Annotated in this window: 205 protein-coding genes, 1 tRNA gene and 24 pseudogenes; 136 read left to right on the top strand and 94 right to left on the bottom strand. The window is 62.9% G+C overall.

Annotated features, from left to right (window positions below):
* Positions 1-656 precede the first annotated feature (656 nt).
* Entirely contained in the window at positions 657-1,496 is an 840-nt protein-coding gene (locus AB4Y34_RS01535; protein ID WP_368715026.1) for an alpha/beta hydrolase, read from the top strand.
* A gap of 489 nt (positions 1,497-1,985) precedes the next feature.
* Here the strand turns inward: AB4Y34_RS01535 and AB4Y34_RS01540 are convergent, their stop codons facing one another.
* The gene (locus AB4Y34_RS01540; RefSeq protein WP_176379551.1) at positions 1,986-2,591 is read right to left on the bottom strand and encodes a TetR/AcrR family transcriptional regulator; all 606 of its coding nucleotides are present in this window, start codon (positions 2,589-2,591) and stop codon (positions 1,986-1,988) included.
* 130 nt (positions 2,592-2,721) lie between these two features.
* On the opposite strand from AB4Y34_RS01540, the gene AB4Y34_RS01545 reads away from it, so the two are divergent.
* The 6 genes and pseudogenes from AB4Y34_RS01545 to AB4Y34_RS01570 all read left to right on the top strand — a co-directional run bounded on the left by AB4Y34_RS01545 (position 2,722) and on the right by AB4Y34_RS01570 (position 6,608).
* Positions 2,722-3,645 carry an NAD-dependent epimerase/dehydratase family protein gene (locus AB4Y34_RS01545; RefSeq protein ID WP_368715027.1) on the top strand — a complete coding sequence of 308 codons (924 nt, stop codon included), beginning with the start codon at positions 2,722-2,724 and terminating at the stop codon, positions 3,643-3,645.
* Positions 3,646-3,647: 2 nt separating this feature from the next.
* Positions 3,648-3,992 carry a DoxX family protein gene (locus tag AB4Y34_RS01550; RefSeq protein ID WP_176379553.1) on the top strand — a complete coding sequence of 115 codons (345 nt, stop codon included), beginning with the start codon at positions 3,648-3,650 and terminating at the stop codon, positions 3,990-3,992.
* Positions 3,993-4,372: 380 nt separating this feature from the next.
* Positions 4,373-4,663, top strand: a complete 291-nt coding sequence (locus AB4Y34_RS01555) for an alkaline phosphatase family protein (protein ID WP_368367210.1) — start codon at positions 4,373-4,375, stop codon at positions 4,661-4,663.
* 12 nt (positions 4,664-4,675) lie between these two features.
* Complete coding sequence (locus AB4Y34_RS01560; protein ID WP_176379554.1) at positions 4,676-4,951, top strand: hypothetical protein; 276 nt, start codon at positions 4,676-4,678, stop codon at positions 4,949-4,951.
* A gap of 148 nt (positions 4,952-5,099) precedes the next feature.
* Entirely contained in the window at positions 5,100-5,579 is a 480-nt protein-coding gene (locus AB4Y34_RS01565; protein ID WP_368367216.1) for an alkaline phosphatase family protein, read from the top strand.
* Positions 5,560-6,608: pseudogene (locus AB4Y34_RS01570) on the top strand (transposase). Before AB4Y34_RS01565 ends, AB4Y34_RS01570 begins: the two are co-directional and overlap by 20 nt.
* A 686-nt stretch (positions 6,609-7,294) precedes the next feature.
* Here the strand turns inward: AB4Y34_RS01570 and AB4Y34_RS01575 are convergent.
* Positions 7,295-8,485, bottom strand: coding sequence for a sigma-70 family RNA polymerase sigma factor (locus AB4Y34_RS01575; RefSeq protein WP_368715028.1), 1,191 nt, complete (start codon positions 8,483-8,485; stop codon positions 7,295-7,297).
* A 263-nt stretch (positions 8,486-8,748) separates the two neighbouring features.
* Positions 8,749-8,883: pseudogene (locus AB4Y34_RS01580) on the bottom strand (helix-turn-helix domain-containing protein); the annotation flags it as partial.
* A gap of 3 nt (positions 8,884-8,886) precedes the next feature.
* Here AB4Y34_RS01580 and AB4Y34_RS01585 point away from each other — a divergent pair.
* Positions 8,887-9,285 (top strand): annotated as a pseudogene (locus AB4Y34_RS01585) (sigma-70 family RNA polymerase sigma factor); the annotation flags it as partial.
* 156 nt (positions 9,286-9,441) lie between these two features.
* Here the strand turns inward: AB4Y34_RS01585 and AB4Y34_RS01590 are convergent.
* On the bottom strand, positions 9,442-10,824 hold the full coding sequence (locus tag AB4Y34_RS01590) for a hypothetical protein (RefSeq protein ID WP_368715029.1): 1,383 nt from the start codon (positions 10,822-10,824) through the stop codon (positions 9,442-9,444).
* Between the two features lie 366 nt (positions 10,825-11,190).
* On the opposite strand from AB4Y34_RS01590, the gene phaP reads away from it, so the two are divergent.
* Together phaP and AB4Y34_RS01600 are read left to right on the top strand one after the other, a co-directional pair.
* Positions 11,191-11,703, top strand: a complete 513-nt coding sequence (gene phaP, locus AB4Y34_RS01595) for a TIGR01841 family phasin (RefSeq protein ID WP_368715030.1) — start codon at positions 11,191-11,193, stop codon at positions 11,701-11,703.
* A 55-nt stretch (positions 11,704-11,758) separates the two neighbouring features.
* On the top strand, positions 11,759-12,061 hold the full coding sequence (locus AB4Y34_RS01600) for a hypothetical protein (RefSeq protein ID WP_368715031.1): 303 nt from the start codon (positions 11,759-11,761) through the stop codon (positions 12,059-12,061).
* Positions 12,062-12,314: 253 nt separating this feature from the next.
* On the opposite strand, the gene AB4Y34_RS01605 is transcribed toward AB4Y34_RS01600, so the two are convergent.
* Entirely contained in the window at positions 12,315-13,451 is a 1,137-nt protein-coding gene (locus tag AB4Y34_RS01605) for a diguanylate cyclase (RefSeq protein WP_368715032.1), read from the bottom strand.
* A gap of 698 nt (positions 13,452-14,149) precedes the next feature.
* On the opposite strand from AB4Y34_RS01605, the gene AB4Y34_RS01610 reads away from it, so the two are divergent.
* Positions 14,150-14,623: a DUF6130 family protein gene (locus AB4Y34_RS01610; RefSeq protein WP_368715033.1), complete on the top strand. Its 474-nt coding sequence runs from the start codon at positions 14,150-14,152 to the stop codon at positions 14,621-14,623.
* 350 nt (positions 14,624-14,973) lie between these two features.
* Here AB4Y34_RS01610 and AB4Y34_RS01615 read toward each other — a convergent pair whose 3' ends face one another.
* Both AB4Y34_RS01615 and AB4Y34_RS01620 read right to left on the bottom strand, forming a co-directional pair.
* Positions 14,974-16,326, bottom strand: a complete 1,353-nt coding sequence (locus AB4Y34_RS01615; protein ID WP_368715034.1) for an alpha/beta fold hydrolase — start codon at positions 16,324-16,326, stop codon at positions 14,974-14,976.
* Between the two features lie 272 nt (positions 16,327-16,598).
* Positions 16,599-17,633 (bottom strand): GlxA family transcriptional regulator, encoded by a 1,035-nt coding sequence (locus AB4Y34_RS01620; RefSeq protein WP_368715035.1) that lies wholly within the window; start codon positions 17,631-17,633, stop codon positions 16,599-16,601.
* Positions 17,634-17,739: 106 nt separating this feature from the next.
* Here AB4Y34_RS01620 and AB4Y34_RS01625 point away from each other — a divergent pair, with 106 nt between their 5' ends.
* The 4 genes from AB4Y34_RS01625 (at position 17,740) to AB4Y34_RS01640 (ending at position 20,354) form a co-directional block, all read left to right on the top strand.
* Entirely contained in the window at positions 17,740-18,294 is a 555-nt protein-coding gene (locus AB4Y34_RS01625) for a Tautomerase enzyme (RefSeq protein WP_368715036.1), read from the top strand.
* Positions 18,295-18,429: 135 nt separating this feature from the next.
* Positions 18,430-18,768, top strand: a complete 339-nt coding sequence (locus AB4Y34_RS01630) for a hypothetical protein (protein WP_368715037.1) — start codon at positions 18,430-18,432, stop codon at positions 18,766-18,768.
* A gap of 157 nt (positions 18,769-18,925) precedes the next feature.
* On the top strand, positions 18,926-19,264 hold the full coding sequence (locus AB4Y34_RS01635; protein WP_176386092.1) for a muconolactone Delta-isomerase family protein: 339 nt from the start codon (positions 18,926-18,928) through the stop codon (positions 19,262-19,264).
* 115 nt (positions 19,265-19,379) lie between these two features.
* Entirely contained in the window at positions 19,380-20,354 is a 975-nt protein-coding gene (locus tag AB4Y34_RS01640; protein ID WP_368715038.1) for an alpha/beta fold hydrolase, read from the top strand.
* Positions 20,355-20,766: 412 nt separating this feature from the next.
* Here the strand turns inward: AB4Y34_RS01640 and AB4Y34_RS01645 are convergent, their stop codons facing one another.
* The 8 genes from AB4Y34_RS01645 to AB4Y34_RS01680 form a co-directional block, all read right to left on the bottom strand.
* Positions 20,767-21,678, bottom strand: a complete 912-nt coding sequence (locus tag AB4Y34_RS01645; protein WP_368715039.1) for a LysR family transcriptional regulator — start codon at positions 21,676-21,678, stop codon at positions 20,767-20,769.
* A gap of 60 nt (positions 21,679-21,738) precedes the next feature.
* Positions 21,739-22,527 (bottom strand): enoyl-CoA hydratase/isomerase family protein, encoded by a 789-nt coding sequence (locus tag AB4Y34_RS01650; protein WP_368715040.1) that lies wholly within the window; start codon positions 22,525-22,527, stop codon positions 21,739-21,741.
* Positions 22,528-22,556: 29 nt separating this feature from the next.
* Positions 22,557-23,498 (bottom strand): alpha/beta hydrolase, encoded by a 942-nt coding sequence (locus tag AB4Y34_RS01655; RefSeq protein ID WP_368715169.1) that lies wholly within the window; start codon positions 23,496-23,498, stop codon positions 22,557-22,559.
* Positions 23,485-24,666 (bottom strand): alpha/beta fold hydrolase, encoded by a 1,182-nt coding sequence (locus tag AB4Y34_RS01660; RefSeq protein WP_368715041.1) that lies wholly within the window; start codon positions 24,664-24,666, stop codon positions 23,485-23,487. The genes AB4Y34_RS01655 and AB4Y34_RS01660 overlap by 14 nt, the downstream gene beginning before the upstream one ends.
* Positions 24,667-24,699: 33 nt before the next feature.
* Positions 24,700-25,410 (bottom strand): flavin reductase family protein, encoded by a 711-nt coding sequence (locus AB4Y34_RS01665; protein ID WP_176385513.1) that lies wholly within the window; start codon positions 25,408-25,410, stop codon positions 24,700-24,702.
* A gap of 35 nt (positions 25,411-25,445) precedes the next feature.
* Positions 25,446-25,898, bottom strand: coding sequence for a MaoC family dehydratase (locus AB4Y34_RS01670; RefSeq protein ID WP_176123973.1), 453 nt, complete (start codon positions 25,896-25,898; stop codon positions 25,446-25,448).
* 240 nt (positions 25,899-26,138) lie between these two features.
* The gene (locus AB4Y34_RS01675) at positions 26,139-27,182 is read right to left on the bottom strand and encodes an alpha/beta fold hydrolase (protein WP_368715042.1); all 1,044 of its coding nucleotides are present in this window, start codon (positions 27,180-27,182) and stop codon (positions 26,139-26,141) included.
* A 40-nt stretch (positions 27,183-27,222) separates the two neighbouring features.
* A complete protein-coding gene (locus AB4Y34_RS01680; protein ID WP_368715043.1) occupies positions 27,223-28,506 on the bottom strand; it encodes an epoxide hydrolase family protein in 1,284 nt (427 codons plus the stop codon).
* Between the two features lie 208 nt (positions 28,507-28,714).
* Here AB4Y34_RS01680 and AB4Y34_RS01685 point away from each other — a divergent pair, with 208 nt between their 5' ends.
* Complete coding sequence (locus AB4Y34_RS01685; RefSeq protein WP_176385507.1) at positions 28,715-29,662, top strand: GlxA family transcriptional regulator; 948 nt, start codon at positions 28,715-28,717, stop codon at positions 29,660-29,662.
* A 29-nt stretch (positions 29,663-29,691) separates the two neighbouring features.
* Here the strand turns inward: AB4Y34_RS01685 and AB4Y34_RS01690 are convergent, their stop codons facing one another.
* Positions 29,692-31,020: a PLP-dependent aminotransferase family protein gene (locus AB4Y34_RS01690; RefSeq protein ID WP_368715044.1), complete on the bottom strand. Its 1,329-nt coding sequence runs from the start codon at positions 31,018-31,020 to the stop codon at positions 29,692-29,694.
* A gap of 82 nt (positions 31,021-31,102) precedes the next feature.
* Here AB4Y34_RS01690 and AB4Y34_RS01695 point away from each other — a divergent pair, with 82 nt between their 5' ends.
* The gene (locus AB4Y34_RS01695) at positions 31,103-31,783 is read left to right on the top strand and encodes a DJ-1/PfpI family protein (RefSeq protein WP_368715045.1); all 681 of its coding nucleotides are present in this window, start codon (positions 31,103-31,105) and stop codon (positions 31,781-31,783) included.
* Here AB4Y34_RS01695 and AB4Y34_RS01700 read toward each other — a convergent pair.
* Positions 31,731-32,414 (bottom strand): annotated as a pseudogene (locus AB4Y34_RS01700) (MFS transporter); the annotation flags it as partial. The gene AB4Y34_RS01695 and the pseudogene AB4Y34_RS01700 overlap by 53 nt on opposite strands.
* Positions 32,415-32,665: 251 nt before the next feature.
* Between AB4Y34_RS01700 and AB4Y34_RS01705 the strand changes: the two are divergent.
* The 15 genes from AB4Y34_RS01705 to AB4Y34_RS01775 all read left to right on the top strand — a co-directional run bounded on the left by AB4Y34_RS01705 (position 32,666) and on the right by AB4Y34_RS01775 (position 50,260).
* Positions 32,666-33,577 (top strand): LysR family transcriptional regulator, encoded by a 912-nt coding sequence (locus tag AB4Y34_RS01705; RefSeq protein ID WP_368715046.1) that lies wholly within the window; start codon positions 32,666-32,668, stop codon positions 33,575-33,577.
* Between the two features lie 114 nt (positions 33,578-33,691).
* Positions 33,692-35,809, top strand: a complete 2,118-nt coding sequence (locus AB4Y34_RS01710) for a 3-hydroxyacyl-CoA dehydrogenase NAD-binding domain-containing protein (protein WP_368715047.1) — start codon at positions 33,692-33,694, stop codon at positions 35,807-35,809.
* A gap of 45 nt (positions 35,810-35,854) precedes the next feature.
* Positions 35,855-37,036, top strand: coding sequence for an acetyl-CoA C-acyltransferase (locus tag AB4Y34_RS01715; RefSeq protein WP_368715048.1), 1,182 nt, complete (start codon positions 35,855-35,857; stop codon positions 37,034-37,036).
* Between the two features lie 13 nt (positions 37,037-37,049).
* Complete coding sequence (locus AB4Y34_RS01720; protein ID WP_176385495.1) at positions 37,050-38,255, top strand: acyl-CoA dehydrogenase family protein; 1,206 nt, start codon at positions 37,050-37,052, stop codon at positions 38,253-38,255.
* A gap of 11 nt (positions 38,256-38,266) precedes the next feature.
* On the top strand, positions 38,267-39,397 hold the full coding sequence (locus tag AB4Y34_RS01725; RefSeq protein WP_368715049.1) for an acyl-CoA dehydrogenase family protein: 1,131 nt from the start codon (positions 38,267-38,269) through the stop codon (positions 39,395-39,397).
* A gap of 4 nt (positions 39,398-39,401) precedes the next feature.
* Complete coding sequence (locus tag AB4Y34_RS01730; RefSeq protein WP_368715050.1) at positions 39,402-40,214, top strand: oxepin-CoA hydrolase, alternative type; 813 nt, start codon at positions 39,402-39,404, stop codon at positions 40,212-40,214.
* A 34-nt stretch (positions 40,215-40,248) separates the two neighbouring features.
* Positions 40,249-41,460 carry a CaiB/BaiF CoA transferase family protein gene (locus AB4Y34_RS01735; protein ID WP_368715051.1) on the top strand — a complete coding sequence of 404 codons (1,212 nt, stop codon included), beginning with the start codon at positions 40,249-40,251 and terminating at the stop codon, positions 41,458-41,460.
* Positions 41,457-42,443, top strand: coding sequence for an NAD(P)H-dependent flavin oxidoreductase (locus AB4Y34_RS01740; protein WP_368715052.1), 987 nt, complete (start codon positions 41,457-41,459; stop codon positions 42,441-42,443). Before AB4Y34_RS01735 ends, AB4Y34_RS01740 begins: the two co-directional genes overlap by 4 nt.
* 19 nt (positions 42,444-42,462) lie before the next feature.
* A complete protein-coding gene (locus AB4Y34_RS01745) occupies positions 42,463-43,212 on the top strand; it encodes an electron transfer flavoprotein subunit beta/FixA family protein (RefSeq protein ID WP_368715053.1) in 750 nt (249 codons plus the stop codon).
* A gap of 15 nt (positions 43,213-43,227) precedes the next feature.
* Positions 43,228-44,202 (top strand): electron transfer flavoprotein subunit alpha/FixB family protein, encoded by a 975-nt coding sequence (locus tag AB4Y34_RS01750; protein ID WP_368715054.1) that lies wholly within the window; start codon positions 43,228-43,230, stop codon positions 44,200-44,202.
* 49 nt (positions 44,203-44,251) lie between these two features.
* On the top strand, positions 44,252-44,569 hold the full coding sequence (locus tag AB4Y34_RS01755) for a DUF485 domain-containing protein (RefSeq protein WP_368715055.1): 318 nt from the start codon (positions 44,252-44,254) through the stop codon (positions 44,567-44,569).
* Between the two features lie 3 nt (positions 44,570-44,572).
* Positions 44,573-46,258 carry a cation acetate symporter gene (locus AB4Y34_RS01760; protein ID WP_368715056.1) on the top strand — a complete coding sequence of 562 codons (1,686 nt, stop codon included), beginning with the start codon at positions 44,573-44,575 and terminating at the stop codon, positions 46,256-46,258.
* Positions 46,259-46,407: 149 nt separating this feature from the next.
* On the top strand, positions 46,408-47,592 hold the full coding sequence (locus AB4Y34_RS01765; protein WP_368715057.1) for an acetyl-CoA C-acyltransferase: 1,185 nt from the start codon (positions 46,408-46,410) through the stop codon (positions 47,590-47,592).
* Between the two features lie 471 nt (positions 47,593-48,063).
* A complete protein-coding gene (locus AB4Y34_RS01770) occupies positions 48,064-48,330 on the top strand; it encodes a hypothetical protein (RefSeq protein WP_368590130.1) in 267 nt (88 codons plus the stop codon).
* A 337-nt stretch (positions 48,331-48,667) separates the two neighbouring features.
* Positions 48,668-50,260, top strand: coding sequence for an MDR family MFS transporter (locus tag AB4Y34_RS01775; RefSeq protein WP_368715058.1), 1,593 nt, complete (start codon positions 48,668-48,670; stop codon positions 50,258-50,260).
* Positions 50,261-50,585: 325 nt separating this feature from the next.
* Here the strand turns inward: AB4Y34_RS01775 and AB4Y34_RS01780 are convergent, their stop codons facing one another.
* The 5 genes from AB4Y34_RS01780 to AB4Y34_RS01800 all read right to left on the bottom strand — a co-directional run bounded on the left by AB4Y34_RS01780 (position 50,586) and on the right by AB4Y34_RS01800 (position 55,564).
* Positions 50,586-51,299 carry a TetR/AcrR family transcriptional regulator gene (locus AB4Y34_RS01780; RefSeq protein WP_176106244.1) on the bottom strand — a complete coding sequence of 238 codons (714 nt, stop codon included), beginning with the start codon at positions 51,297-51,299 and terminating at the stop codon, positions 50,586-50,588.
* A 248-nt stretch (positions 51,300-51,547) separates the two neighbouring features.
* Positions 51,548-52,912, bottom strand: a complete 1,365-nt coding sequence (locus AB4Y34_RS01785; protein WP_368715059.1) for an MFS transporter — start codon at positions 52,910-52,912, stop codon at positions 51,548-51,550.
* A 54-nt stretch (positions 52,913-52,966) separates the two neighbouring features.
* The gene (locus AB4Y34_RS01790) at positions 52,967-54,253 is read right to left on the bottom strand and encodes a CaiB/BaiF CoA transferase family protein (RefSeq protein ID WP_368715060.1); all 1,287 of its coding nucleotides are present in this window, start codon (positions 54,251-54,253) and stop codon (positions 52,967-52,969) included.
* Between the two features lies 1 nt (position 54,254).
* A complete protein-coding gene (locus AB4Y34_RS01795) occupies positions 54,255-55,073 on the bottom strand; it encodes an enoyl-CoA hydratase/isomerase family protein (protein WP_368715061.1) in 819 nt (272 codons plus the stop codon).
* 194 nt (positions 55,074-55,267) lie between these two features.
* Positions 55,268-55,564 (bottom strand): DUF1330 domain-containing protein, encoded by a 297-nt coding sequence (locus AB4Y34_RS01800; RefSeq protein ID WP_176384209.1) that lies wholly within the window; start codon positions 55,562-55,564, stop codon positions 55,268-55,270.
* Positions 55,565-55,721: 157 nt separating this feature from the next.
* Here AB4Y34_RS01800 and AB4Y34_RS01805 point away from each other — a divergent pair, with 157 nt between their 5' ends.
* The 5 genes from AB4Y34_RS01805 (at position 55,722) to AB4Y34_RS01825 (ending at position 60,156) form a co-directional block, all read left to right on the top strand.
* Positions 55,722-57,128: an NAD-dependent succinate-semialdehyde dehydrogenase gene (locus AB4Y34_RS01805; RefSeq protein WP_368715062.1), complete on the top strand. Its 1,407-nt coding sequence runs from the start codon at positions 55,722-55,724 to the stop codon at positions 57,126-57,128.
* A 45-nt stretch (positions 57,129-57,173) separates the two neighbouring features.
* Positions 57,174-58,058 (top strand): 3-keto-5-aminohexanoate cleavage protein, encoded by an 885-nt coding sequence (locus AB4Y34_RS01810; RefSeq protein ID WP_368715063.1) that lies wholly within the window; start codon positions 57,174-57,176, stop codon positions 58,056-58,058.
* A gap of 177 nt (positions 58,059-58,235) precedes the next feature.
* A complete protein-coding gene (locus tag AB4Y34_RS01815) occupies positions 58,236-58,667 on the top strand; it encodes a tautomerase family protein (RefSeq protein WP_176110404.1) in 432 nt (143 codons plus the stop codon).
* Between the two features lie 374 nt (positions 58,668-59,041).
* Positions 59,042-59,872, top strand: coding sequence for a zinc-dependent alcohol dehydrogenase family protein (locus AB4Y34_RS01820; protein ID WP_368715064.1), 831 nt, complete (start codon positions 59,042-59,044; stop codon positions 59,870-59,872).
* The gene (locus AB4Y34_RS01825; RefSeq protein ID WP_368715065.1) at positions 59,842-60,156 is read left to right on the top strand and encodes a S41 family peptidase; all 315 of its coding nucleotides are present in this window, start codon (positions 59,842-59,844) and stop codon (positions 60,154-60,156) included. The genes AB4Y34_RS01820 and AB4Y34_RS01825 overlap by 31 nt, the downstream gene beginning before the upstream one ends.
* Positions 60,157-60,162: 6 nt before the next feature.
* Here AB4Y34_RS01825 and AB4Y34_RS01830 read toward each other — a convergent pair whose 3' ends face one another.
* Positions 60,163-60,318 (bottom strand): hypothetical protein, encoded by a 156-nt coding sequence (locus AB4Y34_RS01830; protein WP_368715066.1) that lies wholly within the window; start codon positions 60,316-60,318, stop codon positions 60,163-60,165.
* Between the two features lie 191 nt (positions 60,319-60,509).
* Positions 60,510-61,418: pseudogene (locus AB4Y34_RS01835) on the bottom strand (sodium:solute symporter); the annotation flags it as partial.
* Between the two features lie 733 nt (positions 61,419-62,151).
* Between AB4Y34_RS01835 and AB4Y34_RS01840 the strand changes: the two are divergent.
* The 5 genes from AB4Y34_RS01840 (at position 62,152) to AB4Y34_RS01860 (ending at position 66,994) form a co-directional block, all read left to right on the top strand.
* Positions 62,152-63,162: a sulfate ABC transporter substrate-binding protein gene (locus AB4Y34_RS01840; protein WP_176384222.1), complete on the top strand. Its 1,011-nt coding sequence runs from the start codon at positions 62,152-62,154 to the stop codon at positions 63,160-63,162.
* 107 nt (positions 63,163-63,269) lie between these two features.
* The gene (cysT, locus tag AB4Y34_RS01845) at positions 63,270-64,160 is read left to right on the top strand and encodes a sulfate ABC transporter permease subunit CysT (protein ID WP_176384199.1); all 891 of its coding nucleotides are present in this window, start codon (positions 63,270-63,272) and stop codon (positions 64,158-64,160) included.
* On the top strand, positions 64,157-65,122 hold the full coding sequence (gene cysW / locus AB4Y34_RS01850; protein ID WP_255209026.1) for a sulfate ABC transporter permease subunit CysW: 966 nt from the start codon (positions 64,157-64,159) through the stop codon (positions 65,120-65,122). The genes cysT and cysW overlap by 4 nt, the downstream gene beginning before the upstream one ends.
* Positions 65,123-65,136: 14 nt before the next feature.
* Complete coding sequence (locus AB4Y34_RS01855; RefSeq protein WP_368715067.1) at positions 65,137-66,213, top strand: sulfate/molybdate ABC transporter ATP-binding protein; 1,077 nt, start codon at positions 65,137-65,139, stop codon at positions 66,211-66,213.
* 139 nt (positions 66,214-66,352) lie between these two features.
* Positions 66,353-66,994 (top strand): HD domain-containing protein, encoded by a 642-nt coding sequence (locus AB4Y34_RS01860; protein ID WP_176384194.1) that lies wholly within the window; start codon positions 66,353-66,355, stop codon positions 66,992-66,994.
* 540 nt (positions 66,995-67,534) lie between these two features.
* Here AB4Y34_RS01860 and AB4Y34_RS01865 read toward each other — a convergent pair.
* Positions 67,535-68,368 (bottom strand): annotated as a pseudogene (locus AB4Y34_RS01865) (MBL fold metallo-hydrolase); the annotation flags it as partial.
* A gap of 320 nt (positions 68,369-68,688) precedes the next feature.
* On the opposite strand from AB4Y34_RS01865, the pseudogene AB4Y34_RS01870 reads away from it, so the two are divergent.
* The 8 genes and pseudogenes from AB4Y34_RS01870 to AB4Y34_RS01905 all read left to right on the top strand — a co-directional run.
* A pseudogene (locus tag AB4Y34_RS01870) lies at positions 68,689-68,942 on the top strand (integrase core domain-containing protein); the annotation flags it as partial.
* 191 nt (positions 68,943-69,133) lie between these two features.
* Positions 69,134-69,493, top strand: coding sequence for a hypothetical protein (locus AB4Y34_RS01875; protein ID WP_368715068.1), 360 nt, complete (start codon positions 69,134-69,136; stop codon positions 69,491-69,493).
* A gap of 87 nt (positions 69,494-69,580) precedes the next feature.
* Positions 69,581-70,889, top strand: a pseudogene (locus tag AB4Y34_RS01880) (MFS transporter).
* 139 nt (positions 70,890-71,028) lie between these two features.
* Positions 71,029-71,931, top strand: coding sequence for a LysR family transcriptional regulator (locus AB4Y34_RS01885; protein WP_176384192.1), 903 nt, complete (start codon positions 71,029-71,031; stop codon positions 71,929-71,931).
* 225 nt (positions 71,932-72,156) lie between these two features.
* On the top strand, positions 72,157-73,365 hold the full coding sequence (locus AB4Y34_RS01890) for a CaiB/BaiF CoA-transferase family protein (RefSeq protein ID WP_176384191.1): 1,209 nt from the start codon (positions 72,157-72,159) through the stop codon (positions 73,363-73,365).
* A complete protein-coding gene (locus AB4Y34_RS01895; protein ID WP_368715069.1) occupies positions 73,362-74,138 on the top strand; it encodes an enoyl-CoA hydratase in 777 nt (258 codons plus the stop codon). The genes AB4Y34_RS01890 and AB4Y34_RS01895 overlap by 4 nt, the downstream gene beginning before the upstream one ends.
* A 69-nt stretch (positions 74,139-74,207) precedes the next feature.
* The gene (locus AB4Y34_RS01900; protein WP_176384189.1) at positions 74,208-75,515 is read left to right on the top strand and encodes an MFS transporter; all 1,308 of its coding nucleotides are present in this window, start codon (positions 74,208-74,210) and stop codon (positions 75,513-75,515) included.
* 119 nt (positions 75,516-75,634) lie between these two features.
* Positions 75,635-76,601 (top strand): annotated as a pseudogene (locus AB4Y34_RS01905) (2Fe-2S iron-sulfur cluster-binding protein).
* A 15-nt stretch (positions 76,602-76,616) separates the two neighbouring features.
* Here AB4Y34_RS01905 and AB4Y34_RS01910 read toward each other — a convergent pair.
* A pseudogene (locus tag AB4Y34_RS01910) lies at positions 76,617-77,372 on the bottom strand (LysR substrate-binding domain-containing protein); the annotation flags it as partial.
* A 107-nt stretch (positions 77,373-77,479) separates the two neighbouring features.
* Here AB4Y34_RS01910 and AB4Y34_RS01915 point away from each other — a divergent pair.
* Positions 77,480-77,965: pseudogene (locus AB4Y34_RS01915) on the top strand (STAS domain-containing protein); the annotation flags it as partial.
* Positions 77,966-77,984: 19 nt separating this feature from the next.
* Here the strand turns inward: AB4Y34_RS01915 and AB4Y34_RS01920 are convergent.
* Positions 77,985-79,304, bottom strand: a complete 1,320-nt coding sequence (locus AB4Y34_RS01920) for a sorbosone dehydrogenase family protein (RefSeq protein ID WP_368715070.1) — start codon at positions 79,302-79,304, stop codon at positions 77,985-77,987.
* The gene (locus AB4Y34_RS01925; RefSeq protein WP_368715071.1) at positions 79,297-79,758 is read right to left on the bottom strand and encodes a DUF2231 domain-containing protein; all 462 of its coding nucleotides are present in this window, start codon (positions 79,756-79,758) and stop codon (positions 79,297-79,299) included. The genes AB4Y34_RS01920 and AB4Y34_RS01925 overlap by 8 nt, the downstream gene beginning before the upstream one ends.
* A 477-nt stretch (positions 79,759-80,235) precedes the next feature.
* Here AB4Y34_RS01925 and AB4Y34_RS01930 point away from each other — a divergent pair, with 477 nt between their 5' ends.
* Positions 80,236-82,116 (top strand): thiamine pyrophosphate-binding protein, encoded by a 1,881-nt coding sequence (locus AB4Y34_RS01930; RefSeq protein WP_368715072.1) that lies wholly within the window; start codon positions 80,236-80,238, stop codon positions 82,114-82,116.
* A gap of 732 nt (positions 82,117-82,848) precedes the next feature.
* Here AB4Y34_RS01930 and AB4Y34_RS01935 read toward each other — a convergent pair.
* The 8 genes and pseudogenes from AB4Y34_RS01935 to AB4Y34_RS01970 all read right to left on the bottom strand — a co-directional run bounded on the left by AB4Y34_RS01935 (position 82,849) and on the right by AB4Y34_RS01970 (position 89,951).
* Positions 82,849-83,118 carry a DUF1488 family protein gene (locus AB4Y34_RS01935; protein ID WP_176384182.1) on the bottom strand — a complete coding sequence of 90 codons (270 nt, stop codon included), beginning with the start codon at positions 83,116-83,118 and terminating at the stop codon, positions 82,849-82,851.
* Between the two features lie 241 nt (positions 83,119-83,359).
* Positions 83,360-83,595 (bottom strand): annotated as a pseudogene (locus tag AB4Y34_RS01940) (integrase); the annotation flags it as partial.
* A gap of 63 nt (positions 83,596-83,658) precedes the next feature.
* On the bottom strand, positions 83,659-84,786 hold the full coding sequence (locus AB4Y34_RS01945) for an aldo/keto reductase (protein ID WP_368715073.1): 1,128 nt from the start codon (positions 84,784-84,786) through the stop codon (positions 83,659-83,661).
* 12 nt (positions 84,787-84,798) lie between these two features.
* Positions 84,799-85,509 carry a nickel pincer cofactor biosynthesis protein LarB gene (gene larB, locus AB4Y34_RS01950; RefSeq protein ID WP_176384178.1) on the bottom strand — a complete coding sequence of 237 codons (711 nt, stop codon included), beginning with the start codon at positions 85,507-85,509 and terminating at the stop codon, positions 84,799-84,801.
* Positions 85,506-86,321: a hypothetical protein gene (locus tag AB4Y34_RS01955; protein ID WP_368715074.1), complete on the bottom strand. Its 816-nt coding sequence runs from the start codon at positions 86,319-86,321 to the stop codon at positions 85,506-85,508. Before AB4Y34_RS01955 ends, larB begins: the two co-directional genes overlap by 4 nt.
* Entirely contained in the window at positions 86,318-87,577 is a 1,260-nt protein-coding gene (locus tag AB4Y34_RS01960) for a LarC family nickel insertion protein (protein WP_368715075.1), read from the bottom strand. Before AB4Y34_RS01960 ends, AB4Y34_RS01955 begins: the two co-directional genes overlap by 4 nt.
* 236 nt (positions 87,578-87,813) lie before the next feature.
* A pseudogene (locus tag AB4Y34_RS01965) lies at positions 87,814-87,993 on the bottom strand (sorbosone dehydrogenase family protein); the annotation flags it as partial.
* 362 nt (positions 87,994-88,355) lie between these two features.
* Positions 88,356-89,951: a neprosin family prolyl endopeptidase gene (locus tag AB4Y34_RS01970; RefSeq protein ID WP_368715076.1), complete on the bottom strand. Its 1,596-nt coding sequence runs from the start codon at positions 89,949-89,951 to the stop codon at positions 88,356-88,358.
* 568 nt (positions 89,952-90,519) lie between these two features.
* Between AB4Y34_RS01970 and AB4Y34_RS01975 the strand changes: the two genes are divergently transcribed.
* The 3 genes from AB4Y34_RS01975 to AB4Y34_RS01985 are packed head-to-tail and all read left to right on the top strand — an operon-like array spanning position 90,520 to position 94,118.
* The gene (locus AB4Y34_RS01975) at positions 90,520-91,494 is read left to right on the top strand and encodes a MurR/RpiR family transcriptional regulator (RefSeq protein WP_368715077.1); all 975 of its coding nucleotides are present in this window, start codon (positions 90,520-90,522) and stop codon (positions 91,492-91,494) included.
* 57 nt (positions 91,495-91,551) lie between these two features.
* Positions 91,552-93,120: a peptide MFS transporter gene (locus AB4Y34_RS01980; RefSeq protein WP_368715078.1), complete on the top strand. Its 1,569-nt coding sequence runs from the start codon at positions 91,552-91,554 to the stop codon at positions 93,118-93,120.
* A gap of 23 nt (positions 93,121-93,143) precedes the next feature.
* Positions 93,144-94,118 carry an isoaspartyl peptidase/L-asparaginase family protein gene (locus AB4Y34_RS01985; protein ID WP_368715170.1) on the top strand — a complete coding sequence of 325 codons (975 nt, stop codon included), beginning with the start codon at positions 93,144-93,146 and terminating at the stop codon, positions 94,116-94,118.
* 221 nt (positions 94,119-94,339) lie between these two features.
* Here the strand turns inward: AB4Y34_RS01985 and AB4Y34_RS01990 are convergent, their stop codons facing one another.
* Positions 94,340-94,726: an NAD(+) diphosphatase gene (locus tag AB4Y34_RS01990; protein ID WP_368715079.1), complete on the bottom strand. Its 387-nt coding sequence runs from the start codon at positions 94,724-94,726 to the stop codon at positions 94,340-94,342.
* 3 nt (positions 94,727-94,729) lie between these two features.
* Positions 94,730-95,419: an NUDIX-like domain-containing protein gene (locus tag AB4Y34_RS01995; protein WP_368715080.1), complete on the bottom strand. Its 690-nt coding sequence runs from the start codon at positions 95,417-95,419 to the stop codon at positions 94,730-94,732.
* Between the two features lie 67 nt (positions 95,420-95,486).
* On the opposite strand from AB4Y34_RS01995, the pseudogene AB4Y34_RS02000 reads away from it, so the two are divergent.
* Positions 95,487-95,741, top strand: a pseudogene (locus AB4Y34_RS02000) (LysR substrate-binding domain-containing protein); the annotation flags it as partial.
* Positions 95,742-96,015: 274 nt separating this feature from the next.
* On the opposite strand, the gene AB4Y34_RS02005 reads toward AB4Y34_RS02000, so the two are convergent.
* Entirely contained in the window at positions 96,016-96,414 is a 399-nt protein-coding gene (locus tag AB4Y34_RS02005) for a hypothetical protein (RefSeq protein ID WP_368715177.1), read from the bottom strand.
* Between AB4Y34_RS02005 and araH the strand changes: the two are divergent.
* Together araH and AB4Y34_RS02015 are read left to right on the top strand one after the other, a co-directional pair.
* Positions 96,361-96,475: pseudogene (araH, locus tag AB4Y34_RS02010) on the top strand (L-arabinose ABC transporter permease AraH); the annotation flags it as partial. The gene AB4Y34_RS02005 and the pseudogene araH overlap by 54 nt on opposite strands.
* A gap of 18 nt (positions 96,476-96,493) precedes the next feature.
* On the top strand, positions 96,494-97,288 hold the full coding sequence (locus tag AB4Y34_RS02015) for an SDR family NAD(P)-dependent oxidoreductase (RefSeq protein WP_176384221.1): 795 nt from the start codon (positions 96,494-96,496) through the stop codon (positions 97,286-97,288).
* A gap of 690 nt (positions 97,289-97,978) precedes the next feature.
* Here the strand turns inward: AB4Y34_RS02015 and AB4Y34_RS02020 are convergent.
* The gene (locus AB4Y34_RS02020; protein ID WP_368715081.1) at positions 97,979-99,640 is read right to left on the bottom strand and encodes an NRAMP family divalent metal transporter; all 1,662 of its coding nucleotides are present in this window, start codon (positions 99,638-99,640) and stop codon (positions 97,979-97,981) included.
* An 86-nt stretch (positions 99,641-99,726) separates the two neighbouring features.
* Complete coding sequence (locus AB4Y34_RS02025; protein ID WP_176384159.1) at positions 99,727-99,876, bottom strand: hypothetical protein; 150 nt, start codon at positions 99,874-99,876, stop codon at positions 99,727-99,729.
* 1,496 nt (positions 99,877-101,372) lie between these two features.
* Between AB4Y34_RS02025 and AB4Y34_RS02030 the strand changes: the two genes are divergently transcribed.
* The 6 genes and pseudogenes from AB4Y34_RS02030 (at position 101,373) to AB4Y34_RS02055 (ending at position 106,620) form a co-directional block, all read left to right on the top strand.
* Positions 101,373-102,806, top strand: a complete 1,434-nt coding sequence (locus tag AB4Y34_RS02030) for a carbohydrate porin (RefSeq protein WP_368715171.1) — start codon at positions 101,373-101,375, stop codon at positions 102,804-102,806.
* Between the two features lie 205 nt (positions 102,807-103,011).
* A pseudogene (locus AB4Y34_RS02035) lies at positions 103,012-103,269 on the top strand (MgtC/SapB family protein); the annotation flags it as partial.
* An 81-nt stretch (positions 103,270-103,350) separates the two neighbouring features.
* Positions 103,351-103,479, top strand: a complete 129-nt coding sequence (locus AB4Y34_RS02040) for a hypothetical protein (protein ID WP_255209029.1) — start codon at positions 103,351-103,353, stop codon at positions 103,477-103,479.
* A 621-nt stretch (positions 103,480-104,100) separates the two neighbouring features.
* Positions 104,101-104,241, top strand: a complete 141-nt coding sequence (locus tag AB4Y34_RS02045) for a hypothetical protein (RefSeq protein WP_176384156.1) — start codon at positions 104,101-104,103, stop codon at positions 104,239-104,241.
* A 122-nt stretch (positions 104,242-104,363) separates the two neighbouring features.
* Positions 104,364-106,040 carry an Nramp family divalent metal transporter gene (locus tag AB4Y34_RS02050; protein WP_368715172.1) on the top strand — a complete coding sequence of 559 codons (1,677 nt, stop codon included), beginning with the start codon at positions 104,364-104,366 and terminating at the stop codon, positions 106,038-106,040.
* Between the two features lie 364 nt (positions 106,041-106,404).
* Positions 106,405-106,620: a hypothetical protein gene (locus AB4Y34_RS02055; protein WP_368715082.1), complete on the top strand. Its 216-nt coding sequence runs from the start codon at positions 106,405-106,407 to the stop codon at positions 106,618-106,620.
* Positions 106,621-107,108: 488 nt separating this feature from the next.
* On the opposite strand, the gene AB4Y34_RS02060 is transcribed toward AB4Y34_RS02055, so the two are convergent.
* The 4 genes from AB4Y34_RS02060 to AB4Y34_RS02075 form a co-directional block, all read right to left on the bottom strand.
* Positions 107,109-107,405, bottom strand: coding sequence for a copper chaperone PCu(A)C (locus AB4Y34_RS02060; protein ID WP_368715083.1), 297 nt, complete (start codon positions 107,403-107,405; stop codon positions 107,109-107,111).
* Positions 107,406-107,953: 548 nt separating this feature from the next.
* The gene (locus tag AB4Y34_RS02065) at positions 107,954-108,643 is read right to left on the bottom strand and encodes a response regulator transcription factor (protein ID WP_368715084.1); all 690 of its coding nucleotides are present in this window, start codon (positions 108,641-108,643) and stop codon (positions 107,954-107,956) included.
* A gap of 715 nt (positions 108,644-109,358) precedes the next feature.
* Positions 109,359-109,793 carry a PaaI family thioesterase gene (locus AB4Y34_RS02070; protein WP_368715085.1) on the bottom strand — a complete coding sequence of 145 codons (435 nt, stop codon included), beginning with the start codon at positions 109,791-109,793 and terminating at the stop codon, positions 109,359-109,361.
* 104 nt (positions 109,794-109,897) lie between these two features.
* Positions 109,898-110,245 carry a cupin domain-containing protein gene (locus AB4Y34_RS02075; RefSeq protein WP_368715086.1) on the bottom strand — a complete coding sequence of 116 codons (348 nt, stop codon included), beginning with the start codon at positions 110,243-110,245 and terminating at the stop codon, positions 109,898-109,900.
* Between the two features lie 378 nt (positions 110,246-110,623).
* On the opposite strand from AB4Y34_RS02075, the pseudogene AB4Y34_RS02080 reads away from it, so the two are divergent.
* Positions 110,624-110,716, top strand: a pseudogene (locus AB4Y34_RS02080) (IS200/IS605 family transposase); the annotation flags it as partial.
* Positions 110,717-110,808: 92 nt separating this feature from the next.
* Here AB4Y34_RS02080 and AB4Y34_RS02085 read toward each other — a convergent pair.
* Positions 110,809-111,041, bottom strand: a pseudogene (locus AB4Y34_RS02085) (transposase); the annotation flags it as partial.
* A gap of 484 nt (positions 111,042-111,525) precedes the next feature.
* On the opposite strand from AB4Y34_RS02085, the gene AB4Y34_RS02090 reads away from it, so the two are divergent.
* The 8 genes from AB4Y34_RS02090 (at position 111,526) to AB4Y34_RS02125 (ending at position 117,589) form a co-directional block, all read left to right on the top strand.
* Positions 111,526-112,179: a hydrolase gene (locus AB4Y34_RS02090; protein WP_368596309.1), complete on the top strand. Its 654-nt coding sequence runs from the start codon at positions 111,526-111,528 to the stop codon at positions 112,177-112,179.
* Positions 112,180-112,260: 81 nt separating this feature from the next.
* A complete protein-coding gene (locus tag AB4Y34_RS02095; RefSeq protein WP_368715087.1) occupies positions 112,261-112,551 on the top strand; it encodes a DUF1427 family protein in 291 nt (96 codons plus the stop codon).
* Entirely contained in the window at positions 112,548-114,440 is a 1,893-nt protein-coding gene (locus tag AB4Y34_RS02100) for an amidohydrolase (RefSeq protein ID WP_368715088.1), read from the top strand. The genes AB4Y34_RS02095 and AB4Y34_RS02100 overlap by 4 nt, the downstream gene beginning before the upstream one ends.
* Before the next feature lies 1 nt (position 114,441).
* The gene (locus AB4Y34_RS02105; RefSeq protein WP_368715089.1) at positions 114,442-114,891 is read left to right on the top strand and encodes a DoxX family protein; all 450 of its coding nucleotides are present in this window, start codon (positions 114,442-114,444) and stop codon (positions 114,889-114,891) included.
* 23 nt (positions 114,892-114,914) lie between these two features.
* Positions 114,915-115,832, top strand: a complete 918-nt coding sequence (locus AB4Y34_RS02110) for a glyoxalase (protein WP_368715090.1) — start codon at positions 114,915-114,917, stop codon at positions 115,830-115,832.
* Between the two features lie 104 nt (positions 115,833-115,936).
* Positions 115,937-116,701 carry a YoaK family protein gene (locus AB4Y34_RS02115; protein WP_368715091.1) on the top strand — a complete coding sequence of 255 codons (765 nt, stop codon included), beginning with the start codon at positions 115,937-115,939 and terminating at the stop codon, positions 116,699-116,701.
* A 24-nt stretch (positions 116,702-116,725) separates the two neighbouring features.
* Positions 116,726-117,175, top strand: a complete 450-nt coding sequence (locus AB4Y34_RS02120; protein ID WP_368715173.1) for a hypothetical protein — start codon at positions 116,726-116,728, stop codon at positions 117,173-117,175.
* An 18-nt stretch (positions 117,176-117,193) separates the two neighbouring features.
* Positions 117,194-117,589, top strand: a complete 396-nt coding sequence (locus tag AB4Y34_RS02125) for a TolC family protein (protein ID WP_368715092.1) — start codon at positions 117,194-117,196, stop codon at positions 117,587-117,589.
* Here the strand turns inward: AB4Y34_RS02125 and AB4Y34_RS02130 are convergent.
* Positions 117,586-118,917 carry a PLP-dependent aminotransferase family protein gene (locus tag AB4Y34_RS02130; protein WP_176384141.1) on the bottom strand — a complete coding sequence of 444 codons (1,332 nt, stop codon included), beginning with the start codon at positions 118,915-118,917 and terminating at the stop codon, positions 117,586-117,588. The genes AB4Y34_RS02125 and AB4Y34_RS02130 overlap by 4 nt on opposite strands.
* 86 nt (positions 118,918-119,003) lie before the next feature.
* On the opposite strand from AB4Y34_RS02130, the gene AB4Y34_RS02135 reads away from it, so the two are divergent.
* The 5 genes and pseudogenes from AB4Y34_RS02135 to AB4Y34_RS02155 form a co-directional block, all read left to right on the top strand.
* Positions 119,004-119,600 carry a DJ-1/PfpI family protein gene (locus AB4Y34_RS02135; protein ID WP_368715093.1) on the top strand — a complete coding sequence of 199 codons (597 nt, stop codon included), beginning with the start codon at positions 119,004-119,006 and terminating at the stop codon, positions 119,598-119,600.
* Positions 119,601-119,659: 59 nt separating this feature from the next.
* Positions 119,660-120,244: a hypothetical protein gene (locus tag AB4Y34_RS02140; RefSeq protein ID WP_368715094.1), complete on the top strand. Its 585-nt coding sequence runs from the start codon at positions 119,660-119,662 to the stop codon at positions 120,242-120,244.
* Positions 120,245-120,464: 220 nt separating this feature from the next.
* The gene (locus AB4Y34_RS02145) at positions 120,465-121,283 is read left to right on the top strand and encodes an enoyl-CoA hydratase/isomerase family protein (protein ID WP_368715095.1); all 819 of its coding nucleotides are present in this window, start codon (positions 120,465-120,467) and stop codon (positions 121,281-121,283) included.
* 17 nt (positions 121,284-121,300) lie between these two features.
* Positions 121,301-122,194, top strand: coding sequence for an alpha/beta hydrolase (locus AB4Y34_RS02150; protein WP_368715096.1), 894 nt, complete (start codon positions 121,301-121,303; stop codon positions 122,192-122,194).
* Between the two features lie 60 nt (positions 122,195-122,254).
* Positions 122,255-122,683, top strand: a pseudogene (locus AB4Y34_RS02155) (DDE-type integrase/transposase/recombinase); the annotation flags it as partial.
* A 112-nt stretch (positions 122,684-122,795) separates the two neighbouring features.
* Here AB4Y34_RS02155 and AB4Y34_RS02160 read toward each other — a convergent pair.
* From AB4Y34_RS02160 to AB4Y34_RS02180, 5 genes and pseudogenes are all read right to left on the bottom strand, one after another.
* Positions 122,796-122,933 (bottom strand): annotated as a pseudogene (locus AB4Y34_RS02160) (LysR family transcriptional regulator); the annotation flags it as partial.
* Between the two features lie 178 nt (positions 122,934-123,111).
* Entirely contained in the window at positions 123,112-123,513 is a 402-nt protein-coding gene (locus AB4Y34_RS02165; RefSeq protein WP_176384128.1) for a tautomerase family protein, read from the bottom strand.
* Between the two features lie 166 nt (positions 123,514-123,679).
* Entirely contained in the window at positions 123,680-124,732 is a 1,053-nt protein-coding gene (locus tag AB4Y34_RS02170) for an alpha/beta fold hydrolase (protein ID WP_368715097.1), read from the bottom strand.
* Between the two features lie 274 nt (positions 124,733-125,006).
* On the bottom strand, positions 125,007-125,477 hold the full coding sequence (locus AB4Y34_RS02175) for a response regulator (protein ID WP_368715098.1): 471 nt from the start codon (positions 125,475-125,477) through the stop codon (positions 125,007-125,009).
* Entirely contained in the window at positions 125,474-127,567 is a 2,094-nt protein-coding gene (locus tag AB4Y34_RS02180; RefSeq protein ID WP_368715099.1) for an ATP-binding protein, read from the bottom strand. The genes AB4Y34_RS02175 and AB4Y34_RS02180 overlap by 4 nt, the downstream gene beginning before the upstream one ends.
* 695 nt (positions 127,568-128,262) lie before the next feature.
* Here AB4Y34_RS02180 and prpB point away from each other — a divergent pair.
* From prpB to AB4Y34_RS02195, 3 genes and pseudogenes are all read left to right on the top strand, one after another.
* Positions 128,263-128,518: pseudogene (prpB, locus tag AB4Y34_RS02185) on the top strand (methylisocitrate lyase); the annotation flags it as partial.
* Positions 128,519-128,897: 379 nt separating this feature from the next.
* A complete protein-coding gene (locus AB4Y34_RS02190; RefSeq protein WP_176384117.1) occupies positions 128,898-129,347 on the top strand; it encodes a PaaI family thioesterase in 450 nt (149 codons plus the stop codon).
* 431 nt (positions 129,348-129,778) lie between these two features.
* Positions 129,779-130,369 (top strand): annotated as a pseudogene (locus tag AB4Y34_RS02195) (acetyl-CoA C-acyltransferase); the annotation flags it as partial.
* A gap of 268 nt (positions 130,370-130,637) precedes the next feature.
* Here the strand turns inward: AB4Y34_RS02195 and AB4Y34_RS02200 are convergent.
* Positions 130,638-130,799 (bottom strand): hypothetical protein, encoded by a 162-nt coding sequence (locus AB4Y34_RS02200; RefSeq protein WP_176381786.1) that lies wholly within the window; start codon positions 130,797-130,799, stop codon positions 130,638-130,640.
* A 280-nt stretch (positions 130,800-131,079) separates the two neighbouring features.
* Here AB4Y34_RS02200 and AB4Y34_RS02205 point away from each other — a divergent pair, with 280 nt between their 5' ends.
* On the top strand, positions 131,080-131,334 hold the full coding sequence (locus AB4Y34_RS02205) for a zinc-binding dehydrogenase (protein ID WP_368715100.1): 255 nt from the start codon (positions 131,080-131,082) through the stop codon (positions 131,332-131,334).
* 1,088 nt (positions 131,335-132,422) lie between these two features.
* On the opposite strand, the pseudogene AB4Y34_RS02210 reads toward AB4Y34_RS02205, so the two are convergent.
* The 7 genes and pseudogenes from AB4Y34_RS02210 to AB4Y34_RS02240 all read right to left on the bottom strand — a co-directional run.
* Positions 132,423-132,563 (bottom strand): annotated as a pseudogene (locus tag AB4Y34_RS02210) (SET domain-containing protein-lysine N-methyltransferase); the annotation flags it as partial.
* Entirely contained in the window at positions 132,515-132,766 is a 252-nt protein-coding gene (locus AB4Y34_RS02215; protein ID WP_176381782.1) for an Arm DNA-binding domain-containing protein, read from the bottom strand. The pseudogene AB4Y34_RS02210 and the gene AB4Y34_RS02215, both read right to left, overlap by 49 nt.
* A gap of 51 nt (positions 132,767-132,817) precedes the next feature.
* Positions 132,818-133,810, bottom strand: coding sequence for a fatty acid desaturase (locus tag AB4Y34_RS02220; RefSeq protein WP_368715101.1), 993 nt, complete (start codon positions 133,808-133,810; stop codon positions 132,818-132,820).
* A gap of 159 nt (positions 133,811-133,969) precedes the next feature.
* Complete coding sequence (locus AB4Y34_RS02225; RefSeq protein ID WP_368715102.1) at positions 133,970-134,758, bottom strand: CDP-diacylglycerol diphosphatase; 789 nt, start codon at positions 134,756-134,758, stop codon at positions 133,970-133,972.
* Positions 134,759-134,860: 102 nt separating this feature from the next.
* Entirely contained in the window at positions 134,861-136,315 is a 1,455-nt protein-coding gene (iaaH, locus tag AB4Y34_RS02230; protein ID WP_368715103.1) for an indoleacetamide hydrolase, read from the bottom strand.
* A gap of 191 nt (positions 136,316-136,506) precedes the next feature.
* Positions 136,507-136,722, bottom strand: coding sequence for a transcriptional regulator (locus tag AB4Y34_RS02235; protein ID WP_176106231.1), 216 nt, complete (start codon positions 136,720-136,722; stop codon positions 136,507-136,509).
* A gap of 324 nt (positions 136,723-137,046) precedes the next feature.
* Complete coding sequence (locus AB4Y34_RS02240) at positions 137,047-137,751, bottom strand: NADPH-dependent FMN reductase (protein ID WP_368715104.1); 705 nt, start codon at positions 137,749-137,751, stop codon at positions 137,047-137,049.
* 497 nt (positions 137,752-138,248) lie between these two features.
* Between AB4Y34_RS02240 and AB4Y34_RS02245 the strand changes: the two genes are divergently transcribed.
* Both AB4Y34_RS02245 and AB4Y34_RS02250 read left to right on the top strand, forming a co-directional pair.
* Positions 138,249-138,962: a J domain-containing protein gene (locus AB4Y34_RS02245; RefSeq protein ID WP_368715105.1), complete on the top strand. Its 714-nt coding sequence runs from the start codon at positions 138,249-138,251 to the stop codon at positions 138,960-138,962.
* A 363-nt stretch (positions 138,963-139,325) separates the two neighbouring features.
* Positions 139,326-139,964: an arsenate reductase ArsC gene (locus AB4Y34_RS02250; RefSeq protein ID WP_368715106.1), complete on the top strand. Its 639-nt coding sequence runs from the start codon at positions 139,326-139,328 to the stop codon at positions 139,962-139,964.
* On the opposite strand, the gene AB4Y34_RS02255 is transcribed toward AB4Y34_RS02250, so the two are convergent.
* A complete protein-coding gene (locus AB4Y34_RS02255; protein ID WP_176381767.1) occupies positions 139,961-140,299 on the bottom strand; it encodes an H-NS family nucleoid-associated regulatory protein in 339 nt (112 codons plus the stop codon). The two genes, AB4Y34_RS02250 and AB4Y34_RS02255, sit on opposite strands and share 4 nt — an antisense overlap.
* Positions 140,300-141,087: 788 nt before the next feature.
* On the opposite strand from AB4Y34_RS02255, the gene AB4Y34_RS02260 reads away from it, so the two are divergent.
* On the top strand, positions 141,088-141,396 hold the full coding sequence (locus tag AB4Y34_RS02260) for a hypothetical protein (protein WP_368715107.1): 309 nt from the start codon (positions 141,088-141,090) through the stop codon (positions 141,394-141,396).
* Between the two features lie 129 nt (positions 141,397-141,525).
* Here AB4Y34_RS02260 and AB4Y34_RS02265 read toward each other — a convergent pair whose 3' ends face one another.
* On the bottom strand, positions 141,526-141,804 hold the full coding sequence (locus AB4Y34_RS02265) for a hypothetical protein (RefSeq protein WP_176381765.1): 279 nt from the start codon (positions 141,802-141,804) through the stop codon (positions 141,526-141,528).
* Positions 141,805-142,582: 778 nt separating this feature from the next.
* On the opposite strand from AB4Y34_RS02265, the gene AB4Y34_RS02270 reads away from it, so the two are divergent.
* The 5 genes from AB4Y34_RS02270 to AB4Y34_RS02290 all read left to right on the top strand — a co-directional run bounded on the left by AB4Y34_RS02270 (position 142,583) and on the right by AB4Y34_RS02290 (position 146,589).
* Positions 142,583-143,197, top strand: coding sequence for a copper-binding protein (locus tag AB4Y34_RS02270; RefSeq protein ID WP_368715108.1), 615 nt, complete (start codon positions 142,583-142,585; stop codon positions 143,195-143,197).
* A gap of 146 nt (positions 143,198-143,343) precedes the next feature.
* The gene (locus AB4Y34_RS02275) at positions 143,344-143,577 is read left to right on the top strand and encodes a hypothetical protein (protein ID WP_176123932.1); all 234 of its coding nucleotides are present in this window, start codon (positions 143,344-143,346) and stop codon (positions 143,575-143,577) included.
* Between the two features lie 162 nt (positions 143,578-143,739).
* A complete protein-coding gene (locus tag AB4Y34_RS02280) occupies positions 143,740-144,492 on the top strand; it encodes an SDR family NAD(P)-dependent oxidoreductase (RefSeq protein WP_176381761.1) in 753 nt (250 codons plus the stop codon).
* A 78-nt stretch (positions 144,493-144,570) separates the two neighbouring features.
* Positions 144,571-145,749 (top strand): L-rhamnonate dehydratase, encoded by a 1,179-nt coding sequence (rhmD, locus tag AB4Y34_RS02285; protein ID WP_368715109.1) that lies wholly within the window; start codon positions 144,571-144,573, stop codon positions 145,747-145,749.
* A 57-nt stretch (positions 145,750-145,806) separates the two neighbouring features.
* Entirely contained in the window at positions 145,807-146,589 is a 783-nt protein-coding gene (locus AB4Y34_RS02290; protein WP_368715110.1) for an SDR family NAD(P)-dependent oxidoreductase, read from the top strand.
* 19 nt (positions 146,590-146,608) lie between these two features.
* On the opposite strand, the gene AB4Y34_RS02295 is transcribed toward AB4Y34_RS02290, so the two are convergent.
* Positions 146,609-147,604: a LysR family transcriptional regulator gene (locus AB4Y34_RS02295; protein ID WP_368715111.1), complete on the bottom strand. Its 996-nt coding sequence runs from the start codon at positions 147,602-147,604 to the stop codon at positions 146,609-146,611.
* A 121-nt stretch (positions 147,605-147,725) separates the two neighbouring features.
* On the opposite strand from AB4Y34_RS02295, the pseudogene rhaM reads away from it, so the two are divergent.
* From rhaM to rhaS, 6 genes and pseudogenes are all read left to right on the top strand, one after another.
* Positions 147,726-148,042 (top strand): annotated as a pseudogene (rhaM, locus tag AB4Y34_RS02300) (L-rhamnose mutarotase).
* An 8-nt stretch (positions 148,043-148,050) separates the two neighbouring features.
* Positions 148,051-148,944, top strand: coding sequence for an amidohydrolase (locus tag AB4Y34_RS02305; RefSeq protein ID WP_368715112.1), 894 nt, complete (start codon positions 148,051-148,053; stop codon positions 148,942-148,944).
* A 48-nt stretch (positions 148,945-148,992) separates the two neighbouring features.
* Complete coding sequence (locus AB4Y34_RS02310) at positions 148,993-150,522, top strand: sugar ABC transporter ATP-binding protein (protein WP_176381749.1); 1,530 nt, start codon at positions 148,993-148,995, stop codon at positions 150,520-150,522.
* Entirely contained in the window at positions 150,519-151,574 is a 1,056-nt protein-coding gene (locus AB4Y34_RS02315) for an ABC transporter permease (protein ID WP_176381746.1), read from the top strand. Before AB4Y34_RS02310 ends, AB4Y34_RS02315 begins: the two co-directional genes overlap by 4 nt.
* Positions 151,567-152,592, top strand: coding sequence for an ABC transporter permease (locus AB4Y34_RS02320; protein ID WP_368715113.1), 1,026 nt, complete (start codon positions 151,567-151,569; stop codon positions 152,590-152,592). Before AB4Y34_RS02315 ends, AB4Y34_RS02320 begins: the two co-directional genes overlap by 8 nt.
* Positions 152,593-152,671: 79 nt before the next feature.
* A complete protein-coding gene (rhaS, locus tag AB4Y34_RS02325; protein WP_176123923.1) occupies positions 152,672-153,682 on the top strand; it encodes a rhamnose ABC transporter substrate-binding protein in 1,011 nt (336 codons plus the stop codon).
* Positions 153,683-153,770: 88 nt separating this feature from the next.
* Here the strand turns inward: rhaS and AB4Y34_RS02330 are convergent, their stop codons facing one another.
* The 3 genes from AB4Y34_RS02330 to AB4Y34_RS02340 form a co-directional block, all read right to left on the bottom strand.
* On the bottom strand, positions 153,771-154,922 hold the full coding sequence (locus AB4Y34_RS02330) for a CmpA/NrtA family ABC transporter substrate-binding protein (protein ID WP_368715114.1): 1,152 nt from the start codon (positions 154,920-154,922) through the stop codon (positions 153,771-153,773).
* A gap of 7 nt (positions 154,923-154,929) precedes the next feature.
* A complete protein-coding gene (locus tag AB4Y34_RS02335; protein WP_176106212.1) occupies positions 154,930-155,505 on the bottom strand; it encodes an ANTAR domain-containing response regulator in 576 nt (191 codons plus the stop codon).
* Between the two features lie 301 nt (positions 155,506-155,806).
* Positions 155,807-157,051 carry a cyanate transporter gene (locus AB4Y34_RS02340; protein WP_368715115.1) on the bottom strand — a complete coding sequence of 415 codons (1,245 nt, stop codon included), beginning with the start codon at positions 157,049-157,051 and terminating at the stop codon, positions 155,807-155,809.
* Positions 157,052-157,255: 204 nt separating this feature from the next.
* Here AB4Y34_RS02340 and AB4Y34_RS02345 point away from each other — a divergent pair, with 204 nt between their 5' ends.
* Positions 157,256-158,008, top strand: a complete 753-nt coding sequence (locus tag AB4Y34_RS02345) for a GntR family transcriptional regulator (RefSeq protein WP_368715116.1) — start codon at positions 157,256-157,258, stop codon at positions 158,006-158,008.
* A 210-nt stretch (positions 158,009-158,218) separates the two neighbouring features.
* Here the strand turns inward: AB4Y34_RS02345 and infA are convergent, their stop codons facing one another.
* From infA to AB4Y34_RS02360, 3 genes are all read right to left on the bottom strand, one after another.
* Positions 158,219-158,497 carry a translation initiation factor IF-1 gene (gene infA / locus AB4Y34_RS02350; protein ID WP_008924062.1) on the bottom strand — a complete coding sequence of 93 codons (279 nt, stop codon included), beginning with the start codon at positions 158,495-158,497 and terminating at the stop codon, positions 158,219-158,221.
* A gap of 135 nt (positions 158,498-158,632) precedes the next feature.
* Positions 158,633-158,914 (bottom strand): hypothetical protein, encoded by a 282-nt coding sequence (locus AB4Y34_RS02355; protein ID WP_368715117.1) that lies wholly within the window; start codon positions 158,912-158,914, stop codon positions 158,633-158,635.
* 503 nt (positions 158,915-159,417) lie between these two features.
* The gene (locus AB4Y34_RS02360) at positions 159,418-159,636 is read right to left on the bottom strand and encodes a hypothetical protein (protein WP_176106207.1); all 219 of its coding nucleotides are present in this window, start codon (positions 159,634-159,636) and stop codon (positions 159,418-159,420) included.
* A 237-nt stretch (positions 159,637-159,873) separates the two neighbouring features.
* Between AB4Y34_RS02360 and AB4Y34_RS02365 the strand changes: the two genes are divergently transcribed.
* Genes AB4Y34_RS02365 through AB4Y34_RS02375 form a run of 3 tightly spaced genes read left to right on the top strand, consistent with a single transcriptional unit; the run spans position 159,874 to position 161,035 of the window.
* Positions 159,874-160,518, top strand: a complete 645-nt coding sequence (locus tag AB4Y34_RS02365; RefSeq protein WP_026228479.1) for a transcriptional regulator — start codon at positions 159,874-159,876, stop codon at positions 160,516-160,518.
* Between the two features lie 58 nt (positions 160,519-160,576).
* Positions 160,577-160,819: a DUF1653 domain-containing protein gene (locus AB4Y34_RS02370; RefSeq protein WP_176381731.1), complete on the top strand. Its 243-nt coding sequence runs from the start codon at positions 160,577-160,579 to the stop codon at positions 160,817-160,819.
* Positions 160,820-160,840: 21 nt separating this feature from the next.
* A complete protein-coding gene (locus AB4Y34_RS02375) occupies positions 160,841-161,035 on the top strand; it encodes a YqaE/Pmp3 family membrane protein (protein WP_368715118.1) in 195 nt (64 codons plus the stop codon).
* Positions 161,036-161,095: 60 nt separating this feature from the next.
* Here the strand turns inward: AB4Y34_RS02375 and AB4Y34_RS02380 are convergent, their stop codons facing one another.
* Positions 161,096-161,404 carry a 2Fe-2S iron-sulfur cluster-binding protein gene (locus tag AB4Y34_RS02380; protein WP_176106205.1) on the bottom strand — a complete coding sequence of 103 codons (309 nt, stop codon included), beginning with the start codon at positions 161,402-161,404 and terminating at the stop codon, positions 161,096-161,098.
* 305 nt (positions 161,405-161,709) lie between these two features.
* Here AB4Y34_RS02380 and AB4Y34_RS02385 point away from each other — a divergent pair, with 305 nt between their 5' ends.
* Entirely contained in the window at positions 161,710-162,000 is a 291-nt protein-coding gene (locus tag AB4Y34_RS02385) for a DUF1488 domain-containing protein (protein ID WP_013092011.1), read from the top strand.
* A 25-nt stretch (positions 162,001-162,025) separates the two neighbouring features.
* Here AB4Y34_RS02385 and AB4Y34_RS02390 read toward each other — a convergent pair whose 3' ends face one another.
* From AB4Y34_RS02390 to AB4Y34_RS02420, 7 genes are all read right to left on the bottom strand, one after another.
* Positions 162,026-162,559, bottom strand: coding sequence for a cytochrome b (locus tag AB4Y34_RS02390; protein WP_176381727.1), 534 nt, complete (start codon positions 162,557-162,559; stop codon positions 162,026-162,028).
* A gap of 123 nt (positions 162,560-162,682) precedes the next feature.
* Entirely contained in the window at positions 162,683-163,984 is a 1,302-nt protein-coding gene (locus tag AB4Y34_RS02395; RefSeq protein WP_176106203.1) for an NCS2 family permease, read from the bottom strand.
* 161 nt (positions 163,985-164,145) lie between these two features.
* Positions 164,146-164,640, bottom strand: a complete 495-nt coding sequence (locus tag AB4Y34_RS02400) for a YaiI/YqxD family protein (protein ID WP_176106202.1) — start codon at positions 164,638-164,640, stop codon at positions 164,146-164,148.
* A 139-nt stretch (positions 164,641-164,779) separates the two neighbouring features.
* Positions 164,780-165,046, bottom strand: a complete 267-nt coding sequence (locus AB4Y34_RS02405; RefSeq protein WP_176106201.1) for a DUF4148 domain-containing protein — start codon at positions 165,044-165,046, stop codon at positions 164,780-164,782.
* Between the two features lie 226 nt (positions 165,047-165,272).
* The gene (locus tag AB4Y34_RS02410) at positions 165,273-166,043 is read right to left on the bottom strand and encodes a slipin family protein (protein WP_176123913.1); all 771 of its coding nucleotides are present in this window, start codon (positions 166,041-166,043) and stop codon (positions 165,273-165,275) included.
* On the bottom strand, positions 166,040-167,710 hold the full coding sequence (locus AB4Y34_RS02415) for a nodulation protein NfeD (RefSeq protein WP_368715119.1): 1,671 nt from the start codon (positions 167,708-167,710) through the stop codon (positions 166,040-166,042). The genes AB4Y34_RS02410 and AB4Y34_RS02415 overlap by 4 nt, the downstream gene beginning before the upstream one ends.
* Positions 167,711-167,794: 84 nt before the next feature.
* Positions 167,795-168,841 (bottom strand): AraC family transcriptional regulator ligand-binding domain-containing protein, encoded by a 1,047-nt coding sequence (locus AB4Y34_RS02420; RefSeq protein ID WP_368715120.1) that lies wholly within the window; start codon positions 168,839-168,841, stop codon positions 167,795-167,797.
* Positions 168,842-169,062: 221 nt separating this feature from the next.
* Between AB4Y34_RS02420 and AB4Y34_RS02425 the strand changes: the two genes are divergently transcribed.
* The 9 genes from AB4Y34_RS02425 to AB4Y34_RS02465 all read left to right on the top strand — a co-directional run bounded on the left by AB4Y34_RS02425 (position 169,063) and on the right by AB4Y34_RS02465 (position 179,321).
* On the top strand, positions 169,063-170,196 hold the full coding sequence (locus AB4Y34_RS02425; RefSeq protein WP_368715174.1) for an acyl-CoA dehydrogenase family protein: 1,134 nt from the start codon (positions 169,063-169,065) through the stop codon (positions 170,194-170,196).
* Positions 170,197-170,308: 112 nt separating this feature from the next.
* Positions 170,309-172,000, top strand: coding sequence for an AMP-binding protein (locus AB4Y34_RS02430; protein ID WP_368715121.1), 1,692 nt, complete (start codon positions 170,309-170,311; stop codon positions 171,998-172,000).
* Positions 172,001-172,150: 150 nt separating this feature from the next.
* Positions 172,151-173,692 carry a CoA-acylating methylmalonate-semialdehyde dehydrogenase gene (locus AB4Y34_RS02435; protein ID WP_176381717.1) on the top strand — a complete coding sequence of 514 codons (1,542 nt, stop codon included), beginning with the start codon at positions 172,151-172,153 and terminating at the stop codon, positions 173,690-173,692.
* 40 nt (positions 173,693-173,732) lie between these two features.
* Positions 173,733-174,650, top strand: a complete 918-nt coding sequence (gene mmsB / locus AB4Y34_RS02440; protein WP_368715122.1) for a 3-hydroxyisobutyrate dehydrogenase — start codon at positions 173,733-173,735, stop codon at positions 174,648-174,650.
* Positions 174,647-175,447, top strand: coding sequence for an enoyl-CoA hydratase (locus tag AB4Y34_RS02445; protein ID WP_368715123.1), 801 nt, complete (start codon positions 174,647-174,649; stop codon positions 175,445-175,447). The genes mmsB and AB4Y34_RS02445 overlap by 4 nt, the downstream gene beginning before the upstream one ends.
* On the top strand, positions 175,444-176,616 hold the full coding sequence (locus tag AB4Y34_RS02450) for an enoyl-CoA hydratase/isomerase family protein (RefSeq protein WP_368715124.1): 1,173 nt from the start codon (positions 175,444-175,446) through the stop codon (positions 176,614-176,616). Before AB4Y34_RS02445 ends, AB4Y34_RS02450 begins: the two co-directional genes overlap by 4 nt.
* Positions 176,617-177,028: 412 nt before the next feature.
* Positions 177,029-177,607, top strand: a complete 579-nt coding sequence (locus AB4Y34_RS02455) for a hypothetical protein (protein WP_368715125.1) — start codon at positions 177,029-177,031, stop codon at positions 177,605-177,607.
* Between the two features lie 178 nt (positions 177,608-177,785).
* Entirely contained in the window at positions 177,786-177,968 is a 183-nt protein-coding gene (locus AB4Y34_RS02460) for a CsbD family protein (protein WP_176106191.1), read from the top strand.
* 258 nt (positions 177,969-178,226) lie between these two features.
* The gene (locus AB4Y34_RS02465; RefSeq protein ID WP_368715126.1) at positions 178,227-179,321 is read left to right on the top strand and encodes an AI-2E family transporter; all 1,095 of its coding nucleotides are present in this window, start codon (positions 178,227-178,229) and stop codon (positions 179,319-179,321) included.
* A gap of 17 nt (positions 179,322-179,338) precedes the next feature.
* Here AB4Y34_RS02465 and AB4Y34_RS02470 read toward each other — a convergent pair whose 3' ends face one another.
* From AB4Y34_RS02470 to AB4Y34_RS02480, 3 genes are all read right to left on the bottom strand, one after another.
* Entirely contained in the window at positions 179,339-180,625 is a 1,287-nt protein-coding gene (locus AB4Y34_RS02470; protein ID WP_368715127.1) for an MFS transporter, read from the bottom strand.
* 66 nt (positions 180,626-180,691) lie between these two features.
* On the bottom strand, positions 180,692-181,528 hold the full coding sequence (locus AB4Y34_RS02475) for a siderophore-interacting protein (RefSeq protein WP_368715128.1): 837 nt from the start codon (positions 181,526-181,528) through the stop codon (positions 180,692-180,694).
* A 64-nt stretch (positions 181,529-181,592) separates the two neighbouring features.
* Positions 181,593-182,426 (bottom strand): PadR family transcriptional regulator, encoded by an 834-nt coding sequence (locus AB4Y34_RS02480; RefSeq protein ID WP_368715129.1) that lies wholly within the window; start codon positions 182,424-182,426, stop codon positions 181,593-181,595.
* 272 nt (positions 182,427-182,698) lie between these two features.
* On the opposite strand from AB4Y34_RS02480, the gene AB4Y34_RS02485 reads away from it, so the two are divergent.
* From AB4Y34_RS02485 to AB4Y34_RS02500, 4 genes are all read left to right on the top strand, one after another.
* Positions 182,699-183,640, top strand: coding sequence for a DUF5996 family protein (locus AB4Y34_RS02485; protein WP_368715130.1), 942 nt, complete (start codon positions 182,699-182,701; stop codon positions 183,638-183,640).
* A gap of 73 nt (positions 183,641-183,713) precedes the next feature.
* Positions 183,714-183,791, top strand: a tRNA-Gln gene (locus AB4Y34_RS02490).
* 491 nt (positions 183,792-184,282) lie between these two features.
* Entirely contained in the window at positions 184,283-185,152 is an 870-nt protein-coding gene (locus tag AB4Y34_RS02495) for an NmrA family NAD(P)-binding protein (RefSeq protein WP_368715131.1), read from the top strand.
* Between the two features lie 122 nt (positions 185,153-185,274).
* Positions 185,275-186,063: an AraC family transcriptional regulator gene (locus tag AB4Y34_RS02500; RefSeq protein ID WP_176381573.1), complete on the top strand. Its 789-nt coding sequence runs from the start codon at positions 185,275-185,277 to the stop codon at positions 186,061-186,063.
* Between the two features lie 65 nt (positions 186,064-186,128).
* On the opposite strand, the gene AB4Y34_RS02505 is transcribed toward AB4Y34_RS02500, so the two are convergent.
* Positions 186,129-187,730 (bottom strand): DHA2 family efflux MFS transporter permease subunit, encoded by a 1,602-nt coding sequence (locus AB4Y34_RS02505; protein WP_368715132.1) that lies wholly within the window; start codon positions 187,728-187,730, stop codon positions 186,129-186,131.
* Positions 187,731-187,956: 226 nt separating this feature from the next.
* On the opposite strand from AB4Y34_RS02505, the gene AB4Y34_RS02510 reads away from it, so the two are divergent.
* Both AB4Y34_RS02510 and AB4Y34_RS02515 read left to right on the top strand, forming a co-directional pair.
* Complete coding sequence (locus AB4Y34_RS02510; RefSeq protein WP_368715133.1) at positions 187,957-188,631, top strand: alpha/beta hydrolase; 675 nt, start codon at positions 187,957-187,959, stop codon at positions 188,629-188,631.
* A 188-nt stretch (positions 188,632-188,819) separates the two neighbouring features.
* Positions 188,820-189,872 carry a rod shape-determining protein gene (locus AB4Y34_RS02515; protein WP_368715134.1) on the top strand — a complete coding sequence of 351 codons (1,053 nt, stop codon included), beginning with the start codon at positions 188,820-188,822 and terminating at the stop codon, positions 189,870-189,872.
* A gap of 84 nt (positions 189,873-189,956) precedes the next feature.
* Here the strand turns inward: AB4Y34_RS02515 and AB4Y34_RS02520 are convergent, their stop codons facing one another.
* From AB4Y34_RS02520 to AB4Y34_RS02535, 4 genes are all read right to left on the bottom strand, one after another.
* Positions 189,957-190,250, bottom strand: a complete 294-nt coding sequence (locus AB4Y34_RS02520) for a contact-dependent growth inhibition system immunity protein (protein ID WP_368715135.1) — start codon at positions 190,248-190,250, stop codon at positions 189,957-189,959.
* A gap of 121 nt (positions 190,251-190,371) precedes the next feature.
* Positions 190,372-190,773: a hypothetical protein gene (locus AB4Y34_RS02525; RefSeq protein ID WP_368367298.1), complete on the bottom strand. Its 402-nt coding sequence runs from the start codon at positions 190,771-190,773 to the stop codon at positions 190,372-190,374.
* 310 nt (positions 190,774-191,083) lie between these two features.
* The gene (locus AB4Y34_RS02530; RefSeq protein WP_368715136.1) at positions 191,084-191,617 is read right to left on the bottom strand and encodes a hypothetical protein; all 534 of its coding nucleotides are present in this window, start codon (positions 191,615-191,617) and stop codon (positions 191,084-191,086) included.
* A gap of 39 nt (positions 191,618-191,656) precedes the next feature.
* Positions 191,657-192,079, bottom strand: a complete 423-nt coding sequence (locus AB4Y34_RS02535; RefSeq protein ID WP_368715137.1) for a hypothetical protein — start codon at positions 192,077-192,079, stop codon at positions 191,657-191,659.
* A gap of 208 nt (positions 192,080-192,287) precedes the next feature.
* On the opposite strand from AB4Y34_RS02535, the gene AB4Y34_RS02540 reads away from it, so the two are divergent.
* From AB4Y34_RS02540 to AB4Y34_RS02550, 3 genes are all read left to right on the top strand, one after another.
* Positions 192,288-193,121, top strand: a complete 834-nt coding sequence (locus AB4Y34_RS02540; protein ID WP_368715138.1) for an RNase A-like domain-containing protein — start codon at positions 192,288-192,290, stop codon at positions 193,119-193,121.
* Between the two features lie 7 nt (positions 193,122-193,128).
* Positions 193,129-193,425, top strand: a complete 297-nt coding sequence (locus tag AB4Y34_RS02545; RefSeq protein WP_176383128.1) for a contact-dependent growth inhibition system immunity protein — start codon at positions 193,129-193,131, stop codon at positions 193,423-193,425.
* A gap of 363 nt (positions 193,426-193,788) precedes the next feature.
* Positions 193,789-194,577: an alpha/beta fold hydrolase gene (locus tag AB4Y34_RS02550; RefSeq protein ID WP_368715139.1), complete on the top strand. Its 789-nt coding sequence runs from the start codon at positions 193,789-193,791 to the stop codon at positions 194,575-194,577.
* Between the two features lie 66 nt (positions 194,578-194,643).
* Here AB4Y34_RS02550 and AB4Y34_RS02555 read toward each other — a convergent pair whose 3' ends face one another.
* A complete protein-coding gene (locus tag AB4Y34_RS02555; protein ID WP_176106175.1) occupies positions 194,644-195,045 on the bottom strand; it encodes a hypothetical protein in 402 nt (133 codons plus the stop codon).
* A 385-nt stretch (positions 195,046-195,430) separates the two neighbouring features.
* Between AB4Y34_RS02555 and gltA the strand changes: the two genes are divergently transcribed.
* The 4 genes from gltA (at position 195,431) to AB4Y34_RS02575 (ending at position 200,593) form a co-directional block, all read left to right on the top strand.
* On the top strand, positions 195,431-196,729 hold the full coding sequence (gene gltA, locus AB4Y34_RS02560; RefSeq protein WP_368715140.1) for a citrate synthase: 1,299 nt from the start codon (positions 195,431-195,433) through the stop codon (positions 196,727-196,729).
* Positions 196,730-197,008: 279 nt separating this feature from the next.
* On the top strand, positions 197,009-199,291 hold the full coding sequence (locus AB4Y34_RS02565; RefSeq protein WP_176383122.1) for an amylo-alpha-1,6-glucosidase: 2,283 nt from the start codon (positions 197,009-197,011) through the stop codon (positions 199,289-199,291).
* Positions 199,288-199,914, top strand: a complete 627-nt coding sequence (locus AB4Y34_RS02570) for a DUF429 domain-containing protein (RefSeq protein ID WP_368715141.1) — start codon at positions 199,288-199,290, stop codon at positions 199,912-199,914. Before AB4Y34_RS02565 ends, AB4Y34_RS02570 begins: the two co-directional genes overlap by 4 nt.
* 22 nt (positions 199,915-199,936) lie before the next feature.
* Complete coding sequence (locus tag AB4Y34_RS02575) at positions 199,937-200,593, top strand: hypothetical protein (protein WP_368715142.1); 657 nt, start codon at positions 199,937-199,939, stop codon at positions 200,591-200,593.
* Positions 200,594-200,598: 5 nt separating this feature from the next.
* On the opposite strand, the gene lhpH is transcribed toward AB4Y34_RS02575, so the two are convergent.
* Both lhpH and AB4Y34_RS02585 read right to left on the bottom strand, forming a co-directional pair.
* On the bottom strand, positions 200,599-201,606 hold the full coding sequence (gene lhpH, locus AB4Y34_RS02580; protein ID WP_368715143.1) for a trans-3-hydroxy-L-proline dehydratase: 1,008 nt from the start codon (positions 201,604-201,606) through the stop codon (positions 200,599-200,601).
* Positions 201,607-201,634: 28 nt separating this feature from the next.
* On the bottom strand, positions 201,635-202,735 hold the full coding sequence (locus AB4Y34_RS02585; protein ID WP_368715144.1) for a branched-chain amino acid ABC transporter substrate-binding protein: 1,101 nt from the start codon (positions 202,733-202,735) through the stop codon (positions 201,635-201,637).
* A gap of 208 nt (positions 202,736-202,943) precedes the next feature.
* Here AB4Y34_RS02585 and AB4Y34_RS02590 point away from each other — a divergent pair, with 208 nt between their 5' ends.
* From AB4Y34_RS02590 to AB4Y34_RS02605, 4 genes are all read left to right on the top strand, one after another.
* Positions 202,944-203,666 carry a haloacid dehalogenase type II gene (locus AB4Y34_RS02590; protein WP_368715145.1) on the top strand — a complete coding sequence of 241 codons (723 nt, stop codon included), beginning with the start codon at positions 202,944-202,946 and terminating at the stop codon, positions 203,664-203,666.
* Between the two features lie 223 nt (positions 203,667-203,889).
* Positions 203,890-204,744: a MurR/RpiR family transcriptional regulator gene (locus AB4Y34_RS02595; RefSeq protein ID WP_368715175.1), complete on the top strand. Its 855-nt coding sequence runs from the start codon at positions 203,890-203,892 to the stop codon at positions 204,742-204,744.
* A gap of 312 nt (positions 204,745-205,056) precedes the next feature.
* Positions 205,057-206,385 (top strand): aspartate aminotransferase family protein, encoded by a 1,329-nt coding sequence (locus AB4Y34_RS02600; protein ID WP_368715146.1) that lies wholly within the window; start codon positions 205,057-205,059, stop codon positions 206,383-206,385.
* Positions 206,386-206,420: 35 nt separating this feature from the next.
* The gene (locus AB4Y34_RS02605) at positions 206,421-206,975 is read left to right on the top strand and encodes a carboxymuconolactone decarboxylase family protein (RefSeq protein WP_368715176.1); all 555 of its coding nucleotides are present in this window, start codon (positions 206,421-206,423) and stop codon (positions 206,973-206,975) included.
* Positions 206,976-207,133: 158 nt separating this feature from the next.
* On the opposite strand, the gene AB4Y34_RS02610 is transcribed toward AB4Y34_RS02605, so the two are convergent.
* Positions 207,134-207,442 carry a DUF4148 domain-containing protein gene (locus AB4Y34_RS02610; protein ID WP_368715147.1) on the bottom strand — a complete coding sequence of 103 codons (309 nt, stop codon included), beginning with the start codon at positions 207,440-207,442 and terminating at the stop codon, positions 207,134-207,136.
* A gap of 319 nt (positions 207,443-207,761) precedes the next feature.
* Between AB4Y34_RS02610 and AB4Y34_RS02615 the strand changes: the two genes are divergently transcribed.
* The 4 genes from AB4Y34_RS02615 (at position 207,762) to AB4Y34_RS02630 (ending at position 211,371) form a co-directional block, all read left to right on the top strand.
* Positions 207,762-208,187, top strand: coding sequence for an OsmC family protein (locus AB4Y34_RS02615; protein ID WP_176106089.1), 426 nt, complete (start codon positions 207,762-207,764; stop codon positions 208,185-208,187).
* Between the two features lie 192 nt (positions 208,188-208,379).
* Positions 208,380-209,009: a TetR/AcrR family transcriptional regulator gene (locus AB4Y34_RS02620; protein ID WP_368715148.1), complete on the top strand. Its 630-nt coding sequence runs from the start codon at positions 208,380-208,382 to the stop codon at positions 209,007-209,009.
* Between the two features lie 55 nt (positions 209,010-209,064).
* Positions 209,065-210,618 (top strand): MFS transporter, encoded by a 1,554-nt coding sequence (locus tag AB4Y34_RS02625; protein WP_368715149.1) that lies wholly within the window; start codon positions 209,065-209,067, stop codon positions 210,616-210,618.
* A gap of 483 nt (positions 210,619-211,101) precedes the next feature.
* Complete coding sequence (locus AB4Y34_RS02630) at positions 211,102-211,371, top strand: YodC family protein (protein ID WP_176383106.1); 270 nt, start codon at positions 211,102-211,104, stop codon at positions 211,369-211,371.
* Between the two features lie 78 nt (positions 211,372-211,449).
* Here AB4Y34_RS02630 and AB4Y34_RS02635 read toward each other — a convergent pair whose 3' ends face one another.
* Positions 211,450-211,761, bottom strand: a complete 312-nt coding sequence (locus AB4Y34_RS02635) for a superinfection immunity protein (protein WP_176383104.1) — start codon at positions 211,759-211,761, stop codon at positions 211,450-211,452.
* Between the two features lie 168 nt (positions 211,762-211,929).
* Between AB4Y34_RS02635 and AB4Y34_RS02640 the strand changes: the two genes are divergently transcribed.
* Positions 211,930-213,387 carry a M20 family metallopeptidase gene (locus AB4Y34_RS02640; protein WP_176110387.1) on the top strand — a complete coding sequence of 486 codons (1,458 nt, stop codon included), beginning with the start codon at positions 211,930-211,932 and terminating at the stop codon, positions 213,385-213,387.
* Positions 213,388-213,477: 90 nt separating this feature from the next.
* A complete protein-coding gene (locus AB4Y34_RS02645) occupies positions 213,478-214,581 on the top strand; it encodes a malate/lactate/ureidoglycolate dehydrogenase (protein WP_176383102.1) in 1,104 nt (367 codons plus the stop codon).
* Positions 214,582-214,599: 18 nt separating this feature from the next.
* On the opposite strand, the gene pdeR is transcribed toward AB4Y34_RS02645, so the two are convergent.
* Together pdeR and AB4Y34_RS02655 are read right to left on the bottom strand one after the other, a co-directional pair.
* Positions 214,600-216,603: a cyclic di-GMP phosphodiesterase gene (gene pdeR, locus AB4Y34_RS02650; protein WP_368715150.1), complete on the bottom strand. Its 2,004-nt coding sequence runs from the start codon at positions 216,601-216,603 to the stop codon at positions 214,600-214,602.
* Positions 216,604-216,808: 205 nt separating this feature from the next.
* Positions 216,809-221,350, bottom strand: coding sequence for a DEAD/DEAH box helicase (locus AB4Y34_RS02655; protein ID WP_368715151.1), 4,542 nt, complete (start codon positions 221,348-221,350; stop codon positions 216,809-216,811).
* A gap of 272 nt (positions 221,351-221,622) precedes the next feature.
* Here AB4Y34_RS02655 and AB4Y34_RS02660 point away from each other — a divergent pair, with 272 nt between their 5' ends.
* From AB4Y34_RS02660 to AB4Y34_RS02670, 3 genes are all read left to right on the top strand, one after another.
* On the top strand, positions 221,623-222,678 hold the full coding sequence (locus tag AB4Y34_RS02660) for an aldo/keto reductase (protein WP_368715152.1): 1,056 nt from the start codon (positions 221,623-221,625) through the stop codon (positions 222,676-222,678).
* A gap of 154 nt (positions 222,679-222,832) precedes the next feature.
* On the top strand, positions 222,833-223,879 hold the full coding sequence (locus AB4Y34_RS02665; RefSeq protein ID WP_368715153.1) for a YncE family protein: 1,047 nt from the start codon (positions 222,833-222,835) through the stop codon (positions 223,877-223,879).
* 20 nt (positions 223,880-223,899) lie between these two features.
* A complete protein-coding gene (locus AB4Y34_RS02670) occupies positions 223,900-224,904 on the top strand; it encodes a sterol desaturase family protein (RefSeq protein WP_368715154.1) in 1,005 nt (334 codons plus the stop codon).
* 75 nt (positions 224,905-224,979) lie between these two features.
* Here AB4Y34_RS02670 and AB4Y34_RS02675 read toward each other — a convergent pair whose 3' ends face one another.
* On the bottom strand, positions 224,980-226,317 hold the full coding sequence (locus AB4Y34_RS02675) for an AAA-associated domain-containing protein (protein ID WP_368590009.1): 1,338 nt from the start codon (positions 226,315-226,317) through the stop codon (positions 224,980-224,982).
* 10 nt (positions 226,318-226,327) lie between these two features.
* On the bottom strand, positions 226,328-227,426 hold a 1,099-nt coding region (locus AB4Y34_RS02680; RefSeq protein WP_368715155.1), incomplete at its 5' end, for an ABC transporter permease subunit.

A 227,426-nucleotide genomic window follows, 5' to 3' on the forward strand; every position in this document is an offset into this window, starting at 1 on the left:
CGTCGGCACGCGCGGCTATCGGCCCACCGTCCTTCTGGCCCGCCGATAGTGGCCTGGAAGATGGCGGGGCTCGGCCCGTGAAAAAACCTACCTACCACCGAACGCAAGCGCAAAAAGGCTGCGGCAGTGGCACGACGGCGCAAGCAGAGCAAGCGGTCGTTGCCGCCAAAAAAGCGGTATTGCCCGGAATTTTCCGGGCAGCCATGCTAAGGCGCCGGGCATCCCGCTAACCTCCGTATGGGGCTTCCTTCTGAACCTGGCCGATTGGCCGGTTGGGTTCGCATACCGGCCACGCGATTTTCTGCGATCGATAGATCCCAATGAACGCAGTTCCGGTAAGGGCTACGAGTGACTGGATCACGCGGCGACTGACAGGTCTGTGTCGACATTATCCAATCGCCTTCGGGCGCAGGTCGGGCGAGAAACGGTCATTGGACGTCAGGCCTCAAACCCTCGACAATCCTTGGTCAGGAAGCTTCAATAGTGCGTCATCACTGCTGTTTTATTGAGATTGGCGCGACTCGGAAGAGGTTAAAGTAAGGGGCGGCGAGCCGTCCTGCACTTGTCTGATGCGCACTACCGCGCGTTGACAAATGCCGCCGAACAGATTGCAGAAGTCTGCTGCAGGACAAATCGACCCAACAACAAACCAGCCCATGCAAACTAAGCATAAAATCGAGTGCGGCATTCTCACCAATGTGCGAAGAATAGGGACTTGCTTTTCGCTCGCAGCTGCTCTGGCATTATTCACCCAAACTGGCCATGCTGGGGAGTTGATCTCGGTGCCAACTCGGGGCGACGTAACGCAAAGTGTTTATGTGGATGCTTCGTCGGCAACAGTACCGTGGGTGGTTGTGCTGTTTGCTGGCGATGACGGTGACGTGGCCCTCTCCGACTCCGGGCCGACAAAGAAACGTGGAAATTTTCTCGTCAGGACCGCGCCGTATTGGCTTAGTCATGGCTACGCTACGGCAATTTTCGACGCGCCATCAGATTATGCGGACGGCATGGACGATAACTTTCGGCTAAGTGAAGACGCCCACAAGGACGTTGCGGCGGTAATCGCGGAATTGCATCGGCGCTACCCGAAGGCGAAGGTTGCGCTAATCGGAACGAGCCGCGGAACCATCACCGTTGGCAACGCCCTACGGCGAAATCCCCGCCTTGCAGATGCCTTTGTGCTGACGTCTCCGGCTACGGTCGCGGTCCGAGGAAAACCGGGTCTCTCAGGCATCCATTGGACAGCGAGTTCGGCTCGGGTGTTGGTAGTGTCAAACGAACACGATGTCTGCGTCGCGTCACCATTCTGGGCCGCCAAGAGTCTGGCCACAGACAACGGTTTTGATTTCATCGCCGAATCGAGCACCCAAGGCGGTGGAGATAAGCATGCTGAATGCGGGGGGCAAGCACCCCATGGTTTTCTAGGTGTCGAGTCGACAGCCCTTGACGCGATTAACGATTGGCTAGTTAGAGCATCTGTTGCGGCCGCTAACTGAAATTTGGAGGCCGGTGTTCGTCGCTCGCTGGCGATCACACTTCGGTGGAAGCGAGGAATGGGGTTGAGAGGTCCTTGACACCGGTCGACGCTAACGGCCATGAGCCGCCGGTCGAGGCGTCTATCCAATTTGCATGGCCGAGGTCTCGTCAGCCCCCGCCCAGTGGCCGGTTTCCGGCGAGCAAATTGACAGTGGTAGTGCCTCAAGGCGTCCACTTTCAGCCGCTGATCTTCGCACTCGGACAGACGCTCGAATGTCGCTGCTACCTCAGGCGACGGTCATTTGTTGCGTTAGCCTACGTCGCTTCTGATGGTCTTCGAACAAGCGTTTCTCTCGCCGCGCGACACGATCTTGAAATTTGTTCTCAGCGTTAAAGGATGGAGACGACAATCGGTGCGCGAGTACGTTCGGAAACGCGTGTCTTGCTTCCCGCGCTTTATGCCGTTGCGTTCTGCATGCCGAGGCTCGACCTCTTATGCGGCGCGCTCCTTAGCGAAGTGCAACTGTCACCGCCTCGTCAATCTGCAGCGCAAAGCGGGCTTCAACATCGGGCACGGTGTAGCCAATTGACAGTTCCAGATACGCGTCGCCTAGCACCAGCTGAACGAATGTCGCAGCCCGCAATGCAGCAGTCGATTCGTCAAACTGCTTTCGCAGAATTTTTGCGGCGAAGGCACGCACGACCTTTGCCCCATTTTCGTAAAACACCTGGCCGAGTTCCGGAAGACGCTCGGCCTCAGCAACGATGGCCCGGTAAAGCCGCAGATAGTCCGGCGTGATCAGGATTTGTGCCAACATCCATCCCAACTCCCGCAACTCGACTTCGGGTGCGCCATCGGATTGGTCGTTCTGAGCGCTGGCAAGAACTCCGCCCACCTGAGTGCACATCGAACTCACCAGACCAACGAAGAGCGCCTCCTTCGACTTGAAGTGGCGGTAGACCGTCTGTTTGCCGACCCCAGCGGCCGCCGCGACATCGTCCATCGTTGCCAGGCCGAAACCCTGGCTTAAAAAAACGGTTTTCGCGCCGTCGAGGATGGCAGTCCGCTTGCGGCGTTGCAGCGGGCTCAGGCCAGGAAAAGAGGAAGCGTTCATACGAAATAAATACCAGATCGCCGAGCAGTTGACAAGACTGGTCAGTCTCGTTTAACTTTAACGAAACGAGACTGAGTGGTCTCGTTTTGATGCTATTCAACTTCCTAGGCAATCGTTGGGGGAAAACACTTTGAAACTGTTCATTACGGGTGGCACGGGCTACATCGGGCAAGCGATCGCGCGCAGGGCAATCAGCCGCGGCCATCAGGTGACGGCGCTGGTGCGCCAGGACAGGTCGGCGGCAGCCAGCGCGCTGGCACGTCTCGGCGTGAAACTGCATTCCGGCGACCTGCGTGAGCCACAGTCTTTCGCTGTGGTTGCCAGTGCAGCTGACGGCGTGGTGCACGCCGCGTCGACCAACGATGCGTCCGCCGCTGCTGCTGATAAGGCCGCAGTTGTAGCGATGCTTTCGCATTTGCGTCCGGGCGCGGCGTTTGTCTATACGTCGGGCACCTGGGTCTACGGCAATACGGCGGGAGAGTCCGCGACTGAAGCATCAGCGCTGAACCCGACACCACTCGTCGCCTGGCGGCCCGCAGTGGAGCAACATGTGCGGGCGCTAGCAGCGAGCCATTCGATTGCCGCGGTGATTCTCCGGCCGGCGATGGTGCACGGCTACGGTGGCGGCATCTTCGGCATGCTTGCCGGGATGGTCGGTCAGACTGGCAGTGTGAGGGTCATCGGCGATGGTGGCAATCACTGGCCGGCCGTTCACGTCGATGATCTCGCCACAGCTTATCTGTGCGCGGTGGAGCAGGCGGCAACCGGAGACAGCCGAGTCACGGGACAGATCTTCAACGTGGTCGCGGAAGAGGCCGTTGCCATTGCTGAAATGGGTGAAGCGATTCGGGCCTCGGTCGGTGCCGATCGCGTCGAACTCTGGCCGCTCGACGATGCTCGCAAATCGCTTGCATCGTTCGCTGACGCACTGGCGCTCGACCAGACAGTTAGCGGCCAGCTGGCCCGGCGAGTTCTTGCGTGGGAACCCCATGGGCCCGGCCTGATTGCGGACCTCTCTGCACAAAACCACTTTCAGCAAACTCACGGAGCATGACGATGGCGTGGAACAGTGCGTCTCTCGAATCAACCCTCGCGATGATCGTCGCGGTTCTGTTCGCGATTGCTGGCGTGGTCAATCTCGCAAGACCCGACGCGGTGAAGCGCGACTTCGCGCGCTGGGGCTATCCGGCATGGTTTCAGTTGCTGTGTGGCGCGCTCGAAATGCTCAGTGCGGCACTTCTTCTTGGACAACAAACCAGAATCTTTGGCCTAACGTTGGCCGGTGCGATCGTGATCGGCGCGCTCTTCACGTTGGTGCGAAATCGGGAGCCATTGCGACATCTCGCGCCGGCGCTGGTCTTTTCGACTCTGATTGGGGTCACCTTGGCTGCCCGCGGTTGACGTCTCCTCACCGTCAGGCGAGCTAGCCTGGGACGCTAGCAGGCCGCTCGGGCAATCCGTGTTGCACTTAACTTGGAATACGCACACGGATGGCCCGTCTCCCTCGCACGTACCTGAATCCCAATGGCGGGTCAACGTTAAGACGTCGCCGCTCATGCGCCGTGCAGGTCAACGGCCGAATTGGGTCTCGCTTATGGCCTCCGCCATGCGGCTCAGGGTCGATGTCGCTCGTTGCGTGCTATTGAGGGATTTTTCTACTGCCGCAGTTCCCCAATGCTACCCCTGTTGACCCACAAAGATCCGTACATCAGCTTGGCACGCCGCCTCGCCGCTGTCAGACGCATGTCAGTGAGCATTCGCCATATCCCTCGCGCGATGCTATGTGGGACGCTGAGGAATGCTTACGTATTTCCCTCGCGGTTGTCGCGGGCGCAACTGCGCTGGCATTCTCCAGCTGGCCAGCGAGCGTGACCGCTGCGGGCGACGATGACGGGGGCGAAACGCAAACGCCAATCAAGCATGTCATTGTGATAGTCGGCGAAAATCGAACTTTCGACCACGTTTTCGGCACGTACCAGCCGGCGCACGGTCAGTCGGTGTGGAACCTGCTTTCGCAAGGGATCGTCAATGCAGATGGCTCACCGGGACCTAACTTCAAGAAAGCGCAATAGTGCGAGGCGGAGTTGATCGGACCGGCAAGGTTTTCGCTGGCGCCGTCGGACAAGACGCCGTACGGGACGCTACCCGCTCCGAACACCGGCGGATCGCCTACCGCTGCCAGCGACGCAAGCCCGCCACCATTCGCCAGTCAGGATGCGGCTGTTCGGGTCGAGGGCGACGCGCTCGAGCCAGCCGATATCGATCAACTGTTGAGCGGCGCATCTGGGCTACCGAAAGATGTAAAGGACTCGCGCGTGGCGAACTACAACGCGTTGCTCAACGGCCCGTTTCTGCTGTAACCGCCGCTTTACGACGCATATATGGGTGGCCCCGTGCATCGCTTCAATCAGGCGTGGCAGCAGTCGGACTGCGATGTCGCGCATGCGAGCCGGGAAAATCCGAGCGGCTGTCTGGGTAATCTTTTCGCGTGGGTCGAAACCACCATTGGTGCTGGTAGCAACGGCAAGCCACAACCCACGCCGGTTCAACGACCAGACGACCGGTGAAGGTTCCAATGCGCTCGGGTTTTACAACGTGAACAACGGAGACATGCCGTACTTCACACAGTTGGCGCGACAGTACTCGATGAGCGACAACTACCATCAACCGGTGATGGGCGGTACAGGCGCGAACAGCATCATGATTGGCGCCGCCGATGCGTATTTCTACACGGACGGTAACGGCCACGTTGCCACGCCGCCATCGGATCAGATTGAAAATCCGAACCCTGTGTCTGGCACCAACAACTGGTACACGCAGGACGGGTATTCAGGTGGCAGTTACAGCGACTGTTCGGATCCGAGCCAGCCCGGCGTCGGTCCTATCCGTCGTTACCTGAAGTCACTCTCCTATCGCCCGAAGCCGAACTGTGCGCCAAAGCACTACTACCTGCTCAACAACTATAACCCTGGCTCGTCCCGTGCTTGAGGTCGCGGACATATTCCGCGCCCGCGGGCCAGCATGGCGAAACACGATACGGCTGAGCCCGGGGCAACTGAAGGTCATGTCGGCCATCGAACGGTGCCGCACGGCGGCACTGGGCGGACATGTGCTGCGCTGTTCAGGCTGCGCAAGGACAGAGGTGTCCTTCGATTCGTGCCGGGACCGGCATTGCCCGAAGTGCCAGGCCAGCGCCGCACACCGCTGGCTGGAGGCACGCCAGGCCGATCTGCTACCCATCGAATACTTCCACGTCGTCTTCACGCCTCCCGCACCCGTCAGTGCGATCGCCTGGTATATCAAACGGATCATCTACGGCCTGCTGCTCGACATCGCCGCCGACACGCTGCGCACGATCGCCGCCGATCCCAGACACCTCGGCGCCCAGATCGTGGCCACGCTCGTCCTGCACACCTGGGGCTCAGCTTCCTCGACGCGCTCGAAGTAGCCCACCGGCATGGCCAATTGCAGTTCTTCGGCGAGTACACCGGGCTCGCGGACTCAGCCACCTTTGCCCGGTGGCATGCACCGCTACACACCTGCGAATGGGTGGTCTACGCCAAGCGCCCGTTCGCCGGACCAAAGGCCGTGCTCGAGTACCTCTCACGCTACACGCACCGCGTCGCCATCTCCAACCAGCGTCTCATTTCCTTCGATGAACGCGGCGTGACGTTCCGCAGGAAGGACTACCGTGCCAAGGGGCGTACCCGCTACAAGGCGATGACTCTTGAAGCTGGCGAATTCATGCGCCGCTTCCTGCTCCATGTCCTGCCCGGCGGCTTCCATCGTATCCGTCACTATGGATTGCTTGCCAACTCGGTGCGTCGAGCCAATCTGGCAAAGGTGCGCGAACTGCTGCATGTTGCACCCACGCTCAGCCCGTCACCAGACGACGCTCTCATTGAACGCCGGCCCACCTTTATCTGCCACCACTGCGGCGCGCCAATGATCGTCATCGACATCCTCGCGCGCAGCGCCCCGATCCGGGCACCACCGATGCGACGGGGGCAGACATGAGCGCCGCGGTTCCTCGATCTGCATGTCGAACGTCGGCTTCGCGTCAATGCGGCCCACGAGCGGACGCTCGCGCATAGCACTTCGCGACCTGCCTCGCGTGCCCGCGTCATCATCGCGATCGCACCTCAGCACCGCTTCGTCATCGCGTCAGTGCCCGTCCTGCATCCCGCCTGAACGCGCCGGATCCGGCACCGCTGAGCATCCTGGCCCATCAATCGCCATAGCCGCGAAGCTCCGATCGAATCGGCGCGCTCCGCGGTTTCCTCCATCGAGGCTTATTCGACGCCTGCCAACCCGCGCAGAGGCGTCATCACATCCCTGTGGGCGATGGCAGGCATCGAATAACCCTTAACGACTGTACGCATTCCCAGAAGCCGACCGAAAGCGGCCTTTGACGATTTCAACGGCCGCTCCCGGGACTTTCGTCGAACCGGTGCTCTCGTTACTGGCCACTCGCCAGCACGTTCGGATGGACGCTCAAAGGTCCGCTTTACTTTGCGGATTCAACCGGTCGACGCAACACAATCGAAGTTGCGTAAGCAGCGGGAGTGTTGCAGATGAAGTACAGACCCCGGACCTCTTGAAGAAAGAATGTATCTTAGCGGGATCTCCTGCTCAGAATGCGGCACTCACCGGACAGTCGTACCTATCGCAACAGTGTTAGCGCCGCCGCCTCGCCTTGCCGATCACAGTCGCTGCACCGTGAGACTTTCCATCACGTAAGGCGCGAACCGGAAGTCGCGGATCGCGATGATACGGTCGTCGTCGGTCCAATTCAGCAGGATGACATATGCCACGCCCGCGTCGGCCACTACCGGATCGGTAGCCAGCAGCACCGGGCGATGCTCGGCCCAGCCCAATGACAGCGAACAGCCGGTCGACTCCGCATACCGCGTGAAGTAGACCGAGACGTCTTTGCGGCCCGCCAGACGCGCTCGACTCACGAGGTCGAGACGGACTTCTTCGGCGAGCAGATCGCGTAACGCGTCGAAGTCGCGAGCGTTGAAACGCTCGGCGTAAGCGCGCAGCCGCTCGAGGTCGGCTTCGGCGAGGCGCGGTAGCGCGGCGTCGGATACGCCGACCAGTTCCCTGAGCCGACCGCGCCCCCGGTGCAGCGCGGCCTTGACTGATGGAACGCTGACACTCAGGATCGCTGCCGTTTCCGTCAGCGAATAGCCAAGTACATCCGCAAGCACCACGCAAGAGCGCTGAACGACGGACAGATGCAGAAACATCGCGAGACTCGCGGTCGCCGCCACTCTCGCATCGGCCTGGGCGCCGTGGTCCGTCAGATTCGCCAGCGCCTCGTCGGACTCCTGGTGGCCTTGTCGCTTGCGGCGGCGCAGTGCATCCAGCGCCGCGTGATGAGCAATGGCCAGCAACCAGCTTTCCGGGTGCAAAATCTCGCCGGCTGCCGAACAGGCCGCGACCGCATTGGACAGCGTCTCCTGAACGACGTCTTCTCCATCGAAAGCCGAGCCCATCATGCGCGTGCAATACCGATGCAGACGCGGGCGCATCGCCGCCATCAGTTGAGTGAGTTCATTCGCATCCAAAGCCGAATCCTCCGGTTGATCCTGCACCCCGATATCGAATAGACGTTCCCGCTCACCCAAAGGATGCGGTCCAGAAATATTTTTTTCGCGCGCATCCTTTAGCTTTTCGCCGTCGTCTTTACGGTTATCGGACCACACCGGCGCCGATAACCGTGAAAGGAAGAAATCATGCAACGACTGACACTGGTGCGCTACACCATCAAACCCGAACAAACCGCGGAAAACGAAGCGCTGTCGCGGGCTGTGTTCGATAGCCTCCGGAATGCGGCGCCCGAACACACCGCCTATGCGCTGTTCAGAAACGGCCGTGAATTCATTCACCTCTTCGTGAATCTCGCCGCTGACGATTCGGCAGCCGTCACCGAGCTTCCTGCCTTCAAGGCATACCAGAAAGGTCTCACGGAACGCCTGGAAGCGCCCGTCGAAGTCTTGCGATTGGGCGTCGACTTACTGGACTCGTACGGTTTGCCAGACGATTCGGCGGCACGTTGAATCGGAGGATGCGCTTCGGATATTGCGGCGCTGGTCAACATCATTGGCGCCGCCGACGTACACCAGGCCCGAGGCGTCGCAACGGGATGGTTTGCCCGATAGCCTGGAGATCCGCTATTTCGCCGGATTTCCCTGCTGATGGTTGACGGTGCCCGTCCAAGCCTGCTGGCCACCGAACGGATCGAGTCCCCGGCTACCAGTGAGCGTGAAATCTCCTCGCGCTCGGCCCCGCGTTGGCGCAGCGCATGGAACTGCCGGAAGAGAAGATTCGCGGCATGTTGAAGGTCGCGAGGCAACCCGTATCGCTCGAGACGCCAGTGGGTGAGGATGCCGACGCGACACTTGGCGATATGATCGAAGATCCGATGGCGGCATCGCCCGCAGATGCTGCCGTGCAGGCGAACCTGCGCGTCGCAATCGATGAGGCGCTCGATGCATTGTCGCCGCGTGAAGCGAAGGTGTTGCGGATGCGTTTCGGGATCGATACATCGACTGACTATACGCTCGAGGAACTGGGCAAACAGTTCGACCTGACGCGCGAACGCATCCCGCAGATCGAAAGCAAGGCAATACGAAAACTGATGCACCCGAGTCGTGCCGCCAGGCTTCGGCCATTTCTCGACCAATAACGCGCCGACCCACGCATAAGCGGGTTGCACTGTTTCAGGGACGGCAGGCGCTCCCGATCGTCGAGCGCATAGGCCGTTGTGGAGCGCACCGGGCCCGGACGGCTCAATGCGCTTCACGCCTCATCGGACAGCGGATCGTCGTACGCTACCGCCGACTCACAGCAGGATTGCCTGCTGCAGAAGTTCCAGAGCCTTCAATTCGTCCAATCGGCCCGTGCGTGCCTTACCTGCCAGCGTCTTGATCAACGCTTCCGCGATTGGCGCGATACCGGCAAGGTTGTCCAGGCTGGTGACGGAAGTGGGGAGCGACATGGGGTTTTGCTGCGGGATTGCAGCGGCTGGAAGCAATTCAGCGGTGGGCGGTGTGACCGCCGGCAGCTTGCCATCACTGGCTTCAGAGGAGCGACCGGCGGCCTCGGCGGAGGCACCGCCTATGTGATCTTGCTGGCTGACGACGATTGCCTCTGCCGCTTCTCCGACATCCGCTGAAGCAGGCGAGGCGCTTTCTGGCTCAACCGGGACGCCCGTCCGCGCGCGCCGCGTGTGCACGTTCGAATTTACGGGTCTTCCTGACGGATCGTCGTTCGCGGTTGCCGCAATCGGTTCGTGTTGATCCGCGGACGCACGTCCGCGCGAAGCAGGAGTGAGCAGCCGTGACACCGACTCGGGAATCTCCGCTTCCGAGCGCGGCGAGTCCAACCAGCCAGTCGGCAAACCAAGTCGCTCCGTGAAACGGTTCGCCTCGACATCGTCCATGCGCTTCTTGCCATATAGCCGATGTGCCATGTTTGACTTGGTCATGGATAGGACCACACCAAGTCGTGCTTTGGATCCGTTGCGACCCGTAAGGACGTGGAGGTTCTGCCGTCGAATGTTTTCGACCGTAGCGCTGTCGTCTAACGCCAGCGGCTGCTGCCGGGTCGCTTCAGAAGAGGCCCTGGACTTCGAAGATGAAGCTTTTCCTGGTGCATGGGCGCCAGTCGTTCTGGCCATCTGGCTTCGACTCTTTTTGACGGTCACCGGCGACCCGCCCGTTGCTTTCTTTGGCATTTCCGTTTCCTCGGACAGGTTATCTTCCAGCGTGGGTTGTTGGCCGCCGTTCGGGGCGGAAGCCGGTACGGGCGTTTCAGACTCAACCTCGGGCTCGTCGTCTGATTTGACAAAGTCGAGCGGTGACTTCAGACGGGCGATGGTTTCGGGCGCGAGCGCAGGATGGGGCTGGTCAAAGAAACCGTGCGGAAGCCCAAGCGTGGTTTCCATATGAAAAGCGGTCTCGGGCGTGAATCTTTCGCCCTTCATCAGTTCGGCCACTCGCGTCATGTTCGAGTCGAGTCCGAGCGCGATATTCTCTGCGCCCACGGCATCGACGAAAAACTGAAATGATCGTGTTTTGAAAATCGACGCAGTCTGAGTGGAGTCTCGAGGCGGTGCCTTCACGTACGATTGTCCCTGCCTGTTGGGCGGTGACTTTTTCACGTGACGAGGTTGGCGCTGGCCGCTGTCCCGAGGTCCCGCATGTCGTCCGCGGGGTTGACTCATAAAATAGGGCTCCGTGCGATCAATGTGATGTTCTGGCTCGTGAATTATAGACGAGGGTAAATTTCGAACATCCGATGCGTTAGCCTGTACATCTAGCGAGAAATACCCCCACGCGGCGCACGAATGATGAAGAGCCCGAATCTATCATTGGCCGCGGCTTGTCATGCGACGCCGATATTGTGTTCGCGGATGTGACTGATGCCGGCTACCCCTCGTTTCTGCTCGACGCACGCCAGCGCATTTTCGTGCGAAACAGCTCGAGCACCGGTCGGCGGGAACGGTCTTTGCGGCGGGCTAGGCTGCATCATTTTCGCGCCGGTCCTTTGCGACCGGTACCTGCAGATCGTCCCAATCGAGGAGACAGTTATGGCGAGCGAAACGCTTCTGGTACTTCCGGGTAATGGAGGCGAGACCGAACGGGCTGCGGTGGGCAGTGCCGAGGGTCGCGCGGCAGTTAATCTTTTTGTCGATGTGGCGGAAAGGTTGTTCGAACTGAACCGCACGGCAGTAAAGACTTCAATTGACGAACAATTTGCGGTCACATCGAAGGCGCTTGAAGAAAGATCGCCGCTGGGCGCGTGGCGGCTGCAGGCGAGCTATGTCCTTGCCGGGTCGGCGAAAGCGGCTGCCTACTGGCGCCATGCGAGCGAAATCCTGCTGGACTCGTTTGCGGATGTCGTGAATGACACCGAGCAACGCGTGAACCGGGGCTTCCTCGTGATGACAGGTGTGCTCGAAGACACGACCGTCGGGTTCGGGTCCTCGATTCTCATGGGAGACCAGGGGCCCGCGACGCACAGCATGCAGGAAACGGCGCAGATTATCTCGCAACCCGAGGACGAAACTCCTGCGCGGCGGCGCGGTAGGGCAGATGGATAGGGCGCGTCAAAGTAGTGCGGGCCCGACGCGGAGCAGTACGCGCGGCCACCCTCGCTTGGCCGGGGAAGTCGGATCAGACGAAAGAGCGGCGCGGGCGCGCGCCGCGGCCGGCGTGCGCGAATCATTTGTGCCTTTACGTGTGCATCGGTACGTCGCGTCGAGAGCCGAACGCATCGGCCGCTCTAATGGAAACCTGGACGATGAACCTGAAACCTGTCGAGCAGAAACCATCGTGATCAGCGGTGCGACTGCCTTCAACACCGCGAATAAGTCCTTTAGCCCCGCCGACAAGAAGCGCCAGACCAATCGCCAGTTGGAGGGTAATGGTCGCAAGATTGGTTGGCAGGCCCGTTCATGAAAGGGACATGGCAACCAGCGCCTCCGTTCGATGCCTTCCCTGGAGCGGTTGTTCCGATGCACGACAAGTCACCACCATTTAGATGACGTAGACGCCAACCAGTGCGAGGCTAAACAACGCCCGGACGTACCAAATTGCTCACCGGCAGATACACTTTCCAGTGGGATTCAGGTTGACGGAGACCCGCGTTAGCTTCACCGAACTCATATTCTTGGACCGTCATCGGCCCTTGGGAATTGCCCGAAGCGGTCGCTCAGCATAGCGGCTGAATGTCGGTTGCGTCGGCAAACTCTGTCTGCCCCTTACCCCGCGTTTTCGCCCGGTACATTGCGCTATCCGCGGCACGCATCAATGTTTGGGCGTCGAGAGAACTGCCTCCGGTGCCTTCCGTCAGCAGCATGCACACTCCAATGCTGGCCGAAACGGCAGTCGGATGTCCGCCAGCGGTTCGCACGTTGCTTAGGATGACGTGAATACTATCGGCAATTCTGAGCGCGCCTTCCTGGTCGTATACGCGGTGTGCAAGGACTACGAATTCATCTCCGCCCAATCGTGCGAGCGTGTCACCGCGGCGCATCCGGCTTACCAGGGCCATGGCAAAACTCCGCAGCAATTCGTCACCTACCGCATGTCCGTGTGCGTCGTTCACTTCTTTGAAACCGTCCAGGTCTATCAGGAACAAGGCAGTCTGACCGACTTCGGTACCGCGACCGGTCAGCGTTCGCCCAATCACCTGCTCAAGTCGGAGGCGATTGCTTAGCCCCGTCAGGGGGTCAGTCGCAGCCCGCTTTTCGAGTCGATACACCAGCACCGCCAGGTAGAGGGATATTGCTGCAACGCTAAACGTCAAACCCAGTCCGGCCTCGATGTTTGTTCGCCACCACGGTTGCCAATACATCAGGCTTACGAATCCAGCGAGCGCCACCGCACATGACAGCGCCAGCATTCGTCGGCCGTAACGGCAGCCGGCACCCACCAGTAACCAAAAAACCACCCAGAGCAGCGGAAGCGCGGCCCTGCCGCCAATTGCCAGAGCTGTCGTCACCGTTGCCTGGTCGACAACCGTGGTGAGAGTTAATCTGAGGTGTGAGCGCGCTGGTCCGACCTTCGTGGCGACGTACGTCACGATACCGAACGCGACGTAAATCGCGACCGTCACCATCGTTGAGTAGGCGACTGTCGAATGACAAATCAAGGTGAAAGCCAAGTACGCGAGCAGAACCACAGTTCCAAAAATCATGCGCAATATCGCTTGTTCCTTCTCGGGGTTCTTCGGAAACACACCCAACATCGCTTGCTCGCCCCAAGAATGAAGATCCGCCTCGGCCATGCCAACCACCCCGCTAGAGTCCAATAACTGCCGTCTCGGCAAAACTTCGTATTTGTTCACTTGGGGTCTCCACGACTGAGACCCGCCGTTGGACTCTATCTTAAGATAATTTATGCAATCGCCGTGAATGTTCTACATACGAAATATTTGTGGCCGTAGGAGTGTGCTGACAAGAAAAGATGTACGCCCGCGTCGCTGCTGCAGGACAACATCCCAAAGACCGCTTCCGTCCGGAAAGCTGCCGGACAGCCTACGCTTTCGACTCGGCCAAAGCGGTCGTTGGTCCCTCAAAGTATCAGCGGCCGGTATGGGGTCCTCAGCTGACGACGGTATCGGCCGGTCCGGGCGAGCGGCAGCTTCAGTTGACGTCGAGCGGCTGTGCACGACCTCTGGGCCGCCGTTAGAGTGACCCTCTCGGAAGGGACCGTTGTCAGAGGCTCAACCGACGTTCGCTCATGGTCTTTTCGCTGACCGGCAACCGGGCGTCACGTTGAGCCCCGACTGATTCTCAGCGCGGGCGTCCGTTCCGCACCGCATCCTTTTTGTATCCCACCGTATCTACTCCGATCACAGATACGCCCGCTTACACACAGCCGACTTTCTGACATCAGCGGGATACGCTCATCCGCTCAAATACGCCATCGCTGTCCCAGAGCTTCGGAAGTCACATCTGTCCAACTGCCATGACACAGCCCAGCGATTCCAAGCTAAGTTATTCGAACTTTCTCTACTTGGGGGATCCACTAGTGAGAACGCAAATGAACATGCTGATCAAAACGCTTGCCGCAGTTACGGCTGGTGCCGTGCTCGCAACGAACGCCTTCGCCCAGAGCACCGGGGAGGTCGGGATCGCTTCACCGTACGTCGCCATCAAAAACGAGCCCCAGCCCAAACTGATCGTGGATCCTACGCCGCTTCCGGCAGGGCTGGCCCACGGGATCGTCTGGATCCAATATCGGGTGGAGAACGTGCATATCGTTCCGGTCTTCGGGGCAGCCGCGCTTAACGTGTCTCCACGAATCGGGCATCTGCACGTACACATCGACGATTTACCTTGGGGTTGGGTAGAAGCGAATGATGTCAATACAATCAGCGTCGCGGGTCTGCCACCCGGCCAACACAAGATGCTCGTGGAGTTGGTCGACGCTCAACACCACGTATTCGCTGATTGTACGGAGTGCCGGCAGACGGTGACGTTCACGGTCCCCGAGGGCACGCCTCATTCGCACTGAAGGGCTGTCAAGACCCTCTTCGCTGGTTCCTCGCGAATGACGTCCAACGCATCGTGAATTATGAGCGTTCTACCCGATGACTGAGTGTTCTTCTTTGACATGGGACGGCCGGTCACAAGGCAGAGCGCGCGCCCGAATGTCGAACCGTCAACGTATGCGTGCGGCCGTTTGTGGCCGCTTTGCACTCGCTGGACCATGACGCTGTCCAGCGGCCATCCGCGCGAATGTTTCGCGCAATCAGGAACACATCGCCGCCGCGCGAGCTGATCTGGCCGAGATTGATCACTGCTGCGTTCGATCTGCCCGGCAGCGTGAGCGCTCCGACACTTGCGTGCCGGAGCGCTTCGCATTTACGCGCGCAAGGGCCTTAACCCCGTGCGCACTTCGTTCGCGAAAATCATCGGTTCTTCCCACGCCGCAAAATGCCCACCCGTTTCGGGCTTGTTGAAGTAAATCAGGTTGTGATATGCCTTTTCGGTCCAACTCTTCGGCGCCTGGTAGTTCTCTCCCGGAAACGCGCTCACAGCGGCGGGCACATTGACGTCTGCCGCGAGGAAGAAGTTCGCGTGCGATTCCCAATAGAAGCGAGCCGCCGAAACCCCCGTATTGGTGAGCCAATAGAGTGTGATGTCGTCGAGCACATCGTCACGGGTTAGCGCGCCTGCGGAATGACCGTTGACGGGATGACCGAGCACGGCAGCGCTCAACGCCGCAGCGGGCTGGCCGTAACCATCGCCATGATCGAGCAGCCACGATGCCAGCGCGACCGGCGAGTCGGCGAGTCCGTACAGCGTCTGTGGGCGTGTGCCCATTTCGAATGCGTAGCCGCGCTTCTTCTTGAAGTTGGCGCTCAACTGTTCATACGCGTGCTGCTCCTCGTCCGATAAGCCGGCAGGCATCGCGTCGCCCGCGGCCAGCGACTTCAGAACCTCTGCGGGAACGGAAGCAGGGAAGTTCACGTGAATCCCCATCAGTTCGGGCGGCGCCTGTTTAGCCATGATGTTGGTCACGATGCCGCCGAGATCGCCGCCCTGCGATGCAAAACGCTGATATCCGAGCCGCTTCATCAACGTGACCCACGCGCGGGCGGTGCGCTCCGGACCCCAGCCCGTTGTGGTTGGTCTCGCTGAAAAACCATAACCGGGCAATGATGGAATCACGAGATGAAAGGCGTCCGAAGCCGGCGCGCCATACGCAGTCGGATTGACGAGCGGATCGATGATCTTGAACTGTTCGATCACCGAGCCGGGCCAGCCGTGCGTCACGATCAATGGCATCGCGTTGTCGTGCTTCGATCGCACATGGATGAAATGGATATCGAGTCCATCGATCTCGGTGACAAACTGCGGATACGAATTCAGCCGCGCCTCGCATTTGCGCCAGTCATAGCCGGTCGCCCAGTATTGCGCGAGCCCCTGAATGGTGGCGAGCTGAATACCCTGCGATTCGTCGGACACCGTCTCGCGATCCGGCCAGCGCGTGGCCGTGATGCGACGCCGCATGTCGACGAGCTGCGAGTCGGGAACATGAACGTGGAGCGGACGAATTGCGGACCTGTCGCCGTTCGCGGGTTCCACGATTTTGCCGACTTCCGGGTTCGTATCTGCGAATGCGAGGCGGCTCAGCGAGCCTGCGGCGAGCGCCGCGGCGGCCACACCGACGAAGTGTCGACGCGATGCGGATTGTGGGGTGTCTTTTGACATGGAATCGATCTCCTGCCTTGATCAGTGTGTTACGAGTGAAGTCTGCGACGTACAGCTTCACGAAGTCATACGTGCCCGTGGGTTTGCGTCCCGGCGCCCGGTTCGCGATCGCGTATTTGACCGGATGAACGTATCCCGTTTGTGTCCCGGGAGCTGGATGTGTGTAAGCGCGCGTATCCAGTCTGTTTGCAGATACTCTCGGGTACAAAACGGAGATGGGGGGCGAGAGAGGGAAGGGAGTGACCACTGGGATGGCGTAACGTCGTGACGTCTCAGTCGCTTTTGCTGTCCGGCTCGGCTTCGATGTTCTTCACGCCACGCGAAGACCTCATTCGATATTCACTCGGGGACAATCCAGTCTTGCGCTTGAACAATTGTCGAAATGTGCTGATATCGCCATAACCGACACGTTGGCTTACGGCCTCGAGTCCAATTGGGCGCGTTTCCAGCAGGCGTTTCGCGACCTCGATGCGCAGGTTTTGCAAATACGTCAACGGTGCCAGCCCGACGGCTTCCTTGAAACGGCGATTGAGCGTGCGTTCGCTGACAGCAAGCGATGCCGCCAGATCGCTCAACCGGAATCCCTGCTGCAGTGTAGCCTCCATCTGCTGCTGGGCGCGCGCGACGAGCGTGTCGGTATGCCCATGTTCGTCGAGAAGCGTTGCGAAGGAAGCCTGCGACGTCCGGTTCGTGTCGATCAACAGCGCCTTCGCGGTCATCGTAGCGAGTTCTTCGCCGGCGAATGTTTCGACGAGCCGCACCGCGAGATTCAGATACGAGGTCACGGAGCCTCCCGAGATGATGCCGTCTTGCGCGATCAGCAGTTCGTTTGCGCGAACTTCGACGCGCGGATAGCGGCGCGCAAAGTCCGACGCTCTCGCCCAGTGCGTCGTTGCGGCGCGGCCATCCAGCAGGCCGGCCTCGGCGAGCAGGTAATTCGCCGTGCAATAAGCCGCCAGGACAGCGCCTGCCTTGCGTTGGCGCCGCAGCGCGGAAGACAGTTCGTTCAACTGCTCGCGGCGCCCGATGAACTCGTCGATGTTCGAGAAAAACGGTGCCGTCAGCAAGACCGCGTCCGCCCGTTTGCGCGGGTCGATCTTTCCGTCGACGTGAATGGTCTGACCCGACGCAGACCTGACGGGATGACCGTCGAGCGATTCCACGCGCCATACGAACATGGGCGCGGATGTCATGCCCGCTGCAGTCCTGCGCGCATGGAACTGATTAGCGGCGCTGAAGACGTCAACAGGCCCCGCGACGCCGGACGCGAGGATGCCGTCATAGACCCAGATGCGGACGATAGCCATACGCGTGTCTGAAATTCCTCGAATAATGGCGATACTGCCACTTTTGGGCGAACCGGTAAACTCCGATCATGGCCACATCCCATGAACTGAACGCAGGAGCAGCACCATGCCAATGATCGATGCACTGTGGCCCGAGGACGCCTTGACGCCCGAGGCCGAAGCGCGCCTCGTCAGGGAACTGACCGACATTCTCATCAGGGCCGAGGGGTACGATCCCGCCAGTCAGATCGCACAGCGTGTCACTGTATTCCATCTTCATCGGCCTGCTGCGATCTACGTCGGCGGTGAACGCACGAACACGATCCGCTACCGGATCATCCCGTCCGTACCCGAGGGGCAATACACCGACGAATCGCGTCGCTGGCTCGTCAGACAGGTCACGGAAGCGGTGGCGCGCGCGGAGAACAGGCCGTTCGATGACGTCGCGCCGCGCGTCTGGGTCTTCCCAACCGAGATACCCGATGGCGCCTGGGGCACGCGCGGCGCGATCTGGATGCTGCCCGATATTCATGCGCTGCTGGCGGGCGAGTCGGAGCGCGACGCAGGCGTTGCCCGGCTTGCGCGACGCCGGCTCGAAAAAGCGCACATCACGCTCGAAGCAGCGCTCGATGCCACGAGCGCAGGCGTCGCGAGCAAATCATCCCTGGAGCGCCCAGCATGAAATTCAACGATACAGCCCCCGTAATGGCACCCGCAGGCGGTCCGCCGCTCTGGCTGACGAATCTCGCTGGAAACGCGACGCTCGAGGCCTCCGTGCTGAAGCGTCCAGTCGAAGGGACGAGCCGATATTCTCTCCGTGATCAAACACGCGGTCTCGCTCTATGAATTTCAACACCACAGCTATAAGGGCGCGATTGGCGATGGCTTGTATATGGAGTCCTATCGCTCGCAGATCCAGGGCATGCCGATCGAGACGGTGGTCGTCGCGCACATGAACGAGCACGGCGAGACGGAGTCCGTGGTCATTAGTCATCGCCCGCTCAATGCGGTGCTGCTGTTTTCGAAACTGATGTGGGAGCGGGTCGATGAGCGCTTCCGGGATCGCTATCTGAGCGGACCTGAAGCAGCGGCACTCAATACGGTATCGGGCCCGGCCTCACGCGAGGACGGTTGCACCGGAGCGACTTCTCGATGACAGATGCTCCTGATGGCGTACGCGAACGCTATCGCACGACCGGTGTGATCGAACGGCTGAAACCGCACTCACCGACGGTGTTCGAGGCCGTGCGATGAAACGGCTTCTTCTTAACTTGACGACAGCCACTGTGCTGATCGCTTCCGCTGGAGTTTCCATGGCCCACACCACTCCGATGCCAGCCACGCCGACCACGAAGATATTGGCGATTGGTACTTTTCCGCCGGGCACGGACATGCAGCTTGTCCAAGACATTCTTCCGTCCGAAGCTCGCGAGACGGCGCAACTCTACCTCGAGGGCAAGATTGATCAGTGGTATTCACTGCAAGACCGGGCTGGGGTGGCGTTCATTTTGAACGTTACCGACGTGAGTCAAGCACATGAAATGCTCGAGGCACTTCCATTGGGGAAAGCGCATTTGATGACATTCTCGATGCTCCCAATGGGTCCACTGAAGCCGTTGGGCAAGCTTTTGAATCCGCCTTCGCCCCAGTAGTAAGCGCTGGAGCGTACCGGGCTGCTGCGCCGCCGCTTTGGGGCGCCCCAAGGAATTCCGAAGCAACGAAGCGCATTCAGCTGACGCAATTTCGCACTAAACGAGAGTGACGATCATGTTCAAACTAGTAACGAAGGCGACGGTCTTCCCCATAGTAGCTGTGGGCGTTTCCGCATGCCAGATAGTGCCGGCATCATCCTCGTCGGCGCCGAAAGTTGAAGTCGGCGAGTTGCAGGTCGATCCTGACATCAAGCTGCGTCATATGATCTATCGGCCCGCGCAATCCAGGGGTACGGTACTGTTCCTGCACGGTTTCCCGGAGACGATGTATGCGTGGAAGCCGATCGCCGAATCCCTGTCGAGCGACTACGAGGTGCATGCTTTTGACTGGCCTGGCTACGGGCAGTCTTCGCGTCCAGCCGCTGATCGCTTCGGGTACGCGCCGAAGGATTATGCGCGTGTGCTGGCTGACTATATCCGCACGTCCGGCATCGACAGTTCGAAGCTCGTGATTTATGCGACCGATATCGGGGCCCTGCCTGCGCTGCTGGCGGCATTGGAGCAACCGGATATCGCAAGGGAGATCATCGTTGGCGACTTTGCCCCGTTCAACCGCCCACAGTACATGTACGAAAGCCTGCAGGGCTTGAAGTCAAAGCCTTCGTCCGACGTCGTGCGGGCTGCGATGAACAGGAACCGTGACGAAATCCTGGCAAACACGTTCTTCCGCGGCTTGTCGGAGGGGGAGCGCTACCCGTTGTCCCAGGAGTTCAGGGACGATATGGCGAAAGGGTGGGGCGGTGATGTCACTTCGGCAGATGCCTTTTTTCATTACTACTCTCACTTCACCCGCGACCAGGACTACTTCGAAGCCAATATGGCAACCCTGAAGATCCCCGTGAAGGTGGTGTGGGGTGAGCAGGATATCTATATCAGGAAGGAAATGGGCGTTGAGTACGCGAATCGTAACGGCGTGAAGCTTTCGATTCTCCCTAAACTCGGCCATTTTCCGCATCTGCAAGCGCCTGAACAGACGGTGAACGAAGTTCGGGCTGCGTTCAGCGCGGGCGGCAATCCTGTCAGTGACTAGCGCGAATGCGCGGGTGATGCACACGCGGTTTCTGACACCGCGATGGCCTCGTTTGCCGTGCTTTCGGTCGCGGAATCCGAAAAGATGATCCAGACCGCGTTCCGCGAAGTGTCCGACATGCCCGCTGACGTCCGGGCTTTTTCACGCTCGATCGGAAAGCGCGCTGCCCGCGCTTGAGCCTCTTCATAGACAACGAAAGATTGAAGCCACCGAAAGCGGCATATGCCAGGCCTTGAATCCCTCAGCGAAGGCATGGACGAGCGCATTGCGCGCGCAGTGGATGAGCCTGACACCGGGTTTGTTGCTGCTAGAAACGGCTTGCGCTTTGGCCCTGCGTTGGCGTGATCACCACGCCCGAGCGAGCGTGAAGGGTGAAGCCTCGCCGATTTCGCGCCCGCGCATCCCTGTCACCTCACCGACGGCGCAAATGTTCGTCCCGTTCGAATAGTTCCACGAGCCAGTCGATGAAGACGCGCACTTTCGCGCTCAGATAACGGTTGGGTGCGTAGATCACATGCACGGGGATAATTGGTTGCCGCCAATCCACGAGGAGCGGCATGAGTCTGCCTGCGACGATCGCGTCGCGCACCGAGTAGGTCGGCGCCTGGATGACGCCGAGACTGGCGAGCCCAGCCGCGAGATAGGCATTCGTATCGTTGACGACGAGCCGATGACTCAAGTCGAGTCCCTCTTTCCGGTCGTCATACAAAAATGGGAACGACGGCGGGTAGCCTGCGCTGGACGGAATCATGCCGATCGTCGGCAGATTGCGTAACTCGTCCGGTGATGTCGGAGCGCCGCGCGCGTCGAGCAGCGCGGGCGTCGCGCATGTAGTGAAACCGAAACTGCCGATCTGCCGGGCGACCATGGACTGCTCGTCGACCGTGCCGGCGCGGATCGCACAGTCGAAGCCTTCGGCGATCAGATCGGCGCGTTCATTGCCCACTTCGAGTTCGATTCCGATCTCGGGATAGGTGCGGTAAAAGTCGTCGAGAGCGGGGATCACCACGAGCGCGCCGATTGCAGTCGCAGCCTCGACACGCAGTCGGCCCGACGGTTTCATCCGCGCATGCGTGGTCGACGATTCGATATCCGCGAGTTCCGCAAGCAGGCGCACGACGCGCTCGTAGTAGATCGCGCCTTCCGGGGTGACCGTGACCGAGCGCGTCGTCCGGTGCAGCAGACGGACCTTCAGTTCTTCTTCCAGCTTCTGGATGAGCCGCGTCAGCGACGCATTCGGCATGTCGAGTGTTTCCGCTGCCTTCGTGAACGTGCCGGCTTCCACCACACGGACGAAGGCGTTCATCGCTGCGATGCGGTCCATGATCGGCGTCTCCGTTATATGGGGAAGACGCCATTAGACCGCAAATCGCGTGCCCCGCTGCTATTGACCGGTGAAGTCCATGACCGGCCTCGGACGTCCGGCCTTCAGCGCCTCGACGGCGGAACGGATGCCGCGCTGTGCGTCGTCGGATTCGAACAAGGGCATCGCGATGTCGAACATCGCTTCGTCAGCGGCCGCGACGCCGCCCACCGCCCACGCGCGCAGCAGCGCCTTGTGCGCGGCATAGGCGCGCGTGGGGCCGTGTGCGAGCTTGCGCGCGAAATCGGCTGCAGCCTTCAGCAGATTGGCGTCGGCAACGACGCGATTGACGATGCCAAAGCGTTCCATCGTCGCGGCCGGGACTTTCTCCGATGTCAGCGCCCACTCGGATGCACGCGATCGCCCCGCGCGCTCCGCGACCCGATAGATGCCGCCGAGCACGGTGACGATGCCGAGCGTCTGTTCGGGATGGCCGAACGTCGCGGATTCGGCCGCGAGGATCACGTCCGCGCGCAGCGCGAGTTCGAAGCCGCCGCCGAAGCACAGTCCTTGCACAGCGGCGACGACCGGCACCGGAAGACGCTCGAAGCGGTTAAACACGGACATGTAGTGGTCGAAGCGCGCACGCAGCTCGCGCGCGTTCGCATCGGGCCACGTCATGATGTCGCCGCCGAACGAGAAGTTTTCGCCTTCGCTGCGCACGAGCAGAGCGCGCGCGTCGCTGCGCTCGATCGTGGTGACTGCTGCGGCCAGCTCGTCGATCATCTGGTCGTCGATGCGATTTTGAGGAGGGCGATCGATTACGATTGTCGCGAGGCCTTCGTCGAAATTGACAGTCAGGTGAGCCATGGAGAGATCCTTTGTCGTGAGGATGGACGTTAGGCGAGGTGTTGTTTGAACCACTCGACAGCGGCTTCGCTGGAAAGGCGGAACTGCGACAGATACGGGTCGAAGTGTCCTCCTTCGATCGTCACGAGCCGCTTGGGCTGCAGCGCGCGTTCGTAGGCTGCGAGTTCGAGGTCGGTCAACGTGATCGCGTCGCGCGTCGCGACCACCATCAACAGCGGGGTTGGCGAAACGCGCGCGATCCATTGGCCCGGCTCGTACATTCGTGCGGCACGCGTCGAGCGAGCCGTGACGTTGTTTTCCCAGGCACCATCCGGCAGCGGCTGCAAATAGAATTCGAGCGCGTCTTTCGCTCGATACGACGCGGCAACCGCGGGATCGCTACTGACGACCGCCTGACGCCGCGGCGGCTCGCCGCGCAGTTGCGCGCGATCGTCATCGGCAAACGCTTCTTCGAGGGCAGCGACATTCTCCGGCGCAATGCGGCGCAGCCCCTGTTCGTAGCCGCTGATCGTCGGTACTTGCGCGACGACGCAGCGCAGGCGACGCTCGGTCGCGCCGAGCAAGATCGCGTGACCGCCCGCGTAGCTCGTGCCCCACAGGCCGATCCGCTTCGGATCGACGACGTCAAGAGTTTCGAGGAAGCTGATCGCGCGCCGCCAGTCCGCGATCTGACGCCACGGATCGATGTCGTGACGGGGCGTGCCTTCGCTCGCGCCGAAGCCGCGATGATCGTGCAGCAGCACGACGAAACCGGCTTCCGCGAAAGCGCGCGCGAACGGTTCGAGTCCGTGTTCCTTCACACCCGCGTAGCCATGGGCCATCGTGATCGCGGGGCGGCGTCCACCGCCGGCGGGAACGAACAGCCAGCCGCGCAGCTTGACGCCGCCGTCCACTTCGAATTCAACGTCGGTACGTTTCACCATTTCAATCTCCAGTGAATGTGACTCAGCGCGCGGATTACGCGCTGCGATAAAAGAGGCTCCCGTCGACCACGCCTTGCAAACGATGGCCGAGTTCGGCCGAGAATCTGAGCGCACCGCCGAGCGGACGATGATGGATCGCCACGTGCACGATCTTGCCTTGCGGATTCTTCGTCAGGACGGTAATGCCGCGCATCTGTTCGCCGCCGAAGGCCTGCACTTCCCATTCGAGGTAATCGCGCAGCCCGCTGTGCGCCTCGTGCGTGAACAAGAGCGACTCATAGATCCGGCTCGCGGTGGTCATGACGGTCTTGACCTGATCGATGCCGACGGCTGGCTTCGCGAGTACGCTCGCTTCGAGCATCACATCGGGCGAAAACGTGTCGGCGAACGCATCGGCGGATTTCTGCCCGAACGCGCGGGTCCATCCTTGCGGTGACACCGGCACGTCCGGAGCGTTCAGCACAGCGACGTTGCGCTCGATGTTCGCGAGAAAAGATCCGACGGCATGCGCGATCGCGGCGGGTTGCTCGACGTGCGGCCAGTGGCCGGCGCGCGCGATCGATGCGACGTGCGGGGCCCTGAATCGTGGCGTTACGCCGACCGAGATCAATTCGGCCGTGGCGAAGGTGTCTCCATCGCCACGAATGATCAGCACCGGGCCAAGGTATCGCGAAGGGTTCGCACCCATGGGATGGCCCTCGTTCCAGAGGTCGGCGAAAGTGCCTGCTGCGTTTGCATCGACACGGTCGCCCAGTTGCCCAAGCCGCTCGAGTTGAGCGTCGTCCAGATTCACCGACACGTGGCGACGTAACTCGCGTTGCGCCGCCGGATCGCCGCCAAGCGCATGAAACCCGCGCATCGCTTCGGCCGCCAGACGGGTGCCGCGCAACGGCACCGGCGTCAGAAGCACGAGGCCTCGTACCTGCTCGTTTAGCCGTACCGCGGCGAGCTCGGCGATCTGCGCTCCCATGCTATGACCGATCAGCACCACCGGCCGCGACAGCGCGCGGATCTGCGTCGTGATGTCCGCGGCGAAACGATCGAGACTGTATGGGCCGGGGTCGGCGGCGCGCGCCCCCATTCCCGGCAAATCGACGCACAGTGCGCCGGATGCGCGCTCGCCGAGATGCCGCGCGAGGTCGTCCCAGACTGCGGCGCCGTCGAGGAATCCGTGGATAAACACGAGCAAGGGCCGGCTCGGATGAGTGGGATTCATGGATGTTCCCTGTCAGGCTGGTGGAATTGAAAATCAGCGTGTCGCGCCGGATGCGGACCAGTTCGCCGCGTCGATCGGCGAGTAACCGTCCGCGAAGTCATCGAGCCGGCCGATGCGGCGGTCCTGGAGCCGCGCGAGCACCTGCGGGTCGAGCGGCGTCGTGAACGCGCTTTGCACGACCGTGTATTCGGCGGCAAGGCGACCGACGGCTTGCAGTGCGGCGGTGTCGATGCGGCCGCGATCGAGGTAAAGGTCGTCGCGGATCTGAAAGCGCAGCACTTCGCCGAACACAACGTGGTCGTGCTGGTCGCCGATCGGGATGATCCGATCGACTTTGCATTCGAGCGCGATGGGCGCGGCCTTCACGCGCGGCGGCCGGACCATCAGCGATGCCGCCTTTTCCAGGCCAACTGCTTCGAACTCGTCGACGTCGGACGGGAATTCGAAAGCGCTGCGGTGCATCGCATCCGCGAGTTCGAGATTGACGATGTTGACGACGAACTCGCCAGTGTCGCGAATGTTGACGAATGTGTCCTTCAGCGTGATGCCGTCCGAGCGCGGTTGCATCGAGATCGAGATCATCGGCGGCTTGCGGCCGACCGCGGTGAAGAACGATATTGGCGCGAGGTTCGCGACGCCGTCTTTCGAAAGCGTGCTGACCCACGCAATGGCGCGCGGCAGAATCGAGCCGATCAACAGCTTGTAGTTCGCGGCGGCGTCCTGGGTGGAGGGATCGACGATCATGATGGAGGTCCTTGCGAAGTGACGGGCAATCGGCGTTACGCAGGCCGGCGTGCGACGATCAGTTTTGCGGTCATGTCCTGCACGATCTGGCCGTGCTGATTGATCGTTTTCGATCGCAGCGCGACGGTTCCGCGATCGGTGCGTGAGCGCGAAGGGATCAGTTCCACCACTTCGCTTTCCACGTGCAGGATGTCGCCGGGGCGCGTCGGCGTCTTCCATTCGACTTCGCAGCCGGCTCCGAGTACGCCGTTGATCAGCTTCGGGCCCTCGCTGACGAGCAGACGCATCGTGATCGCCGCGGTATGCCAGCCACTCGCTGCGAGGCCGCCGAACATGGTGCCGCGGGCGGCTTCCTCGTCGAGATGGAATGGCTGCGGATCGAACTCCGCGGCGAACCGCTTGATAGCGGCCGCGCTGACTTCGTACGTGCCGGTGATGGAGGTGTCGCCGACCTTGAGGTCGTCGAAATAAAGCGCCTGCCGATTCATGAGCGTCTCCTCTTGAGCCAGGGATGCGGGAGACCGGCTGGTAGCGTTGGTATCCCGTGTGTCGTGCAGCTACTGTAGGGAAGGGCTCGGCGAGGAGTAAGAGGGTGCCGCTGAATGGATTATTTCAGGCGGATCAATAATCGAACGTGTTGCGGGCGGCCCGGGTGGCCGCGAGGTTAGCCGCTCGAGTGCATGTTCGCGCGCCGCATACCGAGGTGCGCGAACATGCACGTTTCGAAGCTAGTAGCGAGCCACTTCGACTATCGCGTCCGCAAACGCCTGCGGTGCCTCCTGGGGCAAGTTGTGACCAATGCCGCCCCCGATAGTACGTTGCGCGTATCTGCCGACGAATTTCCCCGCATACGACGCGGGCTCCGGATGAGGGGCGCCGTTCGCATCGCCTTCCAGCGCGATCGTCGGCACGCTAATGACAGGTGCCGCTGCGAGGCGCTTCTCCAGCGCGTCGTATTGAGGCTCGCCACTCGACAAACCCAAACGCCAACGGTAATTGTCGATCACGACAGCAACATGGTCCGGATTCTCGAACGCGGCCGCCGAGCGCGCGAACGTCGCATCGTCGAAGGACCATTTCGGCGACGCGAGTTGCCAGATCAGCTTCGCAAAGTCATTGCGGTTCGCTTCATAGCCCTGCCTGCCGCGCTCGGTGGCGAAATAGAACTGATACCACCACGAAAGCTCCGCCTTCGGCGGCAATGGCTTGCTCCCGACCCTCTGGCTGCCGATCAGATACCCGCTCACCGACACCAACGCCTGGCACCGTTGCGGCCACAGTGCGGCGACGATATTTGCCGTGCGCGCTCCCCAGTCGAAACCCCCGAGAATCGCTCGCCGGATCTTTAGCGCATCCATCAGCGCGATGACGTCGACGGCGAGTACCGATTGCTGACCATTGCGAATCGTCGCGGGTGAAAGAAAGCGCGTCGTGCCGTAACCGCGCAAATGTGGAACGATCACCCGATAGCCCGCCGATGCGATGCGCAGCGAAGTGTCGGCAAAGCTGTGGATGTCGTATGGCCAGCCATGAAGCAGGATCACCACGGGACCATCGGCGGGTCCCACTTCGGCGTAGCCAATGTTCAGCACGCCGGCGTCGATCTGCTTGATCGTCGCGAACGATGTGGGTCGCGGCGCACCGCTACTGTTTTTATCTCCTGCAAGCGACGGGGCATTTGCCCAGCCGTTCAATCCGAGGTTGAGCGCGCCGACGCCGATGGCGGCGCTCCCGAGAAGGCGTCGACGACGCCTGTTGATTTCATCCGACATCACGAAGCTCCTTCGAACGTTACGCGGTGCGACGCAGCGATCAGCGCAGCGACCTGAAGGCAGCGCGAATTTCTTCGGAGAAAAGTTGCGGCTGTTCCCATGCCGCGAAGTGGCCGCCCTTGTTCACTTCGTTGAAGTAGATGAGGTTGTGATAGCTGCGCTCGGTCCAGCTGCGGGGCGCCTGATAAATCTCGCCGGGAAACACGGTCACGGCGGCTGGGATCGAGATGTTCACACTATTGAAGTTGTTCGCGTTGTTGGTCCAGTAAAGCTGCGCCGCCGACGTGGAGGTATTGGTCAGCCAGTACAGCGTGATGTCGTCGAGCATCTCGTCTTTGCTCAACGACCGTTCCGGATCGCCGCCGCTGTAAGTCCAGTCCGCGAATTTGTCGTACATCCATGCGGCCTGTCCGACCGGGGAGTCCGCGAGCGCATAGCCGATCGTCTGTGGACGTGTGACCATCATCGCCGCATAGCCGCCGCCGCGCGTGTACAGATTGTTCAGCGACTGATAGGCGGCTTTCTCCTTGTCCGACAGTCCACGCGGCGGCGGATCGCCTGCCTTCAGCCGCTTTGCGATCTCGGGCGGCACGGTCGCCGGCATGTTGACGTGAATGCCGAGCAGGCCCGGCGGCTGTTGCGCGGCCATCTTGTCGGCGATCACCGAGCCCCAGTCGCCGCCCTGTGCGACGTAGTGCTGATAGCCGAGGCGCCGCATCAGTTCTTCCCATGCTCGCGCGATGTGATCTGGCGTCCAGTCCGCCGTCGACGGCTTACCCGAAAATCCGTATCCGGGCATCGATGGCAGAACCAGATCGAACGAATCTTCCGCACGTCCTCCGTACGCTACCGGGTCAGTCAACGGTCCGATCACCTTCAGCTCCTCGAACACGGAGCCGGGCCAGCCATGCGTCATGATCAGCGGTAACGCACCGGGATTTTTCGAGCGCACCCAGATGAAGTGAATATCGACGCCATCGATCGTCGTGACGTACTGCGGCAGCGCGTTCAGCTTCGCTTCGGCGTTGCGCCAGTCGTAATCGGTGCCCCAATACTGCACGAGCGCCTGCAGCTTCGCGAGCTGCGCGCCCTGCGACCGGTCCGTCACCGTCTCCGGTTGCGGCCAGCGTGTCTGCGCGATGCGTTTCTTCAGGTCGGCTAGTTGCGCGTCGGAAAAGTGCGCGGTGAACGGGCGGATGGCCGTGTCGTCCGCCGACGCAGCGGACGTCGCGGGCGCCTGCGCCGCAAGCGCGGTCGCGGACGTGTTGTCAATGGCGGCCGCCGCGATCAGCGCGGTGACAAGAAGGGATTTAAGGCCTTTCATGAGGAGTTCTCCTGACCTGCGATAGGGAAACGGTGACTAGAATGGGAACTGAAAGAGTCGGTCGACCGCTGGTGCGAAAGGATCGTTGAGTACCGCTTATTTGCGTTCAATCAAATCCGTGCATCCATAGCGCATTTATATGAGCGGCCGCCGATATCGCAAAGGACGTAGAAACTACGGTTTCAGGACACCATTCGAAGGAACCGCCGTGCCGTCAGTCGCGTTCGTTGTGTTCGATGGGTTTCACGCCATGTCGCTCGCCGCGCAGCCGGTGTTTTCGTTTGCCAATCAGAAATTCGGTGAATCGTTCTACGAAATCGTCACGCTGTCGGAACGTGGCGAGCCAGTCAGACCGATCGGTGGCCCCACGGTGATGACCGAACCCTTCGGAGAGCGGGCGTTCGACACGGTCCTGTTCACGGGCGGCGATCCCGGCGCGGCGCGGCCGTCCCCGGGGCTGCTCGCCTATGCGCGCCACAGCGCGCTGACGGCCCGGCGGGTCGCCGCGATTTGCACGGGTGCCTTCGTGCTGGCGGAAGCGGGTCTGCTCGACGGCAAGCGCGCCACCACGCACTGGGTCTATGCGTCCGCGCTGCGCACGCGTTTTCCGCGCATTCGCGTGGAGGAAGACCGGATTTTCGCGGTCGACGGTTCGGTCTGGACGTCGGCGGGCATGACAGCGGGGATCGATCTCGGGCTGGCGTTAGTTGAGGCCGACCTGGGCGTGGACGTTGCGAGATCGGTCGCGCAAACGCTCGTCGTCTCTCATCGGCGCGCCGGTGGTCAGTCCCAGCATTCAGCGTTGCTGGAGCTTGATGCGAAGTCCGACCGCATTCAGTCCGCGCTGACCTACGCGCGGAAGAATCTCGCGCAACCGCTGCTGGTGGAGCAACTGGCTGAAGTGGCGCGTCTCAGCCCGCGTCAGTTCAGCCGCGCGTTCCGGGCGGAGACGGGGCAATCGCCCGCCAAGGCCGTGGAGAGACTGCGTCTCGAAGCGGCGCGCCTCATGCTGGAACGAAGCCGCCATACGGTCGAACAGATCGCGCAACAGACGGGATTCGCCGACCCGCGCCGCATGCGCGATGCGTTCACTCGGGCGTTCGGCCAACCGCCACAGGCGATACGTCGCAACGCGCGCTCGGCCGCGCTAGGGTGAGGCGCACGGCGTCGCACCGTCTACGATCATTAGGTCTGGTCGGCAATGACGCGCGCCACCGTCCGCAGCGATTGCTCGAGTGTCGTTAGGCCGACCGAGCCGAGCGCGAGCCGGATCGCGTGCGGCACATGCGCCGACGCGGCGAACGGGTGCGCTGTCGAAACGGCAATCTTCTCGCGCCTCAAAGCCATCGCGATTGCGTCCGCGCGCACTTCCTGAGCAAGCGGGAGCCACAGAAAGTACGAGACCGGATGGCCGATCCGTTTCACCCCGGCTAGCAAACGCGCCGCGATCGCCTGGCGCATCGCGGCGTCGCGGCGTTTGTCGGCCGCGAGCATGTCGACCGTGCCGTCTTCGATCCAGCCGCATGCGATGGCGGTCAGGGTCGCCGGCGTGTTCCACGTGGTTGCCCGGATGGTTCGTTCGAGCTTCGGAATCGAGCTTGCCGGCGCATGCATGAAGCCGACGCGAAGCCCGGTCGCGACGCTCTTGGAAAGGCTGGAGACGTAGACGGTCAACTCCGGCGCGAGCGATGCCAGCGGCGGTGGCGCGTTTTCTACGAGGAATGCGTACGCGGCATCCTCGATGACCAGCAGTCCATGCCGCCGCGCAATTGCGACCAGTTCACGACGGCGCGTCGCGCTCATCACCCAGCCGAGCGGGTTGTGCAGCGTCGGCATCGTGTAGACGGCCCGTACCCGCCGCCGCTTGCAAAGTGCCGCCAAGGCATCGAGGTCCGGACCGTTTCCCGCGGCCGGGATCGCGACGAGCTCCAGCCGGTTGATCTCGGCGGCAAGCTTGAATCCCGGGTAGGTCAGCGCGTCCACGGCCACCACGTCGCCGGGTTCGAGCAACGCCAACGCGGTCGTCGACAGTCCGTGCTGCGCACCACTCACGAGCAGGACGGTATCGGGCGTCGCGCTCAGGCCCGCCTTGGCCAGATGACGCGCGACGCTCGCGCGTTCGTGCTCGCGGCCGCCGTGGGGCTGGTAGCGCAGCAGCGCCGCCAGATTGCCGGCGCCCGCAAGCTCGCGCAGCGCCGCCCTGAACGAAGCTACCTGATCGGCACTCGACGGGTAGTTGAAGCTCAGATCGACCGTGTCGGCGTCCCACGCGTGCAAGTCGATACCTTCGCCACGCGGCAGTGGCTCTTTCACGAACGTACCGCGCCGCGTTTCGCCGCTCACGAGGCCCATCGACTGAAGCTCGGCGTAGACGCGCGTGGCCGTCACCAGCGCGAGGCCTTCGCGCGCAGCGAGTTCGCGGTGCGTCGGCAGTCGCGTTCCGGGCGGCAAACGGCCCGCGCGGATATCGGCCGCGAAACGATCGACGCGATGTTTGTAGCGCAGCTCGGGCATGGCAATGTATCCATGACAATAATTTGATTGTATTGATACCCGGTCCTACGATGGAAGTACACCCCTACTCAGCGAGCAAGCCATGCATATCGCCATCCTGACCTTCGACGGCTTCAACGAACTCGACTCGCTGATTGCGCTGAATATTCTGAACCGGGTCAAAGCGCCCGGCTGGCGTGTCTCGATAGCGAGCCCCACATCGCATGTGCGATCGATGAACGGTGTCGTTCTTCAGGCGCAGGCGTCGCTGGAAGAGGCCAAAGACGCACAGGCGGTGCTGGTGGGCAGCGGCGTCCGAACGCGCGACGTGGTGGCGGATGCGGCGCTGATGTCACGGCTCGAGTTGGACCCGGGACGCCAACTGTTGGGCGCGCAATGCTCTGGCACGCTGATACTCGCGAAGCTCGGGCTGCTCGACGGCGTTCCGGCATGCACGGACTCGACCACGAAACCGTGGGTCGAGGAGGCCGGTGTCGCGGTGCTCGATCGTCCGTTCGTGGCGAACCGGAACGTCGCCACCGCGGGAGGATGCCTGTCGTCGCAATATCTCGCGGCATGGCTGATCGCGCGCCTCGTGAGCGTCGAGGCTGCTCGCAATGCGATTCAATATGTCGCGCCCGTGGGTGAGAAGGACGTCTACGTCGAGCGCGCGATGACGAACATCGCGCCTTTTCTGAAAATCGGCGTCGTCAGCGCTTTCATGCCGAGATTGGATTCGCGTCGGGCTGGCTTGCCTGGTCGGCGCCATACACGATCGCCGTGACCGCCGGACCGCTGAGCATGGGGCCGATCGTATCGAACGGACGGCGTTCGGTGCCGCGCAGGTTCGGCACCCACTTCAGCACGGCGGCGAGCGCAGCGATGCAAACGGGGAGGTTGAGCGGAAAGATCCAGCGCCAGGACGCATATGTCGTAACGAGTCCACCCAATGGAGGGCCGACCAAAGGCGCAACGACGCCCGGCCACGTGATCATGTTGATGGCTCGCATCAGTCGCGGCTTGTCGGTCAAGCGTACGACGACGAGGCGTCCGACCGGCACCATCAGCGCGCCTCCGATACCCTGCAACACCCGGGCGGCGGTGAACTCGAACGCGTTCTGCGCGATGGCGCACAACAACGACGCGACGGTGAATGTCACGATGGCCGAAAAATGAACCGTTCGAGATCCAAAGCGATCGGCGACCCAGCCGCTCGCCGGAATGAAGACTGCGAGCGCGATCATATAGGCGCTCATACCGAGACTGATCGCACTGAGATTCGCGCCGAACGAGTGCGCCATCTGCGGCAGCGCGGTCGCGATGACCGTGGCGTCGAGATACTCGATGAAGAAGGTCGCGGCCACGACATAAGCCAGCGGCCAGACCGAACTGAAGGGTGATGACGAATTTTCCATGGCAATACGGCCGGGTGTGATGATTGGCTATAGTAGGAAGCCGCTTCCAAAATGCCGATTGCGATTTTCTGAATCCGACGTTTATCTTTTGGCTACGGCGAACGTCAACCTGGTGAATGCCGTCGTATCCGGCAACGCCGGACGCGCGATCTGCTCGATGAAGCCAAGTTGACCGATCGCTAGCGCACAGGCGCCGCGTTGCATGATGAATCGATTCCCGCATCAAAACACAACCCACGGGCTCACGCACCATGGACCTGAACCTCATCGGCCTGTTCGTCGAGATCGTCGAATCTCGCAGTTTGAGCGGCGCCGCGCGCAAGCTCGGCATGACGCGCGCGAACATCAGCCAGCGGCTCAAGCTGCTGGAACGCGAAACGGGCGCGCAATTGCTGCGCCGCTCGACGCGCAGCTTCGAGCTCACGCAAGCCGGGCACATGCTGTACGACAGCGGCAAGCGCATGCTGGAAGACCTGCATGCGGCGCGCGCGTCGATCGACAGCCTCGGTCAAACCTTGAGCGGCCGTGTGCGCATCAGCGTGCCGACGGGCTTTGGCCGTATGTTCATCGGCTCGAAGCTGCTGGAGTTTGCGCGCGCGCACGAGAGCATCAAACTCGATGTCACGTTCAACAATCGTGTCGAAGACCTGATTGCAGCTGAAGTCGATGTCGCGTTGAGAATCACGCGCACGCCACCGCTCGATTGCGTGGCGCGCAATATCTGTCCGATCGACTGGCATCTTTACGCGTCGGCGGAGTACATGCAGGCGCATGGTCCGATCGAGTCTCCCGCTGATCTTCAACGGCAGACGTTCGTCGCGTCGCCGCATCCGGACAGGCGCGTGACGATGACGCTTACGCACCGGCATAACGAAGCCGATTGGCACGACATCACGATCCAGCCCGCGCTGCAATCATCGGACTATCCGTTTCTCACCGAAGCGGTGGCGCAAGGCCTTGGTGTCGGGCTGCTGCCGGCGTACATCGAGTTCGCGCCCGCGAGCAGCGGCCTCCTGCGCATCCTGCCGCAATACCGCGTCGCGGGGCCGCAAAACACGCTCTATATCGTGACGCTGCCCAATCGCTATCCGTCGGCGGCAACACAGGCGCTGATCGACTATCTGCGCGCTGAAGTCGTGGCGCTCGCGAAAGCCTGGGATTGAAGCGGGCGCGCTGCGTCAAGTTTCAGTTAACAGTTCGTCAATTGCCAGTTGGATTGTCAATGCGGTAGCTGCCTTCCACAATCGCCCTACACCCATGACATGGAGACAAGGGCGATGCCAGAAGCTTCTACGGCTGCCGTAAGGCATGAACTGCGCGACGGCATTCTCGTCGTCAGCGTCGACAATCCGCCGGTCAACGCTCTCGGCGCGAAGGTGCGGTCCGAACTGCGCACCGCCATTGAAGCCGCGCAACACAATCCCGATGTCAAAGCCATTCTGTTGATCGGCGCCGGCCGCAACTTCATCGGCGGCGCGGATATTCGCGAGTTCGGCAATCCGCCCGTGCCGCCGTCGCTCCCGGAAGTGTGCAACCGGATCGAAGCCAGCGCGAAGCTCGTCGTTGCCGCGATTCACGGTGCGGCGCTCGGCGGCGGACTGGAAGTCGCGCTGGCGGCGCATTATCGGATCGCCTTGTCCGACGCGAAGCTCGGCTTGCCTGAAGTAACGCTAGGCCTGTTGCCGGGCGCGGGAGGCACGCAACGCATGCCGCGTCTGCTCGGCGCCAAGGCCGCGCTCGAACTGATGTTGAGCGGCCGTCACGTCGGCGCGAATGAAGCGCACGCGCTCGGCCTGATCGATCGTGTCGGCGCGAGCGCTGACGTGTTGGCCGAAGGCCTCGCGTATGCGCGTTCATTGCTGACGGCACGTGCCCCGGTGCGTCGCACCTGCGATGCACGAGGACTCGCGGATCGAGCGGCGAGCCGCGCGGCGATCGAAGCCGCACGCGTTGAAGTGTCGCAGCGGTCGCGGCAACTTTTCTCCCCACTGAAGATCGTCGATGCAGTGCAAGCCGCGCTCGAAATGTCCTTCGACGATGGCCTGCGCCACGAACGTCAACTGTTTCTGCAATGTCTCGACAGTCCGCAGCGCGCGGGCCTGGTTCATGCGTTCTTCGCTGAGCGTGCCGCACAGAAGGCGCCGGAATCGCGCAAGGCGAAGCCGCGCGCGATTGCAAGCGTCGGTGTGATCGGGGGCGGCACGATGGGCGCGGGTATCGCGGTGTCGCTGCTCGATGCGGGACTGTCCGTGACGATGATCGAACGCGACGATGCATCGCTCGCACGCGGCTGCGCGCACGTCGACACGGTGTACGACGCGCTGATCGCCAAAGGCCGCATGACACCGCAAGCCAAAGCGGCGCTTCTCGCGCGCTTCGATGGCAGCACTTCCTATGATGCCCTTGGCGCCGTCGATCTCGTCATCGAAGCGGTCTTCGAAGACATGGCCGTGAAAGAGGCCGTGTTCTCCGAACTCGATCGCGTATGCAAGCCGGGCGCGGTGCTCGCGAGCAACACGTCGTATCTCGACATCGACGCGATCGCCGCGAGTATCTCGCGCCCCGCCGATGTGATCGGCCTTCACTTCTTCTCTCCGGCGAACCTGATGAAGTTGCTGGAAGTCGTGGTGCCCGCGCAGGTCAGCGCCGATGTGGTCGCCACGGCGTTCGATCTCGCGAAGAAGCTGCGCAAGGTGCCGGTGCGCGCAGGCGTATGCGATGGCTTCATCGGCAATCGCGTGCTGGCGATCTATCGCGCGGCCGCGGACCACATGATGGAAGACGGCGCGTCGCCGTATCAGATCGACCGCGCGGTGCGCGAATTCGGTTTTCCGATGGGACCGTTCCAGGTGTCGGACCTCGCGGGAGGCGACATCGGCTGGGCCACGCGCAAGCGCCGCGCCGCCACGCGCGATCCGAAGCTGCGCTACGTGCAGATCGCCGATCGTATCTGCGAGCGCGGCTGGTTCGGGCAGAAAACCGGCCGCGGCTATTACCTGTATGCCGATGGCGCGCGCACCGGCCAACCCGATCCCGACGTCGAAGCGATCATCGACGCCGAGCGCGAGCGCGCCAACATCACGCCGCGCACCTTCACCGATGACGAAATCATGCGTCGCTACATGGCGGCGATGATCAACGAAGGCGCGAACGTCGTGCATGAAGGCATCGCGTTGCGGCCGCTCGACGTGGACGTCACGTTTCTTCACGGCTACGGCTTTCCGCGTCATCGCGGCGGGCCGATGAAATATGCCGATAGCGTCGGCCTCGCCAATGTGCTTGCCGATATCCGCGAGTTCGCGAAAGAAGATCCGGTCTTCTGGCAGCCGTCGCCGCTCATCGTCGAGCTGGTCGAACGCGGCGCGACGCTCGCGAGCCTCAATCAATCCGCTTGAACCTCGCTTGAACCAAGCTTGAACCCGACATACAGGAGGTAGACCATGCGCGAAGCTGTGATCGTTTCCACTGCTCGCACGCCGCTCACCAAGGCACATCGCGGCGAATTCAACATCACGCCCGGTCCGACGCTCGCGTCGGTCGCGGTGCGCGCCGCGGTCGACCGTTCGGGCGTCGATCCGCAGATCATCGAAGACGCGATTCTCGGCTGCGGTTACCCCGAAGGCACGACCGGCCGCAACGTGGCGCGCCAGAGCGTGATTCGCGCGGGGTTGCCGCTGTCGATCGCAGGCACGACCGTCAACCGCTTCTGCGCGTCCGGCCTGCAGGCGATTGCAATGGCGGCGGGGCGCATCGTCGTCGATGGCGCGCCCGCGATGATTGCCGGCGGCGTCGAAAGCATTTCCAACATCCAGACGCGTGAAGACGGCGTGAGCGGGCTCGATCCCTGGATCGTCGAGCACAAGCCGTCTCTCTACATGGCGATGATCGATACCGCCGACATCGTCGCGCGGCGCTACGGCATCAGCCGCGACGCGCAGGACCGGTTCTCGGTCGAAAGCCAGCGTCGCACAGCGGAAGCGCAACAGGCCGGCCGCTATGCCGACGAAATCATTCCCGTCACGACGACGATGTCCGTCACCGACAAGGAAACGCGCGCCGTCAGCTACCGCGAAGTGACGGTGTCCGCCGACAACTGCAATCGCCCCGGCACGACCTACGAAGCGCTCGCGAAGCTCGCGCCCGTCAAGGGTCCGGACCAGTTCATCACGGCGGGTAACGCATCGCAGAACGCCGATGGCGCGTCCGCCTGCGTGCTGATGGAAGCGAAGGCTGCCGAGCGCGCGAACCTGGCACCGCTCGGTGCGTTTCGCGGTCTTGCGCTCGCGGGCTGCGAGCCGGATGAAATGGGTATCGGGCCGGTGCTCGCGGTGCCGAAGCTGCTCGCGCGTCATGGCCTCACGGTCGACGACATCGGTCTGTGGGAGCTGAACGAAGCATTCGCGTCGCAGGCGGTGTACTGCCAGAAGCGGCTCGAGATTCCCTCTGAACGTCTGAACGTGAACGGCGGCGCGATATCGATCGGCCATCCGTTCGGGATGACGGGCTCGCGTCTCGTCGGGCACGTCCTCATCGAGGGACGGCGGCGCGGCGTGAAGTACGCCGTCGTCACGATGTGCATGGCCGGGGGCATGGGCGCCGCCGGGCTCTTCGAAATCTATTGAGAGTAGCGCAGTCATGGATCTGAATTTCACACCCGAAGAAGAGGCATTTCGCGCGAGCGTCGTGCGCTTTCTCGACGAGAAGCTGCCCGCGCGGCTGTCCACCAAGGTTCGCAACGGTCTGCGCCTCACGCGCCGCGACATGGCTGAATGGCACGCGATCCTGAACGCTCAGGGCTGGCTGGCGAATCATTGGCCGAAGGAATACGGCGGCCCAGGCTGGAACACCGCGCAGAAGTTCATCTTCGAAAACGAATGCGCGCTCGCCGGCGCGCCGCGCATCGTGCCGTTCGGCGTGAACATGCTCGGGCCGGTGCTGATCAAATACGGCAGCGAGGCGCAGAAGCGCTACTGGCTGCCGCGCATTCTCGATGGCTCCGACTGGTGGTGCCAGGGTTATTCCGAGCCGGGCTCGGGTTCCGATCTCGCCTCGGTGAAGACGACGGCCGTGCGAGGCTTCGATGCTGAGGGCGCGCATTACATCGTCAATGGCCAGAAGACATGGACCACGCTCGGGCAGCACGCGAACATGATCTTCTGCCTCGTGCGCACCGCCACCGACGTGCGCAAGCAGGAAGGCATCAGCTTTCTGCTCGTCGATATGAACGCGCCGGGCGTCGAAGTGCGGCCCATCATTACGCTCGACGGCGAACATGAAATCAACGAAGTGTTCTTCACCGACGTACGTGTGCCGGTCGCCAATCTCGTCGGTGAGGAAAACAAGGGCTGGACCTACGCGAAGTATCTGCTGACCTACGAGCGCACCAACATCGCGGGGCTGGGATTTTCGATGGCTGCGCTAGCGCGCCTGCGCCACGTCGCGGCGAAGCTCACGAAAAACGGCCGCCCGCTCGCTGACGATCCGCTGTTCGCTGCGCGCATCGCGCGTGTCGAGATCGATCTGGACAACATGAAGACGACCAATCTGCGCGTGATCGCCGCGGTCGCGGGCGGCGGCGTGCCGGGCGCGGAAAGCTCGATGCTCAAGATTCGCGGCACCGAAATCCGGCAGGAGATTTCCTCGCTGATGCGCCGCGCGGTGGGCCCGTACGCGCAGCCGTTCATCGATGCGCTCGTCGACGGCTACGGCGAATCGCACGTCGGCCCGGAAGAAGCCGCGAGCGCCGCGACGCAGTACTTCAACAACCGCAAGCTGTCGATCTTCGGCGGCTCCAATGAAATCCAGAAGAACATCATCTCGAAGATGATCCTCGGACTGTGAGGCGAGAAGCGATGAATTTCCAGCACACCGAAGACCGCCGCATGCTGGCGGATACGCTAAACCGCTTCGTCGCCGAACGGTACGGTTTCGCGACGCGCGACACGCTCGCGCGCAGCGACACCGGTTTCAGCCTCGAAATGTGGCAACGCTTCGCCGAATTAGGCATCGTCGGCGCGCTATTCAATGAAGCCGATGGAGGTTTCGGCGGCGAAGGCTTCGATATCGCCGTGGTGTTCGAGAGCCTTGGGCGCGGTCTCGTCGTCGAACCTTTTCTCGGGGCGCTCGTGGTCGGACATGCGCTTGTGCAAGCCGGCAATAGTGCGCAGAAGGCGCTGGTCGCGAGCCTGGTCGAAGGAAGTGCAGTTGCGGCGCTCGCGCATGACGAACCGGCATCCCATTACGAGTTGGCGAATGTGACGACGCGCGCCGTGCGCAGCTCGAACGGCTGGGTGCTCACAGGTGCGAAGGCAGTCGTGCAGCACGGCGAGCACGCCGACTTCTTCCTCGTCTCGGCGCGCACGAGCGGCGCGTCCGACGCAGAAGCCGGCATTTCTCTTTTTCTTATCGAACGTGACACGGCGGGCGTCGAGTTGCGCGGCTATCCGAAGATCGACGGCGGACGCGCCGCTGAACTGCGCCTGAAAGAAGTCTGCATTTCAGATCACGCGTTGCTCGGCGAACCCGACGCGGGCTTCGCGACGCTCGAACGCGCCACCGGCGCGGGGGTGCTCGCGTTGTGCGCGGAAGCGCTCGGCGCGATGGATGTCGCGAAGGAGCACACGCTCGAATATTTGCGCACGCGCAAGCAGTTCGGCGTTGCGATTGGCAGCTTTCAGGCGCTGCAGCATCGCATGGCCGACATGCTGCTGGAAATCGAGCAGGCGCGCTCGGCGGTCATCAACGCGGCCGCCGCGTTCGGCACGCAACGTCTCGAGCGCGAGCGCGCACTGTCGGCAGCGAAACACACGATCGGGCGCATCGGCGCACGCGTGGCCGAAGAGTGCATCCAGATGCATGGCGGGATCGGCATGACATGGGAATTGCCGCTCGCGCACTACGCCAAGCGTCTCGTGATGATCGACCATCAGTTCGGTGACGAAGATCACCATCTCGAACGCTATATCGCCTTGAACAGGAGCTGACTTCATGAACGAATCGATTCTTTCGCGTCGCGAAGGCGCGGTGCTGGTGCTGTCGCTGAACAACCCGGCCGCGCGCAATGCGCTGACGACGGAAATGTACGAGGGGCTGCCGGTGGCGCTCGAACAGGCGCAGCGTGACGCCGATATCGGCGCGATCGTGCTGACCGGCGTCGGTAGTGCCTTCTGCGCAGGGGGCGATCTGAACCGGCTTGCGCAACGTCGTGCGATGACGCCGTCCGACAGGCGCGCGGGCATCGAAGTGCTGCACCACATGATTCGCGCGATCCGCGATTGCAGCAAGCCGGTGATCGCGGCGGTGGAGGGCGCGGCGGCGGGCGCGGGCCTGTCGATCGCGCTCGCGTGCGACCTGCTGGTCGCCGCACGCGATGCGTCGTTCTCGGTGGCGTACGTGAAAGTGGGCCTTTCGCCCGATGCGGGAGCGACCGCGTTTCTGTCCGGCTGCGTGTCGCGTCAGCTATTGACGGAACTGTGCCTGACCGGAAAGCCCGTCAGCGGCGAACGCATGCATTCGCTCGGGGTCACGAATCGGCTTACCGAAAAGCAGGGCGCGCTCGCGGAGGCGATCGCTCTCGCGCAGACGCTCGCGGCCGGTCCCGAACGGGCGAGCGCGCGAATCAAGAGCCTGTGCCGTCACGCTGGCGAGAACACGCTCGACGCGCAACTCGATCTTGAAGCGCAATACATGACCGAATCGCTCGGTGACGATGAATCAGCGGAAGGCATCGCCGCGTTCTTCGGCAAGCGTCCCGCGGACTATGTCGGGTTGCGTCTCGGTACGGCCGTACAGTCGAAATAGACGCAAAGACATCACTCTTCATAGCGGATATTCCATGCCAAACCAGATTTCATCACTGCCGCTCGCCGGCGTCCGAGTTCTCGATTTGTCCCGCGTGCTCGCGGGGCCGTGGTGCGCGATGGTGCTCGGCGATCTCGGCGCCGAAGTCATCAAGGTCGAGCATCCATTGCGAGGCGACGACACGCGCGACTGGGGCATGCGCGTCGGCACGACCGAGACGACCTATTTCAACAGCGTCAACCGCAACAAGCGCTCTGTGTGTCTCGATCTGCAAAGCGCCGAAGGGCAGCGCATCGCACGCGAGCTCGCGCAGCAATGCGACGTCGTGATCCAGAACTTCAAGTACGGCGGCGCGGAGAAGCTCGGTCTGGGCTACGCGCAGCTCGCGGAAGGCCGCGACGATCTCATCTATTGCTCGATCTCCGGCTATGACCGCCAGGGCCCCGAGGCGGCGCGCCCCGGATACGACATCGTGGTGCAGGGCGAGGCGGGCCTGATGGCGATGAACGGCAACGCCGATCAGCCGCCGCTGAAGTTCGGCGTCGCCGCCGTCGATCTGTTCACCGGCATGTACTCGGCGCAGGCGGTGCTCGCCGCGCTCTTCGAGCGCCAGCGGACCGGAAACGGACGCCACATCGAGATGGCGCTGTTCGATTGCGGTCTGATGATCACGTCGTACTGCGGCCTGGATTCGCTGATGCTCAAGGACGATCCGCCGCGCTACGGCAACGCGCATCCGTCGATCGTGCCGTATGGCGTGTTCGATGCCGCCGACGGTCCGCTCGTCATCGCGGTCGGCAACAACCGGCAGTACGAGCGTTTCTGCCGCGAAGTGATCGGACGTCCCGATCTGATCGATGACGAGCGCTATCGCACGAACATCATGCGCGCGGTGAATCGCAAGACGCTGGTGCCCGAACTCACGCGCGCCATCGGCGTGCACAGGCGCGAGGTGCTGCTCGAGCGTCTCGCGGGAGCGGGCATTCCGTGCGGCGAGGTGCTCGGCCTTCACGAAGCGCTCACGTCGAAACGCGCGGCGGACGCGGGGCTCGTGACGGCGTGCCCGCATCCGGAGGCCGGCAGCACGCATGTGCTCGCGCCGCCTTATCGCTTCGACGGTGCGCGGCTGCCCGTGCGACACGGGCCGCCGCAACTCGGCGAGGCTACGCACGACGTTTTGCAATCGCTGCTCGGTTTGTCCGCCGGGCAGATCTCGCAACTGAAAGCCGAGGAGGTCACCTCATGAGTCAGCCCGCTTTTTCCAACGCCGTTACCGAATTGTTCGGCACACGCTTGCCGATCATCGCCGGTGGCCTGATGTGGCTCGCGGACGCGGACTATGTCGCCGCCGCAGCGCGTGCCGGCATCATCGGCTTCATCACGGCGGCGAGTTTTCCGGAGCCGCAAGCGTTGCGCTCGGAAATCAGGCGCTGCCGCGAGTTGTGCGAGGGCGGGCCGTTCGGCGTCAACGTGTCGATGCTGCCAAAGCTCGTTCCCGGCGAGAAGACGCGCGAAGTGTTCGAGTTGATCGTCGATGAAGGCGTGAAGTTCGTTGAAACCTCGGGGCGCAATCCCGAAGAATTCCTGCCGCTGCTGAAGGACGCTGGCGTAAAGGTGCTGCACAAGGTTCCGTCGGTACGTTTCGCGGTCAAGGCGGCTTCGGTCGGTGTCGATGCGGTCGCGATCGTCGGCGCCGAGTGTGGCGGGCATCCGGGGCTCGACATGGTCGGATCGTTCGTCAATGCGGCATGGGCCGAGAGTCACCTGGAGATTCCCTATCTGATCGGCGGCGGCATCGGGCGCGGCTCGCAGCTTGCCGCCGCGCTCGCGATGGGCGCTTCCGGCGTGGTCGTCGGCACGCGTTTCGTCGTGGCCGAGGAGATCTGGGCACACGACGACTACAAGCGGCGCCTCGTCGAAGCGGGGCCGACCGACACCGACCTGTGCATGACATCCATGCGCAACACTGTACGCACGCTGCGCAACGAGACCACGGCTGCCGTCAAGGAAATCGAGGCGCGCAACGCGAACGTGACCATTCAGGACCTCATGCCAATGGTGTCGGGCAAGATCGGTCGCGATGCTTACGTCACCGGTGACTGGAAAAAGGGGCTGCTGTCCGCGGGACAGTCGCTAGCGTTCGTCGATCGCATCGAACCGCTTGCCGAGATCGTGCAGCGTTTCGAGCGTGACATGCGGCAGGCGATGGGGCGTGTGGCGCTCAGCTGAACAATGCAAGGAGTGTGGAGTGAAGATACTTGTGCCGGTAAAAAGAGTCATCGACTTCAACGTGAAGGTCCGGGCGAAGTCGGACAACACGGGCGTCGATACCGCGAACGTGAAGATGTCGATGAACCCCTTCGATGAGATCGCCGTTGAAGAGGCGGTGCGATTGAAGGAAGCGGGTGTGGCGACCGAAGTCATCGCTTTGTCGTGCGGCCCAACGCAGTGCCAGGAGACGTTGCGCACGGCGCTAGCCATGGGCGCGGATCGAGCGGTGCTGGTGGAGACACCGGACGAACTGCAACCTCTGGCGGTGGCCAAACTTCTCAAGGCGATCGTGGACCAGGAGAAGCCCGGGCTCGTCATTCTCGGCAAGCAGGCCATCGACGATGACGCCAATCAAACAGGCCAGATGCTTGCTGCACTGGCAGGTCTGCCGCAGGCGACGTTCGCGTCGAAAGTCGTGATAGCCGACGGCAAGGCGACAGTCTCGCGTGAAGTCGACGGCGGTGCCGAGACGCTTGCGTTGCAACTGCCTGCAGTGATCACGACCGATCTGCGTCTGAACGAGCCGCGCTACGTGTCGCTGCCCAACATCATGAAGGCGAAGAAGAAGCCGCTCGCCACGCTGACGCCGTCCGAGCTGGGTGTCGACGTCGCGCCACGTCTGAAGACCTTGAAAGTCTCCGAGCCGCCGAAGCGCTCAGCCGGTATCACGGTGCCGGACGTGAAGACGCTGGTCGGCAAGCTCAGAAGCGAAGCCAAAGTACTGTAAAGGGAGACGCGAAAAATGACGATTCTGGTGATTGCAGAGCACGACGCCCCGAAGGAAGCCCCCTTGGGGGGCAACGCGTCGCTCAAGTCAGCCACGCTGAACACGGTTGCCGCTGCCACGAAGATCGGCGGCGACATCCATGTTCTGGTCGCGGGTTCGCACGTGCAGGGCGCGGCGGACGCAGCGGCGAAGATCGCGGGCGTGTCGAAGGTATTGGTGGCAGATGCGCCTCAGCTCGCCGATGGCCTCGCGGAAAACGTCGAAGCAACGGTGCTGAGGCTTGTGCAAGATGCGGCGAAGCACTACACGCACATACTCGCGCCGGCCACTGCCTACGGCAAGAATGTCGCGCCGCGTATCGCCGCGAGGCTCGACGTCGCACAGATCAGCGATATCACCGCCGTCGCCAGCGCCGATACGTTCGAGCGCCCGATCTACGCGGGCAACGCCATCGCGACGGTTCAATCTCAAGATCCGATCAAGGTCATCACTGTGCGCGCGACGGGCTTCGACGCAGTGGCAGCCGAGGGCGGTAGCGCAACGGTCGAGAAGATCGAAGCAGCAGCCGATGCAGGCATCTCGCAGTTCGTGAGCCGCGAAGTGACGAAGCTCGATCGTCCGGAGCTGACGAGCGCGAACATCATCGTGTCGGGCGGCCGGGGGCTCGGCAACGGCGAGAACTACACGCGGACGCTCGAGCCGCTCGCCGACAAGCTCGGCGCGGCGCTGGGCGCATCGCGCGCGGCCGTCGATGCGGGTTACGTGCCGAACGACTTTCAGGTTGGGCAGACGGGCAAGATCGTCGCGCCGCAACTGTATGTCGCGGTCGGCATTTCTGGCGCGATCCAGCACCTGGCGGGCATGAAGGACTCGAAAGTCATCGTCGCGATCAACAAGGACCCGGAGGCGCCGATCTTCAGCGTCGCCGATTACGGCCTCGTCGGCGATCTGTTCGCAGTCGTTCCGGAGTTGACGAAAGAGCTGGGCTGAGCAGCCAACGTCAAACGACGTCATTCAAAGACATGAAGGAGACAATCCCATGCAGCAAGTTCACATCGATCGAACGACGGCGAACCCCGCGTATCGTCGGCTCGTCGCGCAGCGGCGGCGCTTCAGCTTCACGCTGACGGCGTTGATGATCGTCACGTACTACGGCTTCATCCTGTTCGTCGCGCTCGCGCCCCATCTGCTCGCGCGTCCGCTCTATGCGGGCGCCACGACGAGCGTTGGGATCGTCGCGGGCGTCGGCATCATCGTGATTGCGGTCGCGATGACCGGCTGCTACGTGCTGCGCGCAAACCGCAGGTTCGATCCTTCCATGAACGCGCTGCTCGCCGACTTCCGGCAAGGAGACTGAGCGATGAAAACCGTTCGCGTCATCCTAGCCGGGAGCCTTGCATCGCTGTCCGCGCTCGCTCGCGCGTCTTCCATCGAAGTTTCGGCGCGGGACCATGTCGACCTGAACCCCGTCGCGATCGCCACCTTTCTGCTGTTCGTGCTCGTCACGCTCGGCATCACGCGCTGGGCAGCGCGCAGAACGCGCACCACGAAGGACTTCTATAGCGCTGGCGGCGGCCTCAGCGGCTTCCAGAACGGACTTGCGATTGCGGGCGACTACATGTCCGCGGCCTCGTTCCTCGGTCTCTCCGGCATGGTCTTCATGTTCGGCTTCGACGGCCTGATCTATTCGATTGGCTTTCTCGTCGGCTGGCCATTCGTGATGTTCCTGCTCGCCGAGCCCTTGCGAAACCTCGGTAAGTTCACGTTCGTCGACGTGGTCGCCTATCGTTTCGAGCAAGCGCCGATTCGTCTGCTGACCGCCAGCACGTCGCTCGTCGTCGTGATCTTCTATCTCGTCGTGCAGATGGTCGGCGCGGGAAAGCTCATCCAGTTGCTGTTCGGCTTGCCGTACTGGATGGCCGAAGTGATCGTCGGCGCGCTGATGGTCATCTACGTGTTCTTCGGCGGCATGACGGCGACGACGTGGGTGCAGATCATCAAGGCCGTACTGCTGTTGTGCGGCGCGACGTTCATGGCCATCACCGCGCTCGCGCAATTCGGCTTCAGTCCCGATCAGATGTTCCGGCGCGCCGTCGACGTTCATCCCGCGGCGCTCAGCATCATGGCGCCCGGCAAACTGCTCAAGGACCCGTTCAATGCGCTTTCCCTCGGCATCGCGCTGATGTTCGGCACCGCCGGTTTCCCGCATATCCTGATGCGCTTCTTCACCGTTCCGGACGCGAAAGAGGCGCGCAAGTCCGTATTCGTCGCGACCGGGTTCATCGGGTACTTCTATCTGCTGACATTCGTGATCGGCTTCTCGGCGATTGCCTTGCTCGCCCAACATCCGGAGTTCTTCAAGACCGCTGTCGATGGCCATTTCGATCTCACGCGCGATCTGCTCGGCGGCTCGAACATGGTCGCGGTGAATCTGGCCCGTGCATTGGGCGGCAATCTGTTCTACGGCTTCATTGCCGCCGTGACGTTCGCGACGATTCTCGCGGTCGTCGCCGGGCTCACGCTTTCAGGTGCGACTACGGTTTCGCACGATCTCTACGCGTGCTGGCTCGCGCGCGGCAACGGCGATGAAGCGCGCGAAATGCGCATATCCCGAGCAGCGACGTTGATGCTGAGCGTCGTCGCGATCTTCTTCGGCATTCTCTTCGAGCATGTGAACGTAGCGTTTCTCGTCGGCCTGGTTGCGGCGGTCGCGGCCAGCGCGAATTTTCCGATGCTGGTCTCGTCGATTTTCTGGCGCGGCATGACGACTCGCGGCGCTGTCGTGGGGGGCGGCCTCGGACTTGTGTCGGCGGTATTGCTGACGCTGTTCTCCAGGTCGGTATGGGTCGACGTGCTGCATCAGGCGCATGCGCTCGTATCGCTCGACAACCCTGCGTTGATTTCGGTGCCGCTGGCGTTCGCGGGCATCTGGACCTTCTCGATGCTGGATCGCGGCGTCGGCGCCCAGCGGGAGCGCGAAGCCTTTGCCACGCAGGAGTTTTATGGCCAAACGGGTCTCTTACCCATCAAGCCGGTCGATCATTGACCGCGAATCGGTGCTCGTGAATCGACAGAACACGACGACGTTCTCATCGGCGGCGGAGCCGGCGGCCTCGCCCCGAAATGCAACCACAGGCACTCCACTTGCCTCCGAAGGAGGCATGCCCGTGCAGCACTTCATTCAAAGGAATTGCGATGAATACCCGCGAAGTTGTCATTGCCCACGCCGTTCGTACACCGATTGGCGCATTCGGCGGATCGTTGAAGGACGTCCCCGCGACCGCGCTCGGCGCGCTGGCCGTGAGGGAAACGTTGCGGCGCGCCGCGCTCGATCCGAAAGCGCTGTCATCCGTCGTGATGGGCAATGTCGTCCAGGCCGGCAACAGGATGAATCCGGCGCGGCAGGCCGCCATCGGCGGGGGCGTGCCCGTATCGGTGCCGGCGCTTACCGTCAACCGCGTCTGCGGCTCGGGCGCGCAGGCGATCGTCTCGGCGGCTCAGGAAATCGCGCTTGGCTACGGTGACGTGGCGGTCGCAGGCGGCATGGAAAGCATGGAGCGCGCGCCCTATCTACTGGACACCGCCCGGTGGGGTACTCGCATGGGTAATGCTCAGGTGCACGACAGCATGCTGCGCGACGGTCTCGTGGATGCGTTCTCGGGTGAGCACTCGGGCTGGCACACGGAAGATCTCGTGACGAAGACCGACCTGACGCGGCGCGCCCAGGATGAGTGGGCGGCGCGTTCACAGCAGCGTTTCGCGGCTGCTCAGGAACGCGGCGCATTCGATGCCGAACTCGTCGTCGTGGAAATAGAAGGGCGCAAGGGCAGCGTTCAGTTCACGCGCGACGAGCAGCCGCGTCCGGAGACGACCGTGGAAACGCTGGCGAAGCTGCGTCCCGCGTTCCGTCCCGACGGCACGATTACCGCGGGCAATGCTCCCGGCCTGAACAGCGGTGCGGCGGCGATGCTCGTGGCCGAGCGTGGTTATGCCGACGTGACGGGCATCGAAGCGAGTGCGCGTCTCGCCGCTTTTGGTATTGCCGCAGTCGAGCCCGGTCTGTTCGGCCTCGGTCCCGTGCCGGCGGTGCATATCGCATTGGAACGAGCGGGCTGGAAGCTCAGCGACGTCGAACGCGTCGAGATCAACGAGGCATTCGCTGCTGTGCCGCTCGCGGTTGCCAAGCAGCTTGGACTCCCGCAGGACATCGTCAATGTCGAAGGCGGCGCGATTGCGCACGGTCATCCGATCGGCGCAACCGGCGCGGTGCTGACCACGCGCCTCGTCCATTCGATGCGCCGCGATGGCTTGAAGCGCGGCATCGTCACGCTGTGCATCGGTGGCGGTCAGGGTATCGCGCTCGCGCTGGAGATGCTGTAACTGCGGGCTGAGGTTGCGCGGAAGCGGCGAGTCAAATATCTCGTGCGACACGGGCAATCCACGTTGCCGCTACGCGCGCCTGAGCAATCCGGCGATCTGCTGGGGCGACCACGACGGTTGCAGGTTGTCTGCCGCGATGCGTGCCAACATCCGGTGTTCGACCTGCTACAGACTTTGAAGCCACGAACCGCTTCGGTCCCGGGAAATAGGCGTCGGAGTCGCCGTCGGCTGCGAGCCGGGGTCGCAATCATTCGACGGTTAGGCCGGCCTACCGCGTCGGGGACGAGCGCGTGCCGTGCTTCGAAATCTCCATGCACGACTTCGGATCGAAACCTCCAAAAACGCGCGTGCCATGCTCGACCAGGCCGGCACGCGCACGCACTAGCGCATTGATGTCCGCCGAGTACCTGGCCATGAAGGCTGGCGTGGGACAATCGGCGTCGTCTACCACTCGTCTGGAGAGCGAACGCCATGGATTCGTCATACATTAATCTGACAGCCCCCGTCGTCGCCAGCCAGTCAACACTGTGGTTCTCTGCATACGGCTTCGGCTGGGGATACCGCGCCTTCGAACTCAGGCCAGAGGTTGTTTGCGAATACCTCGGAGCGGCTGACGACAGCCAGAAGCAGTTGCTGCTCGCGTTTCAGTTGGCAAGGCCAAGGCTTGCGGGAGTGGCGGAACGCAAAATGCCTCCATCTAACGGAGAGCGTACCGAGATTACTGGCCAGGATCTTTGAAGTGCGCCGCAGCAGTGCACATATCCGGCGGGTTGGTCTAAGCGACGGCCGTTCGCCCTTTTAGCTGACCGGACACACAGAAGTCGCATGCGCTCACGTCAACGCCGTTGACCGACGCCGTCGCGAGGGCGCTCCGATCGCGCACCCCCCAGCCTTGCGATTCGCTTGAGCGCATGCAGGCCTCTGACGAACACTCGCGATTCAGCCGTCACGTTCGCGTTTGTGGCGTACCATCAACTGCAGAACGCATGAAGGTTGCACGCGCGGGGCCGACCGGTTCGACGAAACCGGGCGGCGCGCGGCAGATCTGCCGCTTCTCAGCGGCGAGGAGCGCTTCATGGCCACTGGCATCGAACTTCACGATCAACGACGGCAACTGCTGCCATTTCGCCAGTCGATATTGGCGATGCTCGGAGTCGCGTCGGTTTCGATGCTGATCGCGCTCGACCAGACCATCGTTGGCACCGCGATGCCGCGCATCGTCGCCGAGCTCAAGGGTTTCGAACTCTATGCGTGGGTCGCGACGGCCTACATGCTTACGTCGGTCATCACAATTCCGATCTTCGGGCGCCTGGGCGATCTGTTCGGTCGCAAGCCCTTCATGCTGTCTGCCATCCTTGTCTTCACCGTCGCATCGGTGCTCTGCGGGATCGCGACCAACATGCTGTTTCTCGTGCTCGCCCGCGGTCTTCAGGGCATCGGTGGCGGCATCATGTTGGGGACGGTGTTCGCGACCGTCGCCGACCTGTTCCCCGATCCGAGGCTGCGCCTGCGTTGGCTGGTGTTCGTGACCTCGGCGTTTGGCCTTGCGAACATGGTCGGGCCAATGCTCGGGGGCATGCTGACCCAGCACGGAAGCTGGCGGCTCGTGTTTTTCGTCAACGTACCGGTCGGTGTGGTAGCGCTCTTCCTGGTGCGTGCTTTCCTTCCGCACTTGCGCCATGTCCGCGACGGTGCGCGGCTGCGCCTCAACTGGCTCGGCGCATTCGTCGTCGCCGTGACGTTCGGCGCGCTGCAACTGGCGATCGAGCTCGTGCCGAGGCAAGGATGGACTGCGTCTACGATCATACTGGCCGTGATCGTGCTGGCTTGTTCGCTGACGCTTTTTTTCTGGGAAAAGCGCATGGGCTATCCGATCATCCCCGTGGACATGCTGCTCGACCGCAAGCTCGGTGCGCTTTTTGCAATGTCAATGCTCGGCGGGTTCGCGCTGTTCTCTCTCGTTTTCTACGTGCCGCTGCTATTTCAGGGCGGCTATGCGATGTCTCCGCGTGCCTCGGGCATGCTGATCACTCCGCTCCTGCTCGGCACGACGGTCGGCAGCTTCATCAATAACCGCGTGGTCACGCGCATCCGGCGCGCCAACGCGATCCTCTACGTCGGCTTCGCGTTGTCCGCTTTTGCGAGCCTCGCGGTGGTCGTGCTGCGAGGCCACGAGCCGTACCTCGTGTGGATGGCGTGCATGGGCGCGAGCGGCCTGGGGTTGGGCCTCGTGGGCACGAGCCTCACGGTCTGCTCGCAGCAGATCGTCTCGCGAGACCATCTCGGCGCCGCCACGGCATTGCTGCAGTCGCTACGCACATTCGGCGGCATGCTTGGCACGGTGATGACAGGCGCGCTGCTTGGGCACCTTTATACGATGGGCGTGAATCGCTCGCTGGATTCGTACCAGGCGGCGCAGTGGTTCAAGTCGTTTGCAAGTCCCGAACTGCTCGTGGACCGCGCCGAGCAGGCCGCGCTGATCAATCGCCTCGTTAGCGCCGGCCATGCGGGCGATGCGATGATGAACTCGGCGCGCAGCGCGCTCGTGGATTCGATCCACACTGGCCTCATCGTGGCCGCTGTGGCTGCGATGGTCGGCCTGTGTCTCGCGTGGTTCGTGCCGCCGGTGCGGGTCGGCTATCTCGAGGCGCAGCCACAAAATGGATGACGATGGATTACCGTGGTGTCGGCTGCTACCTGCGAGGTCGTACGATGGTTAGCGACATTCCGCGGTGGCTCGGGCGCACTCGTCGGTGCCGGAACAGGCGGGCTTACTTCGGCGCTCGCGTCGTGGCTGACCCAACGCACACAGGTTGGCGCGGAGTGGCGCGTGCATGAGCGCGCTCGGCTGCAGGACCTCTACAAGGATTTTATCGAAGAAGCGACGAAGTGCTATGTCGACGCCCTGCGACACGACGACCCGGACCTCTCAGGGCTCGGCAACCACCAGAACAGTATTCTGCGGCGGCGCTCGCATTTGACAGCGACGACGGCTACGCTTTGGCGCGCTTGCGCGCTGTGCGGGTCACGACGGGCTTCTCGGAGAGCATGCACTGCTGAATCACGCGCTGGAGATGATCCGGGCCGGCCGTGATCGCGCTTAGCAACGTCATCAAGACGAAATCGATCAACTTAGGTATTGCGACCTTGGTGTCCGCCCTCGGTGCGCGGTTCGCCAGGATCAGCGTGGCGAGACCATGTTCCATGCTCCACGCGGCATGAGTCACTAGCTTTAGATCGGCATGGGCCCAGCCGCTCTCGATAGCTAGTGCTTCAATCGTCTCGGAAAACAACCCAAAAGACCTGTTACTTTCCTCGGTGAGTTCTGGATACGCCTGATGCGCCACGATGCGAGGTCCGATCATCAGACCGAACAGTCCATTGTGGCGCTGCGCGAACTCAACATACACCCGCATCATCCGGTACGCTTTGGCAAGTGCGGTGTCGTCGCTGTCACGGATCGCAACGCGCAACGCAGCGAGGTCGCGATATCCACTCGCCGCGATCGTGGCCAGAAGTTCGTCGATACCGGCAAAATGTCGCGAGGGCGCGGCTTCTGATACGCCCACCATTCGCGCGAGGTAACGAAGACTCAGATCTTGTGCAGACACATCCTTGAGCGCGTTGCGCCCCGCTTCGATGAGCGCATTGCGCAGATTGCCATGGTGGTAATCCGCGTTCTTTGTGATAGATGACTTAGGACTCACGTGGCCTTCGTTGGTGGAGCAAAACAAGGAATCGATTATAAATTCTGCGCAAAGAGGCAAGCAATATCCGGGTGGGGCGCTAGACAGGCGAGCATCACTACGCGCATTCTGGCGGCTTGCTGGCGTGGCTGGATGTCAGGCTACACTGCATGCCCATCTGCTCCAGGCAGACAGCGCCGAAGGCCGCCTTTTAGCGCGCAACGCGCGCTTGCCATGACTACCCGGCGCGCCCCGTCGGCGTCGACTGTTCAAGTTGAGCATCGAACCGCTACGTCGTCAACGGGCGATCGGCTCCTGATAATGTGTTGCACGCCAAAAAGAAGAACCGCTACGCCGATTGCCTGAACACACGCAATCATTATGAACCCGCTCGCGTAAGTTCCAGTCGCGTCGCGGACATATCCGATAAGAAAGGGTGTAACGAAGCCTGCGACGTTGGCGACGGAACTGATCAATGGCACGCCGACCACTAACGACTTACCGCTGAGGAGGCCGACAGTCATTTGCCAGAAGAGCGTTATACCCGCTCCCGTTCCCGCGAAGCCCAGAGCAAGGAGAAAAAACGTCGCGATGGGGCTGCTGTGCCATACGAAGACGAGCGCCGAAAGGCTCACCGCAGTAAAAAACGACGCCAGCGCACAGAAGAGCCGCCGACGCTGCGCACTGCCCCCGATGCTACAGATAAGCACATTGCCCAATGCCCCTAAAATGCAGGCACCCGCGACTGCACGGCCGATCTCTTTGTATCCGCCGAATCCCGCCTCGCGAAGTATCGTCGGGGAGTAGAAAAACAGTGCGGCCGTCGCGGCGAGGAGGGAGAAGTAGGCCGCGCTCAGGATCCAGACGGCGGGGTTGAGGAAAAGAGGCCGGTCCTCGTCGTGCGCATCGTTCATCGTTTCGGCGCTATTTCGGAGATTGTCCTCGACGAGCGTACGCTGGCGCGCCGAAAGCCACTTGGCGCCGCGAGGCAGATCCGGAAGTATCAGGAACGCAGCGCACGCCAACACGACCGTAGGGATGGCCTGAGCGAAGAACATCCATCGCCAGCCTTGAAAGCCGGCAAGTCCGTTCATGTGCTCGAGCACGAAGCCCCCCGTCAGGCCGATCGTGACCGTCGAGAAGAGCGATCCTGAATGGAAGATGCTGAAGTTGCGCGTGCGCCTTTCTCCTGGGAACCACGCATTGAAGTACAACACGACACCCGGATAGAATCCCGCCTCGAACACACCGAGCAGGAACCGTAATGCGTAGAACGTCGGCGCGTTATTGACGAACGTCATCGCGACACTGGTCAGTCCCCACGCGCCGGCGATACCAGCGAGCACGGCGCGCGCGCCGAACTTCTTTTGCAGCATCGTGGTAGGGACGCCGAACAGCACGTAGCCGACGAAGAAGAGGCCGGCGCCCAGTCCATACACTGTCTCGCTGAATCGCAGATCCACGACCATTTGCAGCTTCGCGAAAGCAACGTTCGAGCGGCCGACCCACGCGAGCATCCATAAGCCAAAGAGTATCGGCAGGATCCTCCACTGCGCCGAAGCGTAGGCTTTCCGAAGGAGGGCGTTGTCATCCGACGATGACGCTTCTACGCAGGCTTGTTTCACCACTTCCATCCAGTCCTCCGACGTGATGTGTTGATACCGGGAATACGAGGCGTACCTCGGCGATCAAAGATCGTCCGCCACTTTCTGCAATTCGCGCGCTTGCGAAACAACGGGAGCGCCGATCTTCTTCGTTGATGGCGGCGGCCCACCGACCAGAATGCCGCTATCGATTGCATTGCGGATTTCGGCATCCGCGAGGCCCGCTTCGCGGAAAACCTGCTCGTTGTGCTCGCCGCGAAATGCGGGCGCGCTGCGCATTCCAAGCTCGTCATCTGAAAAGTGCCATGGATAGCCGTGTATGAGATATGAGCCGCCGCGGCGATCCGAAATCTCGTGCACCGCACCCCATTGCTTGGCCCAATCGGTCTCGGCCAACTCCTTCAGCGTACGAATCTGGCCGATCGCGATCTTGGCCTCGTCGAGTTGCGCATCGAGCGTCTTGAGATCGCGGAATGACCGCATCCAGGTCTGGATCACTGCGTGCAGTGCCTTGTAGTTCCGCAGGCGGTGCTCAGCAGTGCAGAAACGCGGATCGTGCGCCAGGTCCATACGACGCATCGCCTTCAGGTAATTCGGAAACGTGTGGCTGCCGACGATGCTTTGCGCCGCCACAAACTCTTCGCCACCCGGGCCGACGAAATGAGGGCCGTCGGCGGCACCGAGGATGCCCGGCTCGGCGCCCGTATCGACACCCGCGAGATCGAGGTGAGCACGCTCGTTGATCGACAGCATCACGGCCGCCATTGCGACGTCGATGTACTGGCCGCGCCCGGTGACTTCTCGCTTGCGCACTGCCGCGAGCACGGCGATGGTCGCTTGCAGGCCCGCATAGACGTCCGCGTGCGACAGGGGATCGGTCCATTTACGGCCGTCGCCGGCGTTATCGAAATGTCGCAGTGTGTTGTGCGTGAATCCCGTTTCGGCTTGCACGGTCGGCGCATAGGCCATGCGCGACGCCCATGGACCGTGTTGGCCGTAGCCCGTGATCGAAACGTAGACCAGCTTGGGATTGCGCTGCGCGAGTGTCGCGTAGTCGAGTCCGAAACCCTTGAGCGTGCCAGCCCGAAAATTCTCGACGATGATGTCGGCGTCGTCACACAGGCGTAGCACGAAATCACGTGCGCCCGGTGCGTTCAGATCGATGCTGATGTTGCGTTTGCCGCTATTTTGCTGAGCGTAGTAGCCGGACATGCCGTCGCGATTCGGAAACGCGGCGCGCGACACGTCGGGTCGCGGTGGCTCGATCTTGATCACATCGGCACCAAGATCGGCTAGCGTCCGCGCGCACAGCGGGCCGGCCAGCACGCGGGAAAAATCGACGACCTTGAGTCCTTCGAGCGGTCCGGTCATGTCAATTCCCTTCGAAGATGGCGGTGCCAGGGCCAGTCTGATCGAAGGCCGCCAGTCCGCGTTTAAGATCCTGCGACGCCCAGATCGGCTTTTGCAGCTCGAACATCGCTTCGTCGGCGGCGGCGACCCCCTCATTGACCGCAACACGCACGAGTTGCTTGGTGGCGGCATGCGCGACGGTCGGGCCGGCGGCCAGTTCCTGCGCAATCGACAGCGCCACTTCATCGAGCTTGTCGTCGGGGACAACGAGATTGATCAGGCCCCAGCGTTCGAGCGTGGCTGCGTCATACCGGCGACCGAGCAACGCGAGTTCTTTCGCGCGAGCCGGACCGGCTCGCATCACCTGACGCTGGATGCCGCCGAGCAGGGGGTGCAAACCGAGTGCGACCTCAACCGAGCCGATCTTGGCCGATTCGGCGACGACGCTGAAGTCACAGGCGAGCGCCACTTCGAATCCACCGCCTAGGCATGTTCCGTTCACCGCGACAACAATCGGGATCGGTAGTGTCTCGAAGCCACGCAGCACCTCGAGCGGATCCATCAGCGCTTTGCCTTGCGTGGCAATGCGATCGGGAAAAAGCGCCACTTCAGCGCCGGCTGAGAAGTGCCGCAGACCACTGCGCAGCAGGATCGCGCGCGAGCCGCGTTTCACTGCCTGATCGAATTCATCGAGCAGGGCGCGATACAGCGTCGGTCCCATCAAGTTGTGCGGGCGACGGTTCATTGTAAGGACCGTCACGGGGCCTTTGTTTTCTCTCTGAACAAGTGCTTCGTCCATTCTTTGCTCCATTTCGTCAGATTCGGACATTTCCACATCCACATGTTAACGAGCATAACATCGCAATAAAACATTGATGTCGGCATTTTCTGGTTGAAAAAAGTGACAACCGAAGAGATTATTTCCCGTGCCGTAGCGGCAATAATCACGCTACGGCGCGATACGAGGCGCGGTATGTGACGCGATATAAGTACTATGGCGAACCAAGATGGCCTTAGCGGTTACTTCGAAACGTCTCAATCTTCGAGACCGGCGACTACGCGCGCATCTCTTTCAGCGCCGTTTCCCAATACCGCTAGCGCTTCCTGATAAGCCTCACTCTGAAACGTGGCGAGAGCCTGCTCGAAGCTCGGGAATTCGACCACGACGGTGCGTTCTTTGAGGCCGGCCTGAAATGCAACGACTTCGCCGCCCCGCACCAAAAATTTTCCACCCGCCGCTTTCACCACCTGTGTCGCGAGGACACCGTACGCCGCGAGTTTGCTTGCGTCATGGACCGCCCGATAAGCCGCCACCCAATATCCTTTTGCCATTTCGCTCTCCGGTTGAACGTACGTACAAATGTTAACGGCACAAACATCAAGATCAATGAGGGTTTTTCCTGGCTAAAAAAGCTGGCGCGGATAGGTGTTAACGGTGTTAGCATGTGCCGACGCATTGACTCGATGCCATTTTTTCGCGGAGAACTTCATGCCATACACGACTACCAATCCTGCAACCGGCAAACTGCTTGCCACCTACGACGAGATATCCGACGAGTTGCTCGAAACGAAGCTCGCTGCCGCGCAGCGCGCTTTCGAAACTGACTGGCGCCGTCGTCCCGTCAGCGATCGGGCGCGCATCATGACGCGCGCGGCGGCGCTGTTGCGCAGGAAGGCCGACGAATATGCGGGCTATCTGACGCTGGAAATGGGAAAGCGCGGCGGCGAAGCGCGCAAGGAAGTGGAATCGTCTGCAAACATTCTCGACTACTACGCAAAGCATGCGAGCACCTATCTGCAACCCCGTCCACTCGCCGAAGCGCCCGGCGCAACCGTGCACATCGAGCCAATCGGCGTGCTTTTCGGGATCGAGCCATGGAATTTTCCGTACTACCAGATCGCGCGCGTAGCCGGCCCGCAACTGATGGTCGGCAACGTCCTGCTGCTCAAACATGCGGAAAGCGTTCCGCAATCCGCATTGGCCTTTGCGCGGTTGTTCGAGGAAGCGGGCGCGCCCGAAGGCGTCTATACGAATCTGTTCATTTCGATCGACCAGGCGGGGCGTGTCATTGACGATCCGCGCGTCCAGGGCGTGACACTGACGGGCAGCGAGCGCGCCGGCGCTGCCGTTGCTGAGCGTGCCGGCCGGAATCTGAAGAAAGTCGTTCTCGAACTGGGCGGCAGCGATCCGTTCATCGTGCTCGAGGATGCGCCGCTCGACTGGGCGATTCAAAGCGCGGTCGCGGGGCGAATGCTCAATGCGGGTCAATGTTGCGTAGGATCGAAGCGAATCATCGTGGTCGGAAAGGCGCGCGGCGACGCTTTCCTCGAAGGCTTCGCAAAGCAGATGGCCGCGCTGTCGACGGGCGATCCAGCCGATCCAGCCACCGCAGTCGCACCGCTGTCCTCCGAGCGCGCATTGAATCTGCTGCTTGAGCAAATCGATCGCGCGGCTTCGCATGGCGCGTTCATCGTGTGTGGCGGAAAGCGCGTCGAGCGCCCGGGCTTCTATTTGCAGCCGACCGTCCTGACCGACATCTCGCCACAGAATCCCGTATTCGCCGAAGAGTTGTTCGGCCCGGTGGCCGCCTTTCACGTCGTCGAGGACGAAGCAGCCGCAATTGCGCTTGCCAACGGCACGCCGTACGGTCTCGGTGCGTCGGTATTCACTGCGGATACCGAGCGCGGAGAGCGGGTCGCCGCGCAGATCGACAGCGGCATGGTGTTCATCAATCAGCCGTTCGGCACGGCGGCCGAACTGCCGTTCGGTGGTGTCAAACGTTCAGGCTTTGGCCGGGAGCTGTCTCAGTTGGGCTTCGACGAATTCGTCAACAAAAAGCTGATCAGGGTTGCACCCGTTGGGGCGGCGCCGTTCGGCCCCGCGCGGGCCGCGTGAACGCACGATGGCATTGCTCAATTCCCACCTTTTTGAACGAACATCATGACAGGCAAGACGATTATCAGTTGTGCACTCACAGGAAGCGACGATACACCGCGGCTGAACCCCGCAGTGCCCGTGACGCCTGAGCAAATCGCCAATGAGGCCATCGCTGCGTGTGAAGCGGGTGCGAGCATCGCGCACATTCACGTACGGGATCCCAAAACAGGCGCTCCGAGCACTGAGTTGTCGCTTTATGGTGAAGTCGTCTCGCGCATCCGCGATAGCGGGTGCCCGATTTTGATCAATCTGACGACGGGCCCAGGCGCACGATTCGTTCCCAGCGACGAAGACCCGAATCGGGGAAGCGAACTGAGTACGATGATGACGCCCGAGGCGCGCGTGCGGCATGTGCTCGAGTTGCGTCCGGAAATCTGCACCCTGGACATTGCGACGATGAACTTCGGCAGTCGCGCATTCGTGAACGTGCCCGACCATTTGATCAAAATGGCAACCTTGATTGAAGAAGCGGGCGTGAAGCCAGAAATCGAGGTGTTCGATCTGGGCCACGTGCGGCTGGCGCGCCACCTGATCGAAACGCAGGGCATTCTGCAGGCTCCGCTGTTTCAGCTGTGTCTTGGCGTGCCATGGGGCGCGTCCGCCGACACCGAGAGCCTTCTGCAGATGAAACGCTATCTGCCCGAGAACGCCCGCTGGTCGGCATTCGGCATCTCGCGCGCTCAATTTCCAATCGTGGCGCAGAGTGTGATTCTGGGAGGACATGTCCGCGTCGGCCTCGAGGACAACCTTTATCTTGCCAAAGGGGAACTGGCGCCGGGCAACGCCGCACTGGTCAAACGCGCGGTCAGTATCGTCAGAAGCATTGGCGCGGACGTGGCAACACCCGACGAGACGCGCAAAATACTCAGCCTTCCTCATCGTCAATAGATGCGGGACTGAATTCACTAAAAATGCTGCGTTGCGAAAGCATTGGTTTCAAACGGTAGCCTATTCTTTGGCTATTCATACCGCCGCCTCACTCATGTCTGGTTCATCCTTTGTTTCAGGGGATCTGGATGCTCTGGAATAAGGAACGCGGCATCTATCGATGCATGGAGAGAAAAAATGCCTTTGTGGAATATCTATCATCCCGTCGGTGCCTACACGGCAGAAGACAAGCAGGAGATGGCGAAGCGAATTGCCGACATTTACATCATCCCTCGCTTCTACGTCGGTGTACTGTTTCACGAACAGCCGAAAGACTCCTTCTTTATGGGGGGAGTGTCGCGGGACGATTTTGTCAGAATCCGATTAGATCAATTCGCCAGGCACATTGCCAAGGACCCTGTGTGGACTGAGTCGTGGTTGCGCAAGGCGAACGCTGCGATTGCGCCATTTGTCCAGGAGCGGGGCTATCACTACGAGTTGCACGTCGGCGAAACGCCGCGAGAGCTGTGGTTGATCGATGGCATTCGACCACCTCGGCCTGACACGGAAGCTGAGAAGAAATGGAAGCTGGAAAACCGGGCGTCGCCATATGAGCCGAGCGAGGGTTGAGTGCATTAGTCAGATCTGGAACTAGCCGGGGCATGAACTCAATCGACTGCGGTGAAAGCCGGGCTTTCGCCGCAGTCTTTCTACAGGTATCGCTCGATATCAAAACGGAGATTTGTTTGTGTGGCCCGAATTTTTCCATGGTTAACCGGAGTGATTGTCGGACGGGCCTCGACCCGGGCAGCGCGACAAACCGACCGTCACGCCTCCTATTGACCACCTTTTACTATTCCCCGAGGAAGTGCGGCCGTAGCAGTACGCGTAGCCATGCAGCGAGTCGCCGTCCGTCGTGAAAGTGTCTGGCACCCACCGTTGCCAAAGGGCGCGAGCCGTTGGGCATCGTACGTTCATACCTACGCAGGTGAAGGAGACAGTACATGAAGGCCCTGATATTCGAACGCAACGGGGAGCCGTCAGAGGAGGTTCACTGGCGTGATGCGGCCGATCCCACGCCCGGGCCGGACGAAGTCCGCGTGAGGATGCTGCTGGCGCCGGTGCACCCGTCCGACCTGCACGTGATCCGTGGTCGTTTCGCCCGCCAGCGTCAGCCGGAACTGCCGGCCTCACCGGGATCCGAGGGCGTCGGCATCATCGACGCCGTGGGCAACGACGTGCCTCGCACGCGGATAGGCGAGCGTGTCGTCTTGCTGGACGTGCCCGGAACCTGGAGAGAGCAGGCTATTAGTCCGGCCGACCGTGCGATACCTGTACCGCAGGCGATCTCCGACGAGGACGCAGCACAGGCCCTCATCAACCCGATGACGGCATGGGCGATGACGATGAGCGAGCACCAGCTCGGGCGCGGCGACTGCCTTGTGCAGAGCGCGGCCGGCTCGACGGTCGGTCGGCTCGTCCTGCAGATCGCGAAAGCGCAGGGGTTCCGCACCATCAACCTCGTTCGCCGCGAAGAGCAGGTCGCGGAAATCAAGGCGCTTGGGGGTGACGTCGTGCTATGCACTGCGGACCAAAACTGGTCCGAGCAGTTGAAGACGGCCACTGGCGGCAATGGCATCGCGAAGGCGATTGACTGCGTCGCCGGCCGCACGGGCGCCGCGCTTGGCTGCTGGCTTCATACTTCTATAAGGTCGGGGAAGAGAAGTTTTACCTTAACGGGTTCTATAAAGATCGAGGTCAGGACGAACAGGAATGGACCTACGCCTATGATCCGGGTCCACGCATGCCGAATGCCAGAGTCTACATTCTTGTAAATTCGCGTACGGCGTCTGCTGCAGAAGGTTTTGCGTTCGCGATGCAAAATCTCAAACGCGCCACTATCTTCGGACAACGTACTTACGGGGCTGGAATTGCCGTTGTGTACATCGAACTGGGACACGGATTGAGAATGGTCCTTCCGGAGAAAATGGTGGTTGCCCCTCACTCCACGGTGGGATGGGAAGGCAAAGGCGTGGTACCCGACGTCGCCGTCCCTGCAGGTGAGGAGAGAGCCGCAGCGATCGCGCTTGTGAGAGATTCCCTGCATGGAGCACCTTGAACCGTTCTATTCGGCAAGCAGGCTCGGTGCACTGATCGTGCGACCCGTTCCAGCGTCGTAGTCCGGAACCGGATCGATCACGGCGCATGGGGTGCCGGCGTAAGCGATATGGCTCAAGATGCCGGTCGCGGTGTCGTAGAACGATTCAACATTGGGAATCATGAAATTTCATGAAGCGTGTTGAATCATTTGCAAGTGGCTCGAACAAGAAGGAACTCGCGACCGGTTTGAGCGGCTGCGTGCACGACCCGCTTTTCGGTGTAGCGCCCGATATGTACGAACTCGAATCCTGCGTCGGAGCACGTCCTGCGATATGTCAGCGGATCGTACGCACGAAAGCCGTGCTCGGCGAACGGCATTGCACCGACGCCCGCGACAAGCGCCATCACGCCGAGCAGCGCGACGAACACGAGCATCAGCGAATACGCGGGAAGCAGCGCCATGTTGCGGCGAATGACACGGTCGGAGGACGACGCCAGGGTCGCGGTCATTGCGTGCGGATACAGCAGCAATGCGAGCGCGGATCCGAGTGCGAATGTCGCGTAGCTCGAGTGGCCATTGAGGCCAGCGGCGTCCGGTGCCTTGAGCAGCAGCTTCGCTGCGGGCAAGGTTTCGAACATATGCCCGAAGCCGCCGAGCCTTGCAGGAATGACGACGATAGCGCCGATGACGGTCGTATAGATCAGCAGGTCCTTGGCCACCGCGATGATGGCTGGCGCGCGAAGGCCGCTCGACCACGTGTAGATGGCAAGCACGCCGAACGCGACGAGAAGCGGTAACTCGCCCTGCCACCCGTGCGTGGGAAAGCCGAGCGCGCCCAACGTGACCTGAATGCCCACAAGCTGCAAGGCGATATAGGGCATGGTGGCCAGAATGCCGGTCAGCGCGATTCCGAGCGCAAGCGGCCGGCTCCTGAATCGGTGTTCGACGAAGTCGGCGACCGTCACGTGTCCGTGCTGGCGTGCAGCGCGCCATAGGCGCGGCAGCACGAGGAAGCCGAGCGGAAATGCGATGGCGACGTTCGGAATCGCAAAGAATCCCGCGGCTCCCGCGGCGAATACGAGCGCGGGTACGGCAACGAAGGTGTACGCCGTGTACAGGTCACCGCCGATCAACCAGCCCATGAGCGTGCCGAAGCGCCGGCCAGCCAGTCCCCATTCCTGAATACCGGAGAGATCGGCACGCCGCCATCGTGACGCAAACATGCCGGGCATGCTGACTAGGACGAACAGTGCAACGAAGACGAGGATAGGTGTGCTCATGCCGTGTGCCCCTCTTCGTACGCCGGATTTTCGCCCACCGGTTCGGGAGCAGCTGGTATGTCGAGGACATTGGCCATGCCTGTACGAAGCGCGCCAGCAAGAACCCAGGCGGCATGCTTACGTGCATCTCATGATGGCTTTCGGCGCTTCCTCACAGAGATCCATCGACTTCATGGATTTGAGTCTACCCACATCTCACCGTCGGAAAACTAGCGCAAATACAACTCAGTTGCGCCTCACGGAAACAATCGATTTGCGCGCTCCATTGCCACGACTGCTACTCAGCGAAATTTTTCAGAGTGCACGCTATGGCGCGGCGTCTGCCAGGCGAAACCGTCTGGCATATCAGTCAATCGTTCGATCATCGTTTCCTGATGGAGACAGTCAAGTGCGTCAGAAGGGTTTTTCGGTCGATGGTTGCTTCTTATGATGACGCTCGAATGGTTGGCCGTGACTGTCGTGACGAGAATGACATATTTTGTGGCGCGGGAATATCGATCGCGAGGCTGGCCCACCTCTGACGCTGCTGGAAGCAACAGTGCTCCCTCGCAGCATCGTGGCGCGCCGCCGATGCTATTGACGCGTATCGGCGGCGTATAGGAAAGCGTCCTTCGACCCGGCGACCCTGGCCAGAAGGATCTGGATTCAAATCGGAATTGGTATGCAAATGATTTATGAGCGAATGACGTCCGGAAGAACAGGGCGGAGACTTCACGGTTTTGTGCCTGCAGGAATGATCTGGAAGCGGATTGCAGCGCTTGTCCTGTACGTCGCGTTGGCAACGTGCCTGACTGGCAACGCACATGCGGGGAGCGGGGCGCTCCTGAACGTATCGTATGACTCGACGCGCGAGCTGTATCAGGACGTCAACCGGGCGTTTGGCAAGGCATGGCAGGCGCGGACCGGCGAGACGGTGGCCTTCAATCAGTCGCACGGCGGCTCGGGCGCGCAGGCGCGCTCGGTCCTCGATGGCCTGCAGGCCGACGTCGTGACGCTCGCTCTCGCCTACGACATAGACGTGCTGGCCGAGCGCGGCCTCATCGACAGGAACTGGCAGAAGCGCCTGCCCGACAACGCGTCGCCCTACACGTCGACGATCGTGTTTCTCGTGCGCGAGGGCAATCCCAGGCACATCAAGGATTGGGACGACCTCGTGAAGCCCGGCGTCTCGATCGTGACGCCGAATCCGAAAACCTCAGGCGGAGCGCGCTGGAACTACCTCGCGGCCTGGGCGTACGCGGTGCACCAGCCGGGCGGCAATGCGCAGGCGGGTAAGGCGTTCGTCACGAAGCTGTACAAGAACGCGGGCGTGCTTGATTCGAGCGGACGAGGCGCGACGACGAGCTTCGCGCAGCGCGGGATCGGCGACGTGCTGATCGCCTGGGAAAGCGACGCGTTTCTCGCGCGCAAGGAGTTCGGCGCCGACAGGTTTGAAATCGTCGTGCCGTCGGCGAGCATTCTCGCGGAACCGCCGGTTGCAGTGGTGGACAAAGTGGTCGACAAGCGCGGCACGCGCAAGGTCGCCGAGGCCTACCTGCAGTTTCTCTATAGCGAGGAAGGGCAGGAGATTGCCGCGAAGAACTTCTACCGTCCGCGCTCCAATAGGGTGCCGCCCGTGCTCACGGACAGGTTCCCGAAGCTCAAGCTGTACACGGTTGACGACACGTTCGGCGGCTGGGCCAATGCGCAGAAGACGCACTTCGCCGACGGCGGCGTATTCGATTCGATCTACCAGCCGCAGTAAAGGCGCGAGGCCCCGGCTGGCACGACCGGGACATAAGGGGACGCGCGCGTCGCGACGCGCCAGCCCGCTGATCGGCTTCATCGAGCCGCACCTGAAAGAGCATCAACATGACGACCTTCACTTTTCGCAAGCCGAGCGCGCTGCCCGGCTTTGGCGTGACGCTTGGTATCACGGTGGCGTATCTGAGCCTCGTGGTGCTGATTCCGCTCGCCGCGACGTTCCTGAAGACAGCCACGCTGCACTGGAATCCATTTGTGTACGCGGTTAGCGCGCCGCGCGTGCTGGCGTCCTACCGTCTGACGTTTTCCGCCGCGTTCGGCGGCGCACTGCTGAACGCCGGGTTCGGCCTGCTCGTCGCGTGGGTGCTCGTGCGCTATCCGTTTCCGGGCAAGCGCATCGTCGACGCCGTGGTCGATTTACCGCTCGCGCTGCCGACCGCGGTGGCCGGCATCTCGCTTGCCGCCGTCTATTCGCGCAACGGATGGATCGGCCGGTTCCTCGAGCCGCTCGACATCAAAGTCGCGTTCACGCCGCTCGGCGTGCTCATCGCGCTGACGTTCATCGGCCTGCCGTTCGTCGTGCGGACGGTGCAGCCGGTACTCGAAGAGTTCGAGCGCGAGCAGGAGGAGGCCGCCGCGTGCCTCGGCGCGTCGCGCTGGCTCACATTCCGGCGCGTCGTGCTGCCGGCGCTCGCGCCCGCGCTCCTGACCGGCTTCGCGCTCGCGTTTGCGCGCGCGCTTGGGGAGTACGGCTCGGTGATCTTCATCGCGGGTAACGTGCCGATGAAATCGGAGATCATGTCGCTCCTCATCATCACGAAGCTCGAGCAGTACGACTACGCGGGCGCGACGGCGCTCGCGGTCGTGATGCTGGTCGCCTCGTTTCTGATGTTGCTCATGATCAACACGCTGCAATGGTCATTGCAGCGGCGCACGAGCCGGATGGCGTCCTCCGCGCCGGCGAGCGCCGCGCCCGTGGCCGAAGGAGGCACGCGATGACCCGGCCCGCAACCAAAACCGCAGGGTCCGCCGCGCGCCGTCCGGACCCCGTCACGGAACGGCGCGCGGTCCGCTGGCTCCTGACCGGCACGGCGCTCGCGTTCCTCGCGCTTTTTCTCGTCGTGCCGCTCGCGGCCGTCTTCTATGAGGCTTTTGCAAAGGGCGTCGGCTTCTACCTCGCGTCGCTCGCCGATCCCGACGCATGGTCCGCGATCAGGCTCACGCTCTTCGTCGCGGCGGTCGCCGTGCCGCTGAATCTCGCGTTCGGAATTGCGGCGTCGTGGGCGATCGCGAAGTTCGAGTTCAGGGGCAAGGCGCTCCTGACGACGCTGATCGATCTGCCGTTCTCGGTCTCGCCGGTGATCTCGGGGCTCCTCTATGTGCTGATGTTCGGCGCGCAAGGGTGGTTCGGCACGTGGCTTGCCGGTCACGATGTGCAGATCATCTTCGCGGTGCCGGGCATCGTTCTCGCGACCATCTTCGTGACTTTCCCGTTCGTTGCGCGCGAGCTGATCCCGCTCATGCAGGCGCAGGGCAGCGACGAGGAGGAGGCCGCACACGTGCTCGGCGCGTCGGGCTGGCAGATCTTTCGCCGCGTGACGCTGCCGAACGTCAAATGGGGCCTCCTGTACGGCGTGATTCTCTGCAACGCCCGCGCGATGGGCGAGTTCGGCGCGGTCTCTGTCGTCTCGGGACACATCCGCGGCCAGACCGATACGATGCCGCTCCACGTCGAGATCCTCTACAACGAGTACAACTTTTCGGCCGCGTTCGCCGTGGCGTCACTGCTCGCGCTGCTCGCGCTCGTGACGCTCGGCCTGAAGCTGCTCGCCGAGCGTGGGATGGCGCGGGAGCGTTCGCTTGCCGGCGGTGCCGGCGAGGGCGCGGCGAGCGCCGCGGGCGCCGCCGTCCGCCCGCAGGCCGCCGTCACGGTGCGCGGCGCCACCCAACTGGTCCAATAAGGAGGAATTCCACCATGGGCATTACCGTTCGCAACCTGCAAAAGCGCTTCGGCAACTTCACCGCGCTTAACGACGTGTCGCTCGATTTTCCGCCGGGTGAACTTGTCGCGCTGCTCGGCCCGTCCGGCTGTGGCAAGACGACGCTCTTGCGGGTGGTTGCGGGACTCGAGCATGCCGATGCGGGGCAGGTCGTGCTGCAAGGGCAGGACGTCGGCCCGGTCGGCGCGCGCGAGCGGCAGATCGGCTTCGTGTTCCAGCATTACGCGCTGTTCCGGCACATGACTGTGTTCGAGAACGTCGCGTTCGGGCTGCGTGTGAAGCCGCGCGGGCAGCGTCCCTCGGAGTCGGCGATTCGCGACAAGGTGCGCGAGCTGCTGCGTCTCGTGCAGCTCGACGGGTTCGCGCAGCGCTATCCGTCCGAGCTGTCGGGCGGCCAGCGGCAGCGGACCGCGCTCGCTCGAGCGCTCGCCGTCGAGCCGAAGGTGCTGCTGCTCGACGAGCCGTTCGGCGCGCTCGACGCGAAAGTCCGCAAGGAGCTGCGCAGCTGGCTGCGACGCCTGCACGACGAGCTCCATATCTCGACGATCTTCGTCACGCACGACCAGGAGGAGGCGCTCGAGGTGGCCGACCGCATCGTCGTCATGAACCACGGGCGCGTCGAGCAGGCCGGCGCGCCGCAGGACTTGTACGACCGTCCGCGGACGTCGTTCGTCTACGAGTTCCTCGGCGCCGCGAATCGCCTGAGCGGCCGCGTCGAAGCAGCCGGCTTCGTCGCGGACGGCGCGGCGCAGCCGATCTCGGTCACCGCCGACTTCTCGGGGCCGGCGCGCGCTTACGTGCGTCCGCACGATCTGGCGCTTTACCCGCGCGCCGGCGCCAGCGGGGAGCGCGAAGTGCCAGATGGCGGTATCGTCGTCAACGTGCGGCGTGTCGTGACCTTCGGCGGCTCGGTGCGCGTCGAGCTCGAAGGCCGCGGCGGCAACTTGCTCGAGGCCGAGCTCGATCGCGACGCCTGGCGCGCGCTGCGGCTCGAAGTCGGCGACGGCGTCACCGCCGTGCCTCGCTTGCTACGCGTGTTTCGCGCGATTTGAGTTCCCGGAGGCAGCATGGGTGCGCATGGCACATTGTCGTTGCGGATGGTGTTGGGAATAGTAAATTGAACGTACGGTGTTCTCCTCGCGGCCTGGAGAATCACTTGAACTGGAATCCCCCCTTGCAAGAGGTGAAGTGATGAAGCACCCATTGACGGTCGGAGGAGTCATCGCGCCGGACTCTCAACTTGCGCAGAAGGCGGCCTCCCTGGTCGAACAGATCCATTCGTCAGCATTGCTGCACCACGTGCACCGGACATGGTGGTTCGCCGAATTCATCGGCAAGAAACGGGGAATGAAATACGACCGCGAACTGGTGTATCTCGCAGCCCTGCTGCACGACCTCGGACTCACATCACAGTACGCGGGTGAGCAGCGATTCGAAGTCGACGGTGCGGATGCCGCCAGCCGCTTTCTCGAAGCCAACCACTATCCCACGGACAAGGTTGAGCTGGTCTGGGATGCGATCGCACTACATACGTCGGCGGGAATTGCGGATCGCAAGCAACCGGAAGTTGCGCTGATTCATTTCGGCACCCATGTCGATGTGTTTGGGCTGCGTCTCGACGAAATCACGCCTTCGCTTGTCGACGAAATTCTGGAGCTGTATCCGCGCGTGGGAATGAAGACCTCGTTCATCGAAGCGCTGACCGCAGTGGTCGCTCGCAAGCCTCATACTGCAATCGGTACGGGGCTCGTGGACATTGGACACCGCCACGTGCACGGCTTTTCCTGCCCCAACGTGTGCGATCTTATCGAGAACGCGCCATTTGATAGTTGATACACCCCGGCTTTTCAACTGCGCCAGATGCATCATGGGAACGGACGCTTCCCACTGCGGGATGCTGCGATGCCAAGAACGAACGCATTCGCGACCAGGACCAGCAGCACCAGGATCGCGGGCAGAAGGCGTATGGCGATTGATCCGGCATTGCGCTTGCGCGAACTGGACGTGTTGAGTCTTGCTTGATTTCGCATCTGGAAGGGTCCTCAAAGCAAGTCGCGCGACAAACGGCCGACCGCCGCAGCGAGGCGGTCCGATCTCGCGTCAAAGGTTTTCATTGGCGATCAGCAATGCCGCGTTCAATAGGCACCAGCGATCGGCAGCAGCAGATAGCGCATGAGTTCGATTTCTTCGTCGGTCGGCACGACAGATGTCGCGCCGGTATCCGCGGACGGCGGTATTGCCTCTCCATCGATGCATCCGCCGTTCGCCGCTTCCGGGTCGGTGCACAACGCGATGCCGCCGCCAGGACGGGCGCGCCCAAACAACAGGCGCAGCGCCTTGATCACGAGCCCCCTCCACGAAATGGGCTTCTTCGACCGGAAGCCGCGTCATGAGGCGGCCATTGTTGTCGGCGGCGAGCAGATGTCCGCCGTGCAGATTCACCCGCATCGCAGGGTATAGCAGCGCGGGCTCCTTCAGCGTGAGATCGCGCGTCGTTCGCATCGCAACGAACTCGCTTTCGCCGATGCCCTCTCGCACATGAATATTGTGTTGACGTTGTTCGGCGATCGTCGCCGAAAAGCGCACGCCTCGCCTCGCAGGCGGGTAGTCATGACAGACGAATACGCGAGTCGATGCGGGCAGCGCCAGCAGCCGCCGGATCGACACATAGAGCGTTCTCGCGTCGCCACCCGGGAAATCGCAACGCGCCGTGCCGAGGTCGGGCATGAACAACGTATCGCCAACGAACAACGCATCGCCAATCAGATAGGCCATGTCGGCGGGCGTGTGTCCCGGCGTCGGAATCGCGCGCGCCCGCAGCGTGCCGAGCGCGAACTCCTCGTCAGGGCCGAACAGATGATCGAAACCGTGTTCGTCGGCGAGATCGAACGTCGCCGAGAACAGCGAACGCACGTCGGTGATACGCTCGCTAATCGCGATGGTTCCGCCCACGCGGCGCTTCAACTCGACCGCGCCCGACAGATGATCCGCATGCGCATGCGTTTCGAGAATCCATGTGACATCCAGTTGGTACTCTCGGATAAACATGACGATGCGATCGAGCGAGGCCGTCGATGTGCGTCCCGACGCCGCGTCGTAATCCAGCACGGAATCAATTACGGCGCAGGACGAACCGACGCCCGCATAAACGACGTGACCGACGGTGCCCGTCACTACGTCGTGAAAGGATTGAACTTGAGGAAGCATAGATAATCTCCTGACACGCGATGCACTACATGCACGAGGCACGCACGAGAAAAAACGCGCGTTGCATATCGGGCGCGGCCGTCGCGTTCGCATGATCGAAATGGCGTTCGATTTGTAGGTGGTCGAAACCTGCTTCGAAGCAGGTGTCGCGAAGAGTAGTCAGCCCATAAGCGCGAAAACTACATCGGATGAAGGGTATCGATTGCGACGATTCCTTTTGCTCAGGAGGTGCCCATCATGGGAAAGCACCGCAACCCATACCCACCCGAATTTCGGACGCGGATCGTCGATCTGGTTAAGGCCGGGCGAACGCCAGAGGTTCGATCGCCTTCGGCCGCCGCTGCCGCGAGGCTCGCATGCGTTTGTCGATGGGGACCGTGGCGGATTGCTTCGACAACGCCATGTGCGAGAGCTTCTTCGCGACACTCGAATGCGAATTGCTCGCCCGCATGCGTTCGATACACGTAAGCAAGCATGGCAAGCGCTGTTCTCGTGGATCGAAGGTTGGTACAACGTTGGCCGTCGTCATAGCGGCATCGGTTACCACTCGCCGATGCGCTATGAGCAACTTCATGACGAACACAACCGAATCTGCATCAATGGCGAGTCGCCCACCGCCGGCCGACGTCGTGGTCGTAATAGGCGACCCGCCGACCGGCCGTGGACAACTCGCGGCACTGCCCAAACCGGAGGGAATCAGCCCGATCAAAAGTCAACCGCTTAACCGCCCACTGAAGCGGGTCATCTCCAGCCAAGAAATGACAGATGCGCTGGACCGACGAAGGGGCGCACTGCATGGTACAGGTTAGGGTTGCCGTATTGAGCGGCGAATTCTCACCTCGTCGCATCTCGGAGTTGAAGATTGCTTCTTCGGATCACGGCAAATCCAACGGAGCACAGTCGGTGGGCTGGCAATGGCCAACGGACAGAGCTGAGCGCGAATCCATGGGATGGACTGTTGACGCTTGGGCTACTGCGCAACACACGGTACTGGCCCGCGAATATCAAAAGGCCGCCGAGCAGTTGCGCGCGTTTCTGGCGTCGGCAACGCTCACCAAACCGAGCGACGTCGAGATCACCGTCAAGGATTCGGCTGGTACCCGTCCTGCTTTTCGGCTAATTTGACGCGGCTATCTGTCGCCTTGACACTGTCTACACCGTGCGAAGCCCTTTTTCAAAGGCCGCAATCCCCCAATTCAGACGCGAGCAGACATGTATTCCGTTCAATCCCCGATCACGGCCGGGCGCGCCACGGCAGAGTCGGTTCGCGCACTCAGGAAAATCATCATCGCGTCGGTGGCCGGCAACGCGATGGAGTGGTACGGCTTTTTTGTATACGGCACGGCCGCCGCGCTCGTGCTCGGGCAACTGTTCTTTCCCGCGCACGCGGACCCGCTGATCGGCACCATCGGCGCGTTCGCCGCATTCGCGATCGGCTTCGTCGCGCGTCCGCTCGGCGGCATCGTGTTCGGGCATATCGGCGATCGCTACGGACGGCGCGCGTCGCTCGTATGGACGCTGCTGATCATGGGCTTTGCGACCTTCGGCATCGGGCTGTTGCCGACCTCTGATCAGATCGGTCTGGCCGCGCCCGCGGCGCTTGCCGGGTTGCGCCTGCTGCAAGGCATTGCATCGGGCGGCGAATGGGGCGGTCGCGTGCTGATGATCAGCGAGAACGCTCCGCCCGAAAAACGCGGCTATTTCACGGCGTGGAGTCAGCTCGGCGTGGGTGGTGGCTTCGTGCTGTCGGCGGGGGCGTTCCTCGCGGTTCAAGCGCTGCCGCACGATCAGTTCATTTCGTGGGGATGGCGTCCGCCGTTTCTCGCGAGCATCGTGATCTTCGCGATTGGCGTCTACATTCGACACAACCTGCCGGAGAGCCGCGACTTCGAGAATGCGGAGAAGGCCGGCAAGACCGCGCATATGCCGGTGCTCGAAGCGAACAGGCGTCACCGGAAAGAGATCCTGATGGCGATGGGTCTGCGGGTCGCGGAAAACGACGGCGCCTACATTTTTCTTGCGTTCTCGCTCGTGTACGGCAAGTTCGTCGGCATTTCGAATTCGGTGATGCTGACGGGTGTGATGCTCGCGATGGGCGTCGGAATGGGGGCGATGCTTGCGTGGGGCAAGCTGTCGGATCGCATCGGGCGCAAGCCGGTGTATATGATCGGCGCGGTGTCGCTCGCAGTGATGGCGTTTCCGTTCTTCTGGCTGCTCAACACGCACTCGACGCCGCTGATATGGCTCGCGCTGGTGATCGGCACGGCCGTCTGTCACGGCGCGATGATCGGTACGCTGCCCGCGCTCGTCGGCGAACTGTTCAGCACCGAAGTCCGCTATTCCGGCGTGGCGCTCGGTCACGAAATCGCGTCGATCTTCGCGGGCGGCATGTCGCCACTGATTGCGACCGCGCTGCTCGCGCACTACCAGGCCTAACTGGCCGGTAGCCATGTTCCTGATCGTGCTCGGTCTCATCACCGTCGTGACGCTGAAGTTCACGCACGAAACGTGTCAGCCATAAAGCTTCGCCCGGCTGTCGTCGTGGAAGCCTTCGCGCGGTGACGCGCAGCGCACGAAGGCTTCGCTTTGGCGCGTACGGTCCGGGGTAACGGAGTGCGGTAACATGGCGCTCCCCCCAGCCCCGGTCCTCATGTCAGCGCATGAAAGTCGACACCACCACCGTTCGTCTCATCGTCGCCATGGTCGAAGAGGGCAGCATCTCGCGGGCGGCCAACCGGTTGGGCCTTGCCGTCGCGGCGGCATCGCGGCGAGTGACGGATCTCGAGGAGCAACTCGGCACGAAACTCTTCAGACGCGTGCCGCATGGGGTAGAAGTGACCGAATCGGGCGGCAAGCTGCTCGGGTATCTGCAGCAGGTCGACACGCTGGTTGACCGGCTCGCGAGCGAGGCGCAGGCGCTCGTGAGCGGCTTCGACGGGCGCATCGTCATCGGCGCGCCGAAAGCCGTGATCATCGAATTTCTCGCCGCGGATATCGCCGCGATCCAGCATGCCTATCCAGGCATCTCGCTGAAGATTATCGAAGAGAACAGCCGCATCGTGCAGCAGATGTTGCGCGACAAAATGATCGACATCGGCATCTACGAAAAGAAGAGCGGTTTCCTCGACCTGCCGCAATTGCGCTATCGCGAGGACCGGCTGGTGCTCGTGTATAGCCGCGCACATTTCAACCTTGATCCACAGCCCGTTTCGCTCGACGCATTGCTCGAACTGCCGCTTGTCAGTCTCGGCAAGGGCTCGGCGATCCTCGCCGCCGTGCAGCGCGCGTTCCACAGCCGCGGCCGCCGCTTCGATTGCGACTATCTGGTCAACGGCTTCGACACGATGCTCGCAGTTGTGCGGCATGGGCTCGGCGTGGGTCTGATGCCGCCCGACGTGCTGCGCAGCTTCCATCCCGAGGACGGCCTCGGCGTCGTCGAGCTCGCGGGTGACTGGCATCAGCGCAGTTACGTGCTGTCTTGCGTGGAAGGTCATGCGCAGGCGCAGACGCTGCGCCGCGTCGAAGCCGCGCTCACCGCCGGACCGCGCGTGTCCGGTCGCTGAAGCATGAGCGCGGTCGTCGCCGCCCTCGACACCCTCGACGCGCTCGGCGCCGTCGCACACAGAGCACCCCCTTTCGTCTTTTGCGAAACCAGGTATGACCGTCGCGTTCTTGCGGCGGCACCCTCGCGTGCGCGACAGTTGACGCACGCCAACACGGTGCTGCAACGGGCCGCTGCGCGACGTGCATTGCGCGAGCGCAGACCGGCCGGAAAAACAGGAGACGACATGACGCAAAGCCACGCACAGGAACCCTCCAACGACGACACTGACACGCCCGAGCGGCCTTTGCCGCTGCAAGGCATCCGCGTGCTCGACGTCAGTCAGGTGATGGCCGGCCCGTTCGCCTGCATGATGCTCGCCGATCTCGGCGCCGACGTCATCAAGATCGAACCGCTCGGAGGCGACCAGACCCGCGGCGCGATGGGCTTCAAGATGAAAGGCCCGGACAGCATGGGCTTTCTGAACATGAACCGCAACAAGCGGTCGGTTGCGCTGGACCTGAAGACCGATGAAGGGCGCGAGTTTTTCTACAAGCTCGCCCGGACCGCCGACGTGATCGTCGAGAACTATCGGCCTGGGGTTGTTCAGCGGCTGCGGATCGATTACGAGACGATCCGCGAAATCAACCCGAAGATCGTCTACGCGAGCATCTCGGGCTTCGGTCAGAGCGGCCCGTGGTCGCAACGTCCCGGCTTCGACCTGATGGCGCAGGCGATGTCCGGCGTGATGAGCGTGACCGGCTACAAAGGCGGCAAGCCGGTGAAGGCCGGCGTGCCGGTGGCCGACATAGGCTGCGCGCTGTTCGCCGTGTACGGCGTGCTGTCCGCTTATATCGGCGCACAGCAGACCGGGCAGGGGCAGCACATCGACGCGTCGCTGTTCGATTCGGCGATGGCCTTTTCCATCTGGGACATGTCGGATTACTGGGGAACGGGTGTCGAGCCGACGCCGCTTGGCACCAGCAACAAGATGAGCGCGCCGTATCAGGCCGTGAAGGCGCGCGATGGTTACTTCGTGATGGGTGCAACCAACCAGAAGCTGTGGTCGCGTCTTTGCGAACTGCTGGAGCGGCCCGATCTGCTGACGAATCCCGAGTTCGAAACCGTATCACTGCGCCTGAAGAACCGGGAAGCGCTGATCGAATCGCTCGAGACGTCGTTCGGCAAGCGCGACTGCGAGGAATGGATCGAGACGATGCTTGCCGCCGGCATTCCTGCCGGTCCGATCCTGTCGTATCCGCAAGCCTTCGGCAGCGAACATGCGCAGTATCGCCGCATGTGCATGGAGATCGACCATCCGGTTGAAGGCAAGGTCAAGAACATCGGCTTTCCGGTGAAGATGCTCGGTACGCCGCAGCGCGTGCGACGCCATCCGCCGCGGCTTGGCGAGCACAACGACGAGCTTTATGCAGAGATCAACGGGGCGGCGAAATGAGCGAAGCGCCGAGTGAGAAGGTCAGGCTCGAACGTCTGACGGAGTCGGTCGCGCAGATCGTGATCGACCGCCCCGAGCGGCACAACGCGATGTCGATGCCGATGTACGAGACTTTACTGGCGCTGATCGACCAATGCCGGGCGGACCAAACGGTGCGTTGCATCGTACTGCGCGGCGCGGGCGGCAAGTCCTTCGTTTCAGGCACCGACATCGACTACTTCCGCGACTTCACGACCGGCCGCCAGGGCGTCGAATACGAAGCGCTCGTCGAGCAGGTGATCGACGCGGTCGAGCGCATTGCGGTGCCAACTGTCGCCGCGATCGACGGTTGGGCGGTTGGCGGCGGACTCGCCATCGCCACCGCGTGCGACTTCCGCATCTGTGCGGAGGGTTCGCGCTTCGGCGCGCCGATCGCAAAGACGTTGTCGAACACGCTGTCGTCGCGCAATCTTGCGCGGCTCGTGGCGGCATTCGGCGTGCCGCGCGTGAAGAAGATGCTGCTGCTATCTGATTTTCTCAGCGCCGCCGAAGCGCACGCGTGCGGCTATGTGTACGACGTGACGGCGAAAGAGGAGGTCGGCAACGCGGCGCGCGCGCTCGCCGAGCGGCTCGTTGCGCTCTCGCCCGTTACGCAGCAGGCGGTCAAGGAGAGCTTGCGGCGCATCGTGATTGACCAAAGCCTGGCCGACGATGATCTCGTCGAGCGGGTATACGGCAGCCAGCGATTCCGCGACGCCGTCGCTGCATTCGGCTCGGGAACGCCGAAGGGCTGAGCGTCCGGGATTGCACACGCAATGGCGTGGTTTCACCACAAAAAATAAATGACATCTGGAGGACGACACATGAAACGTCTGTCGCTGAAGGCCACGACCACCGTGCTGGTGATGTTGTGCCTGATGTATTTCATCACCTATGTGGACCGCGTCAACATCAGTACGGCAGCGGGGCAATTCAAGAGCGAGCTCGGTCTCAGCAATACGCAACTAGGCATCATCTTTTCGGCATTCGCGTATCCGTACGTGATTTTCCAGTTTATCGGCGGATGGGTCAGCGACCGCTTTGGCGCGCGCCGCACGCTGCTTGCCTGTGCGGCGATCTGGGCCGTGGCGACCGCGTTGACCGGCATGGCCGGCGGTTTCGCTTCGCTGATCGCGGCGCGTTTGCTGCTGGGTCTCGGCGAAGGCGCGACGTTTCCCGCGTCGACCAGCGCGATGGCCTCGTGGATCGCCCGTGACAAGCGCGGCATGGCACAGGGCATCACGCACTCGTCCGCGCGCCTCGGCAACGCCATCGCACCGATGCTGGTCCTCGCATTGATGACCGCCTTCAACTGGCGCTTCTCGTTCTATCTGCTCGGTGCGATGAGCGCCGTCTGGCTGGTTCTCTGGCATCTGACATACACGGAACGCCCCGCCGATCACCCGCGCATCACGCGTGCGGAACTGGCTAAGCTGCCGCCTCCCACGACGCGTCCGGTCGATCCGCGCGGCACGTGGATGCGCCTGTATAAACGCATGGCACCGATCTCGGCGGTGTACTTCTGCTACAACTGGATCCTGTGGCTGATGCTCGACTGGATGCCGCTGTACTTCATGCATACGTTCCATCTGAACATCAAAAAGGCCGTCGTGTTCACGTCAGGCGTGTTCGTCGCGGGCGTGATCGGCGATCTGGTCGGCGGCATGGTGAGCGACCGCCTGTTGCGCAGGACCGGCAACGTCAAGCTCGCGCGCAGCTATCTGGTGGCCTCGTGCATGGCGCTGACCGCTCTGTCGCTGGTTCCCGTCGTGCTGCTGCACGATCCGATGATTTCGCTGATCTTCCTTGCCGCGGCGATGTTCTTCAACGAAATGAACGTCGGCCCGATGTGGGCGATCCCGATGGACGTGGCCTACGACCGCTCCGGCACGGCCAGCGGCATCATGAGCGGCACCGGCTTTACCGCGGCGATCGTGAGTCCGGTCATCGCCGGGCTGGTCGCGGACCGCTTGCACAGTTGGGATCTGACGTTCGTGCTGTCGATCGGCGTGATGATATTCGGCATCGTGCTGAGCTTCTCCATGAAGCCGAACGTGCCGTTTTCGAACGACGCGACGCAGCCGCGCAGCGAATCGGAAAGCAAGCGGGAAGACGCGCTGCGGGGTGCGTGATACCTTGCCAGAATATAAACTGCGTTGATGCTGTCAGGGCTTTTTAATCTATTTTGCTTGTCTGGTGTAGGGCGCTACTCTCGGCATATCGTCCCCCAGCAATGGATTGGAAGGCCATCATGCAAGCATCAACCCTGAAAGTCCGCGTCGACGCGCTGTGCGAAGAAGCGCACGGCGTCCGCTCGTTCAGCATTTCGCCGCTCGATGGGGTGCCGTTCGAGCGTTACGAACCCGGCGCTGATATCGACGTCAAGAGTCCTTCGGGTGTCACGCGGCAGTATTCGTTGTGCGGCGACCCGGAGTGTCTCGACTCGCAGATTTTCGCGGTGAAGAAGGAAGAGCAATCGCGCGGCGGCTCGCGTTCGCTTCACGAAGAGGTGAGCGTCGGCACCGAACTGTCGGTCGGCGCGCCGCGCAATCTGTTTCGCCTCGAAGAAAGCGCGGACGAGCACATCCTGATCGGCGCGGGCATCGGCATTACGCCGTTGCTATCGATGGCTTATCGCCTCGCCGCGCGGCAGGCGCGCTTCACGCTCCACTATTTCGCCCGCAGCGAAGCGCACGCGGCGTTCATGTCGCTGCTCACGCGCGAGCCGTTCGCGCAGCACGTGAAGCTGCATTTCGGCGTGGAGCCCGCCGAGCTGGCACCTGCGCTCGATGCGTGCCTGCACGATGCCGGCGCGAATGCGCACGTCTACACCTGCGGTCCTTCGCCGTTCATGGATCGGGTGGTCGCGAGCGCGCAACAACGCGTGCCCGCGGAGGCGATTCATCTCGAACGTTTCAAGGCCGAGCCGGCGCCCGCGGCCGCAGCGTCGCTCGACAGCTTCGACGTGCAACTCGCGAGCAGCGGTCAAACGGTGCGGGTCGTAAAAACGTCGATCGTCGATGCGCTCGCGTCGATCGGCATCGAAGTCGATACGTCGTGTGGCGAAGGCGTGTGCGGCACCTGCATGGTCGACGTGGTCAGCGGTGAGCCCGAGCATCGCGATCACTGCCTGAGCAAGGCCGAGCGCGCGAGCAATAGCGTGATCTGCTGCTGCGTGTCGCGCTCGCGTACCCCCCGTGCTCGTGCTCGACCTCTGATTCGCTTGCGCGTAATCACATCTTTTCGAAGCTCGCGAGGATCTCGGCGATGAGGCCGCGCATCCAAGCGATGCCTTCGTCTTCGTGGAAGTGCTCGTGCCAGTGCATCGTCACGGCGGCGTTCGGCAACGGCACGAGCAGTGCTTAGATCCGGAACGCGTCGCCGCGATTGAGAATATGCGCGAGCCGTTCGGGCAGCGTCGCGAACAGATCCGTCGCGGCCAGCACGCTGGGTACCGCGACGAAGTGTGGCAACGCGAAAGCGATATTGCGGCCGACGCCTTGCGCGCGCAGGGCATCGTCGAGCGCATGGTGGCTATGTTCGAGCGAGCGCACCTGGATATGCGAGGCGGCGAGAAAGCGTTCGAGCCTCAGCGTGTTGCCGCTCGGCAGGTCACGGCGCTTGCGCGTCATGCACACATACGATTCCTCGGACAGCAGGCTATGGCGCGTGCGCGGCAGCAGCGAAGGCAGATTGCCGATCGCGAAGTCCAACCGGCTCGAACGCAGTGCCTCCTCGATCTCCTCCACCGGCAGCGGTTCGACGACCAACTTCACGCGCGGCGCGGACTTCTGCAACGCCGCGCACAGTGCCGGCAGATAGGCCATTTCGCCCGCATCCGATAGCGATAGGCGAAACGTGCGCGTACTCGTCGCCGGATCAAAACGTTCCGCGTAACGCAGCGCCTGGCGCACCGTATCGAGCGCGTGACCGACGATGTCCGCGAGTTCGAGCGCGACGGGTGTCGGCTGCATGCCCGCGCGCGTGCGGAATCTACTGAACGGGAAACCCGGGCCGCGAACGCCGGCCAGCGGATCGGGCTCGTAGCGCAAGGTGTTACGGCAAGGGATTTGCGGCCACGTCCAGCTACGGTTGATGCCTGAACATGGTCGAGGTCCAAGGCGTCCTGCGGCTCTATCGGCTGCGCAAAAGTGAGTTCGTGCAGGCGGTGGTGTGCTTTGTCGGCGTTGCAATTCTCGGTGTCGTAAACGGCATTGCACTGGCGCTGTTTCTCAGCGTGCTGTCTTTTCTATGGCGCGCCTGGCGGCCCTACGATGCCGTGCTCGGACGCGTCGACGGCCTGAAGGGCTATCACGACGTGTCGCGCCATCCGGAGGCGCGGCGCGTGCCCGGTCTTGTGCTGCTGTGCTGGGATGCCCCCCTCTTTTTCGCCAATGGCGAGATCTTCCGCGAGCACGTGTTGCGCGCCGTCGATGAATCGCCCGAGCCGGCACGCTGGATCGTCATCGCGGCGGAGCCCGTCACCGACATCGATCTCACGGCCGCCGACGTGCTCGAAAGATTGCACGGCGAACTGGCCGGACGGCAGCTCAAACTGTGTTTCGCTGAACTGAAAGGCCCGTAAAAGACAGTCTCAAGCGTCAGCCGCCTGCACCCGTCACGCGCCACACTGTATTGCCGACATCATCGGCGATCAGCAGGCCACCGTCGCGATCCTGAGCGACGCCCACCGGCGCGCCATACAACTCTTTCTGATCCGGCGATGTAAAGCCCGTCACGACATCCTCCGGCGCGCCGACCGGCTTGCCGTTCGCGAACGCCACGTATGAGACCACGTAACCGCTCAGCGGCGAGCGGTTCCAACTGCCGTGCTCGCCGATGAACGCGCCGCCGCGATACTGCGAGGGCAGATTGCTGCCGGTATAGAACGTGAGGCCTAGCGGCGCAACATGCGAGCCGATCGAGAAGTCGGGAGGAATCGCCTTCGCGACGAGGTCGGGACGCTGCGGTTGAGCGCGCGGGTCGACGTGCTGGCCGTAGTAGCTGTACGGCCAGCCGTAGAAGGCATTTTCTTTCACCGACGTCAGATAGTCGGGCACCAGATCCGGGCCGATCTCGTCGCGTTCGTTCGCGACGGCCCAGAGTCGGCCCGTCGTCGGTTCCCATTGCAGGCCGGTCGGATTGCGAATGCCCGCGGCGTAAATGCGGCTTGCGCCGCTCGCCGTATCGACTTCGAGCACGTCCGCGCGCCGGTACTCGACGTCGAGGCCGTTCTCGCCGACATTGCTGTTCGAGCCGACACCGACATACAGCTTCTTGCCGTCGGGACTGGCGAGCAGGGCCTTGGTCCAATGATGGTTGACCGTATCGGGAAGATCGGCGAGTTCGACGCCGCGCTCGCTGATGCTGGTTTCGCCCGTCCTGTACGGAAACTTCAGGATCGCATCGGTATCGGCGACATACAGTGTGTCGCCGACGAGCTGCATGCCGAACGGGGAGTGCAGGTGGTCGATGAACACATACCGCTCCCATTCGCCGTTACGGTTGGCGGGTTTTCTGAGCAGCGTGATGCGATTCGCGCCCTTCGCCTTCTTTCCAGACCTGGCTTCGATCAGCCCGGCGATCACCTGCTTCGGCGTGGTCACGGCCTCTTCGTTCGGGCTATTGGATTCCGCGACGAGGACGTCGCCGTTCGGAAGCGTATAGACCTGACGTGGATGCACGAGTCCCGAGGCGATCTTCTCGATCTTCAGGCCTTCGGCTACCTTCGGCGTCGCGCCGTTTTTCCATCCCGCGAACTTGGGCACCTGCATCGGTGGCGAGAAGAAGTTCCGTGCCTGCGGTATCGACGGATTGCCTCCGGCCTGCTGCGCGGGGTCGTACTGCGCCTGTTCGTTGCAGCCGCTCATGAGCGCCGACATGGCGATGAAAAGCGCGCTGCCGGCGATGCGCTCATCCATGGGTCACCTCCACGAGATCGAGCCGGTTCATCGCCATGGCAATGTGCGCGATGCTCAGCAGCACGACGGTGATGACCGAAAGAATCACATTGTCCGGAACCATCGCATAAGCGTCGCGGCTATGCACGAACGCATTGACGATCGCCGGGATGATGGCGAGCAGATTGAGCCAGAAGTCGATTCTTTCGATACGCGTCACCCGGCGACGCCGCTGCAACCATACGTGACCGAAATTGAGCAGCCGCGGAATGATGGCGATGACGAGGCCCACCGTGACGAGCCACGCCGCGCCCTTGCCCCAGAACACGTTGCGCGTGCTCATGTAGGTCAGGTCGAAGATCAACGCGCCGACGAACATTCCGTACGGAACGGGGTTCAACAGCTCGAAAATCGCGGCGGTGAGTCGCGATGGACGTCTGGCCGGATGTCGGATAAGGGACGGCGGGGTGGACATGACTTTTCCTTTGGGTGTTGGAGCCGGTGTCCTCATCGCGTGCATTAGACATGCCTGAACGTTGCGCTTGACTGTCGGTCGCCGTCGCTTGCGCGGCCGGGCATGCCCGGTGCTGCATGCGTAGACATCCGTTGGCAGCGTCGCGAACGACAGACGGGAGGACTCACGATGAAACGATTCATAAGAGTGATGTTGCTAACTACGCTATTGGTATCCGGCCTGGCGGCCTGTCAGAAAGCGCACGAGGCTGGCAACGACAGCATGAGCGCGGGCGGCGGCAAGATGGACGTGTCGGCGTCCGCACCACGGAACAGCGCTTCGACCGGAGCGGGCCAGTAGCGAAGCAGCGGATTTCCCTGGAGCCTGCGGGAGCGGGATTTGCTCGTTCCAACGGCCGGTCCGTTACCCGCAGGCATGGCGCGTGGTCATGCCTATCAGTTACCGCACCCGCGTCTCCCGGCGCAAAGGAGCACGCTCATGCCTTCGACCCCAGCAGATTCCGGTAACGAGGCCGCGGACGAAACGCAGCCGTCGAATCCCAGCCCCGACGCGCCGCGCTCCGATCGCCGCCGCTCGTTGCTCAAAGCGGCAGCGGCCGGCGGCGCGGGACTCTTCTCTGCGCAACTCGTACCAGCGCAGTCCGATGCGCTTGCTCCGCACGGTCAGCCGGTGAATCAGGACCGGCAACCGTCGTTCGACGTTGCGCAAGATGCGACGACTGCCGACGTGATCGTCGACACGCTGCTCGCATGGGACGTCGATCACGTGTTCGGGATGGTGGGCGACGGCATCAATCCGCTCATCGAAGCGCTGCGCAAACGGCAGGACAAGATCCGCTTCATCGGCGTGCGACATGAAGAAGCTGCGGCGTTCATGGCGAGCGGCTGGGCCAAAGCGACCGGGCGTCTTGGCGTGTGCCTGGCCACGACGGGGCCCGGCGCCGTCCATCTGACGAACGGCCTTTACGATGCGCATTTCGACGGCGCGCCGGTGCTTGCCATCACCGGACTGACGTTTCACGACCTGCACGGCACCCGCTTCCAGCAAAGCGTGAACACGCCCGCGCTGATGGAGGATGTGGCGCTTTATAACGTCGCCGTCACGGGCCCGCGGCATGCACTCGTAGTGACGGACCTCGCGTGCCGCCATGCGCTGGGTCAGCGCGGCGTCGCACATCTGGCGGTATCGAAGGACGTGCAGGCGCAGCGGCTTGGGGATGACAAGGCGTCGATGGAAAACCATGGTTTGCGGACATCGACCACATGGAGCCGTCCGGCATCGACGCCATCGAACGCGGACCTGCAGGTCGCCGCCGCGCTGATCAACGCCGGCAGCCGCGTCGCGATCTTGGCGGGGCAGGGCGCGCTCGGCGCGCGCGACGAACTCGAACGTGTGGCCGCGCGGCTCAATGCGCCGGTTGCCAAGGCGTTGCTCGGCCGCATGGTACTGCCCGACGATTCACCGTTTTCGACGGGCGGCATCGGGCACCTCGGCACGATGCCGTCCGAGGAGGCGATGCATCGTTGCGATACCGTTCTGATCATCGGTTCGACGATGCCCTGGGTCGATTCCTATCCGAAGCCCGGCGCGGCGCGCGGCGTGCAGATCGATGTGCGGCCGGAACGGATCGGCCTGCGCTTTCCTGTCGAGGTGGGGCTCGTGGGCGACACGAAGGAAACGTTGCGCGCGCTGCTGCCATTGCTGCGGCAGAAGGACGAGTCCTTCCTGCGCGACATCCAGGCGCGCGTCGCACAATGGAACGCACTGCTGGAGCGGGTCGCTGCCGTCGAGCGTAGCCCCCTTCGGCCGCAAAGCGCGATGCGCGCGATCAGCGACGCGCTGGCGCCGGATGCGATCGTATGTCTGGATTGCGGCGCGAACACGCATTTCGCCGCTCGTTTTCTCACGTTGCGAAGGCAGCAGCAACTGGTCGCGACCGGGATGCTCGCGACGATGGGGCCGGGCTTGCCGTTCGCGATCTCCGCACAGTTGGCGAACCCCGGCCGTCAGGTCGTCGCGATAGTCGGCGACGGCGGTTTTGCCATGTTGATGGCGGAGCTTTCGACGGCGGTCAAGAACCAACTACCGGTGAAAATCGTCGTGATGCGCAACGACATGCTGGCCGAAGTGGTGTTCGAGCAGAAGGAACTCGGCAATCCGCCTTACGGCTGCGAGCTTGGCGCAATCGATTATGCACAGGTCGCAATGGCGTGCGGTGCCGACGGCATCCGGTGCAACGAGACCGGAGCATTGCGCTCAGCGCTGGCCGCAACGCTGGCTTCGCCGCGAGCTGCGCTGCTCGAGCTGCGCGTGGACGCCGCGGAACCGGTCACTACTCCAGCGCGGTTGAAAGCATAGTGTCCGCTATCCAGCCGGCGCGCCAGATCGATGCCACCATGGCACGACGAAACGGATATCGGGAATATCGACGCCCATCCCGAAAGCGTTGGTCGGGATCGTTACACGCACGTCGCCCGCTACGCTTTCGTAACGGATGTCTCATAAGGATGGGTTCTGGCGAAGAGTGGAAAACGCACCGCAGGTTGGCAGGGGACTGCCTTCTTCCGCATGAGGCGTTCCCCCGGAAGAGCACTTACGTCTCGGCTATATTTTCTGGAGCGTCAGGAATTCGAGAACAGCCGTTGGGCGTTAATGGCGTCGAGATGTACGTGGGTCGCCCCGCATCCTGTGCATTCGCTTCTCGATTTTCTGCCCTCCTGTGAGAACACACCTTGACCAGCAAGACTGTGGAAGACCTGTTTATCCACTCGCTGTCCGATGTCTGGAAGCCGTCTCTGCCAGATCTTTAGTGAGTGTCCGATGTTTGGGCGTAATCGCACGTCGCGCTGAGCCTATCACCGCATGCGCGACCACGTTTCTTCCAGCGTTGCTGAACAATCATCGGGCCAGCCAGGTTGCCGTTGCGGCGGGATGCAGTTGATTGGCACCGGCTGGTACGCTTCCATCAAGACACCTTCGCTTGCGAGCGACGAACCCGTCGCTCAACCAACTGCAGACCAGTTGCACGCGCGCTGTCGGAGTCGATTCTGGTGTGAGCTGAAGGATGCGCCACAGGCGAAAACCGGCGTCTCAGGGGCGCGAGAAATCTGCCGGCGTCAGCTCGAGTCGTGCCGCGGGATGGGCGAGCAGCTTCCGTTCGGCGATCGCCCGAATGCGGCCGTAGCCATCGCGAAAGGTCTTGAGGACGCGCTCGTCGCCTGCGCGTGGGTCGAGCCAGAAATACGCTTCCAGCGCCGTGATCGTGATCATGCATTCGACCGGGCGGTTCTGGAAGACGAGAGAAAATGCCACGCCGAGGCGACTGGCGAGCACCTGCGGTCCAGGCTCGACGGTTTCCATAGGTGGCAAGGACGGCGCTTCGGATCAGGTCACGATGATTTTTGCACAGGTTATGCATTTCGGGTGCGGGCACAGTGGGCGGGTTGCAGGTCTTGGCGAGCCGCTTCGGACTGCGTGGAAGCCAGTGGTTCTCAACGCCGGATGCGCCCTGACTACCGGCGTCTGTCACTCGAAAAAGCATCCCCGATCTATCGTGCGCGCTTCACCTCATCGCTATGTCCGCGGGATGATCGAACAGGGCGGCAAGCTCGTCGCGATGCGCGGTGCGCGCGATGGCCTGCAGCCGGCCCCGGAGGCGCCCGTGCACGCCCTGGGCGGACCTGCCGTCGCCCAGCGCGGCGGGCTGGTAGCGCTCGACCCCCTCGCGCACGGGCAGTCCCGCATACACGCCCGCAGAACGGCAAGTTCATCGGCATCGGGGAAACCGGGCGGGTCAGCGGAGGCGGGGGTGGAGGTCCGGGTGAGGTGAATTGTCATAAGGGCCAATGGCGAGCGTGGATTGCTTCCTTTCGCTGGGCTTGTCTAGCGCTGATGTAGCGCTCACGTAGCGGGCCCCGGCGCGAGATCCTCGACGCCGGGCGTCAGGCCGCCCAGGAAGTCCGGATGCTTGGCCGTCGTATCGAAGTAGTTGGACGTCTTGAAGAGTTCGTACTTGCCTTCCATCGCGTAAGCGCGCGTTTTATCGGCGATCGCGGCGACCTGATCCGCGTCCATCGGAAGGAATGTCCTGGCAGCTTCGAACGCCTGGTCGAGAACCTTTTCGTTGTCGATTCCCGTGATGATCACCGAGGTCGGCAGGTTCATCGAGAAGTGCAGCATGTCGATCGGCGTCACCGGCAGACCGCTCTTCAGAATGACGCTGTCGCCGAAGGTTTTCATTCCCAGCACGCCGATGTGCTGCTGAACAGCCACCGGCACCACCAGATGTCCGAAGCTGCGGAAATGCGCGTCCATCACGTTGAGCGGCATCTGTACCGAGTCGAACTGGAAGCCGTGGCGCGCCGCGACATCCAGCATGTATAGATGGATGCGCGGGTCCTTGTGACCGGTGAAACCGATATGACGAACCTTGCCGTCCTTGCGCGCCTGCACGAGCGCTTCGATCGCGCCGTCCGGACCGAAGATCCGATCGGGGTCCTCGAAGCGCAGAACCTCGTGAAACTGCACGAGGTCGAGATGGTCGGTCTTCAGACGCTTCATCGACTCTTCGAGCTGCTGCATCGCAGATGTGCGGGTGCGGCCATCGATCTTGGTCATCAGGAAGGCTTTCTGTCGATAGCCGCCCTGGCTAAGCGCGGTGCCCATGCGCAACTCGCTCTGACCGCCGTTGTAGTCCCAGCAGTTGTCGAGGAAGTTGATGCCGCGATCGAGCGCCGCGTGAATCAGGCGCACGGCCATTTGCGGATCGACCGGCGGTTTGCCGATGTGCGAGCCGCCCAGACCGATGATCGAGACTTTCTCCCCGGTGCGGCCGAGCGTACGGTAGAGCATGTCGCCGCGCCGTTCTCCGGGGTCCGTCACGCGCAACAGGTCACGCGGATCGAGCGAGCCGGTCGTACCGTCGGGATTGGCCGGTTCGGCGCTAGTGGAGCCGGCCGATTGTGACGGACGGGCCGCCAGCGCCGCGGCGCCCGCGGCCGTGCCTTGCAGAAATTGACGTCGCTTCATGGTTGAGACTCCTCATTGAGACGCTTCCGGCAGCGAGCCGCTCGCAGCCGCTCGTTCCGCCTCGTGGTGATCGAGCGTGTGAAGGATGCGCATGGCGGCGCAGGCGGCGCCGAAGCCATTGTCGATATTCACGGTTGAAATGCCGGGCGAACAGCTCGCGAGAATCGCATTGAGCGCGGCGTGGCCGCCGGCCGCCACGCCATAGCCCACCGAGGTCGGGACCGCGATGATCGCGCTCCTGACGAGACCCGCGAGCACCGTCGGCAACGCCGCGTCCATGCCCGCGACCGCGATGATCAGTCCGTGCTGGCGGATCGCGTCGATACGGCTTGTCAAACGCCACAAACCGGCGACACCGACATCCGCGAACCACGCCGTGTCTTCGCCGTAGTAGGCGAGCGTGCGCCGCGCCTCGCGCGCTACGGGGACGTCGGACGTGCCTGCAGCGACGATCGCCACGCGCGGCGCACGCGCGAAGCTCGGCGCGGCGCCGAGGCGCGCGGTGCAGGACACGTCGCAGTAGTCGAGTGCCGCGCGAATCGCCGACGACAGGCTGTCGAACTGATCGCGCGACAAGCGCGTCACGAATAGGCGCGAATGCCGCGCTTGCGCCTGTTCGACGATCGCCGTGATCTGGGCGACGGACTTGCCGCTCGCGAGCACCGCTTCGTCGAGACCCGTGCGCTCGCTTCGCGCCCAGTCAAACGTGACTTCGTCGCTCATGGGCCTGTTCCTCTGACGAATGCGCTACCCATCCGGTAAGCCGCGAAGCTCACCGCAGGCGCCTCGATGCCCGGCGAAAGCGCCGCTGTGCGCGCCAGGATCTGTGCCGTCAGCGCTTGCCGCGCATGCTCGTCGACGCGCATCAAGGTCGCCTCGTCGAGCTCGACGACGACGCCCGACGCTCTCACGCGGCAGCGCACCGTCGACGGTTGAAGGATTCCGGCGACGAGCCGTTCGACCTCATGCACGAATCGCAGAGCCATCGGCTCGATCCGGATGCCCGTCTCGATGCGGCTCGACAGACACGGCGAAGCCGGCAGCTCGGCAAGCGTTCCGAGGCCTAGCTCGCGGGCGAGCTGGCGAACCGCTGCCTTGCCGATGCCCGCTTCGATATAGGGATGCCTTACCTGATGGGCGCGCGCCGCGTCCAGTCCTGGACGATAGTCTCCGAGGTCGTCGAGATTCGCGCCGGAGACCAGCTGCGCATCAGTCAATCGTTCCATTGCGCTGTAAAGCTGGTTTTTGCAAAACAGGCATCGGTTCGCGGGATTTTCTACATACTCCCGCGTCGAAAACTCCCCTGCTTCGATGACGCGCAGCGACCAGCCATGCTCGGCGGCTAGCCGCTCGACGCGTGCGGTCGCCTCCGGCGGAACCGCGGCGGACGACGCGTGCATGATTTCGACACGCGCCCCGCTTCGCTGCGCGGTTTGCACAGCTGCCATGGCGAGTGTCAGGCTGTCGATGCCTCCGCTAACCGCGACCGCGACGTCGCCAGTTTCGGTGAGAATTTGCGCGAGCCTGGGGTTCATCGTGGATCCTCGTGGCTAGAGGTGGGCGCCGATTGCAGCGCGAGCGCCGCGGCGCGTTGCCGATACGCTGCGCGCTCCGCTTGAACCTGCCGCTCGACGACATCGTCGGACTCGGCTTTCGCCGTAGCGCCGCCCGGACGTTCGACCCGTTTGACGCGCATCGTGTGCCCGTCCACGTCAACTTCGACCATGCGCCGCTCCAGCGCTGCGCCCTGTACGAAGTGATAGCGGAGTCCAATGGTCGTCGTTTCACGGAAGCAGGCATCGAGCGCGGCCTCGATCTGCTGCGGAGAGGCGAGAATGCGTACCGACGTGGCGATGCGGCCTTTCTTGCCGGTCACCGGCATCTGAACGACGTCATGAATGGCCGGATGAGCGCGCAAATGGACGATGCCCGTCGCGAGGTCTTCCGGTGTCTGGTCGTCAACTTCGAACTCGATCACGGCAAGCTCGCGGTGAACGCCCGGGCGAGATGAGGCGGCCGGCGCTGAATCTTCGAGAATCAGCGCGCGCACGCAATTGCTGACGCCCGCGAGGCGCCGCGAACCAAACCCTGTCCCCGTTCCGGCGATGCGTTGCGGTGCGCCGGAGCGCACCCGAACCTGCGGGCTCAGGTAGCGAAGGATCGCGGCGCCGGTCGGTGTGACCCGCTCGCCAGCGATGCCGTCGTCGACGACCAGCATGCCTTCCAGCAATCGGGCGGTGGCCGGTGCGGGCAGCGGCATCAGTCCGTGCATCGTTTCGATGCGTCCACCGCCAAGCGGGATCTCGCTGACGGTCCAGTCCGCCCCGATGGAGTCGATCAGATACGCGGCGCCGACGACGTCGGCGATCGAGTCCCAGTTGCCTACTTCGTGAAACGTGACGTCTTCGGGCGCGGTTCCATGCACATACGCTTCGGCCTCGGCAAGCAACTGAAAAATGCCCGTCGCGGTGCGGCCGATTGGCGACGGCAACGCGTTCGCGAGGCGCTGCCTGATGTCTTTCCAATGCGCATGATCGTGCCCGGCATGCGCGACGTGCGGATGAGCATGATCGTGACCAGTACGACGGTCGTGACCCTGAGCGACGACGAAACGCTTGCCCCGGAAGACGCCGTCGTCGAAGTGCTGGAGCCGGCACACTACGGCTTGCGGCCCCAGCACCGTGTGAATGGCCGTCGTGAGGCCGTCGAGACACTGCGGGAATGCGTCCAGCAGTGCTGCAATGAACATGTCGCCCGCCATGCCGCCGAGCGTGTCGAGATGGATCCGCATGCTGCCCTCTTTAAAGCGACGTGTGCGACGCAGCATCCCGCGTGCCGAGTCGTTTGCCTTTCAGAGAGCAAGCATCTTTCCCTGCCGACCACTTCGCGCGTCAGCTAGTGCCAGGTGAGGATCGCGGAGTATTCGGCAGTTCCGATGGGTCGCATCTGGTCGCTATCGCTGGCCTTGCAGGCGACACTCATCAGAAGCTCAGCCGTAAGGTCTTTCTGTGCGGAGTCTATGCAGCATCATTTGCCTGCCGGCGGGATGTCCGCCGACTCGACGCTTTTGCTCGGCGCTACTCGCCATACAGCGTTACCGACGTCGTCAGCCACGAGCAACGCCCCGCGTGCGTCAAGTGCGGCGCCAACGGGTCGACCCACGGCGTAGCCGTCTGCCGTCAGAAAGCCGCTCAGGAAGTCCTCAGGTAGTCAACAGGTTTCGCTTCCACGCAGTAGACCCTTGGGTTCAAAATCGTCGAGAGTCGACGACTTTCGCAAAAAGGGCCTGTTTTAGCCGTCTATTCGCATGACGGCGAATTCCGGCAAAGACCTATGCTGTCACCCGTCGCGATGAACAGGCGCGATCGGGGTTGTGAGGAGAAGAGCGCATCCCGCGGCTTCAATTGGGCCGCGGGGAATGCGTCGGTGATTGGCATGGCCCGTGCCAATCCAGAAATGTGCTCAGCAACGCCTTGGACCGTTTCAGAAAGATCTGCGCCCGTGGCGGCCAAACGGGCTTCGCATGGGCGCCGTTGCCGCTATATCGGCTCATGTCCGTTATCGCATGGCTAATCTGCCAACTGCGCGATGACCTCGAATGGCTGATGGGCACCATGGACCTCAGAGATATAAAATCCGCGCTGATTCGCCTGGACCAGGCTAAGACCCAAATGTTGAAGCACGGGTCCCAACTCGACGACGGAATTGTTCCCGAGGCCCGTAAAACACGTGGGATCGCCTCCGGGTCGATCGATGGCAAGATTAAAACTGATTTCATTGACGTTGTCGGTCGTCCCGGTGACGAGAAAGCGTATTGCGCTATTTTCTCCTCCCGGCGGCTCAAGGAACCGGTCGTTGCTGGCGCGAGCATGTTGCGCCTCTGTCCAGTCTTTACCGTCCCAGACGCCCTTGGGCAGTGGGACATTGTCGGTAGGCCAGGTCGCCAGAATGTTGGTTGGTGGCGTCGGGCCGCCTACGTATAGATAGCTGCCCCAGCTACCGCCGCTCTTCATATCCATCAGAATCGTATAGGGGGCCGCTCCGCCCGGGGTCGCCACGTCGCTCAGCGCTGAACCGTTGTGATCGACCATGGCCCCGTCCATGCTGGACTGATTGCGAAGGTTGCGCAGGTACGCCGCCTTGCCCGCCTCGGCCAATGCCTGAGTGCCGCTACCCATCTGATCTGCAGTCGCTTCGGGACTTTGCAGATCGGAATAGACTTCGCCGCCCGACGCAATCCATTCGACCACGCTTCCTAGCGCTTCCGGATTGAAGAGAGAGGCCGGGTAATAACCCATCCAGACGCCTTCGGCACTCACCCACCAGTTCAATTCCCCGGTGCCGGGTTCGGCGAAAAGCTGAAACTTCATCTGAAGGTCATATTGCGAGCCGTCGAATGCGCTGATGCTGGTGATGCCGATTCCAGGATGGACAGTCCGGCCGGTTGTACTGGGACCACTGTATTGAACCCATCCTTTATGGATGGCGTTATAGCCGCCGATATTGCCACCATCGCTCGCATACGAGTTCGTCGTGTAGTAGGTGAAGACGTGTGGGAGCGTGTCGCCGTTGAGGATTCTGTCAACGGTCCAGCCACCTTCAAGAGATTGAAGAGCCGTGTCGCTGCTACTCTGCAGCCAGATTTGGAGGATCGAGTGGTCTTCGCCGCTGCCACCGCCGGGAACGTTGATGATCGGATCCCAAACATTGAAGTAACCGTCCCAACCGTAAAAGGTTCCCGACTCGCCTGAGGTATTGTGGAAATAGCCGGCGGGGTTGGGATTGGCTGGCGCTTCACCGCGCCGATTGCGGTTCACGCGCAGTCCTCCCCGTTTGGCCAGGTAATCCGTCAGCGCAACCGCGCGATTCAGGCGCGAAAGATCGGGTCGAACGATTGGAACCGTACCGGACGGACCACGCTCCACGGTCGGATCGTCCAGTTCGAAGACCACCGGCCTTGCCTGACGCAAGGGATCATCAAAACGCTCCTGTGGAACTGGTGGCGGCGTGGCGATCTTGCCGCCAGGAACCTGGCTCTCGATGGGCACCCAATCCAGCAACGTTCCGCTGGGCGTGCTGGTGGTCTTCACGATATGAAGGGAGTTCTGCCGCTCAGTAAGCCACTGAACGAGTTCCGGGTTCAAAAGGTCTTGTTTCGCTGACATGGACGAGTCTCCGGTGGGTAAATGACCAAGTGGCGGATCCTCGCCAACCTGGTCGTCGGCTCGCAGAGAGTTCAGTCGCGCGATAAGCAACACACTGGTTTGGACGCGAGGGACGCTACTGTGGCTAGAGATTGGACGAGAACAAGCCCAGGAGATTTAAAAAGGTCCGTCGATGAACTTGCAGTTCCTCAAGGTGATAAGACCTGCTACATGCCGTCAATTTTCGCCGAGCGAATCAAGCAGAAGATATATCGGCAATCGACTACTCGAATCAGCGAATGGGCCGTTTTAGCCTTGAAAGGGGCCATGGAAGTGGCGCCGGGCCCACGGTCAGAAATTGTGTCGACTGCCGCCCGACGCGGCCGATCTATGGCCGACTCGCCCGCCGGTCCAGGTCGGGCCGCGGTCGACCACACGTCCGTTACACAGGTAGTCAGGCGAATTGCACCCTGGCACCTGCTTGCGCAGTTGGATGAATAGAAATTTTCACAATGTCACAAACTTGAAAATTAGAGTTCACTCGACCATACTAAAAGCGTTCCTTCACTCAAACACGCCATTCCTGCCTGTGAGCGAAACCGAACTGCCCGACGCGATCGAGCGCATTCACTGTGCATCCGCCACCGCGTCGGAGGCGTTGAAGCCCGTCGCACGATGGCTTGTCTCTCATTCGCTCGACGCCGCGACGCTCACGATCGAGGAAGTCGCCAAAGCGTGCGGAGGCTCGGTGGCCAGCGTCAACCGGTTCGCCAGGTACGCTGGATATCGCGGGTTTTCGGATCTGAAGGCGGAACTTGCCGCAGTCGTGCGGCAAGCGCTGCAACCGGTGGAGAAACTGGAAGCGCCGACGGCTCAGGAAGGAATCGGCGCATGGCTGGCAGATCACCAACGCAACCTTGTCGCGATGGGTTCGTCGCTGCAACGAGATCGATTGGCCCAGACGGTGACTCGCATCATTGCGAGCAACGCCGTGTATTGTCTCGGGCTAGGTCTGAGCACCTATTTGACCGGGCTATTGGCGGACACGTTGATGCCGTACCACCGGCACGTCGTATGGGCCGCTGCTGGAGGAGGTAGCGAGCAAGCCGCGCGGCACATGGCAAAGATTGGCGCAGGCGACACATTGATCGCGATCTCTCTACCCCGCTATTCGCGCGACACGGTCGAACTTGCTCGATTTGCCCGCGAACGCGGCGCTTTCGTCGCCGCCCTGACCGACAATCCAACCGCGCCTCTCGCCGCGACGGCTGACGCGGTATTGTTGGCTCCGGCTGAGCATCGGCTGCTGTCGTCGAGTGCGGTGGCGATGGTGGCGCTCATCGAAACATTGACATCTGAAGTGCTGAAAGCCACACCGCAGACAAAAGCAATGGCGGCCACTTTGTCGCAAACGGTTCTGCCATACCTCGTGTTCGACACAACCACATCGACGAGGGCGAAAGCCGAAGCAGGCGCGAGGCGCGGCAGCAAGACCAGGGTCATCAACCGAAAGGGTGGCGATGGCGGTACTGTTGCGACCCGCAAACTTCGCAACCAATCGTGACATTGCGACGATCGCCCTAAATTGTCTCAGCAGGTCGAGAAGCAGAGGAGGCGCAAAATGAACACTACCTCGGATAGCGCGGTCGGTTCATCGGTCCAGCAACTCAGGGACACAACGGGGCTTGCGGGGCATCCGCGCGGGCTCACCACGCTGTTCTTCACCGAGATGTGGGAACGATTCAGCTTCTACGGCATGAGAGCCATTCTCGTGCTGTACATGGTTGCGGCTCCTGGGCTCGGCGGCCTCGGCTACGACACGCCCCATGCGACGGCGATCTACGGTACGTACTCAATGGCCGCGTTTCTGCTCGCGCTTCCCGGCGGCATCATCGCCGACCGGTTGCTCGGCACGCGTCGGGCGGTCTTGATCGGCGGCATGATCATCGCAAGCGGCCACTTCACCATGGCCATTCCGGCGGTGCCGACGTTCTTCGCCGGACTCGTGCTCGTCGCATGCGGGACGGGTCTGCTCAAGCCAAATGTGAGTGCCCTTGTAGGCGGCCTCTACTCACAGGATGACGAGCGCCGCGACAGCGGGTTTTCGATCTTCTACATGGGCATCAACATCGGCGCATTCCTCGCACCGCTTGTCTGCGGCTTTCTTGCGGAAGCGGAGCCATTCAGGAATTTGCTGCGCTCATTCGGCATCGATCCAGTCAATAGCTGGCACTTCGGTTTTGCAGCGGCAGGCGTCGGCATGTTGCTCGGTCTGATCGTTTTCTGGCGGCAAAGAGTCCGTCTCGAGCATGTCGGAGACAAGCGCGCGGCAAAGCCCGTCCCGTCAGCACAGAAGCAGCAGGGCGGCCTGCTGCGCACGACGGTCTATATCGCGCTCGGCGCCTTGACGGTCATCGGTACGTTGCTCGCCGGAAGTAACTGGCAGAACGTGCTTCCGTTCCTGCTGGCTTTCGATGCGCTCGTTCTGGTCGTCATGATGGGCCTGCAGGAACAACTGACAGTTGCCGAGTGGAAGCGCCTTGCCGTGATGGGTATCTATTTCATCGTGACGATTGCTTTCTGGGCCGCATATGAACAGAAAGGCTCGAGTTTGAGTCTCTTTGCCAAGGAAATGGTGCAGCGAAATATCGGCAGCTTCCTCGTACCGGCAGCCTGGTTCCAGTCGCTGACCGCCTTGTACGTGATCCTGCTCGCGCCGGTGTTCGCGGCGCTCTGGGCGAAGCTCGGCCCTCGTCAACCCTCGAGCCTCGCGAAGCTCGCCCTGGCGCCGCTGTTGATCGGCATTGGCTATGCAGGGTTTGCGATCATGTCGTCGTCGCTTTATGCCGGCGCCAGGATCAATCCGCTCTGGCTTGCCGGTCTGTTCCTGTTTGAAGTGTTCGGCGAGCTCTGCCTGAGCCCTGTCGGCCTGAACCTCGTCACGAAGCTCGCACCGGTGAGCCTCGTTGGATTGATGATGGGGCTCTGGTTCTTCGGAAGCTCATTCGGCTACAAGCTCGCCGGTTACCTCGCGGGCTTTTACATGCCTGTCCCGGCACGGCTGACATTGCTCTATGGGGGCATCGCCGCCGGGCTCATCGCCGTGTCTGCCCTGCTGTTCCTCATGATGCCGATGATGAAAAAGCTCGTCGGGGACGAATCGGCCCAGGCCGTGACTCACGCGCATTGATCGAACACGGTACGAGGCGTGAAATGGCACAGTACATCCTGGCAATTCATGGGGGCGCCGGAACGCTGCAGCGCGGCGTCATGTCGGCGGAACAGGAAGCCGCTCATCGCACGGCACTCGAAGGCGCGCTCGAGGCAGGCCATCAGGTTCTGAAAGGCGGCGGATCGAGCGTCGAGGCCGTCGTCGCCGCCGTGGTCGCATTGGAGGATTGCCCACTTTTCAACGCAGGGCGTGGCTCCGTATTCACGCATGCGGGCACCCACGAAATGGACGCGGCCATCATGGAGGGCCATACCGGACGCGCAGGCGCGGTGGCTGGCGTGTCTCGCATCAGGAATCCCGTCATCGCGGCACAACGCGTGATGGATCGTTCCACTCACGTGTTGCTCTCGGGAGCGGGTGCTGAGCAATTTGCTGCCGACGAAGGACTGACTCTCGAGAGCCCCAAATACTTCTACACCGATTTCCGCTGGCAGCAATTGCTCGCCGTGCGCGATACCGGGCGCGAATTGCTTGATCACGACGGCACTGCACTGCTTTGCAAAGACGATTCTGGCGACGCGAGCCGGCTCATCAATGGCGAGCACAAGTTAGGCACGGTTGGTGCCGTCGCGCTCGATGCAATGGGGCGTCTGGCCGCGGCGACGTCCACCGGTGGCCTGACAAACAAGCGCCACGGGCGAATCGGCGATTCTCCGCTGATCGGCTGTGGCACGTATGCCGACGCACGCGTGGCCGTGTCCACGACTGGAACGGGAGAAGCGTTCATTCGCGCTGTCGCGGCCCATGACGTCGCAGCGCGGATGAAGTACGGTCACGTAACAGTCGAAGAGGCTGCGCGCATGGTCGTGAACGACGTGATCCCGCAGCAACGCGGCACGGGAGGGCTCATTGCCGTCGATGTCGAGGGGCATGTATCGATGCCGTTCAACACCGAGGGGATGTATCGCGGCGTTGTTCAGAGCGATGGCAGGTGTTACGTCGATATCTATGGGTAAGGGAGAGCGCTTCGCTATGCCATGGACGAGAGCCCTCGGCCCGTAGCATGCGGCGCCTGAAAGCGAAGTGCCGCGAACGGCGAACGCCCCAAAACGATCCGGGCGGCGTGCTACCTTTCCATGCAGTTTTGCGAAGTGGAGGGAGTTACACGGTTTGTCAGTCTTCAGTTGACTAGTTGGTGTGGTTCAACTAGACGCGCGAGCTTGGTTTCGCCTTCGGTTCAAATACGCAAGACCGAGACGCCGTTTGAAGCGTAAGCCTGCAGTAGATGGTGAGCGATAGCGAATGGCTTGGGCGCTGACAGGCCGCGCCCGTGCGTTCCGACGAGCATAGCGGCAACTTCTGAGCGCTGAAACCATCGAGCATCTTCGAGCTCCATGGTATCGACTACGATATCGGCATCGCTCGCCTGGGCAAAGCAACCGATCATCAGTGACGATGGAAATGGCCACGGTTGCGACGCAAAATAGGCAACCTGCGTGCAATGCACGCGTGCCTCCTCGAGAACTTCGCGGCATACCGCATCCTCGACCGTTTCACCTGGCTCGACGAAGCCAGCGAGTGCCGAGTACATCCCTGGCGCAAAGTGCCGCTGGCGTCCCAGCAAGCATTATTCGCCATCGATCACGAGCATGATCACGACGGGATCCACGCGTGGAAAGTGGCTCGTTCCGCAAGCGTCGCAGGTACGTTGCCAGCCTGCTGCGGTAGGACTGCTCCTGGCGCCGCAGTTTGCGCAGAAAGAATGGCGGCGATGCCAGTCGAGCATTGCTTTCGCTTGGCCGAGCATTCCAAGCACGGCCGGAGCAATGAGGCCCTGCAGCGCGATCGAGCGGAGGTCGACGCGTTCGAGATCCGCTCGGGATGACTGGTCCTTAAGGGCATCGCCAAACGTGAAACCAAGCGCGAAGCGCGCATTCCCATCGGCCTCCTGGCCCAGGAAAACGCTTTGGTGAGGTTGTCCAAAGGAGGTCGTTTCGTCCCCGTGAAACCATGGATCGTGTTCGCTGCCTCGTTTGAGGACTGGAACGTCACCGTCGAAAATCAGAAAGCGGGTAGTCGTGGAAATGCGCAGACCATCGATGAACGCCTGGTCTTGACGTTTCTCCGAGCGACGGTCAAGCGGATTCAGATTGAAGCCGATAGAAGAAGTGTAGTGGGCTGTCACGGAAGTGATTTCTAGGGACTGCGTCGTTCCGAAAGTATCGCATGCAAGCACCGTAGCAGTCGAAGCGCAGGTCCAGTCCGAGTTGCCGTCGCAGCGGGATGTACGTTTTAGCGCTGGATAGTACGCTTCCATCAAAGCGCCTTCACCTGCGAGCCGCGAACAGGTCGCTCAACCAACTGCACACCAAGTTGCACGCGCGTCGATTTCGGTGATCGTGCAACTCGTGCGCGATGGATTTGGCGTGGCGGCGATTCCGCGCCTCTTTGTCGACGATCTGATCGCCCGCGGCGAGGTGGTGGAGTTGCCGTTGCAGCCTTTGCCGCCGTCCATCGTGGTGTCGATGTCACGCCGCGCGGGTGCGCCGCTGCTTGTACATGGCGCGGCGAACGCGGCGCGTGCGGCATGTCACAGGTATTGCGAGTTGGGGGATCCGCGCTCGATTGAACGCTTGTAAAACCGGGTCCTGCTGACATCCGTTGAGGAGATGCAATAGACAACGCGTCGTTTGAGCGTCAGACGGGAGGACGCCACTAAGCCGGATCTGCTTAGCCCATAAGAAACCATGCATGGGGCACCGCCGGTTTCGTCGTCGCACAGCATGTTCGCATGTGATTCGTCCGTCGAGTTGTACTTCCCGAAACCGCGATCTTCCCGTTTCCTGATTTGGGCGTAAAATCCAAGCCGTCGCCTGATGCCGATTCGGTGCCTGGAACCTGAAGTTCTACTGGCTATGTAGCGCGCAGTTGTGCGTCTGATTTTCCCGGCACCTTGTACAGGTGGCTGGACAGATCGGCCCGCTGGTCGACGAATACGTCGAAAAGCAGTCGCGTTGGCCCAACGCATTGGTGCAAGGCAGGCGACGGGTGTGCCAACGTGAAGCTCAAGAACACTGGATGTGCGACCTCGACGAGCCAGTCCAGCTTCACCAGGCCATCGTCGCCATCATCCCTGAACTGGTCAAGCGTGGCCAAACCCCCCCTCGGCAGCGCCTCCGAAGTGTCGCCCAGATCATCGGCGGCAGAAAAGAACGCCGCCGTGCCATCGAGCGCGACGTCGCAGGGCGGGGCATCGAAGACAACGTGATCAATCTGCTTAACATCGCGGCGTTCTGTCAGTACCTCGTGCACGGCGTGATTCTGCTCGCGGCGGTGCTGCTTGATCGATTAAAAAAATCGCGGTGTACGCGATTCTCAATACGGAAAGTCAATGGCAACTTCTATCAAAGAATCTTCTGGACAAGCACGGTACGCGAGCTATCCCAGTCTGGTCGACCGGGTCGTGCTCATCACGGGCGGGGCGAGTGGCATTGGCGCTTCGTTCGTCGAGCACTTCGTTGCGCAAGGCGCCCGTGTGGGCTTTCTCGACATCGACATGAACGCGGGAACAGCTCTTGCCGAATCGCTCGGTAACGCGCGCCATAAGCCGCTCTTCGTCGCCTGCGACGTCACCGACATCCCCGCGTTGCACGCGGCCATCGCCGAGGTGCGGGCTGCGTTCGGACCGATCGAGGTGCTCGTGAACAACGCGGCGAACGATCGCCGCCACGCGCTCGCCGACGTTACGCCCGAGTCGTTCGATGCGGGCGTTGCAGTCAACGTGCGGCATCAGTTGTTCGCAGCGCAGGCCGTGGTCGAGGATATGAAGGCCGCACGCGCGGGCTCGATCATTAATCTCGGCTCGCATTGCTGGATGCTCAAGAGCAGCCAGTTCCCGGTGTACGCGATGAGCAAGGCGGCCGTACAGGGCCTGACGCGCGGGTTCGCCAAGGAGCTCGGCGCGTATGGGATCCGCGTGAACACGCTCGTGCCGGGCTGGGTCTTGACCGAGAAACAGCGCAACCTGTGGCTCACCGACGAAGGCCGCGAAGAGATACGGCGCGGCCAGTGTATCGACGAGGAAATGGAGCCCGGCGATCTCGCGCGCATGGCGCTCTTCCTCGCGGCCGACGACAGCCGCATGATCACGTCGGAGGATGTCATGGTGACGGGTGGCTGGTCTTAAGCCGATTCTCGCCCGGCGGTTTCGCCCATTCTGATCTGCCACATAAGACCTCCTCGTCGACATGTCCGGTGCATGCTTTAGCCGCTATTGCCGCCTCCTCGGCCTATCCGGACCGGAGAGTCTCGATTGCGGAGTGAGGCCTCATGCGGACTCCGTGCGAATTGCTTCGTTTTACGGCTATCACGACTCAACCTGCAGGCGCTGCAGCAGCGCGCGGCCGGAATCCGTTAGCCGCACGATGATCCACCCAGGCGCACGATCCTGGGTCTCTATAAGCTGCCGAGTCTGCAGGGCTCGCATGTTTGGGTCGAGTGTCTGTACCCGCATTTCCCGGTTCGCCAGCGTTAGCAACGTCCCGATTTCATGGTGGCTGAGCATCGAAGTCCCCAAATGAAAACATGTCAAGGACGCCGCGAGAAAGCCCCTTTAGCAAGCCTGTTCGCACCATGCTTAAAAGGGTTTAACAGGAGCAGTCCGCTGACGATCCTGGTTTGCGAGTAACTCGCCGTCTTCTTAGCGTCGATTTCTTTCAGACACCGGTGCGAGAATTCAACGACGCGGGAATTCGATCACGGACAGTTTCCGGCAGGTTGAAGGCGCAGCATGTGACCCACATGCTTATGCCTGCACGCAAAATCGTGCGCCGCGCGTTCCAAAAATCGGGGCAGACGTGCGCCTGCCCGATTTGCTTTAGTGAATGGCCATCTGCACGACTTTCACGATGACGAGACCCACTGCGACGACGAGGTAGGTGCGCAGCACGCCCATCCATACGCGTGTCGACAACGTCAGGTGCTGCGGCGCCGACAGGTCTTCGAGCGGCGGCATGCGCCACGTGTTGCGCAACTCCTTGAGGGCTGGCTTGTTGAGCGGCAATGCACCATGACCGACATCCGCGCCGCGCGACTTGCGCGAGAGTTCCACCGCGGCGTACACGGCCATGGCTAGCCCGCATCCTCCCACGAGAATCTTGACGATCGCCGCCCCGCTGATGTCCGGAAACACGGTGGCCGCGGTCAGGATGATCGACAGCACGACGAGCACGGCAATCACTGCACCCGTAAACACGTTCAGTTTCTTCGAATTCACCCACGGGCCAAGCACCGCCTTGTCATTGCACAACAGCAGCAGGAACACGGTTGCGCTCGGCAGCAGTACGCCGGCAAGCGTCTGCACAGCTTCAGTCAACAGGCCAAGCGGGCTGCCCGGCATCAGCACGAGGGCCGCAGCGAGCGCAATGATGCCGAAGTAGACGAGATAGAAACCCTTCGCGTCAAGCACGCTACGATGCAGTGAGTGTTTGACCTTGAACACATCGCCGATCGCGTAGGCGGTCGAGAGCGAAACAGCGGCAGCGCCAATGATCGACGCGTCGAGGAGCGCGACGGCGAAGATCGTAGCGGACGTCTGGCCGACGTATTTGTGGAGACCCGCAATCACGCCACCCGCATCAGTGAAGTTGCCGAACTCGGGCCGGCCTTCAAAGAGCGCAGCCGTGAAGGCCATCATTGCCACGGCGCCAATGATCACGAACGCGATACCAATCCAGAGGTCGGCCTTTTCGTACTTCATGAAACGCGGCGTGATGCGCTTGTCGATCACATAGCTCTGCTGGAAGAACAGCTGCCACGGTGCGACGGTCGTGCCGACGATGCCGATGACGAGCAGCATCACGTCGGAGAGCTTCGAATTCGCCGGCCAGGTCGGCACGAAGAAATCACGCGCGATGACGCTGACAGGCGGGTGGATCGAAACGAGCACCGGGATCAGCAGGAGGCTCAACAGGCACAGGACAATCGCGAAGCGTTCGAAGCGCCGGAAGTCTCCCGTACTGACCGCCGCCATCGTCAGGACCGCGGCGATGCAGACCCCGAGAACTTTCGAAACACCGAGAAAGTCGAGCGCAAACGTAATGCCGATGAACTCGGTGACGATCGTAAGCGCATTGAGCAGGAAAAGATCGATGACGCTGAAGGCACCCCAAAACTTGCCGAAGCGTTCAAAGATGAGGCGTGCGTGACCGACGCCCGTCACGGCGCCCAGGCGCAGGACCATTTCCTGGTTCACGTAGAGAACCGGGATCAGCAGCGCGAGCGTCCAGAGCAGCGACGTGCCGTAATTCTGGCCAGCTTGCGTGTACGTGCCGAACGCGCCGGCATCGTTATCACCGACCATGACGATGAGGCCGGGGCCGAGGATGGCCAGCAGCGTGCGCAGACGCGCCATCCAGTTGCTGCGCGGGGCGGTGTCGTGGCGGGCGATCGTGCCGAGGGCGCCCTTGATATCGCCGACGTGTGCGTCGTCGAGCACAGCGGCGCGGCGCTGTGCGATGTTTGCAGGTGTGGTGGACATTTGGACTTATTCCTTATCCGTAACGCCTGAATTTGATACCCGGAAGGCCGGCGCGTTGCCGCGTGCCGGGGTAACGCCACCGGCCGTCAGTGAGCGAGCTTCCTGAGGGTCGCCCGGATGGCGGCGACCACACGAGCCGATGCGTGCGAACGGGCGTCGAGCGCAAGCATGCCGTTGTAGTGCGAGCGAGCTTCTTCGACGTGCGGAAGTTGCGGAAGAAGGAGTGCAAAGTGCATGATGATTTCTCCAATAACTTGAAACGTGGCGCCTTTGACCAGGCCTGCTCTCGTTTCAGTTCACGCGCGCCGAAGCGCCCGGGCGTGGTGGAGGAACGTGTGCGGCCAGATGTCAGGCGAAGCGAGCGGCGTTCGACGAGAACGCGTACTGTGTCGTGCAGGAACAAGGCTCAGGGTCGGGCATCGTGAACTCCTCTGGCGTTAGGGTCCGATTCAAGCTTGACGGACGTGTTTAACTGCACGCCGGATTCGCGCGACATCAGGTGCGCGAAAACGGCGTGAACAAGCGGCGCCGCGAGCCAATGGCTCGACGCGCCGAAACGTCTGGACAAATGCGCATTAGCGCGCACGTGTCCATGACGGCGTCCAATCGAAGTGATGCGCGGGAGAGAAACTCGGTAAGCTACTGCGGCGCGCACCGTCTGCCTGATGGCAGGACGGCGGCTAAGGAAGAATCCAGGCGGGCGTCGTGCCGGTCAGGCAGAAAAACTATTCGAAGGTCGACTACTGCAACTGTCCAAGGCATATGCCCCTTTCGTGGAAACAGGCGAATTCTAGTGACGACGCGCAAACCGAGTCAACGAAAATTTCGAAGATTTTTCTTTCGAATCCGTTACTGGCAGTGGATGCAAATCATTCGCATAAGTCTTCGTTGCGCATTCACGCAGCAGAGACTATGTCTCGCGAGTTTGCGTTCGGTATCCCTTTTTCAAGCTACTAAGCACTGCATGACAATTTCTGCTTGCACGTTCGCAGACGGCGCGCATAGAATCCGCCCTGTCTTAGAAACAGGAGAGTCCTTCGTGGACGCAAGCCCTAGTAGTCGATCTTGTACGCCGGCCTGTGCCGGCACCCAGACTGCAATCGCGCGTTAGCGACGCCGGACTTTCCTTCCTGCCGCTGACTCCGATTGTCGGGTCAGCGCGCTTCTTCTGGACCGCCTGTGTGGTCTATCTGTAGCTCGCTCCCATTTTTGCTTAAGAACACCGACAGCGCTTGATTGCGCTGGCGGCGTGCCGCTTATCGAACGTTGCCCGGCCTGGCCGGGCTCGACGGGAGTTGAATCATGCATATCGAACGCTTTCTTCACGTCTCACGCGCTTACCTGCGTACGACGCTGGCAATCGCACCGCGCCGCGAACTTGATGGACCAGCCCAGCTCTGGGGGCACCCAGGCGCCCTCCCCACCCGAGGCAGTGCAACGCGGCACCTCGGTCGCGGCCCTCTGGACCACGTCAAAACGTAACACCGGCACTACTTCATGGCCCGCCTGAGCCGGCCGTCGCGAATACGACCCCTAAAACTGCCGCCTGCAGCGAGGTGACGCCGAACACCTTCCTGCTTCGGCGTCGCTCATTCATCAGTTCGTTTACCAGAAGAAAGCAAAAATGATCTCCTTTGCCACGCCCACACAAAACGACAATTGCATTGGCACGCGAGGCCTCCTCGACCCATCCTCGCGCATTAAGCCGCTCTGCGCCACCGCAGCGCTGTTGATTGCGCTGACCGTCGGCATATCCGATCCGGCCTACGCACAGTCGCAGTCACCCGCTCCCATATCGGCGGACCACGACTCCGCCCCAGCAACGAACACCGACGCAAACGCGGCACCGGCCGACGCCGCCCCGGCGCCCTCCGGATTCTGGGAGCGCTCGAACCTGCTCGGCGACATGGGCGGACTGCGCACGTTGCTGGGCGACCACGGCGTTACGTTCAACGCCCAGGAAACCAGCGAGCTCTACGGCAACTTCTCCGGCGGTATCTCGAAGGGCGCTTCATACAACGGCGCCACACAGTTCGGCCTTAACGTAGATACCGACAAGGCGTTCGGCCTGAAGGGCGGTACCTTCTTCGTCGATGCGTTGCAGATTCACGGACACGGCATCACGGCGGCACGCCTGAATTCGCTGCAAGCGGTGAGCGGCGTCGAGGCCGAAGCGTCGACGCGTTTGTGGGAACTCTGGTACCAGCAGGCGTTCGGCGACAGGTTCGACGTCAGAATTGGCCAGCAAAGCCTTGATCAGGAATTCATCATCAGCCAGTACGGCAGCACGTTTGCGAACGCGACATTCGGCTGGCCCGTGCTGGCCGCCACCGACCTGCCTGCGGGCGGCCCCGCCTATCCGCTCTCGTCGCTTGGCGTGCGCCTGCGGTTCAAGCCGAGTGATTCGATGACGATTCTCGGCGGCATCTTCGACGGCAACCCCGCGCCGGGCAACGGCGACCCTCAGCAGCTTAACGGAAGTGGCACGCAGTTCAACCTGCACAACGGCGTCATGATGATCGGCGAGGTCCAGTACGCGATCAATCAGCCGCCCGCAAGCGGATCCGGGGCGGCACAGCCGAGCGGGCTACCAGGCACCTACAAGCTGGGCTTCTGGTACAACAACAATCACTTCGCGGATCAGCACCTCGACACCAACGGCATCTCTCTCGCGAGCCCCGCGTCGAACGGCGTGCCGGCCACGCATCGCGGCAACTTCAGCATCTACGCCGTCGCTGACCAGATGGTGTGGCGCCCGAGTGCCGACAGCCCGCAATCCGTCGGCGTATTCACGCGTGTGATGGGCGCGCCGGGCGACCGTAACCTGCTTGACTTCAATATCAATGCGGGAGTCGTGCTGAAAGCCCCGTTCAAGGGCCGGGACAACGACTCGGTCGGGCTCGCGCTCAGCTACGCGAACGTCAGCTCAAGCGCGAGCGCGCTCGATCGTGACATCGCAACGTTCCAGACGCCAGGCTACCCCATGCGCTCGGCGGAAACGGTGATCGAGGCAACGTACCAGTATCAGGTTGCGCCGTGGTGGCTGCTGCAGGGCGAACTCCAGTACATCTTCCATCCGGGTGGCGGCATCCCCGATCCCAACAACAGCGGTGCACGCATCGGCAACGAGGCCGTGGCTGGAGTGCGGACGGTAATCACGTTCTGATGGTGTGACGCTGTGCGATGTTCGGGCCTACCCACGATTTTGCGAACAGGCCCGGATATATACGGCCACTAAAACGCCGCGTTCGCTCCGGAAATGGTCGCGCGATTTTCTTGGGACGACTGTCGCTTAAGGCGAAAGTCGCATTCCCGATCTACAACCCGCAGACAATATCCCTCTGACTCGCCACGGAACGCTGCAGGTGAACGTCGTGTGCCGCGAACAGGACGAGACTCATATTCGCACCCTGCTCTCGAATTCGATGTACTCGCAGCCGTTGCCGTTCCAGGGCTTCGTTAGCCAGGACGTCGAGGGTGATCGGTCGCGTGTCGCGGTCACCGCGACCGTACGCGGGCACCCGAAATACCAGTCGAAGCTGGAACTGATGGCGAGTCGAATCAGCATGGGAAAGGGTGTATCCAGCATCAGCTGGTCAGCAAGGGACGCTGAACCCATGCCGGAATGAGCATCGAATCCGGAGAGATTGCCGAGACGTCACCCGCTGACGATGATGCCTTCACCGGCCCGGTTCAATGAAGGAGAACACATGCTAAGTCCGCACGAATACGCAACGCTGGTGATGGTACGAGACGCGCCTGCACAGATCGACAGGCAGAGACTGGAGTTAAAAACGCTGCTCGAAAAATTTGATGTGCTCTTTGCAAATCCAGCTTGAACCAGCGCCGCGATGCCTAATCGGTCATCGAAAGATCCAGAAACGGAGCGCCTGACAACGACCGTCGTTTACGCAAAATATACGGTTCTGCTTACGAATTTACATTGACCTGTCCTTTATTCGTCTCCTAAACTTTAAAAGTCTTCAGTAAGGGGGCTTGCGCCTTGGACACCTGCAGTAGTCGACCTTCGAACCCATTCGCTGCCTGACCGGCAAGACGTCCGCGCCCGCCTTTCCGAGCCGCCGTCCTGCCAGCAGGCAGACGGTGCGCGTCGTAGCAATATTCCCGTGCACCTTTGATTAGCACATGTGGAGCCGCCTTCGTGCGCACCGCATGGCATCGCGCCGCCAGACTGAACTCGCGGCGCGCTGATTCGCGCCCGGTCGATTCATCTGAAAACCGGCGCGTGGTGAAACGCGTATGCAGCATTCGCCGCATGCGAACTTGAAGCAGAAAGGAGTCGAAATGCAAGACAGCGACAGTTATCCCTTATGGCAATCACCTCGATCACTAACCGAGGAAGGCAGACAGACCGCGGCCGGATCCCTTTGACGTGCCCCGTGCCCGTGTCTGCTGGCTTCCCGCAATTACGCATCCACCCAGACGCACGGAGCAATATCATGAAATTCGGCCTCCTCCTGTCGAACCTCCCGCACGTCGATGAAGCGCGCCTCCACTACGACGCGATGCTGTCGCTGCAGCGCCATGAATCGCATCGGTTTGCCATCTTCTGGCACCGTCTGAAATCGCTTTTCTCCTGAGCACCGGGCTGTGCTCCGCCATACGCGAGGGCAAATGCGGTCGTTCCGTGACCGTGTCCTCGCGTATCCCGGATTGCCAAGCATTTTCGTTTCGCAAATCCGTCACCGGGGAAGGAAACAAAATGTCCATTCCAGCAGAAACCTCAGCGGCGCGCAGCGCCGTGCTAGAACGCAGCGCGGTCCTCGATGAAGCCCATCTGGGCGATATCACGGGTGCGCTGGGCACCATCGCGCACCACGACATCGCACCGCGCACGCATTGGTGGGCGCGTTTGCGTACGCTGCTTGCGATCCTCGGCCCCGGTCTGATCGTGATGGTTGGCGACAACGATGCCGGTGCATTTGCCACCTATACGCAGGCCGGGCAAAACTACGGCACCACGCTGTTGTGGACGTTGCTGCTGCTGGTTCCAGTGCTTTACGTCAACCAGGAAATGGTGCTGCGTCTGGGCGCCGTGAGCGGTGTCGGACATGCGCGTCTGATCTTCGAGCGCTTTGGGAGGTTCTGGGGCGCGTTCAGCATCGTCGACCTGTTTCTGCTGAACGCACTGACGATCGTCACCGAGTTTATCGGCATCACATTCGTACTCGACTTCTTTGGCTTCTCCAGGCTGGCGGGCGTGTGCATCGCGGCAGCGCTGACGATGGCCGCGGTCAGCACCGGCAACTTCCGCCGCTTCGAACGCTTCGCCATGCTGCTGTGTGTGCTAAGCCTGCTGCTGGTGCCGGTTCTGGTGTCGATTCACCCGCCGGTTGCCCAGATGGCGCGCGACTTTTTCATTCCGAACTGGCCCGCGCACTCGAAGCTCTCCGATGTGATGCTGCTGGTCATCGGCATCGTGGGTACGACGGTTGCACCGTGGCAGCTGTTTTTTCAGCAGAGCTATGTGGTCGACAAGCGCATCACGCCACGTTTCATCCGCTACGAAAAAGCGGACCTGTGGATCGGGATCGTGTTCGTGATGATTGGTGCGGTGGCGATGATGGCCTTCTGTGCCGAGCTGTTCGCCGGCCGCCCCGGATTCGGCAATTTTACGGATGCGGGTGGCGTGATCGCTGGCCTGGAAAAATACGCTGGACGCACCATGGCGACCTGCTTCGCCATCGCGCTATTTGACGCCGCGATCATCGGCGCCGCGGCGGTGTCCCTGTCGACCGCCTATGCGATCGGCGACGTGTTCAAGATTCGCCATTCACTGCATCGTAGTGTCGCGTCCGCCAAGGGTTTCTACCTGGTGTACTTCGGCATCGTCGCCGGTTCGGCGGCGCTGGTGCTGATCCCAGGCAGCCCGCTCGGTCTGCTGACTCTGGCCGTGCAGACCCTGGCGGGCGTACTGCTGCCGAGCGCCACGGTGTTCCTGCTGCTGTTGTGCAACGACAGGGCCGTGCTGGGTCCTTGGGCCAACTCGATGAAAGTGAACCTGTTCACAGGGACGGTGATCTGGGTGCTGGTCATGCTCTCCATCATCCTGACAGCTTCCGTGATGTACCCGGACATGAGCGGGGAAACAATGCTCGAGGTGCTGGCCGGCGGCACTCTGCTGGCCATCGTTGGCTATGCGATCACCGTTAGCATTCGCAGGCTGCGCCGTGAACCGGCGGACGGCGCCGCCGGAATGACCGCACAGGCGTCTCCGGAAGGCGCCCGTCAGACATGGCGGATGCCACCGCTCGACGAGTTGCCGCCCGCCAATCTCACGCTCGCCAAGCGGGTCTGGATGGGCGTGCTGCGCGGCTATCTGCTGATCGCGGTGGCACTGGTCATCGTGAAGGTCGTGCAGATGACGTTGCTTAAATAGCACCCGACGCGCCTGCCATCGGGCAGACGGGGCAGGTTGCGAAGGATGGTGGCGATGAGCCGCATACGAATGCTTTCGGCACGGTCAAGCCGGATCACGGCGCGGGCCAACGCGGGCCGCACCGCGCGCGTTCGCCGGGCATGGCGGGACAGGCCGCTTAGCCGCATGGAGTGGGCGCTGCTCGCCGCTTGGGCATGGATCCTCATGAGCGTACTCTGGGTCGTGCCGATCGCGAGACTGATCAGGTCACTCAGGCAGACATACTGAAGGTTGTACCGCGGCCGGATGGCAGTTCAGTATTGGTGCGGTGTCACTGACTGACGGACACCGTGATGGCCCGACCGCCGGCGCGAGGGATTCGACTATGAAAAATCACTTTCTTGCAGTATTCCTGATCGCAATTCTGGTATTTGTCGTCGGTGCCCTCGTGACTTTTAACGAGAGCTGTGAGGTGCCTGCGTCGAACGCCACGCGTGTCGTCGCTGATGAATTGCCGGGCAACGGATCGCTGAACGGAGCGGCGTCTCATTGCCTGCTCTATGGGAAATACTGTCTCAGCGACACTCTGCGCGGCCGATAGGAAGGCCTCAGAGAGGGCGAGGTGATGGGAGCGACGGAGTTCCACATGGGGGGACCGTTCCGCTTTTGTGACGGGCACCTCATTTCCGTACATCGGACGCTGGAAAAGGCGCGCTATCACCCATGCCGACAGCGGCATAGTGCAATCCCGATCGGAGATCTGTCGACGCGGCGAGGAGTCCAAATCTCCCGCCCCGCCGCAATAGCGCTCAGGTTACTTCCACCGGACCTTTGTGAGCACGCTTCCCCGGATCTTGACGAGTCGACCAGGGAGGCTAAACGCGGACTGCCGGCGTACGAAATATTCCGAGTTCTGCAGGCACCTAGTACGGCGAAAAGATGTCTGCACTCCCAATGCTACTTGCCACGGCTGCTGCCACGTTTGTAGCAACGAACATTGATGACCTTGCCCTGCTCATCGGCTGGTTTCCAGATCGCAGCTTTCGTGCACAGCACATCGCTATTGGGCAATTTCTTGAAATCACCGCGCTAGCCGCAGCCAGCGTAGTCATTGACTTGCTCGGGATATTGCTGCCACAGCCAATAATGGGGCTTCTGGGCCTTCTCGGACATTACGTGATACCCGCCCGGCGCGAATGTCAGTGTCCCGTTGGCCGGGACGGTCACCTTGTCGACCATGACCATCTTCGACGTGCTCCCGGTAGTCTGCGTCTGATGCAGCATGGACATGCCGAACGCTTCCGTGCTGACACCTTCGAGATCAACGGGCTTGTCACCCATGTTCATCAGTTTGAAGTAGCCGCCGGACGGCACGTCGCCTGGCATCGAGCGGATCCAGCAGTCGGACACCATCATGGCGCCCGACGAAGCGGCGAAAGCGGTTAGCGAAGCAGTCACGAGCGGCAGCGCGATAACCAGGCGGAAGAAGGGGGGTGCATGGCATAACCTCCTGTTCTACGTTAAGGAAAATGTGCCGGGTCGGCGGGGCGTGGGTCGCCGCACGAGGGTGCGGCTCGATCGTCATACCGGTCGCGTGTCCACATGGCTCGCGGAACGGTGAATTGAACGACGTGCAGGAACAGTCCGAGTGCGCCCGCGCGACTACGGATTACGCGGCGCTGGGGATGAGCGCGTCCACCATGATCCATTGGCTGCCTTGCGTGCCGGCCTCCTTCTGCAACCGTGCGGCGTCGCGAACATGACACTCCACCGGGAAACACGGGGCCGCATGCGCCGAATAGCGCTCCGAAATGGACTGTCGCCGTCGGTCGGCGCGCCGAGCCGAGCCTACCTTGACCAAGCCTTGCAACGATACAATTGCGCACACATGGCCATGTGCCGCCTGATTGGCTTCGCGACCAACGCCCCGTCCCTCACGCTGCGCGTTGCAGCGCTGCCCTTGGCGCGCGGTCAGGATTAAGTCTCGTGGCGATTTTGACCAGTTCGGCAAGCGAGCGTACGTTCATCTTTCGCATGACCTGCGCGCGGTGCACCTTCACCGTGATCTCCGCGATGCCCAATTCGCCCGCTATCTGCTTATTCAGAAGGCCGGTCACCACCAACGTCATGACCTCGCGCTCGCGTCGACTTAGTGAAACGTAGCGATCTTGGATCGCCTGCAACTCCGCCGCCTCCCTCATCGCCGCACGGCTTAACTCGATGGCGTGCCGGATGGCATCGAGCAGGACCTGGTCGTCAAAGGGCTTGGTGAGAAATTCAACTGCTCCAGCTTTCATGGCCCGCACCGTCGTCGATACGTCGTTGTAGCCGGTGATGAAGATGATTGGCATGTCGGTACGCTCGGATGCAATACGATTCTGCAAGTCGAGGCCGCTGAGATCGGGAAGACCGACGTCCAGCACCAGGCAGTTCGGCACCCTGGCGGCCGGATGTCCGAGAAAGTCCTGCGCGCAAGCAAACGTCTCTGCCCTAAGACCGGCGAAGCGAACCATTGCTTCGAGCGACTCACGCAATGAGACGTCGTCGTCGACGACGAAGACGACCGGCGTCGCTTGCTCCGGCGGCATCTCGAATTTACGTTCAACTGCACGGATTGGGGACATTGGCAACTCCGCAGTAGGCACCCTCGGCGCACAATTTTTGCCATTTATTTATGGCACCAGAACCTAAATCACGAAACCACCGAAATGCGCTTTTAGCGTCACACTCCCGCAAAGGCCGCTTCATTATCCGCACGAATTCCATCCTTGTGATGTCTGCCCGGGTCCGCAATGACAATGCCGACGGGGTACGGCAGGTCGAGGCAGGCAGTTACGCATGATAGGCTTGGCAAGCAATACAAGCCAAGAATTGTCATGGATACATCTAGGCTTGCGTCAGCTGTGCCTATTCCGCGACACGGTTCGTGTTCAGCACTGCACCTATGCGAGGCCTCGTGCAAGCGACCCGCTCGCGACCACGCAGAAACTCGCACGTTATTGGCCGACCGAGTACGACTGGCGCAAGGTCTAGATGGCGTTACTTACGCCGCCAGCACTGCTCGGCAGGGCCAGCATCGACGCCGGCAGTCGGTTGCTGACGTCACCTGTGCTTTGCGCTGCGGCAATGCACTCGTCGAAGAGACTGCTCCATGTCTCGAAGTTCGCGGCGATGCGCTCCGGATCGCCGCGCTGTGATCCTCAATTTCGAGACTCAGGTTTCCTGGCAAACAGCCTCGAGCCCGCGACGGGCGGTAGTCTTCATTTCATTCCCTCAGCCAAGAAAAAACGACCAGTCATCTACTGCCGCAGACAGACACATCACCTGACCTTCGCCGCTTTAGCCTCTCTTCAAAAAGCAAGTTGCCGTCGCCGTCGCCAGAAGCTTCCCCTCGCGGGATATCAACGTGCCTTCCGAGGTTGCGAGGTTCCGCGAGACGTGGACAATCCGGCCTTCCGCCATGACGTCCTGATCGCGCGGCACAGGTCGCAGCATTTTCACTTGCAGGTCTATCGTGCCGTAACCAACGCCGGCCTCCAACGCCGATTGCACGGCGCAACCCGTCACGGAGTCGAGTACGGTTGCCGCGAAGCCGCCGTGCACGCCACCCATTGGATTCAGATGCTGGACACCAGCGCGCGCCGTCATCTTCACATACCCCATGTCGACCTCTGCAAACGACATCGGAATCGTCTTGGCCATCGAAGACTGCGGCAAGCGGCCGGACGCGGCGGCGCGCAGCAATTCAAGACCGCTCATTTCCAGCGGATTCATCCTTTCCTCTCATGTCCTATTCAAACGAGCACCGATCCGACAATGACTTGCTGCTTAGGTGCGCGGCGGGCAGCAGTCGTTTGAGATCTTTCGAACACTCGAGACTAAAGAAGGACGTAGACCTTACGCACCGTTTCCTGGATGTCCCAGATGCCGACGGTGTTGGGTGAGAGGAACACGGTGTCACCGGTCTCGATCGCGATCGGATGGTCGTCGTCCGGTGTAAAAGTGGCGCGCCCGGCCAGGATGTGCATCACCTCGCCCTCGGTAATCTGTCGGCGGAAGCGTCCAGGCGTGCACTCCCAGACACCCGAGTCGATCGCCTCCCTTCGGGGAATGACCTTCTTGATGCCTCGAAGCTCGCAGGCTGGATCGCTCAACGGAATGCCGACGGAGCCCCAGGATTCGAGTTCCGGCGTGTTCGTTGTCTTCTTGATGTGTTGGATGGTCATGTAGCCTTAGCAAACAGTTGAACAAGGGGATTTGGTGCCTTCATCCTGCCGCGTGTTGCCTGCCGGCACGGCTTCTGTGGAGTCCCTCAATCGTCAGGAGGGCCAGTGTGGAAACGAATTCGAAGGTCACAATCGCAATACGCATGACGTCGCGTTTCATGCATGTTGGTGAGAGTAGTGAGAAGATGCTATGCGCAAACCCCACTACAATCAAATAATTGTCATGGATACATTTCCGAGTGCCCAACTCGACCTCGTTACATGACCCGTCAGCGGAAGGCAGCCATCTTCGTCCGGCAGATGTTGCAGTCGCCGTCATCGATACCATTGGCAGTCGTCGCTGCTCAAGAGATACTTGGTTTGGTTCAGCTCGGCGACCTGCACAGCATCTTTTCCAGCGTCTGCGCCGACTTCGAGGCGGAACAGGTGGAGTGTGATCGTGAGGACGGTCACGTCCACCTGCTGGTGAACACCGTGGCGCTCCAGAGTGACGTACCTATTTGCGTGGGCGGACCTTAATGCTCGGAGTGCTTGGGACTGCTTGCCAAGCTTTCATGCCCGACCGCGGCGACGTTGTCATTGCGGGGGCGAATGAGCTCATGCACCCACCCTTCACATAAGATCACCGAACGGGCCCAGTGGATCAGCAGCACCCGCAGAAATCGCCACGCTTGCTGCTGCCGAACAGGTTTTGCTTTCCGCCGCTGGAGTGCTGCCGTGGGACGAGGCGAAGCTACGCAGCGAGTTGCCGTCCGTTGCGAACGTGCTTGGCATCACCAATCGTTGCCACGAGCGCGCGAGTCTTTCTACGAACGGTCGCTGCAGTCATCGGTGGATATCGGGCGTATACGTTTGGATAATGGCTTTCCGTGGGGCTGAGCGTCTAGACTTCACGGGCCGACCAAAAGGGGCAACCGTACAACGAGGTGTATCAATTCCTAACTGCGTCGCTGTATTAATTTCCAACTGCGCGCGACAGGGACGCCTCCCTCCCGCGTCGGGACCGAGAGGCCGTAGGAACGACGGGCCCTTGCTTTCTCGAGCTCTCTGGTCGACGAACTGCTTACACGCTCGGTTGCCGCGAATATAGACGACTACGTTTGAGCAACGTTCGAGGCGTTGTTATGGAGCGCTAACCACGTGGTTTTCAGCAATCCAGCAGGCCGCGCTGATGAACGTACCTTCCCAAAGGAAAACTGACAATGAATACTCCGAACGAAGCATTGATCGAGGACACCCCCTTCTTTCCAGTAACAACCGGCAATTTAAAGGAGGCAATGATGCCCACAGCCAAAGCCCAACCAGGCAAGACACTGCTCGACCCCAGTAACCACACGCTGATCATGATTGATCACCAGTCGCAGATGTCGTTCGCCACCAGATCGATCGACGCCGTCTCGCTGCGCAACAACGCAGCGCTCGTGTCGAAGGCGGCGAAGGAGTTCAACGTTTCGGTGATTCTCACGACGGTCGCCGAGAAGACCTTCTCGGGCCCGATGTTCGAGGAGATCCGCTCGGTGTTCCCCGAAGCGGACGTGGTTGACCGCACCACCATGAATACATGGGAAGACGCGCGCATTGCAGAGCGCGTCAACGCCAACGGGAAGAGCAAGATCGTCCTCGCCGGACTGTGGACATCGGTTTGCATCGTCGGACCGGCGCTCTCGGCGCTCGAACAGGGGTTCGAAGTCTATGTGATCGCCGATGCCTGCGGCGACGTCTCCGACGAAGCGCACGATTGCGCCATGGAGCGGATGATCCAGCTGGGCGCGCGCCCGATGACGTCGCTGCAATACCTGCTCGAACTGCAGCGCGACTGGGCGCGCAGCGAAACATATAACCAGACGGTGGCGACGTCGATCCAGCACGGTGGCGGTTACGGTCTCGGCCTGATCTATGCGAAGACCATGTTCGGCGGCAGCGAGGGTCACTGACCTCACGTAAAAGTGGCAAGGCTGGCGCGTTCGAGCGCCAGCCGCTGTTTTCATAATCGACGATGCGAGCAAGGTGAGTTGATGAAAGTGTATCTGTTGTCACTGGGGGCCGGCATATTGGTTGGTGTCATCTACAGCCTGATGCATTTGCGTTCGCCCGCGCCGCCGCTCGTCGCGCTCGTCGGCCTGCTCGGTATCCTGGGCGGCGAGCAGATCATTCCCGTAAGCAAGCATCTTCTTTTCGGCTCGCGGCTTCCGACGGCTCTGAACGAGTCACGCGGAGCAGCGCACGTGCCCGGCGTGCTGCCGAGCCGGCATACCGTCGAACAGGCCAGCCGCGAAAAAGCCAATAGCAAGGAAATACGCTCATGACAGCATCTGCAACAGCCCCTGACCTCATCCTGCACAACGGCCGCTTCACGACGCTGAACCGGGCGAACCCGACCGCGAGCGCGGTCGCCATCAAGCACGGGGAAATCATTGCCGTTGGGGACAATGCCGACGTCATATCGTTGACCGGTTCGGCGACGAAAGTGATTGACCTAAAGGGACGTTCCGTTCTTCCAGGGCTCATCGACAACCATACACACGTCGTGCGTGGCGGCTTGAACTTCAACATGGAACTGCGGTGGGACGGCGTGCGCTCGCTTGCCGATGCGATGAACATGCTGAAGCGCCAGGTTGCCGTTACGCCGCCACCCCAATGGGTCCGCGTGGTCGGTGGCTTCACCGAGCAGCAGTTTGTCGAGAAGCGGCTTCCCACGATCGCGGAACTGAATGCCGTTGCACCGGATACGCCGGTGTTCATCCTGCATCTTTACGACCGGGCGTTACTGAACGGCGCGGCGCTGCGCGTGATCGGCTATACGAAAGACACGCCCGAGCCGCCCGGCGGACAGATCATGCGCGACGGCGACGGCAACCCGACGGGACTGCTTCTCGCGAAACCGAATGCGTCGATCCTGTACGCGACGCTGGCGAAGGGGCCGAAGCTGCCGTTCGACTATCAGCTCAATTCGACGCGCCATTTCATGCGCGAGCTGAACCGGCTCGGCGTGACGAGTGTCATCGACGCAGGCGGCGGCTTCCAGAACTACCCGGAGGACTACGAGGTCATCCAGAAGCTGGCCGACGACGGACAGATGACGGTGCGTCTCGCGTACAACCTCTTCACGCAGAAGCCGAAGGCAGAGAAGCAGGACTTCCTGAATTGGACGAAGACATCGAAGTACAAGCAGGGCGACGACTACTTCCGCCACAACGGCGCAGGCGAGATGCTGGCGTACTCCGCTGCGGACTTCGAGGACTTTCGCGAGCCGCGCCCGAACATGCCGCCGCAGATGGAAAATGAACTGGAAGAGGTCGTGCGCGTGCTCGCCGAAAACCGCTGGCCATGGCGCATGCACGCAACCTATGACGAGACCATCAGCCGCGCACTGGATGTCTTCGAGAAGGTCAACCGCGACTTTCCGCTTGACGGCATCCACTGGTTCTTCGATCACGCCGAGACGATCTCCGAGCGTTCGATGGACCGTATCGCGGCGCTCGGCGGAGGCGTAGCGGTTCAACACAGAATGGCCTATCAGGGGGAGTATTTCCTCGAACGTTACGGCGCGGCGGTAGCCGAGGCGACGCCGCCTATCGCGCGCATGCTCGAGAAGGGTGTGCGAACGTCGGCGGGCACGGACGCGACGCGTGTCGCATCGTACAACCCTTGGGTGTCGCTTGCGTGGCTCGTGACGGGCAAGACGGTCGGCGGCCTGCGCCTCTATCCGGAGCGCAATCGCCTTGACCGCGATACGGCGCTGCGGATGTGGACCGAGAAGGGCACCTGGTTTTCCAACGAAGAAGACAAGAAAGGCCAGATCGCGGTGGGTCAGCTCGCGGACCTGATCGTTCCCGACCGCGACTTCTTCACCTGCCCCGAGGACGAGATCGCGGGTATGGTCTCGCATCTGACGATTGTCGGCGGCCGCATCGTGTTCGGCGCCGAAGCGTTCGCTCATCTCGACGACAGCGCGCCGCCTCCGGCGATGCCCGACTGGTCGCCCGTGCGTCGCTTCGGGGGCTTCGCTGCGTGGAAGGATTCGAAGGGCGAGGGCGAGGCTTCGTTGCAGCAGATGGCGGCGACGTCGTGCGGCTGCTCGAATGGTTGCGCCGTGCATGGACACGACCACGCGCGCGCCTGGTCCAACAACGCGCCGGCGTCAGACCTGCGCTCGTTCTGGGGCGCGCTTGGCTGCGCCTGCTGGGCGGTCTGACATGAGCACGCGCGCACAAGAGAATCCGCACTGGATCGCCGCGATGCTCGCGCAGCGCCGGCTGCTGATGGTGGTGGTGCGCGCGGCGCTCGTGTCCGCGTATGTGATCGGAGGCGTTGCCAAGCTCACGAACTTTCATGTTGCCGTGCTTGAGCAGGAGCATTTCGGGCTGCATCCGGGATGGCTGTGGGCGGCGCTCGCAATCGTCGTGGAGCTTGGCGGCTCGGCCTGCGTGGTCGCGAACCGCTTCGTCTGGCTGGGCGCGGGTGCCCTGGCCGCATTGACGGCTGTTGCGATGTTCGTCGCGAATGACTTCTGGAACTTAGCGGGCGACGCGCACTTTTTCGCGTTGAACGCCTTCTTCGAGCATCTCGGATTCATCGCTGCGCTCGTCATGGCGACATGCCTTGTCGGCATCAAACATTCCTCCGTCCATGGCGGAGTTCAGTAAAAACTCAACGGATTTTCAACATCATGCGTAACCTCCGTTCCCTGGTAGCGACAGCGCTTGGCGTCATCTGTCTCGCTGCATCGTCAGTCGCGCCGGCCACACCGCCAAGACTTCCACGGCCAACTGGGGAACCCCAGGTCGCTGTGGGGCCGCAATACGGCACCACACATGTCTATATTGCTCCGGAAGACTTCGACAAGTTCACCGATAGCCTTGTTGCGACCTTCGGCGGCCACAAGTCACAGCAGGGCGTTTTTCAGGTGACGCCCACATCGAGCCAGACGATGTCGCAACTCGTCTTCACACCTGTCGGGACGTTGTCGGTGTTCGGCTACAAGACGCCTGTGCCGCATCCGTTCGGTAGCGAGCGCACCGGATATCTTGTGACCAATATCGACGCCGCCGTCAAATCGGCCAAGAGCCACCACGCTGACGTCATTGTGGCGACGTTCCCCGATCCGATCGGCCGCGACGCGATCATCACCTGGCCTGGCGGCGTCAGCATGCAGTTGTACTGGCACAACCAGGCGCCGAACTATGATCCCCTTCAGACAGTGCCGGAGAACCGGGTTTACGTGTCGCCGGAGCGCGCCAATTTACTGATTCGCAACTTCGTGGCTTTTTCGCATGGCAAAGTTGTTTCAGATGATCACAACGCGCCTGGCGTCGAAATTGGCCGGCCGGGCGATACGTACCGGCGTGTGCGGATCGAGTCGGGTTTCGGCAAGGTGACCGTGCTAGCGACGGACGGCCACTTGCCCTATCCGTTCGGCCGCGAGATGACGGGATATGAAGTGACGAATCTCAGCGACACGCTGCAAAAGGCGAAGGCGGCAGGGGTGACGGTGCTGATCCCGCCGTTCACTTCCGATAAGCGTGAAGCCGCAGTCGTGCAGTTCCCCGGTGGTTACATCGCCGAGATACATGCAGCGGCGCAGTAAGCGCGGCGTGCTGCGTGCGGCTGCTTGCCGGCCCCCACGCGCATGCCTGACGAGCGCGCCCATGCGGTCCGCTTTGATGACATCCCTGGGACGGGAGACGATCGATGAAATCTGAAGACAGCGTGCTCGCCGCCATCGCAGGCTATGTGGATACGCTCAGCTTTGTCGCGCTTTTCGGGCTGTTCACCGCACACGTCACGGGCAATTTCGTGCTGATCGGCGCCGAGGCGGCAGGCTTCGGCCAGGGCGTGTTCATGAAGCTGATGGCATTCCCCTCATTCGTTGCGGGCGTGGTCGTCAGCAGCGTGCTCGTGAAGAGCGTCGAACCCGCGACGCCCAACCGTGCGGCGTGTCTTCTCTATGCACTCCAGGCGGCGCTCATGCTGGCCTTTTGCATCGCGGGTGTCGGCGTCTCGCCCGTCGTGCATGCGGACAGCATGCCCGTCATTGTCTGCGGGATGGTCGGCGCGGCAGCAATGGGCGTGCAGAATGCGCACGGCCGGCTTGTCGCGCGTCCCGGTGTGCCCAACACCGTGATGACGGGCAACGTGACGCAGGCCGTGCTCGATGCGATCGACATTCTGTCTCCGCAGGTGTCAGCCGACGCACGAGCGGTGGCGCGAATGCGTCTCGGCAAGATGCTGCCGACCATTCTCGTATTCGCTGCGGGAGCCATCGCAGGCGCGCTCGCATATCGGCATGTCGGGTTCTGGGCACTATTGCTGCCGTTCGTCGCGCTCATTTGGCTCGCGTTCCACGCACGCGGCGGACAGATGGATATGGCGGCTCCCAAAGCCGCTTCCACGACTGCGACGGACGCGGCAACGCAGCGTACGCTTGCCTCGGCGCAGGAGCAGTTGCGCGCGTAGATCGGCTCATCGACGCTGCCATCGATCGATGGCACGGCGCAGGTCCAGCGCGCCCGCTCACCGGTCGCGCCCCAGCTCGGTCTGCCCGAGCAGGTGCAATACAACTTCTTTGCCGGGCAGCTGCAGGCGCATTACACGTTCGACCTGTTCGGCCAAACGCGCTGTGCGAATTCCGCGAGCGCGGCCCGTGTGAATGTGCAGGCGTTCGAGCTGGAAGCGTCGCGCCGTGCGCTCGCCGCGAACATCGTGGCGGCCACGATCAATGTGGCGGCCCTCGACCGGGAGATCGCGCTCACCGAGCGGCTCGTCGCCGTGTCGAACGATGCGGCGAACGAAGACCGCAGCGCTACGCGCGCGGCGCGGTCGCGCGAGCCCAGGCGTTCGAGTCGAAACAGGACGCGGCTTCCATCGCAGCGACGTTGCCCGCGCTGCGTCAGCAACGCGCGACTGCGGTTCATGCACTCGCGGTGCTGATCGGCCGGACACCGGACAATGCCCCGAGCGTGCCGGATCTGGACAGCCTGTCGCTGCCCGAGCACGTGCCCGTCGCCGTGCCTTCATGACCTGTTGCGCTCGCGCCCGGATATCCAGGCAGCGGACGCCGCCGTCAAGGCCGCAGCCGCCGACGTGGGCGAGGCAACGGCGCAACTCTTCCCGAGCCTGTCGCTGACGGGCGCGATGGGGCGCGGCGGCTTCAGCTGGCCGGCAGTCGTTTCGGGTGCGGGCGGACTGTGGGCCATCGGAGCGAGCCTCTCGCAGCCGATCTTCCATGGCGGCGCGCTGTTCGCGCAGCGCCGCGCGTCGATCGACGCGTACGACGCCGCCGTGCTGCACTACAAGGCCAGACAATACTGCTGGACAGACTGCGCCCCTGCGACTGCCTGTTAGTAGGTCTGTTCGGCAATAATCCGGGCCACGGTCTCCAGCGATCGTCGCAGCGTGGGCAGATCGACGGACCCAATCGCCAGTCGAATCGCATGAGGCACCTGAGTCGATGTGGCGAACGGCAGGGCAGTCGACACCGAAATGCGTTCGCGCATCAACGCCATCGCAATCGCGTCGGCGCGAACTTCCTGTGCCAGAGGAATCCAGATGAAGTACGAGGCGGGATGGCTGATCGTCGTGAGCTTGCCGAGAGCTTCGGTGGCGAGACTTTGCCGCATCGTGGCGTCCCGACGCTTCTCGTCTTCGAGCCGTGCCACCGTGCCGTCGTCTATCCAGTTGCAGGCGATCGCTGTCATGGTTGCCGGGGTATTCCACGTCGTTGTCCGGATCGCCCGTTCAAACTTTGGAATCCATTCGCGTGGTGCGCAGACGAAACCGACGCGCAGACCCGTCGCGACACTCTTCGACAGGCTTGAGACATAGACCGTCGTTTCCGGAGCAATCGATGCTAACGGCGGCGGAGCGTCTTCGGCGAGGTACGCGTAGGCCGCGTCCTCGATAAGGATCAGTCCATGCTGTCGGGCGATCCTGACAAGCTCGCGGCGACGGCTGGCGCTCATGACCCAGCCGAGCGGGTTGTGCAGCGTAGGCATCGCGTAGACGGCGCGTACGCGTCGTCGTTTGCACAGGGCCGTCAATGCGTCCAGATCGGGACCACGCCCAGCGGCTGGAATCGGCGCGAGTTCAAGTCGATTGGCCTCGGCGGCGAGCTTGAATCCCGGGTAAGTTAGCGCGTCCACGGCAACCAGGTCGCCGGGTTCAAGTAGCGCCATGGCAGACGTCGTCAGTCCGTGCTGTGCCCCGCTCACGAGCAATGTGGTTCCGGCCGTTGCTGCCAGACCCCGGCTGGCCAGGTGGCGTGCCGCCGTCGCGCGCTCGTGCTCGCGCCCACCGTGCGGCTGGTATCGAAGCAGCGACTCCAGGTCGCCGGCCGCCGCGAGCTGGCGCAGCGCTGCCCGGAGGAGGTCTGTCTGACCCGGCGCAGAGGGGTAGTTGAAGCTCAGGTCGATTGTTACGGAGCTCCATGCGTGCAAGTCAACGCCTTCACCACGAGGGAGAGGCTCCTTGACGAAGGTGCCACGGCCGGTTTCGCCGCTCACCAGACCCATCGTCTGTAGCTCCGCATAGACACGCGTCGCCGTGACTAGTGCCAGGCCCTCACGAGCAGCCAGCTCGCGGTGCGTAGGCAGACGCGTCCCCGGACGCAGGCGACCGTCGCGGATGTCAGCCGCCAGGCGATCAACCACTTGCTTGTAGCGGGCCTCAGGCATGGCTCAATGTATCCATGACAATGATTTGATTGTATCGATTATCGACCCTACCATGGTGTCGCACAACCTCTCCACACGAGGACGCCATGCACATCGCCATTCTGACCTGCGAAGGCTTCAACGAACTCGACTCGCTGATCGCGCTGAACATCCTCAACCGGGTCAAGAAGCCGGGCTGGCGGGTTGCGATCGCCAGCCCGACTGCGAAAGTGCGGTCGATGAATGGCGTGGTGCTGGAGGCGCAAGCGACGCTAAAGGACGCATGTGAGGCCGACGCGGTGCTGGTCGGCAGCGGAATACAGACACGCGCGGTTGCCGCGGATGCCGCGCTGATGTTGCAGTTGCGGCTCGATCCGGCGCGCCAGCTTGTGGGCGCGCAATGCTCGGGCACGCTGATACTCGCGAAGCTGGGCCTGCTGGATGGCGTTCCGGCCTGTACGGACCTGACCACCAAACCGTGGGTCGAAGAGGCGGGCGTGGCGGTGGTCAATAGGCCGTTTGCGGCGAAGGGAAACGTCGCGACGGCAGGCGGGTGCCTGTCGTCGCAGTATCTGGCCGCGTGGGTGATCGCGCGTCCGGCGGGCGTCGAGGCTGCGCGCGCCGCGATGCAGCATGTCGCCCCAGTGGGGGAGAAGGAGACCTACGTGACGCGCGCGATGGCCAACATCGCGCCATTCGTCTGACACAAAAGAGCGGCGGCTCGCGTACGTCCTTCAAGACTGGCATTCCTTGAGTTGAATCCGTGATCATGGTTCTTGAGTTCAAGCTCGTCGTAACACTGCTGTTGCTGTTGGCTGCAAGCCTTGCCGGTCGCCGCTGGGGTCAGGCAATTAGCGGATTGCTGGTAGAGATGCCACTGACGTCGGGGCCGATCTCAGTGTTTCTCGCACTTGAGCAAAGGCACGCCTTTGCAGCGCAGGCTACGGGCAGGGTGCTCGTAGCCACGGCTGCGCAAGCGGCCTTTTGCATTGCCTATTGCAGGCTGGCGAAATTGGGATGGCCTATGGCGCTGGCAGGCGGCCGTGCGACGTTTTCGATCGTAGCTGGCCTCTTGCAGCGGAGCGCGCTGCCACATGCCGGACTATTTCTTGTTGCTATCCTGGGCGTCACGCTCGCACTGAATCTCATCCCCAACAAACCAGCCAAAACCGACAGGCTCGATCCGCCGTGGTGGAACTCCCTCGCGCATGGCGCTCATCGCGGGCCTAGTCGTCAGCGTAACGCTGGTTGCGCGTTATGTCGGCTCCAAAACGAGCGGTGTGATTGCGTCGTTCCTATTCATGGTGATCATGCTTGCGATCTTCTCTCACCGCATGACCGGCCGTAGTGCAGCACAGCAGGTGTTGCGCGGCATGTGGCGGCACTGCAGGGGTTTGCGACGTTTTTCTATGCCGACTGCAGGCGATGGAGATCTTGTTGGCGGCGATAGCTGCTCAGCAGATCGGGAGAGGCATAGATTCTCTCCGTGCGGCCTGTGTCACATGGCGTCAGCGCCTCGGGCGTCCTGCACCAAATTCAATTGCTAGCCGGTCGTTAGGAAGTCATCCATGATGCTTGATACGCTCAAAGTGAAGCGCGAGGGCGCGGTTCTGTTCATCGAAATCGACGCGCCGCCCATGAATCTGCTCGGGCCCGCGCTCGTGCGTGATCTGATTACCGTGATCCGAAATGCAGAAGCCGACGACCGTACCAAGGTCCTTGTATTCCGCAGTGTCGATCCCGACTACTTCATCTCTCACGTCGACGTGACCAAGGTGAAGGAGTACCGTGAGGAAGCCGCGAAATTGACCGGCGAGCCATCGATCGCTCTGCTGTTTCGACACCTGAGTGCAAGTCGTCTTGTCTCCATCGCGCAGATCGAAGGGCGTGTGCGCGGTGCCGGCAGCGAATTTGTGCTGGCGTGCGACATGCGCTACGCAGCACGCGAAACGGCAGTATTCAGCCAGATGGAGGCAGCGTTCGGATTGCTTCCCGGCGGCGGCGCGGCGCAGTTCCTGACCCGCCTGATGGGCAGAGGTAGGGCACTGGAAGTCATGCTGAGCGCGTCGGATTACGACGCCGATATCGCAGAGCGGTACGGGTGGATCAACCGGGCGCTTTCCGCCACGGAGCTCGATTCGTACGTCGCGTCGCTTGCACGTCGCATTGCATGCTTTCCTGCGGCTGGACATGCCGTCGTTAAGGCGCGCGTGAATGCGATTGCCCTCGCTCCGGTCGACGACTTCCGGCGGGACTCCGAGCTCTTTGGAGAAGACGTGCAGAAAGAAACAGCGCAACGCCGCATGGCAGGCGCCATGGCGCGCGGCTTCCAAACTCGGGAAGCAGAACTTGACCTCGCTCGACTGCTTGGCGAACTCGGCGAATGACGACCAGGAGTGTACAGATGTTTGAGAAGCGGGACGTAAATTTCCCCGTTGAGGGTGGCGTCGAACTGTCGGCATGGTTATTCGTGCCGGAGCGACAGAACGGCCCTATGCCGGCCATCACCATGGCGCATGGCTTCGCGGGGACTCGATACCATGGCATCGAACCGTTTGCGGAAGCGTTTGCAGAGGCTGGCTTTGTCGCACTGCTGCACGACCACCGCAGCTTCGGAGACAGTGGAGGCTTGCCCCGGCAAGACATTAACCCTTGGCAGCAAATTGACGATTGGCGTCGAGCGATCTCCTATTTGCAAGCGCAGCCGGAAGTAGATGCGAATCGAATCGGCATCTGGGGTACCAGCTTTGCCGGCGGACATGCCATTGTGCTCGGTGCAACGGACCGACGCCTGAAAGCTGTGGTGTCGCAAGCGCCCACCGTTGACGGCCATGCAAGCGGGCTGCGACGCGTGCCGGCGGAAGCGGTTGCTGACATCGAGGCGAGGTTCGTGGCCGACGATCGGGCACAACTCGCTGGCGAGGCACCGGCAATGCAGCAGATCGTGAGCAGCGATCCGGACAAACCGGCGGCTTATCGAGCCGCGGATGCCGTGAGCTTTTACCTTCAGGCATTGCCCGAAGGCGTTTGGGAAAATCGGCTCTCACTGCGCTCGACACGCTGGGCACGCATGTACTCGCCAGGTGTGTTCATTGATCGCGTGTCGCCGACGCCGCTACTGATGCTGGTAGCTGAGCACGACCATATCGCACCGACCGATCTGGCGCTCAAGGCATACGAGCAAGCACTGGAACCAAAACGGATAGTCATGCTCAAGGGCGGCCACTTCGATCCATACCTGGCGGAACTGCCGACCTCGTCCCGAGAGGCGCTCGACTGGTTCAAGCTGCATCTTTGACGCGAAGCTTTTTCTCGTGCTGACTTTTGTGCACGCATCTCAAATGGCCGGTGGTCCATGGAGAGGAGCATCGGTTCTGTGCGAAGCCTCTGTGAACCCTTAATCCGCTCCAGGCGGCCGGCACAACCGGAACGCTACAGCCGTCCCGGTTTATGGGGATCGGGTCCGGATGTACACGATGAAGATCGCGCGAGCTGTCTACCAATACACGGCGATCGACGACTGCTCGCGCTATCGCGTGTTGGCTGTATAGCCGCGCAGAAATGCTCGCAGTACACTGCTTTTTCTTGATCGCGTCATCGAGGGAATGCCGTTTCCGATCCAGCGTATACAGACTGATCGGGGTGCCGAGTTTTTGCCGAGTCAGTGCAGCGGCGTCCGATGGACGAATACATTAAAAATTTCGACCGATTCCGCCGCGCTCGGAGCATTTCAACTGCAAGGTCGAACGCTCACGACTGACTGGCCCTTAACGAATTCTGGTTCTACCGTTGACAGAGCTGGGAGTTCCTGCCGGAACTACGACCTCTCTCATGCCAAGAAAACGGCCCTCAAGGAAGTTAAATGATGTCTGTAAATCGCACACCTGAGATTTTGACGATCATCCGTCGATCGTTGCTAGTGCGAGCTCATCCGCCTCCAACATCGACGGTACTTCTTCGCGAAGGAGGTGGATAAAAGCACGAACCTTTGCGTCAAGGAAATGTCGTGACGGATACAAGACATAGACGTTCAGCACGCTGACGAAGACGGCTTACGGCTCATGGGAACTGAATGCATTGCGTTGTCTCCGTCGGCTTTCAAGGGCGCCGCCATGCGCGGCGGCCCTGAACCAGCCCGCGTGAGCGTCGCAGATGGGTCCTTGCGTGCCAGTCTCGTTGCGCCTCCAAAAGTTGGGCTACAGACATCGGCTCGCGCTACCAGCGCGGCGCGATACCCGCGAGTTGCGCGATTCCGCGACCAAACGAGAAATTTTCATTGGGTACTGGAATAAGCGAAGTAAAGACGTCGTCGGGCGATATGCCCACGGTCTCCTCCAGAAGCCGGGCTATGGCAGATTGCAATTTCTGCTTGTCCTCGGCAGGGCGGTGCGCGCCGAGTTGCACCGTGATGATCATTGCGTCAGCAGTTCGGTTCATATCCATGAAGGTCGGGTCGATGAAGAGCTCGTCCTCCTGATGTTCGCTGACGATGATAAAGCGGTCGCCGGGCGGAATGCCGAGGGCCTCGACGAGCGATTGGTTCAAGGCATTGCCGATCGCTTTCTTTTGTTCCTTTGAGAATCGGCCAGCGGGAATGTGAGCGTGAAAGACGGGCATGAAAATCTCCGGTTAGAGTCAAAATGAAAGTTCTGATGGCGTGACTGGTTTTGCGTCGAATGGGCGCGTTAACTTTCAGGATAGCCAACAATCTGCGAGCTGGTAGCATTATTAATAAGGCGAGGTCCAGAGCCCTTTGCGACTGAAATCGTCAGTGATTTCCAGCCTAATAACTGGCGATTTCGAGCACCGCGTCGGCAAACGCATCTGGCGCTTCTTGCGGCAGATTGTGCCCGACGCCGCCCGTGATGTTGCGGTGAATGTATTTGCCGACGAACCTCTTCGCATACCCTGCCGGCTCCGGATGAGGCGCGCCATTCGCGTCGCCTTCGAGCGTGATCGTCGGCACCGTGATGACGGGTGCTGCCGCAAGACGCCGTTCTAGTGCATCGTATTGCGGCTCGCCGTCCGAGAGGCCTAACCGCCACCGGTAATTGTCGATCACGATCGCAACGTGGTCCTGGTTCTGCAGTGAGCCAGCCGAGCGTTCGAATGTGGCATCGTCGAAGTTCCATTTCGGCGAAGCAAGTTGCCAAATGAGCTTCGCGAAATTGTGGCGGTTGGCTTCATAGCCGAGTTTGCCGCGTTCCGTCGCGAAGTAGAATTGATACCACCACGCAAGCTCTGCCTTCGGCTGCAACGGCGCCTTGTTGGCCGCATGGTTGCCGATCAGGTAACCGCTCACCGACACCAGCGCCTTGCAGCGGTCCGGCCATAGCGCAGCGACGACATTGGCCGTACGCGCGCCCCAATCAAAACCACCAATGATCGCCCTCTGGATTTTCAATGCATCCATCAATGCGATGACGTCCACGGCCAGTACCGACTGCTGACCATTGCGCACCGTATCGCTTGATAGAAACTGCGTCGTTCCATGACCGCGCAGGTGCGGAACGATCACGCGATAACCCGCCCGCGCAACGCGCGGCGCAACATCGGCGAAACTGTGAATATCGTACGGCCAACCGTGAAGCAGGATCACGGCGGGGCCGTCGCCCGGACCGACTTCCGCATATCCGACATTCAGAGCGCCCGCATCGATCTGCCTGATCCTGTCGAACGATAGCTGAGAAGCCAGCCGGCGAGTGTACGGATCCAACTCGGCGCCATCGCTGGATGCGGCCAATGCGGGCGCTCCCAGGCCGAGTTCCATTGCTCCTACGCTCACAGCAGCCACGGCGAGGAAGTGCCGGCGACGTGTGTCCATCTGATCTTCCATCACTACTCTCCTCTCGAGGTTCAATTCCTTTCCACACATTACCTAGCCAGGCCGAGCCTGCGCAATCCTGACGGCCGAGATACTTCGACCGCATCACGGCACCAACGCGTCGCCATGCTCAGGTCATCGCAGCAACTGGAAGCTCGCGCGAACACAATACTCGTGAGCGAGGCGGTAGCTATGGTCGCCGCCGCTGCCATACCGATAAAGCGTGGGCGTGCGAGGTGCTGAAGATCGAAATCGTCTGGCATACAAGCTCCTCTTTTGAATTTGATTATCTCTTGCATAGGGAAAGGAATGCGAGCACTGTGGCGCACATGCCCTTGCCAATGCACTCGATCGTTGAGAACAGTGCAACTGGGACGCATCGCCCGAATTCAATGGGCAACGCGGGTGCTATTGCCGATACGCTCGCCGCGCAGATAAACGGTTTGCACAGGCATGCGACTGCACCCTGTTCGAGCACCTGAGAACGGACAATCTCGTCCGCATGCGCACTGATGAAAACAATGGGAACGTTTTCTCCACGCCGCCGCAGTTCCTGCTGCAGGTCAAAGCCGGACATACCTGGCATGTCGATATCGAGCACGAGACACTGTGCATCGTCTACACAGCCGGAGGCCAGAAACGCTTCCGCAGATAAAAACGCACTGACAGAAAAATCGAATTCACGCAGCAGTTCGTGCAGCGATTCACGCACCGACTCGTCGTCATCGACTGCAGCGATAAGCGGCTGTTCCGTCATAGCGGGTGCCTCGTCGCGTCACACATCGCGGCGTGTGCATGCTGGAGCCTGCAGCCAGAAGCATCGGTCTGCGACCTGGAACCTGCGCCGCAGGGGACGGAGAATAGAAACGTGGCGCCGAACTGTTCGTTCGAGGTCGCCCACAGCCGGCCTCCGTGGCGCTCGATGATATGGCGGCTCACGGACAGGCCCATACCCATCCCTTCTCGTCTGGTCGTGTAGAACGCGTCAAAAAGTCTGGCCGCGTCCTCTGGCTTAAACCCTGTCCCGGTGTCGGTCACGGCGACGCGTAGCCGGTCACCGTAGTCCGGGTCGATCCTTACCAGTATCCGCCTCGGACGGTCACCGACGCCCTGCATCGCCTCGACGGCGTTGAGCAGCAGGTTCAGTATTACCTGCTGAAGTTGGACCTTGTCGCCTGCGACAGGAGGAAGGTCGTCCGCCATGTTCAAATGCAGCACAATCCGTTTCCTGCGGATTTCGCTACGTAACAACTCGATGACCTCGCGTGCGGCATCGCCCAGGTCCACGCTATCGGTCACGACAATTTCTTTTCTGAACATCGCCCGCAGGCGGGTCACCACCTCCGAAGCGCGCTGCCCGTCGCGGATGGTGCGTTGCGCCGTCTCTAGCGCACCTTCGACATTGGGCGGCTGCGCACTCAGCAATCGCGCCAGGATCCGGGCATTAGTCATGATGCCAGCGAGCGGCTGATTAATCTCATGTGCGATGGAAGCAGACAGTGCACCCAGACCGCTGACGCGGCTTACATGCGCCAGTTCTGCGCGCAAGCCATAGAGCGCTTCCTCGGACTGCCTGCGCTCAGTCACATCCTGCACCGCGCCAATGAAGTCCAGTTGGCCTTGCGAACTAAACGTCGCATGCGCCTGCATGCGCACATACTTGAGCATGCCATCGGGCAGGAGCAGACGGTAATCGCACTCCAGATCCTTACCATCACGGGCCAGAGCCAGCGCGTTATCGACGATATGACGATCGCCTGGGTGAACCCGCGCCTTGACGATATCCATCGTTATCCGTGCTCCATGCTCGACTCCGTAGATTCGGTAGAGTTGTTCCGAACAACTGATCTCGCCACTCGACGGGCGCCAGCAGAAACTTCCGCTCAAACTGATCTGTTCGACTTTGGCCATCAGCGCGGCACTTTTCTGTAATTGCTCGGCCGCCTGGTTGCGTGCTGTGATGTCGCGCGTCACTCCCAATTGCACGATCGATCCGTCGCTGCTCTGCAATGGCGCCGCGTGCGTTTCCATATGACGGCGCTCACCGAGCAACGTGATGATGTCGAATTCCAGAAAACCCGTTTTGCCCGAGCAGATGTCCTGATTGAAGTCGACGTACTGTTCGCGATGTTCGAGCGCGACGAAATCGTAAAAGCATTTCCCGACGAGTGCGTCCGGACCCGATGCACCAGCCAGGTCGCTTCCTGCAGAATTGACACGCAGCAGCGTACCGTTGCGTGTGATGACCTTCACGCATTCGGGTGTCGTTTCCACCATCGCCCGAAAGCTTTCCTCGCTTCTTCTCAGCGCCAGGTCGATCTTTGCCCGTTCGGTCGCCACGCTCACGATGTGCGCGAACTCCGCCATCAGATCACGTTGGAACGGGGTGGGATCTCCGGATGCCGGCGAATAGAGAGTGAAACTTCCCAACGCTTCGTCGGCACGTGACAGGATCGGCACCGCCCAGCAAGCCCGCTTCCCGTCTGCGAGATTCCGCTCTCGCCACGCTGGCGACCATCGGGTGTCCGATGCTATATCCGATACGATGATCGAAGCCTTGGAGGATATTGCCAGATCACACGGTCCAGATTCGTTACAGATGATATCTACATTCGCCGTAGCATCGGGCTGCGTAAAATTCGACGCATCCGCCCGCAGCGATTTCAGGTTATCGGCATCGATCATCGATATGCCACACCGACACCCGCCCGCGAGTTCCTCGGCGAGCTTCCGAATCTCATTCAATACTCCGAGCAATGGCAATCCCAAAGCAACCATCTCGAGCAGGTGCTTCCCACCCTCCAATAGCGCTTCGGCAGACTCGCGGCCAACGATCTCGATCTGCATGAGGATCAAAAAAAGCAATTAACCCGTCATCTCGCGACGGAACGCGTTGTAACAGAGACTAGCAATCGATACGGACACGGAGGAAAACAGGTGCGCTTACTCAGACGCCGCGCTCGCTACAGCCGATCCATCGAACCGTGCAACAGCCGATTCCAGACAATCTTCCATGTTTTTCGCTCCGCACACGCTTTTTGGGCAGGAGAGAGATATTTCAAGTCGACCGCCATGCGCTGGATTGTGCTGGCGCGACGTTCAACTTCGACAATCGCGTCCCTCGCGATCGCCTGCTAAGAAAGGCATCGATCGCTTCCTGGACCTGCGTGATCTGCGAAAGTATTTCCCTTGTCGGCAGGACAATGGGCGTATAGGCACAGGGGTTTCCGTGCTGATCAATGGAAACGGCTCATACGGTGATACTGCGTCGGACTGCCATCCCTTGATGTGGTACGCAAGTATCGCGCAGGAGCAAATCGCAACCCAGAGAGCGCCGAATGCAATCAGGAAGTTGTCCATGATCCCCTCCATTTTCTCTGCCATGCCGGCGGCCTCATGATCATCCATCGCGGCGGCGAAAAAGGACTGTCAGACAATATCATTCACCCTCCTACTTGATATCCATGCAGCGCGGGAATTGCCAGGAAGTGCCCGGCTTGGTCGAGGTCGATCAGATCTTCGCCACGCTAAGGGGATAGCGTAAGGCCGCTCTAGGACGACAATCAAATAATTGTCATGGATATGCTTAGCGCTGATGACGCAGCCGCGGCCGAAGAAATTAATGCCGCCATCGAGCGGGCTGTCGCCTACGTCGAAGCGGGCGCGGACGTGATTTTTCAAGAGACGATGAATACGCTCGACGACTATCGCCGCTTTAAGCCTGCTGTAAGTGTGCTCACCGGCGCGAACCTGGCCGAGTTCGGCTGGACTCCGTTTTTCACGACCGACGAATCGAAGATCCCGTCGTCGGGCGCTAGCCGGCCACAAGCTGTCGCTGCTTTGCATCGGTTGGGCGGCCATCGACGTTTCGTGCCATTCAGCTCGCTTGCGCACCGGTCATCCCACGTGCGCAAGAGGACTGCTTGCCGTCTCATGCGGCTGGCTTGCGGCAATCTCGCCGTGGCCCCAGGTAGCCGGTCGGTCGGACTCGAGCAAGCGAATCAGAGGCAAGCGGGTATTGAAACAATAGGAAGAAAGGAAGCGATGCCTACGTCGAAGCAACCCGAAGAATTAGCACGGGCGTTCGGAAAATAGTACGATGGCGAATCGGCGGGCCACTCCGCCGCTTGATCAGCGTGCGCGCCCAGACGCGCGACCTTCGACGGAGATCGCTTCGATGAACCTCATTACAGAATTTCCCGCCGGCCTGACCGGCCTCGAACAGCTGCAGCGCATGATGCAAGGGGGCCGCGGCCCGTCTATTGGAGTGACGCTCGGTTTCGAACTCGTCGAAGCGGAAGAGGGCCGTGTCGTGTTCGCCGGCACGCCCGGCACGCACGTGTACAACCCGATCGGCACAGTGCACGGCGGCTATGCCGCGACGCTGCTCGATTCCGCTTGCGGGTGCGCCGCGCATTCGCGCCTCGGCCCGAGTCAGGGATACACCACGCTCGAACTGAAAGTCGCCTACCACCGGCCCATGACCGCCGATACCGGCCTCGTGCGCGCCGAAGGGCGCGTGCTCAGCATCGGGCGGCGCGCCGCTTTCACGGAGGCCAGCATCACGGATTCGCAGGGCAAGCTCTACGCATCCGCAACCTCTACCTTGCTCGTATTCGACCGTTGAATTTGTGTTTCGCGACCAGACCACACGGGCCGCGAAGCAACGCGCTTGCGCGAGGGTGCGGAAGAGCAGCGGACCGAACCAAACGACAGAAACGCCATGTCTGCCGAAACGACGCCAGATGGCCGTGGAACACCTGATAGCGGCCGTAGAGGTGATGCGGGGCTCAAGGTCCGGATAGGTTCCTACCGTCACTGAAACTCCGGCCCGAATGCCCGCACTGCGCTGGTTGCTGCCTGGGAAGGGCGGTCGTGGGACCGACGCAAAAGACTTGTAGCGGCCGGACTGAACCGAAGCGTGATGAGGAATCTTTCATGGCAGTGCGGACGCGGGTGATGATTCGCTATAGTAGGAAGCAGCTTTCAAAATGGCGATTGCGCTTTTCTGAATCCGACGTTGATCTTTTGGCAATTGCGCATTCATGCGATCGAAAAGACGCTATCGTCGCCGTAGAAATAGAAGGGCGCAAGGGCAGCGTTCAGTTCACGCGCGACGAGCAGCCACGTCCGGAGACGACCGTGGAAACGCTGGCGAAGCTGCGTCCCGCGTTCCGTCCCGACGGCACGATTACCGCGGGCAATGCTCCCGGCCTGAACAGCGGTGCGGCGGCGATGCTCGTGGCCGAGCGTGGTTATGCCGACGTGACGGGCATCGAAGCGAGTGCGCGTCTCGCCGCTTTTGGTATTGCCGCAGTCGAGCCCGGTATGTTCGGCCTCGGTCCCGTGCCGGCGGTGCATATCGCATTGGAACGAGCGGGCTGGAAGCTCAGCGACGTCGAACGCGTCGAGATCAACGAGGCATTCGCTGCGGTGCCGCTCGCGGTTGCCAAGCAGCTTGGACTCCCGCAGGACATCGTCAATGTCGAAGGCGGCGCGATTGCGCACGGTCATCCGATCGGCGCAACCGGCGCGGTGCTGACCACGCGCCTCGTCCATTCGATGCGCCGCGATGGCTTGAAGCGCGGCATCGTCACGCTGTGCATCGGTGGCGGTCAGGGTATCGCGCTCGCGCTGGAGATGCTGTAACTGCGGGCTGAGGTTGCGCGGAAGCGGCGAGTCAAATATCTCGTGCGACACGGGCAATCCACGTTGCCGCTACGCGCGCCTGAGCAATCCGGCGATCTGCTGGGGCGACCACGACGGTTGCAGGTTGTCTGCCGCGATGCGTGCCAACATCCGGTGTTCGACCTGCTACAGACTTTGAAGCCACGAACCGCTTCGGTCCCGGGAAATAGGCGTCGGAGTCGCCGTCGGCTGCGAGCCGGGGTCGCAATCATTCGACGGTTAGGCCGGCCTACCGCGTCGGGGACGAGAGCAGCATGTCCGCGGGCAAAATGACGAGCGGCAGTACGCCCACACTGCCGAAGACGATCACCCCGACGATTGCGTAGGCCAACGGTCCATGCTGGACCAGCAGCGCTTCGAGGTCCTGTTCCAGTTGCAAGAAGAATTGCATGAACATCGCGATGTGTGCCGGCTACGTGTGCGTTGCTCGAGAGGAAAGTATAGCGGCAAGCGCGCAGTAGTCCCGCTCAGTTTGGCCGACGGACGCAATCGCGTTGCGCATCATGACGCGCGAGCAGCCGGCTCACGCTGTCTCCCATATTTTGGTGACAACATTACTTTGTTCTACGGTACCGGCACAGTGGGGCGCGCGTCAATTGGCCCCGAATGGATGCATGCTCGTCTATGGAGCCTTGTCGTCGCATCGTCAGACTGACCCCGCAGCCTTTGAGATGCCGATTTTCGCCCCAGCGCTTGTCTACTCGGCTGCCGAGGTTCGCGGCTGGTTCATCTTTTCGTGGCTCGCACGCAAGGGGGCAAGTGAAGGCGGTCAGGTGCTGCGCAGTCTGCTCGACGGTATAGCCCGGGGCACCTTGAAGCCGCCGGCAACGCGCCGCTACCCCCTCGACCGAGCGCCCGAAGCCTTCGCGGCCGCCGAAAGCTCCGCACACGATGCCAAGCCGCTGCTAGCGTTCGCGGAACTCTAAGAAGCACTAGCACAGTAGACTTTGAAGTTGTCATTAGCAGATGATGCAGCAGGTGACTTTCATGAGCGCCTCGTGGACCAATGCAAGTCGTTCGAGACTAGCGCGCCGTCGCGTGAAGTTGTGGAATCAGGCGAATGGGCGCTCAACAACGCATCGGATTTTGCCGGGGCCACTGCCATGCGGGTCGCGCCGGCGGGCGATTTGTGGGTGACGCTGCCAGCAGCTCGAGCGCGTACAAGCCGATGTGACGATGATCGGAAATTTGTGGGGAGCGCCGGCCACGATACTCCTGCGCCTGCCCATGACCACCGCGCGGCAACTGGGTCTGGTACCGGACGTCGACAGCGCGGCATCCGTCGACACCGGCGGGCGAGGCGCCGGAAGGACTAGCGTAACGCGCGAAGAGTTGGGGGGCGCGGCGCATCATTGGAACTACAGGGTCATGGAATTCCATGAGGGCGAAGAGATCTGGCGTGAGGTTCGGGAGGTGTCCTACGAAAATGGTAGGCCTCGGGCTTACTCTGAAGTTGGCGCGAGCCTCTTCTGGAAGGGCGGCGACAGTCCGGAGTTGCAGCTGGGACGGATGCAGGAAGCGCTCTCCGGGCCCGTGCTTCGGACAGTCGATTTTCGTCGACCAATCGCGGGCTCAGAGGCCGAGAGCCAGGATGGCAGATCAACCTGACGGGTTCGCCTGAGCCATACAGAAGTGGTCACTCGCACGGCTGGTCCACTTCGGACCCGCCTGATGCGCAACGCGCGCTTGTCTTAAGGTTTGTTCGACGCCTGCCCATGTCCGCGTGCTCGCAAGCACGCGTCAGTGCATGCGGGCAGGCGTCGAACAAACCTTAAGAACTCTGCTCCTTCAGACGCAGGGTTGGATGACCGTAACGCGCCGGATCGCCGCCCTTGCAGCTGAACCATACACGTGACGGGGAGGGGAGGGCGCCTGCTGATCGGCAATGAGCCAAACGGTCGCAATCGGGCGCCCATCTGTGCCGCCAGGAGGCCGTGCTCAGTTGTCGGCGTGCGCTGTGTCTGTGTGAGACACCGGACACATCGCGCATCGGACCGTCTGCGCTGCAGCGGCACTACGCTAACCGAGCATTGCTGCCCTGCAAGGTTCGACGACATCCCGATGCACGGCAATGACATGTGTGGTGGGCACGGATGTCGTCGGTGATCACGCCATCGACTGACAGACCATAGTCGATGAAGAGTTCGTCGCCGGGTGTGCCTTTCGTGCGTCAAGAAGCGACAGGTCGGGGAAGCGCCCCAAAGTATATGTACAGGCTTTGCCATCGAGTCGGTAGTCGAACCTCCACGTTTTCGTACCCGTAACCGACACGAGCAAATACAGCGAGTCGCGGTCGCTGAGCTTATAACGCTTAGCTTGCGGTTTCGCGTTCAACAGGAGCGAATAGGTGAGCTTCATGGCGCGCCCCACGGCGGACAACTACCATGAATTCTACCTCTGATTCGCCTGCTATTTGCCTGCAAAACTGACGGAAGCAGGCGGATTTCCGCGGAAGTGACCGGACGGGAGTTCACCCACTGGATGCGCCACCGCAGCGAACCCATAGCGTCTGACCCATTCGCTGTAACCCTTAACCAGAAAGGCTCCAGAGCGTTCTATGTACTGCTGGCGGGACGTTTGATAGACCGCCCGAAGCGCAAACCACGGCACCTGCGGCAAGTCATGATGAACCAGATGATAGTTGTTGTTCAGAAACAGCAACCGCCACAGCCATCCCGCTTCGTTGATGACCGTGCGATGCGCGGGCTCCTGCGCAATCCGATGCTCATGAAACGAACGCACCGATGCAAGCGCGAGCGAGCCGTACCCAGCACCGACGATAAACACCCACGCCGGTATCCCGCACATCTGCTGCAACCACACTGTGAGTGCAACCAGCGCGGCGAGATGCGCGAGCCATGCGGGTAGGTCGCGCCAATCGCCGTCGCGAATCTTGTCGAGTGCCTGCGCACCGGTCGCGGCAATCGCAAACGCCGGCCCGACCAGCAAGCGACCCGTCAACGTATTGCGGAAAACCAGCAACGCACGCATCGCGATGCCCGCACGTTGCCACTCCGCTGCGCTAACGAAATAGCTTTCCGGATCGCTGCCGGGCTCGGTCAAGCGCGCATCGTCGTGATGGCGCAGATGCGACTCGCGATATACGTGATATGGGAACCACACCGCGAGCGGCGCAAAACCGAGCAGCGCGTTGACGAATCGCGAGCGCGTCGGATGACCATGCAGCAGCTCGTGCTGCAACGACATGAACCACGCGCCGAAAATGGCCAGCAGCGCGGCCGTCAGTGGCAGACCCAGCAGACGCGCGTGTGCGGCGACGCCGAACCAGCCACCGTAGATCGCGACGATCAGCGCCCATGTCGGCCATTGCGTGCGCCAGGTCCGGCTTGCGGCCAGACGGTCGATATCGTTGCGCTGTGTGTCGTCGAGATAAATCGCCATCGTTGAATCGGTCCGAATGCGTGTTCGAACCCGCGGTTGAAATTCGCAGGTCCAGACCGATCGTACGGGGCGACGCTGTGCGCCCGAACCATTTTATTGAGCAATGCATCTGCTCAATCGTGGAAAAGCGGGCGTGGATAGCGTGTATCCGGTAAGCGTTCAATGATCGTCAGCGACGCGGCACGCGTGATCGAGCAGCCCTTCGGCCGTGCCGCTGCCGCCATCGATGTCGATACCGCTGTTGACGATCAGCCAGCCATCCCGAGCCGCCGATGGTCCCGCGCCGGTCACGAGGATGGTTTGCGTGGCCATCGTCGCCGGATCGGGATTGTCGCGCGCGACGATCCTGAACGGGTTGTCGGCGCCGCCCAGCGAGCTCACGCGCATGATCCTGTAGCGCTCGCCATCGAGCGTCGCCCAGCGCCATTCGCCGGGCGCGTCGTGAGCGTGATCGGCGAGCACGGCGCTGACTTCACGCCGCATGCAATCGATGTGGATATGCAGCTGGTTTTGCGAGCGACGGTATTCGGAGTTGATTTCGAGGCCGAGCTGATCGTCGGGCAATTCGCGTTTGACCGCTTGCTGCACGAAATGGCGCGAGTCCCACGCGTCGCTCCAGTAGTCTTTCGCATCGGGCGCGAGGATCAGCGGACTTTCGATGCCGGTGATGCGATCGGTCGGCATCAGCAGAAACTGCGAGCGGCCCAGAATGTCCTTCAGGACGACATAGCGTTTGTCGAGATCGACGAGCGAGCATTGCCCCGGCGTGCCGGTGGCCTGCTGCGACGGCACGCAGCGGATGTCGACGATCTTCCACAGCGCGTCGGAATCGACCGTCGCGAGGCGCGCGCAGGCGCTGGCGGCGAGAGCGACCGCGAGCACGGCGGCAGAATGAACGATGCGGCGCGCGAGGCCGCGAGATGAGAGGGCGGTGGCGAGGTTCGTCATCGTCGCTAGGGTGGGTTCGGGCGGGGAAAGCGTTGGAATGCGGGCTGTAATGCGCAGGCATTAAAGCACAAACCACATGGCGCCGACGTGAAAACACGGGCTTCACAGCACCGGCGCCGGCAACGCTCCCAGTACCTGTTCGATCGCGACACCGATGGCCAGCAGCCGCCTGTCCGAGCCGAGCGGTCCATCGAGTTCGAGGCCGACCGGCAGCCCGCTCGCGCTGATGCCCGCCGGCAGTGACAGCCCCGGAATGCCGGATGTGCTGGCCGGGTCGGTATTACGCAGGAACGCTTCCATCGTATCGATCGGCGGACCGCCGTCGATCGTGACCGTCGACGAACCGTTCAGATCGTCGATCGGCACCGCGACGAGCCGCGTCGTCGGAAACAGCAAAGCATCGAGACCGGCATTCGCGAACGTCGCCGCGACGTAGTTCTGCAGCCGCGGCCGCCAGTAATTGAGCGCCGCCGAATAGTGCGAGCCGAGCACGTCGGCGAGCACGTCGTCGTAGATCGCGCGCACGTCCGGGCTCGCGATGCGCACGGCCAGATCGGCGACGGTCTGTACCGGCGCCTGATTCGCGACGAGCCACGCGAGCACGTCGTCGCGCGCTTCGTGAATAGCGAGCGGACCGCCGACCATGCCGTTCAGATGCTCCAACTCGGTCATCGCGACCGGCACGAATGTGACACCCGCGACTTCGAGCTTTTGCAGCGCTGCGCGCGCGACGTCTTCGACCTGTCGTTCGAGAGCGTCCCACAGCGGCGCGGGCAAGCCGATGCGCAAGCCTTCGAGCGCAATCGCAGGCAACCCGCCGTCGCCGGTAATCACGCCGTCGAGCAGCGCCAGATCAGCGACGCTGCGTGCCATCGGGCCCACGGTGTCGCGCGTATGGCTGATCGGCACGACCGCATTCGGGTCGTGATAGCGCCGCTCTGCGCCGCCGTTGCCGACCGAAGGACGAAAGCCCGCGGTGCCGGTCAGCGCGGCCGGGATGCGGGTCGAGCCGCCGGTGTCGGTGCCGAGTCCGGCGGGCGCGATGCGCGCGGCGATCGCCACCGCGGTGCCGCCCGACGAGCCGCCCGGCATCAGCGACGGATCGTACGGGTTGCGCACCGGCCCCGCGTGCGCGGACAGGTTGGTGCTCGTGATGCCGAACGCGAGCTCGTGCATATTGGCCTTGCCGAGCACGATCGCACCCGCGTCGACGAGGCGTTGCACCGATGGCGCGTTGGTGTTCGGCACGAAGCCGGCGAGCGCGGGCGTGCCGGCCGTCGTCGGCAGGCCCGCAGTGTTGATGTTGTCCTTTACGACTATGGCGAGGCCGCAAAGCGGCAATCGCGCCCGCTCCGCCGGCGTCAATGCGTCGATGCGCTGCGCGGCGGCGAGCGCGCCGTGGAAGTCGAGCGTGGTGAGCGCGTTCAGCTGAGTGAGCGCGGCGGCGCGCGCGAGCAGGGTAGCGACGTAGTCGGCGGCTTTGAGCCGGCCGGATTGCAGCGCCTCGACCGCTTGTGCCGCGCTGAGCGCGAGTTGTGCATCGACGGTCCATGTCATTACGGGCGTCTCCGGATCGATGGATGCGTCGCGGGCGGCGCGAGGTTCGACTGCATCCGTCGAAGAAGCGGACAGGTCACGCGGGCAGACAGCGAACGCAAGGGTTCAGCTATTCTGGCACATCCGCCTGAAAGCCGATGCCGGGCGATGCACGACGCGCGTCGCCCTCGCTGCCATCGATATCGATGCGCTTACCGGTGATTGTCGATCCACATGCGCCCCCAGTCGGACGCATAGGCGAGCGCATGCTCTTCGTCGAAGAAGTAGTCGAGCGCGTCGAACGAATAGGCTTTGCGCGTATTCTCGTCGCGCTGCTCGATCGTCAGATTGGCGGCGAATAATCCGTTGGGGAGCAGTTGCGTTGCCGCTTCGACCTCGTAGCCCTTGTAGCGGATGTGTGAGTTCATGATCTTGACTTGTCTGTGTGTCCGCGCGTGTCGTGCGGAATACCAATGCGTGCGGCGCGGCCCTGTCGTTGCCGAAGGTGTGTGAAGCGGCGGGCAGGGTCAAGCGTAGGGCGCGCTGCGCAGCGGGTGAACCAATCTTTCGTCGGAAGCAAATCAGCGCGGGGCGGGAGTGGTAAGCAGAAGCCCGGATCGGATCAAAGTCGCTGTGTTCGGTGACTCTATTCGCGCGGGGTCGCGATGTCTGTTATGTGGCGCACGGTCGCTCGGCGCAAAGCGTGGCGCCGTGCGCGATGGCGGCGGCGTCACGGTGCCCGGGAGAGTATTTCAGACCGCGTGCAGGACGCGCGCGGAACGGCTGTCCGCTGCGATCGGGGTGGTGGTGCCTTGTGCGGATGCCCGGCTCGCGGCCGAATGGCTGGACGCGGTGGGTGCGCCGTGCGCGCGCTGTGCATTGAACGCGAGCGCGAACTGCGCGGCTTGCTGGCCGACGGTCGCGAGTTGCGCGATCACTTTCGGATCGGAGCAGCTGTCGACGCTATCGAAGCGAGTCTCCAGCGTATTGATGCCGGCACCGAACGGCGTAGGCCAGCCACGCAGCGCATGCACGATCGAGCGCAGCGACGTCAGCACCGAGCCCGCCGCCTGCCAGCCGTAGGCGGTGACGATGCAGCCCACCGCGCGGCCATCCAGATACGGGCGCTCGTCGGCGCGCAATTCCTCGAGCGTGTCGAGCGCGTTTTTCACGAGCCCGGATACGCCGCCGTGATAGCCGGGTGTCGCGATGATCACCGCGTCCGCGCGACGCACAGCGTTGATCAGCTCGAGCTGTTCGTCGGTGCGGGCCGGCTGTTCCGGCGCGTAGTGCGGCAGGCTATGCAGGAAACTGCCGCCGAACAGGCGGGTTTGCGCGCCGGCGGCTTCGGCGCCGCGCAACGCGAAGGCCAGCGCGCGCTCGGTCGACGAGGCCGCGCGCGTCGTACCGCCAATACCGACGATGAGCGGCGGGCGGGAATGATCGGATCTGCTCAACGAAATGCTCCTTCGATTGCGGTTCACGCTGCGGTTGACGGCGCGGTCGATGCGGGACTCGTGCAGCGTCAGCAACGGACGTGCACGGCCGTGAACGGACCGGCCGGAGCGAACCGGACTTTGAAGTGTCATCTTAATGAGCGAGCGCCGCGCGGCTAAGCGACTTTTTGTTCTAACGATATAACCATGCGGCCGCAGCTCGCCGAGTCGTTCTGCAATGCACGTGAGCACGCGGCCGATAAGCATATGGCGAATCGTTGGTTGGGCGCGTGCGGGCAAGACCCTAAGATGGACTTGTCTCCTCCATAAATCTCCTTAGACATGGGACTCGGCCTCGCTACGCAAGTGGTGGGGCCTTTTTTTCGTGGGTCGCTGGCGGACGATGTGCCATTGGGGCAATGCCGATTGCATGCGCGTGCGTGGTAGCCGCTTCACGATGACGCCGCTTTTTGCATGCTACGATGCCCGCAGTGATTTTCCGCGAGATCGAGCCCAGCATGGCAACCCTGTATGACACCCTCGGCGTGCCCGCGCACGCCACCGACGACGAAATCAAGCGGGCTTACCGCAAGGCCGCGATGAAGTGGCATCCGGATCGTAATCACGGTGCCGAGGACGTGGCGCGCGCGGCGTTCCAGGAAATCAAGGACGCGTACGCGATCCTGTCAGATGCCGAGCAGCGCAAGGTCTACGACACTGTCTACGCTGAGCAGATGCGCGAGTGGGAGGCACAGCACACGCGTCGGGAACGCGCGCAGGCGAAGCGTGAGGCGGCGGCGCGCGCAGCCGACGAAGCCGCGTACGCGGAGATGGTGTCGATCGCGATCCGCTTCGCCGACCAGGGCCACAATCGCGACGTGCTGTTCGGCGTGCTGCTCGGACGGCAATGCGAAGCCCAGCGCGCCGCGCAGATCGCCGACAGCGTCGCCGCGTTGCAGGCGGCGCGCCGTGACGAGGCGGACGCCTCGCAAAATGCCCAACGTACAGGGAAGGCGGCAAAGGGCGCGGAAACGGCGCAAGCTGAGGCGGCCGAGCCCGAACTGGCGAAAACCGTGCACGATACCGGCACGGCTTCAGAAACCGCTTCTCACGACACGCCGCATGTCAAACGCGCGAATCACGCGAAGCGCGACGAAACCGCCAGCGACATCCATCCGGCCGGTGCGCTCGGCAGCCTGTGGTTCCAGTTCCTCAACAGCCTGAAATTCTGACGTGTCGCGACGACCCGGGTCGCCCGCGGAATCTCATTCGAGGCGACGCCTGCCGCGTATACCCCTACGCCCAGGTCCGCGCGCTGGCGACTGCGACCGGACAAGCCGAGCGCGCCGAATCGCCGGTACGGCGGCAGCATCGCTCGATCTGGCAAATATTCAAAAAGGGTGCTGAAACTGGGGGCAGGACACTGGTACACTGCCCATCGTTCGCAAGTTGTGCTCTGTGCCCCGGACTCGAGATAGCTGGCGCGAATCCCGTGGCGCAAATAAAAAAGACGCCGTAGTGTCACGGGGGCGCAAGACTGGAGCGGCACAATTCCGCCCAGAGGCTAAATAAAAAAACATCGGTACGGGGTAAGCGTGTCCAGAAAATATAAGGTGTTGTTTCTCTGCCGCGATAATTCGATCCGCAGCATCATTGCAGAAGCTTTACTTCGCGAACTGGCGGGGCACCGGTTCGAGGCGTTCAGCGCGGGCCCTGAACCGGCCGCGCGCCTTCATCCACTTGCGGTCGCGCAATTGCAGCCCGGCATTTCGGGGCGCGCGGTGCTGAGCCCCAAAAGCTGGCTGGAATTCACCGGTGAATGGGCGCCGCGCATGGATATCGTGATCGCGCTCGACGAATTCGTCGGCGGACTGCATGCGCCGGTATTTCCCGGCGCGCCGGCGTTCGTCTACTGGACCATTGCCGATCCGCTCGCGGGCGGCCGCGGGTCCGCTGACGAGCAGGCCCGTCTTTTCGACAAGACCTTCTGGCAGATCGTGCGGCAGGTCAGTGCGTTTATCGAGCTGCCGCAATATGCGCAGCCTGCATCGAATCACGCGAATCACGCGAATATCGCCGATCCGGCGAATGCCATCAATGCGGGGAATACGGTGAATGCCGCGAATACCGTGAATATGCCAGGCGGTGGCGCAAAACCGGTGCGTGGCACGGCGGTTCGTTTCGAATCCGCAGCCATGGTGTCCGCGCCTTCGAGCGCGGCGGCCTGCACCTAGCGGCTATTCGGGCGCGCGAGCCGCGTGCCGGCGAACGGGTCATTCGACCAGTCCACCTGTTTTTTCGGTTGGGTTTTCGGTTGAGGTGCGGGCGCCGGCTTTGCGGCCAATTCGAAATGCTCAATGCTCTGGCCGGCACTAATGGCTTGCTTCAACCATTGCGGCATTTCGCCATTGCCATCCCAGCTGTCTCCGGTCGCATTGCGATAGCGCTCAGCTTTTTTGGCCAATGACTCGGTTGCCAGCGCCGCGGCGAGGTCTTCTGGCCTGATACCAAACTCTTCCATGCGATGGCGGAGATACGCAATCATGCTATCTCGCTTCCTTTCGTCCATAGGATATTTGTCCTTCTAAAACGTGCAGCGTACTGTCGAAGACAGATTGCGGGGAAAAAGCTGCGAAGCGTCGAGCCCGACTGAATGGGGTCGCCCCGCGGTGGGGTTGTCGATTGACGGAAATGCCATGTGCCGGGTTAAAAAACGTTGCTCCCCGAATTGCAATACGGCCTCGGACAAAGACGGCCGCTGGAACAACCGACCCTCGAACTGAGAGTCTCGATCAGCAAATATTTCAGCATATCGCAGTGCGGCGAACGAGTCCGGTAAGCCTGACGTTCGCTATGAAAAACTCTGAGTCTCGATGCAATGATTGCGAATGGATGGAGTCATTCCACGCTGTCCGTCTTTCACCGGACTTTCGTCGATGTGCGGGTTCGCTTTTTGTGCTTTGTAGCAACATCATAACGCAATGCGCGAGCAAAGCACGCTTAGTTCACATTGAATTTGTCAGTGAATGCGGTTTATCGAACGGTGCGGACAATCGGTCGCTCTGCTGGAAGCTCCTGGATTGAATTCCGGGGGGCGCGACCTATAAAAGAAAGACGAAAAGCTGCGCAACGCAGACTTACAACCGCCTTATGCGCACCGATTCCGCCGACGCTCCGGGAACGCGTCGAGCATCGGTTGCCAGCGCGGTAATTCTTCATCTGTTTAGTTCGGTGACCCGTCGCAGCAGTAGCGCATTGGCATCGACCCGTTCCTCGGCCCCATTGGGCAGGCTGGCTGTTCGCGGATCAATTCTTGTGGAGGACGAACACTGCTGCGCCGGATCGAGGAGTCCGGAAATGAGAGCACGTATATTGATGATTGCCGCGACCGCCGTCCTGTTTCTGGTACCGGGGAAAGCCGCCGCGGAGGAGCTGAACGGCCAGGCGGACCCCGGCATGTCAGGTCGCGCGATGATGCAGTTCAATGCGAACGAATCGGCGCAGGCGACGACCGACATGTCCTACGGTCGGAGCTGGGACCCGCGCGAGCAGGGCGTGCGCAACGCGTCGTATGGCGGTGTTGCGGCGGGCGAGTCGCAAGCGGGTGGCCGGCGCAGCCAGTCCTGCTCGTTCAGCACTGAGTGCAAAACCTATTTCGGTCAATGACCGGTCTGCGAGCGGCAGCAGGTCGCGCCGGATGAGGCGCACCCGCAGTGGCGCGGGGTTTCCAGGCAGCGAACCGGCGCGGCGCGCCGCGGCGGCAGTGCATGCGCTTGACCGCAAGCGCATGCCATTTCACGAGAATGCCAATTCCCGCGGAACATCGGCGCCGCGCTCGCCGAGGCGCGCGACGATATCGTCGACGCCGGGTGCCGTGGCGCGGTTTTCCGCCGGATCGTAGTAACCGCGGAACACTTCCAGCAGAGCGCGCCATGACCCATGCCAACGCGTTTCGCGTAGACAGACGCCGGTCGGATCGGCAATACGCAATACGCCGTTGTCCGGATAGAAAGTGAGCGTGACGAGACGGCCGTCGATGACGCAGGCGGCGGTGCAGGGGCGAGTCGTGACCATGTGTGGTGTCCTTTCGATATTCCAATGTTTGTGCGTTAAACGCCGACGCCAGCTTTCGCTGTGCCTGCGCTGTCACGTGACTGTGACCTCGACGGCAAAATTCGCTCGATCAAACCGTCCGTGTGCGCAGTATTCCAATGATTGACGACAATTTTTTGTATTCGTCGCGAAGTGATGCGCAATAGCGTCAGTGTCATCCATTAGGGGTTTATGCTGAGTCGTTCGCCGATTGCCAATTCGTCCACGGTCGAAACAACGACCATCATATTTTTATGGCAAATGAATCGCCACTCGTCATAAAAGATTTGACGCAGCAAGCCCGATTAATCCGGAATTGCGATGCGCGATCCCTTATCTTGCCATTCCTTTACGCGTTTGCTAGCATCCTCGAGACAGTTTGAAATAGTCATAACGTCCGGCAATTTCCGGACCCGGTTAACTTGGGTCACCCGGTAGTCCATCTCCTTGCGAGGCATATGTTATGGCTAGCTCTCAACCCCTCTGCTGACGCTCCGGGAACGCGTGCGCAAAGCCGCGCCGCTCCTTGCGCGCGCTCACACGCTACCACGCGCTTTTCACGATCAAGTTCTGCGAGACAAATCGGCGCATCAGAAAACGAACCGTTATTGGTTTCAGAAATGCGTACCCCGTCTGATAAAAGCGATTAATAGTCCGTTTCCCTTTTTAATTCGAAGCGACCGCAGTTGCTGCTGCGCGCAGTACGCGATCTGCGACAAACCATTTGCCGTAACAACGACGCAATCAAAAGGAGCAGTTCATGGCTTCCAATACAACGGGCTCCGGGCTCATGCGGGCGAAGGCGATCACGGTTGCGTTAGCGGTTTTGGTTGCGGCGGCGGGTTCGGCGTTCGCGCAGGACAACGCGGCGTCCGCGCCGGAACAGCGGGCAATCGGCGCCGCCGCGCTGTTGCACGTTCAAGCGCGCGTCGTCGCGATCGATCCCGCGACGAACAGCGTGACGCTGCGCGGCCCCCACGGCGGCGACGAAACCTTCGACGTGAATCCGCAAGCCGCCGACGTCAGCAAGCTGCATATCGGCGACATGGTGACGATTGCGTACAAAAAGGCGCTACTGGTCGGCGTCGACAAACTCGCGCCGAGCGGAATTCGCCAGCGCATCGATACCGAAGTCACGCAGCCCGCGGCCAACGGTGTGGTTGCATCGGCGCGGCGCGTCGAAGTCGTGGCGACGGTGCGCAAGATCGATCGCAAGCAGCGCACGATCACGCTGCGCGGGCCGTCGCGCACCGAAACGCTCGACGTGGCGCCGGACATTCCGCTCGATAAGCTGAAGGTCGGCGATTCGGTGCGCGCGGTGTTCGTGTCGGCCATCGCGGCGGCGGTGTCGCGCAATGGCGCGGACGTCAAATAACGGCGCTCGGGAAGGCTTAAATAAACTACGCTGAAGCGTATCGAGGCGCGCGGCGTCGAACCGCAACCGGGGGTTCGACGGCGCGCGCCGGCCATTGCGGCTCAGGTTTCACCAGGGTCATCGCGTCGCGCGCGAAGGAGCGGGGAATGGAACAGAGCGAAACGGAAACCACTGCCGAATCGGAGCGCAAAAGGCTCGTCCGCAGCAAGATCCACGTGGGCCTCGCGGCGCTCGGCACGTTGTCGTCGGTGTTCGGCATCGGCATAGCGATCATCGGCGGCATCAACTTCGACAGGACCAGGGTGCTGATCGGTGTCGGCATCATCGTCGTGTCGACCATTCTGTATGTGTCGATGCTTTTCGTCGCTGCCGATGACTAGCATCTTCGCTTCCCATTAGCGCTCGATCCCGCTGCCGATTCACTTTTGCTATCGCCCCCTCCGATAGTCGAATTGTTGGTGCATCGCACCGCCCGTATATTGACTGCAGCGATATACAACAACTCGACGGCGCGCCGCACGGCGGCCCACAGGAGCACAGCAATGAATCGGATCGATCTGGAGGGGCGCGCGGTCGTCATCACCGGCGGCGCGCGCGGCATCGGCTACGCGGTCGCGCAGCGGGCGTTGCAGTCGGGCGCGTCGGTGGCGTTGTGGGACGTCGATAGCGAACGCCTCGCGCGCAGCCAGCGCGAGCTGAGCGAACTCGGCAAGGTCAGCGCCGTCACGGTCGAGCTGACCGACGAAGCCGCGGTCCAGCGAGCCACCGCGCAAACGGTCGCCGAGCACCGCTCGATCGACGTGCTGATCAACTGCGCGGGCATCACCGGCGGCAATGGCGCGACATGGGAGCTCGAGCCGGACCTGTGGCGCCGCGTGATCGACGTGAATCTGATCGGCCCGTACCTGACCTGCCGCGCGGTCGTGCCGCAGATGCTGAAGCAGGGCTATGGCCGCATCGTCAATATCGCGTCGGTGGCGGGCAAGGAGGGCAATCCGAATGCTTCGCACTACAGCGCGTCGAAAGCGGGCTTGATCGGGCTCACCAAGTCGCTCGGCAAGGAACTCGCGACCAAGAACATCCTCGTCAATGCGGTCACGCCGGCCGCGGCCAAGACCGAGATCTTCGATTCGATGTCGCAGCAGCACATCGACTACATGCTGTCGAAGATTCCGATGAACCGTTTCCTGCTGCCGGAAGAAGCGGCGTCGCTGATCCTGTGGCTGTCTTCCGAAGACTGCGCGTTCAGCACCGGCTCGGTGTTCGACCTGTCCGGCGGCCGCGCCACTTATTGATCGCGCTGCTCGAGCATTGCACACGCGTCGACCGCGCGTTGTCGAGCCGCTTCGACGCCTCTCTCACGGAGCTCTTTCATGGCCATGCCTACCATCCGGCACGTGCGTGCCTTCATCGTTCGCGGCGGCGGCGCGGACTATCACGACCAGGCCGGCGGGCACTGGATCGACGATCACATCGCGACGCCGATGGCGCGTTATCCCGAGTACCGTCAGAGCCGCCAGTCATTCGGCATCAACGTACTCGGCACGCTGGTCGTCGAGATCGAGGCGAGCGACGGCACCGTGGGCTTCGCGGTGACGACCGGCGGCGAGATCGGCGCGTTCATCGTCGAGAAGCATCTCGCGCGTTTTCTCGAAGGGCAGCTCGTCACCGACATCGAGAAGATGTGGGATCAGATGTACTTCGCGACGCTGTACTACGGGCGCAAGGGCGTCGTGCTCAATACGATTTCCGGCGTCGATCTCGCGCTGTGGGATCTGCTCGCGAAGGTTCGCAAGGAGCCCGTGTATCAACTATTGGGCGGCCCGGTACGCGACGAGCTGGTGTTCTATGCGACCGGCGCGCGGCCCGATCTCGCGAAGGAGATGGGCTTCATCGGCGGCAAGCTGCCGTTGCAGCACGGTCCCGCGGAAGGCGAAGACGGACTCAGGCAGAACCTCGAGAAGCTCGCCGATATGCGTTCGCGCGTCGGCGACGACTTCTGGCTGATGTACGACTGCTGGATGAGCCTCGACGTGCGCTACGCGACGCGGCTCGCGCAACGCGCGCACGAATACGGCATCAAATGGCTCGAGGAATGTCTTCCTCCCGACGATTACTGGGGTTACGCCGAACTGCGCCGCAACGTGCCACGCGGCATGATGGTGTCGACCGGCGAGCACGAGGCGACGCGCTGGGGCTTCCGGCTGCTGCTGGAGATGCAGTGCTGCGATCTGATCCAGCCCGACGTCGGCTGGTGCGGCGGCATCACTGAGCTAATCAAGATTTCCGCGCTCGCCGATGCGCACAACGTGATGGTGGTGCCGCACGGTTCGTCGGTGTACAGCTATCACTTCGTCGTCACGCGCCATAACTCGCCGTTCTCCGAGTTTCTGATGATGGCGCCGAAAGCCGACGAAGTCGTGCCGATGTTCAACCCGCTGCTGCTCGACGAGCCGGTGCCGGTGAACGGGCGCATGAAGGTGCCCGATACGCCGGGCTTTGGCGTGCGGCTCAATCCGGAATGCGCGCTGGTCCGGCCTTATCAGCATTGAACGAGTTGAATGCTTTGAACGTATGCCGAACGGCGAACCCCGGCAAAGGAGACTAAGGTGCTGCTCAAGGACAAAATCGTGATCGTCACGGGCGGCTCGCGCGGCATCGGACGCGCAATCGCGGTGGCCTGCGCCCGCGAAGGCGCGGACGTGGCGATCAACTACTGGGGTGACAACGACGCATCGTATGGCCGCCGCTCGGCGGTCGAGGAAGTGGTCGGCGAAATCGAGGCTTTGGGGCGACGCGTGATCGCGGTGGAAGGCAACGTCGCGGCGCGCGATACCGGTCAGGAGCTGGTGCGCCGTACGGTCGACGCGTTCGGCAAGGTCGACGTGCTCGCGAGCAATGCCGGTGTCTGTCCGTTCCACGCGTTTCTCGACATGCCGGCCGATGTGCTCGAATCGACGGTCGCGGTCAATCTGAACGGCGCGTTCTTCGTCACGCAAGCGGCCGCGCAGCAGATGAAAAAGCAGGGCACTGGTGGCGCGATCGTCGCGACGAGTTCGATCAGCGCGCTGGTGGGCGGCGGCATGCAGACGCATTACACGCCGACCAAGGCCGGCGTGCATTCGCTGATGCAGTCGTGCGCGATTGCGTTGGGGCCGTACGGCATCCGCTGCAACTCGGTGATGCCGGGCACGATCGCGACCGATCTGAACGCCGAAGATCTCGCCGACGAAGCAAAGAAGGCCTACTTCGAGAAGCGCATTCCGCTCGGCCGCCTCGGGCATCCCGACGACGTCGCCGATTGCGTCGTGTTTCTCGCGTCGGACCGTGCGCGCTATGTGACGGGCGCTGCGCTGCTCGTCGACGGCGGCCTGTTCGTGAACCTGCAATAAGCGACGCGCGATGCGGACGTCAATTGACCGTGGCGGGCGCAGTCAGCGTGCCGGGTGCGATGGCGGGATTGTCGCGCGCGAGGTTGCGCGAGAAGCCGCGCAGCAGCTCGATCAAGCGCAGCGCCGGCTCGGCGAGCGGCTCTTCCTTGCGCGTCAGAATGCCGAAACCCGCGAGGCTCTTGCCGATTTCCAGCGGCAGCGCGACGAGCAGGCCGCCGCGCACATGATCGCGCACGACCGATTCCGGCAGCATCGCGACCGCATCGTAGTTTTCGAGCAATTGCAGCGTCGCGAAGATCGACGCGCATTCGGTCAGATTGACTGGCGTGGCGAGCCCCGCGCGCGCGAGTTCTTCCTCGAACAGCACGCGTGCCGGACTCGTGATCGGCTGCGCCACCCACGGCCACGCAACCAGTTCGCGCAATGTGATGCGCGTGCGCCGCGCGAGCGGATGCACGGCGCGCACGACGAGCAGCAGCGTTTCGCGCGCGAGCGGCTCGAAACTGAAGTCGTTGTGCTGCAAAGGATCGGTCAGGCGCCCCAGCGCGAGATCGACCTCGCGGCGATGCAGCAATTGCACGACCTGGTCGCTCGTTTCGCCGAGGATGCGCACGTTGAGCAGCGGGCTTTCGGTCTTCAGCACGGCGACCGACATCGCCAGCAGATCGGGCGCGGCGCCCATGATCGCGCCGACGGTCAATTGCCCGTGACCGCCGCGGCGTTTGACATCGAGGTCTTCGGCGAAGCGTGTGAGTTCGGCAAGCGCGCGGCGCGCGTAAGCGAGCGTGACGACGCCGAGCGGCGTCGGCGTCATGCCGCGGGCGTTGCGCTCGAACAGCAGAAAGCCGAACGCTTCCTCGATATCGCCGAGCATGCGGCTCGCGCTCGGTTGCGCGACGTTGACGGCCTCGGCGGCCTGATGCAGGTTGCGGGTGTCGTCGAGCGCGACGAGCAGGGCGAGGTGCTTGAACTTGAGACGATTGACCAGTGCGACGGCGGCTGAATGTTGGCTCATGGTGCCAGGAGAGGTGCCCGTGCGATTCGGTTTATGGATCGCCCAATCCCAACAACGGATTGAGAGGCTATCGATGCAGGAATTATAGTCGTTCGAAGAAGTCGACAGGAGACAGGCCGCAATGGAGACGATCGCTTTCCGGATGGTGCTGAACCCCGGCATGCGCGAAGAATACGAACGGCGTCACACGGAGATCTGGCCGAGCTCGTTGACGCATTGCACAACGCCGGCGTGCGCGACTACCGCATCTTCTTCGACCCCGACACGCATCATCTTTTCGCGGTGCTTTCGCGCACCAGCGATCACACGATGGAACAGTTGCCGCAACTCGACGTGATGCGCAAATGGTGGGATTACATGGCCGACATCATGCAGACCGCGCCCGATCACACGCCGCTGTCGCAGACGCTCGAACCGGTCTTTCATCTCAGTCACTGAGGTGCCGCATGCAGGTTGTCGATTCGCATATCCATCTGTGGGATCTGAAAACGCATCGCTATCCGTGGCTGGAGAATCCGGGCGTGTCGTTCGTCGGCGATGCGCGGGAGCTGAAGCATGACTATCTGCTCGAGCATCTGCTCGGTGAAGCGGGCGACATCGACGTGCTGAAGCTCGTGCACGTCGAAGCGAATCACGATCCGGCCGATCCCGTCGAAGAAACGCGCTGGTTGCAGTCGATCGCGGATCGCGACGCGTCGCGCGGCATGCCGAATGCGATCGTCGCCGCTGTCGATCTGTCCGCGCAGAACGCACCGGCGTTGCTCGAAGCGCATGCGTCGTTCGCGAATACGCGCGGCATCCGGCAGATTCTCAACGTGCACGACAACAAGCTGTTCGATTACGTCGGCCGTCACTATATGCGCGAGCCGCAGTGGCTCGAGCATTTCGCATTGCTGCGCCGGTTCGATCTGTCGTTCGACCTGCAAATCTATCCGTCGCAGATGGAAGAGGCGGCCGCGCTCGCGCGTGCGCATGCGGACACGCTGTTGATCGTCAATCATGCGGGCATGTTCGTCGATCGCAATAGCGTGGCCGGTTATCGCGCGTGGCGCGATGGCATGCGCTTGCTGGCGGCCTGTCCGAACATCGCGGTGAAGATCAGCGGACTCGCGATGTTCGATCATCACTGGACCGTCGAAAGCCTGCGCCCGTATGTGCTCGAAACGATCGATACGTTCGGCGTCGAACGCGCGGTGTTCGCGTCGAACTTTCCGGTCGACCGGCTGTTCGGTTCGTATACGGATTTGTGGCACGCGTATGCGTCGATCGTTGGCGATGCGAGCGAGGCTGAGAAAGACGCGCTGTTTCGGCGTAACGCGGAACGGTATTACCGGATCTGACGCGCCGCCGCGTCGAGCAGAACACAGCCGCAAAAAAGGAGACACGCAGTGCAGCCATCCCCATCCGCGGTGCCGCGACTCGAATTGCGGCACGCGAGCAAATCCTTCGGCCGGGTGCGCGCGCTGTCCGACGGCGACCTCGTGCTGTGGCCCGGCGAGGTGCATGCGCTGCTCGGCGAGAACGGCGCGGGCAAATCGACAGTCGTGAAAATTCTCGCCGGCGTGCATCAGCCCGATGCCGGCGAATTGCTGCTGAACGGCGAGCCGCGCCGCTTCGCGACGCCCGCGGAAGCCCGTGACGCCGGACTCGCGGTCATCTATCAGGAGCCGACGTTGTTCTTCGATCTGTCGATCGCGGAGAACATCTTCATGGGCCGGCAGCCGGTCGATCGCTTCGGCCGCATCCAGTACGACGCGATGCATCGCGAAGTGGACGGACTGCTTGCATCGCTCGGCGTCGAACTGCGCGCGGATCAACTGGTGCGCGGTCTGTCGATTGCGGATCAGCAGGTGATCGAAATTGCCAAGGCGTTGTCGCTGAACGCGAGCGTGCTGATCATGGACGAGCCGACGGCCGCGTTGTCGCTGCCCGAAGTCGAGCGGCTGTTCGCGATCGTGCGCAAGCTGCGCGAACGGGACGTCGCGATTCTGTTCATCACGCACCGGCTCGACGAAGTGTTCGCGCTGACGCAGCGCGTAACGATCATGCGCGACGGCGCGAAAGTGTTCGACGCACTGACCGCCGATCTGAGCACCGACGCGATCGTCGCAAAGATGGTCGGCCGCGATCTGGAAACGTTCTATCCGAAGGCCGATTGCACGCCAGGCGAAGTGCGTCTGTCGGTGCGCGGCTTGACGCGCATCGGCGTGTTCAAGGACGTCTCGTTCGACGTGCGCGCGGGCGAGATCGTCGCGCTCGCGGGTCTGGTCGGCGCGGGGCGCAGTGAGGTCGCGCGCGCGATCTTCGGTATCGATCCGCTCGATGCGGGCGAAGTGTGGCTGTCCGGCAAGCGGCTCGACGCCGGCAAGCCCGCGGCCGCGGTGCGTGCCGGGCTCGCGCTGGTGCCGGAGGATCGTCGCCAGCAAGGCTTGGCGCTGGAACTGAGCATCGCGCGGAATGCGTCGATGACGGTGCTCGGACGGCTCGTGCGGCATGGTCTCATTTCGACGCGCAGCGAAACGCAGCTCGCGAACAAGTGGGGCACGCGGCTGCGTCTGAAAGCCGGCGACCCGAATGCGCCGGTCGGCACGCTGTCGGGCGGCAACCAGCAGAAGGTCGTGCTCGGCAAATGGCTCGCGACCGGCCCGAAAGTGCTGATCATCGACGAACCGACACGCGGCATCGACGTCGGCGCAAAAGCCGAGGTCTACAGCGCGCTGGCCGAACTCGTACGCGACGGCATGGCCGTGCTGATGATTTCGAGCGAGTTGCCCGAGGTGCTCGGCATGGCCGATCGCGTGCTCGTGATGCACGAAGGCCGCATCAGCGCGGAGATCGCGCGCGCCGACGCCAACGAGGAGCGGATCATGGGCGCCGCGCTCGGTCAGGGACTCTCACCCTTGGGACGTGCAGCATGATGCGCCATTCGACCCATCCCGCGCCGGTCCAGCAATCGCTGCCGAAACGTTCGGCCGCTTCGTCGGGTGGTCTCGTCGCGAGCATCGCGAAGAGCCGCGAAACCACGTTGTTCGTCGTGCTGATTTTGCTGATCGCGGGGACCGGGCTTGCGAAGCCGCAGTTCCTGAACCTGCAGAATCTGCGCGACGTGCTGCTGAACGTGTCGATCATCGGTCTGCTGACGGCGGGCATGACCGTCGTGATCCTGATGCGGCATATCGATCTGTCGGTCGGCTCGACGGTGGGTGTCAGCGCGTATGCGGTGGGGAGTTTGTATGTTGCGTTCCCGCATATGCCGGTGCTCGTCGCGCTGGCCGCGGGACTCGCGATCGGGCTCGTCGCGGGCGGCATCAATGCGCTGCTGGTCGCGGTGGGGCGCGTGCCTTCGCTCGTCGCGACGCTGTCGACGCTGTACATCTTTCGCGGCGCCGATTACGCGTGGGTGCACGGCGGGCAGATCAACGCGACCAGTCTGCCCGACGCGTACTCGCGGCTCGCGACCGGCACGCTGTTCGGCATCCCGACGCTCGCGCTGATTGCGGTCGTCGTGCTTGCCGGCCTGTCGGTGTATCTGAAGCAGTTTCGCGGCGGTCGCGAGCACTACGCGATCGGCTCGAATCCGGAGGCCGCTCGGCTCGCGGGCGTCAACGTCGAGCGTCGCGTGATGTCGGGCTTTTTGTTGTCCGGCGCGATTGCGGGCTTCGCGGGCGCGTTGTGGCTCGCGCGCTTCGGCACCGTCGATGCGAGCACCGCGAAGGGCATCGAATTGCAGGTCGTCGCGGCGGCGGTGGTCGGCAGCGTCGCGATCACGGGCGGCGTCGGCACTATCCTCGGCGCGACGCTCGGTGCGCTCGTGCTCGGCGTGATCAGCATCGCGCTGGTCGTGCTGCACGTGTCGCCGTTCTGGGAGCAGGCGATCCAGGGCGCGCTGATCGTCGCCGCGATCGCCGCCGATACGCTGCTGGCCCGCTCCGTCGCCAAACGGATGATGAGGAAACGCGATCATGGCTAAACCCGATTCCGCGCTGCTCACGCGCAAGCGCGAAACGCCGCTGCAATGGGAAGTATTGCTGGTGATCGTGCTGATCGTGTCGCTGGTGTTGGGGCGCTGGCTGTCGCCGGTGTTTCTGACCGGCGCGAACCTGAGCAACGTGTTCGCCGATCTGACCGAGATTGCGCTGATGGCGCTGCCGATGACGCTGATCATCGTCGCGGCCGAAATCGATCTGTCGGTCGCGTCGGTGCTGGGCGCATCGAGCGCGTTGATGGGCGTGCTGTGGCACATGGGTCTGCCGATGCCGGTCGTGATCGTGCTGGTCCTGATCGCCGGCACGTTGGCGGGTCTGCTGAACGGCCTCGTGATCGTCAAACTGAACCTGCCGTCGCTCGCGGTCACGATCGGTACGCTCGCGCTGTTTCGCGGTCTCGCGTATGTGCTGCTCGGCGATCAGGCAGTCGCGGATTTTCCGGCCGCGTATACAGCGTTTGGCATGAACACGCTTGGGCCCACGTTCATTCCGTTTCCGTTCGTGATCGTGATCGTCGCGGCCGTGCTGTTCACCGTGCTTTTGCAAGACACCGCGTACGGCCGCAGCCTCTATGCGATCGGCGCGAATCCGACCGCCGCCGCGTTCTCCGGCATCGAAGTCGCGAAGATCCGTTTGCGCCTGTTCGTGATGTCGGGTCTCGTCAGCGCTCTCGCGGGCATCGTCTATACGCTGCGCTTCACCAGTGCGCGGGGCGATAACGGCGAGGGCTTCGAGCTATCGGTGATCGCGGCGGTGCTGTTCGGCGGCGTCAGCATCTTCGGCGGACGCGGCTCGATGGTCGGCGTGCTGTTGTCGCTGCTGATCATCGGCGTGCTCAAAAACGCGTTGACGCTCGACGACGTATCGAGCGAAACGCTGACCATCGTGACCGGCGTGCTGCTGCTCGCGTCGGTGCTGATTCCTAACCTCGTCGCGCGCTGGCGTGCGGCGCGCGACCGGCGTTTCATCGCGAAGTCCGCAGCAGCGTCTTCTTCATCCTAGTGGTCACCGTTCGTACGAAGCTCCCAAGGACCGATAACCCGGATCCCTCTCTGTCCAACAACAACGCAGGAGACACTTCATGTTCAAACCTCTACGTCACACCGGCATGGCCGCGCTATGCGCCGCGTTGCTCGCGATCAGCTGCGGCGGCGCGTTCGCCGCGGACCTGAAAAGCGGGCTGAAGATCGCGTTCGTGCCGAAGCAGATCAACAACCCGTACGAAGTGATCGCCGACGACGGCGGCCTCTCCGCGATCAAGGAGTTCGGCGGCGTGGGCAAGGCGGTGGGGCCGTCGGATGCGGGAGCATCGTCGCAGGTGTCGTACATCAATACGCTGATCACGCAGCACCAGGACGCGATCGTGATTGCCGCGAACGATGCGAACGCGGTCGTGCCGTATCTGAAGAAAGCGATGGGGCAGGGCATCAAGGTCGTCACGTTCGATTCCGATACCGCGCCCGAAGGCCGCCAGTTGTTCGTCAATCAGGCGAACGCGGAGGGCATCGGCCGCGGTCAGGTGCAACTGGTCGCGAAGCTGATGGGCGGCGAGGGCGAGTTCGCGATCCTGTCGGCGACGCCGAACGCGACCAACCAGAACACGTGGATCAAGTGGATGCAGGAGGAACTGAAGAAACCGGAGTACTCGAAGATCAAGCTCGTCAAGATCGCGTACGGCAACGACGACGATCAGAAGTCCTTCGTCGAAACCCAAGGCCTGCTGCAGGCGTATCCGAACCTGAAGGCGATCGTCGCGCCTACGACGGTCGGCATCGCGGCGGCGGCGCGTTATATCTCGTCGTCGTCGAGCAAGGGCAAGGTCGCGGTGACGGGCCTCGGCACGCCGAACCAGATGCGCGCGTTCGTGAAGAACGGCACCGTGACCGCATTCCAGCTGTGGGACCCGAGCGAGCTCGGCTATCTCGCCGCGTACGCGGCGGCCTCGCTCGCGTCGGGCAAGATTTCGGGTAAGGAGGGCGAATCGTTCGACGCCGGCAAGCTCGGCAAGCGCACGATCGGCGCGCAAGGCGAAATCATTCTCGGACCGCCGACCACGTTCGATGCGAGCAATATCGACAAGTACAACTTCTGAGCCCCGGCGACGCCGACTGTCCACTTGACCGCCGTTGGCGGCGCGTGGGCAGCTAGCGCATCAGTACGAGCGTTCGTGTGCGGTCTGCTCAGCGGCGGATCGCGAAACGCTGTCCGTACGCGGCGGGCGATGATCCGCTTCCCCACACCTCGCCATCGATCAATTCCCTTGTCACATCCTCGCCAGGCACCCGCACATTCACGCGCGCGGCGGCCTCGCGATACAGCTGCGTCTGGTTGATGCGCTCGGCGATCGCTTCGTAATCGTCGCGCGCATCGATGATCCCCCAGCGCTCGAACTGCGTAAGGAACCACGCGCCTTCGATTGGATGCGGATAGTTGACCGCGCCGTCGTCGAAGAAACGCATCGGCAGGCGGCGCGGGTGCGCCGTGTCGACGTGGTCACCAAGGCGCGTCGCGATCAGCGATTCGTCGATACCGATGTAATCGGGCCGCGCAAGCCAGCGCGCGATCTCGTCGCGATGCCCGGCGCCGTCGAGCCAGCGGCACGCTTCGAGCACGGTCTGCACGAGCGCGCGCGTCGTGCGCGGATGCGCGTCGACGAAATCGCGTCGGCAGGCGAGCACTTTCTCCGGATGCTCGGGCCACACCTCGCTGGTATAAGCGATGGTTCTGCCGACGCCGTGCGCCTCGGCCATCGCATTCCACGGCTCGCCGACGCATAGACCGTCGAGCCGGTCTTCGGCGAGCGCCGCGACCATTTGCGGCGGCGGGATCGCGACGCTGTCGATGTCGCGCAACGGATCGACGCCTTGCGCCGCGAGCCAGTAGTACAGCCACATCGCGTGCGTGCCGGTCGGGAAGGTGTGCGCGAACACCGGCTTGCGGCCGAGTGTCGCGAGCGCCTCGCGCAAAGTCCCGTGCTTCGCGAGCGCCTCGGCGAGCCGATTCGACAGCGTGATCGCCTGGCCGTTGCGGTTCAGCACCATCAGCACGGCCATGTCGGTGCGCGGTCCGCCGAGGCCGAGCTGCACGCCATACACAAGCCCGTAAAGCGCGTGTGCGGCGTCTAGATCGCCCGACAGCAGCTTGTCGCGCACGGCGGCCCACGACGGCTGGCGGCACAGTTCGAGCGTGAGTCCGTGCGCATGGCCGAACTCGAGCAGCTTCGCGGCGATCAGCGGCGCCGCGTCGGACAACGCGACGAAGCCCAGCCGCAGATGGGTCTTTTCAGGCAGCTCGGCAGAGGCCGCCGCGGTGACGGAAGTGGCTGGATTCATGAGCGCATCATTTGAGCGAGCCGGCCGACGCGACGACCTCGCGCGCGACCTCGGCGAGTTTGACGCCCTGGTTCATCGCGCGTTTGCGCAGACTCGCGTAGGCGGCTGGTTCGGTAAGTTTCTGCTGATCCATCAGCAGGCGTTTCGCGCGATCGATCAGCTTGCGCTCGGCCAGTTCGTTTTCGGCCTGCGCCAGCCGCTCGCGCAATTGCGACTCCTGCGCGAAACGCGCTAGCGCGACTTCGAGGATCGGCGCGAGCCGCTCGGTCGCGAGGCCTTCGACCAGATACGCGGTGACGCCCGCGTTGACCGCTTCGCGGATCAGTTGCTGGTTCGCGTCGTGGCTGAACATCAGCACGGGGCGCGGCGCGGTCGCGTGCATCACGGCGAGTTGTTCGAGCGTATCGCGCGACGGCGACTCCGTATCGATGATGATCACGTCGGGCCGCTCGTCCTGCACCGCGCGATGCAGCGCCTGCGGCGTCGCGGTGCCGGCCAGCATTTCGCAGCCGAGACAGGCGAGCGCGTCGCGCAGATCGCCGATGGGTTTGTCGGTGTCGGTGACAAGGAGAACGCGCAGCATGGAGTCAGGGGAAGGGACATCTGACTACCGGTAAAGCAATGGATATGCCAGTCACCGCGCGACGGGGATTGGCGACGTGTGTGAACAGCGTTGCGCGTAAACGGCGCGGGCCGATTGGGATTTTCTTGCGGGCGAGGGCTGCGAATCATCCGCGAACGAGGTGTGCGGCCACGTCGGTCGCGCTGCACCGGCGCGGGGCACGCGGGACAGCGGACGCCCGATGCACCGAAGCGGCGCATCGCGTAGGAAACGGTCGAAGGCTCAAAGGCTCAAAGGCTCAAAGGCTCAAAGGCTCAAAGCCTCAAAGCCAGCGCGAATAACTGCGTGGAGAAAACAGCAAGGTCACCGCCATCATCGCGGCGATGCAGCCGCCGAGCATGATCCACGCGACGGCGAACCCGCCGCTCCAGCCGCGTACGATGCCGGCGACGAGCGGCGTGACGGCCGCGACGATAAAGCCGACGCCCTGCGTGAACGCGACCAGCGGGCCGGCCACGCGATGATCGCTCGAATGATCCATCGCGGTCACGAGCGTCAGCGAAAACACGCCGCCGAGCCCCGCGCCCGCGATACCGACCCACAGCAGCGGCGCGGCGTCGGGCTGTGCGATCAGGCCCAGAACGCCAGCCAGTTGCGCCGATAGCCCGAGCAGCAACCACGGTCGGCGATCGCGGAACGACGCGGCGGCCAGCGGCAGCAGCAACGCCGACGTGGCCTGAAAGACCGTCATCGCGGCGAGCAGCGAGCCGCTCGCTGAGACGCTCATGCCGCGCTGCTGATAGAACGCCGGCAGCCACGCGACCAGACTCGTATAACCGCCGTTGACGATGCCGAAGTACAGGCCGAGCGTCCACGCGCGCTGAGTGGTCCACGGCGAGAACGCCGGCGCGGGCGCGGCAGAGGTGCGCACGGCGATGTGGACCACGGCATGCCGCCGCGTCAACAGCCACCAGCCCGTGAGCGCGACGCAGGCCGGCAGCGCCCACACCGCGAGCCCCGCATGCCAGGAATGCATCGCGCGGCTGACCCACGGAGTCAGACTCGCGCCGAGGCCGCCGCCGCCCATGATCGACGCGGAGAACACGCCCATCGCGAGTGGCACGCGGGCGTGGAAACGCTGCTTGATGACGGCGGGCAGCAGCGCCTGAATCGCGGCGACGCCGGCGCCCGCAAGCAGCGCCGTCGAGAGCAGCAGCGTGAAGCCGCTCGACGCCAGCCAGCGCGCCGCGCATGCAAGCGCGATCGCGACGAGGCCGAGCGCCACTCCGCGCGTTTCGCCGACGCCGCGCGTCAACGCCGCCGCGCCGAATGCGCCGACGCCCATCGCGACGACCGGCAGGCTGGTCAGCAATGACGCGCCGTAGAAGCTCAGGCCGGTCGCGTCGCGAATCGTCGTCATCAACGGGCTGATCGAGGTCAGCAATGGCCGCAGATTGATGCCGATCACGACGATCGCGCCGAGCCACGCGAGGTCGTGCCATGTGAGCGCGGCGCGGGCGCGGTTTGCGGAGGTACTGTGGGGAGTAGCGCTGGTGGGCAAATTCATGGCGAGCCTGAGAGCCGGACTGCGGAAAACCTTGCAGTCTCCGTTTTGGTCAACCATAGTAACAGAACATGGTTAACCATTTGCGCGAATGTCCCGTATAAGCGGCGGCGTAGCCAGGCAGATTGGCGTCGTGCGCGGGGCATCGCTAGAATGCTGCGGCGTTGTTCCGTTCTTTGTTATCCACCGTCCACGGTCACTGAAATCATGGCTGCGCGTTCCCCGCGTTCTTCCTCCGCTTCCTCCGCTTCATCCGCTTCATCCGCTTCATCCGCAAGCGGCGACGCCTCGCCGAGCGTCGAAGAGCGCATTTATGCGTCGATTACCTCGGCCCTGCTGCAGGGGCGTTTGCGGCCCGGTGCGCAACTGGTCGAGCGCGATCTCGCGGCCGCGTTCGGCTGCACGCGCGGCGCGCTGCGCAAGGTGCTCGCGCGGCTAGGCTTCGAGGGCAAGCTCGTGCTCGAGGCGAATCGCGGCGCGTTCGTGCCGTCGCCGTCGGAGGAGGATATTCGTCAGGTGTATCGGGCGCGGCAGATCGTCGAGGCGGGCATCGTCGCATCGCTTTGCGATGCGCTGAGCGCCGCGCATAAACGGCGCTTGCGCGCGCATGTGCGCAGCGAGGAAAAGGCACTGCGCGCGGGCGCCATCGATGAATCCGTGCGCCTCGCGGGCCAGTTTCACGTGCTGCTGACGGAACTGGCGGGCGGCACCGAGTTGCTTGGACTGGTCGGGCAACTGGTCGCGAAGACCGAGCTGTACAAGGCGCTGTTCGATCCGTCGAAGGGTTCGAGTTGTTCCGCCGATGAGCATGCGCGGATCATCGACGCACTCGATGCCGGCGACCTGCAAGCCGCGTTGACGGCAATGCGCGAGCATCTGTCGGAGCTGGAGGAGCGGGTGGTCGAGCAGGTGCGCAAAAGCGCGGATGGGGAGGATCTGGGGGCGGTGTTCGGAGTTTAGCGAGACGCTGCGACGTGGGTGGGTCGCCGAAGCGGCGCGCCGCCAGATTTCAGTCAAGACGCCGCGCGTTCGTCCGAGCAGAACGCGGAGCCGAAGGTGGGGCGCGAGTCTGTACGGCCTCGCGCTGACTCTCGAGGTTCGGGCGGGCTGCCCGCGTCACCTGCAATGCAATGGCATCGCAGGTACGCAGGGCGGCGCCGTCATCACTGCTTATCTGCGCCGCGCACCCTGCGACGCCGGTCGTGGCGCACCGCCACCGCTCGGGCGTTCGTCCTTGTGGCGGAAATTGATCCGCCCCTTGGTCAGGTCGTAGACCGACATTTCGAGCGTCACGCGATCGCCCGCGAGAATACGGATATGGTTCTTGCGCATCCGTCCGGACGCATAAGCGCCGACCACGACGCCGTTGTCGAGCGTCACGCGGTAGCGGCTATCCGGAAGCACTTCGTCGACGATACCGTCAAGTTCAATCAGTTCTTCTTTCGCCATGCATCACTCCTGGTCGATGGGATAAAGGGGAAATCGGCCGCGGGCATTGCGAGCGGCGCGACTGTGGATTCGTTGGAAAAGCAGCGGCGCCCAAACGCACGCTGCGCGACATGAGTGACGCGCCGATGACGCCGCTCAAAGATCGCTGACCGATTGACCGCTCACCTGGCCGTCGATCAGCCGTTCCGCGTGCGCCATGCACGCGATGCGCGCCTTGCCCATGCCGTCGAACGGAAACAGATACTGCAGACGGAACACCCGGCCGTCGGCCGCCGGATTGGCGCCGACGCGGCAGATCCGCACCGATGCGTCGTAACCGGCGCCAGGATTGCGCGTCGCTTGCGCGCCCGGCGGGCGGCGCGGATAAACGAGCGGGTGAATTTCGTAACCTTTGTAGGTCTTGACTGCTGAATTCATGAAAACGTGTCCTGTATTGCGTGGTCCGCGCGCCGCGTGCGGGGCGCTGCTTCCGGCAACGTCTGCTCGAGGCGTCGCGACGCGGACCGGCGGCGCAGCACCCGATGGGCGCGCCGCGATGAAAATGGTTGGCACAGGCCTGCTAGACCCGGCGGCTCAATGACAATGGCTCGAGCGGTCGCGCGAAAACGCGGATTCGACCGAAAACGCTGAAGCGGCGCGCCAATTCGTGCGCCGGACGCATGATGCTGAACGACCGCTCGGTGTACTTCTCGCGGCGGCGAATGCGGACGGCGCATTGCCGGAGTGACGGGATCGCCGATAAGGGGCGGTCGAACTGTCGGGGGTGGTGCGGAGATGCCGGGTTGAGACTGCCTGGTGCTGCCAGTGCTATATGGGTGCGAGGTGCAACTATTGCAATATGATGCCTGAAATAGGGCTGATTGGATAGTGCAAACTTCAGTGCACGGCCGGAACGGCCGCCTGGCAGGGCATTGCGGGCGTCAGCGCGACGTCTCGGCGACGCGCTTCTGCAATTCGCGCGCGGCCGCCAGCGGCAAGCGCGCATCGTCCCAGCCGGCCAGCCATTCGACTTCCTTCGCCGTGAAGACCTGACCATAGTTGCGCAGTGCGTACTGCAGCGAATCGATGACGTGATTGCGAATGATCTCAGGCGTACGCGTGTCGTCGAGCACGGCGCGAAGCGCTTCGAGTGTGGCCATCGGTCGGCTCCGTTCGGTTGGATGTCGGTGGTTCAGCGTTTATCGCACGAAAAAAATGCGCTCGCGAGGTGGACAAAATTGCCGTCCGGCGGCGATTCGCGGCGCCAGCGCGAGGCCGCTACAATGGCGGCTTCCTGAATGGCGGACCGAGCGTGCGCGCCGAAGCCTGCTGCTGGCATCTGGCATCGTCGGCATTCGCGATCGCGCGCCGCCTCCTTCGAACCTCGCGTTTTTTCCTTGCGCAACCCGAACGTGTCTCCTGTCAAAGACCTGCTGTTAAAGCGCTACGCGCCGATTGCCGACGGCATCGCCGCGCTGCTCTATCCGTGCGCCGAAGTGGTGATTCACGATCTGCGCGATCAGACCATCGCGTATCTGGCGAACAATCTGTCGCGGCTCGAGGTGGGCGCGCCGTCGGTGCTCGACGACGCGCACTTCGCGGCGCGCGGCCAGACCATCGGTCCCTACGAGAAACTGAACTGGGACGGGCGCCGCATGCGCTGCGTGAGCAACATCCTGCTCGACGACGATGGCAAGCCCGCCGGCATCCTGTGCGTGAACTTCAACATCGCGGTGTTCGAAGACGTGCGCTCGACGCTCGATCTGTTCATCAAGGGCGGCACGATGACGGACGCGCCAGGCGACGATCTGTTCCGCGACGACTGGCAGGACCGCATCAACACGTATCTGCACACGTGGTTGCGCGACCGGCAGATCGGCATCAATGCGCTGACGCGCGAGCACAAGCGTGAAATCGTCGAAGCGCTGCACGCGCAGGGCGCGTTTCGTGGCCGCAGCTCGGCGAACTACGTGGCCGCGGTGCTGACGATGGGTCGCGCGACCGTCTACAAGATCCTGAAGCAGATGAAAGAGGGCGGCTGAGCTCAGGCGCTCGGTGCTTGAAAATGCTTCGATGACGCCCAAAATAAGGACATACGCGATGCGCTACCGACACTACAAAGGCGGCCTTTACGAACTGGTCTGCGAGGCCACGCTCGAATCGGATCCGACGGTCACGATGATCGTCTACAAGGCGGCCAATGGTACGATCTGGACCCGTCCAGCGACGGTGTTTTTCGAGCTGGTCGAGCAGGACGGCGTCAAGGTGCCGCGCTTCGCGCCGCTCGATGAGTTCAACAACGAAGCAGATGCGTCCCTCTCGGACTACCGCATGCTGCCTTAACGACAGGAACAGGAAAACCGAATGCGCCTTTTGCTTGCCATCATTCTGCCGTGGTTGCAGTTTTTCACGATCGGCCGTCTGTTTGCGGGCATCATCTGCCTGATTCTGCAAATCACGGTGATCGGCTGGGTGCCGGCGGCCATCTGGTCGGTGTATGCGCTGAGCCAGTACAACACGGACAAGAAAATCGCCCGCGCGATGGGCAATGGGCGGTAACACGCGGCGTCTGAAGCGTCCGCGAGTGTGGGCGCGTCGCGCTCACGCTCGCGCCATCATTCACCCCACCGGTATCACGACCGCATCCGGCACTTCGATCACCACGTCGGTTTCCGCGATCGCCACGCACGGCAGGATATAACCGTCCGCCTTTTCCTCACGGCTCACACCGGGCCATTCAATCGAATAGCGCACACGCCCGGACGTCATCCGGCACAAGCATGTGCGGCAGGTGCCGTTGCGGCACGAACGCGGCAAACGCAGATTCGCGAAAGCGGCGGCTTCGAGAATCGTCAGCGAATCGGGCGCTTCGAAGCTCTGGCCGAGCGGTTCGACGCGAACTACAGGCGGGCGGGTGGGGGCGGACATCGTGCAGGTTAATCACTTGGTGCGCGACACTTTACACGGGATCGGGCACCGCTTGATACCGCGCTGCAACATAGGCAAATCAGTCGCGTTGTCAAGAAAAAATCGGGGAAATCTTGCACCTGGCCCGAACTCGTCTAAAGTGAATCAATTCACCTCCGCGTGGCGCGAACTGACTATGCCGCGTTGAGATGACGGCCCGCGTCGACTGCATGGGACAAGGAGGAACGAGCGGCTGGCGCGATAGCAAGCAATCAGCGCGTGCATTACCCGAGCGCATCGTACGCGCACTCTTCCAGGTGACTCCCATGCAGATCCAATTTCCGAACGAAGCCCCTGAATATTCAGGTCGCGAACTTACCTTGGCGTTTCCGGCAATGGTCGATGGGCAGAGGGTGGAGTGCATGATCACCGCGGAAGCGCTCGAGGATCACTTCGGCGCCGCGTCCCCCCGGCAGGAGGACATGATCGTTGCGTTCGACACGCACCGGCCGCGCATCGAGGCCGCCACGCGCCGGCTGTTGTCGGAAACGCGCGCGCAGTGTCTCGTGCTCAGAAGCGGCTACGTGCGTTTTTATGAGGCGAACTGGCGTAACTGACTGCACGCAGCCAACCCCATCGCTTTCAAATGATCCGCCGCAGCGCCCGATCCTTGAACACCACATGGTGCGCGATGGCCGCGAGCGCATGCAGTCCGATCACCCAATAGAACACGTTGCCGAGCCACTCGTGTGCGTCCTTCAACAGCGGCCGCGCGATCGAATCCGCACGCACCAGCGTGAAGCTGATGTCCGTCCACGCGAGCGATACCGGCCGCCCGCCCGCGTTGACCATCAGGATACCGAGCAGCGGCTGCGCGAAGATGAACACATAGAGCGCGAGGTGCGCGGAGCGCGCGACAAAAGCGAGCAGCCGGTTGTTTTCGAGTTCCTCGGGCGCGCCGGCCCACAGTCTCCAAAGCAGCCGCAGCACAGCCAGCACGAGCACCAGCGTGCCCGCCCAGAAATGCACGCCGGTCCAGAACTCGCGGCCGTCGGAGCCGCGCGGTCCGCGGATTTCGATGGCCAGATAGGCCAGCGCGACCAGCAGAAAAATCATCCAGTGGAAGAAAATCGCGGGCCTCGTGTAGCGGTCCGTCGTGCGGTTATATGAGGACATGGCGGCTCCTGGGGGCGACCCGATCTATCGCGACCCGATCGATCGTCGTTCGAAACATCGGATGATAAACGTTCGCCGAACCCGACGACACTTTCGACCACGCAACCGAACCGCGCGAGGTCCTCACTCGCTGCCGAGATAGAAATACCGGAACAGGAAAATCGCCGCGATGATCCACACGACCAGCTTCACCTGGCGCGCCTGGCCCGTCAGCAGCTTGAGCGCCGCGTACGAGATGAAGCCGAACGCGACGCCGTTCGCGATCGAGTAGGTGAACGGCATCAGCAGCGCGGTCAGCGCGGCCGGCACGACTTCGGTCGCGTCGTCCCACGGCAGGTCGACCAGTTCGCGCAGCATCAGGCACGACACGTACAGCAGCGCGGGCGCGGTCGCATACGGCGGCACCACTTCGGCGAGCGGCGCGAAAAACAGCGCCGCGACGAACAACAAGGCGACCGTGATCGCGGTCGCGCCGGTACGGCCGCCGGCCTGCACGCCGGACGCGCTTTCGATATACGCGGTCGTCGACGACGTGCCGAGCATCGAGCCGGCGAGAATCGCGGTGCTGTCGGCGAGCAGCGCGCGATTCAGCCGATGCATCTTGCCTTCGACGAGCAGCCCCGCGCGGTTCGCGACGCCCATCAGCGTGCCGGTCGCATCGAACAGCTCGACGAGGAAGAACACCAGTACCACGTTCAGAATGCCGCTCGACAGCGCGGTGCGGATATCGAGCTGGAACAGCGTCGGCGCGATCGACGGCGGCATCGACAAGACGCCGTGAAACTGGTTGCCGCCAAAGAAAAAGCTCAGGATCGTCACGCCGACGATACCGATCAGGATCGCCCCGCGCACGCGCAGATGATCGAGCGTGACGATGCCGAAGAAGCCGATCGCCGCGAGCACGACGTGCGCGTCGTGCAGATTGCCGAGCGTGACGAGCGTGGCCGGATTGCCGACCACGACGCCGGCCGACTTCAGCGAAATGATCGCGAGAAAGAGGCCGATACCGCCGGTGATCGCGATCCGGATCGAATGCGGGATGCCCTTGACGATCACCTCGCGCACGCGGAACAGCGTAACGATCAGGAACAGGCAGCCGGAGATGAACACCGCGCCGAGCGCGGCCTCCCACGTGTAGCCCAGGCCCTTGACGACCGTGTACGCGAAGTACGCGTTCAGGCCCATGCCGGGCGCGAGCGCGATCGGGTAGTTCGCGTACAGACCCATGATCAGAGACGCGAGCGCGGACACGATGCAGGTCGCGACGAACACCGCGCTCTTCGGCATGCCGGCGTCGCCGAGAATCGCCGGGTTCACGAAGATGATGTAGGCCATCGTCAGGAAGGTGGTCACGCCGGCTAGCACCTCGGTGCGCAGGTTGGTGTCGACGGCGTCGAAGCCGAAGTAGCGTTTGATCGAGTCCATGTGGCGGGTTTTCTCTTTCGTCGTTCGGAAAGTGTTTTTGTGATTGAGGCAGTCGCCGCGCAGCCCGGCAAAACGGGGCGCGGCGATGTTACGGCGGAATTGTAAACACCAACGGCGGCGCCTCGTCGATTGCGGCTGCGCCGGCAGCCCTCTCGGGCCCGTCAGGCGGGCGGTTTGCCGGGCGACTGTGGCGCCGGCACATCACCGCGCGGCGCATGACGCGCGAGCCAGCGATCGAGTTCGCCAGCAAACGTCTTGCCATCCCGCGCGCTGAAGGCGGACGGACCGCCCGTGTCGACGCCGCTCGCGCGCAACTGGTCGAGCATCGAGCGCATGCGCAGCCGTTCTTCGATCGTGCCGGGCGTGAACCAGTTGCCGCGCGGATCGAGCGCGTGGGCATTTTTTGCCAGCACGGCGGCGGCCAGCGGGATGTCGCCGGTGATCACGAGGTCGCCCGCGACGACGCGCTCGACGATCAGCTGATCGGCGGCGTCGAAGCCGGCCGGCACCTGGATCGCGCGGATCAGCGGCGACGGCGGCACGCGCAGGAACGCGTTGGCGACCAGCGTCAGCGGCATGCCGGTGCGGCGCGCCGCGCGATAAAGCATGTCCTTGACGACGGCCGGGCAGGCGTCGGCATCGACCCAGATTGGCATGGTGCGGATTCCGGCTAGGTGCGGCTGGTTTGCTGCGTGGGGGGTGGAGGGACGGGATGATACCTTGCCGCGACGCAAAGGGTTTCCCTGCCGCCCGCGGCGGGCGGCATTCAGGCTGCGGGTGCGGCAGCGACTGCTTTTACTGCACTGTCGTCGGTTCGAGGCCTTGCCGCTCTGCGCGGCGTTGCGCGACGATCCGGCCGGCTTCCTGCGCGTTCTCCGGATAGTTGACCCAGTCGTTCGGATCGTAGCCGGCGGCAAGCCATTCGATGAGTTCGGCGCGGACCTGGGCGCGCGTTTTCGGCGCCGACGGGTCGTTGGGCTGCATCACCGCTTGCGCGTAGACGGTGCTGATACTCACGGCGGCAACCAGCGCGCCGAGTCCAATGCGGGAGAACAGATTCATGGCGGGCTCCTGCGGAGCGGAAAAACAGCCGGGCCTGGTCGTTTTTCGGTGCGCGCCTGGTGAGGCGGAAAAAAGCAGCGCACCATTTCTGCCGGCGGATCGAACCCGCCGCGAGCCGAGTTCCCCACGGAGCGCAAGCAACGCGGAAGCGGGCGGGTTTGGCTAAAACTTCAAAATTTCGGCGCTAGTCGATGCCAAATGGGCGTCCTGACAAAATCTCGTCCTATCACGTCGAAGGCTTGTTGAACCGTTCCATCACCGCGCTCACCAGGTCGACCGGCAGCGGAAACACGATCGTCGAGTTCTTGTCGGCGGCGATCGTCGTCAGCGTCTGCAAATAGCGCAGCTGCATCGCCTGCGGCTGGCGCGCCAGCGTCTGCGCCGCTTCGAGCAGCTGCCTCGACGCCTGCAACTCGCCTTCCGCGTGAATCACCTTGGCGCGCCGTTCGCGCTCGGCCTCAGCCTGACGCGCGATCGCGCGGATCATCGTTTCGTTGATATCGACGTGCTTGATCTCGACGATCGACACCTTGATGCCCCACGCATCGGTTTGCGCGTCGAGCACCTTCTGGATGTCGGTGTTCAGCTGCTCGCGCTCGGACAGCAGCTGGTCGAGGTCGTGCTTGCCGAGCACCGCGCGCAGCGTCGTTTGCGCCAGCTGGCTGGTCGCCTCGAAGTAGCGCGCGACCTGGATCACCGCCTTCTCCGGATCGACGACGCGGAAATACACGACCGCATTCACCTTCACCGACACGTTGTCGCGGGTGATTACGTCCTGTGTCGGCACGTCGAACACGACGGTGCGCAGATCCATCCGCACCGCCTGCTGCACGATCGGAATGATCAGCACCAGTCCGGGCCCCTTGACCTTCCAGAAGCGGCCGAGCATGAACACGACGCCGCGCTCGTACTCGCGAAAAATCCGCACCGACGACGCGATCAGCACGGCCACGAGCAGGATGAGGATGCTGCCGAAGCCGAATGTGAAGCCGATCATGAGGGTTCTCCTTGTCCTTGTATTGGGGCGGCCGGTTTGACGGGCACCACGGTCAGCGTGAGCCCGTTGCGCGCCGTGACGCGCACGCTCTGCCCCGGCGCGGCCGGCGTCGTGCTCGACACGCGCCAGCGCTCGCCGTGCACGCGCGCCCAGCCGCCCAGCGGGCCGCTGGCCGAGTGTTCGGGTTCGGGCAGCAAGCCGCCGTCCAGCACCACGCCGACGCAGCCGATCAGCGCCTCCGAGCCCGTCACGACCGGCCGGCGCCGCGCGCGCAGCGCGAGCCGCGACACGCCGAGCACGAACGCGACGCTGAACACGACGACCGCGGCGATCAGCGGCAGCGGGATGCCGTAGCCAGGCACATCGGTATCCATCAGCATCATTGCGCCGACCACGAACGCGACCACGCCGCCGAAACCGAGCGAGCCGAAGGTCGGCAGGAATGCTTCGCCGATCAGAAAGGCGATGCCGAGAAAGATCAGCCCGAGGCCGACATAGCTGACGGGCAGCATCTGCATCGCGAACAGGCCGAGCAGCAGGCTGATCGCGCCGACCACGCCGGGCAGCACGAAGCCCGGATTGGCGAATTCGAAGAACAGGCCGTACATGCCGAGCATCAGCAGAATCAGCGCGACGCTCGGATCGGTGATCACGGCGAGGAAGCGGCTGCGCCAGTCGGGTTCGAGCGTGATCAGCGGCGCATGCGCGGTCTGCAGCGTGACGCTGCCGGCGCTCGTGACGACTGTGCGGCCGTTCAGCTGGCGCAGCAGGTCGGGCACGTCGCGCGCGACGATATCGACGACGTGCTGCGCGAGCGCTTCTTCATCGGACAGGCTGACCGCTTCGCGGACCGCGCGCTCGGCCCAGTCGGCGTTGCGCCCGCGCATCTGCGCGAGGCCGCGGATGTAGGCGGCGGCATCGTGGACCTGCTTGCGCAGTTCGGTCGATTGGGTGTCGAGCGGCAGCGCGCTGGCGGCTTCGGATGATGCGCCGGGTGCCGCAGGCGCGGACGTTGGCCCGGACGCGCCGCCGGGCAGCGTGCGCATGTCCGGCAGTCCCGGCGTGCCTGGAGTGCCTTGGGTTCCCGGTGTTCCAGGCGTGCCCGGCATTCCCGGCGGGCCGCCGCCACCGGGTGGCTCGTTGCCGCCGATGCCAATCTGGATCGGCGTCGCGGCGCCGAGGTTGGTGCCCGGCGCCATCGCCGCGATATGGCTCGCGTAGACGATGTAGGTGCCGGCGCTGGCGGCGCGCGCGCCGCTCGGCGCGATGAAGGTCGCGACCGGCACCGGGGAGGCGAGGATCGCCTTGATGATCTGCCGCATCGACGTGTCGAGTCCGCCGGGCGTATCGAGTTGCAGCACCGCGAGCTGCGCGTGCTGGCTCTCCGCGCGCTGTAAACCCCGCACGATGAAATCGGCGGTGGCCGGCCCGATCGCGCCGTTCACCGGAATCACCTCGACGCTGTTCGAGGTCGCGGCACCGACGTTGGCCGGTGTCGCCGCATTGGCCGCTTGCAGCGGCGCCAGCGCTCCGCACGTCGCGAAGCCGAGCGCGCATAGCACGCCGAGCACGGCGATGCCGCGCATCAAACGGCCCGCGATGCCGCCGCGGATAAGCGGCGTGCGCGGACCGGACTGCCGGAGCGGGAGACGCGGAGTCGTGTTCATCGCTGACGGCCGTCGCGCCAGCCGGTGCGAACCGGCGGCGCGGGCCCATACCTCGATCAAGGCTGGCCGGTTGCCGCTTAAAGATTAGTCCGATTCGGCGCGAAGCGTGAGATCGAGCCCCGTGGCCCGGGCCGGCCGATAGTCGGTCGGGCGCATGCCGGTCCATTTGCGGAACGCGCGATGAAACGCGCTCGGCTCGGCGAAGCCGACGGCGTTCGCGATATCGGCGATCGTGCGCTGTGTGCGCTGCAGTTCGGCAATCGCGATGTCGCGCCGCAGCGCGTCCTTGATCGACTGATACGTGTGGCCCTCCTGCTTCAGATGCCGCCGCATCGTCGCCTCGGCGACGTGCAGGCGCGCGGCCATCTGATCGGCCGCGGGCCAGCCAGACATCGGCAGTGCGCGCAGCGTCTTGCGCACGCGCGCGGCGAGCGAACCGGGATTGCGGTACTTGACGATGAAGCTGCCCGGCGCATCGCGCAGAAACGGACGCGCCGAGCGCGAAGTCTGGATCACCGGCAGCTCCAGAAACGCGGGGTCGAGATCGACGTACGACTCGGGCTCGTCGAAATGCATGTCTTCGCAGAACATCAGCCGGTATTCGTGCGCGGCCGGCGGCGCGGCGCAGCGAAAGCGCGCTTCGAGCAACGGAATGCGCCGGCCGACGAGCCAGCAGACGAGTCCGTACACGAGGATGAAATACGTCGCGTAAGTGAACATCGCCGGCTTGCGCGCGCCCGCGCGTTCGACGAACTTCAGGCGCACGCGCTCGGCCTCGGTGTCGATCGTCGCGCCGAGATCGTCGAGCACCAGCCGCATGAAGCCGACCGCGCGCGCGAGCGCTTGCGCGCCGTTGCGCGCGCCGAGCGCCATCTGCGTCATCGCGATGAAGCTGCCGCTTTTCATCGGATGCGAGTCCTGGCCGAAGAACTCGTCGTCGAGCGCGCGCGCGATGCCGGCCCACAGCGCGCCGTATTGCGCCGACGACACGCGGCTTTTCGGCGACGCGAGCATCGGCGCGGCGATGCCGGCCGCCTCGGCGAACGCTCGCGCATCGAGCCCGCGCGCCGTTGCGAGCGCGAGCGTTTCCTCGACGAGACTGACGGAGATCGTGCCTTTGTCGCTTTTCATCGGAATTCGGCTTCTCTTGCAAAAGCGCTCAGCATCGGTTGGCTCGTGGTTCGTGAAGCCCCTGAAATGACGAGGCTGCATGCACACGCATGGTAGCAGTATGGCAAAAGCGCTCAGCAAATGTGAGCGGAGCGAGCATCGAGTGGCGCGAGCCGCTTGCCTACACTTGCCGCATCACCGAGATCGCCAGCACCGCCGTCAGCACCCACGAGGACGCAGTCATGGACAGCTTCTACACCGACGAACAACGGATGATCCGCGACGCCGCGCGCGACTTCGCGACCGACTGTCTCGCGCCGCATGCGGCGCAATGGGATCGCGACGCGCAACTGCCGGCCGAGGTCGTCGCGCAGATGGGCGAACTCGGTTTTCTGGGCATGATGGTGCCGGCCGAGTGGGGCGGCTCCTACACCGACTACGTTGCCTACGCGCTCGCGCTCGAAGAGATCGCAGCCGGCTGCGCGGCCTGCGCGACGCTGATGAGCGTGCACAACTCGGTCGGCTGCGCGCCGATCCTGAACTTCGGCAGCGCTGCGCAGAAGGACCGCTATTTGCGCGACCTTGCCACTGGCCGCACGATCGGCGCGTTCTGCCTGACCGAGCCGCAGGCGGGCTCCGAAGCGAACAATCTGCGCACCCGCGCGCAGCTGCACGACGGGCAGTGGATTCTGAACGGCAGCAAGCAGTTCGTGACCAACGGCGCGCGCGCCGGGCTCGCAATCGTGTTCGCGGTCACCGATCCCGAGCGCGGCAAGCGCGGCCTGTCGGCCTTCATCGTGCCGACCATGACGCCGGGCTTCGACGTCGGCCGGCCGGAGCACAAGCTCGGCATTCGCGCGTCCGACACCTGTCCGATCTCGCTCGATCACTGCGCGGTGCCCGAGGCCAACCTGCTCGGCGAACCGGGCGAGGGTCTGCGCATCGCGCTGTCGAATCTCGAAGGGGGGCGCATCGGCATCGCCGCGCAGGCGGTCGGCATCGCGCGCGCCGCGTTCGATGCCGCGCGCCGCTACGCGAGCGAGCGCGAACAGTTCGGCAAGCCGCTGAAGGATCATCAGACCATCGCCAACATGCTCGCCGACATGGCGACGCGCCTGAACGCCGCGCGCCTGCTCGTGCATCACGCGGCGCGGCTGCGCTCGGCGGGGCGGCCGTGTCTGTCGGAGGCGTCGCAGGCGAAGCTGTTCGCGTCGGAGCTGGCCGAGGAGATCTGCTCGAACGCGATCCAGATTCATGGCGGCTACGGCTATCTGGAGGACTATGCGGTGGAGCGCCACTATCGCGATGCGCGCATCACGCAGATTTACGAAGGGACGAGCGAGGTGCAGCGGATGGTGATCGCGCGCCATGTTTGAAGGTGGCGTTTGAGCGCACAATAGCCTGGCCGTGGATGCTTCGTTGAAGCACCGCGGCAAGATGTCAGCGGAAAAAAAGACGAGCGCATCCCGCGCCAACCTGGAGACGACGATGACAGCAGCGAAAGCCTTTCTCGACGCGCGCGATCTGCTAGTGCGCCATCGCACCGACTACGAGCGCGCGTACCGCGAATTCACGTGGCCAGCGCTCGGCGAGTTCAATTGGGCGCTCGACTACTTCGACGCGATTGCGCGCGACAACGACAACCCCGCGCTGTGGATCGTCGACGATCCTTCCAGCGACGGTCTGCGTCTGTCGTACGCGCAGATGTCGGAGCGGTCGTCGCGGATGGCGAACTTTCTGCGCGGCGCGGGCGTCGGCCGAGGCGACCGTGTGCTGCTGATGCTGCCGAACCGCGTCGAGCTATGGGACGTGATGCTCGCTGCGATGAAGCTCGGCGCGATCGTGCTGCCCGCCACCACGCAGCTATCCGCCGACGACGTGCGCGACCGCGTGCAGATCGGCGGCGCGAAGTTCGCTGTGGTCGACAGCGCGGAGCTGGGCAAATTCGATGCGCTCGATGTGCCGCTCACGCGCTTCTCGGTCGGCGCGCCGCGCGACGGCTGGATAGATGTCGCCGCCGCGTACGAGGCGTCGCCGGACTTCACACCGGACGGCATCACCCACGCCAGCGATCCGATGCTGCTGTACTTCACGTCCGGCACCACGTCGAAGCCGAAGCTCGTCGAGCATACGCATCAGAGCTATCCGGTCGGGCATCTGTCGACGATGTACTGGATCGGCCTGCAACCCGGTGACATCCATTGGAACATCAGCTCGCCGGGCTGGGCCAAGCACGCGTGGAGCTGCTTCTTCGCGCCGTGGAACGCGCAGGCCTGCGTGTTCGTGTTCAACGTCCCGCGCTTCGTGCCGAAAGACACACTCGGCGCGCTGGTGCGCTTCAATGTGACCACGCTGTGCGCGCCGCCGACCGTCTGGCGCATGCTCGTGCAGGAGCCGCTCGGCGACTATCCGGTGAAGCTGCGCGAGATCGTCGGCGCGGGCGAGCCGCTGAATCCGGAGGTCATCGAGCGCGTCAAGCACGCGTGGGACATCATGATCCGCGATGGCTACGGCCAGACCGAGACGACCTGCCAGATCGGCAATTCGCCGGGCCAGCCGGTCGTGCCCGGCTCGATGGGGCGTGCGCTGCCGGGCTATAAAATCGAACTGCTCGATGCCGACGACCAACCCGTGACCGAAGGCGAAATCGCGCTGCCGCTCGCCGAACGGCCGCTCGGCCTGATGACCGGCTACGCGAACAATGCCAACGCGACCGCGCAGGCGATGCGCAACGGTTTCTATCGCACGTCGGATGTCGCGCTGCGTCGAAACGACGGCTACTACGTGTACGTCGGCCGCTCGGACGACGTGTTCAAGTCGTCCGACTATCGGCTGAGTCCGTTCGAACTCGAAAGCGTGCTGATCGAACACGAAGCGATCGGCGAGGCGGCCGTCGTGCCGAGCGCGGACGCGTTGCGTCTGTCGGTGCCGAAGGCGTTCGTCACCGTGCGTCAGGGCTATGAGGCCGGTCCCGAACTCGCGCGCGCGGTGTTCGCGTTCTCGCGCGAAAAACTCGCGCCATACAAGCGAATTCGTCGTCTGCAATTCAGCGAACTGCCGAAGACGATCTCCGGCAAGATCCGCCGCGTCGAGTTACGACGCCGCGAAATGGAGCGTGCGGCCGAACCCGCGCGTCTGCCCGACGAGTACTGGGAAGAGGATTTCCCCGACTTGCGTTGACTGTCTTCATTCCTCGCCATTGCTGGCTTTGCCGCCCCGGTCTGAATCGCGCGTGTTGAATTCGAGCTTCGGATTCAACGCGTCGGGGCACTGTTTTTTCCTTTCTATCACTGTCCGGCCGCCGCGCGGCCATCGCACAGGAGTTTCAGCATGAGCACCCTTGCTTCGAACGAGACCAGCCGCGACGTCGCCGGCGCCGTGGCCACCGTCAAACTGCTGATTAACGGCGAGTTCGTCGAATCGAAGACGACCGAGTGGCGCGACATCGTGAACCCGGCCACCCAGGCGGCGCTCGCGCGCGTGCCGTTCGCGACCGTCGCGGAAGTCGACGCGGCGGTGCGCAGCGCGCACGCCGCGTTCAAAACGTGGAAGGACACGCCGATTGGCGCGCGCATGCGCATCATGCTGAAGTACCAGGCGCTGATTCGCGAGCATATGCCGCGCATCGCGAGGACGCTGTCGGCCGAGCAGGGCAAGACGATTCCCGATGCGGAGGGCGACATCTTCCGCGGTCTGGAAGTCGTCGAGCACGCGTGTTCTATCGGCACGTTGCAGCAGGGTGAATTCGCCGAGAACGTCGCCGGTGGCGTGGACACCTACACGCTGCGTCAGCCGCTCGGCGTCTGCGTCGGCATCACGCCGTTCAATTTCCCCGCGATGATCCCGCTGTGGATGTTCCCGATGGCGCTCGTGTGCGGCAATACCTTCGTGCTGAAGCCATCCGAGCAAGACCCGCTGTCGACGATGCAGCTCGTCGAACTTGCGCTCGAAGCCGGCGTGCCGAAGGGCGTGCTGAACGTCGTGCACGGCGGCAAGGAAGTGGTCGATGCGCTGTGCGCGCATGAACTGGTAAAGGCGATTTCGTTCGTCGGCTCGACGGCGGTCGGCACGCACGTGTATCGCCTCGGCAGCGAACACGGCAAACGCGTGCAAGCGATGATGGGCGCGAAGAACCACGCGGTGGTGCTGCCCGACGCGAACCGCGAACAGACGCTCAACGCGCTCGCGGGCGCCGCGTTCGGCGCGGCGGGTCAGCGCTGCATGGCGACTTCGGTGGCGGTGCTGGTCGGCGCCGCGCGCGAGTGGCTGCCCGAACTCGTCGCGAAGGCGAAGACGCTGAAGGTCAACGCGGGGCACGAGCCGGGCACCGATGTCGGGCCGGTCGTGTCTCGCGCGGCGAAGCAACGCATTCTCGGTCTGATCGACGCGGGCGTGAAGGAGGGCGCGACACTCGCGCTCGACGGCCGGGATGTGAACGTGCAGGGCTATGAGCAGGGTAACTTCATCGGCCCGACGGTATTCAACGACGTCACGACCGACATGGAAATCTACCGCACCGAAATCTTCGGACCGGTGCTCGCGGTGGTCAACGTCGCGACGCTCGACGATGCGATCGCGCTCGTCAACGCAAACCCGTTCGGCAACGGCGTGGGCCTGTTTACGCAAAGCGGCGCGGCGGCGCGCAAGTTCCAGAGCGAGATCGATATCGGCCAGGTCGGCATCAACATTCCGATTCCGGTGCCGGTGCCGTTTTTCAGCTTCACCGGCTCGCGCGGCTCGAAACTCGGCGATCTCGGTCCGTACGGCAAGCAGGTCGTGCAGTTCTACACGCAGACGAAGACGGTCACCGCGCGCTGGTTCGACGACGACACCGTCAGCGACGGCGTCAACACGACGATCCGCCTGCGTTGAACGCATTGAACGCATTGAACGCACATACGGAGACGACACCATGAAAACAGGCTTTATCGGACTCGGCAACATGGGCGCGCCGATGGCGCTGAACCTGCTGAAGGCGGGCCACGCGCTCAACGTGTTCGATCTCAGCGCACAGGCCGTGCGCACGCTCGTCGATGCGGGCGCGCAAGCGGCCGGCTCGCCGAAGGCCGCCGCGAGCGACGTCGAATGCGTGATCACGATGCTGCCCGCCGCGGCTCACGTGCGCAGCGTGCTCGTCGCGGACGACGGCATCCTCGCCGGCATTGCGCCGGGCGTGCCGATCATCGATTCGAGCACGATCGATCCCGCCAGCGTGAAGGCGTTTGCCGAACTCGCCGCGGCGCATGGCAACAGCTTCGTCGATGCGCCGGTGTCGGGCGGCACGGGCGGCGCGGCGGCGGGCACGCTGACCTTCATGGTCGGCGGCAGCGCGAGCGCGTACGAGCAGGTCAAGCCCGTTCTGCTGGCGATGGGAAAAAACATCGTCCATTGCGGCGATACCGGCAGCGGCCAGGTCGCGAAGATCTGCAACAACCTCGTGCTCGGCATCTCGATGGCGGGCGTCGCGGAGGCGATGTCGCTCGGCGAGGCGCTCGGCATCGACACGAAGGTGCTCGGCAGCATCATCAATGCGTCGACCGGGCGTTGCTGGAGTTCGGACACGTATAACCCGATGCCGGGCGTGATCGAGACCGCGCCTTCGTCGCGTGGCTATACCGGCGGCTTCGGCACCGACCTGATGCTGAAGGACCTCGGCCTCGCCACCGATGCCGCGCGCGGTGTGCGTCAGCCGGTCTATCTCGGCGCGCTCGCGCAGCAGCTTTATCAAACGATGAGCACGAACGGCGCGGGACGTCTGGACTTTTCGGCGGTAATCAAGCTGTATCGCTCGCGAGAGCGCGGCGGTGACGGCCAGGGAGGCACGCAATGATCGAGCTCGATTACGCGCACGACGGCGCCGTTGCGTTGATCACGTTGAAACGGCCGCCCGCGAACGCTTTCACGCCCGACGGTCTGCTGCAATTGCAGCGCACCGTCGAGCAGTTGAACGCCGATGCGCGCGTGCGCGCGCTGGTGATCACCGGCGACGGCCCGAAGTTCTTCAGCGCGGGCGCCGATCTGAACACCTTCGCCGACGGCGATCGCGAAGTCGCGCGCGCCGCGGCGGCGCGTTTCGGCGCGGCGTTCGAAACACTGCAAAACGCGCGGCCGGCCGTGATCGCGGCGCTCAACGGCTATGCGATGGGCGGCGGTCTCGAATGCGCGCTCGCATGCGATATCCGCATCGCCGAGCAGCATGCGGTGCTGGCGCTGCCAGAGACCGCGGTCGGCCTGCTGCCTTGCGGCTGCGGCACGCAGACGCTGCCGTGGCTGGTCGGCGAAGGCTGGGCCAAGCGGATGATCCTGACCGGCGAGCGCGTCGATGCGGCGAGCGCGCTGCGCATCGGCCTCGTCGAAGAAGTGGTGGAGCGCGGCGCCGCGCGTGAAGCCGCGCTGAAGATGGCGCAGCGGGTCACCGGTTCGAGTCCGCAGGCGGTCAGCTTCAGCAAGGAGCTGATCCATCAGGCGCGGCATGGCGTGCCGCGCGCGGCGGCGCTCGCGCTCGAACGCGAGCGTTTCGTTGATCTGTTCGATGGCGCCGATCAGCGCGAGGGCGTCAACGCGTTTCTCGAAAAACGCCCGCCGCGCTGGCAGACGAGCCATGCACCAAGGGAGACGCAGCCATGAGCACTTTGCAAAGCGTTGCGCTCGAAGCGCGCAATGCGCCGAATACGCAAGCCGAAGCGGACGTGCTGTTTCGCGTCGTCAACCGTGTGGCGATCATCACGCTGAACCGCCCTGCTGCGCTCAACGCGCTGTCGCACGCGATGGTGCGCGAGCTCGCCGTGCTGGTCGAGCAATGCCGCACTGATCCCGGAATCGTCGCGCTGGTGCTGAAAGGCGCCGGCGACAAGGGCTTTTGCGCGGGCGGCGACGTGCGCGAGGTGCATCGGCTCGCAACGCAGGGCGACCCGCGCTGGCTCGCGTTCTTTCTCGACGAATACCGGCTTGACTACGCGTTGCACACGTTTCCGAAGCCGGTGGTCGCGCTGCTCGACGGTATCGCGATGGGCGGGGGCATGGGCCTCGGCCAGGCGGCGCGCCTGCGCATCGTGACCGAGCGCAGCCGCATCGCGATGCCGGAGACGCGCATCGGCTTCGTGCCCGATGTCGGCGCGAGCCGCTTTCTGAACGTGATGCCGCCCGAGCTTGCGCTGTATGTCGGGCTGACCGGCGCGACGCTAGCGGGCGCCGATGCGATGTGCCTGCAACTGGCCGACCTGTGCGTGCCGGCCAACTGGCTCGCGAGCTTCGAGGAACGTTTGCAGCGCATGCCGCACGACACATTGGACACCGGGCGCATCGACGCGCTGCGCGCCGTGTTCGAGCCGCCGTGCAATGTCGTGCCGCACGCGCCGCTCGGTGCGCTGACGCAACTGATACTGCGCCACTTCGACCGGCGCTCGGGCGTCGAGCGCATCGTCGCGACGCTGCGTCAGGATCTCGAACGCGAGCCGCCGCGCGAGGTGCGGCAATGGCTGCAAGCGACCTACGACGCACTGAGCGCCCATTCGCCGACGATGCTGCACGTGACGCGCGAAGCACTGCTGCGCGGCCGGCAGATGACGCTCGCCGAGTGCTTCCGGATGGAGCTCGGCATCGTGAAGCGCTCGATCGACGAAGGCGATTTCCGCGAGGGTGTGCGTGCGCAATTGATCGACAAGGACCGCCGACCGCGCTGGTCGCCGGCGACGCTCGCCGATGTGCAACCCGAGCGCGTGCGGCATTTCCTGAGCTCGCCGTGGCAAGGCGGCGCGCATCCGCTGGCGGCGCTGGGCGCGGGGCATGGCGACTGACTTGTGCGGCATCGCGCATGCCGCAAGGTGTGCGCGGTGAGCGGGGCCCGGCGTCCGCGCGCGAGCCTGGGGCGCGAGCGCGATTGGCTCTGCCAGGCATCACGAGTCCCAACGTCCCACCCAGCAGCCGCCCGATACTGATTGTGGTTTGGCGCACACAGACCACGCGCGCCAATTGACATCCACCGGGGCGCAAACTTAGATAGAGAGAGTTCAGCCCCGTCCCGACTGGCACCGCCTGCTCACAGCCCTCATCACGGGCGCTCTTCCGACCTACGGTGCGTTCACACGGCACCGTTTCTGATTTTCTCGATCTATCGTTTCTTCGATATCGACAAGCAATGGTGGACCCGAGAGACGTGGGACGAGTATCGCAACAGCTCCGCGGGCGACGGAGTCCGATGAAAGGTCTTTGCTCGTACCGTCGTTCCATGCGTTGGGGCGCTGTTACGAAGTGTTGCAACTACAACTTTACCTGAGGGCCGGTTATCCGATTTACTATGCCGTGCCAGAGGACATTCTGAAGGCCGAAATCTTGCGGTCTTGCGCGAAGGGAAAATCCGCCGAGCAGTGCTGGGAAGAAATGTGCACTTTTCTGCGGGACAAGATCTTCCGCGGCAAGCTGCCGGACGCCGGCAATCTGCAGAAGCAGTGCGTCTATGTGATCGACCGGACCAAGCCTCCCGCATGCTTGATCAATCACGATGCGGGGCTGCTGACGTTCGAGGGCATCGATCTCGACGGGGGCAGCCGGGAACTGCCGCTGCCGGCGAGCTACATGCTCGACGAACGCAGGGAGCGCTACCGTAAGCGAGTGCTTTCGTTCAAGCCTGCGGATGACGATGCCGCGCTGCGGAACCTTTTGAATGGCGCAAAGAACAAGGAACTTTTCCAGCATATCTTTCACGGCTCGAAAGGTGATCATCCTGAACCGGCTCACGGCAAGGATGACGCCAGCGACGCCGCGAAGGGCGCCGTCACGGTCAAGTGACGAAGCGCGGCGCAGTAGTATCGGGAACGCCGCATGCTAGGAATTTTCAGGTTGCTCCGACGCGGATCGTTTCGTCAGAAGTGATCCGCGCCATCACGAGGCGCGTCGCGCCGTACGTTGGCTGTTTCGTTGCAACGCCAGCAGGCAACTCCACAGTCAAACCTAGCAGGAAGGCACCATGGACAGGAATCGTGTAGAAGGCACAGCGAAGGAGCTCAAGGGCTCGGTCAAGGAAGCGATTGGCAAGGTCACCGGCAATCGCGCGAAGCAGGCCGAAGGAGCGGCCGAGAAAATCGCCGGCAGGATCCAGGCGAGAATCGCCGAAGAAGCCGAAGAGGAACGTGAGCGCGTGAAGAGCTAGCGCGCCACGGTTTCGTCGCGGTTTCGTGCATCCCAGCGTTATCTATCCGGACAGCCCGGTTTCGGGCGCAGCAAAGTCAGGCACGCGAGCCGTGCACTGACGCACCACGTGCGTAGCGCTCGCACGCCGTCGGTGCTCGTCGCGTCGCGGCCTCGCGGCGCGGTGTTCGACATACGTATCGTGTAAATTTCTGTTACGGTCAGAGTCAGCCGGCGCACTCTTTGCGTCGGTACCGCATCGCCCATTCGAGGACGCCTCATGCTGGGATTCGACGTCGGCGCGGCCAGGAAAGTCTGGACCGCGTCTCTGCTCGCGCTGCTGTTTTTCGTCATCTATGTCGCGTCGACCACGGTGCTCGTCATCGTGTTTGCGGTGTTCTTCAGCTATCTGATCTACCCGATGGTCGCGCTGGTCGAACGCGTGAGGCCGCGCCGCGTGCCGCGCGTCATGTCGATCGCGGTCGTGTTCGTCGTCGTCGTTGCGCTGCTCGCGGTGGTCGGCTCGGTGTTCGGAGTGGAATTGCAGGCTCAGGCGACGCGCCTCTTTTCGCAATTGCCCGGGCTGCTACGCACCGACGTGCCGAACCGTTTGCCGTTGCCGCATTTTCTCGAACCGCTGCGCGAGCGGATCGTCGATTTCCTGCGCAGCCAGATCGAGACCGGCTCCGACAAGGCCGTGCCGTTCGCGCGCAGCCTCGGGCTCGGCGTCGTGCATGCGGCGAGCAACCTGATCTATCTGGTGCTGATACCGATCCTGAGTTTCCTGCTGATCAAGGACGGCGAACGGATGCGCGACGCGTTTCTCGCGTTGCTGAACCGGCGGCATCGCCTGCTGTGGAACGAGATCGTCGACGATGTGAACGTGCTGCTGTCGAAGTACGTGCGCGCGCTGCTGTTCCTGTCGCTCGCCACGCTGTTTTGCTACGGCGTCGCGTTCTCGCTGCTTGGCGTGCCGTACGCATTTCTGCTCGCGGTCAGCGCGGGGCTGCTCGAATTCGTGCCGTTCGCGGGGCCGCTGGCCGCGGTCGCGATCACGCTGGTGGTCGCGGTCTTCAGCGGCTATCCGCACCTGTTGTGGCTGGTGATTTTCATCGGCTTGTACCGGCTGTTTCAGGACTACGTGCTCAATCCGTATCTGATGAGCGAAGGCGTCGAGGTCAGTCCGTTTCTGGTGATCGTCGGACTGCTCGCGGGCGACCAGCTCGGCGGCGTCGCGGGGATCTTTCTCGCAGTGCCCGTGATCGCGACGCTAAAAATCGTAATTGGCCGGGCGCGGGTGTTTTACGCGGCGTCGCACGAACAGGGCGAAGCCGCGCGGCGCGCGCTGACCGGCAGCACCGACGACGAGGCGTAGCGCGCGACCTTGCATCGTTATCCTTCTCCGGCGATGTGGGCTTCGATGCCAGCAGTGCGAGGCATCCTCGCGCCAGCGTCGCTGGCCGGCGCCGCTTCGCGCGGCGCAGCCTTCACACGCGAGACCCACAGCACCGCCGCGCATGCGACCGCCACCGCGGTCCAGCCGACGGTTCCATACCCGGCGATGCGGCCATCGGCCGACGTGCTCAGCATCAGCCCGCCGAGCCACGCGCCGGTGCCCGTGCCGAGCGCCTGCAGCGCGCTGTTCGCGCTCAGGAACGCACCGCGTCGGCTGGGCTCGGGGACCGTGGTCAGCAGCGCCTGCATCGGCACCATGCGGCCGTTCATCAAGACGAGGAAGCACGGGAAGAACAGCACGAGCGCGTAGAACGGCAGGTCCGGCAGATGCGTGACGAACAGCACCGGCACGAACGACAGCAGCGCCGCGCAGCGGAACACGCGCTGCGAGCCGAAGCGGTCGGCGAGCCTGCCGACGAGGCGCGACGTGAAGAAGGTCGCCGCACCGCCGCCCATATACAGCCACGACAGCTGACGCGGCGCGACGCCGTGATTGGCGACCAGCATCGGCGAGATGAACGGAATCACCAGCATGTGCGCGATCATCATCACGAACGTCAGCGCGAACGCATTCAGATGCCGCGGGTTGCTCAGCAGTCTCCACAGCTCGGGCAGCACTTCCACAAGCAGCGGCTGCCTGCGGCTCAGATGCGCGGCCAGCGACGGCACCTGTCGCGAGGCCGCGAACCACACCAGCAGCGACAACGCGACCAGCAGGAAGAACGGCGCCGCCCAGCCGAACTGCGCGCCGAGCATCACGCCGGCCGGCACGCCGGCGATCGCCGCGAGCGAGAATGCGGTCATGATGGTGCCGGTCGCGGCGCCGCGGCGTTGCAGCGGGATCACGTCGCCGACGATCGCCATGATCACGGAGCCGAGCACGCCGCCCGAGATGCCGGCGAATGCGCGCGCGGCGAGCAGCAGCGCGAAGCTCGACGCGAGCGCGCATGCAAGGTTCGACAGCACGAACAGCGCGTAGATGGCGAGCAGCAGACGGCGCCGATCGAAGCGGTCGATATACGTCGCCGCGAACAGGCCCGACAGCCCCGAGCACCACGAATACGCGGACACCGCCGTCGCGAACGCGGCCGGCGCGATCTGGAACGCGCTCATGATCTGCGGGCCGAGCGGCATCATCACCATGAAGTCCATGATGATGGTGAACTGCGTGAGCGCGAGCACCCACAGCAGATGCCGTTCGTGCCGTGCAGTGATTGAGTACATCGGTTGATTTCCCTTTGTTGTTGTTCGAAGTACGCCGCTGATGCCGCGCGCCACGCGAGCAGGAGCTCAGTCGTCGATCGTTTCGTGGACCGCGACGGCGCCCTGTTTCCAGTAGCTGGCCGCGCGAATCCGCGCTTTGTCGACGCCGCGCTCGCCGCACAGATGCTGGCGCACCGCGCGGATCGTCGCCGCCTCGCCGGCGGCCCACACGTAGCCTTCGCCGTTCTCCGGCAGCCAGGTGTCGCGCACCGCGTGCAACAGCGCTTCGCCGCGCGCGCCAGTCCGCGTGTCGGCTTCGCTGCGATAGCACCAGACGAGGTGCAGCTCGGCCTGCGTCGTGAACTCGATGCGCGCCGACGGATCGGCGACCTCGATTACCGCGGCGACGCGCGTGCCCGCCGGCAACTCTTCGAGACGGCGCGCGATCGCGGGCAGCGCGGTGTCGTCGCCGATCAGCAGATGCCAGTCGAAGCCGGTCGGAATCACCATTGAGCCGCGCGGGCCGCCGACGCCCAGATACTGGCCCACCTGCGCCTGCGCGGCCCATGTCGCCGCGGGCCCCGCGTCGTGCATCGCGAACTCGATGTCGAGCTCGCGGGCGTCGCGATCGAAACGGCGTGGCGTGAAATCGCGCGCGGTCGGCCGCTTGCCTTCGGGGAACACCGGGCCGTCGGGGCCGGCTTGCGGCAGCGTCGGTTTGTCGGCGCCCGGTTCGGGGAAGAACACCTTGATGTGGTCGTCGAACGACGCTGACACGAAGTCGTGCAGATCGTCGCCGGTGAAGGTCACGCGAATCAGGTGGGGTGTCAGCGCGCGCACCTGCTTGACCTGCAGCAGACGAAACTTCAGCGGATGCCGCACGCGATGCACGGCGAGGTCAGGGCGAGTGAGTTGTTCTTGCATGAGGGTGGTATTCCTGCTCGGTTTGGGAGGACCCGCGGGTTGTCTTGCGGACGAGCGCGCGTTGTCAGATGGTCGGCTCGCTGTCGTTGCCGGACTTAGCTTTACCGCCGTTGCTGCCGCCTTCGATTTCGTTGGCCGCGCGCATCAGGATGGCGGCGATGCGGCGCTGCTCGTCGGCCGGCGCGTTGTCGCGGCGCAGCAGCGCGTTCTTCAGCGTGCGGCGCGCTTCGTTCAGCTCCGGCACCCAGCCGCCTTCGCTGACGTCGGCCGGCTCTTCGCCGGCCAACGCGCGGCGCACCGAATCCATCTTGCGGGCGATATGCGAGAGCCGCGCGAACATCAGTTCGACGCGCTCGCGGTTCGCGGCCAGATATTCGCGGCCCGCATCCGCCAGCTCATAGCGCTTGCGGTTGCCTTCGAGCTGCACGGTGATGTAGCCGAGCTCTTCGAGATAGGTCAGTGCCGGGTAGACCATGCCGGGGCTCGGGCTGTAGAAACCGTTCGAGCGTGTTTCGAGCGCCTTGATCAGTTCGTAGCCGTGACTCGGCTGCGTGTCGATCAGCGATAGCAGCAGCAGTTGCAGATCGTCGGAGCTGAATTTGCGGCCACGCGGGAAGCCATCGCCGTCGCCGCCGAAACCACCATATCCGCCCATGCCGCCGGGGCCGCCATGACCGCCGAAGCGCGAGCCACGGCCGCCGAAACGGTGTGCGTGATGACGGCCGAAGCCGTGAAGCAAAACGTGGAACAGGAAGCGTTGACGAGGGTCGGGGGAAGTGGCGGTGTCAGCGGCGTCGCGGCCTGCTGAGCCGCCCGCATGCAGCGACGGATGGCCGAAGCCCGCGTGACAACGGTTCTGCGCGCCGAGCGGGCCGGAAAAACGATGAGGATGACGCATCTGGGAGTCTCCCATGAATGTCGTAAGATACATCGTAAGATATATATCTCAAGATAGTCTGTCAAACTGTTTTTTATCCGTGCGCTCACAGAACGCGCTCGGCTGGACCGAGCAGTGCGGGAGCAGACCTGCGCAACCGGTAACCATCGGATTGCGCGACAGGTGACAAGACTTTGCGTCTGGCGTAAGGTCATTCAGCGACCAGCGCACCTTGAAGGACTGGGGCGCGCGTCATTTGGCGATGACACAGACGAATATGTGATGGAGCCTCTATGAGCGCGACCTGGACTGATATTCCGTACGACGCCTGGCGCGGCACATGCGCCGCGTTGCACCTCTACACGCAAATCGCCGGCAAGTACAAGCTCGCCCGAACTCCATGGCTGAACCATTCGTGGCACGCTACGTTGTACGTCAGCGCGCGTGGTCTGACGACGTCGCTTATCCCCGATGCGAGCGGCGTGGAGATCGAGTTCGACTTTCTCGAGCATCGCGTGGTCGGCAGCGCTGCCGATGGACGCAAGGCGCACTTCGCGCTCGCACCGATGTCGGTTGCACAATTCCACGCCAACTTTTTGGATCTGGTTGCGCAACTCGGTGGCGAACCCGTGTTTCACGGCCGACCCAACGAGATCCCGAACGCCGTGCCGTTCCAGGACGACCATGCAGCGCGCCCCTACGACGCGGATGCCGTGACCCGTTTCTTTCAAGTGCTCGTCACGGTCTGCTGTGTGCTGGAGCGGTTTCGTACCGGCTATATCGGCAAGGTTAGCCCGGTCCATCTTTTCTGGGGTAGCTTCGATCTCGCCGTGACGCGTTTTTCTGGACGCCGCGCGCCGCTCCACCCCGGCGGCGTTCCGGCGCTACCCGATGAAGTGACGCGCGAAGCCTACAGCCACGAAGTATCGTCGGCCGGATTCTGGCCGGGGGGGCCGGCGACGCCTTTCCCGGCGTTTTACTCTTACGCTTACCCGTCGCCTGACGGCTTTGCCAAGGCAACACCCCTGCCGGCCGGCGCTTATTTCGACGACAAGCTCGGCGAATTCATCCTTCCGTACGAAACCGTCCGCACGTCGAACGACCCCGAGCGAGCGCTGCTGGCTTTTCTCGAGAGCACCTATCAAGCCGCCGCGGATCTCGGCGGCTGGGACCGGGCGGCGCTCGAATGTCGTGGAGGCGAACCGCTTAGGCCGCGACCGGTGGATCACCATTGAGCGAACCCATCTCACCAGATCTGCGAGACCCTTTGCTCTTTGCGAATCCTCTGGTAGGATCTCGCCCCTACGTAGGGGAGTCGCCAAGCTGGCCTAAGGCACCGGATTTTGATTCCGGCATTCGAAGGTTCGAATCCTTCTTCCCCTGCCATCACTCTCCCTCGAGCCCTGGTCTATCCAGGCGTCAGTCTTTCTAGCTGACATCGCGCACTTCGCTCTCTGAGCGACGACTTCCATCCCACATGCAATCGAGCCTTCACACTCGATGCGTCCCATTTTCAGACATCCCGCCAACGTCGATCCTCTGTGAGCGTCCGATTTTGCGACACTTCGCAGCTGCAAATGACACCTCACTTTCCTCCCTGAACGCCAGCTGAGGACGGCTTCGTTACTTTCTTCTCCTTTGGCATGGACACTGCCTAGTCGTTGATCGCCGCGCGCCAAAACACCGGTCCGATGTTTCGTGCATTTCTTGGCCATACATGAACGGAGGAGACTGATCCAGCGATATATAAGATGCGCCGACAGGAGACTTGATGACATCAAGTCACTAATCAAATGACATCCATGCTCTCGCGAAATCGCCGCGCCACACAGAGAATTCTTCCCATCACGGCATCCGCCGTCATCGAGGAGAAAAGCATGTTTGCAATTACCGGTGTGACAGGACAGGTGGGCGGCGCGGCGGCACGCGCGTTACTCGACGCGGGGCACGCGGTGCGTGCCGTGCTGCGCGACGAAAGCAAGGCGGCACCGTGGCGCGAGCGCGGCGCCGAAGTGGCGATCGCGTCGTTCGACGACGCCGATGCGCTCACCGCCGCGTTTCGCGGCACGGCCGGCGTGTTCGTGATGATCGCGCCGAACTTCGCGCCGCTGCCCGGTTATCCGAACGCGCATGCGGCGGCCACGGTGCTCAACGAGGCGCTGTCGAAGGCGCGGCCGGGGAGGGTGGCGGCGTTGTCGTCGGTGGGCGGGCAACGCGAAACGGGGCTCGGCCTGATCACGCAGGTGCATATTCTCGAGCAGGCGCTCGCCGATCTGTCGATCCCAACCGCGATCCTGCGGCCGGCCTGGTTCATGGAGAACTCGCTGTGGGACATCGACCCGGCGCGCACATCCGGCGTGATGCCGAGCTTTCTGCAGCCGCTCGAACGTGCGTTTCCAATGGTCGCGACCGCGGATATCGGCCACGTCGTTGCGCAGACGCTCACGCAGTCGTGGCAGGGGCGGCGCGTGATCGAGATCGAGGGGCCGCGGCGCTATACGCAGCGCGAGATCGCCGAGATGCTCGGCGATCTGCTCGAACGCCCGGTCGAAGCGCGGACGGTGCCGCGCGAGCAATGGCAAGCGCAGTTTCAGGCCCAAGGCACCGAGTGGCCCGCACCGCGGATCGAGATGCTCGACGGCTTCAACTCGGGGTGGATCGATTTCGAGGATGGCGTGAACGAGCGGGTGGTCGGCACGACCTCGTATCGGACGGTGCTGGAGGAGTTGGTGAGGCGGACCGGGTAAGCCGTGCCTTGGGCGGGGCCGCGCTCACGGTTGCCGAACCGTGTAAAGCCGGCCCGCAACCGGGCCCCGCGCGCGTGCTAATCTTGCTCCCTTCGCGGACGTCCCGCGTCAGAGCAGACACCATGACGGAAGCCTTCGATCCGGACGGCATCGAGCAAGCGGTCTTCGTGGTCGGCGAGCGCCATGCGACGCTGGACGAGCCGTGGCGCGCGTATCGGCGCGCGCATCTGATTCACGTCTGCGAAGGCGTGCTGACGGTGCGCACGAAGGCCGGCCGCTGGGTCGTGCCGCCCGCCCGCGCGCTGTGGATCGCCACGAATACGCTGCACTGCCTGCACGCGAGGCGGCCCGTGCAGTTGTATTCGCTCTACGTCGCGACCGATTCCGCGATGGACGACACCGCCGACCCCGCCGCCGACCTCGCGCCGCTACCCACGCAGACCGGCGCGCTCATCCCCGACGCGCTGGTGCAGGCACTGCTCGCCGCCGCGGCCGATCTGCCGCACGATCACCCTCCCGACGAACCCGCCCGCCGTCTGCTGCAGGTGCTGCTGGATCGCGTCGCCGGCTTGCCTGCCGCGCCGCTCGGCCTGAACTGGCCGGGCGATCCGCGCGCGCAGCGCATCGCCGAGGCGCTCAGCGCGAATCCCGCGCAATCGCTGGTGCTCGAGGAACTCGCCGCAGCGGCCGGCGTGACCGCGCGCACGGCCGCGCGTCTGTTCGCGAAGGAAACGGGGCAGACCTTCGGGCAATGGCGCCAGCAGCTGCGTCTCCTGGCGGCGCTCGAACATCTCGGCGCCGGTGAGAGCGTCACGCAGGTGGCGCTCGAAGTCGGCTATAACGACGTGTCGTCGTTTATCGCCGTGTTTCGCGACGCGTTCGGCGACACGCCGGCGCGCTATTTCCGCTGACGCAAGCTCGCCGCCGCTCCCCAGTCACCGCGCGAGCGACGCCGTCGCGCGAAACCGAAGCTGCGTCAATGCGCGCCGGCCGCATCCGGGCCGCCGTCGCCTTTGGCTGGCCGTGTGATCCAGATCAGCGGAATGATCAGCACGAAGATGATCGCCGACACAAAGAAGATGTCGTTCAGGCCCATCATCGCGGCCTGGGTGTTCACGGTGAAATCGAACAGCGCATGCGCCGATTGCGGACTCAGATGCAGCACCGACTCCGTGTTGTCGATCTGCTGCGCGAACAACGGGTTGTCGACCGACGCCTGTTCGGTGAGCCGCACGTGATGCAGGATCGTGCGGTTGTTCCATGCGGTACCCGCGATCGACGTGCCCACCGCGCCGCAGAACACGCGCACGAAATTCGACAGACCCGCCGCCGCCGGAATCCGGCTCTGCGGCTGGCCGGACAGGATGATCGCCGTCAGCGGCACGAAGAACAGCGCCATCGGAATGCCTTGCAGCAGCGTCGGCAGCACGAGGTGCCACGTGTCGACCTCGATCACGTACTTCGAGCGCATGTAGAACACGATCGCGAAGCCGACGAACGCGACCGTCGAGATCACGCGTGCGTCCGAATGCGGCAGCACGCGGCCGAGTATCGGCGCGAGAATGATCGCGAAGATGCCGAGCGGTGCGGTGACGAGACCGGCGTCGATCGATCGGTAGTTCAGATACTCCTGCATCCATTGCGGCAGCAGCACCAGATTGCCGAAAAACACCCCGTATGCAACCGAAATCGCGATCGTGCCGCCGAGAAAATTGCGCTGCTGAAAGAGCCGCAGATCGACGATCGGGTGCTCTTCGGTCAGCTCCCAGACGAGGAAAAACGCAAAGCTGATCAGCGCGACGAGGCCGAGAATCGAGATCACCGGCGACGAGAACCAGTCGAGGTCCTTGCCTTTGTCGAGCATGATCTGCAGCGACGCGACCCACGTGATCAGCAGGCCGAGACCGACCACGTCGATCGGCGGTCTGCGGGTCGGCGATTCGCGATTGCGGTAGATCATCCACGTGGCGCCGGCCGCGAACAGGCCGACCGGGATGTTGATGTAGAAGATCCACGACCAGCTATAACTATCCGTGATCCAGCCGCCGAGCGCCGGACCTGCGATCGGACCGACGGTGGCGGTCATCGCCCACAGCGCGAGCGCGGTCGACGATTTCTCTTTCGGATACGAGCCGAGCAGGATCGCCTGCGACAACGGAATCAGCGGGCCGGCCACGGCGCCTTGGAATACCCGCGCGAGCAGCAGGATCGGCAGCGTCGGCGCGACGCCGCACAGCCAGGACGCAAGCGTGAACGACAGGATCGCGCCGACGAACAGCTTGACCTGGCCGATGCGCTGCGTGAGCCAGCCGGTCAGCGGAATTGCCACTGCGTTGGAGGCCGCGAAGACGGTGATCACCCAGGTGCCTTCGTCGACCGAGACGCCGAGGTTGCCCGAAATGGTCGGAATCGCGACGTTCGCGATCGACGTATCCAGCACGTTCATGAAGGTGGCGAGCGCGACCGCGATCGTCGCGAGAACCAGCCGGCCGCCTTCGAGAGGCGCGGGCGGCGGGGGTGGCGCGGGGGGCTGAGGCGGCGGCGACGCGGAATCAGGCGCGGCGTTGGGCTGGCTCAAACGGTGTTCTCCGGATTGTTTTGCCTCGGGCCGCGCGCCACGGCGGCGGCTCCGTCGATGCGCAAAAGCATACCCGCATTCGCCCGCCGGCGTCGGCGACAGCAGCGGCCACAGCGGCGGCCGATGCGGGTCCCGGCGACGCAAACGCGGCACGCGGCGTATGCTCGCGGCTAAGGCTGAGCCCCCAAGGCCAGAACCACTGAACCACGGAAAAAAGGACACCACCATGAGTTGGCAGCAATTCGAACACGGCTGGCGGCGCGCGCCGAATACGGCACCGCAGGACGCGCCCGCGACGACCCTCGTCGTGCTGATGCACGGCGTCGGCAGTAACGCGCGCGATCTGATGCCGCTCGCCGATATCTGGAGCGAGGGCCTGCCCGGCACGGCGTTCGTGTCGCTCGACGGCACCGACCCGTTCGACGGCGGCTTCGGCGGCCGCCAGTGGTTCAGCCTGCGCGACGTCGACGGGGCGAACCGCGAGGCGCGGGTCGTCGCCGCCTATCCGGCGCTGCGCCGGGTGCTCGATGCAGAGCTCGCGCATTGGCAGTTGTCTTTCGATCGGCTTGCGCTGGTTGGCTTCTCGCAAGGTTCGATCATGGCGCTGCATCACGTCGCGTCGAGCGCGGAGGGCGCGGCGGGCGTCGTCGCGTATTCGGGGCGGCTCGCCTCGCCGATCGTCTCGTCGAACCGCGCGACGCCGCTCACGCTGGTCCACGGCGAGGACGACGAGGTGATCCCGGTGCGCGAACTCGAATTCGCGGCCGACGCTTTCAGCGCCGCCGGCTATCCGGTCGACGCCTACATGCTGCCCGGCGTCGGCCACACGATCACCGCCGACGGTGTCGCGCTCGGCCGTGACGCGCTGGAACGCGCGCTGGGCAAGCTGTCGCGCGATTGACACAACTCCGATAGAAAGCGGGCCTAAAGATTCTGATGAGCTTGCCGTCATACGGGCAATAGCTTGAAAATCACCCCCGCCGCGCGGGAAGCGCAACGCCCAGCGGGCGTGTCGCGCGGCTTCGGGGACCCGGGGGCGCATTTCCAGACCGCCCAAGAAGGCGGATAACGACACATCAGAGCCTGCATATGGCCAGACCGACGCCGCATTACCCGCTCTTTGAGCGACTGTTCCGCTACTCCGTGGCGGTGGATCTCGGCACGGCCAACACCCTTATCTATACCGACGACGGCGGCGTCGTGCTGAACCAGCCGTCCGTCGTGTGCTTCGAGACGCAGCCCGCGAGCGGGGCGAAACGGATCGCCGCGATCGGCGCCGAGGCGCACCAACTGCTCGGCCGCGCGCCGCGCAATCTCGAAACGGTGCGGCCGATGCGCCACGGCGTCATCGCCAACTTCACCGCCGCCGAACACATGATCAAGCAATTCGTCGACATGGCGCGGCCGCGCTCGCTGTTCAGCCGGCGCGCGGCATTCACGCTGTGCGTGCCGGCCGCGGCGACCCATGTCGAGCGCCGCGCGATCCGCGAAGCGGCCGAGGCGGCCGGCGCGTGGAAGGTCAGCCTGATCGGCGAATCGCTGGCGGCCGCGCTCGGCGCGGGCCTGCCGGTGCGCGATGCGACCGGCTCGATGGTGGTCGACATCGGCGGCGGCACCACCGAAGTCGGCGTGATCGCGCTGGGCGGCACCGCGTATAGCGGCTCGGTGCGCGTCGGCGGCGACAATTTCGATGCGGCGATCATCAGCTACGTGCGCAATCTGTACGGTGTGCTGCTCGGCGAGCAGACCGCCGAGCACGTGAAGAGAGCCATCGCCTCGGCCGTGCACGACGTGCCGCTCGAGCAGATCAACGCAACCGGCCGCAGCGTCGACGACGGGCTACCGCGCACGGTGCAGCTTAGCAACCGCGATATTTCGGAGGCGATCGAAGCGCCGCTGAGTCAGGTGATCGGCGCGGTGAAGCGCGGGCTCGAATCGGCCCCCGCCGAACTCATCACGGACATCGCATACAAGGGCATCGTGCTGACCGGTGGCGGCGCGCTGCTCCGCAATCTGGGGCGGCGCTTGAGTGAGGAGACCGGCCTCGAGGTGCATGTCGCCGACGAACCGCTGACCTGCGCGGTGCGCGGCGCTGGGGCGGCGGCAGCGGCGGGGTGGGTGGACGAAGCCGGGGACGCGTGAGCGGTGGGCGGGGGATTGGTTGCCTGCTAAATTGCGCAGCACTGGCTGACATCGAATCTTCCGCGCGCGGCGACGACCAGTGGATTACGCGTTCAGAAGGCGCTTCAATTCGTCGAGAAACGATGCAGTCCTATGAGTCCACAACTTAGGGTCAAACTGCGAGCCATTTGCTTCTTCGAAAGCAGCGTCCAGATGGTCGGAATCTGCCTTCCAGAAACTCTCGATTTCAACAAGGATGCCCTTGATGCTTCCTGTTGACCTATCCCCTTTATAGCAACCTACGATAGCTTCGATGGTGCTGCCCCAGTACGAGCAATCCTCGTTGAGATACACACCAAAAAGCTGATTGAGTTCGGGATACAGAGGATTTTCATTCATAAGCGCTTCTCACCGATCGACGAAAGCCGTCATGACGTAATACGGCATGCCATTGTATGTCTCACCCTTGAGACAGCCAGAACATTTAATTGCCCGCCGAGGCGGGTCTATGTTTGCGTGCTTACGGGCTGGCGGGCGTGGTCGGTGGCCAAAGCCTTGGATCGTCGCACATCCATTCGCAGCTACCCTTGCAAATCGGACTTAATTCTATTTCGATCTGATTGACACGGGTCTTGCCATCGGGAAGTTTTTGCGCAAACACATCGGTCAGAGTTTTAGGCTCTACATATATGTCCGGACTCGGGATTCCAAGTTTCCTTAAATATCCTTTCACCACCTCACCACGGCGATCCTGCAAGATATCCAGATCGCGCTCGTCGATATATGCGCCAGCGATTACGATTGCCTGAATCCTCACATCTGGCCATTTCTGCGCCTCTTTCACAGCCTTTTCGATTGACAGCCGGTTATCCTTCGAGAGTGCAGTGCTGTTGAACGGCAGTTGTAGTTCTACATGCTCCACGAAGCGACATCCAGTGCTGGATGGCTTATGCTTCGCCACGGCGTCGATTGATTGCTCTGCGAAGGCTGGTCCGCAAAGACCTGCGCATAAGCCAAGCACGGCGACAAGTGTGCGGTACCGAAAGCTCATTTCTTTTTCTCTACGTCTTTATCGAATGTTGCTATATATCCGGTTATGCTATCTGCGTTTCTAATCGCCTCTTCTCGATGGTTCGCCGCCCATATTCGCGCCCCGGATTCCGTATCGAGATAGATCTCATCTCGCGAATCAAACGTGTCCGTGAAGTGCGTACATTCGTGGATTATTGTTTTTATTTTGCACGGTTTCCACAATTGACCGAATGAGCTGCTGCAAACGCGGAATAGATTGCGATGACCCGATTTTCCGAATCGGGCTTGCACACCGCAGCGTGATTCTTACCCGAATCCGGCTTGGGTACACACGACAGCATCCTATTCGTGTCACTATCAAATCGTACGATCTTCTCCGGCGCCAGTTGCTCCATTGCGGCGAGCAATCGCGGCAGCCCAGCGCTCAGTACCATTTTTGTGGTCTCGTCCGCGCGGGCAAAGAAAGTTTTCACGCGCTCCTGCTCCTTCTCGTCCCAACGCGCAAGACCCTCAATGCGTCTCTTGATTAACTCGGCACCGATATCACGTGCCCGCATGACCTCGTTTCTAAATTCCTTGTTGCTCATGTTTGGACAGATAGGCGTCGTATTGATTACGACATTGGATATTGACCCAGGAGTGGTATTGGTAATGGCTGTGCCGACCTCGGTCCATTCTTCATTCTCGTCGGTCTTGAAGTATTGGCTATTCTTGTTCAGAAATTCATTTGTCATGTGTTCACCAGTGGTAAAAGACTTACCTGCCGTCTACCGCTATTGCCCGGCAACTTCGATGAAAACCTGGTTTGCGTTGTATGTCGAAACACGCTGGGTACGCCCTTGGAAATCGGTGACGCCTTTCGCGATGACCCTCGAACCGACGCGAATCCTGTAACGCACCCCCGCCTGTCGCTTGCGGGTGGAGTCTCTTAGCTCGAACTGCTCATTGAACCGTTTGGGGGCACGCCCGCGACAATTGCACGCCCATGCGTAACCCAGTGCTTCGGCCATCGCGTAGCCGGATTTCAGCTCACGAACCCTGTCAAACGGAAAGAACTCGCCGGTTTCGGCGTTCAGGGCCTGTGCGTGCGGCATCGGCGGGAAGTTTGAGTAGATCGAATAGGTGATACGGCAAAGATCGCATTCTTCCTCGACTGTCCAATCCGTTTCACTGCTTTGCTGTTTCAGTAGCTCCATTGCAATCCTCAAGAGCTTTCACGTGATACCTCGCGAATTAACCCTCGAAGCGGACCATGGTCAATCACATTAATTCGGGATAAGTCCGTTTTGACAACTATTTACGATTTCGTTGATCGCAACGAGACATTAAAATCATCCATCGCCCATTCCGTGCCGCTGTGGTCGCCTGCTAGCTTGGCAGTCCCAATAGCTACAGGAGTTCGGAATGTCGTATCAACAGGATTCGGACGGCGTGCGCGTGGTGCTCAGTGCGCCGCAACTGGCCGCGGTGCTCTCCCGCCAGTCGATCAGCCCCACGGAGATGCTTTCCAACCGTCTATGGGGCGGTTTGCAGGTTGTCGGCGGAGTGCTGGAAATGGTCGGTGCGGGGGCTCTGTGTGTGCTTCCAGAACCGACGATGGCGAGCAAGGCCGGATGTGTTGCGTTCGGCGTGCATGGATCTGATACGGCGGCGGCAGGTCTGCGTCAGATCTGGACGGGCCGGGATACTGCCACGCTGACCCAGCAAGGGACGACGAAGTTGGCCGAGGCGATGAAAGCCAGTCCCGACTTGGCGAACAACATCGGCCTGTCAGTCGATATGGCTGTGCCATTCGGCTTTGCTGGCTCGATCAAAGCAGCACGCGCGGCCAGTGTCACAATGGGCCGGATCAGGCTGATTGAACATGAGGCAAAGATGCTTCGCGGAGTGGGTGGACATACCATCGTGAAGCATGTCGGAAAAGATGAGGCATGGCTCAGGGACCGGCTGAAACGCGAACCCAAAAGAGACGTGGTATCGTCGTTTAGGAACCTTGAACAGGCCGAACGCGCCATTTCGGAAACACTGCACGCCCACGCGGCAAAAATCAGGCAATGGGCTCAGACTGCATCCCCAAACACCACGATCACAGTTACCAAAATCGTTTCCGGTGACATTGGTTACGGAATAGCTAGGGAAACTGGAAAACTTACTCGAAAAAACAAGGTTTTTGTCACGCTGAAGTACGAAGCCAATAATGGAATGCCCTATTACGTCTTTACCGCTTACGTTGATTGAGAAAGACATGGATTTATCAGAGCGCTATCCTGCGATGGAGCATATATTCACTACCTATTTTGGCCAGGACTTCGACCTTTTTGGAAATACCGTCCCGGAAATTATCGCGAGCTATAAAAGAAATGAATCTTACTGGCATCGAAATTTGATCCGAGAATTAGCCTCGTTCAGGAGCGAGCACCCGAACGAGAATGATCTGGAAGCCGCATTCCAAAAATGGTTCCGTCGCGGATTTCGTTACGAGGTAGATGGTTACACGACTACCTCCTTCCTTGACGAGATACAGCGCCTCCTGAGCGAGTAGTGCATCTGTCGCCGGCGCGTGGACGATTCCATGTCCTCTGGCATGTCTTTACGCGCGGCAATGTTGGCATTTGATGCCATGGTGTCCGCATCGCCCAACTGATGAAGTGTTCTTAACGCGAATAATCCGCGTGTCGCCACGCGTGGGTGGATCGATGCCGCCCGACGCGTCGCCAACGCTTATGTGACAATACACATCGCTTCCCATTTTGATGGACGTCGGTACGCTTATTTCCCAAAGCTCTCATTGCCGGCTCCGCACGCATTCGCGTGCCGACGTCGCGCCGCACCACCCGTGAATCAATCCGTCTCAGCTTCGTCGCTGTCCTCACCATCCTTCATCGATCTACGTAGCGGCTTGCGCATGCCTTACATCGAGGCCGGCGACGGCGAACCGCTGCTGTTCGTGCACGGCTCGTTGTGCGACTACCGCTACTGGCAGCCGCAACTGGCCGGTCTGTCGAAGCGCTATCGCAGCATCGCGGTCAGTCTCACGCATTACTGGCCGGTCACCGACAGTGCGTCGGACCTGCCGTTCAGCTGGAGCAGCCACGCCGATGAAGTCGCGGAGTTCATCGCTGGTTTCGGCGCGGGGCCCGCGCATGTGGTCGGGCATTCGCGCGGCGGTTGCGTCGCCTATCATTGCGCGCGACGCCATCCCGAACACGTGCGCACGCTGACGCTCGCCGATCCGGGCGGCCCGCTGCAGATCGCCGGACGTCCGCCCGCGAGCCTGCCGGAGCCGGTCAACGCATTGCGCGCGAAAGCGGCTCAACTGATAGAAAGCGGCGAGGTCGAAGCAGGCTTGCAACTGTTCGTCGATTCGGTGAGCCGCCCCGGCTTCTGGGCGATGAGCACGCCGGGTTTTCGCCGCATGGCGACCGACAACGCGCACACGCTCGCGCGGCAATTCCGCGATCCGCTACCCGCCTACGTGCCCGAGGACGCGGCCGAGCTGCGCTGCCCAGTGCTGCTGATCGACGGCGAGAAAAGTCCCGACATGTTCCACCGCACGGTGACGGCGTTGCAGGGATGGTTGCCCGATGCGCGCCGCGAAACCGTACGCGGTGCGTCGCACGGCATGAACCTCGCGCATCCGTCCGCGTTCAATCGTTACGTGGATGAATTCATTCAGGCGGTGAGCGCGCGCTGAGGAAGTGAAGCGAGGATCAACGGCGATCGGCCGGCGCGCGTCGCCGCCGATCGCCCGTTGACTGCATCAAGCCTTGCGATGCGCGTCCTTGTCGAGCGCGCGTTCGGCCGCTTCGCCGACGAGCCCGTGATAGTACAGATGCACGCCGATCGCGAGCGAATCGTTGCGGATTTCGTGGAACACCTTCCATGCCTTCACCGGGTCCGTGAACAACAGGTAGTGCGCTTCCCGCGCGATCAGATCCGCGACTTCATGCAGGCCGTGTCCATGCAGCACGTCGACGAGCGCGTCGAGACTGCGATGCGTGCGCGCGTCGGTGCGCGGATAGAGCATGTGCAGCACCGCGACGTTCTGCGTCTTCAGCGCCGCCGACAACGCGACGACGATGTCCTGATGATTCAGCGCGGTGACCGTGTGGCCTTCGGTATGGACGTGATCCGGAAACAGCGTTTCGAGAGAGGCATTCATTTGTATTCGTCCTGCGTTTCTGTGTGACCAAAAAAGCCCGCTTCGAATCGCGGGCCGCAAGCATCAATGCACACACCGAGTATCGCAGACGGACCCAGCCCGACGCAGTCTGCTGGCAGCAAAACATTGTTGCAACTGGTGTTCCGACTTTCGAACAACTTTCATCGGCAGCGCGATGCCAGCGCCCCATGCCAACAACGAATGTTGCGCCCGCGGAGATGGTCTGTTGCGAGCAATCGACGCAATCAACGACACGCCGGCCCGTAGAATGCGCAGCGGAACCTGAGCATGCCTGTACTGGTTCGAGAGCGCCGAGGTCGCGCCTCGCCGTACGACCGCGATGCATGCCGGTACGACTGCGGTATCAAGCAAAAGGAACACGTAGATGAACTCGAAGTCACACGCAACGCTGAGCTTTTCCGACAGCGACCAGACCATCGATCTGCCGATCTATCAGGGCTCGCTCGGCCCCGACGTCATCGACATCCGCAAGCTGTACGGCCAGACCGGCAGATTCACGTACGACCCGGGCTTCATGTCGACGGCGGCGTGCAACTCCGAAATCACGTATATCGACGGCGACAAGGGCGAGCTGCTGTACCGCGGCTATTCGATCGACAACCTCGCGCAGAACGCCGACTTCCTCGAAACCTGCTACCTGCTGCTGAAGGGCGAACTGCCGAACGCGCAGCAGAAAGCCGAGTTCGAGAACACCGTCAAGCAGCACACGATGGTGCACGAGCAGATGCAGTTCTTCTTCCGCGGCTTCCGTCGCGATGCGCACCCGATGGCGATTCTGGTTGCCGCAGTCGGCGCGCTGTCGGCGTTCTACCATGACTCGCTCGACATCACGAGCCAGCAGCATCGCGACCTATCGGCGATCCGCATGATCGCGAAGCTGCCCACGCTGGTCGCGATGGCTTACAAGTACAGCATCGATCAGCCGTTCGTGTATCCGAAGAACGACCTGTCGTACAGCGCGAACTTTATGCGCATGATGTTCGCGAATCCGGCCGAGGAGTACGAGGTCAACGACGTGCTGGTGCGCGCGCTCGACCGCATCCTGATCCTGCACGCGGACCACGAGCAGAACGCGTCGACGTCGACCGTGCGTCTGGCCGGTTCGTCGGGTGCGAATCCGTTCGCTTGTATCGCAGCGGGTATCGCGTGTCTGTGGGGCCCGGCGCACGGCGGCGCGAACGAAGCCGCGCTGAACATGCTGGAAGAAATCGGCTCGGTCGACAACATTCCCGAGTTCATCAAGCAGGTGAAGGACAAGAACTCGGGCGTGAAGCTGATGGGCTTCGGCCACCGCGTGTACAAGAACTACGACCCGCGCGCGAAGCTGATGCGCGAAACCTGCCACGAAGTGCTCGAGGAGCTGGGTCTGCACGGCGACCCGCTGTTCAAGCTCGCAATGGAACTCGAAAAGATCGCGCTCGAAGACGAATACTTCGTGTCGCGCAAGCTGTACCCGAACGTCGACTTCTACTCGGGTATCGTGCAGCGCGCGCTGGGCATTCCGACGTCGATGTTCACGTGTATCTTCGCGATGGCGCGTACGGTCGGCTGGATCGCGCAGTGGAACGAAATGATCGCTGATCCTGAGCAGAAGATTGGTCGTCCGCGTCAGCTGTTCATCGGCGAGACGTTGCGCGAGGCGAAACCCATTGCAAAGCGGTAACAGGCCGGATAGACGTCCAACAACGCGTTTAACGACGGTCCCGAACCCACGGCTCAAGAGGCCGTGGGTTTTTGCATTCCGCGCATCCCGCCGCCTGCACGTCCTGTGCCACCGAAAACGGCGTCAAAAAAATGGCGCAAAAAGCCGAAACTCCTACGCGATAACTTCGTCTGACGCCCTCAGAGCCTCTACAATCGGATGGGCTGGCCAACCCGGCGGCGAATCCGAGGCGAGACCCGAAGTGCAACTGAAAGCAGCAGCGAATTCATAGGAGCGACCTTGAAACAGCAGCCAGAAGCCCTCGGCGGGCTGACCCACTCGGGCGGCGTCGATCATCGCGATCCCGAGCAGGACGGCGTCTTCATCCCGACGGAAAACCTCAACGTCGCGAGCGCCACGCAGCACGTGCTCAAGTCGGGCGACACCTTCATCGTCAACGATCCGCTCGGCGATATCACCGGTCACGACGACGGCCTGTTCGTCAACGACACCCGCGTGATGTCGCAACTGCGGCTGACCTTCGGCGGGCGCGCGCCGTCGCTGCTGTCGGGCAGCGTCAGCAGTGACAACACCACGTTCACCGCGCATCTGACCAACCGCCCGCTGCCGCCGCTCGGCGGCGACAGCACGCCTGAAGGCGTGATCCACGTCCAGCGTGTGCGCGTGCTGTCGGGCACCGTGCTCAACGAGGCGATCGAGCTCACGAACTACGGCACGCGCGATGCGACCGTGCCGCTGTCCATTTCATTTTCCAGCGATTTCCGCGACATGTTCGAAGTGCGCGGCCTGAAGCGCGACAAACAGGGTCGCGTGCAGCCCGCGCGTGTCGAGAATCAGCAGGTGCTGCTCGGCTATGTCGGTCTCGACGACGTCGCGCGCAACGTGCAGATCGCGTTCTCCCCGCAGCCGGACAAGCTGTTCGCCGACCGCGCCGACTACACCGTCAAGCTGCCCGCGCAGGCGTGCGTGTCGATCTATCTGTCGGTGGCCGTGCACGTCGTGCCGATGAGCAGCAGGCCCGGCGCCGACGTGTCGCAGCCCGTGCACGCGCTGAGCGAAGCGCATATGTCGCAGATCGACGCGGAACGCCCGCGCGTCGGCCGAGCAGCGGTACGCGCGGCCTTGGTGGATGCCCACCTGGTGATGCGCGAGCGACGCCGCGCGAGCGCGCGCGTGCGTACGAGCAACCCGCTGTTCAACGCATGGATCGACCGTTCGTTCGCCGACCTCGAACTGCTGACGACGGATCTCGCGACCGGCCCCTACCCGTACGCGGGCATCCCATGGTTTTCGACCCCGTTCGGCCGCGACGCGGTGATCACGTCGCTGCAAACGCTGTGGCTGCAGCCGCATCTCGCGGCCGGCGTGCTGCGCTTTCTCGCAGAGCATCAGGCGCGCGAGAACTCGCCGTTTCGCGACGCCGCGCCGGGCAAGATCATGCACGAGATGCGCAAGGGCGAAATGGCCGCGGCCGGCGAAGTGCCGTTCGCGCTGTACTACGGCGGAGTCGACACCACGCCGCTGTTCATCGTGCTGGCCGGCGCCTACGCGGCCCGCACTGGCGACGTCGCGTTGATCGATGAATTGTGGCCCGCGCTCGAACGCGCGGCGCAGTGGGTCGCGGGCGTATGCGACAAGAACCGGCACGGACTGCTCGATTACCAGCGCGAATCGGATGGCGGCCTCGCGAATCAGGGCTGGAAAGATAGTCACGACTCGGTGTTTCATGCGGACGGGCGCTTCCCCGACGGCCCGATCGCGCTCGTCGAAGTGCAGGCCTATGCGAGCGCCGCCTTCGACACGATGGCGCGCTTCGCGAAGCTGCGCGGTCTGCGCGACGCGGCCGCGCAGTATGCGGAGCGCGCGAAGAAGATTCGTCGCTGCGTCGAAGAAAAATACTGGATGGACGAGGTCGGCTTTTACGGCATCGCGCTCGACGGTCATGGCGAGCTGTGTCGCGTGATGGCATCGAACGCGGGGCATCTGCTGGCGTTCGGCCTGCCCACGCGCGAGCGCGGCGAAGCGTTGGTGCGCGCGCTCGACTCGACGCTGTTTCATACCGGCTGGGGCGTGCGCACGCTGGCGGCGAGCCAGGCGCGCTTCAATCCGATGGCGTATCACAACGGCTCGGTTTGGCCGCATGACAACGCGCTATGCGCGCGCGGGCTGTCGCGCTATGGCGCCAAGGGGTCGGCCGTGAAACTGCTGCAGGCGCTGTTCGAGGCCGCGGTCAATTTCGACATGCGCTTGCCGGAACTGTTCTGCGGCTTCCCGCGACGCCGCGGCGAGCCGCCCACGGCCTATCCAGTCGCGTGTTTGCCGCAGGCATGGGCGGCCGGTTCGCCGTTCATGATGCTCGAGGCGTGTCTGGGCATCACGATCGACGCCGAGCGCCGCGAAGTGCTGATCGAACAGCCGATGCTTCCCGAAGGTATCGACTGGCTCGAGGTCAGCGATCTGCGGGTCGGGGATTCGTCGGTGTCGATCACGTTCCGCCGGATCGGCGAGAAGGTGGTGGCGTCGGCGGAGCAGGGCGATGTGAGGGTGGTGGCGCTGCTTTGACGCCGCCGACCGTCGCGGGCATCGATGTCGGCGGGGACCGGAAGGGCAACCATCTGGTCATCCTGCGCGGCACCCGGATGCTGTGCAATCTCGCCAACGCGACCGCCGAACAGATGCTCGAGCGGTGTCGCGCGCACGAGGTGGCGGCGGTCGGCATCGATGCGCCGTGTCGTTGGCGAACGGGCGCCGCGGGAAGGCTTGCCGACAAGGCACTCGCGCGGCAGCGCATCTTTTCGTTTGCGACACCGGCTCGCGAACTGGCGATGGCCAGCAAAAGCGGCTTCTATGGATGGATGTTCAACGGCGAGCGCGTCTACGACGCATTCGCCGCGCACTTTGCGCTTTTCGGGGGCGGCAAAGAAATCACGGGTCGCGTGTGCTTCGAAACGTTTCCTCACGCGATCACGTGCGCTTTTCTCGGGACGGACGTCGCATCCGCGAAGCAAAAGGGCCCGCAGCGCCGGGCTATTCTCGAACGGGAAGGCATCGCGACTGCACCGCTGACATCGATCGACCATGTCGACGCGGCCCTATGCGCGTTGGCGGCACGTTATCTGCTGGAAGGCAGAGTCGATACATACGGTGACGAGTCGGGCGGATTCATCGTGGTGCCTGGACTTTGACGCTCACATTCTCGGAGGACGGGTGCACCTGGCACGACGTATTGGAGTATTGCTGCTATCCCTGGCGGCGTTGGCTTCGACCGCGGCGGCGGCGAACGACATTCAGTGTGCAACCACACAGCAACCCGCTGAGCGCGTCATTTGCGATCACGCGATCCTGAACAACGAGTACGACGACATCTTCGCGCAGCAACAGGCACTGCTCGGCAGCGGCAAACTGTCGTCCGCGCAGCTGGCGCAGTGGCGGCACGCGCGCAACGCGTGTATCGACGTGCACTGCGTGGATGGCGTATTCGACAAGTGGAAGACGCTGGCGCGGGCGCTCGAAGCCGGTCCTCAGGCGGCCGCATCTGTCGTGGTGCCTTCGCAAACCACGATGGCGCCTGTCGGACCCAATCCGCAAGCGCCTGCTGTCGCGTCCGCGCCTGAAGTGCCGCAGGCGTCCCCGGCCTCGCCGACATCGGAGGCTTCTCTGGTACGTCAAGGTAGTGCCGCCGGTGTGGCGCTTCCGCAACCCGTCGCGCCGGTGGCTTCAGCGCCGGTGGCTGCCTCTGCGGCGCCCAGTGCGACCAGCAGCATGACAGGTCTGCCCGGCATGGGGGGCGGCCTGATCGTGGTCCTGCTCGTTGCGCTCGGGGCCGGTATGTACTTCGCGCTTCGGAACCGGAGGAGAGCTTGAGCCGATTATCGGACGAGGAAACCGTAAGTTAGCGGGTCACGCTCGTCCACGATCCAGGTTGCCAAGCCGCAAACATAGGCGCTGCCCTCGACCTCGGGGATGACCGCCTTGAAGTCGCCGACGGTCGTCTCGCTGAGTACGCGCCCCTTGAAGACCGTGCCGATGATGGACTCGTTGACGAGCGTCTCGTTCATGGCAAGTTCGCCACGCAGATAGAGCTGCGCGACGCGCCCGCCCGTCCCTGAGCCGGTGGGCGAACGGTCCACCTCACGGTCGGCGAACACGCAACAATTGGCTTGCGTGGAGCCTTCGTGCCGCGGCGCATTGGCAATGATGGTGCCGTAGATGTGGTTGATTTCCGGGATGTCGGGATGCTCAACCGGGTAAGCGTGATTTGCGGCTTGTTTTACCTCGGCGCCAAACCTGATGAGTTCCTCGACTGAAGACTCGCGGACTGCGAGGCCGTGCGGTGCACCGTCCGTATAGAAGTAGAAGGCACCACCGAACGCGATGTCACCCCTGACCGTGCCAAACGACGGCGTCTGAACCGTGACATCCGGTTCCCAGATGAACGATGGAACGTTCACGAAACGTACGTTGCCGGCGTGTTCACCATCCCATTGCACGAAGGCCTCGATGAAGCCACAAGGAGCGTCGATGCCAATGCGGGTCTCGGGAATCTGGCGCTGAACCCACCCCAACTCGACCGCCGCGGTGGACAGCGCGATCACGCCGTGCCCGCAGTGGTCGCTATAACCCTCGTTGTGGACGAAGATGATGCCGAAGTCTGCCGTGGGGCTAACGGGTTCGGTCAGGTATCCGCCGTACATGTCCGCATGACCACGCGGTTCGAACATCAGCGCGGTACGAATTTCGTCGGCGTTCTCTTTCAGCCACGCGCGACGCTTGACGATGGTGTCGCCGGGAAGACGAGGCAGCCCGCTCGTCACGATACGGAACGCTTCGCCGCCGGTATGAACCTCGACTGTTGAAATAGTGCGGGTGATTTTCATGGGTGCGTTGGGGTTACTCGATTGAACGTTACTGCCCGTACGGCACCGGAAGGCCGTTTCTGATTACATAGACGGTCGTGGGTGCGCCCTTCAGATCGCCGTTTTCATCGAACGAGTAGGTGCCTGCCACACCCTTGTAGTCGGTCTTTGCCAACTGGGCGGTCAGCTTTGCCTTGTCGGTCGTGGTGCCCGCTTTGACCATTGCATCGGCCAGCAGTTTTACGCCGTCGTAATAGCTGACCGCATAGACCTGCGTGTCGGTGTTGAAGGCGGTCTTGTATTTCTGCAGAAACTCACGGCCGGCTGGGGTCTTGTCGAGCGCAATGCCGCCTTGGGCGCAATATACGATGGAGGCCGCGTCACCGGCGACCTTACCCATATCGGCCGAGCAAATGCCATCGCCGCCAAGCAGCTTGGCACGCAGTCCGCGTGCGCGCATCTGCTTGGCCATCGGCGCGCCCTGAGCAGCGTATCCGCCGAAAAAGACGACATCCGGATTCTTCGCCTTGATGCTGGTCAGAATGCCGAGGAAGTCAGTCGCCGACGAGTTCGTGAACTGTTGGTCCACGATCTGAATTCCGTTTGCCTTGGCCTCTTTGATGAACTGCTCGGCCACGCCTTGCCCATAGGCCGTGCGGTCGTCGATCACCGCGGCGGTCTTGGCCTTCAATGTCCTGGCCGCAAACTGGCCCATCGTCCCGCCTAGCTGCTCGTCGCTCGCGCCGATACGGAAGATGTTCTTGAAGCCTTGCTTCGTCAGCGCCGGATTGGACGCAACCGGCAGCATCGGTACGCCACCCGTGTTATAGACGCGCGATGCCGGAATCGCCACGCCCGAGTTGTACGGGCCCAGCACGGCGATCACGCCGCTGTCGACGAGTTTCTGCGCGACCTGAACGCCGATCTTCGGGTCTGCCTGATCGTCCTCGGAGTCCAGTTTGAACGTTACCTTCTGGCCAGCAACCGTGACACCGCTCTTGTTGAGTTCGTCGATAGCGAGGCGGGCGCCGTTCTCGTTGTCCTTTCCGTTCGGCGCCTGCGGGCCTGTGAGCGGAGCCGAGTGACCGAGGGTGACCACCGATTGAGCGTTGACGGATGCGGAGATGCCGGCGGCTGTCAGGACAGCCATTGTTATGACGAGGGGGCGCATAAAGTCTCCAGGTGTTGGACCGGGTTGATCAGATTAGCTCCGCTTCGGCGCGGGATCGCATTCGGGAAAACGCCAGGGTTTGCGAAGAGCAATGACGCTGTCGCTTCGCTGCTGCATTAAAGTTCTGGTTCCGGCAGTTGCTCAATCCATTGTGATTTTCCTCATGGACATCTGACAGGAGGGAGTCGTGAAACTGACCGATTTCGAGGCACTGACTTTTGACTGCTACGGCACCTTGATCGACTGGGAGAGTGGCATCCTTGAAGCCCTGCAGCCTCTGCTGGAGCGAGCCCGGACGCCGCTCACGCGCGACCAGGTTCTGGAAGCGCATGCTCGCCACGAGTCGTCGCAGCAGATATTCACGCCCGCGAAGCGCTATCAGGAACTGCTGTCCATCGTGTATAAGCGCATGGCAGAAGAATGGGGCCTGCCCTACACCCACGAAGAATGCGTGGCGTACGGTCGCTCGATCAGAAACTGGCCGGCATTCCCCGATTCGGCGGCCGCGCTGCAATATCTGAAGCAGCACTACAAGCTGGTCATCCTGTCGAACATCGACAACGAAAGTTTCACCTACAGCAACGCCAGGCTGCAGGTTGAGTTCGACGCGATCATCACGGCGGAGGACGTCGGCTCCTACAAGCCGTCGCCGCGCAACTTCGAGTACATGCTTCAGAAGCTCGATCAGCGGGGCATCAGGAAGGGAAAAATCCTTCACACCGCAGAAAGCCTTTTTCATGACCACAAGCCCGCAATCGAGTTCGGGCTGGCGTCGTGCTGGATTTACCGTCGTCATTCGCAGCCGGGCTTCGGCGCGACGATGGACCCGGGCTCGCAGCCGAACCTCGACTTCCGCTTCAACAGCATGGCTGACTTCGTCGACGCGCATCGGGAAGCGCTGGTGGAGTGAGCTTACGGGTGATCGGAACAAACTCGTCGCGGCTGGAAGCCGCTGCCACGGAACTCGGCGGCGCCGCGCTTGCGCTGTCTGCGGACTGGCGCGATCCCGCCGACCTCGGCCGCGCAATCTGGAGTAACTTAAGGGCGCCAGAGCGTCTTCGCGCCGTTGAAACACTGCTACCCGGTGGTAACATTTGTTGTCATCTCTTACCCCGGCGCCGCGCCACCTCAACATGCCAGACAGCTTCGATCAGCTCGTCGCCCTGATCCGGGCGCGCTTCCCCGAACTGAGCCCGCAGTTCCAGATGGGGGCGGGCTTCCTGCTCGATCACCCGGACGAGGTCGCGGTGTCGTCGATGCGCAAGGTGGCCGAGCGCGCGCGGGTGCAGCCGGCGTCGCTGGTGCGGCTGTCGCAGCAACTGGGCTTTCCCGGTTGGAACGAATTGCGCGATCTGTTCGTCGCGCGCGTGCGCACGCGGCCCGAGCCGTTGACGAGCCGGGCGCGCTCGATGGTCAAATCGAAAGATGCGCTCGCGAACGACCTGCTCGTCGCACAACAGCACAATCTCGAAACGACCGCCGCGCATAACGGTCGCGTGATCGTCGAGGCCGCGCGGGTATTGCGGCGCGCGCCGCACGTTCACGTGGCGGGCTTCCGCTCGTGTTATCCGGTGGCGTTCGGTCTCGTCTATGGCTACCGGCTGTTTCGGCCGTCGGTATCGCTGCTCAACGGCGAGGCCGGCACGCTCGAAATGCAGCTGCGCACGATCGAGCGCGACAGCGCGACCATCGTCATCAGCTTCGCGCCGTATTCGGTCGAAGCCGCGCGGGTCGCCGAGGCCGCGCTCGAAAAAGGCAGCAAGCTGATCGCCATCACCGACAGCGCGGTGTCGCCGATCGCGCTGAACGCCGACAAGGTGCTGATCTTCTCGCACGAAAGCCCGTCGTTCTTTCCGTCGCTGGTGGCCGCCACCGCGATCACCGAAGCGCTGGTCGCGCATCTGCTCGCGCTCGAAGGCGCGGATGCGCTCGAGCAGCTCGCGCTCGCCGAACAATCGCTGCATGCGAAGGGCGCGTACGTGCCTTGAACGATTGCGTGAGGGCACGCCACGCTCCAGCTGGTGCCGTCCAACAACGTTTGACAACAAATGTTGTATGGGCGTATAAATACGTACCGATTGTTGAATATCGGTGCGGCCTGTGGCGTTGATGCAGCGACGATCCGCACGATTCCGACGACGAAAACACCTTAGCGACCGTGCTGTCCGGCATCGGCAGTGCGGGCGTGTCGATGAGGCGTATCGCCAGCGGCAATGCGTGTTCGACACTTTCATCGCGTGCGCGACGCCCGAGCCGGACTGCGTCTCAGTCCGCACCTCCATCAGCAGGAGCTGAACATCATGACCAACGTTTTTCATCGTTCTCCGAAGCAGTCCTTGCCGGTGGCCGTCGCGGGCGACGGTCTCGAAATCATCGACTCCACGGGCAAGCGCTATATCGACGCGTCGGGCGGCGCCGCCGTGTCGTGCCTCGGCCACAGCAACCAGCGCGTGATCGACGCGATCAAGCGGCAGGCGCAACAGCTGCCGTACGCGCACACGTCGTTCTTCACGACGGAGCCGGCCGAGGAACTGGCCGACCGGCTCGTGGCAAGCGCGCCGGCCGGACTCGAGCACGTGTACTTCGTGTCGGGCGGCTCGGAGGCGATCGAGGCGGCGCTGAAGCTCGCGCGTCAGTATTTCGTCGAGAAGGGCGAGACACAGCGGCGTCATTTCATCGCGCGTCGGCAGAGCTATCACGGCAACACGCTCGGCGCGCTCGCGATTGGCGGCAATGCATGGCGCCGCGAGCCGTTCCTGCCGATCCTGATCGAAGCGCATCACGTGAGCCCGTGCTACGCGTATCGCGAACAGCGCGCGGACGAAACCGAAGAAGCGTTCGCGCAGCGTCTGGCCGATGAACTCGAGCAGAAGATTCTCGAACTCGGCGCGGACACGGTCGCCGCATTCGTCGCGGAAACGGTGGTCGGCGCCACGGCGGGCGCGGTCCCGCCGGTGCGCGAATACTTCCGCAAGATCCGCGCGGTGTGCGACCGCTACGGCGTGCTGCTGATTCTCGACGAGATCATGTCGGGCATGGGCCGCACCGGTTATCTGTTCGCGTGCGACGAAGACGGCGTGGCGCCGGATATGCTGACCATCGCCAAGGGCCTTGGCGCGGGTTATCAGCCGATCGGCGCGACCCTGGTCAGCGACCGCATCTATCAGACGATCGTCGGCGGCTCCGGCTTCTTTCAGCATGGCCATACCTATATCGGCCATGCGACCGCGTGCGCGGCCGCGCTCGAAGTGCAGCGCGTGATCGCGGAAGACAATCTGCTGGCGAACGTGCAGGCGCGTGGCGAGCAGTTGCGCGGCCGGCTGCGCGAGCTCTATGCGCAGCACCCGCATATCGGCGACGTGCGCGGGCGCGGCTTGTTCGTCGGCGTCGAACTCGTGAAGGATCGCGGTACCAAGGAGCCGTTCGACGCCAAACTGAAACTGCACGCAACGATCAAACGCGAAGCGTTCGCGCGCGGCCTGATGGTGTATCCGATGGGCGGCACCGTCGACGGCAAGAGCGGCGACCACGTGCTGATCGCGCCGCCGTTCATCTGCACGGAGCGCGACATCGACGTGATCGTCAGCCGCCTCGACGATGCGATCGGCGCGTCGCTCGGCGCCGTCTAAGCTGTTCCGAACCATTGCCCTTAGCGAGAACCATGATGACCGAGCGCTTGCCTCACTTCGAGATGTCCACCGCCACGCCCGAGCAGAAGGCGGTGCTCGACGAAATCCTGTCCGGCCCGCGCGGCAACCTGAACGGGCCGTTCCTCGGCTGGATCCATAGCCCGGAACTTGCGCAGCACGCGCAACGCCTCGGCGCGTTTTGCCGCTACCAGACCGGGCTGCCGCTGCGGCTGTCGGAACTCGCGATTCTGGTCACCGCTTCGCGCTGGCAGGCCCAGGCGGAGTGGCACATCCACTATCCGATCGCGCTGCAGGCGGGCGTGGCTGCTGCGGACGCCGAGACGATCCGCCAGGGGCGCCGCCCCGAGTTCGCCGATGCCGACGACGCACTGATCTACGACTTCGCAAGCGAACTGTATGAGACCAGGCGCGTATCGGACGCGACGTATGCGCAGGCGGTCCGGCGGTTCGGGCATCAGGTCGTGATCAACCTGGTCGGCCTGCTCGGCTACTACGCGCTGGTCGCGATGACGCTGAACGTGTTCGACATGCGCGCAGTGGGACAGCAAAGCCTGCCGTTTCCCGAATAGCGTCTTTACCAACGAGCGGCCGCGCAGCAGCGCCGCACGCGCCAACGAAAAAAGCCCCGGTTGCCGAACTTCGCAACCGGGGCTTTTTACTGCGTGCTGCCTTAACTGCCAGCGTGCCTGGTTATCACGCTTAGTTAAGGACGCTTGGTTACCACCTTTTAGTTACCGCGATACGTCGAAAAGAGACGTTGCTGCACCGTCGCCGGCGCACCTGCTTCCGACGAACTGGCCTTCGCGCCGCCGACATCCTGCGTACCCTCCGCCGAAGCGGTGACGATCGTCGAGTCCTGCGGCACGGCCTTCGGATACGTGGTGTCGTTCTGGTTCAGAAGGCCCGCTTTTTGCGCGGCTACGAGTTCGGCGTGCACCTGAGCGCGCGTGATCGGACCGTTTGCCTGCTGGGCGAATGACACTGCCGGAACGATAAGAGCGGATGCGACGACAACTGCGGAAAGAAGCGATTTCATGACGACCTCCAATTGATTGTGTGGTGGACCGGCTTGAACTGCATTCCCGATCCGTCGAATGCAGTCTATTTCTTACGAGGTCGGCAAAAAAGCGGCTTTCTGGTGAAATATTGTTGCGGGTTTTGAGATAGCAAAAAAGGCGTTTTTCCGCGCCGAAACACGGAAGCGCCTATGATGAAATCCGGTCCACGCCCGCGCCTGCAAGCCGCGCGGCACCTGCGACCGATGCCCAGGCGCGGACACATCCGGGCGGACCGCCGCGGCGGGCGTCATTTTCGGTCGAGCAGCGTGCGCGGCAAGGCATCAACAGGAGAGAGCAATGAAGCGCAAGGCATCGGCAGTCTGGCAAGGCGGCCTGCAGAACGGCAAGGGCTCGATTTCCACCGACAGCGGCGTCCTGAAGGACACCCAATACTCGTTCGCGACGCGCTTCGCGGACGGCATCGGCACGAATCCGGAAGAGCTGATCGCGGCTGCGCATGCGGGGTGTTTCTCGATGGCGTTGTCGGCGGAGCTGGGCAAGGCCAACATCACGCCGGAGCGGATCGGCACCACGGCCACCGTCACGCTCGACAAGGACGGCGGCGGCTTCACGATCACCGCGGTGCATCTCGACGTCACCGTAAAGATTCCGGGCGCAGACAAGGCCGCGTTCGACAAGGCCACGGCGGACGCGAAGGCCGGTTGCCCGGTGTCGAAGGTACTGAATGCAACGATTACGATGGATGCGAAGCTGGAGACCTAAGCCTTTGCTGTCACTTTCAGCGCAACGAAGCCGGCGAAGGGCGATGCCCGCCGCCGGCTTTTTCATCGCGGTAGTCGGAATGAACGGATGACCCCGACGCGAGTAGGCCTACGGAAGGCCGTCCTTGATTTATTGAACACCCAGTCATAATATCCACAGACCGACGCGAACGTAGCAACGAGGTCATCGCAATTGAGTCATTCCAGGCAAGCCGCGAAAAAAGCCGGCGAAACATCCCAGCGCGGCCGTCCGCGAGAGTTCGACACGGACACCGTGCTGACGAACGCAAGCCAGGTGTTCTGGGATCACGGCTACCACGCGACGTCGATCGACGATCTTTGCAAGGCCACCGGTCTGCTGCGCGGCAGCCTGTACGGCGTGTTCGGCGACAAGCACGGCATCATGCTCGCCGCGCTGGATCATTACTCGGAAGGCGCGGTCGCACGGCTTGCGCAGCGGCTGAGCGCGACGGCTGATCCAGAGCAGGCGCTGCGCGACGCGCTGCTGCACTACGCGCGGGTGTCGTGCGCGTTGAGCGGCCGGCGCAGCTGTTTCATCACGAATGCGACGCTCGAAATGCAGCCCGATGACGAATTGCTGCGCGCGCGCGTCGCCGCGATTCAGCGGCGCATGGCGACCCTGCTCGCGGCGGCGGTGATTCGCGGGCAGGCGAGCGGCGCGTTCGATTCGACACTCGACGAAAAAGCCGTCGGCGATTTCCTGTTATGCGTGATGCAGGGCCTGCGGGTGATGGGACGGGTCGCGCAACAGCAAGATGCGCTGATCGCTATCGTCGATGTGGCGATGCGCGCGCTGGTTTAGCAACTCGTTCGCGAAACAGCCGCAAATTTTTTAACTATTTTTTGAACGGTCGGTCATGAAAAGCGAAGCAATCAAGTCCGCTCCGGCGGCATTCGGTGGATCCGCTAGCGGCGCGGGGAGCGCAGCTGGGGCCGTGACCGGCCCTGGACCAGCGATGGTAGGCCTGGCTGTCGCCGCCAAAGCGGCGGCGCCCGGTTTCCCGCGCCAGGCGCTCGCGCTCGCGGTGCTGTTCGTCGGCGCCTTTCTCGCGCCGCTCGATTACTTCATCGTCAACCTGGCGCTGCCGTCGATTCACACGGGCCTGAACGCGAGCGACGCACAGCTGCAACTCGTCGTATCGGCCTATGCGTCGGCCTACGCGGTGCTGCTGATCACGGGCGGCCGCCTCGGCGATCTGTTCGGCCGCCGTCGCATGTTCATGACGGGCATGGCGGCATTCGTGATCGCGTCGGCGTTGTGCGGCTTCGCGACGAGCGGCCGTATGCTGGTGATCTCGCGCATCGTGCAAGGCATCGCGGCCGCGGTGATGGCGCCGCAAGTGCTCGCGACGATTCGCGCGGTCGTACCGTTGCATCAGCAGACGCGCGTGATGAGTCTGTATGGCTTCGTGTTCGGCTTGTCGTCGATCGTCGGGCAGCTCGGCGGCGGCGCGCTTATCACGTATCACCCGTTCGGGCTCGACTGGCGCGTGATCTTTCTGATCAACATCCCGATCGGCATTGCGGCGTTCATCGGCACATGGAAGTTCGTGCCGGAGAACCAGCCGGCCACTCATACCGGCGTCGATCTGAAGGGCGTTGCGCTGCTGTCGGCGGTGCTGCTGCTGGTCATTTATCCGATGACGCACGGCCGCGAAGCCGGCTGGCCCGCGTGGACTTTCGCGATGTTCGCGCTCGCGGTGCCGGTGTTCGCGCTGTTCGTCGCGACCGAACGGCGCGTCGAGCGCGGCGGTGGCCATCCGCTCGTCGATCTGCAACTGTTCCGCAATCGCGCGTTCGCGCTCGGTCTAGTGCTCGCATTCCTGTTCTATTGCAACAGCGCGTTCTTCCTGACCTACGGCATCTTCCTGCAGACCGGCCTGCACTGGACGCCGCTCGCGTCGGGCATCGCGATCATGCCGTTCGCGCTCGGCTTCGTGATCGGGCCGCTGACGTCGCCGGCCGTGGTCAAGCGCATCGGCGCGCATGTGCTGACGCTCGGTTTCTCGATGATGACGCTGGGCTTCACCGTGACCGGCTGGTCCGCGACTCGATCTGCGACGCCCGATCTGCTGTTCTACTGCGGGCTGGTGTGCGCGGGTGTCGGACATGGTCTGCTGTTGCCGTCGATCATGCGCATCGTGCTGCAGGAGGTGGTGCCCGAGAAGGCCGGGCTGGCATCGGGGGTGGTGTCGTCGACGTTGCAGATCGGCTCCGCGTTCGGCACCGCGGCGGTGAGCGGCGCGTTCTTCGGGGCGCTCGGTGGCAGCGCGGCACCCGCGTCTTATGCACACGCGTTTCAGTTGAGCCTTGCTATCAATGCCGCGCTGATGTTCGTGTGTATCGGCCTGAGCGTGCTGCTGGTGCGTCATCAGCAAAGCGTACGGCGCTCAGTCGCTCCAGCGGTTTGAAATTAAGCCGTTGGTAATCGTTTTCATTAGTTGGTTCGCTCAGGAAAATCGTTCAATTTGAACGAAGCGGTATAACGAATTACGTGGCATTTACCGGCGATCTACTCGTTCAAAGGTAATTCTGATTTAGATCAAACAGGTCTTTCTGATTAACGGCTCAGCGCTATCGCGTCAGATTTTCTAATCAGAGGAAACCGGCGTCGTATTTTCTACCGGCCTGCAAACCGCCGGCAGTAACTCTTGCATTTGTGCGGTACCGCACATAGGGTTAGCCGCAAGTTTTCGCGGCGAATGTTTTGGAATGCCGGGGAACTTTAACCGTTTGGCATCAACCTCGGTTCAGTGAAAACGGTATCAATAAAAAGCGCTTGCCGCGTTTAAATTCGATTGTTAATCTGTCTAAACTTTAGAGTACCCATTCAACAGGTCGAAGTCGTTAAAGCCGGGCTCAACTTAAAAACGCTCAAGATAGGGGGACCCAAGATGCTGACCGCTACCATTGACGCATTCCAGACAACATCCGCCGCCTTCAACGTGGGCGACGTCGTCAAGTTAAAAGAAGGGGGCCCGCGCATGACCGTGACGTATGCAGGTCCGGTTGCACGCAGTCCGGGCGACTGGCTGATCTGTGAGTGGTTCGACGAACACGGCGAACTGCGTCATGAAACCTTTGCCACGCAAGCCGTGCGTGCGGAACCGCGCTCGATTCCGGCGGGCTCGGTACAGTGGAGTCGCATCGGGCGCGCGGCCTGAGTGACGCACGTGCGCTTCAATCAAGCCGTTTCCTGTTTTTCGTTTATTGCTCGTATTGCGCGAGCCGCCCGAATCGTTTCAGCGCTCGGGCCGGTCGCGCGCGGCCTCGCGTCGCCGCACGCGCAGCGTCAGTGCCGATGAAAACGCGCGCAAGGTCGACAGCTTGCGAGTCTCGACGACCTCGCTCGCCAGGCTCTCCGCCGGATTCGGCTGTAGCGCCCAATACAGCGCGAGCACCCAACCAAGCACGGTCCAGCCGAGGCAGGCGTTGAATAGCGCGAGCGTCAGCACGTCACGACGCTTGCGCCGGTCCGCGATGATCGCCGGCAGAAAATACAGCGCTAGCGCCAATGCCGCGCCGATGGCCTGAACGGCCACGTTGCCACTCATAAAAGCTCCTCATGCGCGATGCATGTAGTGATTGTCGCGCGAATGGCCGCCGCCCGCCGCGCACCCTGCGCGTTCCAGTTCCCACCCAATCACCGCAAGGGGTTTAGCCCGACACGCATCGGGACTATGATGATCGTTTCGACCGAACAGTACTTCACGGACCCGATCATGATCACCGACACGACCCAGCAGGCCCACCTCAACCCGGACACGCTACGAGCATTCGTCGAGCGCAAGTGGAACGACGAGATCGTGCCCGCGCTGACGGACTACATCGCGGTGCCGGCGAAGAGCCCGGCCTTCGATCCCGACTGGGCGAAGCATGGTTACCTCGAGCGCGTGATCACCGACGCCGCGAAATGGGCCGAGCAGCAACCGGTGCGCGGCCTGAAGCTCGAAGTGATCCGCCTGCCGGGACGCACGCCGGTGATCTTCTTCGAGACCGCCGCGACGCGCTCGGGCAGCACCGAAACCATCGTGCTGTACGGCCACCTCGACAAGCAGCCCGAGTTCGATGGCTGGCGCAACGACCTCGGTCCGTGGACGCCGAAGCTCGAGGACGGCAAGCTGTACGGCCGCGGCGGCGCGGACGACGGCTACGCGATCTACGCGAGCCTGACGGCGCTCGCCGCGCTCGATGCGCAAGGTGTCGAGCGTCCGCGCTGTGTCGGGCTGATCGAAACCTGCGAGGAGTCGGGCAGCTACGATCTGCTGCCCTACGTCGACGCGCTGCGCGAGCGGCTCGGTAACGTCGGGCTGGTCGTGTGTCTCGATTCGGGCGCGGGCAATTACGATCAGTTGTGGCTGACCACGTCGCTGCGCGGGCTCGTCGCCGGCGATCTCGAAGTGCAGGTGCTCGACGAGGGGATTCACTCGGGGGTCTACGGCGGCATCGTGCCGTCGAGCTTCCGCATCATGCGTCAACTATTCGACCGTCTCGAAGACTCCGCGAACGGCACGCTGCTGCCAAAGGGTTTTCATTGCCCGGTGCCGGCCGATCGTCTGCGCGAAGCGGAGGCTGCCGCGAGGATTCTCGGCGATGACGTGTGGAAGAAGATGCCGTGGGCATGCGGGCAGGACGGCCGTCAGGTGCTGCCGACCACGACCGATCCACAGGAGGCGCTGCTCAATTCGACGTGGCGTCCTTCGCTGTCGGTGACGGGCGCGGCCGGCTTGCCCGCGCTCGCCGACGCCGGCAACGTGCTGCGTCCGCGCACCGCGTTCAAGCTGTCGCTGCGTCTGCCGCCGACCATCGAAGCGGAAAAGGCCGTCGCCGAACTGAAGGCGCTGCTCGAATTCGATCCGCCGTACAACGCGAAGGTCACGTTCAAGCCGGATGCGGGCGCGGCGAGCGGCTGGAACGCGCCGGAGGTCGCACCGTGGCTGGCCACCGCGCTCAGCGATGCATCGCGTCAGCACTTCGGCGCAGACGCCGCCTACATGGGCCTCGGCGGCACCATCCCATTGATGAATGTGCTGAAGGCGGGCTTCCCGAAGTCGCAGTTCATGGTGTGCGGCGTGCTTGGGCCGAAGTCGAATGCGCATGGGCCCAACGAGTTCCTGCACGTGCCGTACGGCAAGAAACTGACGGCCGCGGTTGCCGAAGTGATCGCCGCGGCGCCGTGAGTCGTGGCCTCGTTTGAGTTGGGCTCGGGCGCGACCCGGGCCCGTTGTTGACTGATGCTTCCTTCCGTTCGAACCACACCGACACGCTGAATGACCGACTCCCAGACTGCCCAAGCCGACACGCCCCGGATTCCGGCCGATCAACTGCATGCCTACGTCAGGGCGATCTGGGAGCGAGCGGGCAGTGCGCCGCGCGAAGCGGAGCTGATCGCCGATCATCTGGTGGCCGCGAATCTGACCGGACACGACTCGCATGGCGTCGGCATGATCCCGCGCTATGTCGAATCGCTCGCCGACCAGCAACTGCAACTGAATCGGCATGCCGACGTCATCAAAGACGCCGGCGCGGTGCTGACCGTCGAAGGCGGCAAGGGCTTCGGTCAGGTGATCGCGTTCGAGGCGATGGAGCGGGGCATCGAGCGCGCGCGGCGGCTCGGCATCTGCGCGGTGGGCTTGCGCGGCGCGCATCATATCGGCCGCATCGGGCACTGGGCCGAGCAGTGCGCGCGCGCCGGCCTGGTGTCGTTCCACTTCGTCAACGTGGCGGGCGATCCGCTCGTCGCGCCGTTCGGCGGCGCGGACCGCCGCATCGGCACGAATCCGTTCTGCGCGGCTTATCCGCGACCCGGCAAGCCGCCTCTCGTGCTCGACTTCGCGACCAGTACCATCGCGTTCGGCAAGACGCGCGTCGCGTATAACCAGGGCAAGCACACGCCACCCGGCGCGCTGATCGATCACGAAGGCATGCCGACGCTCGAACCGAAAGTCATGCACGAAGCGCCGTTCGGCGCGCTGACACCGTTCGGTGGCCACAAGGGTTTCGGTCTCGCGGCGATGTGCGAGATTTTCGGCGGTGCGCTGTCGGGCGGCTTCACGACGCACGCGGACACGCTCTGTACCACGCACGCGATCATCAACTGCATGCTGTCGGTGATCATCGATCCGACCGCATTCGACGCGCCCGATGCGCAAGCCGAAGCCGATGCGTTCCTCGCGTGGGTGAAGGCGTCGCCGCTCGCGGCGGGCACCGAGCGCATCTACGAACCCGGCGAGCCCGAGCGCGTCACACGCGCGCAACGCGAGGCCGCCGGCATTCCGATCGACGCGGCTACGTGGACGCAAATCCACTGCGCGGCGCGCGCCGTCGGAATGAGTGCGGATGAAGTGGCAGGCTGGTCCGCGCGCCTCGGCTGAAGCGCGCGACGGCAAGGCTCAGGCGATCAGCCTGAGCTTGCGCCGATCGAGCAGCCAGCGCTCGAACTCGGTGGCGGGCATCGGCCGCGCGTACAGGAAACCCTGCACGTAATCGACGCCCAGGCCCTTCATGAAGGTTTCTTCCGCTTCGGTTTCGATCCCCTCGGCGACGACCTGGAAATCGAGTTCCTGCGCGACCGCGACCATCGAGCGCACCAGCGCCTGTGCCTTCATGTCAGCGTGGATCGAGCGCGTGAAGCTGCGGTCGAGCTTGATCACGTCGAGCGGAATACGGCCGAGTTGCGACAGCGACGAGTAGCCGGTGCCGAAGTCGTCCAGATGCACCTGCGCGCCGAGCTGGCGAAACTGCTTGATCAGTTCGATCGCGGCCGCTTCGTTTTCGATCAGACAGCTTTCGGTCAACTCGAGATCGATCAGGCAGGGATCGAGGCTCGCATGCTGCAACGCCTCGGTGAAATGGCGGACCACGGCCGTATCGGTGAGCTGTCGCGCCGACACGTTGATCGCCACGCGCAGGTCGTAGCCGGCCGCCTTCCAGCGGGCCGCCTGTTTCGCGGCGGTTTCCATCACCCAGCGGCCGAGCACGCCGATCAAGCCGGATTCCTCGGCATAACGGATGAATTCCGCAGGCATGATCTGCCCGCGCTCCGGCGAGTTCCAGCGCACCAGCGCTTCCGCGCCTTGTACGGCGCCCGTGGCGAGGTTCAGCTTCGGCTGATAGTGCAGCGCGAACTGGCCTTCCTCGAGCCCGCGGCGCAGATTCGTGTCGAGCCACATGAACTCAGCGACGCGGCGGTTCATGTCCGGCGAGAACACGCGATGCGTACGCTTGCCTTCGTCCTTCGCGACGTACATCGCGGTGTCGGCCGAACGGATCAGCGATTCGAGCGTTTCGCCATGCTCGGGCCAACGCGCGATGCCGATCGAGCAGCCGGTATAGACCTCGACGAGCCCGACCGCGAACGGCATGCGCATGCGATCGAGAATGCGCTGCGCGGTGTTTTCCAGGCCATACGCTGAGCCCTTCGCCGCGAGCACGATGAATTCGTCGCCCCCGAGACGCGCGAGCGAGTCGCCCGGATTCAGACAGTTGCGGATCGCGTCCGACACATCGCAGATCAGCCGGTCGCCGAACACGTGGCCGTAGTGATCGTTGACCTTCTTGAAGTTGTCGAGATCGAGAAACAGTACGCCGACGGTTTCGCCGGGCGCGGCCTGTTCGATCGCGATCTGGATTCGCTCCTGGATCGCGTTGCGATTGGCGAGGCCGGTGAGCGGGTCGGTGGTGGCCTGCTCGATCAGGCGGTCCTGCGCGAGCCGTTGCTCAGTGATGTCGGTGCCCGAGCAGATCAGGAACTGGTCTTCGATGCCGCTGCCGCTCCTCACGAACTTGTTGCGAAACAGGAACAGCCGCTCGCCATGCACCGTTTTGATGCGCCGTTCGATCTCGTACGGTTCGCCACGGTTGAAGAACTGCGCGCCGACCTGGTTCGAGACCGCGCCGTCGTCTGACGACATGAACAGCGTCCAGACGCTGCGGCCGATGATGTCCTCTTCCTTGAGTCCGGTCAGCTCCTCGGCGAGCCGGTTGAAGCGTTGTATCCGGCCGTGCCGGTCGACGATGACGACGACCGAATTCACCTCGGAGACGACCTGTTCGGCGAACGACAGACCGTGCAACAGTGCACGCGCGACGGATTCGGTGTCGGCATGGGTCGAGGCGGTGCCGCCCCAGCGATGGCAATCGAGTTTCTTGCCGACCATATGCAGCCGCAGCGGCGCGCCGTCCAACTGCACGTCGACGACTACGTGCGAGGTGACGCCGCTCAGCGCGCGGATCTGGGAGGCTTGGCAAGAGTTGAGGGGAATGGCGACGCCGGCAGCCGCGTGGCCGTGCGCCGGCGCGAGTTCCAGCGTGTCGCTGGCCGCCGCCAGGCACCAGCGAGGGCTGCTCGTGCCGAACCGCGCGTGAAGCACCTGGTCGTGTAGCTCGTCGCTCATGAAATCCCCGGAGAGTGCCGGCGGTCGCTATCAAGGCGGGCGGCGGCAGACGGTCTTCCTCATACTAAAGTGAAACTGCCCCATTGTATCTAAGCGTGACAGTTCGAGCGAAGAATCATTAACGTTTTGCTAACCATGAGCACGGGCCGGCGTGGCCGCACGCGGCGGCATGATGGCGTGGCAAAACGACGCCACGGTGACGTCGTCAGAAGCGGTGTGTGAGCAGCGCGCGGGCCCGTTCGCGCTCGATCGGATCGGCGTCGAGCGCCGCGTCGAACCAGAACTTGCCGGCCATCAGCGTGGCGGCTACCACGCCGTCGCGATACAGCACGCGGTTGCCGGTCACGGCTGGCACCTTGTCGCCGACCAGCAGCGTGCCGACGAGATTCAGCGGATCGGTTCCTGCGACGCAGATAAGCGCACCGTCGTTCGCTTGCCGCCGCACCTCGCGCAGCAGCGGAATCGCCTCGGGCAGCGCGAACTGCTCGCCCGCGAGCCCGTTGACGAAACGCCCGCCGCGGATCACGCCACGCGCCTCGAGCCGCTGCAGCACGCGCAGCAGATCGCGCCACGGCGGGAGCCATTCGGCCTCGCGTTCGAGCACGCGCCAGAACACCACGCCGTAGCGGCGCAACAACGTCATTGCGACGTGTTCGAGCACCTCGGGCGCCAACTGACTGCGCCGCTCGGACGGATTTTCCGGCCCGACGGCGGACGGGCGGCTTACGAGCGCCCAACGCCCGGCGTCGTCCATGCCGCCGATCAGCGCGCTCGCTCGCGCGCGCCGGCTGCTGGAAGACGCATTGCGTTTGGCGACCGGCTTCAGCAACGCGCGCAGACCCGCGAAGCTGTCCGAGTTCGCGAGGCCGGCCGCGACCAGCTCGCCGAGCGCGTTTTCGAGCTCCATGCGCAGCACGCGCACCTCGGCGAGCAGTTCGTCGAAGAACATCGCGCCGTGTTGCGCGAGGGTGTCGTGCACGCTTTGCGCGAGCGCCGACAGCTCGACCTGGCGCGCCGGATCGAGCAGCGCGCGCCAGGCGCGCAACTGCGCGCGCGGCAGCAGCACGATCGGCGTGCCGCGGACCGGACCGGCGGCGCCGCGCGCCCGCTCGGTCAGGCGGGTCCAGACGATCTTGCCGGCGCGGCATAGCTCATCGAGCGAACTGCTGGTGTAGGCGCGCACCCGCGCGGGCAGGATGTCCTCCTCCCATGCGCCGGCCGCGGCCTGGAAGCCTTCGAGCTGGTCCAGCGCGGCGGCGAGCGCGTCGCGGCCTTCGGCGCGCGTGGTCGGCGTCAGATGCTGCCATTCGAACAGGAAGCGCATGAAGTCGTGCCGCTCGACCGGCTCGATCTCACGCCGCAGCCGCTTCACCGTGTAGCGATGGATGCGTGCGAGCAGGTGCCGCTCGCACCATTCTTCGCGGCTCGTGTGCGGCGTGAAACGGCCGCGCAACAGATAACCTTCGGCTTCGAGACGGATCAGCGCCGGTTCGATCCGGTCGGCGGGCAAACCGAGCGGGCGCGCGATCGCGTCGACCGTCAGCGGGCCGAAACCGGTCAGCCGCGCGCGCAGCACGTCGACGAGCGCGTCGTCGGCGCTCCAGCTTTCGGTGTAGCCCTTCGGGGCGCTCAGCGGCGGCGTGTAGCGATTGCGCGCGATTTCGGGGTAGAGCGCTTCGAAGCAGGTCAGGCGTTCGGCGGGCAGCCACAGCGCGCCGTCGCTGAACTTGTCGTTGCCCGTGCTTGCGTTTGCTTGCGCGGCCAGCGGCAAGCGCGTCGCCCGGCCGGCTTTCGCCAACGCCGCAAGCAGCGTCGGCCAATCTTCATGCGTGCGCGCCTCGGCTTCTGTGATGCAGGCGAGGCCCGTCAGCGCTTCGTGCATTTCGTCGGCGTTGCGTGCTTGCGGCCAGGCCTCGTCGCGCACGCTGTCGATCGCGGCGGCGTCGAGCGCGCCGAGATCGTCGGCGCTTTCAGGGTCGGTCCAGCGGCGGTTCAGCACCGCCTGGGTGCGGCGCTCTTCGATCGGCGCGTCGTCCAGGTACGCGTACGGTTTCGCGGTCAGGATTTCGGCGGCGAGCGGCGACGGCGCCGGCAGATCACGCGCGACGAGCCGCAACTCGCCGTGCTCGATCTGGCGTAGCAGCGCGAGCCAGCGTTCGCTGTCCATCGCGTCGTGCAGGCAGTCGTCGATGGTTTGGTCGACTAATGGGTGGCGCGGCACCTCGCGTTCGCCGACGACGTTCTCCAGACACGCGGCCTGTTCGGGAAATACGCTTGCAAGCAGATCCTCGCTACGCATGCGCTGCAGTTGCGGCGCGGTCTTGCGCCCGCCCGTGTAGCGCGGCAGGCCGAGCGAGGTCGTCGCGTTCCAGCGCCAGCGCACGCCGAATAACGGCGCATCGAGCAGCGCCTGGATCAGCAGATGCTCGGCGCTGTTCGAATGCAGATAGCGCCACACATCGTCGAGCACGAACGAGTGGCTGCCGGTCAACGACAGCACGATCGCGTCTTCTGTGGCCGCCGCCTGCAGCTCGAAGTTGAAGCTGCGGCAGAAGCGCTTGCGCAGCGCGAGCCCCCACGCGCGATTCACGCGGCTGCCGAACGGTGAGTGGATCACGAGCTGGGTGCCGCCCGATTCGTCGAAGAAGCGCTCCATCACGAGCGTGCTCTGCGTCGGCAAGACTCCGAGCGCGGCGCGGGCGCGCGCCAGGTATTCGACGATCTGGCGCGCGGCCGGTTCGTCGAGCGCGAGGTTGTTGGCGAGCCAGGTGATAGCGTGGTCGAGACGCGGCGCGGTGGGCTCGAGTTCGCTTGCGGCTACTGCGGTTGCCGTGTTTGCTCGTGTCTCGCCCTCCGTCAGCAACGCTTCGACCTGCTCCCGCAATCTCGCAACCGCGAACGACAGCTCGTCGCTGCGCCCCGGCGCCTCGCCGAGCCAGAACGGAATGTTCGGCGGTTGCCCCTGCGCGTCCTCGACCCGCACGCGGCCGCTTTCGATGCGCAGAATCCGGTACGACGCGTTGCCGAGCTGGAACACATCGCCGGCGAGGCTTTCGACCGCGAAGTCCTCGTTGACGGTGCCGATATTGAGCGCCTGCGGTTCGAGCACGACCGCGTAATCGGCGTTCTCGGGAATCGTGCCGCCCGAGGTCACCGCGACCAGCTTGCCGCCGCGCCGGCCGCGCAACGTGCCGCTGACCGCATCGCGATGCACATACGCAGCACGCGGACCGTGGCGGCTCGTGTAGCCCTCGGCGAGCATGCGCAGCACCGCGTCGTATTGCTCGCGCGGCAGATCCGCATACGGCGCGGCACGCCGCAGCATGTCGAACAGCGCATCCTCGCTCCACTCGGCGCTCGATACCTCCGCGACGATCTGTTGCGCGAGCACGTCGAGCGGCGCGCGCGGGATGCGCAACGCATCGAGCTCGCCACGCCGCACGCAATCGAGCAGCGCCGCGCATTCGAGCAGATCGTCGCGCGAGGCCGGAAACAGCCGCCCCTTCGGCATGCCACCAACGTGGTGCCCCGAGCGGCCGACGCGTTGCAGGAACGGCGCGATCGCGCGCGGCGAACCCATCTGGCAGACGAGATCGACGTCGCCGATATCGATGCCGAGCTCCAGCGACGCGGTCGCGATCAGCACGCGCAGCTCGCCGCGTTTCAGGCGCTGTTCGGCGTCGAAACGATGTTCTTTCGCGAGGCTGCCGTGATGCGCGGCGACCGCGTCCTTGCCGAGCCGCTCGGTCAGATGGCGGGCGGCGCGCTCGGCCATGCGGCGCGTGTTGACGAAGATGAGCGTCGTGCGATGCTGCGCGACCAGTTCGGCGAGCCGGTCGTAGACGCGCTCCCACACTTCGTTGGCCATCACCGCTTCGAGCGGCACCGGCGGGATCTCGAGCGCGAGGTCGCGCGCGCGGACGTGACCGACGTCGATCACCGCGCACTCGGCCGGCACGTCGCTATCGAGGCTCGCGCCGCCGACCAGAAACCGCGCGACCGCGCTGACCGGCTTTTGCGTCGCCGACAGCCCGATGCGCGGCAGGGGCCGGCCGCAGAGCGCGTCGAGCCGTTCGAGGCTCAGCGCGAGATGACTGCCGCGCTTGCTGCCCGCGAGCGCGTGAATTTCATCGACGATCAGCGTGCGCACCGTCGCCAGCATGCGGCGGCCCGAATCGGAGCCGAGCAGCACGTACAGCGACTCGGGCGTCGTCACGAGAATGTGCGGCGCGCGTTTTTTCAGCGCGTTGCGTTCCTGCTGCGTGGTGTCGCCGGTGCGCACGGCGGTGCGGATGTCGAGCGGCGGCAGGCCGAGCGCGTCGAGTTCGGCGGCGATGCCTTGGAGCGGCAGTTGCAGGTTCAGACGGATGTCGTTCGACAGCGCCTTCAGCGGCGACACGTAGACGACCAGCGTTTCGTCGGGCAGCGCGCCGTCGTTCGCGAGGCCTTGCGACACCAGGTCGTTCAGCGCGGACAGGAACGCCGTCAGCGTCTTGCCGGAGCCGGTCGGCGCGGCGACCAGCGTCGAGCGGCCGCTGCGGATTTGCGGCCAGGCGGCGGCTTGCGCATCGGTCGGGGCGGCGAAGGTTTTCTGGAACCAGCTGGCAACGGCCGGGTGAAAGCCGGCGAGCGCCTGCGGGGCCGGCGGTAAGGTAGGTGCGACGGGCCGCGCCGCGCTCGCGGTGGGGCGGGCCTTGCGGGAGCGGGGCGCCGCGTCGAGTGCGGCGGCAGATTTTGCCGAAGTCATGCTCGTGTAGATGAGGGCGGAGCGGGGGATATCCAGTGGGGGGTGGCTGGATCAGTACTCGCTAATGTCGCCCGTTTTTGCGGTTGCGGGGCATTCGACGCTGACGACGCAGTAGCGGTCAGTCTCGCAGGTTTTCGGCGCTCGTGTGCGGCGCGTTGGGCGTTGCGTAACTGCTTGAATTCGTAGTTTCGCCGCGTGCGCCCGTCCTGCCAGCGTCCGCCATTTGCAGTACGCTTGACGATTCTCCCTGTCCCCACGATGGAGCGTCGACGATGCGATATAACCAGTTGGGCCGTACCGGTGTGTTTGTCTCAGAGTTGTGTTTGGGCACGATGACCTTCGGCGGTGGCGAAGGCATCTGGCGGCAGATCGGCGATCTGCAGCAAAGCGACGCGGAGCGGCTGGTCGGCCGGGCGCTCGACGCGGGCATCAATTTCATCGACACGGCCGACGTCTACTCGGGCGGCCTGTCCGAGCTGATCACGGGCAACGCTCTGAAAAACCTGAAAGTGCCGCGCGACAAGGTCGTGATCGCGACCAAGGTGTTCGGCCAGACCGGCGAGTTCGCCAACGCGCGCGGTGCGTCGCGCTATCACATCCTCGACGGCATCAAGGCGAGCCTGAAGCGTCTACAACTCGATCACGTCGACCTCTATCAGATCCACGGTTTCGATCCGGCCACGCCGATCGAAGAAACCGTGCGCGCGCTCGATACGCTCGTGCAGCACGGCCACGTGCGCTATGTCGGCGTGTCGAACTGGGCCGCATGGCAAATCGCGAAGGCGCTCGGCATCGCCGAGCGGCTCGGCGCCGCGCGCTTCGAAACGCTGCAGGCGTATTACACGCTCGCGGGCCGCGATCTCGAACGCGAGCTCGTGCCGATGCTGCAAAGCGAAGGCCTCGGCCTGATGGTATGGAGTCCGCTCGCGGGCGGTTTTCTGAGCGGCAAATACGGACGTGAACAGCAGGGCGAAGCGGGCAGCCGTCGCACGACTTTCGATTTTCCGCCGGTCAATCGCGAACGCGCGTACGACTGCATCGACCTGATGCGCGAGATGGCCGCGGCGAAGACCGTATCGGTCGCACAGATCGCGCTGGCGTGGCTGCTGCATCAGCGTGTCGTCAGCACGGTGATCGTCGGCGCGAAGAAAATCGAGCAGCTCGACGACAACATCGCGGCGACCAACGTCGCGCTATCCGCCGATGAGCTCGCGAAGCTCGCCGAGGTCAGCGCGCTGCCAGCCGAGTATCCGGGCTGGATGCTGGAGCGGCAAGGCGAACAGCGCCGGCAACAACTGGCCGAGGTTCGGCATGTCGTGCAGCGATAGCGCGACGGCGTTTTCGCGAACGCTGAAGAAGGCCTGATCTTCATCGTTGGGCGGCGCGAGTTCGAGGCTCGCGCGGCCGCGATCTTCATCACATTTGCCACGCGATTGCGCGTAGACTTCACACGGCAGGTCTTCTTCCGCATCGGCCGCACCGATGCCCAGCGTTGTATTTCAGAGTCCTATCCGGTTCGTGACATTCGCATTCGCTTCGATTACAAAAACCGGCGTTTTCGTGGCGTTGGCTTGCTGTTCGCTGACATTGCCTCATCTCGCCCACGCCGCCGACAAAGTGATCGTGCTCGACTCGGGCGAAGCGCAGCTTACGTTGATCGATCCCGTCACGCACAAAGTGATCGGCACCGAGCCGACCGGCAAGGAGCCTCATCATCTGATGATCACGCCCGATGGTCGTTCGCTGATCGTCGCGGATGCGATTTCGAACGACCTGATGTTCGTCGACCCGCACAGCGGCCGGGTGCAACGCCGTGTCGAGGGCATCGAAGACCCGTACCAGCTCGGCTTTTCGGCCGACCACAAGTGGTTCGTTACAGCGGGCCTGAGGCTCGATCGCATCGATATCTATCACTACGATGGCGAGAACATGACGCTCGCGAAGCGGATTCCGCTCGCGAAGACCCCGAGCCACCTGACCTTTTCAGCCGACAACCGCACCGTGTTCGTCACGCTTCAGGACACGGGCGAGGTCGCGGCGATCGATCTGCCGACACAGTCAGTGTCGTGGAAGCTGCACGTGGGCAAGACGCCGGCCGGACTCTGGATGACCCCGGGCGATCGTTATCTGCTCGTCGGCATGACGGGCGAAGACAATGTCGCGGTGGTCGACTGGAAGAACCGCCAACTCGTGAAGAAGATCCACACGGGCCGCGGCGCGCACAACTTCCGCAATCTCGACGATGGCCAGCATCTTGCCGTGTCGAATCGCGTGGAGAACACGATCAGCATTCTCGATTACAACACGCTGACCAAAGTGGCCGACATAACCGGTTTGATGCCGGGCCCTGACGACATGGAACTATCGGCGGACCGGCGCTATCTATGGGTCACGTTCCGCTTCGCGAGGCACGTTGGCGTCATCGACCTGAGCACGCATCGGCTGGTGGATACGATCGTGGTGGGGCGCTCGCCGCACGGTCTTTATTTCGCCAACCGCGCGCCGGTCTACGCGCCCAATCCCGACTGAGGCAACCCGAAAGGCTTTACATGATTCACGAACTCGCCGCTCAACTCGACAATGGCATCTCGGCCCTGCAGACGCTGCTGTACGTCGACGTGGTCCAGCCGATCTTCTACCGCTTCAATCTGATGGGCTATGACGAAGACACTTACGACGCGCTCTACTGGGTGATCGTCGGCGCGATGCAGATACTGGTGTCGTACCTGGTGTTGCGCCCGCTCGAAGCGCTGCGCCCGGTGGAGACATGGGCGGACCGCAGGGCGTTGCGCGCGGACGTGATCTACACGTGGATCGCCAAGCTCGGCATCGTCAATCTTGCGTTCTTCTTTCTGCTGCAGCCGTTCTTCAATCATTGGCAGAGCCTGATGGCGATCCACAACGTGCCCAACATCGACGTCGATGATTTGTGGCCGGGCGTCACCGATCAGCCGCTCGTGTCGTTTCTGATCTACCTGGTCGTGCTCGATTTCGCCGGCTACTGGTATCACCGCTGGCAACATCGGTTCGGCGTGTGGTGGGAATTGCATGCGGTTCATCACAGCCAGCGGCAGATGTCGCTGTGGGCCGACGACCGCAATCACTTTTTGGACGACATCTTGCAGGCGGCGTTTTTTGCGGCCCTTGCGCTGTTCATCGGCGTGCAGCCAAACCAATTCGTCGTGCTCGTCGCGCTCGGCAATTTCATGCAGAGCGTGCAGCACGTGAATGCGCGCCTCCCGTATGGATGGTTGCTCGAACGCCTGATCGTGAGCCCGGCGTTTCATCGGCGTCATCATGCGATTGGCTATGGCCACGAAGGCACCCGCTACGGCTGCAACTTCGGCGTGCTGTTCCCGTGGTGGGACATGCTGTTCGGCACCGCGTCGTGGGAGCGCGCCGTCGAGCCGACCGGCATCCGCGATCAGCTGCCCGCGCCGCATGGTGCCGCGCGCTCGTATGGGGATGGGCTGATCGCTCAGCAGTGGTACGCGTTCGGCCGGATCGCCGGGCGGCTGCGTGGCCGGCATGTTGCGGGCGAGATCAATCCATGAAGTTCGGGGCGAACTGAAATATGGCCGCGGAGCACCTCCGTCAGGTTCTCCGCGGCCATTTCGTTTCGGCCCCGCTCAGGTCTCGACATCCGCGAGACTGAAGGTTTCCGTCTTGTCGTTGTACGAGAAGATTTCCGCGTAACGGCCCCAGTCGATCACCGCATCGAGGGTTTCCTGCGCCGCGCTGTCGGACAGCAGGTCCTCGAGCTCCTGCTCGAAGCGCACGCGCGGCGCGCGATGTCCGGGCCGTTCGTTGAGGACCTTCCTGATTCGCGCGGCGAGCGGCACACACTGCAACAGATGATCGGCGAACATGATCTTGCGCTCCTGCGTGCTGCCCTCGGCGAATCGATGCGCGGGCGGCGTGAGGAACACATCGCCCTCGCTGACTTCGGCAAAGCCGAGGTACTGCAGCATCTCCGCGATCGGGAACAGTTCGTCGACTTCCAACTGCAGCGTGCGCGCAATCTCGGGCATGTCGGCGCGGCCGTTATAGGGCGCTGCCGCAAGCGTTTCGATAAGACCAGCCATCAGGTTCGTCGACACGTTCGGCAACCAGCTGCCGGGTTCGAGTTCGCGTTTGGCCGCGGCTCCAGTGGGGCGCGCGGTCATCTTCGCGTAGATTTCGTCGACGAGCGCGCGAAAATCCGGGTCGAGCCGGTTGCGCGGATGAGCGAACGGCACCACGGTCTCGGCCACCACGCGCCCGGGGTTCGACGACAGTACGAGGATGCGATCGCACATGAATACGGCTTCCTCGATGTTGTGCGTGACTATAAGAACCGACTTGATCGGCATGCGGTCCTGGTTCCACAGGTCGAGCAGGTCGGTACGCAGCGTTTCGGCGGTCAGCACGTCGAGCGCGGAGAACGGCTCATCCATCAGCAGGATGGTCGGATCGACGACGAGCGCGCGTGCGAAGCCGACGCGCTGCCGCATGCCGCCCGACAGCTCGCGCGGATACGCGTTTTCGAAGCCGTCGAGACCGATCAGATCGATCGCCGCGAGCGCGCGCGTGCGCCGCTCCTCGATGCCGACGCCGAGCGCCTCCAGCCCCGCTTCGACGTTCTGCAGCACCGTCAGCCACGGAAACAACGCGAAGGTCTGGAACACCATCGCGACGCCCTCGGCTGGACCGTCGAGCGGCTTGCCCAGGTAGGTGACGTTGCCGCTCGTCGGCCGGATCAAACCGGCGATGATGCGCAGCAGCGTCGACTTGCCCGAGCCCGAGCGGCCGAGCAGTCCGACGATCTCGCCCTCGCGCAGCGTCAGATTCACGTCGTCGAGCACCAGCAGCTCGCTCTGATTTTTATGAAAGCCGCGGCTCACGTGCTCGATGTTCAGCACCTGCGCGCCCAGGCGCGGCGACGACTGGAGCAGGTCGGCGGGGATGGCTTGAATGACGTTTTGCATGGCTTTACTCCTAGTCGAGTCGGAGCCTTGATTCGGCGAAGGCATACAGGGGGCGCCACAGCGCGCGGTTGAACAGCGTGACGAATAGCGCCATCACGGCGACGCCAAGGATGATCTTCGGAAAGTCGCCGGCGGCGGTCGTCTCGGCGATATAGGCGCCGAGGCCATGCGCGGCGACCTTGGTATCGCCCCACTGGACGAACTCGGACACGATGCTCGCGTTCCACGCACCGCCCGACGCGGTGATCGCGCCGGTCACGTAGTAAGGGAACACGCCCGGCAGCATCACCTGGCGCCACCATTGCCAGCCGCGGATGCGGAAGTTGGTGGCCGCCTCGCGGTAGTCGTTCGGATAGGCGGTCGCGCCCGCGATCACGTTGAACAGGATGTACCACTGCGTGCCGAGCACGATCAGCGGCGACAGCCAGATATCCGGATTCAGATGAAAGCGCACGATCACGATCACGAACACCGGGAACAGCAGATTCGCGGGAAACGCGGCGAGAAATTGCGCGAGCGGCTGGACCTTTTCCGCGAGCGCCGGACGCAGGCCGATCAGCACGCCGATCGGCACCCAGATCAGCGACGAGATCGCGATCAGCACGGCGACGCGCAGCAGCGTGATGAGCCCGAGCAGGAACACGTGACCGACCTCGTCGAGCGTCACGCCGGTACGCACATAGGCGACGACGCGATAGATCACATAGACCGTCAGCACGAATACGAGCATGCCCCACACGATGTCCCCGACGCGTGTCGAAGTGTCACTGCGCGCTCGGCTGGCACGCCGGACGTTCGCGAAAGGCACACGCAAAGGGATGCGCGCGGTGCTCGCGAGCATCACGCCCGCCGGCGTCAGCAACTGATGAATCAGACGTGTGCGCCGCATCATGTCGAGCAGCCAGGACTGCGGCGCGTTGCCCGAACTCGTGGTCTCCATGCGGAACTTGTCGGCCCACGCGACGAGCGGACGGAACAGCAACTGGTCATAGGCGAGGATCACGACCGTCATCGCGAGGATGACCCAGCCGATCGCGTGCAGGTTCTTGTCGCTGATCGCCTGCGCGAGGTAGGCGCCGATGCCCGGCAGCGTAATCGTGTTGTTGCCG

The organism is Paraburkholderia sp. BR10954 (genome assembly GCF_040965775.1).
In the GTDB taxonomy this organism is placed as follows: Bacteria; Pseudomonadota; Gammaproteobacteria; order Burkholderiales; family Burkholderiaceae; genus Paraburkholderia; species Paraburkholderia youngii.

Bases quoted from the DNA above. Each gene is read 5' to 3' on its own strand.
- AB4Y34_RS01755 (WP_368715055.1), top strand. From the start codon at position 44,252: ATGCAGCAAGTTCACATCGATCGAACGACGGCGAACCCCGCGTATCGT.
- AB4Y34_RS02150 (WP_368715096.1), top strand. From the start codon at position 121,301: ATGTTTGAGAAGCGGGACGTAAATTTCCCCGTTGAGGGTGGCGTCGAA.
- AB4Y34_RS01860 (WP_176384194.1), top strand. From the start codon at position 66,353: ATGAAGCACCCATTGACGGTCGGAGGAGTCATCGCGCCGGACTCTCAA.
- AB4Y34_RS02425 (WP_368715174.1), top strand. From the start codon at position 169,063: ATGGACAGCTTCTACACCGACGAACAACGGATGATCCGCGACGCCGCG.
- AB4Y34_RS02295 (WP_368715111.1), bottom strand. From the start codon at position 147,604: ATGAGCCAACATTCAGCCGCCGTCGCACTGGTCAATCGTCTCAAGTTC.
- AB4Y34_RS02065 (WP_368715084.1), bottom strand. From the start codon at position 108,643: ATGTCCCCAATCCGTGCAGTTGAACGTAAATTCGAGATGCCGCCGGAG.
- AB4Y34_RS01875 (WP_368715068.1), top strand. From the start codon at position 69,134: ATGCGCTGGACCGACGAAGGGGCGCACTGCATGGTACAGGTTAGGGTT.
- gltA (WP_368715140.1), top strand. From the start codon at position 195,431: ATGAACTCGAAGTCACACGCAACGCTGAGCTTTTCCGACAGCGACCAG.
- AB4Y34_RS01920 (WP_368715070.1), bottom strand. From the start codon at position 79,304: ATGGATGAGCGCATCGCCGGCAGCGCGCTTTTCATCGCCATGTCGGCG.
- AB4Y34_RS01970 (WP_368715076.1), bottom strand. From the start codon at position 89,951: ATGTCAGCGAAACAAGACCTTTTGAACCCGGAACTCGTTCAGTGGCTT.
- AB4Y34_RS01535 (WP_368715026.1), top strand. From the start codon at position 657: ATGCAAACTAAGCATAAAATCGAGTGCGGCATTCTCACCAATGTGCGA.
- AB4Y34_RS01765 (WP_368715057.1), top strand. From the start codon at position 46,408: ATGAATACCCGCGAAGTTGTCATTGCCCACGCCGTTCGTACACCGATT.
- AB4Y34_RS02615 (WP_176106089.1), top strand. From the start codon at position 207,762: ATGAAGCGCAAGGCATCGGCAGTCTGGCAAGGCGGCCTGCAGAACGGC.
- AB4Y34_RS02605 (WP_368715176.1), top strand. From the start codon at position 206,421: ATGACCGAGCGCTTGCCTCACTTCGAGATGTCCACCGCCACGCCCGAG.
- AB4Y34_RS01660 (WP_368715041.1), bottom strand. From the start codon at position 24,666: ATGAATCCCACTCATCCGAGCCGGCCCTTGCTCGTGTTTATCCACGGA.
- AB4Y34_RS02270 (WP_368715108.1), top strand. From the start codon at position 142,583: ATGGCTTCCAATACAACGGGCTCCGGGCTCATGCGGGCGAAGGCGATC.
- AB4Y34_RS02260 (WP_368715107.1), top strand. From the start codon at position 141,088: ATGAGAGCACGTATATTGATGATTGCCGCGACCGCCGTCCTGTTTCTG.
- cysW (WP_255209026.1), top strand. From the start codon at position 64,157: ATGACCCGGCCCGCAACCAAAACCGCAGGGTCCGCCGCGCGCCGTCCG.
- AB4Y34_RS01715 (WP_368715048.1), top strand. From the start codon at position 35,855: ATGCGCGAAGCTGTGATCGTTTCCACTGCTCGCACGCCGCTCACCAAG.
- AB4Y34_RS01985 (WP_368715170.1), top strand. From the start codon at position 93,144: ATGGCACAGTACATCCTGGCAATTCATGGGGGCGCCGGAACGCTGCAG.
- AB4Y34_RS02475 (WP_368715128.1), bottom strand. From the start codon at position 181,528: ATGCAAGAACAACTCACTCGCCCTGACCTCGCCGTGCATCGCGTGCGG.
- AB4Y34_RS02170 (WP_368715097.1), bottom strand. From the start codon at position 124,732: ATGGAAGATCAGATGGACACACGTCGCCGGCACTTCCTCGCCGTGGCT.
- infA (WP_008924062.1), bottom strand. From the start codon at position 158,497: ATGGCGAAAGAAGAACTGATTGAACTTGACGGTATCGTCGACGAAGTG.
- AB4Y34_RS02485 (WP_368715130.1), top strand. From the start codon at position 182,699: ATGAGCGCGACCTGGACTGATATTCCGTACGACGCCTGGCGCGGCACA.
- AB4Y34_RS02105 (WP_368715089.1), top strand. From the start codon at position 114,442: ATGAGCACGCGCGCACAAGAGAATCCGCACTGGATCGCCGCGATGCTC.
- AB4Y34_RS02555 (WP_176106175.1), bottom strand. From the start codon at position 195,045: ATGAATGCCTCTCTCGAAACGCTGTTTCCGGATCACGTCCATACCGAA.
- AB4Y34_RS02110 (WP_368715090.1), top strand. From the start codon at position 114,915: ATGCGTAACCTCCGTTCCCTGGTAGCGACAGCGCTTGGCGTCATCTGT.
- AB4Y34_RS02520 (WP_368715135.1), bottom strand. From the start codon at position 190,250: ATGAATGAAAATCCTCTGTATCCCGAACTCAATCAGCTTTTTGGTGTG.
- AB4Y34_RS02100 (WP_368715088.1), top strand. From the start codon at position 112,548: ATGACAGCATCTGCAACAGCCCCTGACCTCATCCTGCACAACGGCCGC.
- AB4Y34_RS01760 (WP_368715056.1), top strand. From the start codon at position 44,573: ATGAAAACCGTTCGCGTCATCCTAGCCGGGAGCCTTGCATCGCTGTCC.
- AB4Y34_RS02020 (WP_368715081.1), bottom strand. From the start codon at position 99,640: ATGTCCACCACACCTGCAAACATCGCACAGCGCCGCGCCGCTGTGCTC.
- AB4Y34_RS01635 (WP_176386092.1), top strand. From the start codon at position 18,926: ATGGCCCACACCACTCCGATGCCAGCCACGCCGACCACGAAGATATTG.
- AB4Y34_RS01620 (WP_368715035.1), bottom strand. From the start codon at position 17,633: ATGGCTATCGTCCGCATCTGGGTCTATGACGGCATCCTCGCGTCCGGC.
- AB4Y34_RS02165 (WP_176384128.1), bottom strand. From the start codon at position 123,513: ATGCCCGTCTTTCACGCTCACATTCCCGCTGGCCGATTCTCAAAGGAA.
- AB4Y34_RS02135 (WP_368715093.1), top strand. From the start codon at position 119,004: ATGCACATCGCCATTCTGACCTGCGAAGGCTTCAACGAACTCGACTCG.
- AB4Y34_RS01820 (WP_368715064.1), top strand. From the start codon at position 59,042: ATGAAGGCCCTGATATTCGAACGCAACGGGGAGCCGTCAGAGGAGGTT.
- AB4Y34_RS02545 (WP_176383128.1), top strand. From the start codon at position 193,129: ATGGATTTATCAGAGCGCTATCCTGCGATGGAGCATATATTCACTACC.
- AB4Y34_RS02025 (WP_176384159.1), bottom strand. From the start codon at position 99,876: ATGCACTTTGCACTCCTTCTTCCGCAACTTCCGCACGTCGAAGAAGCT.
- AB4Y34_RS02420 (WP_368715120.1), bottom strand. From the start codon at position 168,841: ATGAAAAGCGACAAAGGCACGATCTCCGTCAGTCTCGTCGAGGAAACG.
- AB4Y34_RS01800 (WP_176384209.1), bottom strand. From the start codon at position 55,564: ATGGCAAAAGGATATTGGGTGGCGGCTTATCGGGCGGTCCATGACGCA.
- AB4Y34_RS01725 (WP_368715049.1), top strand. From the start codon at position 38,267: ATGAATTTCCAGCACACCGAAGACCGCCGCATGCTGGCGGATACGCTA.
- AB4Y34_RS02540 (WP_368715138.1), top strand. From the start codon at position 192,288: ATGTCGTATCAACAGGATTCGGACGGCGTGCGCGTGGTGCTCAGTGCG.
- AB4Y34_RS02235 (WP_176106231.1), bottom strand. From the start codon at position 136,722: ATGAACTCACACATCCGCTACAAGGGCTACGAGGTCGAAGCGGCAACG.
- AB4Y34_RS01935 (WP_176384182.1), bottom strand. From the start codon at position 83,118: ATGGAAACCGTCGAGCCTGGACCGCAGGTGCTCGCCAGTCGCCTCGGC.
- AB4Y34_RS02480 (WP_368715129.1), bottom strand. From the start codon at position 182,426: ATGCGTCATCCTCATCGTTTTTCCGGCCCGCTCGGCGCGCAGAACCGT.
- AB4Y34_RS01625 (WP_368715036.1), top strand. From the start codon at position 17,740: ATGCCAATGATCGATGCACTGTGGCCCGAGGACGCCTTGACGCCCGAG.
- AB4Y34_RS01555 (WP_368367210.1), top strand. From the start codon at position 4,373: ATGTGGGACGCTGAGGAATGCTTACGTATTTCCCTCGCGGTTGTCGCG.
- AB4Y34_RS02600 (WP_368715146.1), top strand. From the start codon at position 205,057: ATGACCAACGTTTTTCATCGTTCTCCGAAGCAGTCCTTGCCGGTGGCC.
- AB4Y34_RS01995 (WP_368715080.1), bottom strand. From the start codon at position 95,419: ATGGAAGCGTACTATCCAGCGCTAAAACGTACATCCCGCTGCGACGGC.
- AB4Y34_RS01885 (WP_176384192.1), top strand. From the start codon at position 71,029: ATGAAAGTCGACACCACCACCGTTCGTCTCATCGTCGCCATGGTCGAA.
- AB4Y34_RS02390 (WP_176381727.1), bottom strand. From the start codon at position 162,559: ATGTCCTCATATAACCGCACGACGGACCGCTACACGAGGCCCGCGATT.
- AB4Y34_RS01690 (WP_368715044.1), bottom strand. From the start codon at position 31,020: ATGCCCGAGCTGCGCTACAAACATCGCGTCGATCGTTTCGCGGCCGAT.
- AB4Y34_RS01805 (WP_368715062.1), top strand. From the start codon at position 55,722: ATGCCATACACGACTACCAATCCTGCAACCGGCAAACTGCTTGCCACC.
- AB4Y34_RS02395 (WP_176106203.1), bottom strand. From the start codon at position 163,984: ATGGACTCGATCAAACGCTACTTCGGCTTCGACGCCGTCGACACCAAC.
- AB4Y34_RS01695 (WP_368715045.1), top strand. From the start codon at position 31,103: ATGCATATCGCCATCCTGACCTTCGACGGCTTCAACGAACTCGACTCG.
- AB4Y34_RS02330 (WP_368715114.1), bottom strand. From the start codon at position 154,922: ATGAATCCAGCCACTTCCGTCACCGCGGCGGCCTCTGCCGAGCTGCCT.
- AB4Y34_RS02280 (WP_176381761.1), top strand. From the start codon at position 143,740: ATGAATCGGATCGATCTGGAGGGGCGCGCGGTCGTCATCACCGGCGGC.
- AB4Y34_RS02630 (WP_176383106.1), top strand. From the start codon at position 211,102: ATGCTGACCGCTACCATTGACGCATTCCAGACAACATCCGCCGCCTTC.
- AB4Y34_RS01750 (WP_368715054.1), top strand. From the start codon at position 43,228: ATGACGATTCTGGTGATTGCAGAGCACGACGCCCCGAAGGAAGCCCCC.
- AB4Y34_RS02375 (WP_368715118.1), top strand. From the start codon at position 160,841: ATGCGCCTTTTGCTTGCCATCATTCTGCCGTGGTTGCAGTTTTTCACG.
- AB4Y34_RS02060 (WP_368715083.1), bottom strand. From the start codon at position 107,405: ATGCCAGGCGACGTGCCGTCCGGCGGCTACTTCAAACTGATGAACATG.
- AB4Y34_RS01775 (WP_368715058.1), top strand. From the start codon at position 48,668: ATGGCCACTGGCATCGAACTTCACGATCAACGACGGCAACTGCTGCCA.
- AB4Y34_RS01550 (WP_176379553.1), top strand. From the start codon at position 3,648: ATGGCGTGGAACAGTGCGTCTCTCGAATCAACCCTCGCGATGATCGTC.
- AB4Y34_RS01720 (WP_176385495.1), top strand. From the start codon at position 37,050: ATGGATCTGAATTTCACACCCGAAGAAGAGGCATTTCGCGCGAGCGTC.
- AB4Y34_RS02510 (WP_368715133.1), top strand. From the start codon at position 187,957: ATGAGTTGGCAGCAATTCGAACACGGCTGGCGGCGCGCGCCGAATACG.
- AB4Y34_RS02435 (WP_176381717.1), top strand. From the start codon at position 172,151: ATGAGCACCCTTGCTTCGAACGAGACCAGCCGCGACGTCGCCGGCGCC.
- AB4Y34_RS02495 (WP_368715131.1), top strand. From the start codon at position 184,283: ATGTTTGCAATTACCGGTGTGACAGGACAGGTGGGCGGCGCGGCGGCA.
- AB4Y34_RS02215 (WP_176381782.1), bottom strand. From the start codon at position 132,766: ATGAAGCTCACCTATTCGCTCCTGTTGAACGCGAAACCGCAAGCTAAG.
- AB4Y34_RS01960 (WP_368715075.1), bottom strand. From the start codon at position 87,577: ATGCGGATCCATCTCGACACGCTCGGCGGCATGGCGGGCGACATGTTC.
- AB4Y34_RS01900 (WP_176384189.1), top strand. From the start codon at position 74,208: ATGAAACGTCTGTCGCTGAAGGCCACGACCACCGTGCTGGTGATGTTG.
- AB4Y34_RS02400 (WP_176106202.1), bottom strand. From the start codon at position 164,640: ATGCCAATCTGGGTCGATGCCGACGCCTGCCCGGCCGTCGTCAAGGAC.
- AB4Y34_RS01735 (WP_368715051.1), top strand. From the start codon at position 40,249: ATGCCAAACCAGATTTCATCACTGCCGCTCGCCGGCGTCCGAGTTCTC.
- AB4Y34_RS02515 (WP_368715134.1), top strand. From the start codon at position 188,820: ATGGCCAGACCGACGCCGCATTACCCGCTCTTTGAGCGACTGTTCCGC.
- AB4Y34_RS01705 (WP_368715046.1), top strand. From the start codon at position 32,666: ATGGACCTGAACCTCATCGGCCTGTTCGTCGAGATCGTCGAATCTCGC.
- AB4Y34_RS01840 (WP_176384222.1), top strand. From the start codon at position 62,152: ATGATCTGGAAGCGGATTGCAGCGCTTGTCCTGTACGTCGCGTTGGCA.
- AB4Y34_RS02430 (WP_368715121.1), top strand. From the start codon at position 170,309: ATGACAGCAGCGAAAGCCTTTCTCGACGCGCGCGATCTGCTAGTGCGC.
- pdeR (WP_368715150.1), bottom strand. From the start codon at position 216,603: ATGAGCGACGAGCTACACGACCAGGTGCTTCACGCGCGGTTCGGCACG.
- AB4Y34_RS02550 (WP_368715139.1), top strand. From the start codon at position 193,789: ATGCCTTACATCGAGGCCGGCGACGGCGAACCGCTGCTGTTCGTGCAC.
- AB4Y34_RS02130 (WP_176384141.1), bottom strand. From the start codon at position 118,917: ATGCCTGAGGCCCGCTACAAGCAAGTGGTTGATCGCCTGGCGGCTGAC.
- AB4Y34_RS01930 (WP_368715072.1), top strand. From the start codon at position 80,236: ATGCCTTCGACCCCAGCAGATTCCGGTAACGAGGCCGCGGACGAAACG.
- AB4Y34_RS02625 (WP_368715149.1), top strand. From the start codon at position 209,065: ATGAAAAGCGAAGCAATCAAGTCCGCTCCGGCGGCATTCGGTGGATCC.
- AB4Y34_RS01790 (WP_368715060.1), bottom strand. From the start codon at position 54,253: ATGACCGGACCGCTCGAAGGACTCAAGGTCGTCGATTTTTCCCGCGTG.
- AB4Y34_RS01670 (WP_176123973.1), bottom strand. From the start codon at position 25,898: ATGAATCGGCAGGCGCTTTATTTCGACGACCTCAAGGTCGGCGACACC.
- AB4Y34_RS02370 (WP_176381731.1), top strand. From the start codon at position 160,577: ATGCGCTACCGACACTACAAAGGCGGCCTTTACGAACTGGTCTGCGAG.
- AB4Y34_RS02205 (WP_368715100.1), top strand. From the start codon at position 131,080: ATGCCGATTTTCGCCCCAGCGCTTGTCTACTCGGCTGCCGAGGTTCGC.
- AB4Y34_RS02050 (WP_368715172.1), top strand. From the start codon at position 104,364: ATGTCCATTCCAGCAGAAACCTCAGCGGCGCGCAGCGCCGTGCTAGAA.
- AB4Y34_RS02125 (WP_368715092.1), top strand. From the start codon at position 117,194: ATGCCCCGAGCGTGCCGGATCTGGACAGCCTGTCGCTGCCCGAGCACG.
- AB4Y34_RS02385 (WP_013092011.1), top strand. From the start codon at position 161,710: ATGCAGATCCAATTTCCGAACGAAGCCCCTGAATATTCAGGTCGCGAA.
- AB4Y34_RS01730 (WP_368715050.1), top strand. From the start codon at position 39,402: ATGAACGAATCGATTCTTTCGCGTCGCGAAGGCGCGGTGCTGGTGCTG.
- AB4Y34_RS02355 (WP_368715117.1), bottom strand. From the start codon at position 158,914: ATGAATTCAGCAGTCAAGACCTACAAAGGTTACGAAATTCACCCGCTC.
- AB4Y34_RS02360 (WP_176106207.1), bottom strand. From the start codon at position 159,636: ATGGCCACACTCGAAGCGCTTCGCGCCGTGCTCGACGACACGCGTACG.
- AB4Y34_RS02315 (WP_176381746.1), top strand. From the start codon at position 150,519: ATGATGCGCCATTCGACCCATCCCGCGCCGGTCCAGCAATCGCTGCCG.
- AB4Y34_RS02530 (WP_368715136.1), bottom strand. From the start codon at position 191,617: ATGACAAATGAATTTCTGAACAAGAATAGCCAATACTTCAAGACCGAC.
- cysT (WP_176384199.1), top strand. From the start codon at position 63,270: ATGACGACCTTCACTTTTCGCAAGCCGAGCGCGCTGCCCGGCTTTGGC.
- AB4Y34_RS02305 (WP_368715112.1), top strand. From the start codon at position 148,051: ATGCAGGTTGTCGATTCGCATATCCATCTGTGGGATCTGAAAACGCAT.
- iaaH (WP_368715103.1), bottom strand. From the start codon at position 136,315: ATGACATGGACCGTCGATGCACAACTCGCGCTCAGCGCGGCACAAGCG.
- AB4Y34_RS02320 (WP_368715113.1), top strand. From the start codon at position 151,567: ATGGCTAAACCCGATTCCGCGCTGCTCACGCGCAAGCGCGAAACGCCG.
- rhmD (WP_368715109.1), top strand. From the start codon at position 144,571: ATGGCCATGCCTACCATCCGGCACGTGCGTGCCTTCATCGTTCGCGGC.
- AB4Y34_RS02595 (WP_368715175.1), top strand. From the start codon at position 203,890: ATGCCAGACAGCTTCGATCAGCTCGTCGCCCTGATCCGGGCGCGCTTC.
- AB4Y34_RS02175 (WP_368715098.1), bottom strand. From the start codon at position 125,477: ATGACGGAACAGCCGCTTATCGCTGCAGTCGATGACGACGAGTCGGTG.
- AB4Y34_RS02445 (WP_368715123.1), top strand. From the start codon at position 174,647: ATGATCGAGCTCGATTACGCGCACGACGGCGCCGTTGCGTTGATCACG.
- AB4Y34_RS02500 (WP_176381573.1), top strand. From the start codon at position 185,275: ATGACGGAAGCCTTCGATCCGGACGGCATCGAGCAAGCGGTCTTCGTG.
- AB4Y34_RS02410 (WP_176123913.1), bottom strand. From the start codon at position 166,043: ATGATCGGCTTCACATTCGGCTTCGGCAGCATCCTCATCCTGCTCGTG.
- AB4Y34_RS02255 (WP_176381767.1), bottom strand. From the start codon at position 140,299: ATGGACGAAAGGAAGCGAGATAGCATGATTGCGTATCTCCGCCATCGC.
- AB4Y34_RS02340 (WP_368715115.1), bottom strand. From the start codon at position 157,051: ATGAATTTGCCCACCAGCGCTACTCCCCACAGTACCTCCGCAAACCGC.
- AB4Y34_RS02275 (WP_176123932.1), top strand. From the start codon at position 143,344: ATGGAACAGAGCGAAACGGAAACCACTGCCGAATCGGAGCGCAAAAGG.
- lhpH (WP_368715143.1), bottom strand. From the start codon at position 201,606: ATGAAAATCACCCGCACTATTTCAACAGTCGAGGTTCATACCGGCGGC.
- AB4Y34_RS02415 (WP_368715119.1), bottom strand. From the start codon at position 167,710: ATGAACACGACTCCGCGTCTCCCGCTCCGGCAGTCCGGTCCGCGCACG.
- AB4Y34_RS01610 (WP_368715033.1), top strand. From the start codon at position 14,150: ATGAACATGCTGATCAAAACGCTTGCCGCAGTTACGGCTGGTGCCGTG.
- AB4Y34_RS02470 (WP_368715127.1), bottom strand. From the start codon at position 180,625: ATGTACTCAATCACTGCACGGCACGAACGGCATCTGCTGTGGGTGCTC.
- rhaS (WP_176123923.1), top strand. From the start codon at position 152,672: ATGTTCAAACCTCTACGTCACACCGGCATGGCCGCGCTATGCGCCGCG.
- AB4Y34_RS01925 (WP_368715071.1), bottom strand. From the start codon at position 79,758: ATGTCCACCCCGCCGTCCCTTATCCGACATCCGGCCAGACGTCCATCG.
- AB4Y34_RS01830 (WP_368715066.1), bottom strand. From the start codon at position 60,318: ATGATTCCCAATGTTGAATCGTTCTACGACACCGCGACCGGCATCTTG.
- AB4Y34_RS02450 (WP_368715124.1), top strand. From the start codon at position 175,444: ATGAGCACTTTGCAAAGCGTTGCGCTCGAAGCGCGCAATGCGCCGAAT.
- AB4Y34_RS01590 (WP_368715029.1), bottom strand. From the start codon at position 10,824: ATGAGTCAACCCCGCGGACGACATGCGGGACCTCGGGACAGCGGCCAG.
- larB (WP_176384178.1), bottom strand. From the start codon at position 85,509: ATGAGCGACGAAGTCACGTTTGACTGGGCGCGAAGCGAGCGCACGGGT.
- AB4Y34_RS01740 (WP_368715052.1), top strand. From the start codon at position 41,457: ATGAGTCAGCCCGCTTTTTCCAACGCCGTTACCGAATTGTTCGGCACA.
- AB4Y34_RS02380 (WP_176106205.1), bottom strand. From the start codon at position 161,404: ATGTCCGCCCCCACCCGCCCGCCTGTAGTTCGCGTCGAACCGCTCGGC.
- AB4Y34_RS02675 (WP_368590009.1), bottom strand. From the start codon at position 226,317: ATGCAAAACGTCATTCAAGCCATCCCCGCCGACCTGCTCCAGTCGTCG.
- AB4Y34_RS01615 (WP_368715034.1), bottom strand. From the start codon at position 16,326: ATGTCAAAAGACACCCCACAATCCGCATCGCGTCGACACTTCGTCGGT.
- AB4Y34_RS02265 (WP_176381765.1), bottom strand. From the start codon at position 141,804: ATGGTCACGACTCGCCCCTGCACCGCCGCCTGCGTCATCGACGGCCGT.
- AB4Y34_RS02655 (WP_368715151.1), bottom strand. From the start codon at position 221,350: ATGACTTCGGCAAAATCTGCCGCCGCACTCGACGCGGCGCCCCGCTCC.
- AB4Y34_RS01825 (WP_368715065.1), top strand. From the start codon at position 59,842: ATGCCGAATGCCAGAGTCTACATTCTTGTAAATTCGCGTACGGCGTCT.
- AB4Y34_RS02015 (WP_176384221.1), top strand. From the start codon at position 96,494: ATGGCAACTTCTATCAAAGAATCTTCTGGACAAGCACGGTACGCGAGC.
- AB4Y34_RS01945 (WP_368715073.1), bottom strand. From the start codon at position 84,786: ATGAAGCGACGTCAATTTCTGCAAGGCACGGCCGCGGGCGCCGCGGCG.
- AB4Y34_RS02095 (WP_368715087.1), top strand. From the start codon at position 112,261: ATGAAAGTGTATCTGTTGTCACTGGGGGCCGGCATATTGGTTGGTGTC.
- AB4Y34_RS01815 (WP_176110404.1), top strand. From the start codon at position 58,236: ATGCCTTTGTGGAATATCTATCATCCCGTCGGTGCCTACACGGCAGAA.
- AB4Y34_RS02665 (WP_368715153.1), top strand. From the start codon at position 222,833: ATGCCCAGCGTTGTATTTCAGAGTCCTATCCGGTTCGTGACATTCGCA.
- AB4Y34_RS02045 (WP_176384156.1), top strand. From the start codon at position 104,101: ATGAAATTCGGCCTCCTCCTGTCGAACCTCCCGCACGTCGATGAAGCG.
- AB4Y34_RS01785 (WP_368715059.1), bottom strand. From the start codon at position 52,912: ATGGAAGTGGTGAAACAAGCCTGCGTAGAAGCGTCATCGTCGGATGAC.
- AB4Y34_RS01770 (WP_368590130.1), top strand. From the start codon at position 48,064: ATGGATTCGTCATACATTAATCTGACAGCCCCCGTCGTCGCCAGCCAG.
- AB4Y34_RS02115 (WP_368715091.1), top strand. From the start codon at position 115,937: ATGAAATCTGAAGACAGCGTGCTCGCCGCCATCGCAGGCTATGTGGAT.
- AB4Y34_RS02190 (WP_176384117.1), top strand. From the start codon at position 128,898: ATGAACCTCATTACAGAATTTCCCGCCGGCCTGACCGGCCTCGAACAG.
- AB4Y34_RS01895 (WP_368715069.1), top strand. From the start codon at position 73,362: ATGAGCGAAGCGCCGAGTGAGAAGGTCAGGCTCGAACGTCTGACGGAG.
- AB4Y34_RS02220 (WP_368715101.1), bottom strand. From the start codon at position 133,810: ATGGCGATTTATCTCGACGACACACAGCGCAACGATATCGACCGTCTG.
- AB4Y34_RS01675 (WP_368715042.1), bottom strand. From the start codon at position 27,182: ATGTCGGATGAAATCAACAGGCGTCGTCGACGCCTTCTCGGGAGCGCC.
- AB4Y34_RS02245 (WP_368715105.1), top strand. From the start codon at position 138,249: ATGGCAACCCTGTATGACACCCTCGGCGTGCCCGCGCACGCCACCGAC.
- AB4Y34_RS01980 (WP_368715078.1), top strand. From the start codon at position 91,552: ATGAACACTACCTCGGATAGCGCGGTCGGTTCATCGGTCCAGCAACTC.
- AB4Y34_RS02585 (WP_368715144.1), bottom strand. From the start codon at position 202,735: ATGGCTGTCCTGACAGCCGCCGGCATCTCCGCATCCGTCAACGCTCAA.
- AB4Y34_RS02225 (WP_368715102.1), bottom strand. From the start codon at position 134,758: ATGACGAACCTCGCCACCGCCCTCTCATCTCGCGGCCTCGCGCGCCGC.
- AB4Y34_RS01680 (WP_368715043.1), bottom strand. From the start codon at position 28,506: ATGAAAGGCCTTAAATCCCTTCTTGTCACCGCGCTGATCGCGGCGGCC.
- AB4Y34_RS02090 (WP_368596309.1), top strand. From the start codon at position 111,526: ATGCCCACAGCCAAAGCCCAACCAGGCAAGACACTGCTCGACCCCAGT.
- mmsB (WP_368715122.1), top strand. From the start codon at position 173,733: ATGAAAACAGGCTTTATCGGACTCGGCAACATGGGCGCGCCGATGGCG.
- AB4Y34_RS02335 (WP_176106212.1), bottom strand. From the start codon at position 155,505: ATGCTGCGCGTTCTCCTTGTCACCGACACCGACAAACCCATCGGCGAT.
- AB4Y34_RS01955 (WP_368715074.1), bottom strand. From the start codon at position 86,321: ATGAACCCCAGGCTCGCGCAAATTCTCACCGAAACTGGCGACGTCGCG.
- AB4Y34_RS02660 (WP_368715152.1), top strand. From the start codon at position 221,623: ATGCGATATAACCAGTTGGGCCGTACCGGTGTGTTTGTCTCAGAGTTG.
- AB4Y34_RS02055 (WP_368715082.1), top strand. From the start codon at position 106,405: ATGAAAAATCACTTTCTTGCAGTATTCCTGATCGCAATTCTGGTATTT.
- AB4Y34_RS02645 (WP_176383102.1), top strand. From the start codon at position 213,478: ATGACCGACTCCCAGACTGCCCAAGCCGACACGCCCCGGATTCCGGCC.
- AB4Y34_RS02610 (WP_368715147.1), bottom strand. From the start codon at position 207,442: ATGAAATCGCTTCTTTCCGCAGTTGTCGTCGCATCCGCTCTTATCGTT.
- AB4Y34_RS02405 (WP_176106201.1), bottom strand. From the start codon at position 165,046: ATGAATCTGTTCTCCCGCATTGGACTCGGCGCGCTGGTTGCCGCCGTG.
- AB4Y34_RS01810 (WP_368715063.1), top strand. From the start codon at position 57,174: ATGACAGGCAAGACGATTATCAGTTGTGCACTCACAGGAAGCGACGAT.
- AB4Y34_RS01710 (WP_368715047.1), top strand. From the start codon at position 33,692: ATGCCAGAAGCTTCTACGGCTGCCGTAAGGCATGAACTGCGCGACGGC.
- AB4Y34_RS01650 (WP_368715040.1), bottom strand. From the start codon at position 22,527: ATGGCTCACCTGACTGTCAATTTCGACGAAGGCCTCGCGACAATCGTA.
- phaP (WP_368715030.1), top strand. From the start codon at position 11,191: ATGGCGAGCGAAACGCTTCTGGTACTTCCGGGTAATGGAGGCGAGACC.
- AB4Y34_RS02180 (WP_368715099.1), bottom strand. From the start codon at position 127,567: ATGCAGATCGAGATCGTTGGCCGCGAGTCTGCCGAAGCGCTATTGGAG.
- AB4Y34_RS02535 (WP_368715137.1), bottom strand. From the start codon at position 192,079: ATGGAGCTACTGAAACAGCAAAGCAGTGAAACGGATTGGACAGTCGAG.
- AB4Y34_RS02635 (WP_176383104.1), bottom strand. From the start codon at position 211,761: ATGAGTGGCAACGTGGCCGTTCAGGCCATCGGCGCGGCATTGGCGCTA.
- AB4Y34_RS02640 (WP_176110387.1), top strand. From the start codon at position 211,930: ATGATCACCGACACGACCCAGCAGGCCCACCTCAACCCGGACACGCTA.
- AB4Y34_RS02460 (WP_176106191.1), top strand. From the start codon at position 177,786: ATGGACAGGAATCGTGTAGAAGGCACAGCGAAGGAGCTCAAGGGCTCG.
- AB4Y34_RS01640 (WP_368715038.1), top strand. From the start codon at position 19,380: ATGTTCAAACTAGTAACGAAGGCGACGGTCTTCCCCATAGTAGCTGTG.
- AB4Y34_RS02465 (WP_368715126.1), top strand. From the start codon at position 178,227: ATGCTGGGATTCGACGTCGGCGCGGCCAGGAAAGTCTGGACCGCGTCT.
- AB4Y34_RS02070 (WP_368715085.1), bottom strand. From the start codon at position 109,793: ATGAATCCGCTGGAAATGAGCGGTCTTGAATTGCTGCGCGCCGCCGCG.
- AB4Y34_RS01665 (WP_176385513.1), bottom strand. From the start codon at position 25,410: ATGATCGTCGATCCCTCCACCCAGGACGCCGCCGCGAACTACAAGCTG.
- AB4Y34_RS01645 (WP_368715039.1), bottom strand. From the start codon at position 21,678: ATGGACCGCATCGCAGCGATGAACGCCTTCGTCCGTGTGGTGGAAGCC.
- AB4Y34_RS02040 (WP_255209029.1), top strand. From the start codon at position 103,351: ATGCTAAGTCCGCACGAATACGCAACGCTGGTGATGGTACGAGACGCG.
- AB4Y34_RS02670 (WP_368715154.1), top strand. From the start codon at position 223,900: ATGATTCACGAACTCGCCGCTCAACTCGACAATGGCATCTCGGCCCTG.
- AB4Y34_RS01855 (WP_368715067.1), top strand. From the start codon at position 65,137: ATGGGCATTACCGTTCGCAACCTGCAAAAGCGCTTCGGCAACTTCACC.
- AB4Y34_RS02075 (WP_368715086.1), bottom strand. From the start codon at position 110,245: ATGACCATCCAACACATCAAGAAGACAACGAACACGCCGGAACTCGAA.
- AB4Y34_RS02345 (WP_368715116.1), top strand. From the start codon at position 157,256: ATGGCTGCGCGTTCCCCGCGTTCTTCCTCCGCTTCCTCCGCTTCATCC.
- AB4Y34_RS02200 (WP_176381786.1), bottom strand. From the start codon at position 130,799: ATGCAATTCTTCTTGCAACTGGAACAGGACCTCGAAGCGCTGCTGGTC.
- AB4Y34_RS01890 (WP_176384191.1), top strand. From the start codon at position 72,157: ATGACGCAAAGCCACGCACAGGAACCCTCCAACGACGACACTGACACG.
- AB4Y34_RS01540 (WP_176379551.1), bottom strand. From the start codon at position 2,591: ATGAACGCTTCCTCTTTTCCTGGCCTGAGCCCGCTGCAACGCCGCAAG.
- AB4Y34_RS02145 (WP_368715095.1), top strand. From the start codon at position 120,465: ATGATGCTTGATACGCTCAAAGTGAAGCGCGAGGGCGCGGTTCTGTTC.